The sequence below is a fragment of the Verrucomicrobiales bacterium genome (genome assembly GCA_016793885.1).
Taxonomy (GTDB): domain Bacteria; phylum Verrucomicrobiota; class Verrucomicrobiia; order Limisphaerales; family UBA11320; genus UBA11320.
The window spans coordinates 1-164,431 of sequence record JAEUHE010000178.1 but is presented as its reverse complement, the minus strand read 5'-3'; the positions used below and the strand labels follow the sequence as shown (position 1 = coordinate 164,431).

The window sequence follows — 164,431 nt, the reverse complement described above, 5'->3', positions numbered from 1 at the left end:
ACAGGGTTCGCAACCCACGATGGGGTTGTGGATTCTATGGCGTTTTCCCCAGGGTAGCTCGTTCCTCCCAACCCTGGGCTTTGAGGCGCAATCCCGTTGGGATAGGGAGGAAGCCCTCCGAACTTGTGGGTAATGCTCAGGTCGTGCCACCGCAGTCCACAGGGCGCGCGTGCTCCCCAATGACGTTGGAAAGCGCCCACCGTGCGGCTCCCCTTGCATTTCCATGCGTGTCATCCGAAAATACGTGGTCAACGTTCCGCTTCACTTTCACTTCCAAGATTCTACCCAGCTGATTAGGCTTTCGCGGTGGATCCGCTTTGCGAACAGGTTCGCTCAGTCGTGCAAGCTCATCTTCAAGCCAAGAAACCTCGACTGCTCGTGGCGGTCTCAGGGGGCTTGGATTCGATGGTGCTCCTTTATGTGCTTCACCGGCTTTCCGAGGCGCTTCCGCTCGAGATGGCAATTGCTCATTTCGATCATCAGCTTCGGGGGCGTGCCAGCGCTCGGGATGCTGAGTTCGTTCGACGGTCCGGACAGAAACTGGGATTGCGGGTGTTTCTTGGATCTGGCGACGTAAGGGCTCGAGCGGCCGCCTGCGGTGTCTCCATCGAAATGGCGGCTCGGGACCTGCGTTACGCATTCCTTGCTCAAGTGGCTGCAGAGGAGGGTTTGTCGGAGGTGGTTACCGCCCATCATGCCGACGATCAGGTTGAATTGTTTTTCATTCGTTTGCTGCGCGGGGCAGGGGGCGATGGACTGTCGGGGATGTCGGTCATCAGCTCTTTTCCGGGCCGTCCGAAGCTGCGGCTGCTTCGGCCGCTGCTCGGTTGTTATCGTCGGGATTTGGCCGCGTGGGGGCGGAGTCAGCGGGTGAAATTTCGGGAAGATCCATCGAATCGTTCGCCGACCTTCCTGCGCAACCGCATCCGCCACCAGCTCCTTCCCACGCTCCATGCGGTTCAAGGAGAGGACGCGACGCCCAACCTGCTGCGGTCGATGGAACTGATCGCGGCGGAGACTGCCTCGGTGACGGAGTCGGCCCGCGCCTGGCTTGGAAAACCGCCCGGTCGAGCGACGGACTTCCCTCGGCTTGACGTCGCTTTACAGCGGCAGGTCATCCGGTTGCAGTTATTGGAGCAGCATGAGCTGGTTACTTATACCTTGGTGGAATCCCTTCGGAGGGAGGAGGGCCAAGTCATCACTGCGCCGGGCGGCACGAGGTGGCGGCGGGCGACGGATGGACGGATAAGCCGGGTTCAAGTCACCCCCAGCCTGGAGTTTCGTCCGAGTGAAGTATGCGTCCGGATCGCTGAGAAGCAGGGGGCGATCGTTTTTGCCGAACGGAATTTGGAGTGGGAGTTACGATCCCACCTCTCCGTTGCCTGGATCCGACGTTCCAAGCCGGGGGTCGAGGTGTTCGATGCTGACTTAGTGGGAAGTGAAATCTGTTTGAGGCATTGGCGGCCGGGAGATCGTTTCCGTCCGTTGGGACTCGGTGCCTCGAGCAAGCTTCAGGACCTGTTCATCAATGCGAAGATTCCGGCTGCGGAGCGGCGTCAGCGCTTGGTGGCGGAGAGTGTAACAAGCTCGGAACTGTTTTGGGTGGAGGGGCTTAGGGTCTCGGATACCTTCCAGGTTACTGCTGCCACCAGGCGCTTTCTGGTGTGGCGGTGGGACAGGTTCGAGCGGGGGTAGACTGAGGCGACGAAGGCTGGTCTGGCCGAGTTCGGCAGGCGGTTCTGGGAGCGGCCAACCATTCCGGCTTAGTTTTTCTCCAGTCGGGCGGCGATTAGCCGATCCAATCCTAGGCGGTTGGAATGTCAGGTCAGGTCTGATGCTGAGCTGGATAGGGGGTTACAATACCCGAAAACGGCCTCGTTTTCTGACTCGACACTCTGGCGCGGCAACGATCTCATAGGTGCGGCTGCTAAGCCGTAAGAGGTGCTGCCGTCCGGCCCTTTCTAAATGATTGTACGGTCGGGGCTATTGCCGACGGCTCTTACCAGTGCTAGTTTGCGACCGAACTGTCCGGTTGATGATCACATGAGCGACGCCAATAATAATCGAGACGACGAAAAGCGGAGTGGCGATTTTCGAAATTCACCTCAGCGTTATCTGCTGTGGATCGCCATTATCGCGACGATCCCGCTGCTCGTGATTGTCAATAATCGGGCAACTCCCCAGGGCAAATTACTTTCCCAGCCCGAGTTTATGGCGCTGGTGGACTCCAATCTCGTGAGTCGTGCTGCCATCACCTACGATGTGCAGTCGGTGTTGCAGGAGGTTCGCGGCAAGTACTATCGGACCGATAAGGATGGCAAGCGGATCACGGAGGGGGGCAAGGATACCGAGGAGGCGTTCGTTGCGCGAGTGCGGCTTCCTGAGGACTACGAGTTGAAGCTGCTCTCGACGGGCCGGTTCGAGGTTAAGCAGCCCAATACGCTGCTGCTTCAATTGATCTGGGGCATTGGGCCGTTCATCCTGATCGGCTTGTTCATCTGGTTTTTCTTCATCCGCCAGATTCGCATGGCTGGCAAAGGGGCTCTCAGCTTTGGGAAGAGCAAGGCTCGCTTGCTCGCCAAGGAAAAGAACAAGGTCACCTTTAAAGATGTGGCGGGAGTGGAGGAGGCGAAGGAAGAGGTCTCGGAGTTGGTGGAATTTCTGCGCGATCCCAAAAAATTTCAGAAGCTCGGTGGTCGTATCCCCAAGGGCGTTCTAATGGTTGGGGCGCCGGGTACTGGCAAGACCTTGCTGGCTAAGGCCATCGCCGGCGAGGCTGATGCTGCGTTCTTTAGCATCAGCGGTTCCGATTTTGTTGAAATGTTCGTAGGCGTGGGCGCGAGTCGCGTTCGAGACATGTTCGAGCAGGCGCGCAAGAACACCCCGTGCCTGGTCTTCATCGATGAAATTGACGCGGTGGGTCGCAGCCGTGGCGTAGGTCTCGGCGGCGGCAATGATGAGCGTGAACAAACGTTGAACGCTCTGCTGGTCGAGATGGACGGATTCGATACCACGGAAGGCATCATTATCATCGCGGCGACCAACCGCCCGGATGTGTTGGATCCTGCGCTGTTGCGCCCGGGACGTTTTGATCGTCAGGTGACGGTTCCGTTGCCCGACTTCCGGGGTCGTGAGGCCATTTTGAAGGTTCACGCTAAGAACGTGAAGCTGGAGGCCCACGTTGATCTTTCCGTGATCGCCCGAGGGACTCCTGGGTTCTCCGGTGCGGAGTTGGCCAACCTGCTTAACGAGGCGGCCTTGCTGGCGGCACGCCAGAACAAGAAGGCGGTTGCCATGCCGGAGCTGGAAGAGGCCCGGGACAAGGTACGCTGGGGACGCGAGCGTCGCAGCTTGGCGATGACCGAGGAAGAGAAGAAATTTACGGCCTGGCACGAAGCGGGGCATGCCTTGCTTAACGTGCTTTGCGAGAACACGCATCCCTTGCACAAGGTGACCATTATCCCGCGCGGTCAGGCGCTGGGTGCGACGATGAACCTGCCGAAGGAAGATGTGTTCAGCCACCGCAGGAAGCAGCTCTTGGATCAGCTGTGCATGATCATGGGTGGACGGATCGCTGAGGAAATGGTCTCTGGCGACATCAGCAGCGGAGCTGGAATGGATATTCAGCAGGCGACCAATATCGCTCGGGCCATGGTCTGCCAGTTTGGCATGAGCGACAAGCTGGGCATGATCCAGTTCGGCAACGACGAGGAGATGTTCCTCGGCCGTGAAATGATGCGCCGCAAGGATTACAGCGATGACACTGCCCGGCTGATCGACGTCGAGGTCAAGATGCTCATCGACGGGGCCTACAACCGGGCCAAGGATCTGTTGACGACGCATCGCGACAAGCTCGAGATGATCGCGAACGCGCTCTTGGAGCACGAAACACTGGATGGCAAGCAGGTGGAGGACATTGTGCGGACAGGCACGTTCACCCCACCTGAGCGTCCGAAAGACATTGATCCACCCCGAGGGGCGGCCGCAGTGACGCCGCTTCCGGAGGTGCCCAAGCCCCTGCCTCCGAAGATCGGACCAGGATTGGGCTCGGCGGCTCCCGCAACCGCTTAACGATTCCTGTCTGATTCATGAATCACAAAGACTCTTCGAACCCCGAGCTAGTGGCTCGGGGTTCTTTTTTGAATCGGGCCTGCGGGTTCCTCGTGGCCTGTTGGGTGGGTAGCAACGCTCTGGCAGCTTCGGTGGACCCGCTTCAGGGAACTTGGTCCGGGAAGCGCACGGTTGATGGTGGAGCGGAGTATACTCAACTGTTGGATATTCGCGGGGACAAACTCCGCTATACGCTGTCGAATGGCGACAATGAGGTTCGGCTCTTCGCCAAGGGAAACATCAAGGTTGAGAGACTCGGATCTTTCCAGGTGCTCAAAGTGACGGACATCGAGGCGGGAAGTTCCGAATCGGAAGCTCAAGCGATTAGCGACGACCGGGATACCATCTTTGTCGTCTCGGAAGATCAGCTGATTTTGGCGAGTAACTTTGACAAAGTGCGAGACAATCAGGCCGCCCGTGTGGATGTCTACACCCTCAAAGCACGGCCTCAGCCGACCCCGTCCGAAGCAGCCGTCGACAAGCTGATTGGCAAGTGGAAGCTCAAGGTCAAGCTGGCTGAGGACGAGCGCGACTACGAGTTGGTTTTCGAAAAAGCAGAAGGCGGCCTAGCGGGATCTTTGATCAGCCCGCGCAGCGGGGTGCACAAGCTGAAGATGATTTCGTTCAAGGACGGACAGCTGTCCATGGAGATGGCTCGAGAGATTCAAGGCACCGAGGCGACTATTGCCTACAAGGCGGAACTAAAAGGGGAGACCTTGGCGGGGACCTTCGTGGTTAAAGGCTACGAGGACCAATATAAAGGCACCTGGTCGGGCACGCGCTGAGCTTGACGCTCAATAAGTCTGGCGAGCGGCCGGATAGCGTGGGCGAAAATCCGTATATCTGGAAGACTGCTGCATGAATTCCTGATGCCGAAGTCGGGAACGCTTAGGGTTCAAAGAGATTACGAGGTGTGGAGCACAGTGACACCCCCGGTTTGTCGGCCCCCTATTCAACAGCACCCTGAAAGGCGTGCCACCCGTCGGCGAACGGACTGACGAACCAATTAGGTTCCTTGAGTCGGGTGAAGCAAGTCGCAGAAACCGGTGGCATCGCTGCGCGATGCTCCGTACTTTTAACAGTTCCGGGGGTGCGAGCACCCCCGGCTACATCTCTTTGAACCCTGTGGGTTCGAGCCACTCCCGCCCAGGTGAAAAACTCCCGTGTCCTCCGATTTGTCTAGTCCCGATTATTAACAGCATCGATGAGAAACCTCTACCGCTTTCCCGCTCCTTGGAGTGGGATCCGGGCTGTCCCCACCCGGAAGCGATCGCACCTCACTGGATGGTAGGTGCAAACCAGGATCTTGCTACCGCGCGTGCAATGGAACTAGCATCAAACCCATGTGGGAATCTTTGGACGTTTAGATCAGCAGTTTTTCTGCACCGCTTATGAGCTGGTTTCAACTCGATCCGAGCAGCTTGGCTAACCGATCTGTGTCCTCCGTCGCGGTGCCTTCGCTCTCCGCCTCGGTCGCCCGTGGAACATTGGGCTTTACGGTAGTGAGTCTTGCCGGGTTCGCACCTTGGGCGGTGTTTGGACGGTGGTTCCACAAAGCGGGTGGTGAGCTGGGGATGTATATCGCTTGCGCGGTGGTCTTTATCGGGCTCAGCGGACTGTGTCTGCATCGGCTGATTCTCGGTCGAGGTTCGCTCGTTCGATTCTATCAGCTGTTCAGTGTGGCCTTCACGCTCTACTCCGTCGCCTGGATCGCAGGCTGGATGGCACTGCGTGGTCACCCAGGGAGCGTCGTGGGATTGTTCGCCGGAACGGCGCTGATGGGCTGGATCCTCGTTCGAGCCTTCGAGGCGCGTGGTCAGCTCCTTCGGGTGGTGATGGCGCTTTTCGTCCTGAACTCCGTGGGATACTTCGTCGGTGGAGTAGTGGAAGGTGGTTTGATGAGAGCCCAGGGAATGTCGATTCTGGGCGTCGCGATCCAGAAATCGACCCAGGCTCGGCTGGCGATGCTCTCGTGGGGCCTTTTTTATGGGCTAGGCTTTGGCGCCGGCCTCGGTCTGGCGTTTCATTGGTGCCAGACCGAGGCGCGCGCTTTGATCGCGTCGCGTCTTCCCAAACCGCCTGCGTCTATTTAGGACGGCCCTCCAAGACGGTAAAGAAGGTGTCGATGTGGTGCATCGCGTTGGTTCGCCCCGGCTCATCCACGATGGCTTGCTGGACCAGTGACCGGAGGTCGCTCTGCTTCGCGGTAAACCGATCCTTGGCTGCCTCATACCGGCTCGCAGCGGTATCCTTCTGCAGCAGCTCCAGATCGTAGCGCATCTGCCGCTCGAGCAGGGGCAGCTCGGGAAAGTAGTCCCAGGGCACCGACTCCCGCACCTCTTCCGTCACCCACGAACAGAGGTCGAAATCCCCGGCCATCGGGAGATAAGTTCCATCGGGGAACGCCAACACCTCGGTGTTCCAGAGGCGCTCTCCTCCCAAACTGAGAGTGTAGTCCCAGTTGCCCAAGAGAATATGAAGGAAACGGAGATCGAGGATCAATTGCTCCGGGAACCCGGCATTCGTGAGTGCCGCGAGTTCGGCATCATCCAAAGCGCGACCGCCCATTCTTTCTCCCACGACCTCAGGATCGTCGAACAGCATGGCCTGTCGGGTGATGGTCCAGCGCCCCTCGGGCGTTTGGTTGGTGGGGCTGGTATCTCGAAACTCGATACGAGCCCGGCGGATGCGGGGAGCGACAAAGCCCAGCGTCTGCATCGCTTCGTACGCCAGCGCCTCGCGATACGTGCTCCGTTCGTCCCGGAGTCGCCCGATCGGCCCTCTTCCACCCTCGGCGCAATGAGTTGCGATCTTGATCTCGCGGGCATCGAAAAACGGTGTGTCCTTGCGGTCTTCCTTTCCGACTTTCAGGGTCAGCTTCGGGAAGGGACATTCCTGCAGGCTCGAGAATCCACGAACCCGCAGTCCGATGGGGATCTCGGTTCCACCCAGCACGGCGGTCCCCTGAAAGGGTGGCTTTTCTCGTTTGGGCGGGAAGATTCCATCCGGGAGACCGGCGAACGCGAGGTCGAAGTGCTTTTGGAGCGGACCGGTGATGATCAGGTCCACCACCGTTCGTGAGGAAAAGATGCTTGATCCAGAAGCCGCGACACTGCGGTAGAATCCGCGCGTTGACTCGGTATCGGCCTGATACGGGCTGGTGGCATTGGTCACTTCGAGCCAGGGTCCCGAGAGGTCGAAGGCCTGCTGCAAGGTGCCGGTGAAACTGAGCAGGACTTGGCCTTTGTCGCGGGAGATGGACAGGAGCGGTGGGACCGCATCCGCCAGCCCCTCCACGATCGATGACGCTGGCGCTGGCGACCCTTCGCTTTCGGCAACTTTTCCACGATTCTGATCTTCGGTGATGATCGCGGAATCCGCCGGCGTCGGAGGAGAGGCAAGGACGTGCGAAGTGATGAGCAAGAGACTAAGGAGATGGCGCATAGTATTGTCTGTCTGGCTGCTTCCCGGGCAACGCGACCTATTCTAACATGCTCTTTGGGTAGGGCAATGGTACGAAAGGAGTAGAGCTCCCATCATTCTCGCTGGATTCCCAGTTGATCGTGCGAGCGAGGGCTCCTAGGCTTTGACCGATGACGATGACGAAGACCGCCATTCCCTATCCGCCTTTGACGCCTGCGCTGGCGGTGAACAACGCTGCCCGGGCGATTGACTTTTATCGCGCCGCCTTTGGGGCGGTTGAGCTTTATCGGTTGATCGACCCCGAGTCCGGGAAAGTGGGGCATGCCGAGCTCACGATCAACGGCAGCCTGATCATGCTTTCGGACGAGTATGCATCGATCAACAAAGCGCCCGCCAGCCTGGGAGGAACGACGGTCAAGCTGAGCCTCCTGGTGCAGAGCGTTGACCGTTTTGTTGAACGAGCCCGCGTGGCCGGCGCCACGGTCGTGAGCCCGGCGGCGGACCAGTTTTACGGGTTTCGAAGTGCGTCCCTGCGCGACCCGTTCGGGCATGAGTGGATGATCCAGCAGGAGATCGAGAAGGTGACTCCCCAGGAAATGCAGCGTCGATGGGACGAGATGGTCAAGAACGAGATCTAAGACTAGCAGCCTGTCGGACTTCTACCCACCGGACGTAAGTCTGGCTGTGGAGCCCGTGTGTGCTGAGCTATCCCTTAGGGATCGTCGCGACAGGCTGCGTCCTTAGCGGTTCAACTTCTTCCCCGGACGGGATGGCAAGGGGCCCGAGTTTCAAACTACGATGGACGCAACCTCGACCTGAGGTGCGGGGAGAGTGGACGCGATGTGGGACCCGGAGGGAGGAGAAAACGTGACTCTTCATTTCATTATTTACCTTTCCAGGCTGGAGTGCTATCAAAACCTTAGATTCACCAACAAGGATGCATGAAAACTCTCACTTTATCTCTCTGGTCTGTGATCGTTCTTTCCTGCAGCATAACCTGCGCTCCGCTTCAAGCGGCACGGCTTTCCTCCGATTTTTCACAAGATGCGAACCCGTCAAACGGTTGGCAGTTCGGCTACAAAGTTCGTCTGCAAAGCGAGTTTGCGCTCTACCGGACTCGATACGAAGGCACGGTTGAGGAAAATACCCAAGCCTACTGGGGTTGGATCAGTGACTCGGAATCTTGGGTCCGACAGAACCTCGGGCCGAACGAATTCACGGTGCCGAGCCAGGGGACGTTCCCTGTTCATGCGGTCAGCGTGGCTCCGGGCTACCCGGAGCGAGAAGACAACTATGCAGTGGTACGTTACGTCATTCCTAGTGACGGTCGCTACCGGGTCGCGATCTGGGCCGAAGCGACGGGCGGTAGCGACGTCGATGTTCATGTCCGCCGAGACGATCTGGAATGGGTAGGCAAGAATCTTAATCCCGGCGAGACTCTCGGCTTCACCAACGAACAGTATTATGCCTCGGGTACCATCCTGGAAATCGCGACCGGTCGGGGTGATGATGGTTCAAACTATGGCGCGGTGCTTCAGTTGGATGCTCAGATCGACTCCCTTAACCAGACTCTGATCCCTTTCAGCGGCGGCCTTGCCTCGCAGTTTCCCTCCACAGTCCAGCCGACCAACTGCTGGTCTCTCGGTTATAAGACAAGTTGGGACGGCGACTTCATGCCTTATACCGAACGGTTCTCGGGCGAGGCCTATGGTAATGAGTTGGCCTATTGGGGCCGAGTTGCAAACACGGAGTCTTTTATTAGGAAGAACCAGAGCTCCAACGCCTTCACGGTGGCGGGGCAGGGAACCTTTCCGGCCCATGGTATCAGCGCGGCCCCAGGGCCGTTCGGCGGGGTTCCGGACAATTATGCCGTGGCTCAGTACCGGGTTCCGGCGGACGGCAATTATCGCTTTGAGGTTTTTGGCTACGCTTCCGGATGGAGTGACGTAGATGTTCACATCACTCAGGATGGAGTAGAACTTCTCGGTCGCAATCTGGTCGCACCGCAGGAAATTCATCTCAACGAACAGCGCTTTTTGGTCGGAGGGACTCTGATTGAAGTCGCGATCGGTCGAGGTGCTGATCAATCGAACTATGGAGCCATTTTCCAGTTCGATATGCAGGTAGAGTTGATTGCGGTGTCGAATCCTGGTGTTCCTGAGATCGTATTCGCCCCAGCTCGGGGACCTTTTCTAGGTGAGACCATGATTCACTTGACGAATCGCTTGGGGGTGGGGTTGGTCCATTACACCCTAGATGGATCCGTGCCGACTGCTCGTTCGCACGTTTACACGGGACCGTTCAAGCTTCGTCAGAGCACGCTGGTGCGGGCGGCTGTTTTTGTCGACGGAGTGGCTGCATCCCAGATCTACCTGGCCGCTTACCGTCGTGACGAGCCGCCGAATGGTGGGATCGCTTCCGACTGGCTGATTCGCCATTTTGGAGTGGGCTTCTTGGACGACCCAAAGGCCAAGCCCGAGGCTGATCCGGATAGTGACGGCAGCAGCAATCTGCGCGAATATGCCTCAGGTTCGGATCCCCGGGATCCCTTGTCCGGTTTCAGTCTGCGTATCAAGTCGGCTCCGTGCGTTCTCTTCTCGTCTGTTCCTGGCCAAACCTATCGGATACTGCGTCGGTCTCGTGCGAGTTTCGAGACTGTCGAGATCGGCCTGGTGACGGCGACCAGTAATGAGACGAGCTTTGTCGACACCTCGCTGGCGGAGGATGCGGGGTTTTACACCGTTGAGGCCGTGCGCTGAGCCTATGGAGTGCGGTAGATCTGTCTCATGCTTACCTTCAAAAACGCGGAATAGACAAGTCGGGCGATACTGACGTTTCTCACCTTGGCGGCAGGGTGCGAACCCGTAGGGGTCTAAGAGAATAGTCGTGGGTGCTAGTATCCACGGAATCGTTAAAAGTTACGGAGCACCGTGGAGCGATGCCACCGGCTTCTGAGGCTGGTACCACCGTATTCAAGGATCCTGATGCGTTGGTCGGTCCACTCGCCGACTGGTGGCACGCCTTTCAGGGTGCTGTAAATAAGGGACCAACCGACCGGGGGTGTCGCTGCGCTCCACGTCCCGGCTAATTTCTTTGAACCCTGCGGGTTCTCGGCCCGCGGATCCAGGAACTCAGCCGACGACCTCAGCACAAACAAGCCACACAGCCCGAGACACCACCAATGGGGGTGAGTCCGACAGTCTGCTAGTCAGATGAGCCGTTGGAGTTCTTGGCGGCGGGCGAACTTAGCACTTCCAGGGCTCGCAGCCCAGCGGCCGTCCGGGTTTCGACGCCCAGTTTTCCAAAGATCTCCAGAACATGCTTTTTGACGGTGGCTTCACTGTTTCCCAGGATGGTTGCGATGTCGGAGTTGGTCTTGCCCTGACACAGCCAGAGCAAGACCTCCGCGACTCGAGGTGTCAGCCCCAATTCACGCTCGAGCGGGACTGCCGAGTCGAAGTTGGGATTAAACTCGGGCACCGATTGCTGTTGGTGACGCGCTAACCGCGACCGAATGGCACCCAGAAGGTCCGCCTTGCGCACCGGCTTCGTGAGATAGTCATCGGCTCCCATGTTCATGCCGGAGCGGATGTCTGGCTTTTCCCCTTTGGCGGTCAGGAAGATAAAGGGAATTTTCGAAGTGTTCGGATCCGCCCGGAGGCCGGAGATCACACCGTAACCATCCAGCACCGGCATCATGACATCGCACAATACCAGATCCGGCTTCTCACGTCGGGCCAGTTCCAGGCCCGCTGCTCCGTCGGCGGCCTCGAGCGGTTGAAATTGTTCCAGACGCAGGATCATGGCCAGGTTCCGGCGCATCTCTGGTTCATCCTCGATGACAAGAATCTTTTGCATGGTCGATGGTGGTTAGTCAGTTTGGCTGATTGCAGACGTTGAAATCGGAAGGGTCACCGTGACATTGGTTCCTTCTCCGACGGCGCTCTGAATGTGAATCGTCCCCCGATGCAGATCTACGGCACGTTTGACGATGACCAGTCCCAATCCTGTTCCCGGTCGGTCCCCAACGTTCTGCCCTCGGTGGAAGGCTTGGAAGATCCATTCCAGGTCGGGTTCAGGAATACCTATGCCGTGATCCTTGACCCGGATCGTGAGTTCGTCGGCATCGCATCGCAGTTCCAGCAGCACCGGCTCTCCGCCGCGTGAGTATTTGACGGCATTGGTGATCAGATTGGTGAGGATGTGTCGCAGCAGGCTCTCGTCCGCCTCGACGCTCGGCGGGATCTGATGCAGAGTAGGCTCGATGGGGCAGCGACGGTGAGTGGCGGAGTGCAGTTCATCCACCAGGTGCCTCACAAAAGCGCCTAGGTCCAAGGCTCCGGGTTTGAACTCCAAGCGCCCGGAGTCGAGTTGGCCGATCAGCAAAACCTCCTCCATCATTCCGGCCATCCGGCCGGTGCTTTTGACAATCGAACAGAGATGCTCCTGCCGCTGTTCCGGCGAGAGGCGGGGGAAATAGTCAGACAGGATTTCGGCTGAAGACTGAATGACCCCCAGGGGCGTTCGGAATTCGTGGGACACCATCGACACGAAATTGCTTCTCAGCAGTCCTAGCTCCTGCTCGCGGGCGAGCATCCGGCGCAGTTCTTCCTCGGCCTGCTTCCGTTGGGTAATGTCGAGTAGCACCACCAGGATATGCTCCTTTTCCTGGACCTGGATGATGTCCATGGAGAGGAGCATCGTGCAGCAGGAACCGTGTCGATTGCAGAGCTGTATTTCCCGGTCGCGGAGAGATCGCTTGGACCTTAGTTCCGACCAGACCTGCTCCCGCTCCGCCGGATTGGGCCAGAGCCCGAGATCCAGTGAGGTGCGCCCGACAATCATTGGATGGCTCACCCCTAACCAGTGGACAAAGGCATCGTTGGCTTCCACAAACTGGCCGTTGGTCAGGTCGAGAATGGCCATCAGGGCAGGGCTGGTTCGGAAGGCCGTGCTGAAGCGCGCCTGACTCTCGCTCAACCGCGCCGCGCTTTCCCGCAGGCGGCTTTCTGAACGTTTTCGCTCGATCGCCAGGGCGGTTTGTTCGGCAACGAAGGTCAGCAGCCGCTGTTGCTCCTCTCCGTAGGCGTCGGGATTGTGAAAGTCCTGAACCACCATGACTCCGATGGTTTGGCCCCGGATTACCAACGGGACCCCGAGCCAGACAGCCGACACACTTCCGTGTTCCACCTGCCACTCGCTGGGCTTGGGCGGGTTCAACATTTGCTCGCGTGTGACCAGCAGAGGTTTTCCGGTCCGAAAGACATACCCGGTCAGGCCCCGGCCAAGATGGCGAGGCGGGGGAGGGGGGTCTTTCTCATCGCGATGGTAAACGAAGTGGTGCAGACCCGTTTCCGGCTCGTGCAAGGCGATGTAGAAGTTGCGCGCTCCAATCATCCGGGCGACCGCAGCATGGATCTCCACGTACAGGCTCTCCAGATCGTCCACCGTGTTCACGGCCTCTGAGATCCGGTAGATGGTGCGTTCAATCTGCTCCCGACGCTTGCGCTCGGTGATGTCGTTCACCATCGCCTGGATCATCTTCCGACCACCGAGATCCATGGCGGTGAGGAGCACGTCCAGCATGATGCGGCGCCCGTTCGCCCCGATGGTAAGCCACTCGAAGCGGGTGCTTCCCTGTCGGAGGCAATCCCCGATGTGCCGCTCGGCCGCGGCCGAGGAAGTTTGGCCATCCGGCTGCAGCGGGGGAGCGAACTCCGCCGGATGGTGTCCGATGAGCTCCTTCTCGCTGGTGTACCCCAGCATGCGGACGGCAGCGGGGTTCACATCGAAGAACGCCTTGTCGTCCTGGAGCATGACCCCTTGGCTGGAAAGTTCGAAAAGCGTCCGATGTTTCAGCTCCGAGTCCCGCAGGGCCTGTTGCGTTCTCTTGCGCTCGATCGCCTGGGTGATCTGTTCGGCCACGAACGTCAGGAGGCGCTTCTCTTCCTCACCATAGGCGTGCTCATCCTGGTAATCCTGAATGGCCATGACTCCGATCGTCTTGTTCCCGATGGTGAGAGGGATTCCCAGCCACACAGCCGCCACGTGGCCGAAGGCCAGATACCACGTTGATTGATCCTCGGTGACACCCGGTGGCCGCTTCTTTTCCATCTCGCTGCGCCGCGCCAGAAGTGGCAGGCCGGTGCGCAGCACATAACCGTTCATGCCACGGTCCACCACATACGGCGCAGGACGCGCATCCATCTCGTCGACGTGGTAGGCGAAGGCGTGCTTTTGGCTGCCGGGCTCCGGGAGCAAAAGGTAGAAGTTGCGCGCCGGCATAAGTTCCGCCACGGCCTCATGGATTCGGGGGTAGAGATCCTCGGGTTCCTTGGCCAGGTGAGCAGACTCGGAGATCCGGTACAGCACCCGCTGGCGAAGAATCTCCAGATTGCGCAGCCGGTCCGAGATGTCCCGGCAGACGGTGGCCACCAAGGGCTTTTCGCCGGTTTGGATCGCCGTCAGCATGACGTCGAGCAGAATGGGGCTTCCGTCCATGCGGCGTGCCATCCATTCAAACGAATGGTTGCCTCGCCGCAGGACCTCGTGATGCATCGCGGCGGCTTTCCCCCAGGCATCCTTCCCATCCGGTTGGGTGGGCGCGGACAGTTCGGCCGGGTGGGTCATCAAAAGCCGTTGCTTGTCCGGGCTGCGCATCAGCTCGACCGCAGCCTGGTTGCAATCGGTGAACACCTTCTGCCGCGGATCGTACAGGAAGATCGCGTCGCCGCTGCGTTCAAACAGGAGCCGGAACATCTGTTCACTCTGATCCGGAAGGCTCACGTCGACACTACTCCTTTGGGTGTATTGTGGCGCGCGGTCAGCGCGGCTATAGCTGGGCGTGTGACGGCGAACCCGATCGCCACCCGGTGAACCCAAGCAAGGGTCCTCGGAGTGCCGGCGACGGAAGTTGTGAGAGCGTTACGGATCGCTGCGGATGCCATCAGTGTGGACATTTTCGCAAGAAGGCCGAAGACGTCAAGTGCGCTCACTGCCGTTCCTAAGTGACTTTGAATATGAAAACGTTGACTGCTGCTGGGACGATTCCCGCACCGACCGTGATTCCTGGTGTTGTGTCCAATGCATTCTCGGTTCTGGCGGCGTGCCGTCGTCCACGGATCCGGATTGTCCTTCCTACTTCGCTGCCTGCTTTGGACGCTTCGCGCCGCCGGTATCTTCGAGAGCTGCGCGCGGCTGAGCTGGCCTCGTGGCAGGCCAGCGGTGGAGATTACGTTCGTGCCAGTGCGCTGCGAGCCGTCCCTTCCAGATCAGCCTAGCGGTTCGCGGGTTTGGCCCGAAACTCCACGAAGCGGCTTCGGTGCCAGGCGAATTGGAAGTTGAGCGTCCTGGCGCCAGTCTCCGGAGAGAAGGAGAAGACGAACTGGCGCTGGGGATAAGGAGGACGCGGGTCGTGGAAGTGGATCGTGCGGTCCTGGTCATCGGAAATGCGCACCAGCGTTAGCCGATGGTCATCGGCGGTTTCACGCAGGTCCACCGCGAGATTCATCTTCGATTTGTCGACCAGCCAGCGAAACGGCTCGGGGAGCTCCGCGTTCAAACCCGAAAGCGTCTTGAGGCTCAATGCATTGTCTCCGAGGCCGCGAGTATCGCTCAGTTTTATCACCTGTTCTGGACGGGGTATTTGAAAACCTTTCCAAACGATGAGTTCGGCAGGGGCGTAATCGTTGGTTCGCGAGAGCTCGAAGCGCAGCTGCCAGGCAGGTTCCGAACTCCAAAGAGCTCCGATCATCGCGGCATGCAAACGGGCACCCGCCGGGCCGTTCGGTTCACTCCAAGTCGCCAGTTCCATGGGAGACCACTCGTTCCCCGTGGCGTCGGAAATCTCCACGCTGCGTATGGCCCACGGCATGCCTGACCCGGAGAGTCGCTGAGCGTCGAGGACCCATTGGGTGGTGGGGAACGCGCTCCATTTCGGCGTCGACGTGGCGGGATTGAGAACGCCTTGGGCGTTTGTTGCAAAGCTGGTCAGCCGCAGGCTCAGATCGGCGTTGGTGCGCAGGATCGGTAGGGATTCGGGCACCCATTCAGCAAAAGGGCCTGTCACCGGATTCGTGATGCTGAGCTCGGTGGCCAACTGCCAGGCTCCTTGAGCATTCTCGTAAAGGAAGCCCAGCCGAAGACGGCCTCCTCGCCTGGGAAACGCGTCGAGGTGCCACGCCGTCATCTGCGCGCGGTCGAAGCCCATGGTTCCCGAATTGAACATCCCATCGAACGTGGAGCCGTCGTCGCTCGTCACCACCAGGCGGCCCAGGTGGATTTTGGAGTCTTCGGGGATGTTTTCGCGCGCCGCCGCGAGGAACAGCGCATCCTTGCCGTTTTTCGTGCTCATGCTGATCGATCCAGACTCCCTCGAGGAAACCAACTGGCTGCTCCAGGATTTCGGAAGCAAATGCAGTAGGAGGCGATCGCGGAATCGAAGTGGGCGGGCGTACCGGAACGTGACGTGATCCGCGAACTCCACGTCCATGATTCGAAGGATGGAGCCGTCCGATAGAACGCCGCTGACCGCTGAGCCGGGGTTTTTTGGAGCCAAAATCGCCACCGAGGCCCCTAGGGTGAGGAGAAGCAGCGCGCCCAGACTCAGGGACATCTTGAGCTTGGCCAGGGCCATGGCTTGGAGGGTGGAGGTGACGAGGGGAGGTAAGCCTATGCTGGCTGTGCCGCTCGCGGCCGCAGCCGCCACGGAGGTGGCCAAGCTCGCGGGTGCGGCTTCCACCGAGTGGGAGAGGAGCAGGGTAGCCAGCGTTGCGGATGAGACGGTGATGCCGCGCTTCGTCAGCAGCGTTCGGAGCTTGTCCAGCGCCCGGGAAAGGCGCTTTCGAGCCGCGACCTCCGTGGTGTGCAGGATGTTGGCCACTTCTTGATGGGTCTTTTGCTCGAAGAATCGCAGCGTGATCGCATCGCGATCCGCCTGGCTCAGGCTGGCGAGCATGTCGTTGAGCTCCGGCGAGATCTGGTTCCAGAGCGCGGCGTCGTGGCTTTCGGAGGGCAGGGAGGACATGTGGGCGATCTCCTGTTCGTGCAGTAGTCGACGGTTGGCGCTCCGGCGCGCGTTTTTGGCGGCGAAGCGCACCGTTTGGAATAGCCAGCCGGAGAGGATGGTTTCGGCGGGGAGATGCTTGGCCTTGCGAGCCAGCAGGATGAAGGCTGTCTGAGTCAGCTCTTCGGCCAGGTGAGCATCGGGGGTTTCACGTCGGGCGACGGAGTACACGTGATGAACGTGGCGGGCAACGAGTTCCGCGAAAGCCTGTTCGCATCCGGTGTCCGCGTAGCGCCTCAGCAGTGTCTGATCGTCTTCGATTTCACTCATATCTACCTAGGTCATGTCCGACCCGGGCCGAGTGTGACAGGAAAACGATGGGGTGGCGATGGAGCGATGATCAGCTATGGGTGGGCGTGGTCGGTAGTCGCGAAACGGGGAGGGGAACCTGCTAAAGCAGGAACTCCATACGTCCCCCGGGCCTTGATGATCATGGAAACGCTAGATCCCGTGCCGGTGGACCAATGTTCACGGCTTCAGGCGGACGAAAGAACCATAAACCTCATCGGATCGATGTTCGATCAAGACTCTTCTTACCTCACTGGCTTCGCCACCAGCAAACGGGCGGAGTGGGGTGGTAGCGACGCGATGCGGTATTCGCCTTCGTGCACGCCCAGATCTTCGCCGGTCCAATAGTCGGTCAACCGGGACCGTTTAGGTAGTTGGAACGTGCGCGGGACGGGCTGATCACCCCAGTTGAACACGGAGACCATCAGGCGATCGTTGAGCTGAGTGATCCCGACTTCGAATCGGTCGTCATCGAAGCGCGCGCAGACGCCTGTTGGGGGAACCAGTTTCTTCAACATGGCGGCCCGCCGGGGCGTGATCTTGGTGAGATCATCCCCGCTCAGCAGCATGCCTCCGGTGGCGTAGATCAAGGTAGCATGGAATTGATACTCATGATCGGGGACCTTGCCGGTCGTGGTCGGCTTGCCGCCCGCGTCCATGACATCCGCCGAGCCTCCGTCATGGAGCACGACGCAATCGGGATCGTTCCACCACAGCCGCCCGTTCTGCCAGCCTCTCAACAAGTTCTCTCGTCCGATGCTTGTGAAGCTCGCCCAGTTTCTCTCGATATCGAGGGAACTGCGGGAGGCGTGGATGAGTCCGAGCGAGGGCCAGATGGGGTGGTTGCAGCCCATGATCAGGCTTTTCCCGGCGCCTCGACGAATGGCTTCCATCCCGCGTCGGTACGCTTCCACCCGCGTCGCATGCGGATCGTGGCGATGTCCCCCCGGGATGGTCGCCCAATAAGTGGCGTCCAGCTTGAAATAGGTGCAACCCCACTCCTGACGCAGAGTCCTGAACAAGTCTTCCAGCCAGCGTTGCGCTTCCGGATGGGTGCCATCCAGAGAATACCACGGGCCCAGGCGCCAGCCGCCAAAGCCGACACGATCCGAGCGCAGAGGCTGGCCGTGATCATCCTTAACGAACCAATCTCGATGCTCTCGAAAGAGGCGCGACTGTTCGCTGGCGATAAACGGTGCCACCCAGATCGCGGGCTCGAATCCGCGTTCGCGGATTTGTCGCAGGACCCCGCGGACATCTCCACCAAACGCTTTGCCAGTATCCAGCCAGTCTCCCATCCAGGGTTGGTAACCGTCGTCGATCTGGATGTAGCGCAGCTCCGGCAGATTCTTGGCGCTCCAGTCGAGATTGTCGGCGATGTTCTGCGCTGTCACCCGGGGCCCGAAGCAATACCAGGAGCACCATCCGGTGGGCACCGGGTTGTGCTTGAGTCGCGCGTGATTGCGCGAGATGGCTGAGGCGAGCCCATCGAAAAGCATGTCGCGCTTGGCTCCAGAGAGGACTACTAATTCTTCCAGCTCCCACGATTTGCCGGGGGCCAGCTCGAGGTTCTCGGTTTCCAGGACGGCCTGTAGGCGTTGTCCGTTGAAGTGGAATTTGCCGTTGAAACGGCGGCACGATGAAAAAGCTACCAGCGTGCGATCGAACTCGGGCGGAGCCACCATGATCATGCCATACACAGTCCGCGAGCCGGCAGGCTCGGGGAGTCGATAGTGACCCCGGTCCGTATAGGAGCCGACGTCCTGAGGGCTGGCCAGCGTTCCGGCGGTTTGGGAGAGCATCTGGAATCCTTCGCCATACACGGGGGTGCTTCCGCTCAGCCCGTGAGCCAGGTCAAAGAGAACCACTTCCCGAACGTGCACCGAGTGGGTTCCGGTGTTGCGCAAGGTCCAGCGGCAGCGGTTCCCAGCCCAGCGGTGGTTGAGCCGAAGAGCCTCGCTGCTTTCGCCTTCGAGCACCCGCACGACCTCACCTGGGTTAGCACGCAGGCTTTCGGGGAGGGGATTCGGTCGCGAAGCGGCGCTGAGATGCAGAGAGCCACTGATTATGAGCAAGGTCAGCGTCGCTCGGATCCGAGTGAAAAGATGGCGCGATGGCATCCAGTCATTTACAGGCTATTGAACGACCGTGTCCAGCGTGTGGTGAGGGGGGAAGGGACGAGTGATGAGTGATGAGTGAAGAGTGAGGAGTGACGAGTGAGGAGTGACGAGTGACGAGTGACGAGTGACGAGTGACGAGTGACCTCCAGCCCACGTCGTAACTTGAGGACGGCTTCTCCGGACGGTCCCCATTCGGCCACTTCAACTCATCACTCATCACTCGCCACTTCCCCGATACATCGAAGCCTGGGGCGCGGGTGCGGCGCTCAACGAACCATCGATCGGTTGAACATAGAGCAGTTCGATGGTTTTGTTGTGTCGTTCGATGACCAGCGCAGCGCCGTCCGGCGTGAAGCCGATGTTCCAGCCGCTCTCGGGTTTGCTGATGGCGGTCACCTCCCGGTAGGTATCCAGCCTCCAGAGCTTGAACTGGGTGGTGCCTTCGATGCTTGCCAGAGTTTTCCCGTCGGGCGAGAAAGCGACATCGCTCACCTCCTGCAGATGCCCGATCAGTGTTTGGATCTCTCGACCGGTGCTCACCTCCCATAGTTTGATGCGTGCATCCACTCCCGCCGTGGCGAGTTGGGTGCCATCCGGCGAGAAATTCAGTCCTTTCACATACTCGGTGTGTCCCGTGAGCACTTTTTCCTCCCCGGTAAACGTGTTGTAGAGAAACGCGTCGTAGGGGAAAGTCTGGCTCAGAGCCAGCCAAGTGCCATCTTGGCTGAGTGCGGTTCGGTAAGTTGGCAGACGTCGGGTGGAGAACGATCGGAGCCGCTTGCCGGTGGAGGTGTCCCACAAACTGGCTTGCCCGTTGGTTCCGATGGCGTAGCAAATCTGGGCGCCTGGGTTGAAGCCTTGTCCATGAAAGTCGGTTCGAGCATAGCCCGGACAATCTTCGAGGAGGATCTCCCGCTGCAGAGTTAAATCGTGTCCGGAGCGGACGGACATCGCGCCTTTCGAACCAGGCAGGGAGTACACCGAACCGCCATCGGGGCTAAACGCGGCAAAGATTTCATAAGCTTGAATCTCGGCCAAAGGCTGGTCCAAGCGATCGCGACTCAACAAGCGGGTGCGGCTAATGTCCTTCCCTTGTTCGAAGGTGAGGAATCGCTTGCCATCGGGCGAAAACGGCACCGCTGCGTGATACATGCTGGTCGGGTAGGCCGCTTCGCCCCGGATGGACGGGTTCCAGACCATGAGCCGAGCATCCTTGCCTCCAGTGATGATCCGTTGACCGTCGGGGCTGAAGGCGCCACACCACACCTCATCGTAATGCCCGTGCCAGAGGCCCAGCGGCTGGAGGTCGGGAACCGACCAGAGCCGCAGCGACCGATCCGAGCTCGTGGAGAGGAGCGTGCGATTGTCCGGGGCAAAGGTCACCGCCCAAGCCTTGAGCCAGTGTCCTTCCTCGAGCATGGTGGCGGCGCGCGCCGGTGTTTCCTTAACTGCCGCTTCGTCTTCGCTCTCCGAACTCCTCCCCCGGCCTGAGTCGTTGGGGGCTGCCAGGTCCCAGAGCTGGATCCTTCGGTCCATGGTGGCGGCGGCGAGATATCGTCCGTCGTTGGAGAAGCGCAAGGTCCAGGGCACGCCCGGAGTGGTTGCCTCGAACCGCTTTCGCCGGGCTTGGCGGTCCCACACGATGACGCTGTTCTTTTTGCCGCCGGCGGCCAGCAAAGCTCCGTCGGGAGAAAGGCTGATGGCGCGTCCGATGAACGGGAGGGTTTCGAGCCTCTCACCTGACTCGTAGTCCCAGACGCTGATTTCACCCGCCGGTTCAAAGAACCAGGGGCTCGCGGTGCTGATCGCCACCCAGGGTTTGGTTCGGGCTAGGCTGGCGAGCCGGCCGGGGAAGTCGCGAATGCGCTCCCGGGTGCTTCGATTCCACAGCGCGATCCGGTCATGTTTCCATGGAGTGAGCAGCCGTGAACTATCGGGGGTGATCTCGACAAACCAGCCCACCGTGTCGATTTTCCATTCCGCGACGGTTTCCATCGATGGAAACCGGTGCAGCCAGACCGAGTGATCCATGCCTCCGCTCGCCACCCATTGGCCGTCGGGCGAAACTTGGACTGCGCAGACCGTGGAGCCGTGGGCCTTGATCTCAAGCAGTTCGTCCCCTTGCGCTCGGCGGCTCAGGAAATACCATTCGAAGCCGCGCAGATCGCGACCCTGTTGCTGCGGGTCGTGGCGCGCCAGCAGACGCCGTCCTTCCGGCAGATCGCCGCGCTCAATCGCGGACGAAGCGGCATTGAGATCGGCGGCGTATTCATTCCGGGCGGCCACGTCCGCGTTCGTCGAGGCCGTTACTCGCTCCGCCTCGGCTCTTCGCCATTGCCACAGCACTCCGCATGCTCCGAGCAGGACGGCCAGAGTGAGGGCGAAGGTGAGTAGGGCGATGGCGGGGTGCCGACGACTCCAACGCCAGGCCCTTTCCAGCGGGCTGACGGCCTGAGCCCGAATGGGCACGTTGGAAAGGAAGCGGGTCAGTTCATCGCCCAGTTCCTGGGCGCTGGCGTAGCGACGATGCGGAGGTTTCTCGAGGCACTTGAGGCACAGGGTCTGCAGGTCGCGCGGGATTGTCGGATTCAGGCGTCCGGGCGGGATCGGCTCCAGGGTTTCGACTTGGGCCAGGATGGCGGGAATGGAGTCACCGAGGAAGGGGGGGCGTCCGGTCAGTAGGTGATACAACACCGCGCCGAGCGAATACACATCGCTGGCCGGCCCCGTTGCCGAGTGATCACCGCGCGCCTGTTCCGGCGGCATGTATCCGGGCGAACCCAAGGCCTGACCGCTCACCGTGAGATTTCGCTCGCTCCCTGTTTGCCGGGCTAGGCCGAAATCGGTGACCTTCGGTTGGTCGAAGGGATCGATGATGATGTTGGAGGGCTTGAGATCGCGATGCAAAATTCCCTGCTCATGAGCGTGCTGGACGGCCAGGGCCACATCGCGAAGCCAGCGGGCGGCTTGTTTGGGGGCGATGGAGCCGCCGTGGACCAGCCAGCTGAGGTCTTGTCCATCGACGAACTCCATGGACAGATAGGGCAGACCCTCAATCTCCCCCACTTCGTAGAGAGTGACGATGTTGGGATGATGCAGTTGGGCGGCGGCGGTGGCTTCCGCTTTGAATCGCAGCAAGGCTTCCCGTCCGGCAAAGCCGCCTCCGATGAGCATCTTGAGGGCCACGACTCGGTTCAGGGGCAGATGCCTGGCCCGGTAGACCACCCCCATTCCACCGCGGGCGATCCGGCTTTCCAACAAGTAGTCACCGAACGCTTTGGGTAGATCCTCCTCAAGCTCTTCGAAGTCCGCGGATCGATCGGGAACCGGCGTCAACGAAACCGCCATCAAACAGCGAATGCAATGACCTGTGCCGGCGTCCAGAGGACCCTGGCATTTAGAACACAAGGCGGGCGGTGGCGTCACTGGATTCACTTGCGAAGGGGGCTGTCGGCTCCCGAGATGTCTGGGTAGGCGCGCTGGCCCGCTCCTCTCCGGGAGGAGGTGCATCGGAAGGAATCCCCAGGTAGCGAGTCATCGAGTGGTATTGGTTGCATGGCCACTAGGTGATTACGGAAAATTGGGAAGCGCTTACGTAAAATTGTTGCCGGCCACGGTGATTCATCGAAGCGCAGCCATCAGGTGATTCATTTCGAGGTCCGTGTCCGCCTGATGCGACAAGGTCTCCCCGATTTCAGATCGGACCAGCTCCCGATAACGGTGACGCAACCGGTGCACGGACACCGCCACCGTGCCGGCGCTCATTTTCAGCTGGGTCGCCAATCTTGCGTAGTCCCCAGGTTCTGCCTCTTGCGACAGATAAGGGCTGAGGTGTACGAAGTGGGTTTGCTTTCCCGATTCGGCGGCCTCGGTCTTCAGTCGCTGGAGGGCGCGTTCCAAGACCGTCAAGGCCCAATGGCGGTCGAAGTCTTGTTCGGGGGATCCGGCGCCAGGGCTGGCCACCAGCTGGTTCTCCAATTCGGGGTCCTGGATGGAGAAGTGGAATGCTTTACCCCCGCGCTTCTGACTGTGGGCTCGATGGTATTCGTTGGTGATAAAGCGGCTGACCATCGTGAGGAGGAACGACCGGAACCGGGCGCGCTCCGGATCCACGTCGGCCAGCCAATTCTTTTCCAAGAGCCTTTCGAAGAAACTCTGAGTGAGGTCCTGGGCTTCCTCGGGAGAGGAGCCACGACGTCGCACGTAAGTGTAGATCGGACGCCAGTAGTTGCGGCAAAGCTCTTCGAGGGCAGCCATTTGGGCCTGATCATCGCGCGCGGCTCGCAGCACGACCGACCAATGAGTGGTCGCGAAATCCGCCGGGGTGCCGGCTGGGCCCGTTCGGTGATCGGATTCGCTCATGTGGAACATACTTTAGCCCAATCGACACCACTAGCGCAAGATAAGGTCAGTGCTAGCAGGTTGTCTTCGTGCGTCCGCCAGACCTGAGTTCGGCCTGGAACCTTACTTGTCTGAGGAGAGGCAGTGGAAACGCCGCGACAGGTTGCCGGCGCGCCTCTACCCGGTGGGATTGCCTCAGAATGGGACTGGCGTTCCCGCCGGCTGACCCTATTGTCCAAGGACTGGGTCGTGACGTGATGCGAGCATGACTGTAGGTTGTATGGCTGACTCCTCAAAACCATCGTCCTCTGAAACCTTCCGCAGCTTGTTTAAGCGGTGGGTGATCACTACCTTGGCGGTGGCATTCTTGGTGGCCTCGCGGATGGTAGATGGGATCCGCTACGACAATCTGGAGGCACTTCTCCTGGCGACGCTCAGCTTGAGCTTGCTCAACCTGTTTATTCGGCCGGTTCTCCTCCTGCTCTCGCTGCCTCTCCTGCTCTTGACCCTGGGGCTCTTTACCTGGGTGATCAACGCGGGACTGTTGCTCTTCGTGGGACGCCTGATCAGCGGTTTTCACGTCGACGATTTCGGTTCGGCCATGTGGGGCGCACTGGTTATCAGTGTCATCTCCGTTGTGCTAAACGTTCTCACCGGTGGCACTCGGGTAAAGGCTTCTTTCGTAGCTGCGCCTTCGGCCGGAGCGGGGCCGAGCGCGGGGCGTCGGAAGATCGATTCGGACGGGGATGGCCCGGTGATCGATGTTTAGCTAAGTAAGGCGGAAGACGCCTCAGGCGAGCCGGTATCCGGCTCGTTGCGTGGGGATGCCTTCCGAATTGAACATGCGCTCGAAGTCGGTGGTGACCGCGGCGAGATCGGCCGGGGTGGGAACTTCGGCAAATCGAGGATTGGCCTTGAACGATTCCACCATCTGCTGGAAGTAGTCCAGGTTGTCGGTTCGCAGCCACACGTGACCATTCGGGACGAGGGCCTTGGCGGCTTGCTGGGTGAACGCCTCGCAAATCAGCCGGCGATCCCTGTGTTTGCGCTTGGGCCAGGGGTCAGGAAAATAGACGTGGATCGCTGAAAGTGATCCGGGCGGGATGAGGTATTGCAGGAGATAGGCTGCTTCGAGTCGGATCACTCGAAGGTTTTTCAGCCCCAGCCGAAGACCTTTTCGATCCAGCTTCTTGAGTCGGCCCAGCAATCTTTCCACTCCGAGAAAATGAGTGCCCGGATGGCTCTGTGCCCACTGCGCCATGAAGGAGCCATCACCGGAGCCAAGTTCCAGCTCAACCGGAGCTTCGGTGGGAAAGAGTTCCGACCAAGAGAGTGGCTCGACGATGCTCCTCGGCTGGAAAATCAGCGAGGCAGGGGTTGGAAGTGTGGCGGTGCTCACTCGGACCAGAGCTTGGAATCTTGACGGATGTACCAGCGTTCGGTGCCCCCGGGAACGCGAATCTCCGCCATGGCCCGATAGCCGCCGTCGGGCTGAAGCTCAATCGTCAACGGCCAGGCCAGGTGTCGTGGATTGTAATCCCTTTCCAAGCCCAGGTCCTCGATGGTTTGGGCGTAGCGTCGATTCTTGGCGTGATAGGCTCTTTGGGCGTAGTAGGCCTGATAGAGATAGGCTCGACCGTAGGCGGTCAGATCGTTGAGCAACTTGCCTTGGCCGGGAGGCGCCGCCGTAAATTGGACATATCCCCACTTTTCGGGCCGGTGCATGTCGACGATTCCGATCGGAGACCACACCCAGTTGTCCTCGCGCTTGCCGGGGACTTTCACATACTGGCCATCCACAATTTTGGTGCGCCATTCCACGCGGGAGAAATTGACTCGCCATTGGTCGCCCTCCTGAGGCGGGCAGGGACGATGGGCGTATTCGCTGAGGGCTTTCCAGGGAAAAGCCATTTCCAGAGTCCATCCCCGGTCGCGATCCTTGGGATTGTTGTTCGATCCTTGGATCTGAACGGCGGTTTGAATGCCCACCAAATCCCATTCGTTGCGAGCTTTGCCCCCGTCCTTGTAGGGCTTGTCCAGGAAGAGATCCCAGAGGGTATTGAGGGTGTTCAGCTCAAACTCGTAGTACTCGTGATTGTCCCCGTTGGGGTCGATGAACACCTCGAAGTCGTTGTCCTGGAAGATGACGGCGTCGCGTTGAGTGATGGTTCCCCAGACGTGCGGCTCCGTGAGTTGCGCGGCCACATAAAAAAAGTTGTCATCCCACGCCATCCTCACGAAGGTCTTGTGGCGGGGGTGGGTGTTGCCCGATCCCTGAATGTCCACAAAATCATCGGTCGGTAGCGCGGTTGTCCAGATCGGATCGTTCAGAGCTCCGTCAATGATCGGCGGCGTCTCCGTCTTCGAGCACAGGTAGCGGCGCGGGCTGATGTTTTTCAGCGAACGCCAATCCCCGATGTCGGCAGCAGAGACCTGGCTGATATTCTCGATAGCAGCCCCAAACAAGATCAACACGATAGCGGCATTAATCTTCACAGGGAGAGATGTAACCTGGAAGACGCGCGGAAGGCTAGTCCGCATTTTAACTACCTCGCAGGGAGGTGGATCTAGCGTTTGGCCTGGGGTGCCGCTGCCGAGGCTCGAGGCAGAGCCCGACTGATGAAGCTCGACTGACGGGCGCGGCGCGCGCGTTGCTGGTGTACCCAGAAGCAGCCCATGGCCCCAACCAACATCACGCTCGCGAGGATCAGTTTGGTTCTTGATCGGGCCCCTGGTCCCTCGGTGGATTTGAACGGTGCCGCCGCTACGGTAGGAGCCGAGGCCGCGGCCGCGAGCGGTGAGGCCGTGGGCTGGCGGGCGTGAACAACCATGGATGCGGTGGGCGCTGATTTCGTCGAGGAGGTAGAGGCCTGGCCTGTTGCCGCGGCTGCCGCGGTGGGTTGAGGCCGGGTGGACGGAGCCAGATTGGCAGCGGCAGTGGCAGCGGCAGTGGCAGCGGCGACGACAGCGGGACTGGGGTTGGCTGAGGGGGCTGTCGGTGTGTTCGGCAACGGCGGCGTTTGGACTTCCACCGAGGCAGGCTGAGCCGCCTGAGTCGCGAGCGGCAGCGCTGTGGCTGCAGGAAGTTTCGAAGCGGCCGGAGCCGCGGGAGCCGGAGTCGGCGCGGGAGCGATCGGCGCGATCGACGCCGTGGGAGCTGGAACCGAAGCGGGGGCAGTCGCCGGGGCTGGGTCGTTGGACACCGGCTGCGCAGGCGCGCTCGGAGCGGGTTGCGGAACGGGTGACCCCGCGGGCGCGGTTGGAGTGCCGGCGGCGGCCGAGGCTGCGGTCGCAGTTGATGGTAAGGAAACCGCCTGGCTTACCGCCGTCGTCGGCGGGCTGATCGCGGTGAGGGGGCCGGCTGACGCTGTTGATGGAAGGCTGCTTTTGGAAATCGGAGGAGGAGTCGCCGGCACCCCGGCGGTGGGCGCGGGGCTCGGGCCGGTGACGGCTGGGGGCACGGAAGAAGCAGCTGCGGGAGTGCTGGGGGCGGGAGCGGATGGCGAGGAGGAGTGGTTGGGGCCGATCGGGTCATTTTCCCGCGCGACGGATTCTCGGGTGACAATGATGGAAGGAACCCGCCGGGGCGGAGTGGTGGTCACGCCAGGCTTGGAGAGCTCCTCATCGTCGAGGTCTGGGCGTGAACGTGCCAGGGAGGACGGCCGAACGCGCGCCTTTTCTGAGGGCGGGGGGAGGATGAGCGATTCCCCGGGCTGGGTCACAGAATACGCCGCGAAGTGTCCTTCGCGTAGCACAAATGCCGTGATGAAGGGCTGGTTTTTGGTGGTGAGTTCAGCGCCCAGCTGCCGGTAGGTGGTGTTGATCTCCTGGTCGAACGGCGTCCCGCTGATTTTGTTTTTTCCATCGGTGATCAAAATGACTGTCAGTTCGTTTACCGAGGCGACCACCGCCTGCAGATCTCTCCAGACGCGTTCGAAATTGGATCGCTTGGTATACCCGAGATCCTTCAGGAACAGGTTTACCCGGGTGGCCAAATCCAGCCGGGTTGCTGAGTCCCAAACCTGCATCGGGAAGCGGGTTTCGGGCTGCGAATTGAACGCCCAGACACCAAACGTATCTCCTGGGAGCATTCGGCCGCGGAGGCCGGTGTTAATGAACTCGAAAAGGGTCTGGCGCGTGCTTTCGTCGCGCTTCTGCATGGCCGAGGAGTTTTCTACAATGAAGAGGTAACGATTCCCGGTGGGCTCCGGCGGTTTCGGTTTCGCCGTGCCCGACGACGCTGCGGAAGACGGGAGAGCGCAGCCCAACACCAGCAGGGCGACAGACCAGAGCAAAGATTTGAATGACATCAGCGTGAGCGTTTGAACCGGTTCCGTTCCGAGAGGTTACGACCTTCGATCCGGCCGCGAAGTTCGTCCTGAGCGGATTTCATGGTGTCGATGAAGTTCCGACAATCACTCGTCATCCCGCCAACGGAAGTCACTGTATCCCGCTCGGCGTGATCGTCCGTCACCACCAGGACTTCCCCGTAGGCTGTCAGGCGGTGCGTGACGCGCTCAATTACCTGATCGGCTGTTTGGCCCGCTTTCGTATATAAAATTTCTAGCTCTCTTCGGGAGGGGATGGTGCGGGGACCGGTGGCGGGTTGGTTCCCGTCGAACACGACCGTGATCGGGGTGCCGCTCGAATCCTGGTAGAGGGTCAGTTCCCGGATGAGCTCGTCGCGGGCTGCGGCGCTGTAGCGTGCCTTACCGGGCGCCAATTCGCGCCATTGATGAAGCAGGCTGTAGCCATCGACCAGGATTCGCACCAATGCCATGTCTCGAGTGAGCCAGAATTGTTCCAACTGGGGAAGCTTGGAGAGTGATGAGTGACGAGTGACGAGTGACGAGTGACGAGTGATGGGCTCCTACCAGGCTTGAAAGGAAGGCGGCGACAACCTCCAAGGAAGAGTTTTGCCCACGGAACACACAGAACACACGGAGTCGGAGGTAATTGAGCAGAACAGTAACCTCAGTCGGCTCGGCCACTCGCCCCGCACCTGCGGTCGGGGTTGCGGTCTCTCCTCAGATCCGTGTGGTCCGCGTGGTCCGTGGGCAAAATGTCCCCGCTCCCCAGGCTTCCGCACCTCACAACAGCCGTGCCATCGGGACGGCGGTGTTTGCTGCTAGGGGAGTTTGGCTGACCCGGGGTTCAAGAGGAACTCCAGCAGGTCCGCCATATCCGCGGGGGTCATGCCGCTTTCCAAGCCGTCCGGCATCAGTGATTTTCCGCTCGCCTGAAGCTGCTTGAGCTGGGCTCGGGGGATGAGTTCATCGCTGAGCCCTGGACGTCGGAGCGTCACGCCTGCGGAGGTTTCTGAGACCAGGATTCCCGTGATGGCTTCGCCTGTTTCGGTCTGAGCGGTGTAGGACACGAAGTCGGCCGCGACCTGGCGGCTGGGATCCAGGAGGTCGGACAAGAGCGCCTCTTTGGTTCGGTTGCCGAGTCCGGCGAGATCTGGGCCAACCAACTGGCCCTTGCCCTGCAATTGGTGGCAGCTCAAGCAAGCCCGCGCGAAATGGTCTGCGCCGCGCGCAGGATCGCCTTTCTGGCTGAGTGCGGCGGCGAATGTTTCGATGACTCGCTGCCGGTCCTCCGAAGCGGGCTGCCCCAGCGCCTTGGCGATCCGCTCGATCAGCTCGGGAATTCGGTTCTGTCGCAGCGTCTGCTGTGCGGCTGGATCCATCTCCGTAATCGCGACCCGCCCCTCCTCGATCGCTTGCACGAGTTCGATGGTGGCTTCGGGGGAGCTGGTGGCGCTCGTGATGAGTGCTCGTCGAGAACGAACCGAGTAGCTCGGCCATTGGCTCAGGACTTCCTTCCATTGAGCCGCCTCGTTGATTTTGCCCCACGCTCGCGCGGCTTCCGTTTGAATGATTTCACGTTGTGGCCCCTTGAGAAAAGCGGCCAGGGCCGCCCGGGCTTCCTTGGTGCCGGCACGGGCGAGCACCTCCGTGGCCAGGCGCGCCAGCGGGCCTTCCGACTTTGGATCCTCCGCAGTCTGGCGGGCCAGCGACACAAAATCGTCCAGCCAGGCTTTGCGTTCATCGGTTTCGCAGAGGGAACGGAAGCGCTCGGACCAGGCATGATCAACCCCCGACCATCCGTCGATCAAACCGGCGAACAGGGCCAGGTGCTTCGTCGTTAGCCCGCGGGCGCGAAAATTGACGAGCATGGCGATGAGCGACGCCCGATCCTGCTCAGGCCCGGCGGCCCCGACATCGGAAGCCAGGCTGCGCAGAAACTCGAGCCGATCGGGGGTGGGATCCAGGTAGGACCGCTCTCCCCACATAATCTGCTCGAGCAGCGGCCACGGCCTTTCCCCGGCACTGCAGCGGATGGCAATTGCCTGAAGCGCGTCCAATGCGGAGTTTTGGCTGACCTGATACAGCACCTCGGTGCGCTCGCTGACAGGGGCGGCTGAAATGGAGAGCGCAACCTGAAGGCGGACGCGATCGTCCCGGTCCTTCGCCAGCCCAGCCACGCGTTTCAACAGCACCGGCGAGCTGACCAGTTGGGTTTCGCAAAGCCGTACTGCCACCTCGCGAACGCGGGGCTGGGGATCGGCCAGAGCCGTTAAAAGGTTGGATTCCGCCAAGCCGTTGAGGGGCTGCAGCGTGAAGAGAGCTTGGACTCGGGTTTGAGGGAGGGCTCCACGCACGGCGAGCTCTTTGAGTCCCGCATGGGCCTGCAGATCGCGCCGCTCCCACAGCAGTCGTTGGGCGGTGTCCCGCTTCCATCCGTTGGGGTTCTCCAACAACTTTACGAGCTCCTCAGTGGTCGCCTTTGACAGGGGAGTTAAGGGTGCGGGGTTTTTCTTCTTCGAACGGATCCTCCAGATACGGCCATGCTGGGCTCCTTCCCGCCAGTCCGCCGCATTCCTGAGCTTCTCGGGAACGAAGTTGGGATGCTCGACCCAGGAGCGATAGAAGTCTGCCACGTAGAGGGCTCCATCGGGTCCGGTGGCAAAATTCACCGGATGGAACCACGGGTCGGTCGAGGCGAGGAACTCCCGGTCCTTTTCTCCTCGAACCGCGGTGAAGCTGCTGCCGCGCGGTTGAAGGATCCGGCGGTGAACCAGGTTTCTGAGTGTTTCGCCCACGAAGAGATTTCCGGCATAACCAGGAGGCAGCGCATCACCCCGGAACACGATGAGACCGGCCAATGCGTTGTAGTGGGCGGTCGATTCCTGGTTGAAGGTTTTGGGAGTGGGCGTGCGTGGAAAGACTCGTCCATCATCCTCCGCTGGCTGCACGGCCACCACCCCTGAGGAGGTTGCCAGGCGCGGGTTTTTAAGCAGATACTCCAGAGGCACGCCGTCATGGCGAGCAGGGATGGTGTTCCAGGAAAGGAAGCGGTTGCCCCAATCATCTCGGCCCAACCCAAATTGACTTCGACCGGCCAGGGTTTGGTAATCCCCCGTGTCGGGACGGAAGCGGAAGTCAAGTCCGCGGAGGCTCACACCTTGAAACTCGTCGGGCCGGCGGATATCGCCGTCGCTGCGTCCATTGGCACCATAAACCCAGCCATCGCCGCCCCACGTGAGTCCGTTCACGCGCAGCTGTTGATTGCCCTCGGCGAACCCGGTTAAAACCACGCGACGTTCATCCGCCCGTCCATCCTGATCATTGTCCTTCAGAAAGAGCAGCTCGGGGGCGGCGGTCACCAGAACTCCGTTGTTCCAAGCGAGGACTCCATTGGGATAGGGAAGGGATTCGGCGAACACCTGTGAGGTTTCATATCGGCCATCGCCGTCCTTGTCTTGCAGCAGGCGGATTCTCCCAGGGCCGGGGCCGATGGGATAGTCCTGCATCTCCGCCACGAACAGCCGTCCATCGGCATCCCAGGTGAGTGAGACCGGGCTCGAGACATCGGGCTCGGCAGCCACGAGCTCGATGGTGAGCGTGGGATCGGCTAGCTCGAACGACGCGAGGGCGTCGGCGGCGGAGAGCGGGCTGGTCGCGGCGGAGGCATTCGGTCGGAACGCCAGGCTCGCCAATAGGAGAAAGCACAGGGGCGATCGCAATGCGGAGTTCATCGCCGCGGACCATAAACAAGGGCCTGCCAACGGACCAGCGGATTATGAGGCCCTCAGTTCGGGGGGATACCGAGTTCGTCGAAGGCCAGTTTCAGTCGTTCCAACGGCAAGCCCACTACATTGGAATGGGAGCCTACGATGGATTCGACGATTCGATCACCATGGTCCTGGATGGCGTAGGCACCGGCTTTGTCCAATGGTTGGATGAGCGCATGGTAAGCGTCGATGTCTGCGTCCTTCAAAGACCGGAATCGGACGCTGGTTGTGTCTGAGAACACCTTCCGCTTTCGTTGTGCCAGGTTCAGAAGGCACACGCCGGTGATCACGTGGTGAACCTTTCCCTGAAGGGCGGTCAGCATGTCGTGAGCCTGGCTGAGATCCTTGGGTTTCCCGAAGATCTGATGGTCTAAGAACACCAAGGTGTCTGCCCCCAGCACCCATGCATGTGGATTCCGTTGAGCCACCGCATCGGCCTTTCGGTGCGCGTTGATCTGACAGATTTCCTGAGGGGAGAGGTGCTCGGGCTGAATTTCGTCCGCTGGGCTGGTTTGGACTTCAAAGTCCACGCCTAATTCCCGCAGGAGATCCGATCGACGTGGGGAGCTCGAGGCGAGGATCAAGGGGAGGGCTACGTTCATGGTGATGGCGTTCCCGAGACCCTACTCAGTGCCCAGGCATGGAGGCTTCTCCCGCGAGGGTGGTTCGAAAGCGTTGGAGCGCGGCGTCGAACTCGCTGTCGGAGAGAACGGGTGTGGCGGTCTCCGGCGACAGGTCCGGCTGCAGCTCGATCCACGACTTGCAGCCTCCGTACTCACTGATGAGGGGAATTTGAATTGGTTTGGCGAGCCGGTAAACACGGATGGCGATGGCGAAGATGTTCTGAGTTGGGCCCCAGTCGAAACGCTGGGCGATGACATCTTCCTTCCAGATATGCTGTCCTTGGAGCCGCTGTGCAGCGGCCAAATCTTCCACCCGGTGCCATTCAACCACCCGCGCCAGGAACTCAATGGACGCAACGTTGCTGTTTTGGAGTTGGGGCAAGACGGGCTCGAAACGCCGACGTGCTTCATCCACAACGCATTCGGCCTGTTGATGGTACAGCGTTGGGAATAGCCAGAACTCCGAGTGTTCCAATCGGAATCCACCGCGGCCTTCGCTGATTCCCCCTTTGCGAAGAATCAGGATCTGTTCGCCCCGGCCCAAGGCATCCACGACCACGGCCCATTCTTTAAAGGCAATGCGCACGGAGCCCATTCAAGGCCATGGAAGGCGGCGAATCAAGACTGGGTATGTCTGCCCCTCTTTCCGAAATCGTGATCGTCATCACCCTCCTCTTCACTCGCCTCAGCCCGAAAATGGCACGCCCGCTACCAAGGGCCGCACCAGAAATGGGGAAGTTGTTGAACCGCGATGGACGCAAAGGACGCCATGTCTGAGGGGGGGAAGAAGACTCCTGCCTTTGTCTTCCCTTCCGTTCCCCCAGTGCGTCCATCGCGTCCATCGCGGTTTAAAACTCGGGCTCCTTCCCACCCCGGCTTGCGGAGGTTGAGCCCCCAACGACGGGCATGGCGGGTGTCATCCCAAGGGGTAGGCCTCCCGGCCCGTTCCCTGTCCTCTTTTGTTTATCGCCCCCCCCTCCGATTCCGCTTCATTTCCCCTTGATTTTGTCGCTATGAAGCCTAGCCTTATGGCTTGCCTGGGATCTGCGTGTGCAGATTTCCCATTTATGGCTGAGAAAAGACCGTTAATGAACAACCTAACCATCAACCCTCCGTTGCCTGAGCAACGTTCGGTTCGTTAGGCAATGGGGACTTCGCCGGGTTACGATCTGATAGTCTACCCCGACCAAGCCTCCTCGCAGTACCGTTCCCATCACTAATATTCTATGCTGACTATGGAAGAAGCCCTGAAGCAGAGTGCCATGCACTTTGCCGCCGGGGAAATTGTTAAAGGCACCATCATCGAAGTTCGTCCGAAGGAAGTCCTCGTCGACATCGGTTACAAGAGCGAGGGTGTCATTCCGGCCAACGAATTCGAAGACATCAAGACCGCCAAGGTTGGAGATGTCATCGACGTGCTGATTGAGAAGCTCGAGGACAAGGAAGGTTCCGTAGTGCTCTCGAAGGAGAAGGCGGAGTTCAAGCGCAACTGGGAGAAGATCCTCAACATTTGCAACGAGGGTGGAACGGTCGTTGGCAAAGTGAAGTCCGTGGTGAAGGGCGGCCTGGTGGTGAACATCGGCGTCGAGGCTTTCTTGCCCGCCTCTCAGGTGGACGTGGTTCCTCCCAAGAACCTCAATATTTTCGTCGGCAACTCTTACGACTTCAAAGTTGTTAAGATCAACCAAGATCGCCAGAACATCGTGCTCTCCCGCCGCGAGTTGATCGAGCAGGAGCGCAATGAGCGCCGCGGGAAGCTGCTCAGCGAGATGGTTCCGGGCGATATCCGCAAAGGCACCGTCAAGAACATCACCGATTTCGGTGCGTTCATCGACCTCAACGGTCTGGACGGCTTGTTGCACATCACCGACATGTCCTGGGGACGCATCGGCCATCCTTCCGAGCTGCTCAAGGTCGGGCAGGAGCTCGATGTGGTGGTGCTCGACATCAACAAGGAAAAGGAGCGCGTCAGCCTCGGCCTCAAGCAGAAGCTCGCCAATCCTTGGGACAACATCGAATCGAAGTACCAGGTTGGCCAGAAAGTGGCCGGCAAGGTCGTCAATCTCGTTCCCTACGGCGCCTTTGTCGAACTCGAACCGGGTGTCGAAGGTTTGGTGCATGTCACCGAACTCTCCTGGACCAAGCGCATCGCGAAGCCCTCGGATGTGCTCAAGCAGGACCAGCAAGTCGAGGCCGTGGTGCTCGGAATCAACCGCGAGGAGCAGAAGATCTCCCTGGGTATCCGCCAGCTCGAGACCAATCCGTGGGACAAGGCGATGGAGAAGTATCCTCCCGGAACTCACGTCAAGGGCAAGATCCGCAACCTCACCAGCTACGGCGCGTTTGTGGAGTTGGAAGAAGGTCTGGACGGCATGATCCATGTCTCCGACATCTCCTGGACCCGCAAGATCAATCATCCTTCCGAAGTGCTCAAGAAGGGCGAGGAAGTCGAAGCGATCGTGCTCGAAATCGACAAGACCAACCAGCGCATTGCTGTCGGCATGAAGCAGCTGGCTGAGGATCCCTGGAGCAACATCGACAAGTATTACAAAGTCGGCGACCTGGTCAGCGGCAAGGTTTCCAAGCTCGCGAGCTTCGGAGCGTTCGTCGGCCTGCAGCACGACATCGACGGTTTGGTCCACATCTCGCAGGTCAGCGAAGAGCGCGTGGAAAAAATCAAGAATGTGCTCAAGGTTGGCCAGGACGTTACGGCTCGGGTCATCAAGATCGACAAGGCGGAGCGCCGGATCGGTCTGTCCATCAAGGCGGCCAACTACACCGCCGAGCAGCTGGAAGCCGAGCGCGCCGTTCTGGACGCTCTCAAGCCGGGCGAAGACCTGGTGGCTTTGCAGCATGCCTTCGACGCCGCTCATGAAGCCGTCAAGGAAAAGGGCAAGGACGAATAGTTTGACACCGTTCTCTTGAACGGATCCTATCAAGGCAGGCCGCAAGGCCTGCCTTTTTTGTTATTTGCGCCCGGCTGGGCGAGCTGATGGGGTGCGAGGTTCAAGGCTAGTTCACCTTCCGCCAAGGAATGTGATGTGGAATTGTCCAAAACAGACGATATTCTCTTTATGGGACACGACGAAACGAAGTCAGCTGCGGACTTGGAAGGGATGGCGAAGCGCATCCGTCAACACCCGTTCTTCGCTGATTTTCCTGAGCAGTTCATCCCCACTTTGGCGGCCAACGCCATGCCGGTGGAGTTTGACAAAGGCCAGATCATCTTTGACGTCGGCGACCTGGCCAACCGGTTTTACCTGATCGAAAAGGGGAAGATTCGTCTGGAGGCTGAGGGGCCCGATGGCCAGAACGTGGTCTTGCAAGTGCTCGAACCAGGCCAAGTGCTGGGCTGGTCCTGGCTTTTCCCACCTCACTATTGGCGTTTTAGCGCCGAAGCGGTTGAGCCCGTTCAGGCCGTTTTCCTGTATGGAACTCGGCTGCGTGAAACCGCTGAAGCGGATCCCGCATTCGGCTACCAACTCATGAAGCGTGCCGCCCATATTGTGATCGAACGATTGCAGGACGTGCGGCAAAAGTTGATCGACCGACGCTGAACCGTCTCCGGCTCCACTCTGAGCGAACTTCGGGACACGGCTGCAGTCAGTTTTTGGCTGGCGGAACACCTTAATTTATTTTAGGCTCCTGCCTCCGTGAGCGAAATCACGAGTATTCTTTTGCGGTTGGAGAAGGGGGATCCGTCCGCGACGCAGGAATTGATGTCGCTTGTTTATGGAGAGCTCAGGCAAGTGGCGGTAAGCAAGATGGCAGGAGAACCGGCCGGGCACACGCTTCAACCCACGGCGCTCGTTCATGAAGCCTGGCTCAGGCTGGGAGGGGACTCGCAGCCGGGCTGGCGGAATCGGTCTCATTTTTTTGGAGCCGCTGCCGAGGCGATGCGGCGCATCCTCGTGGAACGCGCGCGGCGGCGGCTGGCTGCGAAGCGTGGGAGTGGAGCGGAGTTGTTGGATATCGACCGGCTCGAGCTGCCCGCGCCCATCGCGGATGATGACGCTCTACTGCGCGTGAGCGAAGCGATGGACAAGTTGTCCCGGATCGATCCCTCGAAGGCCGAGTTGGTGAAGCTTCGATACTTTGTCGGCTTAACATTCGACGAGACAGCGGCGGCGCTGGGCATCACCGTGCCGGTGGCGAAGCAATGGTGGAACTATGCGAGGGCCTGGCTTTCGGTTGAGCTCGGAGGTCGGGCGGCGGATTAAGCCGAGAAACGGCAGTTGCCCGGCATCGATCTGACGCCAGATCTTGGCGAGCACGACGCTCCTCGAACCTTACCGTATCACCTTCCAGATACGCCGAAGTTCAACTCAAGTCCTGCCCATCCAAGCCATTCCGCATCTCAGCGCCGCTCGAGTGTGGTTTCCTGGCGAAGCCGTGGGCGAATGGGTTGGATCATCTTTCTTCGCCGCCGTTGATTTTCTTGATACTTTTGTCCGGTTTTTGACGCATGCGAGATAGGTGACTTTGTGAGTGCTGAACTGTCCATGACCCGGCCTTCCGATGGAGAGGAATCTCTCTTCCTTGCCGCATTGGAACGCAGCGAGCCAGAGCGCTCCGCGTTTCTCGACACGGCGTGTCAGGGAAACCCGGCGCTGCGGTCACGCTTGGAGACCTTGCTGGCGGCGCATGCGCGGCCGGACGCCAACCTGGAACTGCCTGACGAGGTGTCCAGGCACCAGCGCGAGGCGTTCGAAGGCTGGTGGCGCTGCAGTGGGGTAGGGCTGCAGGTGGGGCCGTACAAGCTGCTGGAGAAGATTGGCGAGGGTGGATGCGGCATCGTCTATGTCGCCGAGCAGTTGGAGCCTGTGCGACGGCAGGTGGCGGTAAAGGTGATCAAGCTGGGCATGGACACGAAGGAACTGGTCGCTCGCTTCGCTGCAGAGCGCCAAGCCCTCGCCCTCATGGATCATCCGAACATCGCGCGAGTGTTCGATGCAGGGACCACAGGCACGGTGCGGCCTTCCGATTCTACAAGCCCCATTCCGGAGGGACGTCCTTATTTCGTGATGGAGCTGGTGCGGGGTGCCTGGATCACGAACTACTGCGATGAACACCAGTTGGGGATTCGCCAACGACTCGACCTGTTCGTTAGAGTCTGCCTGGCAATTCAGCACGCCCATCAAAAGGGGATCATTCATCGAGACATCAAGCCTTCGAACATCCTGGTGACCGTCCACGACGAGATCCCGGTGCCTAAGGTGATCGATTTCGGCATTGCGAAAGCAATTCAGGGTCGTCTGACCGAGTCGACGGTGCACACCCAGCAGCATCAATTCATGGGTACGCCCGCATACATGAGTCCGGAACAAGCCGAGATGGGGAAGCTGGACGTAGACACTCGCAGCGATATCTACAGCTTGGGGGTTCTGCTCTATGAACTTCTGACTGGGCGGACCCCGGTGGAAGGCAATGAACTGCGCGGGATGGGGGTGGACGCGTTGCGTCAGGCCATTCGTGAACGGGAGCCTTCCACCCCCAGCTCGAAGCTGGCGAGCTTGTCAGCAGCGGAACAAACGGAGACGGCGCGTCGGCGATCGGGGGATTCGATTCAGCTGATTCAGCTGTTAAGGGGCGATCTCGATTGGATCCTGATGAAATGCCTGGAGAAGGATCGTTCTCGGCGTTACGCGACCGCGACGGAGCTGGTGGCAGACATTCAACGGCACCTGGACAATGAGCCCGTGTTCGCCCGGCCGCCCAGCGCAGCTTACCGCTTGCAAAAGGCGTTTCGCCGTCATCGCGTGGCTTTCTCCGCCGTGGGCGCAGTGGGGCTGGCCCTGTTGATCGGACTCGCGGGCAGCATTTCTCAGGCGGTTCGTGCCACTCGCGCTGAGGCGCTGGCATCGAACCGGCTGGCTGAATCGGAGGCTGTGACGACGTTTTTGACGGAGGTGTTTCAGAGCTCGGATCCGGCGCGTGACGGGCGCACGGTGACGGTGGTCGAAACGCTGAAGGCGGCGGCTCAACGGCTGGATTCGGACCTGACCGATCAGGACGCACGACGTGCGGAGCTGCGATGGATCCTCGGAAAATCCTACCTCGCGCTCAACCTGGCCGCGGAAGCCATCCCATTGCTGAACCAGGTGGCGAGCTATCGAGTCTCGGCCCTCGGCCCGGACAGTCGGGAAGCGCTGGAAGCAAAACGTCAGGTGGGCAAGGCCTACACCACCGCCCTTGAAGTCGAGCAGGCACTCGGGGTGCAAAAGGAATTGCTGGCGTCTCACCAGCGGCTGCATGGAAGGAGTGCGCCCGAAACCATCGCGGCGATGGTGGACCTGGGATTCACCTACTGCGTGGCGAACCGCATGGACAAGGCGCGTGAGCTGGGAACAGAAGCGGTGAAGCTGAGTCGCGAGATCAATGGTCCTGAGCATCCGGATACAGTGCTCGCTCTGCAGACGTTGGGGTTGGCGTACCCTGATGCCGAAGCGGTGGGCCTGCGTGAGGAGGGTTACGCGCTCAGTCTCAAGGCAAACGGACCGGAGCACAAAGTCACTCTGCGTGCGGCCCTCATGCTGGATTTGTCCTATGCCGCGGTTGGCCGCGAGGAGCCACGCTTGAAGTTGCTCGAATGGTTGGTGCCGATGTCGGTGAAACTGTCGGGTCCGAACAACCGGGCCACCCTCCGGAACCTGTCCGAATTGGAGAAGGTCTACTACAATGCGGGCCGATGGCAGGATGCGCTGCAACTCAAGGCCGACCATGCCCGATGGGATCCGAAGGACCTGGATACGGAATTGTTGGTCATGCAGGCGTGGTTCGGTCGTGAGGCGGACTACCATGCGTCCTGCCATCGCCTGCTCAAGTTGGTGGAGGGAACTCAGATCCCGACGACAGCCGAACGGGCGGCGAAGGCAGTCCTGCTGCTTCCTCCCGAGGATCCTCAAGTGCTTGCAACGGCATTCCTCCTCGCCCGCCGGGCGGTCGAGCATGGGGCCGACCATCGATGGTTCGGTCAGTTTCAGCTCGCCCTGGGCATGGCCGAGTTTCGCCGCGGCAACTACGCGGCCGCGGACCGGGCGCTCCTGGCGGCGGAGAAGGCAGCGCCGATCAACGCCGGCTTCTTCCACGCGATGAGTCTGCAACGTCAGGGAAGGGAGGCTGAGGCACGGCGCCGATTCGATGAGACGGCCGTGCGCATGGCTCCGCTTCCCGACGATGATCAGAATCCGCTCGCCAATGGGTCTTCGGGAGGTCGCATCACGACGTGGCTGGCCTTCCGGGAAGCTGCGCGCGTATTGGGGTTGGAAGCAGGCGAGGCACTGACCAGTGCCTGGCTGGAAAAACTGAGTAGCGACGTGTCAGCGACTCCTGCGGACGGCCTTCGGTCGCTCCAGTTGGCCACTTTGTTGCTGTGGCTCGGCAAGACCGAGGAGCACGAACGTCTCTCCCGTTCATTCCTCGCTTCGGCCTCCCAGTCTGTGGACGCCTCGGTGTGCGATCGTGCCGCAAAAACCTACTTGCTCCGGCCGGATCCAGACCCCCACAGCTTGAAGCAGGCCAGCGCCGCCGCCCGTCGCGCGCTTGAGATTGCTTCAGGGCAAGACAGCAACCTGCCGTGGTTTCGCACGGTGGCAGGAATGGCGGCCTACCGTGAGGGGCAGTTCGACCGGGCCGAGGCGCTCCTGACCGAAGCGGTGGTAAACCCCTTGCACCCATCCCAAGGCCGACTGGCTCTCGTCTTCAGGGCGATGACCCGCTGGTGCGCCGGCCATACAAACGATGCCAAAGCCGATCTCGCCGAGCTTCGTCCCGAGGATTTTGCCTTGCCCGACCGATCCCGATTCACTTCCGCGGTTCGCGACCACGATCAATTGGCAATACGCCTCGCCTGCTATGAGGCTGCCACGCTGATGAAGGTCTCGCCTGCTCCACGGAAACCCGACTAGCAGGGGCCGCGGGAGGGTCCCCCATCGTACCCGCTGGCCGTGTCCAGAGATCCGGCGGTTTTCGAGTTTCCAGCCCACAAAACTTTTTTTCGATCGTTCATACTTTTTCTCCTGCACTTGCGCATGAAGGAGTGGCGCGTAGATCCCGGTGGGAAGTAATCGGGGAACACCTCGCCCCAACAACCCAAATGATGTCGTCGCTGTGTAGTCTTTGCCAGGCAGGTGCAAAACAATGGGTGCGTTGCCTGATTCAGCCGGGGCGCATCATGGGGACCGGATGTGTGATGTTGATGCTTCTGGCGGTGGGTTGCAGCCAGGCGCCTGGAGTGCGCGATCCCGGGACGTTGGCCCAGGTAGGTGACAGCATCATCACGGTCGAGGATTTGCGGCAGCGGTTGGCCGAACGCAGCCGGCGCAGTTCAGGTCTTCCCTTGACGAAGGCTGATCGCGACGCGGCGTTGGAGGAACTTGTGCAGTTCGAGGCGTTGTATGTCCGGGCTCGGCAAACGGGCTTGCACACCAATCAGGCTTTGGTGGCCGCCTTCAAACGCACCGTGGTCAGTCGCTTCAAGGAGCAGGGGTTGGCAGGCTTGAACGTCGCTACTCCCTCGGATGTGGAAATTGAAGGGTATTACCAACGGCATCTTGAGCGGTTCACCACCCCCGCCAAAATTCGCGGTGCAATCATTCGGCTGGATGTCCCCAGAAAGGCGACGGCCGAGCGACGATCGCAGGCGTTCACCGAGGCCACTGCGCTGCGCGAACAGGCCATCCAAGAAACCGCTCACCTGTCCCACTTTGGCGAGTTGGCTGAACGGCACTCCACGGACCAGGCCACAAGGTATGTGCAGGGAGACTTTGGATGGCTGACGCCTGCCGCGCTGGCGGGGCGGCATGGCGCGGCGTTGGCTGAAGCGGTGGCGGCGCTGGTATCCGCCGGGGAGGTTACCCCGGTGGTGGAAACACCGGACGGGCTCGCCTTCGTGAAGCTGACGGAGCGCCAGCCCGAGTCGCGCAGACCCCTCGCCCAGGTGCGGGACGGCATCGTTCGCCAGCTCAAACAAACGCGGCACGCGCAAGCAGAGGATGATTTCCTTGCGGTAGCGAGACGCCAGGTGGCGGTTCGGATCGATCGCGAATTGTTGGACTCGGTTTCGCTCCCGGATCGCCGTGTCGAGCCGCCGTCGGTCCCCGGCCTCCAGACCACTCAAGCCAAGACGCCCCATGAAGACTCGATTTCAAACTAGTCGCCTCTTTCCGATCTTCGCTGCCGTTGCCCTCGGGGTCTTCGGCGGGAACGCCGCTCGCGGGCAGACCCTCACGCAAACGTTTGCTCTGCGCGCCGGCTGGAATTCGATCTGGCTCGAGATCGATCCAACGAACAACACCATCGGCGCTGTGTTTGCGGGCGCGCCGCTGGTGGCTGTGTGGACGTTTGCCGATCGCATCACGGCGGTGGACTTCATCGCGGACGCGAACGAGCCGGTGTGGAATCGTGATCGGTGGTTGCGCTATCTGCCGCCCGGCCATCCGGCAGCGTTCCAGAACAACCTGTTCGCTGCTCCCGGTTACCGCGCGTACCTCGTCCAGCTGACGAACGCATTCACGTTGAACGTGACGGGGCGTCCGGCCTGGCGGCCGCGTGCCTGGGCGCCGAACGCCTACAACCTGCGCGGGTTTCCCCTCGATCCCGCGCTGCCGCCCACCTTTCTCGACTTCTTCCAACCGTCGTCCGCTCACTACGATCCTTCTGCCGGACGTCTCCAGAAAATCTACCGGCTGGCCGGCACCGGACAATGGACGCTGGTTCATCCGTCCGATCGCATGGCGCCAGGCGAGGCCTACTGGTGCTTCGCCAACGGTGGCTCGGATTACGTTGCGCCCATCGAACTCAAACTGGATGGAGGAGACGGCCTCGACTTCGGCAGTTCGCTCAACAACGCCAATCTCGCGTGTCGCAATCTCCGCGAGACCGACGTGACAGTCTCCATCCGCGATCTCGCCGCGCCGTCGCCGCTCTCTTATAAGCGGTTCAATCCCACCAACGCCAGCGACTGGGTCAAACTCGACGGCGCGTGGACCAGCCCAACACCTGCCGGAGGCGAAGCGAATCTCACCACATCGATTCGCCGCCGGGACATCCCCGGGGATCGATACGCGTCGGTCCTTGCGGTCACTGACGGGGCAGGGACGCGTCTGCAACTGCCAGTGTCCGCGCGCAAGCTCACCGTGGCGGCGGGTGGTGCACCGGCGCCCGGTGGAGCCCACAGCCTCGCCGGACTTTGGGTCGGCCAGGCCTCGGTGAACGCGGTCAATGAAGTCAGCTCGGCCACGGACGGCGTCAGCACCACGGCGACTTCCGGGGAGTTCCGGCTGCGCCTGTTGATTCATGTCAGCCGCGATGGCACTGCGCGGCTGCTGAAGGAAGTGGTGCAGCTTTGGAAGAATGGAACGACCACGAACACACCATCGGGCCAAAGCGTGGTGGCGGTCCCGGGACGCTACGCGCTGGTGACCGAGTCCTCGCTGTATTCGCAGTTCGGCGGTGCGATCTTGCGGGACGGCACACCGGGAGGCCAGCGCTTCACGGCAGTCGGCTACGATTTCCCGACCACGAGCGGCGCGAACTTCCTGCCGTTGACCGGGACCTTCGGCGGCGCCGGCACGCTGGCGGGCACCATCTTACTCTCACCCCAATTCCCGACCAATCCGTTCCGGCACAAGTTCCATCCCGATCACGACAATCTCGACGACCGGTTTGTCGGGCAAAGGGAGGAAGCCTTCCCTGTGCAGCGGGCGATCTCGCTGCAGTTCGCCTCCGCTGCACCCGCGGGTGAGAGCGATCCCGACTTCGGCTACCGGGTCCAGGCCGGGACGTATCGTGAGACGGTAACTGGCCTTAACAAAACACCCATTCGTTGCCAGGGACCATTCCGACTGACGCGCGTTTCCGACGTCGCGGAGCTGAACCGTTAACCCGACCGCGGAATCTCGAGCCATGACCTCCAACATACCAACCACGCGTCCGATGAACCATTCGTTTCCTTCCTCGTTGCTGGCGATCCGCATCCTGCTCGGCTGCCTTCTGCTCGGCCCGTGGACTGCCGGGGCGCAAAACAATGTTCGTGTCACCGGGCGCGTCACCGAGCCTGCGACCGGCCGGGGCGTGCCGGGCGTTCAGCTCCGCATGTCCGTCGAGAGTCCATCGTCCGTGTTCGGCACGCCGCGCGCGTTTGACGAAGTGGCGCCTGCGCATGTGGAGAACCTGGGCTTCGGCGGAGTTTCGAGTGGGACTGGCATCAATCTCGATGACAGCTATCAGATTTATCCAGGCGCGCCCTTCGACCGGTTCAGCGTCATCGCTAGCTGCTTCGTGGACGTCTCCACCGCGCAGGATCTCATCGTCGCGTTGGGTAGCGACGACGGCTCGCGGGCCTACCTGGACGGAGTCGAGATTATCAACAACGATTCTCTCCACGGCTACCGTGAACTCACCGCGACGCGGACCCTGCAGCCGGGTAATCACAGTTTCGTGGTCATGATGTTCGAGGCGTTCGGAAGCGCCCGGCTCTCGGTGTCGCTGCGTTGGGCAAATGGCAGCTTTTCTCCCTGGAATCTCCGCTACTACAATCTCGCCAATCTGGCCACGGTGACCACCGCAGCCGACGGCAGCTATGTCTTCCCTGGAACCAGCGTCGATGCGGTGACGATCACGCCCTTGCCCGGGCCGGATCAGGGCTTTTCACCGGCCTCCGACGGCTTTCCCCTGTTTTTTCGGACGACCGCCGACTTCAGTCTGGTGCGTAGCCGACCCACCCTCACGATGGGCGCGGCGGGGACCTCGTCGCTCCTCACTGTTGTGGAAGACCAGGGCCTGATCAGCGTTCCCATCACCCTAGGAGATGGCCAGACCCCGGTCGATCGACTGGTGGTCATCACCGAGTCCAGCAATCCCGGGTTGATCCCGCCACAACACATCGTTGTCACCGGCACCGACGCCGATCGTACCCTGAATTTCACCACCACCACCAACCAGCATGGAAACGCCTCCCTGACCGTCAGTGTGACCGACGCCGATGGCCTTTCCGTGAGCAACACCCTTTTTGTCACCGTCACGCCCGTCAACGACCCTCCGGAGTTCGGCGGAGCGTTGGCCTCCGCAGCGCCTGAGGACACCGCCTCCCAAACCATCACATTCAACCTCACGGATGCCGAAACGCCGTCATCATCCCTTTCCCTCACCGTCGTCAGCAATTCGAACATCGCACTCGCGCCGACGCCGGTCCTCGGCGGAGTCGATACCGTGCGAACGCTGACCATCGCCAGCCCACCCAATGTCAACGGCGAAGCCGTCATCACCCTCGCCGCGTCCGACGGCACCAACACCACCTTCCGCGATCTAACCTTCATCGTCGCGCCCATCAACGACCCCCCCAGCGTCGGGGCGTTCACGGATCTGCCGCGCGCCTTGGCCCTGGACGGTCGCACTGCGACGGTCTCCGCGTCCGCGGTTGGCAGCCTGGGTCTGGGTAATGTTTCCCACACGATCGAAGCGTGGCTGCGGCCTGCTCCGCTGGTCTCCGGCCGAAACTGGGTGCTCGCACTCGGTCAGTCCGGCCCAGGCGCGCACCATTGGATGCTCCGGCCCGTCCCGGGCGATTCCACCAGGGTCTCGATCCAGTTCGGTGTCTGGTCAGGCGTGCAAGTCACCGGCCCTACCCTCGACGTCAACACGTGGCAACATGTCGCTGCAAGCTGGGACGCCGACACGCGGGCCCTCAGCGTCTACGTCAACGGGATTCAGGTGGGACAGCAGATTGGACAGACCGACACCGATGGGATCAATTTCGAAAGCACTCCCGTTGAAGTCGGCGAGCCGCGTTTGCCCGGGGACACCTTTTACGCCGGATCGATCGACGAGCTCCGGGTGTGGTCCCGCACGTTGACCGTGGACCAGCTCCGTGCCGATTGGAACTATCCGCTCGTGGGGAACGAGCCGCAGCTCGCTCTCTACTGGCGGTTTGACGAGCAACTCGCGACCCGCGCCGTGGATTCTGCGGTTGCCGGAGGTCGCAACGATGGCGTCATCACAGGCGGCGCCACCTTTGTCGATGCGCCTGGCCTGCCGTTTGGCCTCAAGGTGATTGACGAGGACACACTCACCCCGGTGTTCCTTCCGGCCTTCGACGTGGAAGTCAGCCTGGGCGAAGCCGGTGCGTCGTTGTCGTACACCATCACCAGCCTGCCGCAACACGGGACGGTGGATCGCACCACCGGAGCCATCCAACCGGGGTCGCAGAATCCAGTCCGCTATCTGCCCGCCGCGAACTACAGCGGTGTGGACTCCTTCAGCTATCAGGTGACGGACCAGGGCAATCTCGTCGCCGGCCCCATCACGGTCCGGCTCAGCGTCCAGTCCCTCAACGATCTTCCTTCGATTTCTGCGATTCCCAACCAGGTGATCGAGGAGGATACGGTGAGCACCTCGTTGCCGCTGGTGGTGCGCGATGCGGAAACGCCGCCAGCCCGCCTGACCCTCCTGGCCGTATCCGACAACAACACGCTCATCCCGCCGCAGAACGTCGCCATCAACGGAACCGGTACCAACCGCACCGTCCTCATCCGGCCGGCACCCGGCGAGATCGGCACGACCCGATTGACGTTGTTCGTGACGGACACCGACGGCGGATCGTCGAGCACGACGTTCCAGGTTCGCGTGGTGCCACGGCCGGCCTACGCCCTGGTGGATCTGGGCCAACTGCCGGGCCGTCCTGCCAGTGCCGGCAGCGGCATCAATCGTCAGGGCTGGCTCGTTGGTTCTGCGCAATCCCAACCCAGCGATCAGCACGCCACGCTCTTCAAAGGCCTCGCCGCCAATGAAGGACTGATCGACCTCGGCACCCTCGGCGGCGCGACCGCCTCGGCGTGGGCCATCAACGACTCGAATGTCGTCGCCGGCTTCGTCACCCGCGTGGGCAGCGCCAACCGCGAGGCTGCCCTCTGGGACAACGGAGCCTGGACCGGGCTTGGCTTCCTGCCCGGCGGCAGCTTCAGTGAGGCGCTCGCCCTCAATAACTCCGGAGCCTTGGTCGGCTACAGCCAGATCGCCGGCGGACGCATCGCCGCATTTATCCGAACCGACGGCCCCCTCGCGCCGCTCCCGAGTTTCCCTGGCGCCACCGGCACCGTCGCGACGGCGATCGCCGACGACGGCTGGATCGCGGGCTATGCCCAGCTGGACGATGGAACCGAGTCGGTCTTTACCGGCACCTCCGACACGCTGGCGCTGCGAAGTCTGCCGGGCTTCCGGCGCAACCGCGCACTCGGCGTCAATCGCAGCCGTACCCTGGTGGGTTACCAGGAAACCGCGTCGGGCGTGCGCCAGGCGTTCCTTCTCGACACCCTCACCGGGTCCAGTCCGTTCCACCTGGGGAAGCTCCCTGGCCAGAACAATTCTGTCGCCCGCGCGGTCAACGACTTCAATCAGGTCGTCGGTCAGTCCGGCAACTCCGCGGTCAGCCAGCATGCCTTCCTTTACAGCGCCGGGCGGCTCCATGATCTGGATGATCTCATCTTCGACTCCCGAAACCCGGATGGCACCGACTTCGTATACGCCGACGGGAACTGGGTTTTGAATGACGCCACAGGGATCAACAACGAGGGATTCATCGTGGGCACGGGGACCCGCAGCGGTGTGCAACGTGCCTTCCTCGCCGTGCCCGCGTGGGTGATTGGTCGCAGCATTGGCAGGCCGGAGGGCGCCGTCCCACGTCAGCCAGAAATTGAGATCCTTCACGGCCAGCCCGGCGACAATGCCCAAAACTCGTTTTTCTGGAGCCTGGTCGAAAGCCGCCTTTACGCCATCCGTCCGGTCACCGCCCGGCTCAAATGGTACACCAGCTTCACCGACACCACCGGTTCCGGCACCAACCTCATCGTCAACAGCGATCGCATCGTCAGCCTCGGCATCAGCGTCTGGCCTAAGAACCCCACGCTGCACGTCGCCACCGTCCCCAGCGAGGTCGAGCCCCAGGGCGTTCCCTTCAGCTACTCGTTCCAGAGCGTGCTCTACTCAACTGCCCAAGGGGTCCATGTGGACACCAGCACCAAACGATTCACTGACGCGCTCCCCGGCTACAGCGTATTGCTCTATCTGCAGACCGACGGCTTCGCGCCGAATCCCAGCGTGCAACGACCCATCTTCGACGTCGTGAAAACCGTGCGCATGGAAGACACGCGCAGCGACCAAAACTGGTTGATCGGCACGCCCATTACCAACGCCACGCACTTCGATTACCTCGGCAAGAACGGCTTCGTCTACTTCCCGAACGCGTTCTATGACGGCGCCGGACCGGATCGTGCCTATGACCGCGACGCCCGCCTCGGCTCCATCCTGCCCGTCAACACCCGCACGCCCGCCATCGCCCGCCCCACTAACGAGCTCGTCGTGGTCTGGTATCACACCAACCGCCTCGGCGTCGCCTGGAGCGACACGGCCATCCGTTACACCGTGCAATGGCCGGCCAACGCCGACTCCATCGTCATCGCCAACGGCCTCGGCTCCGGCCCGCTCCCCGCCCAGTTCATCGAAGAGCCCCGCGTCTATCATCAGCCCGACCCACGCGCTCCCGGCTACAACCCCAACGAGGAACACGCGCTCATCGCCTCCGCTGGTGACAGCCCCGCCGTCTTCGCTCTGCGCAACGATCTCAACGCCGTTCAGAACCAGTCCGAGCCGTACGTTCTTCTGAAATACCGCACCGCGGGCGGAGGCGCGTGGAGCATCAAACCGTTCAAGGTCCTCGCCGAAGGCGTCTGGACCAACGGCGTCCACTACAGGTTCACTTACCCCGGTGTTGCTGGACTCGAACTGCAGCCGCCTTTCCCGCTCAGCGTCCTCCCCCTCTGCGACGCCTCCTACGGCGTCCCCGACAAAGGCCCTTGGTGGGAGGATTATCACGGAAAATTCTACGCCCGCGCCGCCGGCCCGCTTGGGAGCCCCACGAATATTCTCATCCGTTTCTTCTATCCCCTCGTTGACGCCTTCTGGTACGACCTGAATCTCAATGGCACGAACGACGTGTCCCAAGGCACTTGCATCGCGTGGCTCGACCAGCGCGCTGCGGACCAGCTCTCCGGCTCCAACGCCTCCCGCGGAGTCGACGGCCAGCCCATCGACGTCAATTATCGGGTCACATGGCCCACCGACGCACCCGTCCTCGAGGTCGGCTCCTCGCTCCTCCGTTCCCGCAACGGATTGCCCGACGTCTTCAGCATGGCCCGAGTCGAGGCGATTTACGACGATCTCAATCCCACCTGGCGCTACGACACCGACCCCGCCCCGGCGCTTTCCCTCGCGCGCCTCTACGACCCCGTCAGCCAACGTACGGTGCCCGTGGAGCCTCGCACCTTGCTGGATGATCTCGGCCTCGCCCGCGAGAACCGGAACGGGCAGGAAGTGTTCTCCGTGCTTCCAGCCACTCTGAAGCCGCGTCTCACGTACGATCCCATCAACCGAACCCTCTCTTTCGCCGGCGTGGTCGACTACGCCTTCAGCGCCGGGCCCAACCCGCTGCTGCTACCCAACGTCATGAGTCCGCGCGAGCGCGACCGCATCAAACAGCTCGCACCGGGCAGCGCCCCTTGGAGCGCCCTCGTCGAATCTCTCTTCTGGCTCACTCGCAACCCGCACGGCGTCGACCTTGCCCCGCAGGACAATCAGATGGATCGTGATCTGCGGCTCGGCCTGACCACCAACGCGCACGGCCGGATCATCTTCGAAACGTTTGGGGACGGCCCCAAGTCGTTGGCCGCCGCGCTGACCAATGTGCCGCCGGCCCGACCCAACCCTGGGCTGGCCTTTGACAGCACGGGCGGCGGGTGGTTGTCCGTGCCCGACTTCGCGGCGTTGAACGGCGATTTCACAGTGACGCTCTGGGCGCGGCTCGGGGCCGGCGGTTCCGGGGCGCTGATCACCAACGCACCCGCCACCGGCGGCGGTCTGCTGCTGAGCGCCGATCGCCCCGGAAACCGTATCCTGTTCAGCGACCGCACCCACGCATCCGGCGCCTTTCATCAGGTGAGCCAGGTTCTCGACGGGGAGTGGCATCACTACGCGCTCACCCGCCAGGGAACCAATCTCTCCCTCTACTTCGACGGCATCTTCCTCGCCTCCCGTCTGGCGGCCGGCGTGGCTGACACCCGGAATTTCCGCCTCGCGTTTCAAGTCGCCGGCCAGATCGATGAGTTCGCGATGTGGGAGTCCGCCCTCAGTGGCAATGAGATTCGATCGCGCATGAACAAGGCGCTGAATGGGGCGGAGGTCAACCTGCGCGCCTACTTCCCGTTCGACGACGGCCCGACCGCCTCCAGCTTCGTCGACAACACCCGATTCCGCTTCGTTGCCACCCGCGCCGGTTCGCTCGGCGCCATCGTCAGTTCCACGGCCCCCGCCGGCATTCCGCCCCGCTACCTGACTCTCGCCGAGAACAATGATCCAAACCTGCCCGGCCTGCCGGTCGCGCTGCACGTCATTGAGGTCGATGACGGTCCCTATGCCGGCGACGTGAAGATCCTTCCCGGTGACAATGTGTTCGATGAGCGGGTGACCCTCCGCCACAGCAGCGATTTCGGCGGCGCGCCCGAGCAGGTCGAGTTCGAGTGGTACTACAAACCCGACGCCAACAACTTCGACCCGACGGATCTGCCCCGCGTGAATCCCATCACCGGCGCGGTCACCGACGCCCGCGGTTGGCAGAGCTATCCCGCGACGGGGCCCGGCATCAATGACGTCACCCTCGGCGAAGGCGGCGAGTCGAGCCTGCTCACCCTTGGCGATAACTGGTTCGTCTGCCGCTATCGCGGTTATGCTATCGGCCTTCGGCCCGCAACCCGTTGGAGCGATTGGGTCGGCGACCCTTCCGGAGTCGGTGCTCCGCGCGCGTCCCTCGTCGAAGGCTGGATCAAGCGCGTGCTCCGCGGCCTTAATCCGTTCGACGCGCGGACCGCCAGCTTCCACGACTCCGCGGTGAACACCTACGCCAGCATGCTCGTCCAGGCTGGTCCGCGCTATGAAGGACCCATCGCGTTCAACGGCAGCGCTGAAAACCTGAACAGCATCGGGCTGATTCAAGCCTACCAAACCGTCCTCGACCGCGGGCGCAAGTTGAGTATCGACGGCGCGCCGCCCGTGAACTTCGATGCCGCCAACAACGCCCTGCTTCTGGTCTCCAGCAAACTCTCGGATCTTTACATGTTGATCGGCAACGAAGCCTTTGCCGATGCCCAGGACCCCACCATCGGCTTCGGTACCAGCAGCGGGGAATACGGAACGCTCGCCCCCAGCATCTTCGCCTTCCAGAACCAGCTCGACTCGCTGCTCGACGAGGAACTCTCCCTGCTTCGAGGCCGCGACGATCGCGGCGCCGGGGTGCGGGCCGCCCCCGTCTACAATCGCCTGTTCTGGAATTTCACCCTCGGAGAAGGTGAGGTCGGCTATCGGCAGGCCTACAACGTACGCGACCAGAACTTCGACGGCTTCCTCGACGAGCGTGACGCCCGCGTTCTTTACCCCCAAGGCCACGGCGATGCCTGGGGCCACTACCTCACGGCCATCAAGTTCTATTACCACCTCATGCGCCACCCCTCGTTCGCCTGGGTTCCCCGCACGGAAAGTGTGTCTGTCGGCGGAGTCGCCGTCCAAGTCGATTTCCTCGACGAGCGCAAGTTTTGCCGGATCGCCGCCGCCCGCGCCCGCACCGGGCGGGAGATCGTCGATCTTGAATACCGTAACCACTACGTCGAAGACCCCGCCGGCCAGTGGCAGGGCTACAAGGACACAGACTCCGACCGCGCCTGGGGCGTCGACGAATGGGCCCGGCGCGCCGGACAGGCCGCGTTCTTCGACTGGCTCGCCGGCAACGCCGTCCTGCCCGCCACCGATCCCAACCCTGCCCACGTCGGCATCCAAAAGATCGACCGCACCACCGTGGCCGAGTTGCACGAGATCGCTTCGGCCTACGACGCCATCCAGATGAAGATGGACGAGGCGGACGGGGGGCTGAACCCGATCGGCGCGGCGAAAGGTGCACTCGCGTTCGATATCGACCCCACCTTCCTCGAAGTGGGCTCGACCGCGCAGATTGGACGTCGCGCCGTGCAGGGGCTGTTCCAGTTCGATCAGATCCTCGAGCGCGCCGTCACTGCCTTGAACAATGCGACGGCTGTTTGGGACCAAGCCAACAAAACGACTGAGCTGCTGCGGAAAAATCAGGATTCCTCTGACCAGTTCACGCGCAACGTCCGCGAGCAGGAGATCGACTACAAGAACCGGCTCATCGAAATATTCGGCTACCCCTACGCGGGCGACATTGGCGCGGGGCGCACCTACCCCAACGGCTACGACGGGCCCGATCTCTACCATCACATGTATGTGAACACGACGGAGATCACTGGGGAGAACTCCCCTCCGAGCCGCCAATTCACGGGTTATTTCATGGCGCCCCGCGCTGGACTGCAAACGAACGACTTCTTTCTCGGATTCGCCCCCGCGACCCTGGAGAGCGGGATTCTACCGGTGATCTTCCCGCAGTCCGCCAAAGACTACGGCTTCGTCGCCCCTGTCGAGTGGGGACAACGTCGAGCTCCGGGCGAAGTGCAGCTCGCGCTTTCCGACCTGGTGCAAGCCGACGCGCAGCTGAAGATCGCGCTTCAGAACTACGATCGGCTGATTCAGGACATCCAGGCAGCGACTGACTTGCTGCAGGCGCAGTACAATGTGAATAGCGCGGAAATTGGGATCCTGAATCGTCAGCGCGGAACCGTTTCGGACATGAACGCCAGGATCGCCGGCTTGAAGGACACTCAACTCAGCCTTCGGGGCGTTGCGCGGGTGGCCAACTCCGTGGCCGAGTCCGCTGCGGAGGCTGTCCCCAAGATCGTTGGGTTTGCGTTCGACGTCGGTTCACCGATCGCAGGCGCCATCAAGTTGGCCTCCACGATCGCCTCTGTCGGATTCGACACCTTGGCGGACCTGGCTGAAGGCAGTGAGAACTCCATCACTCTGGCGAAGGAGGACGTGGGGCTGTCGACCGAAATTGACCTTGTCGTGAACAGCCAGCGCTTCGAATTACTACAGCGGGTCAAGGAACTCGAGCAATTGGTGCGCAACGAAGCGGCCACCCGCCTCGAGGCCTACAACCAGGCCGAGGTCGTGCGTCAGACCGCCGGCCGTTATCTCGCCAAACTCGCCGAAGGTCAGCGGCTGATCGACCAGCTTGTCCGCTTCCGCAAGGACGCCGCTGCCGATGTCAGCGTTGCGCGCTACGAGGACATGACCTTCCGCATCTTCCGGAACGACGCCCTCCAGAAATACCGCTCAGCCTTCGACATCGCGGCGCGCTACGTCTATCTGGCGGCTAATGCCTACGACTTCGAAGTGAACTTCCTCGGCACCGACCAGATGGCAGGACGTCGTTTCCTTGCCGACATCGTCCGGCAACGGAATCTCGGTCAGATGGCGGACGGCGACCCGGCGGTGGGCATCAGCGGTCTGGCGGATTCGTTGGCCCGTATGGAGGCCAACTGGGCCGTGCTGAAGCCGCGGTTCGGTGTGATCAACCCGCAGATCGCCGACACCCGGTTCTCGCTGCGGGAGGAACTCCTGCGCATTCGCAGCAGCGACGACGTGGATGCGCGCTGGCAGCAGGAGTTGCAAAAGGCCCGGGTGGAGAACCTCTGGGATCTCCCCGAGTTCCGGCGGTTCTGCCGGCCGTTCGCACCCGAGAGCGCCGGACCCCAGCCCGGGCTGGTCCTGCGGTTTCCCACCACGATCACGTTTGGTCTGAACTATTTCGGCTGGCCGCTCGCCGGCGGCGACAGCGCCTACGATCCGTCTCAATACTCCACGAAGATCGCCAAGTGCGGCATCTGGTTCAGCGGCTCTGACCCCGGCGCGGTCGCAGCCACGCCTCGATTCTACCTCGTGCCCATAGGCATGGACGTTATGCGCACCCCCACCGGCAACACCACCGCCACCCGGGAATGGCGCATCGTTGATCAGGTGATCCCCGTGCCCTTTCCCATTGGCGCCTCCGACCTGAGCAACCCCAATTGGCTTCCGATCAACGACTCGCTGGGCGGCAGCTTCGCCCAGGTCCGTCGCTACGCGGCGATCCCCGCCCGACACGACGCAGGGCTCTACTCCGAGGCCGATCTGACCAACGACAATCGTCTGATCGGGCGTAGCGCCTGGAACACCGAATGGATGCTCATCATTCCCGGTGGCACACTGCTCAACAATCCCAAGGCCGGTTTGGACGCCTTCATCCAGACTGTGTCCGACATCAAGATCTACTTCCAAACCTACAGCTACAGCGGCGATTAGCGCCTGCCACCCTCGTTGCCGCCATGAATCAAAATCGTCACGCTGTCGCCATCCCGACCCTTATGAAACCTTCCGTCTCGCTGCTGCCTCAACTGGTGCCGCTTCTCGCCAGCGCTGTGTTCGGGTGTTTCTCGCCATCCCCCGCACGCTCGGAAGTTCCCGAGCCCGACAACGTCTTCTATGGCGTCATCACTCTGGGGGTGACCCCGGTCACCGCCGCCAACACCAACGTTGTCGTCGAGGCGCGCAAGTCGCCCAACGGCCCTGCTGTCAGCAGCTATCGCATGGGGGACAACCCAGCCTATGGTGATCGCTACGCTCTTGAGGTTCCGCTGGAGGCGTTCCTCCCGTTGACCGACGGCCAGGCGTCCCGTGTCGGGGGGCTCATTTACATCAGCGTGCGTGACCACTCCGGCGTGCGTGACACGCGCTCCATCAGCATCTCCCAGCGCGGGCAACTCGTCCGCCTTGACTTCACCGAACGCGACACCGACAGCGATGGCATGCCGGACCGCTGGGAGGAGGTTTACTTTGGCTCGGCTACCGAAATCGATTCCAATGAGGATCCTGACGGCGATGGCAGAAACAATCTGCAGGAATACCTGGCCGGGACACATCCGCGCATTCCCGACGGACGTCACCCGGCGGACGCCGCGCCGGCCGACAATTCTCTCAGCAGCGACGAAGCCGATGTCTACGCCAACGCCTGGCTGAACGGGGACGCCTGGCCCCTTGCACCGACCAATATTCCCATCGCCTACGTCACGCGCGGGATGGCCTTGGCGCTTAACGGAGGGACCTACGTCTACAGCAATGCACCGGCGACCAACGCCCCGCTGTCCTGGGTGTCGCTCCCCGCCGTCCCCTCCAGTGCGCGCGATCACTTCATTACCGCTTCACTACCGTCCTCCGCGGCGGCTCAGACGCCATTCACGGTAACCATCACCGTCCGTCCGGACGTCGCGACCGCATCGTACGCAGTCGAGGATCAGATTCCGAATGGATCGGAAGTGCTGAACATCAGCCATGGTGGCGCGTTGGATCCAGCGAATCGGAAGGTGAAATGGGGACCGTTTCCCGATTCCGGTGAGCGCGTTCTCACCTACGATCTCACCGCGGGCTCCAATGCGGGAAACTTCACGCTGGTCGGTACTGGTTCATTTGACGGGTTCAACGTCGTCATCAGCGGCAATCGTACGGTTGGCGCGGGACTGCCGTTGCGCTGGGCCGCGTCGGTGGTGGACGCCCAAGGACTGCGGTTCACCCTGACGGCCCAGGCTTCCAGGAGCTTCGTGATCGAAGTGTCCACCAATCTTGTGACCTGGCAGGTTCTGCAAACAGTTGCGACCGATCCCAGCGGGCTTTACCAGTTTCGCCCGGGAGCTTCGGCATCCCCAGCCCATCGCTTCTACCGCGCCCGTGTGCCCTAGACACAACGCCTGAAAGCTAAACATAAAAAGGCGAATGGCCCGGCGTCGATCGATTGCCATGTGGTTGCCATCATGACTTTTGTCGAAGTTCGCCGGATCACCGCTTCGATCTGCCGGACCCACATCCGTCGGGGACGAGTCCGACGGGCGGCTAGACCTTCGGCTTCCAGCCCGGGCGGTAGTCGCGAGTCCAAAGAGCGGCCTGTGCGCGCGTGGGCCTCAGCAAGCCGCCGCTGGAGGAATCGACATTAAGGGTGGTCTGCGTCCGCCAGGCGATGTTTCCCAAGTGGCAGAGCAGGGTGCTCTTCTGGCCCACTTCGATTTCCGAATTCAATTGAGTCCCCTTGCGAATGGCGTCCACGAAATTCGCGAAATGGTGCACATCGCTGGCGGAGCCTGACTCTGTCCGCACCTTCTTGCCCTTGGAATCCCAGATCGTGTATTGGTTGCCGGTCAGGCTGAGCGAGCCGCCGTCGCCGTAGAAGGTCAGGAATGGATGGTTCTCTGGCTGGCGTTGGTGGCAGCTGCTCCCATCCCAACTGATGCCGCAATGGCCGAAGTCGTAGGTGGCGAGGATCGTATCGGGAGTCTCTTGATCATCCTGAAAATGGTAACGTCCACCTTGGCAGCTGACGTGACGGGGATAGTCTACCCCCAAGCCCCAACGGGCCAGATCAAGGGTATGGATGCCATTGTTGGCCAGTTCGCCGCCTCCCCAATGCCAGCGCCAGTGCCAGTTATAATGGACCAAGTTGTCGACGTAGGGACGTTCCGGCGTCGGTCCCTGCCAGAGCGTGTAGTCGAGCGAGGCTGGCACGGGGACGGACTTCCCCCGGCCGATACTGCCGCGCGCAGCGTCATACCAGCAACGGCTGAACCGAAGCGGGCCCACCACGCCCTGGTGTAGCTCTTCCATGGCCTGGATGAAAATGGGCATGCTCCGTCGTTGGTTCCCCATTTGCACGTGGCGTTTTTGCTTGCGCGCAGCGGCCACCATGAGTTCGCCTTCCTTCGCGTTGTGGCTGCCCGGTTTCTCAACATAAACATGTTTCCCAGCGGAGCAGGCAAGGATGGTGGCCGGCGCGTGCCAGAAGTTGGGGGCGGCAATCGAAATGGCATCGATCGAGGGATCCTCCAGCAACCTACGAAAATCCCGGACCCCTTTTGGCTCTTGTCCCGTCTTCTCCCTCACTGTTTTCACCGCGGCTGCCACGCGCAGATCGTCGACGTCGCAAACCGCCGCGATCTCGACCTGTGGGACTTGAAGAAATGCCTGCACATGGGCCATGCCCCGGTTCAGTCCCATGACCGCCACGCGTACGGTTCGCGACGGGGCGTCGGCGCTCAGCAGGGACGGAGCCTGGCCGGAGGCAAGGATCGCGCCGAGGGCTCCGGCAGACTGGACGAATCTGCGTCGTGATAGCTGGTTGGAGAAGGTGGTGCGGTTCATGGAAAGCAGGTGGGCCATTCAGACCGAGCCGTGCGGGTTAAACAAGGAGATTGTGAGCGGGGAGGTGGCCGGGAGGGGGTGATTAAACCTGGGTGGGGCTTGAAAGAGAATCGCCACCAGGGTAGGGCGAAACTCCGTTGAGCCCATAATGGCTCCAGGCTCCGCTGCACAAGGAAGGCTACCCCGATAACGGCATCTCAACGTGGATTATCCTCCGCTCTTCTCGCCGCGGCTCCTTGAACTCCTGCAAATCAAGGGAATTCATGGGCTCAACGGAGTTTCGCCCTACCTCGTGGGTTCAGCGAAATAAACCGGGGGTGCCGGCACCCCCCCCCGGAAGCGTAGAAATATCGAGCATCGCGCAGCGATGCCACCGGCCGCTCTGGCTTACCTCACGCGTTCCTCAACGAATCTGTGCTCCCGGGGTTAGGAGACGATAATATCGGTTCGAACTTCCGGGAGCGCCATCGATGACTGTTTCGGCCCGATTGTCCGAACGCGCGGGCATGTTGGTCAAGATTCCCCACGCCGATTGCAGATCTCCCCGGTATTGCACCGAATAGGTTCGGTTGGAGCGCGCGAGGAAGTTCAGGCTAATGCGGGCGGCATCTCCCTCGATTGACTCCACCTTGAGATAGCTGGATGGATCTTTCGGATCCGTTCCAGCCATAAACTCGGCAGCGTTGCTCACGCCGTCGCCATCGGCATCCTGGTTGGCATCCGCGGCCTGGTTGGCGTTGAACCCGTATTGGGTCTCCCAGCCATCAGGAATCCCGTCGGAGTCTGAATCGGTGAGAACGGTCAGGGCCACGCCGGTGCTGACAGGTGTCGTGCCAGCGATGTTCGTTACCGAAACGGTATACGTACCGGCTCCCGCCGCCTGCACGTTGTTCAAGATGTAGAACGAGACGCGTTGATTCAGGATCATGTTGGTAACCACGACCCCATTTTTGCGCCAGCGGAAGGTGAGGGGTAGGCTGCCGTCGGCCGCAGCACTGAAGACCGTACTGCCTCCTACCGGCACCGCTGTGGCCAGGGGAGCTTGGGTCAGGACCGGTTTGGACACAATGGTCAGAGTGGCGCTCTGGCTCTCAACTGGCCCAACCCCATCCGTGACGATGCAGGAATACCGGCCCTCGCTCTGGTAGGTCAGTGAGCGGACGGTCAGTGATGCTGTGGTGGCGTTGGCTATGTTTTGGCCATTGAACTGCCATTGGTAACTCAACGGCGTGGAACTAATGGCGACGATGGTGAAGGTCACGTTCGAGCCCAAGATACCAAAGGCATTCCGGGGTTGGGTGGTGATGGTGGCGGGAATGAGCAGGGTGAGGGAGACATTGGAGCTCACCACGGATCCTCCCGAGCCATAAACGACCACACTGTAACGCCCCTCCTGGCCCGGTTGCAGGTTGGTCAGCGGGAGCAGGGGGGCAACGGCGCCGGGAATCGCGCTTCCGTTGAATCTCCATTGATAGTTCAAAGGCTCCCCGCCCAGAGCGGTCACCTGGAAGTTCGTCGCTCCATAGGCGATGGCGACGATGCTTTCGGGCTGTCGCGTGATGGTGGGGCGTGAACCGCCCAGCCAAGCTCCGCCGGGTGTGGGCAGGGCGGCGGTCCAGTTGGCGGGCTCATGGCCGTAGCTGCTGGCTACGAGTTTTTGAAGCGACGGTCCGGAGCCATCGGCCGCGGTTGGCCAACCACCGCGGTCGTTGTAGCGCACGGCATCGACGGTGATGTAGTCCAGCCGGTTCGAGTTGGGCGCGTCAGGACGCTGCACTTCGAGGAGTTCGCCACTGCGCTGGAGACTGCCACTGATGGGACCTAGGATGAGCTGGTCCGCGGGCAGTGAGTATCTTCCGCGGAAGAGGGTTGGATCGTCGACCGTTAACAGGACCGTTTGTCCGGGGGCGAGCTGAGAAGCGGCTGGGAAGGTGAAATCCAATCCGCTGACTCTCCAGGTGTTCGTAGGCCGCGCCGGATCGTAGAGAGGCTGGACAGTTGAGGAAATATTCTTCAGCTCGACAAAGGCATCCTGGCTGGCCAGCGGATGATAATGGATCTCCGAGATTACAATCGGCCCGATAAGCGGCCCACTGTTCGCAGCGCCGGGGGTCGTCCGGATTTGAGCAGGGAAGGCTTCCTGGCCGGTGCTGAGCGTTTGTCGGCCGAAGGACACGCCCTCGGCTGCCGGGCCGAAGTCGAACCCGTGTGTGTAGCCGGTCAGGTTACTGGTGGAGTTGGCGGAGAACAGATAGATCGCATCACCCGCTGCATTCAGCCGCAGAGGGTTGACTGCTCCGGGGGGGGCAAATTGGCCCTCATCGAGAACGAGGTAGCCTCCCGGGGCGATCATGGTGCCCGGCTCGATACGATACTTTCGGGGTTCGGCGATGCTGTCAGTCAGGAACCAGCCGCCGACCAAAACGGTGGCGGCAGTCGGGTTGTGCAGCTCGATGAAATCGCCGTCGGGGGAACTGCTGCGCGTGAGTACCTCATTGATGACCACGGCCGGAACTGTATTCGGAGGTTCCACCGCGCCGGGGGAGCCGCCGCTGGCCGAGCTGGCCTGCCAGCTGCTCGCATCATCCAGATCGTCGCTGCTGCCAGGGCGACGCAGCACCAAGGAGAACCCTTGGCCATCGGCGGTCAGCGGCCAGGGCAGTTCGTCGCTGTAAGCGAAGGAAAGGACTTCGCCGAGCAAACCGTGCGACAGGGTGAGGGTCTCCCCCGAGTTGGCTAGGGAGCCGGTATAAACCCCGTTGGGAACCGCCGCTGGATAACGGGTTTTAAACGCGGATAGGTTGCGGACGAGCAGGTAGGACGCTTTCGGAGCCAGGGTTGTGCCGTTCGTGAACGTGAACGTGATGCCGGCGGTGAAGGACAATCCTCCGAGGTTCAACGAATTGGCTCCCGTGTTCCGCAGCTCCAGAAACTCGAATTCCTCTCCGGGCACCGGCAGCGCATCGAGTGGATTGTACATGATCTCCGTCACCGTCAAATCCGCGAAATAGCCGGCGCTGGTGAAGGGAGCCTCCACCAGGGCGCTCCAGTTGGTGGAATTTTTGACGCGAGCCTTCAGGTAGGCGTTGCCGTTGATGGACAGCGGAGCGCTATAAGGCTGGGCTTCCGGAGATAGTCCGCCGCCGACGAGCCGCGGGTCAGACCCATTAAGGGTGAAGTAGATTTGTCCGGCCACGTTGGTGTGCGTCAGGCTCAGCGTGAATCCGGGCAGCACGGTTCCACCGAACTGGCTAAGCACCGGCGCTCCCAACGCGGGATACAACCCGGAGGAACGGAATTGCTTGAGCACAACATCGCTTCGCTGAGGGAGGTAGGTGCCCAGGAGCCAGTCCCGTTCGCGGCGCCAGTCCTCGATATCCTGAGGCGGGTTCAGATTGTCGTCTCCCCATCGCGCGGTTTCTGCCAAAATCGCCAACTCGACCTGATCGGCCAGAACCTTATAGCGCTTGACCAGGGCCGCCGGAGAGAGTGTGCCGCCGTTGAAGAAATGACGCTGAACGCGGTCCGCAAAATCCATTTTGTACTCCGCCAGTCGTCCCAGATAAAAATGGGGTTGCCCGACCCAGCTGGATTCGGTGCCGGAACGTGGTGACACCATGTTCAGGGGCGAACGATCGCGGTTGTTGCCCATCGTGTTCTCGAAATCCCACATGTAGAACTTGAACCCGGTGCTGTTGGTGGTTCGCAAGCGTCCGAACCAGAAGTTTTTATTCGGCCAATCCCAGTTGCCGCCCCAGATGTTGGCCATCATGTAGTCGATGTAATTGAATCGGTCGAAATAAACCGGAAGCGCGGGGTTGATGCTTCCATCGGCGTTCTTGCCTTGCATCCGCTGATAGTCGGTCGTGGTTTTGGCCGCAGCCGTCAGGTTGTTAAAGCTCGTCCACGCGCTAAGGTCCCCGTTTTTCACGTCGCCCGCATTGTTGGAATCCCAGTCCAACGGGTCCCCGCCGAAGTAAGACGAGGAGAAATCCTCATTGGGACGTTCACAGATTTCGTACAAACCCCAATAGATGCCGTTGAAGTAGCAATGAACGAAAATGCCATGCGGCGAGGGATTGCCCATCGCCTGGTTCAGTTCGCCCCCGAACCGGTTTCGGATGAACTGTTCGGTGTCCTTGGCATCCCCCCAAGCATAACCGTCGTTGGCACCTGCCCGGAGCACCAGGGTGTCGAACTCCCGCACCGCATCATCGGTCTGGAACAGATCGTGACGTAGCTTCCCGGCACCGTATTGGGCCTTGAAGAGCACACGCAGGGAGTGTTTTTGGGTGACGTTGGGATCACGGAAATATCCCCCTTGAACTCGGAGGCCACAGTTCTCCTGGAATTCGGTCGCGCCATTGGTATCGACCATCTCCATTGAGACCGGACGCTCCCAGTCGATGCCATGGCTGTTCGGATTGGCGTAAAAGCCCCGGCTCGCGTTGAAGAAGTTGGAGATGCTGGTGCTGAAGAAGACCGACGGGAGCGACCTCAACGAATCGATCATGCGGGGAGCGGTGGTCGCGTTCGTCGTAATCCGCGGGTCCATGGCGTAGTCGGCAGCGACTCCCGCCCAGGAGGTCGGATACCCGGCGTTGGTGACGCTCCGATGGCTCTGGGCGACGACCTGGTCCAGGAAAACGTAGGTATGGGTATCGACATCCGAAGGCGTGTAACCGGGTTTCGTGGCAATGGCGCGCAGGACCGTCGTCCGACTGATCGTCAGTGGAGTCGAATACACGATGCCTTCGGTAGCGCTGGGAGCGGCTCCGTTGGTGGTGTAGCGGATTTCGGCGCCGGGAGTGGCGGTGGAGATGGCGACTTCAAAGGGAGCGTCGAAGAAGCCCCGGTTCACGCTGAACTGGGTGTCGGCCACAAATCCTGCCGTGCCGGGTTGATTGGCGGATCCGGGTGTGGACTGGACGAAGTATTGTTGCGAGACCACTCCCAAGGATTGGCCGGTGAGTTCGGCGGAGAGGAGAAAGTCGTCGTCGGTAGCGGCACGGTTGAAACCTTGGATGGCCAGGATATTGATTCCGTCCTGAAGTAGGCTGGAGTGGGAGCTGACATCAAAATCTTGAAAACGAATGGCGGAAGTGTCCGCCCGCTCGGCCGTTGCCGGACTGTTCCAGGTGGGGGCGGCAGGGGCGTTCGCTTCGGCGATTTTGACTCCGTTGAGGTAGGCCACAAACCCGTCGTCGTACTTCATGCGCAAGGTGAGGAGATCCAGCAGCGGCAGGTTTTCTTCCACCACCAGGAAGGGAATCCGCACCAGGGCCGACGGGTTCACGCCGAGCATGGCAGTCTGGAGATCGGTGCGGAGGAGCGATTTGAAGGTGGCCGGAGCGGTGGAGGCGTAGACTTCGACCTCGCTGAGCGATAACACATCGGCTTCATCTCCATTTCCTTGCCCCCCCGTCCCTGACAGATCGGGGTCCGGCGTTCGCGTTACCCGAACTCGGCCGCCCACGACGGCATTGCCGGTGAGTTCGCGTAGATTGATGCGCAAGGAAGCCGGTCCGTCCAGTCCGCCGTTACCCAGGATGTTTTCTGGGTTGAGCAGCGCGGAGGTGAAGTTCGTGGTGCTCAGGTTGCTGGCGAGAATACGGACGGTGATGTCCCGCAGGCGGGAGCCGCAGCAGCCTTGTCGGTTGTACAAAATGATCTCCTCGATGGCCGCGTTGGTGCCCAAGTTGACCTCCCATCGGGCCGGGAGCGAGACCCCCGCCACCGTGTGGGTGAAGGTCGCTGGATTCCCATCCAATGCCTGGGAACCGGCGAACGACGTGGACGATTGCGTCGCGGTCCTGCCACGGGCGATATTCACCAACTGACCTCCGCCCCCGGAGATCTGTCCTGCGTCGAACCCAACGGGGGTGGATCCGGTGCTCCAGGCGAGGTCGTCAAAGGTGGCGTCAGCCCAGTTCTCCGGGCGGTCGAGGGTCGAGCCCGGCACTCGCCACTTGGCGGGTTTTCCTTCGGCCGACAGCACATTGGTGAGGTTCTGGGTGAAATACCCATAGGAGACATCGTTGAGCTGCGGGGGGTACGTCGGAGCGAATCCGGACTCGACGGTGCTTCCATCGGGCCGGACCAGGGCGAGATATTCGCCCGCGCTATCGAGCTCGAAGTTGGTGTGGAGTGCCTGGCCGGGAAGTGTCCGGTTCTTAGCCGATGCGAAAACCAGCAAGAACCCGCCGGGAGGCAGGTTGGTGGCGGGGAAGGTCCACTTCGCCAGATCCAACGAGTCGTCCGTGAGGTGCCAGCCGGCGAGGTTGACGGGGTTCGTCGTGGGATTATGAAGCTCAATCCAATCCGAAGCATTCCCATCCTCATCCAGCCTTCCCGAGCTGTTCGAGGCTAGGAACTCGGAGATCACAAGTTGCTGAGCGGCAGACGACTGGAAGCCGAGGCAAATCAGGCTCAACCAGACGACAACGAGACTGCGATGGGTACGCATGGAGTTGGGTAAAAGATGAATTTGGTCTAATATGACAGCTATGTGACGTTAGGACAAACAAGAAACCGGCGCGCGCTAGAAAAGACGTGCGTTGAGTCCGGGTGAGGCTCGGTCTTTTGTACGTAGTTCCGCCTTTAGGCGGTCCCCTGGTGCTTGCTGATCATGGAAACGCTAGCTCCTATAATGGCGGGCCAATGTTTGCGCCTTTTCCGCCTGAAGGCGGAACTCCATACGAACAACGATTGCTAGGTCCGCCGTTCGATAGTTCCCCGCCTCACCCGGAATTAATCACACCCCGACAAAAGAGGCGACTTTCCGGCTTGTCTATGGGACGGTGCTGGCGGCCTACAGAGGGTTTTGCGCATGAATCCGCCACCGCTCCCCATTCACGGCACCGGTCCTCACCCGAGTCTACTGCTCTGGTTGAACCTGGTGGCGGCGTTATTTCTGGTGGATGCCGGCCTGAGTTTGCTGCATAGCCTGTCCAGCTTCGGGGCATTCCAACCTTTCGCCGGGGTCAGCGCGCTCGCTTCCTTGCTCCTGCTCCTGGCTGCGCTCGTAACCTATCTTCTCATGGGTTTTTGGCCGTCGATCCCCAAACGATGGTTCTTACCCGTCATACTCTGGACGATCGGTGTGCTCCTTCTGCTTCCGCTTCTTTCGATTTACTGGTTCTTTGCCATGCCGGTCATCTCGGTGGTCCTTGCCGTCTTTCAACTGGCCTTAGGAGGTTGGCTCGTTTGGTCGACCCAAGGAGGATGGACTTGGCGCTGGCCTCTGATCCGCAGCGAGCATTTGTCGGGTGGATCGTTCCGTTGGCCCCGGTTGGCCGGCTTTGCTTGTTTGAATGCTTTCCTGGTGCTACCTGCCATCGGGGTGTATCTGGCGCTTTGCCTCCATCTCGCCGTGGATCATTTCAGCGGCGGCTTTCTGCGTTTGGACGCGGGAGGCATCACCGGCATCGCCAAGCAGTACACCCGGGCCGATGGCAAGGTAGTCCACCTGGTTCCCATGATGCACATTGGTGAGTCGAGATTCTACGAGGAACTCTCCCAGAGCATCCCGACGAACTCCATCGTGCTGCTCGAAGGAGTGAGCGATCGTCGCCAGCGGTTGAAGCACGAGCTGAGTTATCAGCGGATGGCGGAATCGATCGGGTTGCAGGAGCAGCAGGATGAGTTTGAGCCGGGGCGGGGATTGCCCCGCAACGCGGACATTGATGTCTCGGAGTTCTCGAGCAAAACCCTGGAGCTGTTGAATTTGGTCATCGCCTATCACTCGAAAGGCGGGAGCCCGGAGCTCATTCGTGAGCTGATGGAGAAAGGCCAGGATCCCGACGCCCTCAAAGGTCTGTGGAGCGACCTGCTGACTCGGCGAAATGAGCATTTGCTCAAGGAGCTTAAACAAGCATTGACCGAGACCACCATCGTCATGGTTCCGTGGGGCGCAGCGCACATGCCCGGGATTGCAGCGGGTGTGGAGGCCGATGGGTTTCAGGTCGCGGAACGCAAGCGCTACCGAATGGTTCAGTTTCGAACCATCTGGAAAGGGCTCCGCGAGGGCAAAGGTAAGTGAGCTCCTTGGATTCCAACCCCTGTGCACCAGCGTGCGGAAAGCCCGTCAGGGTGTCCACGCGGGAGACGGGCTTCAGTCGCGTGGGATTGCTTCTGGTTCTCGCGGTGGTTTTCGCATTGGCTGGGATGGGGCTTTCCAAACTCGACAGAGCCCGAGTCCGGGCTGCGCGCATCAGCTGCGTTGGAAATGGAAAACACGTTGGGTTGGCGTTTCGGATTTGGTCCAACGATCACGAGGAACAATTTCCCTGGGCACGACACCAGAAAGATGGAGGGTGTGTTCCGAATAGTTCTGCGGTCGGAGAAGCTTTCGGTGAGATCGTCGATGCGTTTCGATGTCTTTCCAACGAATTGACCGTGCCCAAGGTGCTGGTGTGTCCTGACGATCCCGTGCGCATCAAGAGTGCGAGTTTCGATCCCCAGGCACCCGCTCCCTTTGGCGGCAAACCGCCCGCCGTCGAGACGAAGAATCTGAGCTACGTGGCCGGCTGGGATGCCGATGAAACGAGGGCGCAGGGGGTATTGAGCGGGGACTCGCATTTTGGCGAGCTGCTGCCGTCTGGTTTGGGTGATGCGGGTCGCAGCGGACTGAACCGTTCGGTTAGCCGCTTGCGTCGCGAAGATGCCATTCAGGAAACCAACGTCACTTGGACTTCGGAACGCCATCGAGGCATTGGGATTTTGGGTCTGGCCGATGGGAGTTCCCATCAGGTTGCGCCGACTCAGCTGCCTGAATTCCTGTTGGCGAGTGTGCTCACGCACAGCAATGAAGTCTTTCGCATCGTGTTTCCCAAGCGTTGACCGGGATTTGGGGTCCACCATCAAGCCCCTGTAGGCGACGACGTGAGGAGTCGTCGGCGTGCGTTGTGGTTCCGACAATGAAAGAGGATCGGAGCCCGACGACTCCTGACGTCGTCGCCTACATCCACTTCAAAGCGTTTGAGGCTGGCGTTGGGTCGGGTCTTGTCTACGTTCCTCGCGATGGCGCGCTATTCACGCAACGACCAGGCGGGTGTCGAACTGCCCAAGGCGAAAATTGACCGAGAAACCCTCGGTCAGGCGCTGGAGCTGTTCCGCTACCTGCGCCCTTACCGCACGCGGTTCATCGCTGGGATGGCGGCCCTGTTTGCCTCCAGCTTGCTCAGCCTCTCATTCCCCTATCTGGCTGGCAGCATCATCGACGCCGCCGTGAAGCACAGTCAGGGGATTGCGGGGCCCAGCTTGGCGGCGGTGGATCGCACGGCCTTGCTGCTGATCGGGATCCTGGCGCTGCAGTCGGCTTGTTCCTTCTTTCATGCCCTGTCCTTTGCAACGGTGGGGCAGCGCAGTCTGGTGGATCTGCGACGTGACACTTATGCCCGGTTGATTTCACTGCCCATGAGCTTCTTCGCCCAGCGTCGGGTGGGGGAGCTCGCCAGCCGGCTTTCGGCGGATCTCATTCAGATCGAGGATACCCTCATTGCGATCCTGCCCCAGTTCCTACGCCAGAGCACCTTGCTGATCGGCGGCATCGCCTTGATTGCCGCCACTTCGTTGAAGCTGACGGGCGTCATGCTGATCAGCCTCCCATTGCTCACCGTCATTGCCGTGGTGTTTGGGCGTCGCACTCGGAAAATCTCCCGTGAAGCTCAGGACCGCCTGGCGGATACAGCGACGGTGGTGGAGGAGACATTGCAGGGCATTTTGAACGTCAAGGCCTTTGCCAACGAGGGATACGAACTCCAGCGTTATCACGAAGGCCTGGGCACCTTTCTGACCGCCACGCTGCGGGGGGCCAAGTTGCGGGCTGCGTTCATTGCGTTCATTGTGTTCGCCCTGTTTGGCACCATTGTGTTGGTGCTGTGGATGGGGGCACGGCTGATGCAGCAAGGCGAGCTGAGTTTCGGTGATCTTACGCGATTCGTGCTGTATACGACGTTTGTGGCCGGAGCGATGGGGCAGTTCGCCGAGCTGTATAGCCAGCTGCAGAAAGCGATTGGAGCCACTCAACGGGTTCGGGAGCTGCTCCGTGAGACTGGGGAGGTTCAGGTGATTCTAGGACCTCGCAAGCCATCGACCCTGCCTCGGCTGCGGGGCGAAGTGGAGTTTGACGGCGTTCGCTTCAGCTATCCTTCCCGACCCGAAGTGGAGGTGCTGAAGGGGATCGAACTGGCAGCCGTCGCAGGTCAGCGCATCGCGGTTGTGGGACCCAGTGGCGCCGGCAAATCGACGCTGATCTCGCTGCTGCTCCGGCTTTATGACCCGTCCTCCGGCCGGCTGCTGATCGATGGGCGGGATGCGAAGGAATATCCGCTGGCCGATTTGCGGGACCAGATGTCGATGGTGCCCCAGGAGGTGATGCTGTTCGGGGGCAGCATTGCTGAGAACATCGCTTATGGTAAGCCGGGCGCGAGCGCCGAAGAAATAGAACAGGCCGCCCGCCAGGCCAACGCACATGCGTTTATCGAGGGCTTTCCCGAAGGCTATGCGACTTTGGTGGGCGACCGGGGGATCAAGTTATCCGGCGGACAGCGCCAGCGGGTGGCGATCGCGCGGGCCATCTTGAAAAATCCGGCGATTCTGATTCTGGATGAGGCTACCAGCGCCCTCGATTCCGAGAGTGAGCGTCTCATTCAGGAGGCGCTGGAGAGTCTCATGCGCGGCCGGACCTCATTCATCATTGCTCACCGGTTGTCCACGGTGCGGCACGCCGATCGGATTGTGGTGCTGGCCGATGGTCGGGTCGTGGAGTCGGGCACCCATTCCGAGTTAGATGCGGTTGAGGGTGGGGTCTATCGGCGCTTGGCGGCGCTGCAGTTTCGTCAGGCTAATGGCGACGCCACGCATTGAGCTCCTCACATCCGTGCTGCTCCAGCTGGGTGTGGTTCACCCAGGCCTGGAGGAGTGAATAGGATTCAAACCTCCAGGCTCCGATGGGTGTGCGGAACACGCGCTAGGGCACGGTCACCTGGATCCGATAGAACCGGTTCGCCGCCGGGGTCGGATCCGTGAACTCGGCGTGGCCGGTTACGGCTGGAGTGAGTGGATCTCCGAGGGCGCTCCACTCAGCGGAGTTAAGCGTGTCGGCAGACTGGAGCAGGTAAGTCGCTCCCAACTCAGCATGGAACACCAGATGCATGCGGCCCTCGGCCGCGTGGGAACTGAGGATGCGCGGGGCCCCGATGACTCGCAAAACGGCCGGCTGGCTTTCGATGCCGCTGCTTACCGAGTTGCCGACCACCAAATGGTAGGATCCGGCATCGGCCGTCGTGACCGAGGAGAGGGTGAAGCTCGGACCGGCCGCATCCGTCAAGGACTGACCGTTCTTGAACCATTGATAGAGGATTGGCTCCGTTCCGGTCACCGTCGCTGAAGCGGTCCAGCTGGATCCAACCAGAACGGTGCTGGAGGCGGGATGGCTCAGGATCTCTGCTCCTTTTTCAGTCGAGGTTACTGTGACCCGAGCTGGTGGGCTGCTGGTGACGCTGCCGAACTCGTTGCTGACGATTACGGTGTAATCCCCGGCGTTGGCGATCGTCACCGGGTCCAGCGTCAGCACCGAGTTGGTTTGATCCTCGAGGAGAGTCTCGTTGCGCCTCCACGCGTAGGTGGGAGCGGGTGCGGCATGTGCAGTGACCGAGAGTTGGATGCTGCCCCCGGCCTCGGCTGAAGTCGAATTGGGCTGAACCGAGATCGAGGGAGGACCTATGATGGTGAGCGTGAGGTTGGTGGTGGGGAAGGGTTCGTTGGGATGGTGGTCATCCTCAAATTTTGCGCGGAGCGTCACCTGGTAAACGCCGCTGACCTGGGGAGTACCCGAGATGACCCCGTAGGCTGGCAGGCGGTTTCCCTCCACCGTTTTGACGGTCAGACCTGCGGGTAAGGGTTCCGCTTCGAACCGATGGCCGAGATCGGTGTAAGTGGAATTCTGGGTGATCAGATAGAGGAAGGGAACTCCATTGGTTCCTTTGGCCGTGGTAGGGCTCAGAATCTTAACCGGCACACTCGCTCCCGAAACGGCATCGTAGGTGCCGGCCACTACCGTGGCTCCGACGATCCACTGGAAGACGATGGCGATCGGGGCTGAGGCCAGGGGAGAGGCAGCCTGGAAATACTTGCAGATGGGCGCGAACTGAAGCAGGAGCGACAGCAGGATGGGGGTGATACGAAAGGCTTTCATGGTATACGTTTGGAGTTACTACTGGGTACGAAATTGAATCAGGTTGGTTCGGAGGGACTAAGCTTAATTGCAACCGCATCCGCCGCCGCCGACGGCTCTGCCTCCCGAGGCTGCCTCTCGAGAGAACCACATGTGCTCGGACAGGCTGGCTTCGACCTGGTCGCGATCGGGTCGCATGGAGTAATCGATCAGCGCACCTCGCTGCCAAGGCTGGACCTTGGCGCAGCCCGGGAGGAGCAGAAGCAACGATGCTAGGCCGACCTTCGAGGCGGTGCGTTTGATCCTCGCCCAGCCCTGGGCTGGGAGTTTAGGAAACCAGGAATTCATGGAATTTACGGCTTTGGATCTGGTGGTTGTCCGTCACGATGCACCCTTCCGTCTCGGGGAGAGCGTTGAGCATCTTGAGTCCCTCCTGGGCGCCCAGAACGAAGATGGAGGTGGCCAGGATTCCCGCGATGGTGCAGCGGGGGGCGATCACGGTGACCGCACGGCACCCGTTGGACACCGGGTAACCCGTGCGGACATCGAGTATGTGGCCGTAACGGCGGCCATTGTGTTCAAATCTCTGGAAGTAATCGCCGGAAGTTGCCACTGCGCGATCTCGGATGCCGAGGCCCGTCCAGCACCGATCCGGCTGCTTGGGATCCTGGAGGCCGATATGCCAGAAGCCCCGCCCTTGGGGAGCGGTTCCGAACGTACAGATATCTTGTCCAAAGTCCACCAGGAGTCCGGGGATACCGAGTCGGACTGCCAGTCCAGTCACCTGATCCACGGCATACTCTTTTCCAATCCCGCCCAGGTCCAGGCACATGCCTTTTTCGGGCAGGAAGACCTTCCCTGCCGCCCGCCTCACTCTGCGCCAGCCAACCAGCTGTCTGGCATTCTGGATGGCCTCGTCGCTGGGAACAACTGCCGGCGTCCGTTTCCAGTTCCAGAGCTGGATGAGGGGAAGCGCAGTGGGATCGAAGGTTGCGTGGGTTAGAAAATGAGCTTCGTCGCATAGGGCGAGCAACTGCTCGGTTTCCGGGTCTACGGAAACCCACTGCAACCCTGCGTTTCGGTTGATCTCGGAGACGAGGCTTTCCGGGAGAAAACGGGAGTACCTGGCTTCAAACGACGCCACCCATAGCAGCAAGGCAGCTTCAAATTCCTGGGCGGCCGAGGTTTTGAGGAAGGTGACTCGGCACGAAGTGCCCATCGCCATAAACGTCAGATGCCAGCAGTCGCCTCGGTCGGTGAGCCGGGCGGAGGCGCGGATGCGGTCGTGAATGGAGTTGTCGTTCAAAACCATACTAGAAGGCCGGCGGTGACTACATTGGCTTGGGGGTAGTTGCTGGCAGCAGTGGAGGGATCGTCCCCTTGCATGACGTAACGCTTATAGCCCACTTCCAGCCAGGCATGTTCGTGCGCCTTGATCGTCGCCTTGATTCCATAGGTCCAAGAGTGCAGGGAGGACAGCCGGTAGTCAGCAGAGTAAAACCTAGGCAAGTTTGGTCCCGGGAACAAGGGGAATCCCAGCGCGTTTGGAACTGAGGCGTAATAGAACTCGGCCCCGGTTTGGTCGTGATAACGGAGCGCCGGCTGCAGCGAGAGATATTTCCCCAGCTTCTGGTGCCAGGTGAGGCTGAGCGTATGCGCCCAGATTCCGAAGGAGTCATGATGAAGCCGATAGGTTAGTTCCGCGCTCGCGTCGGCTTTGGTAAGAAAATGTCGGAGGCTGAGGTATCCCACCTGACGAGTGCGATGCTGAGGGCGCCTCTCGCCGAAGAGATAGCCGGGTCCGAAAAACGGGTCCGCTGCCTCAAAGTGAACTCCTTTGTATGGATCCGTCAAATAGCCATCGGACGTCCCGATTGTGGCATTGGCGGTGAAGATGGTTTTGGGGCCGAGGAGTTGGCTCATCCCCAACAACACATCGGTGATATGCTTATGCTCGATGAGCTGCTCGCCGACATAAGGTGTGTTGGCGTTGAGGACCCGGTCCAACGTGCGCGAGACGCCGAGGGTCAGGACGGTGTTCTTGCTGTTGAACTCGAACGATTCCCCCAGGGAGAAGCCGTAGGATTCGTAGTCGTTCTCGGTGCTGTAGGCCACTTGAGGAGTCAGCGTGTGGCGTCCGAGCTGTTTGGCGAGTTCGAAGGTGCCGGCTCGCCGGATATCCTGGATTGAGGCCAAAGGGACGCGGTCGCTGCCCGTCGGGGGAGGCCCTCCGGTGGGTGTGGCGCCGGAGATACTGTCATACACCATCTGACCTTTGGCCACGAGCGAGGGGTGCAGCGATTTTTCGATCAGGAACGTGCTGGTGGACACCTCCACCCGTCCGTGGTCCTCGCGGTAGAGTTCGTGTTTCAGATCCAGATGATCCGCCCCGGAGACCCGCGTTGGTCGGGCCACGTAGAGCAGCCCAGCGATCAGGAGTGAGGTTCCCAGTTTCTCGAGCGATCGACCGGGCCGCGTCCCGGCTGGCAGGCCCGCCGGGATTGGTCGCTTAAACTGGAACTCGGACAGCAACATCTTGAGTCTCAGTAATACGCCGCCGCAGCATGAATCCCTCGAGTTGATTTGCTGTTCTTGTGCTCAGCTCAATGAGCTGATGATCAATGGATTAGGAGTTTTCTAGCCAGGCCTTGAGATGGCTTCTTAGTTGTTGGCGCGCTCGGTAGATGCGCATTTCTACGGCTTTGGGTGTGAAGCCTAGGATTTGCCCGATCTCCGCGTGCGAAAACCCTTCATATTCGGCGAGTAGAAGCGGTTGGCGCAGGTCATCGTCGAGCGAGGCAATGGCTGCGCGGACAGCGTCGCTCCGTTCAGCGAGCACCAAGGCTTCATTGGGCGAAGGAGCCTCGGAGGGAATAGAGTCGCGATGGCTCTGCTGCGTGACATCGTTGAGCGCATCCAAGGACACCTGCGGGTGCCTTTGCCGCCACCGGAAGCGGTCTCGAACCAGATTCGCAGCAATGGTGTAGAGCCAGGTTGAGAAGCGGGTGGAGGGGTCAAACTTCAACCGGTTTGCGTAAACCTTGACGAATGTCTCCTGCACGAGATCGACCGCTTCGGTCTCGTTTTGAAGGCTGCGCAGCACGTAACGGTAGAGCTTGTCTCCGTGACGTTGCATGAGGGCATCGAAGGCTTCGTCCTCTCCGCTGCTCAAACAAGAAACGTCCAGGGCGTTCTCGTCCCCGCTGGAAAAAGTCATGGAGTGATCAGGGATGGACTCCTTGGTTGGCGGGGTGCACCTCGTTTGTCCGCATGCCCTCATGGCTCATGGGCGGTTGACGGAGGTGGGTGTGGGTGCTCACCCATTCGAGGTAGCGTTTGCCCTGTGCGGGGGGCATCGTTCGGCTGACTTCAAAAAAGTGCTTGAGCATCTCGGTTTGGCAGAGGCTGAAGAGTTGGCTCCGTTCCTGGAGCAGGCGCGCCATCTCGGGGGTGAACTCCTGTGAGCCGTTCAACTGCTGAGCGAGTGATTCATTGAGCTGCTCGATCTGGCGGCATCGCTCGCTGCAGCGGGGCAGGTAGCCGGCGTGCAGTTCGGCGACTCGGGCAAATTCCGCGTCGGGAAGCTTGAATTCAGCCTTGAGCCAGGCGAGCTCTGGATGCTCACTGCGCAACATCGACCGAGGCCGAGCAGTGCCAGTTTGGTAAAAGCTGTAGTAGGCGAGGACTGCGCCCAGCAATCCACAGGCGATGGTTATCAGGGAGCGGCGCATGGATCACTGAAAGTGGCCCGGCAAGGGAGCCACGGAGTGGACGTATCGGGTCTCTAGCTCCTTGGAGATTCGGTCGGTTTCCTGCCGTGCCTGGACCCAGCCGGCGGTGCCGCCGGCGATCAGGAACAACAGCGCACATCCAGCGGCGCGAGCTGGGGTGACCAGAGAGGACCGCAGCCAAGCGATCAGGCTTCGTTGCAGGAGCAACCCCAGCGGTAACCTCTGTTCCGACTCCCGGATGCGATGCCAAACCTTGGAGCGGAAGTCACGGGGGAGCCAACCTTGGGGCGTCCAAGCCCCCAGCAGCCGGCGCAGTTCCGGGTCATCTGGCTTCAGTTCGTCAACGTTCATAGGTCGGATGCCGTGGAGACCGTTGCCTCCCGGGTGCCTGGTCGACACCTCAACCTGCCGCGCATCCTGCCCCTACTACGACATCCTCCGGTTAAACCCTCAACCTTTTTAACAAGGGAGCAACGAGGGCAGGGCGCTGCGGGTGCGGGGTTGCTCGCGAAAGTCCCCAGCGTGGCTGACCCCGAACTCGGGAAGGCCGGCCAGCCCTTCACAGTACTTGGCGGCGCCGCATTGCATTAGGTCGAACCTCTCGACGAGCTCGCGACACCAGCCAGGGAATCGGTCGGTGAACTTGAGCTCCAAAATCACCCGATCCCCGAACGGAAGCGAGGGATGGTTCATCTCGGTGGAGAAAAAAGGCTCGGTTCGGGCTTCCGTTCGCACGCTCCGGTCCATGGTAACCCGCACGTTGTCGGTCTGCAGGTCGACATAGGCCTCGCGCAGGTAGGCGACGTGAGCGCAGGGGCGAGCCTGCAGCTTTTGGGTCAAGTGCACGAAATTTTGGATGGCGACCAAGGATCGGGGGTCTCGACTCAGCAGATGCTCAGGCTGAGGAAGATGCCCTTGGAGAAGCAAAGGAACGGCTTCTTTTCGCACACCCCCACGCTGCTTCAAAATGCAGTTGTTTACCCGCCGCTTGATCTCCATGAAGACGGGCGACTCCGGCTTGTCGTTGTAGAATCGCAGCCGCAGCTTGTAGCGGTTTCGATCCCCATTGATGGTCGACCAGAAGGTCGCCAGGTTCGCCGAATCCAGGTAAAGGCTGTGGACTGGGTAGCTGAAGTTCGGCTGGCCGATGCCGTTTTCATCCAGCTCCATGTAGGTTCTCAAAAAACTTCGGATAGCAATCGCCTGAGCTTCATCGAGCATGTATTTGAGCTCGAAGCGTTGCCGTTGCATGCGGTCTCGGCTCATGGCGCGAATCCTGGGGTTTTCCCGAGCTGGGCTGCGCTCAAGCGCTGCTCTGGAAGGGGGCGTGGGGGCTTTTGATCGGCAGTCACAAGTGGATAAAGTTGATCGTGTTCCTCACCCGCGAGCCCATCGGCGTTGGGGTTCAGAGAAGGTAAATACTGGCGTATCCTGGTTTTGGAACCGGAGAGCCGAGGGGTCAAGTGAGGGTCGGTTCGGGCCGGACCGAGGGCGGGCCATCATCTGAGCCATAGTTTCCAACAGCACGTGGAGGTCGAGCGGTTTCTCCATGGAAACCAAGGCCCCCTCGGCCTCCGCCCATTCTCGCTGTCCGGGTTGAGCGGTGATGATCAGCACCGGGAGGGTCGAACCCAGCTTCGACAGTTGTTCCAAGGTTTGCCACCCGTCCAATCCCGGCATGTTTAAATCCATAATGAGTAGATCGAAGTCTTCCTCCAGGGTTCGTTCCAGCACCTCATTGCCGTTGGCAACCGGGCTCACCTGATAGCCCGCGTTCCGCAGGAGCTTGCTCAAGGAGACGCGGATCTGCGGCGAATCGTCAGCCAGAAGGATCCGCTTCTTAGCCGTTGACCCCGCCTCGGGCTCGGGCCGTGCAGAAGACAGCGAACCGCAGGCACGTGGGGTTTGAGTTTCGGGTTCGATGGCCATGTTTTGCTAGCGGTTACTCTCGTTCCATTCCATTCCTGAACCCTATAGCGAAAGGCGTGCCAATGCCTTGGACTTTCCGAACAGCCTCAAATCCGCCCGCAGTTGTGAGCTTCCGCCCCGGGCCGGGGGAGGAGGTGGTCAATGGTTGGTCAGGTGTGGTAACTGACTGGTCATGAGGCTTCGGGGGTTGCTCTGGGCTTGGGGCCTGCTAAGGTCTGGTGAATACCAGGCGACACGTAGACGCCTACCATCCATGAACGACACCGCAGCGACCGAGCTTGAGCCGGCAACGACCCGAGGAGCCGGCCGTCGCCCCTTGATGACGGGGTTGGTCGCCGGGCTCGGGCTCGTCGTGTGCTTCGTGCTGTGCTTTGCTGCGGCGGCCTTCGGTGCGCAATTCGGTCCTGGCGACTGGTATGCGAGCCTGCGTAAACCGTCGTGGAATCCTCCCAACTGGATTTTTGGCCCAGTCTGGACCGCCCTCTATTCCATGATGTCGGTGGCGGCCTGGCTGGTTTGGCGGCAGGGGGGGTGGCAGGCGAATTGGCGTGCCTTGACCGCCTTTTTGATCCAACTCGGCTTGAACGCCGTCTGGTCGTGGCTGTTTTTCGGATTGCGCAATCCCGGCCTCGCCCTGGTCGAGATCCTGTTCTTGTGGGCCAGCATCCTCTGGACGTGGCGCTTATTCCGGCAGATCAGTCCTGCTGCCGACTGGCTCTTGCTTCCCTATTTGGCCTGGGTCTCCTTTGCTACCCTCCTGAATGGAGTGCTCTGGAGGTTGAACGTTTCATGATCGGCACGAACAGCAAGTTCGATCCTCGCTTTCGCGCCCTGGCTTATCTCGTCGGTGCCGCTTTGGCGGTTGCTGTGATCGTATGGGCTGAGTCGGAGATTTGGTATTGTGTCAACTATCTGCGTCAGCGAACCGAGACGGTGAGCTCGGACGGCTTTCACTTGTCGGATCAGCTCGAGGCGAGAATGCGCGAGCTCGACGCCAACTTCGCCCGGTTTTCAGTAGTCGGATCGTCGGAGCGAAGGAACGCCATCGAAGCGGAGTCCGAGGCGTTGGGTCGTTGGTTGGCAGGCTCGCGGCGTCCTCCTTTGGCGCCGGCTCAGCAGGAGGTCTTGGCACGTATGGAGTCCGTCTACGCCCGTTACGTGGCGCATGCCAGCCAAGTGCTTCGGTTGGGATCGGCCTCCTCCTCGCTGTCTCCCTCCTGGCGGGACGAGCAGGAAAACCTGCTGCGCGAGATCCTCGCGCTGGGACGCCAGTTGAACTTGGCCGAAAAGGCGGCCCTATCCAATTTCATGGCGGAAACCCGGGCCAGCATGAGCATGCTCTATGGGAAGCTGATTCTCTCCTCGGTCCTGCTGCTCGTGATGGGCGCCGTGCTGGCGTACGTGGTCTATCGCGGGGTGATCGTCCCGTTGCAGCTGCGACTCCGGGAGAGTCAGCGAGTGATCGAGCGACAGGAGAAACTGAGTTCGTTGGGAGTCTTGGCCGCCGGGGTGGCTCATGAAATACGGAATCCACTGACGTCGATCAAGGCCCGTCTGTTTACCCAACAATCCTTGCTTGATCGAAAGTCCGAGGCGTTTGAAGACAACGAGTTTATCACCGAGGAGATTTCGAGGCTGGAGAAGATCGTGTCGGATTTTCTCGCCTTCGCACGTCCCTCCGAGCCGAAGCGTGTGCGCGTCAACCTGGCCCAGCTCCTGCGGGATCTGGAAGGGCTTTTCAAACCGGCGCTGACCCAGGCCCGGATCGAACTCAAGAAGGAGTTCCTCGTGGAGCCCGAGATCCAAGCTGATCCCAATCAACTGAGACAAGTGCTGATCAACCTGGTGCAAAATGCCGCGGAAAGCATCGGCCGCGAAGGAACCATCACCTTGCGAACTCGCACGCAGAAGCCCCATCGAGGGGCGGTGGAGACCAGGGCTGTGGTGGAGGTGGAGGACGATGGAAAGGGAGTCTCGCAGGAGGTGCAGCACCGCTTATTCGACCCGTTTTACACCACCAAGGCCAATGGGACTGGCCTGGGTTTGAGCATCGCTGCCCGTCTCGTCGAGAAGCACGGCGGGGCTTTGGAGTATCAGCCGGGCCCGGAACGCGGGGCCATCTTTCGGCTGGTGCTTCCCATGGCAACCAGCGAGGGAGGAGTTCGATGAACCTGCTTTTAATCGAGGATGACCGACGGTCGGCGCAATCCCTGGAACGGGTTCTAAAGGGGCAGGGCTACTTGGTGTCGGTCGCAGAACGAGGCGATGCCGGGCTGGCTCGAGCGCTGGAGGAGCCGTTCGATGTGGTGATTACGGACCTGCGTATGCCGGGGCTGGGCGGGCTGGAGCTGGTCCGCCAGTTGCACGAGGCGCGCCCGCGGCTGCCCATTGTGCTCATGACCGCGTTTGGTACAACCGAGACCGCGATCGAGGCCACCAAGCATGGGGCCTTCGAGTACTTGCTCAAACCCTTTGACATGCCGGAGCTGTTGGATGCGGTGGCCCGAGCGATGGCCAGCGCACGGCGGATGAGCGAGGTGGTGGAGGTGGGAGCCGAGAAGCCGGATGGACATGCGATTGTGGGGCGAAGCCGTTCCATGCAGACCGTCTACAAGGAGATCGGCCGCGTGGCTGGAACGTCGGCGACCGTTCTCATTCGTGGAGAGACGGGGACCGGGAAGGAGTTGGTGGCTCGCGCCCTGTATCAGCACAGCCAGCGTGCCGCGCAACCCTTCATTGCCGTCAACTGCGCGGCGATCCCGGAATCCCTATTGGAGAGCGAGCTGTTTGGTCATGAGCGAGGGGCCTTCACTGGAGCGGAACAACGCCGGATCGGTCGTTTCGAGCAGGCCCACTTGGGAACCCTTTTCCTCGACGAGATTGGGGACATGACCGCCTTCACCCAAGCTAAACTGCTTCGCGTGTTGCAGGAGCGCGTGATTCAGCGGGTGGGGGGTAAGGAAGACATCCCGGTGGATGTCCGCATCATCGCCGCGACTCATCGGGATCTGGAGAAGCTGATCGGCGAGCGGCAATTCAGGGAAGATCTGTATTACCGATTGGGAGCGGTGGTCATTCATCTGCCCACCTTGCGCAGTCGACCAGAGGATTTGTCGGATCTAGCCGGTTATTTCCTGCGCCGTTTCGCCCGGGAGCTCAATTTACCCAGCACCTCCCTCCAGCCTGAGGCGTTGACCTGGTTGGCTCAGCAACCTTGGCCAGGCAATGTCCGGCAGCTGGAAAATACGCTCCGTCAGGCACTGTTGGTGACCCGAGGATTTCCGATTTCGCGGGCCGATCTCGAGTCGATCTCGGCTCGGCCGATGGAGTCGGCCGTTGAGGGCGGGGCGAAGCGATCGATTGAAGCGTCTATCGATGCGTGGTTGAAGGCTGCCCAGAGTGGAGAGTCAGTGGACGTGCATGCCCAGGCTACCGAGGCCCTGGAGCGAGTCTTGTTTGCCCGGGCCATTGAGCTTGCCGAGGGCAACCAAGCCAAGGCGGCCCGTTGGCTCAACGTGTCGCGTCAAACCATGCGCGACAAATTGCGCTCGTTTGGGCTCAGGGCGGATAGCCCGGAAGGGCCGGAGAGCAGCTGAGGTCTGGAACCGACCAGAGTTCTGCTGAAGAGGTAATCCATCGAGCTAAGGCAGGCTTGCGCGGAGGCGCAGATAGCCTTGCAGCTCGTTGGATGAAGTCTGACTCAGCCGAACCTTGACCGTTTTAATCAGCCCATTCGCCCTCGACTCGACGATCTCAACTCCGTCATCGGACCAGTTCCGCAAATCCGAGGAACCCTCGACGGTGAGCTGGCCTTCACAGGCCAAAAGGCAGGAGTAAGTCAGTTCCAATCCCGATGGTCCCAGCGCGAGCCCTGACCAGGGAAACGGGTCTGCCTTAAGTGGGGATAGCCCCAGCGCGAATTCGAGGAGATTGCTGAGTCCGTCCGCATCCGGATCGGCCTCCGGTGCGCCGTCAGCTCCCACCGAGGCCAAGGTGGCTTCTTGCCAGGATTTAAAGGTGAGCAAACTGTCGAAGAACACCCCGCTCGATACCCCGTTGTTCCCGGGCAGGAGGGAAGTGAGTTGGACTCGGACCCCGCCCTCCACGATCCAGGAGAGGTAGATACCATCAGAGAAGGCCCGGATCTCCTGGCTGTCCAAGATCTCGCCCGTGTCCAAACTAATCAGCTCCACCTTCTGCTCTCTCAAATTCTCATTCGGATCCCAGCAATAAAGTGTCAGGATGTGCGGCCATCCGTCGATCACGCTCACGTCGATGGTCTGCAGCGGCTCGGCGAGCCAGAAACTGGAAATGCGGTCGCTGCGCTCCACGCGCTCCAGCGCTGAGGGCAGATCTACGAATTCACCGAAGATGAACGTTCGGCCCGAATTGGTCAGTGGCTGGGTGTAGGTGGGTAGTTCGGACACATGAGCTGCGATCTCGTATCCGTCGGAACCGTAGCGTCCTTTCCAGAGACCTCTGGTCGCCGTGTCGCGCGAGAGAAACGTGGCTTTGGACGCGATTTTGGCGCCCTCGACGGTGATGATCTGCGGTTCGGACTCACCCACCTGGCCGCATAGATCGGTCGCCTTGCAAACGAGGGTGTGGACTCCGGCCGCGACGCCCGTCCAGGAGTAGTGCCAGGGCTCGCTGGTTAGGGTTTCGATCCTCTTGCCATCGACAAAGAACTCGACCGCCTGGATGCCATAAATGGAGGTCACTTCGGCGGAGAGTTGAAGTTCAGTGGGGATCACCAGGTTGCTGGTTCCTGGCAGAATCGTCATCTCAATGGTTGGCGGCGCGTGGGAAAAATCGGGAAGCAGGATGATGGAGTCGCCGGTGATGGCGTTCGATCGGGAATCGGGTCCGCAATATTGGTTCCCGCCCAGGATGAGATTGGTCGCCTGATTAATGTGAATCGCCTGGCTGAGCGAGGGGCGGCGATCGTCGAAGAACTCGTTTCCTTGGATTGTGGCGGTATCAATCAGCTTGCTGCGGAGCTCGAGGGCCGGGTAACCGGAAGTTGATGCATTCTGAAAAGTGTTTCCGAGGATCATCAGGTTGGCTTGCACGGCCTCGTAATCGGAGAGCAGGCCCCAGAGAGTCAGGTCGTTGAATTGGTTATTGATAAAGGTCAGGCGTTCAGCGGGGGAGTACAGTCGGACCGCGGCTCGCATCCCGTTTTGGCCTTCAAACACATTGTCCTGAATCCACGCGCCTGAAACATTCAGCACCTGCATGCCAACCTCGAAATGGCCTCGGATGAGGTTGCCGCGCACTTCCTGGTTGGTGCCGCTGATGGAGATAGCGTGTTGGTAGGCCGCTTGATAGGGGGGGGCCAGCTGTATGAATCGGTTATCGAGAATCTTAACGTCGGTGACGTTGGATGAATTGACATTGCCTACCGCCCACTCGACGGTGTCGATGAAGTCGCAGTTCTGGACTCTCACGTCCTTGACCTGTCGAAAAAAGGAGTGGATCTCGACGCCGCGGATGCAGTTGGTGAAGACACAGCTCTCAACCAAAGTTCGCGTCAGAGGCGGAATGCATTGTCCATCCATCAAGTTCAGGGCGACCAGGTTGGTGGAGCCTATATCCTGAAACCAAACCTTTCGTACGGTGAGGCCTTCCGTGTTCTCTGCTTCGGTCGCGTAGTTTTCGTAGGTAGCCACACTCACGAGTAGGAGAGCGTGGTGGCCACCCACGACGCGCGCATAGGAGTCACCTTCGAGCTTGGGGTTTAGGTTTCTGCCACTCAACCAGACCATCGCATTCAGGTTCGTGACCGTGTCACGGTTTCTGAACCCAGGTTGAACGAGCTCGAAATCCCCGGACCATGTGCAGTTGGTGGTGTTTCGCCAGCTCACCAAGGTTCCCGCGGCGCCCTCCTCGGTAACCCCAACCACCCGGCTTGGGGCGAGGAACCGGACGGTGACATCCGTTTTATCCCAGAATCGGAGGGGGGCCTCCGCATGGGCGTCGTCTTCCGCGGTATTGGCTGGGGCCGGATATGACCATTCACCGCCATGGACATAAATTACGTCCTGATTAGTGGCGACCAGAAATGCCTTCGCTAAATCCCGCCAAGCCCGATCGACCAGCCCGCGTTCGGCCGTCGCATCATCTCCATCCTGACGCACGTGAATGGCATGGGGTGAGTCAAAGGCTGGCAGGGAAGGTTCGGCCGCGACGGTGATCGGCGAGTGCCAGGCGCCGAGGAATCCGAGTGTGACAGCCAGGAAGGCTAAGCGCCTCAAAACTTCTGGTGTCCGCAACCGTCCTTGCTTTGGAGTAAGGGGGGCCTTCAATTTGTGGCGCAGGGCACGATCGATCTTCATTTCCGGGTACAACATGACAACATCTCTACTATCCACGATAGTATCGACCCGAACTCACGATTGCAATAGGCCTCTGTGTCCCCCTATTCAGGGTCTCGGGCGCGTCGCCCCGAACGGACATGCCAAAAGAGCAGGGCGGGAGAGAGCAAGCCCAGCACCAGATGAAGCGTAGCCGTGCCCGATCTCCAAGATTCGCTGCCGAGGTAATAGAGAAGATAACCGGAGCTTACCAGCAAGGCCGTAAGGATCATAAACACCACCCCGTTGGCGCGGTTTTTTTCCGCTTTCCAAGCTCGTGGAACGTGACCTGCGAGCAGGGTTCCCAATAGAAGTACAAATCCCACGGCGGAAAGTCCATGGGTGGACAGCAGCCAAGGCTTGCATCGGCGCCACTCCTCGGTCAGGCGTGCCGCTTCGTCCAACTGGTGGATCCCCGCCCAACCCGCTCCCGACAGGAACACAATGAGGCTCGTCGTGTAGAACAGGCGTCGATGTGCCGGGCTGAGGTAGAGTCCGTGGCGTTTCATGCGCTAAAAACCTGAGCCGTGGCCTGGTGCCGATCCAGCATCCGCTCCAGCTGGCTTGCATTTGAAACATTCATTGAATTGATTACTGCTTTGGTGAGGGCGTCTGCTATCCAACACTCCGCCGCTCGAACTGTAACCGCTATCGGGCTTGCCATCGCGCAGCCGAGTCGAGGATTAACCAGATGGCTGACCATGGCCCCCTTCCATCGCTTTAACGAAAAGGTTGGCGAGGAGGTAGCCAGGGCTTCGTTTTCGATTCGGAGTGAGCTGGGCAAGTGTTGGCCGGTTCGAGGATGCCGAATTCCCACGTCGAGCGGTCGATCTCCGAAAGCCCGCAGATCGCCGCCCGCGTTGACCCACCCGGAGCTGACTCCGGCGGCCTGGAGCGCCTCAACCGCGCGGTCGACTGCGTAGCCCTTGGCAATCCCGCCCAGATCGAGGGCTAGGGGACGATCGAATTGAATCCGCTGCCCGCGGAGCACGCGCACCGCCTGCCAGTTGCCGGGGCATCGTCTCTTGAGCATGGAGGGCAACAACCCCCACAGAGCCAGCAGCGGAGCGACTGTGAAATCGAAGGCCCCCGATGACTCTCGGGCGAGGTCGAGTCCCCGGCGCAGGACCTCGAAGGTTTCGGCGCTGACTCTCACCGGACGCTCCGCTGCTTGACGGTTCACGAGCGACAGTTCACTCGCGGGGTCATGAACACTCATGAGAGACTCGATCCGTTCCATGCTGGCGAAAGCGTTGGCCACGGCGCGATTCAGCATTTCCGTCCGGTTGCAGGACGAAGCTGGCATCCACGCACAGACTTCGACGAACGTTCCGAGCAGAGGTCGGCACCGACGCACCTCACTTACGCAGCACGAGTTCATAGGTAGCGAGCAAACGTTTGACCCCTTCCATGATGTGCCGGCAGCTCAGGGTGGCGCCGGAGATGCTCTTGATGTCTCCGTCCAGCTTGAATTGGTCGCCCCGTCGCTTGCCTACGAACTGACTGCGCCACTGACTCTGCCGCACCTCGCTTCCGTAGTTTTCCCGGTAGTCCATGACTTCGATCTGCTTTACCGCGCCGTCGGCCGTGATCCCCACGGCGTAGGTGATGAACTCGTGCTTTCCGATGACTTCATCGACTAGAAACCATGCTCCTTCGGACGCCTTCCACGCGGCGAGTTTCGGATTGCGGACTTTGATACCGCACGATTTTTCAACCGCCTGGCGCTGCTCAGGAGTGAGTTGAAGCTCCCACTTGACCAGTTGGACGCCCGGGAAGATCGCCTGCTGCGCCTGTTCCACGGAGAGATAGGTGGCCGTCCAGGCGGGGCAAGGGGCAGTGATCGCGATCGCTGGCAGCGCGATCCATTGAATGGCGGTTCGTACGTGTTTCACGGTTGCGAGACAATTTAAAGGAAACGCCGGAGACAGCCAAGCTGACTCCGGCGATCTTTTGCAAGAACGTGGATGCCACTCAGAAGTTCAATCCGAATATCAGCCGGGTCTCAAACGTTTGATGTTCCGTTCGGTTGATTCCGCCCTCGCGCGGGCTGCCCGTGATCTGGGGCAGAACGGTCAGGGTGGCCCACCACTTGGACGTTCCATAGTGAACGTTGGGTCCCAGGAACCAACCCGTTCCGAGATGTTCATCGAGGCCGATGCCTTCGTAGACCGAGTGGTATCGGCCTTCCAGACCGACCGACCACTTCGGGGTGAGACGGTAGGCAACTCCGGTGGTGAATTCAATCACTGCCTCCTCTTCGGTTGAACCGCCCTCACGTTCCCATTCCTGTTCGTAAACGGCGTTCGCTGCCAGAACCCACTTGTCTCCTAGATTCTTGGAAAGCAATACCTTGTATTCTAGTTCCTGCTCGTTGCCGTTGTAGGTGGGCTCAAAATAGAGCGCTAAACCCACGGGCTGCTTGTGCGGATTCAGGAGCTGGTATTTAAACTCAGCGGAGATCCCCTTGAAGTCGAAGTCGCTGCTGTCCTGCACCGAAGGGTTGCGCGCCACATCCTGGGTGCTGCGGAAATTGAGATAGAGGGCGGTGGTCAGCCGTTCGGTGAGGCCGTACTCGATCTCCTCGCGAAAGTCCCAGATATGACGGTTGTAATCGCGATCGCCGCCGGGGAAGCCCTTCCGGTAGGTGAGCCACTGTTCAAACTCCCATTTGCCTTGCGGGAGGACGTCGCTTTCATAGACGTAGGTGAAGTATCGTTCGTCGGCCTGCACGGTGAGGGCGGAAGCCATCCAGAGGGCTCCCAAACACTTTTTAATCTCGCTCATAGTCTGCACAGAGTAGCGAGTTCGGGGGGGAGGCGCTTTCGGCGGTTTGCTAAACCTTGTCGCAGGCTTGCTCTAGCCGCGGACGGTGCCCACGGCTAGAGGAAGTGCCGGCGACCGGAGCTTCGGGGTGCCTTCTTGATTTAGGAAACTCAGTCTGACCGGTCAGAATCGGTCTATTTCGCCTCAATTCATCCCGCTCCGCTTGGTTTTCAGGCCGTTCCCACCATTCGGTGTGGTTTTTCAGATGGTAGGTCGGGATTACCAGGGTCCACTCCAGTTTCGAGAAAACCTCCAGCGGATCGACTCTTTTCCGAAGGAAAAAAATCTAGCAGCCTGTCGCGACGTTTCCTAAGAGTGAATTCAGCACAAAAGGACTCCACAGCCGCACTCACGCCCGGTCGGGACAAGTCCGACAGGCTGCTAGCGATATCCTAAATTAAACATCCGCACGAAGCTGAACGCAACTGCCGTCACGATGCCAGCCAGCAGGGCCTCCGAGGACCAGGGAAGGCCGATGTCCCAGCCGGACAGGATGACAGCGATCAGGGGATAGAACGCGCAGACCACGCAAAAGCCAGCCACGGCCCAATAGAACCATTTGCCGATGTAGTGGTCGTTATTGAACGCCGAAGCGGCGGGGATTGCGCCCAGGAACATCGCGAGCGCCAGCATCTGCACCCATTTCCCCAGCACGAAGCTCACCCCGAACATGATCAGCGCCAAGACCGCCATCCCTCCCACCACAATGCCTTCCCACTTCTCGATGGGCTTGAGACACTGACGGGCGAATCGGTCTAACATCATCAGCAGCGAACTGAGCCCACGGGCCAGAGCGGTCCAGAACACCAGGAGCAGCCAACATCCCGCCAGCAGGCTGGCGACCAAGGGAGCTCGGTCCTTGAGGTAGCCGTAGAGAAGCCGATAGGTCAGATAGCCTCCGAGCCAAATTGCCGTTTGACGTCCCTCGGTGAGGCTGGAGAGAAAAGCGTTAAAGCGGATCAAGGTTCGATAGAACCAGGAGCGTGAGCGGAAACTTTCCACCAATCCCAAACGCGCCCCTTCATGGTTGGGATTCAGTCGCAGAGCCTCCATGAAGTGCTCGTTGGCCTTGCGATAGTCCCCTTTTTGGAGCGCATTCCACCCGGCGCTCGAATGTGCGCTGTCCTCCTCGGCATGCTGCTGGAGCTGCTGGCGGACTAGTTCGTCGTTGGTCTCATGTTTCCCTTGTTGAAGCAGGGCCACGGAAAGGATCTCCGCCGCCGAGGCATCGGTCGTGTCCAGCTCAAGCGCCTTGCGCGCGGCGGCTTCGGCTTCCGGCCAGCGGCGCAGCCGGAGGTACAGCCGGGCCAGGGTGCTTTGAGCGAAGCAGCTGTCCGGATCCAACTGGATCGCCTGTTGCGCGGAGGCCAGGGCTTCGCGGACCGGCTCGTCCTGGCCGTCCTTAGCCTGGTTGAGCAACGTGAGCGCCAGCACGCCGTGGGTCAAGGGCGACTCCGGCTCGAGGCTCACTCCTCTGCGGGCGGCATCGACTGACTCCCGCTTTTTGTCGTCGAGATTCATCCAGCAGAGCGCCAGAAATGAAAAGCACTCGGCGTTGTTCGGATCCGCTTGAAGGCCACGTTGAAGCCACGCGGCAGCGTCCTCGTAGCGGCTGCGGTCCATGAGGGCATGGGCCCGGACCAGGCACTGGGAAGCGTCGGGTGCTTCGTTCGTCTCGTTCATGGAGTGAGGTAGCCCGTGCGGATCTGGCCGGGTAACTACTTTTTCAGCAGACCCAGATACTTCAGCACATCGTCATAGAACCCGCTCTGGTTGGAGTACATGGCGTAGTTTCGAGCGCTCTCGAACCAGGCCTTGGTGGTGGGCTTATGACGGCCCGCCGCCTTGGCCAGATCCTTGGTGGAGATGGGCACCACCTGTCCGGTCTTCATCGCTTCGGAGAGCACATCCTCCGTGGCGAGGTCGAACATCGCTTTGAGGTCGGCCCCGCTAAAGCCGTCGGTCTTCTTGGCCAGCGCGACGGGATCCAGCTGCCCAATGGGCTTGTGCTTGGCCATGACTTCGATGATGGCGCTGCGGGCATCCGTGTCAGGCGGGGGGATAAAGAGGGTGCGGTCGAATCGGCCGGGGCGACGGAAGGCGGGGTCGATATGCCAGGGGGCGTTCGTGGCTCCCAGGATCAGGACTCCGTCGTTTTCGGGGCCTGCGCCGTCCATCTCGCTCAGGAATTGGTTGATGAGATTGCGTCCGGCGCTCTGGCGCAGGTCCCGACGGTCTGCTGCCAACGCGTCGACCTCATCGAAGAACAGAACGCAGGGGGCATTGTTGCGCGCGAGTTGGAACACTTCGTGCATGTTCCTTTCGGAGCTGCCGATCCACATGTCGAGGATTTGGTGCAGGCCCAGAGCGATGAAGTTCGCCTTGATCTCGCCGGCGGTCGCCTTGCTGATCAGCGTCTTTCCGCAGCCCGGGGGGCCGTAGAGGAGCACACCTCCGCCGATCTTCTTGTTGTACATCTTGAAGAGATCCTTGTGCTGAAGCGGATAAATGATCTTCATTCGGATCTCCTCCTTTACAGCCTCCATCCCGCCGACATCGGCGAAGCTCATGTCGGGTCTTTCGAAGTCGGCCAAGCCGAGGTCAAACGCATTGCCGCCGCGGGGCTCATCGTCGTCCTCGAGCCAGTCTTCCACGGCTTCGCCGTCTCCGGTCACTCCGAGTCTTCGTTGGGTTGGTGGTGCAGCGTCGTTGGATTCCGCAGGCCGGACGCCCGCCAGCATCTTCTCCAGGCCCGGATCGCTCAGGCTCGCGTCCAGCCGCAAGGCCTCCTCATAGAGGGTCTTGGCTCGCTGAAGCTCGCCTTCACTGGCCAGCACTCGGCTCAGGAACACGCGGGCGGGGGCGGAGGTGGGGTGCTCTTGGATGAGCTGCTCGGCTCGGACCACGGCCTCGGAGGTTTTTCCTTCCAGCTGCGCCAGCTTGGCGAGCCCCAGCTTGGCCTCGGCGTTGCTCGGATTCAGCTGGGCTGCCTGAACATAGGCGACGCGCGCATCGCCGAGCTGCAGTTCGTCCAGACAGGCCTTGGCATACAGCAGGACCAGCGGCAAATTGTCGGGCGAGTGCGCGAGCGCGAGTCGCAGCGATTCGATTTGAGAACCCATGGTGCCAGGATTCCAGCGGGTGGCTTGCGGTTTGGCAAGTGCGATTCACAAGTTCTATCTGCCTGGGGTGTGGACGTGAATCGAGGCCATGAGCCTGGTCGCTCCCCTACAGTCCGGGTGCACCTCCGCGTCCTCCGCGCCTCCGCGAGAGAAGTTCCCTCCCCTGACTCGGAAGGACTGCCGGAATCTCTCGCGGAGACGCGGAGAGCGCGGAGGGTAAAGAGTCCATGGAGAGCCATTATCACGTCGACATTTCGAACGTTCATGGATTTCATGGTGTCTCAAACGCGAAACGGGAAGATATCCCGACGCTGCTTTTAAATGTAAGCATTGTAATCTTAAACAGTGTCGATTCCCAGATTCTGGAACGCTCATTCTCCGATGGAAACGAATTCCCAACCCCTAACGCTCGGCTTTGTCTCGGCCATTCTGGCTGAGCTTAGCCTTCAGGAAGTGATCACCTTTGCTGCCGCTGAAGGATTCAGCTGCGTGGAAGCGATGTGCTGGCCTGTCGGGAAAGCAGAGCGCAAATACGCCGGTGTGACGCATGTGGACGTCGCGACGCTCTCCCGCGGGCGGGTCGACGAGATCCTCGGGTTGTGCGGTTCTCAGGGGGTCGCCCTGACCGCTCTCGGTTATTATCCCAACCCACTCGATCCGGATCCCCAGGTTGCCAAAGTTGCTGTGGATCACTTGAAGAAGGTTATCCGAGGCGCCGAGTTGCTGGGGCTCAAGAACGTCAACACCTTCGTGGGACGCGATTGGACGCGCAGCGTGGATGACAATTGGCCGCGGTTTCTGAAAGTCTGGCGGCCGCTTATCGCCTTGGCTGAAGATCATGGGATCAAGATCGGGATTGAAAACTGTCCCATGTCCTTCACCAAAGATGAATGGCCGGGCGGCAAAAACCTCATGACGACTCCAGCGATCTGGCGCCGGGCGTTCAACGACATTCCCAGTGACAGTTTCGGGTTGAACTACGATCCCTCCCACTTCGTCCTGCAGCAGATGGATCCCGCCAGTCCGCTGAGGGAGTTTCAGTCCAAGTTTTTCCACCTCCATGCCAAGGATGTGAAGATCCGTCGCGATCGTCTGCAGGAGGTAGGGGTCTTTGCGCATCCTCTCGAGTGGCATCAGCCGCGCATTCCCGGCTATGGGGAGATGGATTGGGGACGGTTCATGAGTGCCTTGATGGAAACCTCGTATCGTGGACCCGTCTGCATCGAGGTGGAGGACGACACCTTTGGGAAATCCCTGGAAGGACGTCAGCGCGCCCTGAAGGTCGCCCGCAACGTGCTGGCTCCTTATTTTCCCCACTGATGCATAAATCCCGTTGAAACATGAAATACACCTACGAAGACCTGGCCAAGATGATTGACCATTCTCTCTTGCATCCGACGATGACGGATCAGGAGTTGGAGGACGGCTGTCGATTGGCGGCAAAATATGGCGTCGCGTCGGTCTGCATCAAACCCTATGCCGTGAAGCGGGCCGCCGAGTTGCTGAAGGGCAGCGGGGTGGTGGTGGGGGCGGTCATTGGTTTCCCGCACGGCAACTCCGCCACAGAGTCGAAGCGCTATGAGACCGAGTTGGCCTGTCGGGACGGTGCGACGGAGATCGACATGGTGATCAACATCGGGAAGGCCCTCGGCGGCGACTGGGATTATGTCGCGCGCGATATCCAGGTCGTGTGCGCGGAAGCGCATGGACGGGGGGCGAAGGTGAAGGTCATTTTTGAGAACGACTATTTGACGAAGGGAGGCGCTGGTCTGAGCTCGGACGAGTTCAAGCGGAAGCTCTGTGAGCTTTGCGAGAAGGCGGGGGCGGATTGGGTGAAGACTTCTTCCGGGTACGGCTTCGTGAAGCAGCCGGATGGCAGCTATAACTACAAAGGGGCCACCGAACACGATCTGGCGCTGATGCGCGCGAGCGTGTCGGCGAAGGTTCAGGTCAAGGCGGCCGGTGGGGTGCGCGATCTGGATGGGCTGATCAAAGTTCGCGATTTGGGTGGTTCCCGCTGTGGGGCGACCGCCACGGCCGCCATGCTGGATGAGTATCGACGGCGGGAGGCGGCCGAGAAGTCGGGAGCGGACGCATCGGGCGGCACCGCGAAGTTGGGGGCTGGGGGCTATTGAGCCAGAAAATCCCAGCAAAAAGTGGTGGGTTGGGTGGGACTCGAACCCACGACCAATGCCTTAAAAGGGCACTGCTCTACCAACTGAGCTACCAACCCGTTTCCAAGAGCCACGAAAATTAGACGAGGGAGCAGCGCGGCGCAAGAGGTTTTCATCGGCGGAATTCTTGGATTCTCGGTTCTCAAACGATCGCTCCTTTGTTAGCTTCCGCTCCGAAACCTATGAAGACCCCCATTCTTGCCATCCTGGCCGTGGCTCTCCTGGCCTTGGTTCCCCCCTCGTTCGCCGGGAAACAATCCGGGACTCTCGACATCTATTGGATCGATTCCGAAGGGGGCGGATCCACCCTGATTGTGACCCCGAACGACGAGTCGATCCTCATCGATGCAGGTAATCCCGGCGGGCGCGATCCGCAACGGATGCACCGGGTTGCCGTCGAAGCGGCCGGACTGAAGCGGATCGATCACGTGATCGTGACTCACCTGCACATCGATCATTTCGGGGGCGCGCCGGAGCTGAGTCAGCTCCTCCCCATCGGGACGGTCTACGACGGCGGCGTTACGGACTCGGACCCGGACGGCAACAAAGCCAATACCCGCTGGCCCTTGATGATCCGGCCCTACCGCGAGATGAAGGTAGAGCAGCGTGTACAGGTCAAGGCGGGATTGGAGATTCCATTGAAACCGGTGAGTGGGGGACCTCGGCTCTCCTTAAAGTGCTTCGCCTCCAAGAAGGAGTTCGTGGCGGCCCCCGCGGGTGCGACTGGCTTGGCGGGATGCGATCAGCCCAAGCTCAAGGACCCCGATCCGTCGGACAACGCCAACAGCTCGGTTTGGGTGCTTCAATTTGGAGACTTCCGATTTTTTGATGGCGGCGACCTGACCTGGAACATCGAGCAGCAATTGGTTTGCCCCGTGAACCGCATCGGGACGGTGGATGTTTATCAAGCGAACCACCACGGCCTGGATGTGAGCAATCATCCGCTGCTGGTTCAGTCGTTGGCACCGACGGTAGCCGTGATGAACAATGGGCCTCGTAAAGGGACGGCCGCAGAGGTGGTGCAGACGTTGAAGAGCACGGCTTCGATTCAGGCGGTCTATCAGGTGCACAAGAATGTGCGGGCCGACGGCCAGAACGCGGCTCCGGATGAAATGATCGCGAATCACGCGGAAAAGTGCAGCGGGAACCATTTGAAGTTGAGCGTGGCCAAGGATGCTCGCGACTACATCGTTCAAGTGCCGGCAACGGGGCGTTCGTGGACCTACCGTACCCGGACGAAGTGAGTTCGGTGAGTGATGAGTGATGAGTGATGAGGGTCTACGAACTACCACCTGACCCCTTATCATCCCCTTCGGAAAGAGGGTTGACGGAAGCGGCAACTGGCCCTTCGCTTACAGCCGGATGACCGAACTTGCTGTGGAACTGATCGTTGTGGTGTTGCTTCTCGTTGCAAACGGGGTGTTTGCTATGACGGAGATCGCCGTGGTTTCGGCCAATAAAGGCCGGTTGCGTCGATTGGCCGAGCAGGGAGACGAACGCGCCAAGGCTGCCCTGGAATTAGCTGAATCGCCCAACCGCTTTCTTGCCACGGTGCAATGCGGGATTACACTGGTGGGAGTCATCGCTGGTGCGTTCGGTGGAGCTCGACTGTCCGAGCACCTCGTCCCCCACCTGGCACAGTTGCCGGGGTTGGCTCCCTACGCCCGTCCGGTCTCTTTCGGGGTAGTCGTTTTGCTCATCACGTATCTTTCATTGGTTCTGGGCGAACTGGTACCCAAACGCATTGGGCTCGGCAATCCTGAGGGGATCGCGCTGCTGGTATCCAGGTTTATGCGCCGCCTGTCAGCGACCTGTGCGCCATTGGTTGATTTTCTATCGGGTTCCACGGAGTTGCTGCTGCGCCTCTTCCGCATCAAGCCTGAACCGGCGAACGCCATCAACGAGGAAGAGGTGCGAGTGCTGATGGCAGAGGGGATGCGCGCTGGCGCGTTCAACAAAGTCGAAAGCGAGATCGTGTCGAGTGTGTTGGAGTTGGATCAACTCCGCGTGCGCGATCTGATGACGCCTCGGACCAAGGTGATCTTTCTGAACCAGGACGATCCGCATGAGGCGATCTGGCACAAGATCGTCGTGAGCAATCACAGCTATTTTCCGGTGTATGCCGGAAACCGGGACCACATCGTCGGCCTGGTGTCGGTGAAGTCGATCTATGCCAATCTTGCGGCCAACGCCGGGGTGCGTTTAAAAGATTTGATGGTCCCGCCTTTGGTGGTGCCGGAGAGCCAGGACGCCTTGCAGTTGCTCGAGACCTTCAAGCAGCGTGGCAAACACCTCGCCTTGGTGGCGGACGAGTTTGGCGGCATTTCCGGACTGGTCACCATTAATGACGTGATGGAAGCGATCGTGGGCGAGTTTCCCACTGCCGAGGAGCGCGCGCGGCCGGGGGCTCAAAAGAGGGAGGATGGCACCTGGTTAGTCGATGGCCTCATGGAGGTGGATCGCGTTGCCAAAACCATTCCGGGCGTCGCGTTCGACCAGGACGAGTATCAGACCCTCTCTGGCTACATCACCAAGCATCTGGGGCATCTTCCCAAGGAGGGAGAAACCTTTAGGGATCAGGGCTATGTTTGGGAGGTTTTGGACATGGATCGGCATCGTGTGGACAAGATTCTGGTCACTCCCATGAAGTCGCCGATGCATTAGTTTGTTGATTTGTGCCCTGCAAGATTGGTTATGAAATGCCCGTCCGGACGTGGTTGAGCACAAACCCATTGACTGAGGATTCCCCCTTACCTAGGCTTCGGTCGTCTTGCGGTTAACGAATTTCTAGGGCTCAAATTCATGTCAGATCCAGCAACAATCACGAAAGGTTTAGAGGGTGTTGTCGCGGCCAAAACCCGTCTCAGCGATGTTCAGGGAGAAGTGGGCCGTTTGATCTACTGCGGTTATGACATCGATGAGTTGGCGGGTCGGGTGAGTTATGAGGAAGTGGTGCACTTGCTGCACCACAACCATCTGCCGAGCCGCAAGGAGCTTTCCGAGTTGCGTGCGACTCTGGCTGGGTTTCGGGATCTTCCGCAGGGTGTGATTGACACCATTCTCAATCTTCCCAAGGACACACCGCCCATGCATGCGTTGCGCACGGCGGTGTCGATTCTCGGGTGCTTCGACACCACGGCGGAGGACGATTCCCAGCATGCGCAGCGGCGCAAGGCACTGCGATTGATTTCTCAGATTCCGGTCGTGACCGCTTATTTCCACCGCCATCGCCAAGGGTTGAGCCTGGTCCATCCGGATCCGACGCTCGGAGAAGGGGCGAATTTTCTGTGGATGATCAACGGAGAGAAGCCCTCGGCCGACATGGAGAGCACCATGGATCTGTGCTATGTGCTGCATGCGGATCACGGCATGAACGCCTCGACCTTTGCGGCTCGGGTGACCATTGCGACCTTGAGCGACATGTATTCGGCGGTGACCAGCGCGATCGGCACGCTGAAAGGGCCGTTGCATGGGGGTGCCAACGAGGGCGTGATCAAGATGCTGCAGGAGATTGGTGATCTGGCCAGTGTGGATGCCTACATTGAGGATGCCATGGCCCAGAAGAAGAAGATCATGGGCATTGGGCATCGGATTTACAAGGTGCTGGACCCCCGGGCTCCCCATCTCAAGCGCATGGCGCAAAAGCTGAGCGCGCAGATTGGCGAGCCGAAGTGGATCCAGATGAGCGAACGGATTGCCCAACTCATGTTGGAGCGCAAGAATCTCCACGCGAACGTCGATTTCTACTCGGCTACCGTCTACTATTCGCTGGGCATTCCCACCGACTTGTTTACCCCGATTTTCGCGATTGCGCGCACCGCGGGATGGACGGCGCATGTGCTGGAGCAGTTGGCCGATAATCGGCTGATTCGTCCGCAAAGTGTTTACACCGGGCCCTCCGGGCTTAAGGTGCTTCCGATCGATCAACGATAGTGTGTGCCGCCGCCCGATCGGGCGGTGTTTTTTTGGCGACATCGGCTTCCTGACAACGAATGAACATTCACGAGTATCAAGCTAAGGATCTGTTAAAGCGACACGGGGTCAATGTGCCTCAGGGCGAGGTGTGCGACACCCCGGAAGCTGCCCGTAAAATCGCGGAGGGCATTTTCGCCAAGGGTTCGACCCTGGCGGTCGTCAAATCGCAGATCCACGCCGGTGGCCGTGGAAAGGGGACCTTCAAGAGCGGGTTTCAAGGGGGCGTCAAACTGTGCAAAACCGCGGACGAGGTGTTCGACAAAGCCAAAGCCATGCTCGGCAATGTGCTCGTGACCAAGCAAACGGGTCCCGAGGGCCGCTTGGTCAGCAAGCTCTTGATTGCCTCCGCTCCAGACATCAAGAAGGAGCTTTACTTGGCCGTTTTGCTGGACCGTGCCGTCTCTCGCCCGCTGGTGATGGCGAGCACCGAGGGTGGTGTCGACATTGAAGAAGTGGCGGCCAAGACGCCCGAGAAGATTGTTCGCGAGCACATCGACCCGGCTGTGGGGATGATGCCGTATCAGGCCCGGAAGATCGCCACTGCGCTCGGCCTCAAGGGCGATGCCTTCAATTCGGGCGTGAAGTTGATCCAGGCGGTCTACCGAACCTGGTGGGAAAGCGACGCCTCGATGGTCGAGATTAATCCGTTGTGCATTGTCACCGGACCCGACGGCAAGGAAGCGTTGGTGGCAGTCGATGCCAAGATCGGTCTGGACGACAATGCGCTGTATCGGCATCCCGACATTCAGGCGATGCGCGATCTGGCGGAGGAATCGCCCTTGGAGATCGAGGCCAGTAAGTTCTCCCTGAACTACATCAAGTTGGACGGGAACATCGCCTGTTTGGTGAATGGGGCCGGGTTGGCCATGGCCACCATGGATATCATTAAGCACTACGGCGGCGATCCGGCGAATTTCTTGGACGTGGGCGGCGGCGCGAGCAAGGAGCAGGTAGCGGCTGCCTTCAAGATCATCCTGAGTGATCCTTCTGTGAAGGCGATCTTCGTGAACATCTTTGGTGGCATCATGGACTGCAATGTAATTGCCACCGGCATCGTGGAGGCCGTTCGTGAGACCGGGCTCAAGCTGCCCTTGGTGGTTCGACTGGAAGGCAACAATGTGGCCGCGGGCAAAGACAGCCTCAGGAACAGCGGCCTGACCATCATCAGCGGGGATACCATGGCGGACGCCGCCCAAAAGGTCGTCAAATCTGTTGGCGCCTGATTCATTCGATCAATTTAACTCACTCTTTTTCACACATGGCTATCTTCGTCACTCCACAAACCAAGGTGTTGGTCCAGGGCATCACTGGAGCGTTTGGCGCCCGCCACACCCAGCTGAGCTTGGCTTACGGCACTCAGGTTGTTGCCGGGGTCACTCCGGGCAAGGGCGGGCAATTTTTTGAGAGCAAGGTTCCGATTTTTGATACGGTGGCCGATGCGGTTAAAGTGACCGGAGCGACGGCGAGTGCCGTGTTCGTACCGCCGCCGTTCGCGGCGGATGCCATTTTGGAAGCCGTTGATGCCGGAATGGATCTAGTGGTGTGCATCACCGAGGGGATCCCGGTGAACGACATGATTCGAGTCCGTCGAGCGATGGAAGGCAAGAAGACCCGTCTGATTGGGCCTAACTGCCCGGGCGTGGTCACCCCTGGAGAGGGTAAGGACAGCCACGGTGGCTGCCGCATTGGCATCGCCCCCGGTTACATTCACAAGCGTGGTAACATCGGAGTGGTGTCCCGCAGCGGCACGCTGACGTATGAAGCGGTATTTCAGCTCACTGCCCGCGGAGTGGGTCAGAGCACCTGTGTTGGAATTGGCGGTGATCCGGTCAATGGCACCTCTCATCTCGATGTCATCAAGATGTTCATGAACGATCCGGAGACCCATGGGATTATCATGATTGGGGAGATTGGCGGGAGCGCCGAGGAGGAAGCGGCAGAGTGGATCAAGCAGCACGGCACCAAGCCGGTGGCAGGATTCATCGCGGGAGCGACGGCTCCCCCGGGACGCCGCATGGGCCATGCCGGCGCGATTGTGAGCGGAGGTAAGGGAACCGCTGCCGCCAAGATTGAAGCTTTCCAAGCCGCTGGCATCGGAGTCGCGGCAACGCCTTCAGAAATGGCGGCAACTTTGCTTAAGATGATGTGAGCTGAGGGCGAGCCAGCTTCCCGGCCGGGGATGGACCGAGGGGCCGTGGAGCACAGGCTGGGGCTTCGGAAACGTGTGATTCGCCAAGGATGCCGTGGCACTTCTCGATTTCATCCTGAATCTTGCCGCTCTGTTGCTGTGGCTGAACTGGCGGTTTTTGAGGCTGGCCAAGAAGGATCCTGGACCGGGCGGTATTTCTCTGGCCGGCACACTTAAGAGCACAGCATCCCCCAAAGCGGAGGCTTGGCCCTATCTGGCGGCGTTGATTGGCTTGTTGCTCATCCGGGCCTTGGCCTACTACACCATCGGAAACAATCTCCGGGTCAACATGGTCCTTCCGCTCGGGTTGGTTTCCATTTCGTTCAACCCACGGATGATCATGCGCATGTTTCTCTTCTCCGGGTTGAGCTTCGCGGTCTTTAGCTTGGTTTTTTACTTCTGGCTACTTCTGCTGAGTGTTTTGAATCATCGCGTCACTGAGCCTGATGCCTGCCTTCGGTTGGTCCGGCTTCACTTGGGCAGGGTGCAGCGATTCCCGGTGTGGGCTAAACTGATGTTGCCAGGGTTGTTGGCCGGTCTTCTTTGGCTCGGGATTGGGTGGTGGTTGGAAGTAATCGGGCTCTTTCCCGTCCCCGCTTCTCTGGAAACGCGGGTCTTTCGCTGCGTCTTGATGGGAGTCTATGCCTATCAGACGTGGATACCCGCGTTGCTTTCAGTGATGGGATTGTATGTGTTGAACAGCTACATCTATCTGGGTGAGGCCGCTTTTTGGAACTTCATCGGGGTGACTGCCCGCAACCTGCTCGGGTTGCTCGGAGCTTGGCGTCTCCAGGCCCGGAAGTTGGATTTCACCCCGCTGCTATGGATTCTCGGGCTGTGGTGGGTGGGCTGGCGGGGTGCCCTGGGATGGTTCGGGGGCGGAGGTTATTGGATCGCTCAGTGGTGGAATCAGCTCCGGTAGGAAATAAAAACGTCCCGCCTGCTGCCGATCCCTAGGCGGCGCAAGCGGGACGATAACCCTAACCCTAACCCAAACCCTATTGTGGGAACTGAGGCCAACCCAAAAGCTTCAGTCCTCGGTTTATTAAAGCAGGCGGGATGCCAAACGGTAAGTCGTTGGTAATGCGAACCAGCCTTTTCGAACCAGGGGGGAAATGTGCGTAATTTCCACGCGTGATGCGTGTGGATGCCTCAAAACGGTTCAGGACGGGCCTAGTCGCTTCAAAAGTTCGTCGACGGCACCCTCGATCGGCTCGATCTCAATCCTCCGTCCCGGGCGAGTGGGTTCGCTGGTGGGGGGCGGAGGAGGGGGCGTTGAAACGGGTCGTGGGAGAGCCTGCGGAATCCCCGGAGAGGGCAGCGGAGGTAGAACTGACGCGGGAAGCTCATCTGGTTCGGCGGGGAGGAGTTCGGCGGCGTTGAACCACTGCTTGCGGTTTTCGATCCAATGGGAGTAGCGGGCGAAACTCCACATTCCATGCTCTGCACCGGTTTCGATGGACGACGCCAGTTTGTGGAATTCTCCGGCGCGGACTTGGGCTCGGGTGGCGTGGGTCATGATCAGGACTTCGCACTCGGGAACCCTGAGCTTTAAGTCGGGCCGATATCTCAGACGCTGAGCGATGACGCCTACCAGACAGTCGGCGAGTTGGGCCCGAACACTGGATTGAGCTTCGGGCGGAAAGCTAGAAACGAGCCGTTGAAGCGCCTCGGTGGCAGTGCCTGAGTGCATGGTGGTGATGACGAGGTGGCCGGTTTCAGCCGCACTGAGAGTCAGGCGCATCGTGGAGGGATCGCGCATTTCCCCGACCACCAGGACATCGGGATCCTCGCGCAATGCGTCCATGAGGGCTTGCTCGAACGAAGGAGTGTCGCGGCCGACTTCCCGCTGGCGCAAATACGCCTTTTTGGGGCGGTGTAAGAACTCGATCGGGCTCTCGATAGTGATAATGTTGCGCGCTTCGGTTTGGTTGATCTCCTCGACATAGGCCGCCACCGTGGATGATTTGCCCGATCCGGTGGGGCCGGTGACCACCAAAAGGCCGGTGTGGGCCTGAGCCAAGCGCTTGAGGTCGGGGTGGAGATTCAGGGCGTCCAGTGTGACTTGGTGGGCGGCGAGGATTCGGATGGCCATGCCGACTCCGCGGGCTGTCTGGAGGATGTTGATCCGGCATCTGATTCCCTGGGCTGTGACCGACAGGTCGGCCGAGCGCCGTTGAAGAAACTGGTTCCAACCCTCTGATTGCAAAAGACTTTGGGCCATTGCCAGGGTGTCCTTGGGAGGGAGAGCTTGATCGAGGGCGCGCAATTGGCCGCGGATTCTCAGGGCCGCTGGCAGACCGGCCTCGATATGGAGGTCGCTGGCACCATGGTCTTTGGCTACTCCAATCAGTTGAAGCAGTTGTGCATTCACAGTTAGGAAACTAAACTCCAAAGCCCAGCTTTTGTCGCGCTTGAAGATTCACTCGATAATTTGCTTCTCCGTTCTGCTCGCCTCCGGCAAGCTGATGGCATGGGTACGCGACGAAAGGCGCGCGAGCGCGCGCTTCAGTTTCTTTATCAGTTTGACTTTAACCCGGCCGAAAACCTGGGCGAGGCCATGGATCATTTCTTCGAGTCGCAACGATTGGCGGCGCTGAAGGAGGACAAGCCTACCTTGGTGGGCACCCCTGATCCGGAATCGGCTGCGCCCACGACGGATGACCTGGCGCTTCGCTCGTTTTCCGAGCCGCTTATCCGCGGCGTGATCCAACATCGGGATGCGATCGATGCTGAGATTCAGAAGTTTGCGCACAACTGGGACATTCGCCGAATGGCAGCCGTAGACCGTAATATCCTGCGTTTGGCGGTCTATGAAATGCGGCACCGGGACGATATTCCGCCGGTGGTCAGCATCAACGAGGCGGTCGAGATTGCGAAACGGTTCTCAACCCAAGATTCCGGCAAGTTCGTGAACGGAATTCTGGACAAGATCAAAGGCGAGTTGCTTCGCCCGGCACGCGCTGTGACCTCGTGAGCGGGGCTACTTCCACATCCACCGCGGAGTGGCTGGCGGATTTGCATCTGCACACGCGTTTTTCCGACGGGACCTACAGTCCGGACGAGCTGGCTTCCGAGGCGGCTCGCCATGGGCTCCAAGCGGTGTCCTTGACGGATCATGACACGGTTGAGGGTTGCCCGCCGATGGCCGAGGCTTGTGCTCGTCATGGAATCGAGTTTATCGAGGGGTGCGAGTTCACCGCCCAGGCTTCCAATGGGGTTGAACTCCACATCTTGGGTTATTACCTGGATATCGAGCACGCCCGGCTGCTTTCCGTCCTGAACCATTATCAAGGAGTGCGACAGGAACGCATCCGTCAGATGGTGCAGCGCTTGAACGAGGTTGGGGTCGCGCTGGAGGCAGATCAGGTCTTTGAGCTGGCCGGGTGCCGATCGCCGGGGCGTCCCCACATCGCCCGGGCCTTGGTTCAGGCCGGTTTCTGCGCGACGTCGGATGAGGCGTTCGACCGATATCTCAAGATGCATCGCCCGGCCTGGGTGCCCAAAGCGAAGCTCTCTGTCGATGAGGCCATCCAGCTGATTCATCAGGCGGGCGGGGTGGCGGTGATGGCTCACCCGGCTCTCAATCGATCCGATGATCTGATCCCGGAACTCGCTGCTCTGGGACTGGATGGACTGGAATGCTGGCATAGTCGGCATTCGCCTTCCGACGTCGATCGCTACCGCCGCATGGCCGACCAGCTGCATCTTTTGGTCTCGGGGGGATCGGATTGCCACGGCATGAACAAGGGATGTCCCTTGATCGGCGGGGTCAAGATTCCTTATCCGTTTGTCGAGCGTCTTCGCGAACGCCGAGATCGAGTGAGGTCAGCAGGACGTTGATCGAAGCGAACCACAGGAAACACATGTTCAGTTTGTTGCAAAAGTTCAAAGACGGCCTGTCCAAGACCAAGGACAAGCTAGTCCACGAGATCAAGCGGATCGTCACTCTTTCCCCCAAGTTGTCCGGGGCGAGCCTGGAGGAGATTGAGATGGCGCTGCTGGGGGCTGATCTGGGGGCGACGGTGACGGACCAGATTTGCCGCGAAGCCCGCAAGGCCTATGAAACCCAGGGGCGCTCTGGCGTCGACTTTCTCGAGATCGCGCGTCGCGAAGTGGAAAAGAGCCTTTCCGGCGCGCAGGCGCCGTTGGTCAAGGCGGCGTCGGGGGTGACGGTGGTTTCCATGGTGGGCGTTAACGGCAGCGGCAAGACCACCACCGCCGCGAAACTGGCCAGCTTGGTTCAAAACCGGGGGCAGGTGGCGATGCTGGCGGCCTGCGACACCTTTCGCGCGGCTGCCATCGAGCAACTCAAACTTTGGGGGCAGCGACTGAATGTGCCCGTGATTGCCGGAGAGCATGGGGCTGATGCGGCTTCGGTTGCTCACGACGCGGTGGTAGCCGCTCAAGGCCGCGGGGCCGACTATCTGTTTGTGGACACGGCCGGCCGGCTTCACACCAAGCACAACTTGATGCAGGAGCTGGTCAAAGTGCATCGCGTCATGGACAAGAAGTTGGCCGGAGCGCCGCACGAGACGTTGCTGGTTTTGGATGGTTCCACCGGGATGAATGCGCTGAACCAGGCGCGCGAGTTCAATAAGTCGGTGAAGATCACGGGGTTGGTCATCACCAAGCTGGACGGCACCAGCAAGGGTGGCATGGTGGTCGCGATCCACCGTGAGTTGGGGCTCCCCATCAAGTTTATCGGTCTGGGTGAGAAACCCGAGGATTTGCAGCCATTTGATTCGAAGGAATTCTCCGCGGCTCTCTTCTCCGAGTGAACGATCCGGATCACGCCCCCATGCGACGTGCGTTGGAACTGGCGAAACGCGCGTACGGTCATGTTTCTCCCAACCCGCTGGTAGGCGCCGTTCTGGTTCGCGGCAAACGGGTGATCGGGGAAGGCTACCACCATCGGGCCGGACTGCCCCATGCGGAGGTAGAGGCGATTCGCTCCGCGTCGCGGGCCGGGCGCTCGACCGTCGGTTCCACCCTCTACGTAACCCTTGAACCCTGCTGCACCCACGGTCGCACTCCCCCCTGCACTGAGGCCATACGATCGGCTGGCATTCGTCGGGTCGTGGTGGCGGCGATTGATCCTAATCCCGCACATCGTGGTCGCGGCTTAAGGCTGCTTCGGCGGCAAGGCCTGGAGGTGCGGTCTGGAGTGCTGGGCGAGGAGGCGGCGCGGCTCAACGAATCGTTCAACCATTGGGTGGTGTCCCGACGCCCGTTTGTGGTGGTCAAAGCGGCGATGACCTTGGACGGCAAGATCGCCACGGGGAGCGGCGAGTCCAAGTGGATAACCGGTCCTCAATCCCGTGCTCGCGGGATGCGCCTTCGGCAAGGTTCGGATGCGATTTTAGTCGGGGTTAATACGGTCTTGGCTGACGACCCGAGCCTTACCATTCGCTGCTCTCCTGGATGTGGCTTTCGGCGGCCGAAACGATCCTGGCGCAGGGTGGTGTTGGACTCTCAAGCCCGGATCCCGCTGGATTCCCGGTTGATCGGCGATTCTGATCCGTCTGAGACCATAGTGGTGGTCACTGGACGGGCTCCTGAGCGTCGGGTGAAGGCACTTTCGAAAAGGGCGACCGTCTGGGTTGCTCCCGCTGTGGACGACCGGGTCGATCTCGACTGGCTTTTGGGGAAGCTAGGTCAGGACGGGGTGACTCAGTTGCTGGTGGAAGGGGGCGGGGAGGTCCATGCGGCGTTTCTGCGGCAACGCCTGGTAAACCGGGTTGCCTTCTTTTATGCCCCCAAAATCTTGGGAGGACGGGATGCCCGGCGCGCCGTGGCGGGCCAGGGGTTTGGATCCTTGGCGGAGGCACCCCGATTATCCGGCCTGCAGTGGGAGCCGATCGGTGCCGATTTGTTCTTAACTGGTTTGGTTGCTTGAGCTTAATCTGAATGAGACGGCGGTTGAGACGTCAGCTGATAGGTTGATTGAGTGGACACGACCCGGATGAGTCAATGGATGGAGAAGCGAGTCGAGGAGTGGCGTAAGAACCCGCTCTGGGTTTCTCTGCTGTACTCGATTCTGATTCATCTGGTGGTGTTCCTCATGTGGCGGTTTGGTGTGTTGAACTTGCCGGATCGGCTCATTCAGGCGTTTGTGAAGCGCAAGCCGCCGATCGCCCAGCGACCGCCGCCCAACAGCCCGACGAATTTTCCATCGATCCCGAGGGAGATCCCGCTGACGTTCATCGAGATTGAGCCATCGAACCAAGCGCCGCCTAAGGATGCCAAGTTTTATTCGGCGGCGAACAGTCAGGCCGCGAACCCCGATCCCAAGCGGGACACGTCGCTTCCGAAAGTCGATGGGCGTCAGGAGAACATCGCCAAGCTGAGAGATGTCCCGCGCGCAGCGCCCCCGTTGCCGGCCCCGCCCGCACCTGTCCCCCCGCCGCCTAAACCCAATCCGGTTCCTCCGCCCCCTCGGCCGACGAAGCCCGAGATTGCGTTGCAGCCGACCCCGCCGCCGCCGAAGGAGGTCCCGCCCCCGAAGCAGCCGCCTGAACCCGCCCCGGGCAATACCGAAACCGCCCGCGCGGCGGAGGCCCCCAAGCCACCTTCGCCTCAGCCTGCGCCCGACCGTCGGGATCCGGCGCTGCAGACCCCGACCCCGCCGCCCCCGCTTCCCAAGCCGCGACCTCGAACCTTGGCCGACGCTCGACAGCAGGCTGGACTGGCCGGAGAGAAGATGAAACAAGAAGGAGGTGTTCGGCGCGTGGGGCAGTTGGCCGTGGATGCCAAGGCCACACCGTTCGGTGAATACGATGCCGCCTGGATCAGGGCCGTGCAGGAGCAATGGTACAATCTGTTGGACAACTCCTCCCTGAGTCCCAAAAGCGGCAAGGTGGTTCTGCAGTTCAATTTGAAATTTGACGGATCCATCACCGACTTGAGGATTCGCGAGACGGAAGTGGGGGAGCCGCTGGCGATCCTCTGCCAACGCGCCGTAGTAGATCCTTCTCCGTATCCCAAGTGGCCGACCGACATGCACCGAATGGTCGGTGGCAATGTGCGGCCGGTGACGTTGACCTTTTTCTATTACTGAAAACCTATGGAACTATTATTCCTACTTAGCCTGTTCACCGCCTCGGTTCTCGGCGTGACGATCATCATTGAGCGGGGCATTTCGTTGCAGCGCGAAAAGGTCACTCCGGTGGCGCTGGTTCGCGGGATGGAACTGGCCTCCGTGAGCGAGGTGAAGGCGCTCTGCCAGAAGTATCCATCGACCCTGGGACGATTGCTGATGGTTGCGGCGGACCATCTGGACTGGCCTCGCACACAGGCAGTGGAGATCGTTCAAACGCGGGCGCGCCATGAGATCAGCAAGCTGGAGCGCAACCTGTTCATTTTGGAGATCCTGGTCGGAGTGGCACCGCTGCTGGGCTTGGTGGGCACGGTTTACGGCCTGATCGAGCTGTTCGGCAGCATGAAGTCGGTGGCCGGCGGGGAGAACGCGGATTTCGCCCGCGGCATCGCTCTCGCGTTGCGGGCGACATTCGGCGGCTTGATTATCGCGATTCCGGCTCTGGTTGCCTGGAGCTTTTATTCGCGTCGGGTGGAAACCTACACCGTGGAACTCGAAACCCTGTGCGACGAGTTTCTGCGCAAGAACTATCCGAACAAAGGCTGACCCCGTCGAGGTTAGCCTGGGTTCCCCGGCTGTCTGTGGCCCATCATCCTGACTGAACTATGAGATTCGGAAAAGACAAGCGGAGAGCGGCTCCTTCGGTGATCATCGTGTCGTTGATCGACGTGCTGATCGTGGTGCTCATCTTCTTGATGGTGACCACTCACTTCAAGAATCAGGAGGCCTCCTTGAAGCTGGCGTTGCCGGAGTCCAAGGAGGCGAAGCAAGGTGGGTCGCAGGATGCCAAGCCGTTCCTGATCCAGGTCTCCACCAATTTCCCGTACTTTCACATCAACAACACTCCCGTGACTTTCGATCGCCTGCAAAATGAATTGATCGCGGCCGCGAAAGCCAACCCCAAGGTGAGCGTGGCGATCAAGTCGGATCGGAATGCTCCGGTGGGCGAGTTCATTCGCGTCATCGATGCGGCCAAGGCCGCCCAGGTGGGCAGCATCAACGCCATCACCGAAAAGGCTGCAGCGGGAAAGTAGAGAGCGGTTCCCGCGCCCCACATTCTGAAGCCAGAGCGACGTCTGCCCCCGGACGTTCCGCTCGGCCAGCAACGGTTACACCAGGCAGCGCTTCCCTGCGGGTGTCGGATGCCTTTCCAACTTCCCCACGGTTTCTCGGTTGAACCTAGAAACGGCAGTTGCCCGGCATCAATCTGACGCAAGATCTTGGCGAGCATGACTTTCGTCGAACCTCGCCGTATCACCTTCCGGATACGCCTCGGTTCGACTCAAGTCATGCTCATCCAAGCCATTGCGCATCTCGACGCCGCTCAACTGCCGTTTCTAGGTTGAATTCTCCCCTCCCTCCCGGTATTTCACCAGGCCATGACGCAACTGGAGTGCACCTTGGAACGTTCGCGCCGATCTAAGGTTCCGTCCCCTGCCGGATGGCGTCTCGCGTGGGTTCGGAGGCTCCTTGGATGTCTGATTCTCGTCGGGAGCTTGTTTGCCGTTGGCGATGCCTTCTGCGCTCAGGAAGTTCAGGTGTGGGCTGGCGACATCAAGCTGCTCCTTCAGGCCAAGGGGGCCCCCTTCAAATGGCATCTGGAGCGATTCCCGGAGCCGGCGGACATCGAATCCGAGGCTGCGGAATTCCGTCGCTATGTCCTCTCCTATTCCTCTCGATTTGGGACGCAGCTTCCAAGCCTCGACGACTACCGGAAGAATCTTAAGCGAGTGACGGCGGAGTTTATCGATTTCGCCCCCGACATGTCCGGGCTTCCAGTTCCAACGGTCGTGGGGCAGTCGATTTCGTTTACGATGAGCGCGGAGCTTCGTGCCCCGGAGCCCACTCGTCTCGAGAAAATCGTCATTGAACTCCCCGGCGCGGGTCTGGCGCCGGTGGATATCGCCAGGGTATTGCCTCATCTGGCTCTGGGGCTATCGGCAGAGGAGCTCACCAACCGCATTCAGGTGATGGCACCGGCGGACGCGGGGGCGTTGCCAGAAGAGTTCTGGACCTGGCTCGGCTCGGTGTTGCAACAGGTGATGAAGGCCGGCTGGAGGCCGAACGCCCCGACTTCGATCGTGGCGAGCGAAAGAGCGCTCACCCAACTCAAGCAGGAAATCACGGCCCAGCCCGACATGTTAGCGGGCAGCGTGCAGGTCAACACGAAGTTCGGAAACCAGGACCGCCGACTGGTCCTGCAGTTCGCTTCCACGCCGCTCATTCGGGAGATTCGGATTGAAATCCCCAAGTTCCCCGACGAGGAAGAGGCGGAGGCCGAGATGGAACGGTCGCGGGAACAGGGGATTCAGGAGGCTCCGGCGAACGCGGCCTACAATGTTGCCGCGCTGTCACGCCGCAGGCAGGTGCTGGCGAAGGAGCTGTGGGCCAAGGTGGGTGACAAGCTGGCTGCCCGAGTGGGTGGGCTCGCCACCGCTACCCGCATCGACGCTGATCTCGTCCAGCTCAGGGAGGAATCGCAGGTTGAGAAAGTGACCTCGCAGCTGGATCGGGGCCTGTTGACCTATCTGGTCTACTACAAGCCCGACGTCAGATCGGTCCGATTGGTTCTGCGGGCGGGATACTCCACTCTCAACAATGCCACCCTGGGTGTTGGTTTGCAGACCACCAATCTGCTTGGCTTTGGCGGACGACTGGCGTTGAACCTGGAGGGCGGCCCGGACTTGCAGAGAGTGGCTTTGAACGGCTTCCAGCCCTGGGACAAGCCGGACACCACCCTGTCAGGGCAGTTCACCGCCGGCGGCGAGTTTGATCGAAGGCCGAATCAGCGGCTGGGCCAGCTGGCTCCCGGTCGAGTTGAGGAGCGCCGCAACGACCTCCACCTGCAACACTCGCTGATCCATGGATCGCTGGATCGAATGGGCGCCGTGTCGCGTTTCCAGCATAGGCAACAGCTAGACACCGAGCTGAGCTGGGGTGAAACCGATTTGCGATCCAGCGCCGATCTGATCGACGGGCGCACGACCATCGCCTCGGTCGAGGGGCGGTCCTCGCTGCAGTATGAAGCCCCCGCCAACCACGGCGCGGGAATCGATCTGCTCACGTTCGGGGTCAGGATCCAGGCGGAGAAGGCGTTCGCCGGCATGGGGGGAGACTTCGACTTCAACCGGCTCTCAGTCCACTTCCAGTCGGAGTATGCTTTCCGCGTGTGGGGACCGGAGGATCTCCTTCTGCGCTACGGCATCGGAGGCGGAGCGACCAGCGATCGGACGCCCGCGATGGAGCAGTTCCGGCTGGGCAGTTCCTTCCAGTTGCGGGGCATGCGGGATGGTGAATTCATTGGCCGCACGGTCAGCTATGATCGAGCGGAGCTGGGAGCCAACGTGGAGTTCCTGGCGAAGCTCCTGACGATCAAGGACCGCTCCGAGGCACCGACTTCGGCCCATTCGGATCTTCCCTTTGCCTTGAACCAAATCCTGATCAAGCTGTTTGTGGATCGCGCGCGGGTGCTGACGGAATCCTCGATGGAAAAGATGCTGACCTTCGATCTGGATCAGCTGGGGTACGGCATTGCGGTGGAGATTCGCAACCTGGGCAATGGCAGTCTCTCGCTCGGCTACGGCTATTCGCCCGATTCAACGCTTGAACGATCGGGCATGTTCATCGTTTCTTTTTCTCAACGCTTCTAATGAACGCACACAACTATGAATGAATTAAAAGTCAACTTTGGCACCGAAACGCGCTTGTTTATGGCCAACGGCGACGTTGCCATCATCACGGATGGCCAGCCCAGGGTTCGGGGTCGCTGGCGCTCGCAGTCGCTTAATGACGATCCGAAAGACAACCAGTTGCGCTATGAGTTGGATGGGGTCAGCCAAGATCCCATCGATCTTGAGTATCGCTTCAACGAGGACAACCAGCTTCAGGCCACCGTCAAGGACCAGTCCGTGGATGGCATCACCGCCGATCCGGTGACCTACTTTGGGCAGATCGTCGTTCCGGATCCGCAGCAGCTTCACTACGAACTCATTGGGGAGGACGGAAAGCTGACGGGCAGAACCCTCGTTGTGTATGGCGATATCGAATTCGCCGAAGAGACGAATGATCTGGTGGTTCGTCTCGTGGGCGGGGGGGAGGCCACCATCCAGGGGGCCGAGCAAACCGAGAGCCTCGAGGCGATTCGGAATACCGATGCGGACCTGCTGGGCGACGATCTGATTCGCTTCAACGCGTTCACCAAGAATCTACTCCCCGGACAGGCCAAACCCAAACGTTACCGCGCCCAGATTGAATTCACTGGGAAATGGGACCTGACGAAGGATGGACTTCGCTTTGCCGCGAATGTTCAGCGGGGGACCAGCAACAAGAATGTAGCCATCGCCTTTGGCGGCAAGGTGAAGGCGATCACCGCGGGCTTTGCCTATTTCTCGGATGCCGCTGGCACGAAGCTGGCGTTCACCATCAGTGGTCAACATACCTGGGATGCGAGCAGCGCTTCCTGGAAACTGGGGTTGGGCTATTCCAATCAGGTCTTCACGGCGAAGTTCTCGGGCGCGGTCAAGCATACCTTCGACAACGGCAATGTGCTGGAGCTCTCGGGCGTCGCCAGCGTGAAGGCGGGTGGAGGGAAGACGGCGGTCGATTTCAGCATCACCGCGGCCTACTCTTGGGAGAAGGCGGGCGGGAAAAACAAGCTCGTCTTCAAAGCGCTCGTCTCAGGTGATGACGCATCCCTCAACTACGATCTGAACCTGGAGGGAAATTTCGTTTTCAATGGGAAATCGCTGGTGTTCCGTTTCCGATTCTCCAATCAAACTCCGAGCTCCAACTCGCTTCAGTTTGAACTCGCCTTCTCGGGCAACGAAGCCAGCTTGGTCGAGAATCTGAGCCTGGTTCTCGATGTGGATCGAAATCAGGTGGATTTATCCCTGAAGTTTTCCATGGAGATGCGCTTTGTGGCTGGCACTTACGTGAAGAAACTCAAGAAGACGAAGGCCGGAGCCTAAGCAGGCTCCGGCCTCGTTCGGAAGTGATATGGATTGGGGGGGTTAGCGCTTCTGTCGGCGCAGCCCAGCGATGAGCCCTAGAGAGCCCAGGGCCGCCAGCGCGAGGCTGGAAGGCTCGGGAACCGGAAGCAGAAATCCCCGGATTTCTCCGCCTCCGTAGACGCTCGAATGGATGTTCAGATAGGTCTTGCCGGCAGCCAGCGCCGTGGCGAAAGCTGCTTCAGCAGTCCCTGGGGTGCCACCGTTGTTGTTGATGTAGGCAGCGTTCCAGCTGGCTGCGGCCGTCAGGTCGAACGTGGCAGAATAGGTGCCGCTGGTGACGCCCAGAGGGAAGCCGCTGAAGGACGGAGTTTGGGTGATGACGCCGGCAGTGCCGGCCTGCGCTTCCGCCGTCGGCCCGTGAATGTGCGCGGCGGTCGTGTTGCCAGTGAGTCCGGTGAAGCTTACGTCGAGCTTTAAGGTGCGAGCGACGGTGTCATACACCGCGGTGGCACTGCCCGTTCCCAGCGAGGCGCTGTTGGGTTCGCTTGGACCGTCGAGATAGGCTGTATAGGACAGGACTTCTGCCTGCGCGGCCATGAGCCCGGATGCCATGGCGATGGAAAAGACGATGGTTTTCATGGGTGATATGAATCCAGATTAAGTTGGTATTGATGGTTCGTGCTGTTCTCCTGCTCTATCCCAATCCGACAAGGGACTGACATAGCTGTCCCAGGAAGACCTCCTACCATGACCAGGAAGCCCGGGCCGAAACAAGGTTCAACTGGTTGCCGGCCCTCGAAAGGATCTACGGGTTTGCCCGTAGGCTGACCTCTGGCGCCCACTGCTTCCACCATTCCGGAAAACCTTCAGGGGGACGGACCAGTCGGGTCGTGCCGTTCTCGTGCCAGTAAACCGCGGCGAGGCCGTGGGAGAAACGGGTTTCCCAGGGTAGGTGGTAGGCCCCCGCGTCCATCCAGACCACGTGATCCCCGATACTCAAACTGCGCGGCAGACGGCGGCGCACGAGCTTGTCAAAAGCCATGCAGGTCGGGCCGTTGATAGTGGTAATGACTTCCTCCCCGGTGCGTTCCGGCAGGAAGAAAATCTCATGATTTTCCCAGGTCGAGACCAGAGCGTTCATCGTGCGTCCGCCGTCGCAGATCAGGTTACGTTTGCCTCGCTGCTCCTTGGTATCGAGGATTCGGACCACCAGAACTCCCGAGCGGGCGCTCCACCATCGGCCATTCTCCAGCCAGAGCCCGCGGAGCTGAGGATAGCGTTCTAGTAACTGGCGATACACCTGGGCCATCCCCTTCAAGGAGAACTGGGCCGCCACGCTTTCGCCCCCTTTGGTCCGAACGCGCGCCGGAGGGAACCCACCGCCGAGATCGAGAATCTCCGGCTTTAAACCCGCTGCCTGGGCGAGGCGCATGGCCTGGTCGGCCGCCGATTCGTAAACCTCCGGGCTCGCGACATTGGTGCGGAGGTGGAGATGCAGGATCGGAAGGCGCAGACCCAGTTCCTCGGTCAGCCGGACCGCGCTCGGAAGCTCCTCGGGCGCGAATCCGAACTGGGTGGGATAGTCGGGTTTTTCGGGATCGTACTCCGCCTCGGTGTTCACGCGCAGGCCCAATCGCCAGTTGAGCTGTCTCGCCACAGGCCCGAGGGCCCGTATCTCGGCTACCGAGTCGAAATTCACGTTCAGGCCAGGCAGGGCGTGGCGATGCAGCCAGCGATGCTTGGCCGGGCCGTTCACCAGGATTTGTTCCGGGTCGAATCCGGTGGCCCGGGCCGCCTGGAATTCTAACTCGCTGACGACCTCGATTGGGCGTCCCTGCCGATGCCACCAGCGGAACAGGGCCGGAAGTGGCTGGGTCTTCGCCGACAGCCAATGAGTGATGGGCAGGCCGCTAAAGGCCTCGTTCAGTTCCGCCAAGGCACTCGCCATCGGGTCGGCCGAGAAGAGATAAAAGGGGGTGTTTCCTTCTTCGAGCAGAGGAAGCAGGAGAGGCTTCCATTCGCTCATCGAAGGAAGTCGCGTGGTCAGTTCGGTGCCGGTCGGCTGCACGGCCGATGGGGTAGCATAAGCCTTGGCCCAGGGCCAGCGGATTGAGACATCGAGCTTAATCTCGTTGCAGACCCGCGAGCAGCGACAACCTCAACTCATCCAAAATCCAAAATCTAAACTCTAAAATCCAAAATCCGCTCAAGTCAGCTCACCACGGACGGGCCGGATTGGGTCGTCGGACTTGGGCTTTGCGCAGGGTCACTGTTCGATCCTCCTCGGCGGGATCTGCCGCGCGGGATTCCTGCGGTGGCTCTTCGCTGGGGACTGGGGCTTCCGCGGCTGCCTCGGCCTCGATGGAGGTCTCTCCGTCGCGGAGCGCAGCCTCAATGACGCCCAGCAGTTCTTGTCGGCCTTGCTTGTTCTTCGCCGAGCAGGTGAAGACCGCCGGAAGCTCCTCGAAGAGCTCGGAGATCCGGGACTGAAATGCTTCGATGTTTGCTTTGACGCGGGTGGCTTTGGACGCGTCGGTCTTGGTGAAGACCAGCACAAAGGGGAGCTGATTGATTGCCAGTCCTTCGACGAACTCCAGGTCGATGGATTGGGGAGGGATATTGGAATCGATCAGCGCGAAGATGCAGCAGAGGTTCCTCCGGTTGCGCAGGTATTCATCCACCGCCTGGTTGAATCGGGCGCTGTCCTTCCGGGCAACCTTGGCGAAGCCATAACCGGGCAGATCCACCAGGCGCCAGCGCTTGTTCATGGTGAAGAAGTTGATGAGCTTGGTGAAGCCCGGGACCGGCGAAACCCGCGCCAGGCCGTTCTTGCCGGCGAGCATGTTTAGCAAGGACGATTTGCCCACGTTCGAGCGTCCGATGAACGCAAACTCCGGCAGGGATTCGTCCGGGCAGGACAACAGGTCGGGCGCGCTTCGATCAAAAATGGCAGATGTTATATTCACAGTCTCAAACTCGGTCAACAGAGTGGCACGAACAGCCATGGGAGGATACTACCATTTTTGTTCGCGACTTTCTCGTCCCAATTGACGACTCTCCCTCCCTTGGCGAAGACGAATTACATTGAACTGGGGGACGGGGAGCAAATACCCATCCTGTACGAGGACCGTTCGGTCATGGCGATTGACAAGCCGCCCGGCTGGATGTTGGTGCCGGTGAGTTGGCAGAAGACGGATCGCAACCTGCAGGCCGCGATCCTTTCAAGCATCGCGGCGAAGGATTTCTGGGCTCGGTCCCGCAATCTCAAGTTCCTTCAGAATGTGCATCGACTGGATGCCGAGACCACCGGGATTCTGCTGATGGTGAAGAGCCAGGGTGCCTTGCGCCCGTTCACCTCGCTGTTTGAGTCGCGTCGAATGGAGAAGACTTACTTGGTGGTCGTGGAGGGCGTTCCGACCAAGTCGGAATGGATCTCCAAACAGCCGATCTCCCCCGACCCGCGTCAGATCGGTCGCATGGTGATTGATTCCAAGCTGGGCAAGCCGGCCGAGACGCATTTCAGTTTGCTGGCCACGTTGGATCGGATTTCGCTGCTTCAGGCGCATCCGATCACCGGGCGTACGCATCAGATTCGCGTGCATGCCGCCGGGGCGGGATTGCCCGTCGTGGGGGACACGGTCTATGGGACGGCCCCCTTTGTGAAGCATGCCCCGCCGCCGTTGGGTCTGCGTTCCATCGAACTGGAATACGAGAATCCGTTCGATGGTCGGCGCGTGAAGATCAAGGCGCCGACGGCCGAGTTTCTGTCACGATTTGGGTTCAAGGCTGGAGTGGTCTGAGTGATGAGTGATGAGTGATGAGTGACGAGTGACGAGTGACGAGTGACGAGTGACGAGGAAGCCTGGGAGCGCTCGCGTGTTCCCGTACCCTGCCGTAATCGTAATCGCCCCCGCCATCCCCTTGTACCATCGTCCGTCCCCGGACGAGTCCCCTTCGGCAACTCCAACTCATCACTCGTCACTCACTACCACTCATCACTGCCTTCGCTGGTCCCCTCCGTGTGATCTGTGTGCTCCGTGGGCCACACCTCGGGGCGTTCCTGCGAAGGGCAAGGGGTCGGTTCAAATGCCCGACCGCCGACGAACACAAAAATAGAAATTTGCAAATTCCCAGTTGACTCTGGATAAGTTCGGAGGATATTGCCTTCACAACAAGCCACGCCAAGAAGGGCAGAGAACCCATGAGGAGCTACAACCCAATGTCGATTGCGATCAGGTCGTCTGAGTCGGCTCGTCGGCTCGTCGGCTCGTTCGTCTAACTTCCTCGTTCCTATGTTGTGCCCAAAGTCCGTCTCAACGATGGAATTTGGTTCCTCTTCATCCTTCAACCCAAGTTGTGCCCGGATGAACCTCTAACCTCCACGCACGCACCTTCATGTCTCTCTTCGACGCATTGCTGTTGGACGAGTATTCGGACCCGAAGGATCGATATGTGGCGGCCCGGTCGGATCACCTTTTCGGTTCGGGTACACTCTCTGACCCCTGGGATTCAAGTGTAGTTGCGGGTTTAACTCAGCCGCTTTCGGGATTGTCTTTTGACGTTAAATTGGTGATCGCTATCACGGGTTCCGATCACCCCTACAATAGCGGCGAGACCGTTCTCATTACCTTGGAAAGAGGACCCAGTGCAGGTCCTTACACGGCTTCCTTCTCGATCACAAAAATCTCTGCCCGCGCGTTTTCCTTTCTCCTGGCGGCAGATCCAACGGCTCCTGCGTCCGGCTTGTGCTCGTTTAGATCTGAGAGAACCAGTGGCTTTCCAACCTCACCGATCGTGGTTCGGCTTTTCTGGCCGGTTGCGGCCGCAACGGCTGCGGCTCACGGTCTGGTGGAGTTCGACGCGGTGAGCGTGACCGGGGCCGCAGATGCTGCCTACAATGGTTCTTTCGTGGCTCTCGGTATCAGCTCCAATGCGTTTCATTACCTGCTCCCTGGCAAACCGATAGCTGCAGCGGGGAGTTCCATGACCTTCGCAAGGCTGCAGCACCGATTCGACGCTGCGTTGACCCGCGTGCCAGCGAACAGCCTGATTCAGCTGGGTGTTGCCGCTCCCAATAATCCTATCCGTACGCGTGGTCTCTGTTCGGTCTATGTTTCCGATCCGAGCGATACGGATAAACTCTACGTCGGATGCTCGGTAAAGTCGGGCCAAACGATCCTAGGCTCAGGCATCGAAACCACTTCGGTAAAACTCGAGATGGCGGTCGACCAGATTACGATGACGACCGCGCTCGGCAGCTTCAAAGAGCTGCTAGGCTTTAGCGCGTCCGATTTCAGCGTGGACTGCAATCTTCCCGATCAGCCCATCCCTTACGAAGGCTACTTTGCGCCGGTCACCACGGGTGCGACGGGCCCATTGAGGGGGAGTCACAACCGACTGCGCAGGATTCGTGCGACACGGTTCGGCACTCAGTCTTTCCCGGAGTGTTTCGTGATGGCGCTCCATGGGTGGAGTGACGTCAGCAAGAACTTGGTTATCTCGGATTGTATGGTGGAGAAGCCAGGCAGCAATCCGTTCCACGAATCGACGCTGATGATCGCCAGCCCGATTGAGAACGCTCCATCCAGCTCGTTGAAAAGCACTGGGAACGGCGCGGTGGTTCGCCGGTGCTATGCGGATTGTCGCTATCCGACGGGATTCTCAACCCAGCGAGTGGAAATCACGGCGATCACGACACCCCCAAACGCCTCGGGACTCTTCGACGTCACGACGAAAAGCCCTCACAACCGCGTGGCGGGGGATAATGTAGTGATCTCGGGTGTCAGTAACCCCACCGATCCCACGAAGTCGCATCCCTACAACTCCTCGTTTCGCGTGGTGCTCAGGGTCAGTGATATCAAAGTCACTTGCAAAATGGTCTTCCCACCATCTCCTTTTCCAACTCCGGGGTTTGGCAACACCAAGACTCTTGGCGTGGACTATCACAGTCCGGAAGCCATCGGGGGAACGGGATCAACGGTCGAATCGAACAGCGCGTTTGATTGCACCATTCCGATCTACAACGATACCGGGGTGAGTCGGGACACCTTGGTTCGAGATGGCTATTACTCGGACTGTCAGTATGGCGTTTGGATGAACTTTGGGGTGGGTGGGCAAGACACGTTGGCCAAAGCTAGCGGCATCGTCCAGGTAAGTGGGGATCCCTTCCTAGCTGAATTTACAGTAGCGGCTGGAACTACACATAACCTTTCCATCGGAAATATCGTCTTTGTCCAAGGAGCAAGGACCAGTGCTGTTCCGCCTACCAACAATCCTTATAACGGCAATTTCCTAGTGGAGGATGTTCCCTCGAATACGAAATTCCGTTATCGGATGACCGCCAATCCAGGCGGGCCTGCTGATCCTCCGAGCGGCACCGATCCCATAGAGTTTTCTGGTCGTTGGGATACCCGTCGTCTGGTGATCGAGCGTAACCAGTTTGATTTGTATTCTGTCGATCTGAATTCGGGGATCTTTCCTCGCGGGGCGCTCGGCGACGGTGAGCTAGTAGTTGCTCCGTTTCTTTTCAATCAATGGATCATTCGCGAAAACCTGATTCGGCATGTCGATGGGAAAGTATCTACGAGCGACGTCTCCAAAGGAACTCGGGTTAAGGGAGTAAACGGCCTTTTGGTCCAAGAAAACCTGGTAGATGTGGAATCGCCTACCCCTCTGGAACATCTCAACTCGATAAATGTTTTTTCTTTTAACAACCAGCGCATGAGCGGAGTTCTTGTCCCGGAGACGGATGTCACACCGTTAGTGCCCCCGAAACGCGTTGATGAGTTGAGTTCCCAAATCGAGGACGTAGTAATGATGGCGCTTTTTTAACAATCGATCCTATGCAATTCGTTTTTTTATCTACTCTGATCACACTTTCCTTTGTCAGCTCGGTCGGAGCGCTTGAGCGGTCTGAAGTAGCGGTATCTCCGAATGAAGAACTGCGGACACGCCACGGGAATGACGACGGAACAGTCTTCGTGCCTGATGGGTTTACCGGCCGTGTTCAACAGATCTACGACGCCTCGTACTTCTCGTTCCTTCCCAAGGGCGGGGTTTGGATCGATGAGATCGCGTTTCGGGCTGATGAACGGTTCGGGAGGAACACCAGCTACAACGGCACTGGGATTCAGATCGAGCTTTCGATCACGAGTGTGGCTGTGGATAGCTTGAGCAGTTCGTTCGAGCTGAACGTGGGACGGGATCGAACGATAGGAGTCGATAAAACTGATAAGGTGTCCTTCTATACATCGCGGCCGTCTGGCCAGGAGCCCGGAAGCTTTGGTACTAGTCTGACGTTCTATGCGAGACCATTCTTCTATGATCCCTCGAAAGGGAACCTGCTCGTTGATATTACCTGTTTCCAAGGCATCCAAACCTCCTCAATGGACGCGGAAAATGTATTAGGGGACTCCGTCGCGACGGTGAGCGGATTCAGTGAAACCGGCGAGATCCCGACTAGCGGAGTGGTCAGCACGAAAGGGTTTGTAACTCTTTTCCACTACCATTCGATCCCTGAGCCTTCTTCCGTCCCTCTGTTCCTTCTCGCGAGCGGGTCGCTCGCGTGGTTGTTCCGACGTTCGAAACGAAACCAAGAACACACGAAAAATGTCTCTGCTTGATGCGCTTCTTCTCGATCCGGCCCCTTTTCAAATATGGATAGCTGATAGAGCAGACCGTCAGAAAGGTTCAGGAACCGCGAACGATCCGTTTGACGGTGGGGCGGGAAAATTCGATGGGATCATGAACCAATTCGCCGCCACCGCGAATCTCATGATTCGGCTGGGGCCGGGGGTCTTCACCACCAAAGGCTATGCGGATGGAGTCGCTGGAGGATGGCAAGCGAAGCCGGGGATGAAAATCTTGGGCTCAGGGGTAGCGGTCACGAAGCTTCAGTTGAGCGGGGTTACGCAGAACGGGGTGCAGTATTTTGTGGTGGGGCATGATCTGGCCACGGCAAATCTGGCGGTGGCACCGGTGGATGCATTTGAGATTTCAGACTTGGAAATCGATTGTGGATCGAACATTGCCGCGACGTCTGCCTATGGAGCTATTCGCATCATGGGAAGCCACGCTCGGATCCGTCGGGTACGCGCTACCAACTGGGGAACCCGTGATTCCACCAAGCAGTGCTATGTGTTTTCCCTGATCACAGCGATCCCCAACGCGACTCCGAACGCTCTGGAAGCTGTTAACACAGGGATTGAAGATTGTTACGCGATCACCCCCGGAACGATAGTCGCGGGAGGAAAAGTCACCATCATCAATGTCGGAGGCCACGACAACATCGGCTTTCCCAAGGAATTGCATGCCAAGAGTCCATTTATTCGGAACTGTTATGTGGATTGCGGCGTAACCACGCCCGACCCGGATCCAGCGACCGCGAAATTTCGAGGGCTCGCGATGGGATGGTGTCGAGGGGGAGTCGTTGAGGGTAACCAAGTTTATAACACGGACATCGCCGGTCCATTTCAAGATCAGCGCAGCGTTCGCGACATCATCGTGCGAAACAACTTCTTCAAAAACGTCGCCTGCGGGCCTTTCTTCGACCTGGGGCAGGCCTCCTCCGCATTGACCGGAACTCCAACGATAAGCTGGGTGGGATCCGTTGGTACCGTGAACGGACTAAACACCGGAGGAATGGCCTATCTTGGGGCTGGTGATCGAGTCGCTTTAGCGACGAACCAAGCGAGTGTCACGGGCGTGTACGCCATCCAGAATGTAACTGCGACCACTTTCGAGATTGTGACCAAGGTGGCGAGTCCGCCTGCGACGACGATCACCTCCGTGAAGAAGTTGCTCAGTGTTGGAAGGGCCACCGTGGAAGGTAACACCATCGAAGTGGCCCCCAGTGTTTCCTTGGTTGGTGTGGCTTTTCAGGTTGATGACAACAACGGGGGCGGAACTCCTTACGTCGAGCGCCCTGATTACGCCCATGGGGACATCATTTTCCGTAACAATAAGGTTCGGTATGTGGACGGAGTGTTTAAGTCCACGAATCTGGGCTTTTGCAGCGATGTGCGAGGAGCGAAGAATCTTCAGGTCCAGAATAATGTAGTAGACTGCGCCCCCGCGAATCCCTTGAGGAATTCCCGGTGTGGCGCGGCTACCTACTTCAATGACCTCACTCCTCTGGGCCTATTGGTCCAAGGTTACAACGCAGAGACAGCGAAAAAGTACGATGAACTGGCGACCCTCACGGAGGATGCCTTTGTGATGGCATACTGGGAACAGTGATCGATATGCATTTAGGTGTGCTTAACTCCGGCGCTGGAAAGGCGTTTAGGCTGAGTACACTGCAGTAGCACAAACCAAACACGGACGAAAACCAGGGCGAAGGACACACATGGCATTAATACTCAAACCTCTCTATAGGGCTAAAATTGCTTCAGCAGCCGGGCCAGCACTAGCAGCCAACCCATACAGCGTGGCCACTGCCAAGGCAGCGCTTCTAAAATCGATCGTGCTCACCAACTACTCTGCGACGGATGGTACGATCAAGGGCATCTATGTGGGTAGAAAGACGAGTGCGCCCGCCATCGGAGATGTTACCGGCACGAACACTCTTTTCTTCAGAATTGCGCCACCCGACCTGCGGGTGCCGGCGAATCAACAGATCGTGCTCGACACCGAGGTTGTGATGAGCGGAGATGCGACCGCAGGCACAGACTATCTAATCTTCGAATTCGCCGGAGGGACCGGCGTGGCCACCGGGATCGACTGCGTCGTCAATGGAGCCGAAAGGGATCAATAATGAAATTAATCAACTCTTCCGGCATTGTGACGGATCTGATCGCCGCGCCATTGGAACCTGGGATGTTCGGCGATGGTTCGGATGGAGATGTGACGTTGAATACGGGCACTGGGCCGACTTGGGTGAGTGGCATGGGCCCTTACACCCTGACCCGTTCCGTCTTCGCCCGCAACCTCACGCTGACTGGAGCCGGCGCGTTGAACACGGCGGGATTTCGCATCTTCTGCACCGGAACGCTTTCTATTGCGACTTTCGTCTCAAATAACGGTGGAAACGGAGTGGGCGGAGGTTCAGGTGGGACGAGCGGAAGCGGAGGGCTTGCCGCTCCCGCCGGTGATTTGGGTAGCTCTGGGGCAGGCGGAGCTGGTGGCACTGGCTCGGCTGGAGCGGGAGTTTCCGGATCCCCCGGTGGCAATGTAACATCGATGAGTAGCACCGCAGGGGGTGGCGCAGGTGGAACTGGTGGAGGCCCGGGGGGCACTAGCGGAAGCCCTGGCGTCGCCACCGCCAGGCCGTTTCGATCCTTGAGCCCGTCTTTGTTCTCTCTGGGAACTCCCTTGACCGGCGGTGCCGGTGCCGGAGGAGGAGGATCTGGCCTCGGGGCTCCCGGAAACGTTGCCGCTGGAGGAGGTGGTGGTGGGGGGAGGGTGATCATGATCTTCGCTCAACGTCTTCAGTTGCTGACCGGCGGACAAATTCGGGCGATGGGTGGGGATGGTGGAGCGGGTGGAAGTGTGTCCGTGGGAACAGGCAAAGGTGGTGCCGGCGGTGGAGGAGGCGGTGGAGGTGTCATCTATGCGGTGTACAGCTGGTTCTCATCCGCGGTCGCGACTCCGTTCCTTGTGAGCGGAGGAACCAAAGGTGGTTTGGGGACGCCAAACACAGGAGGAGCCGAGGCGGTTGATGGGAGCCCCGGTACCATTCTTCGTTACAATGCTAGCTTCAAGCAATGGGAGTGAAAGCACTGGGCCTGGGTAATTCGCCCGATGAAGCCGCTGAAATTCTCGAGCTTGCCCTTGCGGCCGAGAAAGCGCCGGAGAATGCGACACTCTTGTTCCGACTGGCGGAGGCTTGCTTCGCCCGGGGACTATTAGCTGATGCTAAGAAGTGGTATTCCCGACGGGCCGAGCTGTCAGGAGCCAAGGAGGAGACGTGGTACTGTCTCTATCAGGTCGCGGTTTTGACACATTTCACTCAGGGTGCTACGCCTGAAGCTATTATCCAGGCGTACGCCCGAGCCTACGATTTTCTGCCCTCACGGCTAGAGCCTCTGGCCCCTCTGGCACGCATCTATCGCGAGAACGGTGCGCACGAGACCGCCTACCAACTTTCCAAGCTAGGCATCGGTGCAGTTGTGCCGTCGAAAGGGTTTGGTTTCGATCTATCTATTTACGAACTCATTCTGCCTCTCGAGTTCGTGTACGCCTGTCAGGCTCTTGGCCGGGAGGCCGAGGCTACCCTCATTGCCCTTCGGTTACTTGAGCATCCTCAGCTCCCCGCAGATTGCCGAACGCGTCTTGAGGCCCTCTCCGGTGTTCAAGGAATTCTCCTCACATTGCCCTTAGGCGGCTCGGTCAGTGGAGGCTTCCTCAGAAGCCTCTGCCCCGGATGGTGGGAGCGCCAGGCTGAATGAGACGGCGACTTAAGGTGTTGTGGATGAGTGACAATCCTTGGCTCGCCAGCGGATTCGGCCGGGTTACGCGCGAGGTGGTGTCTCGTCTTTGCCGTCATCCGGGAATGCAGTTGGTCGTAAAGGGATGGGGTGCTTGTGAGAGGGCCGGCAACCCGCACCAATGGCCGTTTCGGGTTTTTCCTTCGGTTCCTGAGTATTATGGACAAGCCTCATTTGGTGACGTGATTCGGCAGTTCGCACCGGATGTCGTGATTACTCTAGGCGAGGTGCGCTCGATTCACTGGATTCGAATGCATGAGGCTCGTCCGACCTTCAAGTGGATAGGTTACATCCCCCTCGACAGCGGACCTTTCTATCCTCCGTGGCAGCCGATTTTTGCGGACATGGATGGGATTGTGGCGATGTCGCGGTTCGGTCGTCGAGTCATTGAGCTGGGAGTTCCTTCCAAACCGGTGCAGGTCTCCTATCACGGAGTTGATACCACGGTTTTTCGTCCGCTTCCGGATCGGTCTCTGTTGAGAAATCATGAGCGCTTTCGCGGTAAGTTTATCGTCGGGTGCGTGGCTCGCAATCAGATGCGCAAGAACCTGCCTAGCCTCATTAAAGCATTTTCACTTTTAGCGCGGTGCTTTAAGGACATCCATCTTTACCTTCATTGCACTGCGTCTGACGAGGGACACGATCTCGTAACTCTGTTCAAGCGCTATGGCCTGCAGGGGCGAGCGGATCTTTCGCGGCCCGATCTGACGATCGAGCAACCGTTACCAGATGTCGCACTCAACCAGCTCTACAACCTTTTCGATATCAGCGTGCTGCCTACCATGGGTGAGGGCTTTGGGTTGCCGATCATCGAGAGCTTGGCGGCCGGGACGCCGGTGGTAGCGACGAATTGCAGCGCGTGCACCGAACTCATCCACGGGCATGGAGAGCTCGCACGTGTCCTGACCACGTTGACGCTGGGACCCAGTGTGCTTGATCAAGCGGTTGTGGATGTCGACGATCTGGCGCGATGTATCGAGAAACTCTACCTGAATCCGCAGCTCCGCTCGGAGTACGGGGTTTCCGGACGTAGGTTCGCCGAGACCCTGACATGGGATGCGGTGATTCCAAGCTGGCTTGAGATCGTCAGTCACGTGAGCGGCGTCGATATAACTGAGACGAGTTCGACGCGGCTCTGATTGCGACTTAGAAGGTCGCAGCAGCCGATTGCGGTGATAGCCGCGGATTGGGGTTCTTGTTATCTCGTCTCCTACAGGCCGATAGCCCTATTTCCCCATCGCGATCCATCCCTCCGTAACCCTTCGATTTTTTCACGCGAAGCCACGAAAAGTTCTGCTGCCCGACACGGCGGGGCCATGTTCGCGGGGACTGCCGCATTAGCCGCCAAGAACGAAAAGAGACGAAAGAAGCAGATGGAGGTAAGGTGAGTGAGTTCCTGGGTTCGCCCATTTTTCGCCGTCTTTCGTTTCTTGCGGCTGAACCTAAGAATTTTTCACACGAAGCCACAAAGCCACGAAGAGTTCTGCTGCCCGAGACGGCGGGGACCCGTTCGCCGGAACTGCCGCATTAGCCGCAAAGAACGAAAAAAGACGAAAGAAGCAGATGGAGGTAGGGAGAGTGAGTTCCTGGGTTCGCCCATTTTTCGCCGTCTTTCGTTTCTTGCGGCTGAACCTAAAAAGGTTGATGGAAACCACGGATTTCTCGGATGACTCGGATAAAGAAGGAGTGGTGAGGGTCCTTCATCCAAGTCTTTCCGGATCCGTGTCATCCGTGAAATCCGTGGTTAATCCATTCCCGGATTTAGGCTAGATGAGCGGTTGGTCTCTTGTCCTCGTCTCCTACAGGCCGAGAGCCCTCTATGCCCATCGCGATCAGGACCGGTCGTCGCTCCTAAGTCCCTGGCTGACTATCGCGCTATCGCGACACGCTAAGCGGCTTTCGGCAACTGGCCGGGGCCACCTTGGGATCCGATGCTCCGATTTCGCCCTCCGCGCTTCGCTCGGTAAAGCGCTTGGTCGGATTCGCTGATCAGATCAGCCACGTTGCTCTTGAGGCTGGGGACGCAAGCGGCAACTCCTAAACTGATTGTCACATGGTCCTCGCAAGGGGAATGCTCATGCGCAATGTGCAGGGAGCTAACCACCTGGCGCAGTCGCTCGGCGACCGCCATCGAGCCCTCTAGATCTGTCTCCGGCAGAATCACAGCGAATTCCTCGCCTCCGTATCGAGCCACGACATCGCCGGGACGCAGCATCGCCTTGCTCAACGCCTGGGCGACCTGCTGCAGGCAGCGATCTCCTTCCTGATGCCCGTAGTGATCGTTGAACGATTTGAATCCATCGACATCAATCAGCAGGAGCCCGAGGCTCTTGTAACTCCTCAGGCAGCGCCGCCATTCCTTGGTAAGCAATTCATCAAAATGCCTGCGGTTGGGAATGCCGGTCAGCGCGTCCTGAGTAGAGAGCTGCTTCAAGACAGCGTTGCTGGCCTCCAACTGGCGCTGAAGGCTGCGGAGCTCTCCTTGGGTGTGATAACTGCGGGAGTGGGCTTTGACGCGCGCGATCAACTCGATCGGATCCGGCAGCTTCACGAGATAATCATTGGCTCCGCGAGTGAAGGCCTCCCGCTTGATCTCGGGTACATCGCGAGAGGAAAGCACAATGACCGGGATGTCGCGAGTGGCCGGATTGTCCCGGTAGGCGGCGAGTAAGGTGAGTCCATCCACGTCGGGCATGACCAAATCCTGAAGGATGATGCTGGGCTGAACCCGTTGCGCCTCAGCGACGGCTGCGGCTGGATCGCGGCAAAAGTGGAACTCGACGTTCGGCTCCTCCGCCAGCATCCGTCGGATCGATTCGCCCACGATCGCCTGGTCATCGACCATGAACACGACGTGCAACGGATCTTGGGGTGCCGACGGTTTACCGCCGGCCACTGAATCTGTGTCTAAATTCGTCATGGTGCCATTTCGAGATCAGGAACGAGTTCCTCGTTCACTTCTAAGTTCTAAGGTGTTCAACCACCTAGGTCATGATCGGCGTCCTTTACGGCGACTTAAGAGCTTGTTTCGTTTCCTCTTGAAACCAGACCAGCGGTCCCGAATGCTTGCCACAGCCGCATTGCCTTGCCTCATACCATGATCCGCTATCGCCAGCTCCTGCTTTCGCTGTTGTGCCTCGGTCGGCTTTCCTTGGAGGCGGCGGATTGGCCGACACATCAGGCGAATTACGCGCGCAACGCTTTCACGGAGGAGTCTTTTCCGGTTGAGCGAGGGATGAGGTTGGCCTGGGCGTGGAGTTCGCCTCAGGTTCCGCAGCCCGCTTGGCCTCAGCCTGCCAAATGGGACTCCTACAAATACATTCACGGGCTCAAGTCCATGCGGAACTATGATCCTGTGTTCCACGTCACGATGGGCGGAGGGTTGGCGTTTTTCGGTTCGTCGGTCGATGATGCGGTGCACGCTTTGGACCTTCGGACGGGCGAAGCTCGGTGGATCTTTCCCACCGAAGGGCCGGTTCGTGTGGCGCCCACCCTTCATGGGGGACGATTGTATTTCGGCTCCGATGATGGCTTTGCCTATTGCCTTGATGCGAGGACCGGGAGTCAGTTGTGGAAGTTCTCGCCTCAGGCCGCGGCCCGGCGCGTGTTGAATGGCGGTAAGCTCATCTCGTTTTGGCCGGTCCGGACCGGGGTGGTGGTGGATGGCGATATCGCTTATTTCGCCGCTTCGATGCTGCCGTGGAAACGCAGCTATCTGTGTGCGGTGGATGCCGTCACCGGCTCGACCAATGGGGCTGGGCGCTATGTGCGGGAGATGGACAACCAATCGATTGAAGGTCCGTTCGCTGCATCCGCGAAGCATCTGGTCATGCCTCAGGGGCGAGTGGCGCCGCGGGTCTACTCCCGATCGAACGGGGAGGATCGGGGAGCGCTGGGCGGGGGAGGGGGATCCTTCGTTCTCCTGGCCGACGACAACCAAATCCTCCACGGTCCGGGCAACCTCACCGGGCGGATGGTGGCGAGCCAGGTCGCGTCGCGCACCCAGCTCGCGTCCTTCGACCAAGCTAATGCGATTGTGGTAGTCGGAGCCATCGCGTATGTGCTGACCGATACCACGCTCTCGGCGATGAAGCGATCGACACGCGAGGCGCGGTGGACCGTCGACTGTGGCTATTCCTTCGCCTTGATTGGGGCGGGGGAGACCTTGTTTGTCGGAGGGACAGATGCGGTGGCTGGCTATCGAATGTCGGACGGCAAGAAGATCTGGAGCCAGCCGCTCAGCGGACGAGTCTATGGGCTAGCGGCCGCTGCGGGACACTTGGTGGTCAGCACGGACGCCGGCCGGATCTACAGTTTCGTTTTGGGTGCGGCCACGAACCCACCCCCCGCTGCCGCTGTGGCCGCCTTGCTTCCAACCGCCGATCAAGTCCCGGTCGGACGCGGGTGGTCCCCGCTAAGCTCCTGGGATGCCGGGATCCGGAAAGGTGAGGACGCGAACTCCTCCTCCGCGCAGGACTGGATTTTTCATCGAGCTGCCCTGCACTCCGGCGAAGAGCAGAGTCCACTCTGGCCCTTGCGGGATGGACGGATTCGCTCGGCGGGCAGTTCGGCCCTGGATGCCCAGGTCACCGGCATCGCCGACGTCCAGCGCGTGGGGGAAGTCTATGCGCTTAAGCTGGACGGCAAACAAAATGCGGTCCGCGTGGACCGAGGTTTGAGCGGTCTTCAGTCGAGCTGGCAGCAGCTCAGCGTTGACGCATGGATCCAGTTCGATCGGTTGGCTGGCGAACTGGCCATTGTAGGCGTTCGCGGGCTCGAATCGACCAACGCGGCGGATCGCGGTTGGCGTTTAGGGACTCGCGAGGGCAGGTTGGTCTTCGGGCTCGCCTGCTCGCGCACCAATGGATGGATTGAGGTCATCGCGACCGCCCCCTGTCGTTCCAATACTTGGCACCATGTAGCCGGGGTGTACGACGGACGGCAACTTCGTGTTTACTTGGATGGGGAATCGATGGGAACTCGGGATTTTCCCGGGGGGGAGATTGTGTACCCCGCAACCCCCGTTTACGAGATGGCCAAAACCAAGCTGGGGGCCAAGGAAGTGTTTCTCTCAGGGCTGCTTCATCGGGTTCGAGTTCAATATTCGGCCGCTCCGAGTGAGCTGATTCAAGCACGCTTCAACAAGGAACGCTCCAGGTTTCATGCGGGTGCGCGATTGGCGGCCGGACCTTCCTTGCAGTTTACCAGCCCCACGGAGGCAGTTGTGCGCTGGCATACCACGGTTCCGTCGCCCACCGTTCTGGAGTATGATCTGAATGGCCAGGGGTTTCGCTTTGAGAATCCGGCCCTGGCGTCGGCTCATGAAGTTCGGCTCACCGGGCTGCGCTACGACCGTATCTACAAGTATTCCGTGGCGGTTCGCGTCGGCGAAGACCTGCGCTCTTCCCGCGAGTTTGAGTGCGACACTTACTTCAACTACAGCCCCTCGGTGGTCGGGAATGGAACACCCTCGGGATCTGAACCCGGGGCGCATCCGCGGTTGGCCGATCTGGATCGTCGGTTGAAGGGAGCCCGCGGCATCGCTTTGGTGCTGGGGGTGGAGGATGGGACCTATCTCGACGAGCTTTGCCGAATGACGGAATACCGGATCATCGGGTTCGCCACGAACGCATCGTCGCTCGCTGCGGTCCGTCAACGACTGCAGACGGCGGGCTGGTATGGTTCACGGGTGACGCTGCATCTGGTGAGTGCGTTGGACGAGCTTCCGGTCCCTGGCCATTTTGCCAACGTGCTGGTTTCCGAAACCATGCGACGGTCCTCCCAACTGCCGGCTCCGGCTCTCGAGATTCTGCGGCTGATGAAACCCGGTAGTGGCGTCGCGTTGCTCGGTGGAGCCAGCCAGTCGGGCTCGCAGGCCTCGCTGGTGGAAGGGGAGCTGCGTGGAGCAGGCGTGACCATCGAGCGGTTGACCGAGTCCCCAGGAGCCTGGTTCCGGGTGGTCCGCGACGAGTTGGTGGGTGCCGGCGATTGGACGCATCAATATGGCGGGGCCGACAACTCGGCCTTCGGAGGTGAGGCCTTGCTGGGGGCTCGGAATGTGGATGAGTTGGAGGTTCAATGGCTGGGGGAGCCCGGTCCGCGGTACCAGGACGATCGCAACGGGAGAAATGCCGCGCCGCTGGCCGTCAAGGGAAGGCTCTTCTGTCAGGGGCTGGAGCGGGTGATCTGCGTCGACGCCCACAACGGCTCGATTCTGTGGACGGTGGAGACCCCCGACTTCATGCGTTACAATGTTCCGCGCGACTGTGCCAACTGGTGTGCGGATCAGGACAGCCTGTACCTGGCTATTCGCGGACAGTGCTGGCGAATCGACCAGCAAACGGGCAGGGTCGAGGTTCGGTTCCCCGTGGCCCCGGGGCCGCATTCCGACTGGAACTACGACTGGGGTTTTCTGGCCCGCGAGGGAGATCGTCTGATCGGCACCGGCGTCAAGGAGGGCACGGCCGCGCGGGACTTCTGGGGCGGCATCGGCTGGTATGACGCGCCGGGTGGCGAACAGGCGGCCAAGGTTTGCAGCGATCATCTGTTCTCGTGCGATCCGCGGAGCGGCTCGGTGTTCTGGACCTATGCCAAAGGGCTCATCCTCAACTCCACCATCACGACTTCCAAAGGGCGCGTTTATTTCCTGGAGAACCGTCGCTCGGAACTCCTCACCGGCACGAACCGATGGATCCATTCGCCGCAGCTGTGGGATGAGTTACGACTAGTGGTGCTGGACGCGCAGAGCGGGGAAGTGCTTCAGGAGAAACCCATGCAGATCGTCAGCGGCGACGCCGTGGTGTACCTGGCCGAAGGGCAGGGGAAGCTGGTTCTGGTGTCATCGCATCAGCAGACCTCCAGCTACTACGTGTATGTCCGAGATTCGGATTCCGGCGAGCTGCTGTGGCAAACCGAGTTTAAGTGGATGAACGCGGATCACGGAGGGCATATGTCTCGCCCGGCCATCGTGGGAAACCGTCTGTTCATTCGTCCCCGAGTGTTCGATTTGCATTCGGGCGACGAGATTCCCGGGTTGAAGATGGCTGGCGGGGGGTGTGGAACCTACGCCGCTTCGGCCAACGCACTGTTCTTTAGGTCGGGGAATGTGAGCATGTGGGAGACGGATCAGAGCAAGCAGACCTCTTGGGCTCGGTTGCGACCCGATTGCTGGATCAGCACGCTGCCAGCCCTGGGCATGGTGCTGTCGCCGGAGGGGGGAGGCGGGTGCAGCTGTGGGTCTTGGATGGAGACATCGGCCGCTTTTATGCCGGATCGGCAGCAGACCCAATTGTTGCGCGCGCTCGCTGGAACGGGCAAATCCTCGCGGGTACAAGGACTTCTGGAACTCCTGTCGCGTTCTTCCAGCGATACCCGCTTGTCCGCTATTCGTGCCTTGGGTGCCTCGCGATATCGCGAGGAAGCCTGGGAGGCGACCCCGCTGTTGGTGCGCCTGGCGACGCATGGACAAGAGCCGGACCAGGTCGCAGCGCGGGCTGTCCTGAGGCTTTTGGATTCGCCGAAGGTGAACCCGTTGCTGCTGTCGTTCCTCGAGGACGCCGATCCGATGCTCCGGCTGGAGGCCATCCAGGCCCTCGGTGATCGGGGTGCTTCTCAGGCCATGCCCCAGCTCCTCCAGGCGGCACGCGACTCCGATCGTCGGATCCGTGCCGCCGCACTGCGTGCGATTCCCCAGGCGGCCCTCGTTCGTCACTATCCCGCGATCATCGGGCTGATGGGCTTGGCAGAAACCTCAGAAGATCGGCAGCAAGTCAGACAGGCCGTGCTGCTGACGTCGCGACGGCTATCGAACGCCACAGATCGCTCCGAACCCCTGGTGACTGCGCTGACTCGGGAGAAAGGCGCTGCGGCTCGCCAGGAATGGATCGGGCTCCTCGGTGCGATGGGCTCCCGTGAGGGCTTCGCGGCGGTGCGATCCGCGACCCAGGATCAGGATGTGGCGGTTCGTGACGCAGCCTGGTCCGCGCTCGAGAAGTGGAGCAGTGCAGAAGCCTTCGATCCGCTTTTGGAATTGGCAGCCTCTACCTCCGATGATACGCATCGCCATCAGGCGTTGGCGGGCGCGGTTCGAGTTCTGTTTTCGGGAAGTGGCAAGTCGGCCGCGGAGTTGGTGAAAGGGCACGCCCAGGCGATGAGCCTCGCAACCACTGCGCTCCAGCGTCGGCCTGTGCTTGATGGCTTGTCGCGAGTGGGAACGGTGGAGGCGCTCCGCCTGGTGGAACCTTCCCTCGATACTCCTGAGAACCGTTCCGATGCAGCTGCCGCGCTCCTGCACATGGCCAAGAGCGTGGGTGAGTCCCATCCTGATGCGGCCGTCGCTGCGATGTTGAAGCTGCGTCGCGTGCTTGGTGATTCGCCACTGTTCACCCAGGCTGGAGAGACCTTGGATTATCTGCAGCGCTTTGAGGATTTTGTCAAAACCTGGCAGGTGTCGGAGCCCTTTAGCCGGCCGGCCGGAAACGATGATCCGTTGCTCTCCATTGAGTTTCAGCCGGAGAAGGAACCGTCGGCCCAGATCACCTGGACCACTTGGACGGCGGAAGCGAGTCCTCGTGGTCCCACGCTGTTGAACCTTGGCCAGCGCTATGGAGCGACCAACGCCTGCGTCTATGCGCGCATGAGGGTGAAGGCACCCGCAGCGATGAACGTGATGCTCCAGATAGCCAGCGACGAATCCTACAAGCTTTGGCTCAATGGGAAGCTCGTGCGCGAGCAGGTGCTGGAAAAGCCGCGCAGGGCATCATCGAAGTCCGATCGGCATCCGGTAGAGCTCCAGCCCGGATGGAATGACGTTCTGCTGAAGAGCGTGCAGACCGAGGGCGATTGGCAATTGGGCTGTCGCATCCGCGGCGTCGACGGCACGCGGATAGGGATAGTGATGAGTGGCGAGTGATAAGTGACGAGTGTGAGTTGCGGGAGGGGAGTCGTCCAAGGACGTACTGCCCTGCGAGAAAAGTAACACTGTCAGAGTTCGCCTTGGATCACCCAACTGCCGTTTCTAGGTTTAGGGCTCCTCCGCGTTCTCCGCGCCTCCGCGAGAAAAGATCTCTCCCCTGACTCGGAAGAACTGCCGGAATTTCTCCCGGAGCCGCGGAGAGGAAAGAGTGCATGGAGAGAGAGTTCGGCCTAGACAAGTCCGACCGGCTCCTAGTTCTTCAGCTTCCACAGAGACTGATCGCTGCGGAGGTAGATGCCGCCGTTTGAAAGCGATGGCGTGCTGAGGACGGTTTGCCCGAGGTCCAGCTCGGAGAGGACTTCGCCTTCCGGCTTGGTGACATCCACCAGCTGAACCAGGCCCTTCTCGTTCACGGCCAGCAGGCGTGTGCCTGCTCCCACGGGGGTGGCGCTCATGGGACCCTTAAGGCGCAATTCCCAAACACGTTTGCCGGTTTCCCGCTCGGCGCAGGTCACGACCCCATTGTCCTTCATCACGAAAAGTTTGTCGCCCAAAACCACGGGGCTCGCGGTGCCGGGCCGAAGCTGGCCAGCGCGCCACAGTTGTTTCGGTGGCTCGGTGGTGCCGCTCATCTGGAGGGCGGTCAACCCCTGGGACGGTGCGTAGATCGTGTCGCCGCTCAGTGCGCTGGAGGCGACTGTCGACGCTCCCTCCGTGTAAGACCAGGCCGCCTCGCCGGTGCGCGGGGACACGGCAGTGATGCCTTTCCCGGACTGCAGGCCTACGAGATTTCGCCCCGAGCCGGATTTCAAGATCACTGGCGAGCACCAGTTCGCCATCTTGGGCCGGTCCAGCTTCCAAAGATTCTGGCCATTCTCCACATCAATGCCGGCGGCGAAGGACTCGCTGTCGTTCTCAACCTGGGCGACCAGCACGCCGTCCGTGACCACCAGCGAGGACGACATTCCGAGGCTGTTGCTCGCGTTCGGATAATCGCGCGTCAGACCCCGAAGCCATTGGAGATTTCCATCGAGGTCGAGGCAGATCAGGTCGTTGGACGAGAACAGGGCGAAGATGCGCTTGCCGTCGGAGGTGGGAGTGGGGGCCGCGACGGATGTCTTTTCATGGCACATGGTTCGCCCGGTGGCGACGAATGTCCGTTCCCAGAGGCGCGAGCCATCCGCAGCCGCGAAGCACAGCACATGGAGCTTGGTCTGCTTCGGTCCGCTGGAACAGCTCACATAGACACGATCCCCGATGATGATCGGGCTCGACAGGCCGCGCCCCGGAAGGTCGGCCCGCCACTGGATGCTCTCCGCTCCCGAGAACTTCGACGGCAGCTCAAAGGCTTCCTGGGTGCCATTGGACTGAGGTCCGCGGAACTGCGGCCAGTTGGCGAGGGCTCCCAGTTCGAACAAGGACACACTGAGGGTCAGGCAGAGAATTAGTTTCATACTCGAGATAGGGTGTCGTTGGGGATCGTTGGTCACGAGTCAATGTCGGTAGGTCAGTTGGCGTTGGGGGCGAATGGAGTTGGCGAACTCAGTGCCGCGGTCGTGGGGGGCGGCACTCCGACTCGTAATGGGGTGATGGGGGTTCCCAGCGCATCGGTGACGCGCAGCTGAAACTCCCACTCGACGGTCCACTCCTCCTTCTGTTCGTTTTGTCCCAGTTTGACCAACAGGGCATTTTTTCCAGCGTTGAGCTCGGCCGGCAAGCGGTATTGATCAATTTCAGCGCCCCGATGGTATTCATCGCGTCCGAACAACAACTTCCCATTCAGCCACACCTTCCAGGCGTTCTTGCAGCCCAATCGAATCTCCACACTCTGGGCCTTGGGAGAATGCAGCTCCGTATAACAGTAAGCGATGGTCTCCTTGAGTTTTCCCAGGGGCAGGTTGACGTCAATTTTTCCGTAGTCATCGGTGCCGTTCAGGTCCACCCATTTTACTTTGCCACCCTTGCCGTCATACGTGGCGCTGAGATTGATTTCGGTTTCCGGAGGGAATCCCTGGTCGAAGCCCGCTCTCTTGGTGTTGTCAAAGGGTCCAATCACCTTCCAGTTCTGCACCCAGCCGAACAGGGCGGGGAGATCGGTCTTCTGTCCCAGCGCCTTGAGAGCGTCGGTGATGCTCTGGATCTGATCGACATCGCGAACGTAAGTCAGAGCCTGCTGATACAGCAGGTTGGCAGTGTTGGTGGTTCCGTCCGACTTCGCTTTGGCGGCCTGATCGAGCAGCCGCTGCACCGATCCGCGGCGCAGCGTCATACTGGGGTCGTTGAGCATTCCAGCCAAGAGCGCGCGGGAGGCGCCTGAATCGAGCTGCGACAGCAGATCGAACGCCAGTTCACGGGCCTTGGGGTCGTGCCGGGTGTCGAGCAGAAACGCGCCTATCTCGGCGACCGGCAGGGATTTGCCCTGCTGCTTCTGTCGTTGGACCACCGCCTCGATGGACGAGCGAAGCCAGTTGGCGGACAGCTCGTTGGCTCCATCCATCCCGGCCAGGAGCGTCGGCAGCGCGCCGACCTCCTGCTGGGAGAGCCAGCGAACGGCGGCGGCGGCTTCCAGATTGCCCTTGCCCTCTGGGCCGACGTTCCGGATGGCTTGAATCGAAGACGAGATGTCGGCGGCGGTGGCCAGCAGACTTCCGAAGGTCAGTAGAGTCAGCGCTAGGCTGCTCCGAAAGGATGGTTTGCGCTTCATGGTCAGGAGTCCCGGTGTTGCCCGGACACGTCGCAGTTAAAACAAGCCGCGATCCGGAGTCACGTACCAAAGTTATGCCTTGGCTTTCCCCTTTTTTCTGTGTACGCACGCCAGGTCCCCACGGACAGAGTAACATGTCTCGACGCTTGCTATGACACAGATGAACGGCCCTTGGTGGAAGGAACTAAACCGGTATCACTGGTTTGTACTGATCGTGGCCGCCCTCGGCTGGCTCTTCGACTGTCTTGACCAGCAGCTGTTCACCTTGGCGCGAGTACCCGCGATGACCGAGTTGCTGGCGGTCAACGGTGTGCCGCCGTCGAAGGCCGATGTCGCCAAGTACGGGAGCATGGCAACCTCCATCTTCCTGCTCGGGTGGGCGACGGGTGGGCTGATCTTCGGGGTGCTGGGTGACAAGATTGGACGCGCCAAGACCATGTTGTGGACGATCTTGATCTACTCGCTCTGCACCGGGTTGAGCGCCTTTTCCACGGGGTTTGCCGATTTCGCCTTCTATCGGTTCATCACCGGCCTGGGAGTCGGGGGTGAATTTGCGGTCGGAGTTGCCCTCGTGGCGGAAGTGATGCCCGATCGAGCGCGGCCCTATGCGATTTCCTTGCTGCAGGCGCTTTCGGCGGTGGGCAACATCAGCGCGGCCTTGATTAACATCGGGCTCGGGGAGATGGAAGATTTAGGGATGAGCCGATGGCGGATCATGTTCCTCATTGGTGCGTTGCCGGCCTTCCTCGCCCTTGCCATCCGCACACGCTTGAAGGAGCCGGAACGTTGGAAGAGCGTCGCAGGAAGCGGTAAGAAGTCCGAGCAGCTGGGGTCCTATGCAGCGCTTTTCGGGCATCCGGTCTGGAGGTATCGGGCGTTCGTCGGTCTGGCTTTGGCGTTCGCGGGTGTGGTGGGGCTGTGGGGCATCGGGTTCTTTAGCCCGGATCTGCTGCGCCTGGTGTTCACCAAGCACTTTGTGGCTCAAGGAATGACGGACGCCGAGGTGGCCAAGCAGCTGTTCCGGTGGACGGGCATAGCCCTGATTATGCAGAACATCGCCGGCTTTACCGGGATCTGCTGCTTCGGCCTGCTGGCTCAGCGAATCGGACGCCGTCCGACGTTTGCGATCACCTTCATTGGGGCCATGCTCACCACGGCCCTGGTGTTCTGGAATCTGAAGGAACTCAGTCAGGTCTTTTGGATGATTCCGCTGATGGGCTTCTTCCAGTTCGCCCTCTTCGGCGGCTACGCGGTCTATTTCCCGGAGTTGTTTCCCACGAACCTTCGCAGCACCGGGGTCTCCTTCTGCTACAACGTCGGGCGCTTCATCGCGGCCACTGGACCCTATCTCCTGGGGCATCTGACCAGCACCGTCTTTGTCGATAAGCCCGAGCCCATGCGCTATGCGGGTGTCGCGATGTGCGCAGTGTTTCTCATCGGGCTGATCGCCTTGCCGTTCGCTCCCGAGACCAAGGGAAAGCCCCTGCCGGAGAACGAGCGCGGCTTCGCGCACTAGCAGCGCAGACCGCCTGCGCTGCTGGAAGGCACTACGTGCGGGGGGGCTGGCTTTGATCGGGCTGATCTGCACGAGCCTGCGGTTCTCCGCGCCTCCGCGAGAAAAGATCCCTCCCCTGGCTCCGAAGGACTGGCGGAATCTCTCGCGGAGGCGCGGAGAACGCGGAGAAGAAAAGGTTCCTGGAGAGTGCGTCCGACGAAGAAGAGCCTTCCGCAGGAGGCTCGCCAGTTACTGTTCGTTTCGCGGGCTTGTCGGATGCCCGCCTACGGGGAAGTGATGGCGGTTGCGCCACAGGTACAGCATGCGGCGGGACGTATTGGGGTGGGTGGATGAACGATCATCCATCTCCACCAGCGTGGGGAAGAGCAAACGGTCCGGCTGAGCTTCAATGGCCGTGAGCAGTCGTTCAGCCTCGGACAACGTCCAGCTCTGATCGGTTTGAAGGATTCGAACCGGATCCCAGTTCAGCACGGGAAGCTGATTGAGAATCGCCTGCTGCTCCACGTGTTTCTTCACCCATTCGAGCGCTTCGGGCTCGTCGCCTTTTCCGCCGTCCCCGAGGTAGCTCAGGAAGCCTCCCAAAGAGAGGCCCTGGTTGGCCGTTTCCTTATCACGGACGATGCGGCTGAGCTCCTGGGCAAAGTGCTCGCGGTCGGTTGCTCCGAAGGGAACCGCTTCCTGGTACGCGGCGATCAGTTCCTCCAGGCTCAGGCTGCTACCCTGAACCTTGGCCTCAAGGGCACGGGTCAGGAGCTGGTTGCGCACGTCGTTCTCGGCGGCGATCTTCAGCTCGCATTTCAGCGCGGGGAGGAGTCCGACGGCCTGCGCCCCGTAGTCATCGCACAGGAACTCGATCCCGCGCGAGAGCTGGATGTGCGGGTAGGCGATGATCCAGGGCATGATCCAGAGCAGGGCGCCGGGGACCACAATGGCGGTGGCCAAGTGGGGGAACCAGCTCGCGATACAGAAGGCGGTGACACCTATAAAGGTGGCATGCACGAGCTGGCAGCGGGAGAGCAGTGGGGCGTAGGGGAAGACATGGCCAAGTTCGTGGCCGATCACGCTTCCCAATTCAGCTTCATCCAGCAGGTGGAGGATCGACCGGTTCAGGAACACTCCGTTGAAAGCGTGGTATCCGGGCCAAAGCTCAAATCGGACCGCCTGCGCATTGACATCTTTGTCGCGAGTGATGAAGACCGGGGCGCTGTGCGGTGGCAGGCCCAATCGGGCAAAGACGCGGTCGGACAAGGCCAGCAGCGAATCCCGTGTGTGCACTCCGAAACGGGCTTCGGGTCGAATCTCCGCGAGGCGCTTCTTGTTCAGGAACACGTGATTGAGGATCCATCGAAAGGATCCAAAGAAACCGATGCTGAACGCGATCCAGGGCGCTGGCTCCCGGAAGTTGAAGCCTCGGTAGAAGCTCCAGGCCAGCACGGACACAACCAGGATGGCTTCGGCCGCCAGGACTACGCGGGAATATTGCACCGTCCAAGCGTAGCGCTGGAGCAGCGCCTCTCGGGTGGGAGTGTCGAGTCGGCGATCGGACAGGCTTGGGATCGGTGGTGCCTCGCCGGCCATACGGTGTCGGGCGCGCGACTAGGTGGCTACGTCCAGCATGCTGCGCATGAAGCCGCGACCCGGACGCGCGCGAGTCTGGTAAAGCAGTTTTCCGGGGCCGGTGAAGCGGTTGACCAGGCCCTCTCCGGACAGGTAGGAGTGGCGAAGAGACGACGCCACCTTGACGGTCTCGAAGCTCAGAGAGGCGGAAAAGGCGACAATGTAGCGGTTGTCGAGAACGTAACGTTCCCCCTCCTGCAGGTCGACTTCCACCAAGGCCCCATAGCTGGAGATAAAGAGGGACCCCTCACCTTGCGGACGCATGAGAAACAGCCCGCGAGTGGCGAGCCATCCGCGGACGCCGGCGAATTCGAGGCTGATCTGGATGCCGGACGTACAGGCCAAAAAGGCGCCACTGGCGATGCAGTAGGCGGGTTCGGAACCGATGTGGAGCTCCCGGATTTCGCCCATTTGATCGGGCGCGAGTGTGAGGCGCTCGGCGTCGCGTTTGGCGGTGTACATCGCCGTCACGAAACTCTCCCCGGCCAGCACGCTGCGGGTGGCGCGTCCCAGTCGACCTTGGCCGGTCATGTGGCTGCCCAGGCCCGCCTTCAGTTCGAACCCGGTCGTCATCGCGAGCATGCACCCTGGCTGTACCAGGATGGATTCACCCGCGGAGAACGTGAGTTCCAGGGTGGTGAACGTGGGCGCGTGGGCGATCTGGGAACGCATGGTGGTGGCGGCGGATTTCCCGATGCGGATCACATATCGGCCGGCGTGCTCATTTTCTGGCGGATGATGTATCCGATGCCGCTAATGGCGAGCAGGACGCCCAGGAAAATAAAGCAGGCAACGAGGCGTGAGACACCGAGAACCTCGGCGATGGTGCCGATGCAGATGTCATAGATCGCCACCATGATGAACCAGCGGATCATCTGGCTGATGAAGCCGCCGCCGCGTGCCGCCCGAGGAACAAAGTTGATTCTATCCATATCTGATCTTGGGAGTTAGTAACTTGACGTTTTAAGAAGTTATCGGCGCGCCGCTGTGGGCGGCAAGCACCAAAAAATGAGGGGGTGGAGGGGTGTGATCAAACCCGGGTGAGGCTTGAAAGGGAAACGTCACGGTTGATTGATGACCCTCAATCGGTTAAGGTAAGTACCGATGAATTTGCCCTGGCTTGCCTCGTTTGCGTTGTTTCTGGCTGCCACGTTGGGACTCCAGAGTGCAGATCTTAACCTCCAACCGGGTCATATCGACGGACAATTCCAGGCTCCCTTTTTTCCCTCCACAGGATCCGCGCAGGCGCTCCAATGGGACAGTGAGGGAAGATTGTGGGTCGGTGGAAGTTTCGGAGGTTACGCGTCCCATGCCTTCAACCCCTATCCCATACTCACACGATTGACTGCCGCGGGGAACTTAGATTCATCCTTTCGTGGACTTGGCTACACCGCGGATTCTCCCCTGATTTTGGATCGCATCTATTCGGGCGTGAAGGGGCTTCTTCCGGACTCAGAAGGCCGCTTCCTGGCGTGCGGCAAGCTGCCTTCTGAGCCGGGGCAGACGGATTCCCTCATCCTCTTCCGGTTATTGTCGGATGGGTCGCTGGATCCTTCCTTCAAGGGGGTCCGCTCTTCCGGGGGAGCGATGGCGATGATTCGGACTGGGACGGGCCACATTTTGTTAGGGGGCATCTTCAACGAATGCAACGGCGCCCCGCATACCAACCTGGTGAGAGTGTTCGCCGACGGCACGATTGATTCGACGTTCCACCTGAACCTGCCAGCGGAGGCTGGCAGTTCAGCGGGGCGAGTCAATACCTTCGCTCGAGACGAGGAAGGTCGGATCTATATTTCGGGTTTTTTTGTCGCTGGAGATCCAGCTGATCCAGACACGAGCGGGTTAATACGTCTCGACTCCAATTTTCAACTGGATCGTTCCTTCAAGTCTCCGTTTCGCGGTGGGCCTGAAAGTGTCTGTGTCCTGCGTAACGGCCGGCTCCTCGTGGGCGCCAGCTACAAAATGAATCCGGGAGGCTTCACCAATCGGTTTTTTCGATTGCATGCCGACGGGCGATGGGATCGCAGCTTCGACCCCGTCGCCGAACGCATCCGCGGTCCAGTGCAAGAGATCACCTTGGATCCGTCAGGCCGTCCTTGGGTGGTGGGCACAGATATTTATCGATTGAGCATCGATGGAGATTGGGACCCGACTTTTGTCCCCGAATCAGCGTTCAGCCTGGGAAGCTCTTTAAGTGCGCTCACTTTCAATTCCCTCGGGGACGCTTTTGTAAGTGGTGGAGCCTGGACCGGAACGACCTACGACGGTATTCACTATTCATCCATTCTCCGCATCAAAGGCGGAGTGGAGACGCCTGGATTAGGCTCGAATGTCCCGATAAACTATCAGCGTCCGCTGACCCTCCTCCACCAGGGCGAGAACCTCCGTCTGGCAGCATCCTCCTCTGTGGAAGGAATTCGCAGTTGGCAGTGGTATCAGCATGATCGACCTTTGTTTCGACAGACCAACTCCCAGCTCTTGATTCCCGACATCACCACCAATCAGTCGGGCTGGTACCGAGCCGTGGCGGAGCGGGTGGATGGCTCTCGCCTGGTGGGGGACGCGGTCCGCCTCATTGTATACCCGGACTCTCAACTGGGTTCCGCGTTGAACACCACCGGACGCGTGTGGATCACGACCGGGACTCCGTGGACCGAAAGCAAAGCATCCCCGAACTCCGGACCTACCTGCGCGAGGAGCGACGAGTATCGGCCGTCTACAGCGAGCTGGATTCAAACGAGAGTCTTCGGGCCTGGGACAGTGCGCTTCGTCCAACGTGGAGAGCTACCGGGATATACCCGGATGCTGGAGTTCCAGGCGAACAACATCGGGGCTCCGCTGATGGTTGGATCCTATCCCTGGACCCAGCGCTCGGTGACGATACCCGCCGGCTGGCATACCTTGAGGTGGATGAGTTCTCCGCAGCGCGATTATTGGGTGCCGATGACCAATGATGAGGGCCTATTCGTCGATTCGGTGTCCTTTACCGCAGCCCTTTCCTCGCGTCCGAACATTGTTGCACAGTCTCAAGTAGCGGAGGTGGAACCGGGAGGTGCAGTTGACTTGTTCGTGTTCGTCGACGCGGATCCACTTCTTAAGTATGTCTGGCACCGGGACGGGCTCCCCATCGAAGGCGCTGATCGTCAAGTGCTGCGCATTCGCGATTTCGATGCGGCGAGCGTAGCGGACTACCGGGTGGTGGTGTCTGACCGAGCGGGACACACGGCGTCCGCGTCATTTCCCTTGAGGCTTGGACGTCCGACGTCGATTCAGTTAGAGGTTCTTCCGTCCCCGGAAAACGGTTCCTGGATGGTCCAGTTTACTTCGGAACCAGGGGGCACCTATGAGCTACAGAGGTCCTTGGATCTGGTGAACTGGACTCCCTTTCGGGATTGGTTCGCCGAGGATTATCGCCTCCAGTTCGAGCTCCCGATCGATAGAGACGCAGGTCAGGGGTTTTACCGGGTGCGATTGCGGGCTTTATGACTCTTGATTCAGCTAGCAGCCTTTCGGACTTGTCCCGACCGGACGTGAGTCCGGCGTTGAGCCTCATTCGTTCTAGAGCATGACGTAGGAAACGTCGCGACAGGCTGCTAGATATTTTTCCTGCGGAAAAGAGCCGATCCGCTGTCAGTTTGCTTGAAACTGGAGTGGACCCTGGTGAGCACGGCCTACAACCTCAAGAGATAGCATCGGACGGTAGGCAGGATGCCTATTATTGATTGCTACGAAGTCACCTGATTAGGCGAGGGGGCGACGGGGATTGCCGCAGCGTGTAGGAAAAGCGGTGGCATGCCACGCGCGGTCCATAAAGGGGCGACACGCCTTTCTATGAACCCCAGCATGCTTGGGGGCTTCCCCCCCCCTTCGCCTCGCCATCGTAATCGTAATCGTAATCGTAATCGTAATCGTAATCGATTCCCCGACTCTTCCGGGCGCAGCACAGCGGAGAAGGGCGCGGGTTTCTCGTGACCGGGAAATCCTACTGCCTTGGATTTCTGCTAGGCATCGTGGTGATGACGATGCCGGCTAATACCAGGACTGCCCCCAGAATCTCCACGGATCCCAACTTCTCGCCCAGAAGCCACCACGCCAGAAACGTCGCCACCACGGGCTGTACGAGGAGGATGAGAGAGCCCACGGCGGCAGGAACATGACCGAAGCCGTAGGCGATCAAGCCTTGTCCGCCGACGTGACTGATCAGCGCCAGGCCCAGCAGCGGCAGCCATCCCGCGCCAGCCGCGGGAAGGATCTGCTCTTCCGCCGTGAAGGCGATGGTAAACAGGATCACGCAGCTGACGAGTCCTGAAGCGGAGAGCACCTGTGCCGATGAGAGCCTCTGGCGAAGCTGGCGCAGTGTCAAAAGGTAGCCGGCGTAAAAAACGATCGCCAACGCGCTGATGAGATCCCCTTTTAAATGCTCGGGCCTATACACCGAGCTAGAGCCTACCAGGCACAGGGCTCCCAGGAAGGCGACCGGCATGCCGAAAAAGTAAGCCCGCCTGACCGTTTCCCCCAGGAAGATCCGGGCGGCGATCATCACCAGAAGTGGCGTCAGATTGGTGATGAGGGTCGAATTGGCCACCGTGGTCAGATGGAGCGACCAGTTCCAGAGGGCCATGTCTCCGGCGAAGAAAAAGCCGGCGGCGAAGAGCCATTTCCAGTCCGATGAGGTCAGGGCGGGACGTTGATCCGGCACCCTGGGACGTTCGAGCACGCTCCACAAGTAGAGAAACGGTGCGGCCAGGAGCATTCGGTGGGCAGCCGTCGCAAAAGGTCCGAGCTGGCTGTGCCGGATCCAGATCGGGGCCAAACCGATGCCCGCCGCCCCCAGGACCACCGCGATCACCCCTCGGGTGGACAGCGACAGCCGGCCGGGTTGAGGCTGCGTCTGTCTTGAAACTGGAACGTTTTCTGGCATGAAGGCACCGGATTAGGGGCCGACCAACTCTGCCGTCCTGGTCGGCCCATGCCCACTCCATTCTTGCACCGCAAAGAGCCAAGAATGTCACTTGCATCCAAATATCACTTGCGACAGTTTAACATCCGTATTACCTGATCCACTGATGTCCACTATGCGTGCTTCACTTGTCCTGCTAGGCTTGACCGTGCAGCTGCCCTTTCTCGCTGCGCTATCGAGCATCGCATCTGAACCGTTGACAGTGAGTCGGTTCAGCCGAACCAACTCCCAGGTTCGACTCGAATGGGCTCCGTATCCTGCGGCCAAATCCTACCGCATCGAGAGATCCGAAACTGCCTTGGGACCATTTATCGCCGACTCGGCGGGCGAGGTGTCGAGTTCCTCCTGGAGCGGATCGAGTGACCTGGATTCCGAGTTTTTCCGGCTCGGGGTGGAGCCTCTGAGCGATGAGGCGCTGCTGACCGCCAATGTGCTGAACCGTCTGGCCTATGGTCCCACGCCGGATGAGCTCGATCGCATTCTGACGGGACCCTCGCCAATTGGGCCTCAAGCCTATATCGAGGAACAGCTGGCCCCCGAAGGGCTCACTGAAGACATGGATCAGCTTCCGCCCAAAACGGGGTGGATCTATGTTACGGAGACCGGGGTGGTCACTGCCGCCCGGCTCTATCTCTATCTCAGCGGCCCGGGCTCGGTCCTGTTGGATGATGTGAAGCTCGTGCGGGGCACGCAAGCGGAGGTTGGCACGTCGTTTGTTCAAAATGGCAGCTTCGAGAGCGCTTTGGCCCCTCGTTGGGTGGCGACCGCTAACTTCGCCCAATCCACCTTGGTTACAAACGTCGGGCACTCGGGCAACCAGTGCTTGCTGTTGGTGGCGACGGCGGCCGGGAGCGGTTCAGCTAACGCGCTGTATCAGAATTTGACGGGGCTTCAGGTCAATCAGACCTACACCCTGAGCTATTGGTATTACACCACCAACCAGGACGTCACTCTCACCCTCCGGTGCTCGGGGGGGACGTCGGTGAATTCCACTCGGCCGATTCGGCCGGTCCGCCCTTTGGCATCGGAAGCCTACTCACTGCTCACCTCGGGCCAGGCGGATGTGTCCATCCTGAGAAGCTGGTTCGTCTTGCACGCGGTCGAGAGCAAGCGGCAGTTGCTGGAGGTTCTGACGCAGTTCTTTGAGAATCACTTCGTCACTGAGCACTCCAAGTCTTCGGAGTATCTGGATCGCTATTATGATGGCGGGGCTTGGCGGGATCGGGAGGCGACTCGGCTGGAGTTCCGCGAGATCTCCCGCTGGCGCAGCGCCCTCTTGAAGCCGGATTGCACCTTCCGCGAACTTCTTCAGATCAGCGCGGAAAGTCCCGCCCAGATCATCTATCTGGACACGGTAAACAGCCGAGGGGATGGAAACAATATTGCCAACGAGAATTACTCACGCGAGCTGCTGGAGCTTTATACCTTCGGAGTGGACAACGGCTACGATCAGAAGGATATCGTCGCCACTTCCCGGGCCTGGACTGGCTGGTCGATCCGCTTGGTGGACCCGCAGAACGTGGGCGATCCATTTGCTCCTCAGACCACCAACAAGCTGGACAGCACGTTGACCAACGCGGTCGCCCTGGGGTCGATCTCGAATCTGGTCGGAGTCTGGAGTTTCGGCTTCCGCACCAATCGCCACAACCTGAAAGAAAAGGTTATCTTCCCTGGGAAAGTCGTTCCGGAGCGGTTTGGGCCTCCCTGGGCGGGACGAAACTACGAGCTGCGGCTGCCTGCCCGATCGGGGAATGATGGGGTGAAAGATGGCTACGATGTGGTGAACCATCTGGCGAACCAACCGTTTACGGCCGAGTTCATCAGCGTGAAGTTCTGTCGGCTCTTCATCCACGACGGATTCGTGCATGGGGAGTATGACTATCGCGATCCGGATTTATCCGCCGAGGGAAAGCTGGTGCATGAATGCATGCTGGCTTGGGAGAATGGCAATCCGAAGGGGCAGATCCGGTCGGTATTACGCACCATCTTTAACTCCGAGCTGTTCCGCAAGAATGGCGGATCGATGCAGAAGGTAAAGACCCCTCTGGAATTCTGCGTGAGCGCGATTCGTGCACTGCGAGCGGACCTCGGCAATGGCAATTTCTCAGCCTCAACCGATGGTTTTTCGATTTCGGGCCGCAGCGCCAGCGCTTCGACCTCTCCGCTGACGCGCATGGGAGTGATGCGTCTGTTCAGTCGCGTGGAGCCGGATGGCTATCCCGAAGCGGGGGCGGGGTGGATCAGCGGCGGCACCCTGGCCGAGCGCGCGCACTTTGTCCAAAGCTTCTTGATGGGGCCGGGCGATGCGCAGAAGTCGGATGGTATCAGCGGAGGAAACCGCAACCTTTCCGATCCTGTGTCCTTACTGAAGGCGAAACTTCCGGCGGCATCCTGGAGTGATCCCGGGCAGGTCGCTCAATTCTTCTTAGATCGCCTCTTTCCGGGGGAGGGGGCCGGGAATCTGTTGGACTATCAAGCATCCATGGTTCGGTTCCTGAACCAGTCCGACGACGGTCTGACCGCCTCGCCGTTCAATCTTCTGGGAGTGGACACCTTGGCCTACGACACGCGCGTCCGCTCCATGGTTTCCCTGTTGATGATCTCTCCACGCTTCGAAGAACAATAATTTGTTATGAGTGACAAGTCTCTGAACTTAATCACCCGGCGCTCCTTCTTGGATCTTTCGGTCAAGAGCGGCTTGGGGGTGGCGCTTTCCACCCTCGTGGATATCCCTCCCTTCGTTCGTCAGGCTCTGGCGGAGGGGAACATCGGCCTCAATGGCAAAAAGGTGCTCTTCATTTTTTTGCGGGGGGCGAACGATGCGTTGAACTCGGTGATCCCAGTTCAGGACCGCGCCTATTACAACATGGGTACGGTCGCCTCCCCGGATCTCACCCGGCCCGACATTGGCATCGCCAAAGACACTGCGGCAGGGGCAAATTATGATGTGTCCGGCCGGCCGTGCTTCGATGCGACGTTGGCCCGCGATGCTGCGGGCACCGCGCGGTTATCGACGGATCCGGTTTACAGCTACGACAAGGCGATCTCCTTGGGGAACGGCTTCGCGGCTCTACATCCCAGCCTCAAGTTTTTGGCTCCGGTTTACAACGACGGCCAGCTGGCCTTGATTCACCGGGTTGGTTATCCCAAGCAATCGCGCTCCCACTTCGATTCCCAGAATTTTTGGGAGAATGGCGCGCCTTTCAGCAACACCGTTCGGGATGGGGTGTTCTACCGGGCCATGGTCGAGTCGGGATTGGCCCAGACGTCGCCCTTGACCGGCGTTTCGGTTCAGCGATCCCTGCCCATGATCCTTCGGGGTTCTGGCGCTGCGATGACCAATCTCACCGACACCGACCGCTATTCGCTGCTGGGTGTTCCGGGCCTCTCTGGAGCCGGAAAGAGTGCCGAGTTCCTCAAGGAGCTGAATCGACTCCCGTACACGCCGAAGCGCGAGCGCGAGATGTTGCACCTTCAGCATGAGAATCTGAGTCAGACCCTCTCGATCTTCGAGGACTTGCGGCCCGGCTTCAATGAGGCGGGAAACACGTTTCGGGACGACGGGATCACGGATGGGGACCGGGATTGGTATGAAGCCAACGGCAATCAGGGTTACTACCTTTTCCCCACGCGAGACGAGATCAATGGCGGCTGGGTTCGCCCGGGTGCCGGGGCTCCCAAGGATGCTCAAAAGTATGTCGTGCCCCCCGGTACGACATCGGAAGAGTTCTTCACCAATTTGAAGGCCGCGGCGCTGATCCTCAACAAGACCGATGCGATTGTGGCCGGAACTCAGTTGGATGGCTTTGACACGCACTCCAACCAGGGCGGAGCCACCGGTTCGCATGCCAACCTGCAGCGTCGCATAGGCTGGGCCATTTATGCCCTGCGCAAGTATTTCACCCGTTACGCCGACCGCGCTCAGTGGAAGAACGTGGTGGTGGTGACATTGACGGAGTTCGGGCGTACGACGGTTCAGAATTCCGATGAAGGCACGGACCATGCCGAAGCGGGACTCATGTGGGTCGCGGGCGGCAGTGTGAGTGGCTATGGCCAGGGTCGCTCTGGAGTGTTCGGGTGTCATCCCAACGACGTGGTGAAGTGGATTCCCGGTCCTCCCAACCAAACTGGTATTGGGGATGGCTCCATGTTCGGCGTCGATAATCGCTATCTGAAGCGTGCCTATGACTATCGGAGCGTGCTCGGAAAGATCATTCGCGACCACCTTGGCTCCACGCAAGCCCAACTCGAACGCATCATCCCCGGCTACACCGACAAGCGCGAAGCCCTGGCCGTGGGCGGGACTTCTCAGCTAGATGGCACTCCCATCATGGGTGAGCCGGCAATCCTCTAATCCTCGGGTCATTTCTGGCTCGCTCCGCCTTGGGTGAGTGTGCTCTCCTTTCTGTCGCAGGGGCAGGCCGGGGTTAGCCGCCTCTTTCCGAGGTTAACCCGGCCTTCCCAGGACCGATGTATGGGGCGGGTTCTGTTGTCGTCGACGCATGAGGTGGTTTTCTGAGAGTGCCTTAGTCGTGACGCGTTGGCGGGTGCTTTGGGCGCTTGTCTGCGCGGTCCAAGGTCTTGGTGGGGTGCCACTTGGTCGTGCGGAGTCGTTTTTCATCAACGAGATCTTCTTCAACCCTCCCGGCGCTGATGCCCCCAATGAATGGATTGAACTCCGCGGGGTTCCCAACAGTGCTTTTCCGGAGGGTACCTACTTGCTGGGCCTGGAAGGGGACGCGGCCAATAATCCCGGCACGGTGCAGGACATTTTCGATCTGTCGGGGCGACGCGTGGGCGGCAACGGGCTCTTGGTGCTGCTTCAGAATGGACACGGCTATCCGGTGCATTCTGCGGCCGCTCGGATCGAGCAGACGGGGCCCGAACCGGGATGGGGACATGGGGGCGACAGCACTGTGCGGCATCGAGGCGAGGGATCCCAGACTGACATTGAGAACGCCTCGCTCACGTTCCTGCTGGTCCAGAGCGACACGGACATCCTTATTGGGGATGACCTGGATGCGGACGATGACGGTGTCCTGGATGGAGAGGCCTTGAAGCAGGCGGCTATCTACGACTCCGTGGGCATTCTGGACGTCGACGGCCTGGGCGACATCGCCTATGGGCTGCTGAACTTTCGTCGCGCGGGGCTGCCGGGCAGCCGAGCAACCGCGGGTGGAACGGTCGTCTCGCTCGGGTTTACGCCGACCTGGATTGCCCGGCTCAACAACTCCACCACCTTCAAGGCGACGGATTGGGCGGCGAGCGAGATCAACTCCTTGAGTCCGCCTTTCTCCTTGGCTGAGGCTTCCAGGACCTACCCGATCGCTTTGGCCAACGCCCAGCTGAACCATATTGGCGCCTCGAATTTCGGTGCGCCTACTGCTCCCGGCGTGGTGGTGCAGGTCCCCCCCGATCTCCCTCCGCTGGCCGAGGCGGGTGGCACCAGCCAGTATCGCGTGGCTCTTTCTGTGACTCCAACCGGTGAGGTGGATCTGGAGATCCAGGCGGATCCCGGCCTCGAGTTAAGCATCGATCGGGGAGCGACCTATGGGACGCATCGCTCGCTGCGCCTGACCAGCACGGAGCCTCACGCTATCTGGGTTCGGGCGGTGGAAAACCTGGAAGTGGACGTCTCGGTCCGGGAGCTGAGGCTCCATCACCGAGTCACCGAAACTCAGGATGGCCGCTTCAAGGATGCGCTGGTGCCCGCGGTTGAGTTCGAGGTTCAAGAAAATGATTTCCTGTTGTTGAACGAGGTTGTCGTCAATCCCTTGGGAGCTGATCAGGATCAGGAGTTCGTCGAATTGCGCGGCACGCCGGGCGCGGTTCTGCGCAACATCTACCTGGTGGTGATAGAAAGTGAAGCCACGCGCAATCTTGGAACCGCTCGCCGGGTTCTCTCCCTCACGGGGACTCAGTTGGGTACCAATGGGCTGCTGTGGATCACCTCGGCCCGGGACCCTGTTCCGGTCGATCCTGCCACGGGGATTTTCCCACTGCCGCGATCGGGGGAGGCTACCGGTGGTTCTTTCCCTAACGGTTCATTCTCACTCCTACTCCTCGCCGCCAGCGGGGAGGTGGATGAAGACGACGATTGGGACAATGGCGACAACGGAGTTCTGGAAGGGCTTCCTAAGCGCAGTTCGATCCTGGACTCCATAGCCTGGCGCGGCGAAGTGCTGGGTGACCTAGCCTATGGCGTCGTGCTCGCTGACCTGGTCAGCAACCCGCCGGATGCCGCGACCCGGTTCTACGGCAACAACCTGCCCAACGAGGCCACGGCCTGGTATTTTGGAGATCTTCGATCCAGCGATCCTGCCGGTCTGCGTTACGATCGGTCCCTCTCGAGCACCAACCTGCCCGCCGGCGGTTTACTAACTCCCGGAGCCGCCAACAACACACCGCCCGTCATTTCCAAGATTGACCCGATTTGTGGGGCCCTGGGTGATCCCACCAATCCTTCAGTTCTCTTCTCGGTTTCAGACAACGAGTCGGAAAGCGCGCAGCTTCGCGTGACGGTAGCGAGCGATGCGCCGACGGTTGTGTCGGCCGACGGTCTCACCTTGGAGGCCGCGCCGGGAGGACAGTGGCGACTGCGCATCCAGCCTTCGGGAGTGGGTTACGCGCGTCTGACCGTCGAGGCCTGGGATGGGGGCCTGCTGGCCCGTGAGTCCTTCGACTATGCCGCATCGGGTATGGCATCGGAGCGCACCCGGTATCTGATGGGCGCTGGGGACGGTTCGACCGTCATCCCTCTTGCGGATGGGTGGATGCTGGTGGGAGACGACGAGAACCAAATGATCCGCCTCTATCAACGAGATCGCTCGGGGCTGCCCCAGTCCCGATTTCCCATGACGCCTTTCCTCGGCTTATTGGACATTGAGGACGGAATACCGCGCGAGGTCGACATCGAGGGATCGACACGGGTTGGAAATCGTCTGTTCTGGATGGGAGCCCACTCGCACGCCAACATTGCGGAGGTGCGGGTCAACCGGGGACGGATCTTCGCTACCGACCTAGTGGATGCCGGCGCTGCCACGAGTCTCACCTATGTCGGTCGGTATGATCATCTCAAGGAGGATTTAGTGGACTGGGATGTGCGGAATCTGCATGGCAAGGGGCCGAACTACTATGGCTTGGCCGTGAGCGTGGCGGAGGGGGTTGATCCCAAGGCGGAGGATGGGTCCGGATTCAACTTGGAAGGCCTGTGTCTGGCGCCTGGTTCCTCGGAGGTGGCGTACATCGCGTGTCGGGCGCCGTTGGTTCCGGCACATCGGCGCACCCATGCCCTGGTGATTACGGTCCTGAACTTCGCCTCCTTGGCGGCCAGCGATGCCCCGCCGGGCTCGGCTCAGTTTGGCCCTCCGATTGAGCTGGATCTATTTGGGCGCGGGATTAGGAGCATTGAAGGAGAGGGCACTAACTATCTGATCGTCGCGGGTCCTGCCGGGCCGGCGCCAGGTCGTTATCCGCAGGATTTTCGGCTCTACCGTTGGACCGGACAACCTGGGGATTCACCGCAGCTGCTCTCCGCCTTCCTCGGCGGTCTCAACCCGGAAGCCATCGTGGAACTGCCGCCAGCTCCCTGGCTCCCCACCACCGAGGTCCAGATTCTGAGCGATAGCGGCACGCGGATCTGGTATGGCGACACGACCATCACCAAGCTCCTGCCGGAAACGAACTTCAAGAAATGTCGCATGGACTGGGTGACCCTCGGATCGGTGGAGGTGCCGCAGCCGGTCATCGTGGAGGTAGTGCCGAGTCCCGAGGGGAGTTTGGTGCGGTGGAGAGGGTTGCCTGGTGCGGTGTATCGCCTTCAGTGGTGCGATCAGTTGGAGACGGTCGAATGGAGGGATGTGGCTGACGATGTGATCGCCGAGGACGTGCTGCTGGAGAAGCGACACCTGGCTCCGATTGTGGGCAATCGTTATTACCGCGTCGTCTCTCCGCCCTGACCCGAGGGTGTTGGCGGCTAAATCGCTTGTGATCCCGGGGGCGACCGCGACACTATCGGGCCATGTTACCGACGCGCAGCGGTTCGCTCCGACTTTTCGAATTCTCGGGTATCGAAGTCTTTTTGCATTGGTCCTGGTTTGTGGTGGGGGCGTATGAGATCAACACCCGCTCCGCGGAGTACTCCTCTTTGGGCTGGAATGTCCTCGAGTATCTTTCGCTCTTCCTGATCGTGCTGCTCCATGAATTTGGTCATTCCCTGGCTTGCCGGCAGGTGGGTGGGCAGGCTTCCCAGATCGTGCTGTGGCCTCTGGGGGGTATCGCCTTTGTGGCCCCTCCGCCCCGTCCTGGTGCGACCCTATGGAGCATTGCCGCCGGACCCTTGGTCAACGTTCTTCTGACCCCGATTCTGCTCGCCACCTATTGGATGATGCGCTCGGCTGGTTGGGGGGACTCACATCCCGATGCGTTTAAGTGGATCTCGGCGGTCCTTTTCATCAACACGGCTCTCCTCGTTTTCAACCTTCTTCCCGTCTACCCGCTGGACGGGGGACAGATCCTTCGCTCGTTGCTGTGGTTCGTTCTGGGCAGAAGTCGCAGCTTGATGGTTGCGACGGGGATTGGCTTTCTGGGCGGCTTGGGTCTAGTGGGTTTGGCGATCTGGATGGGATCGCCCTGGATCGTTCTCATGGCGGCGTTCCTCCTGTGGCAGTGTTGGAACTCATTCAAGCAAGCCAAGCATTTGGCCGGGTTGGAGTCAGCCCCGCGTCGTTCGGGCTTCGTCTGTCCTCGGTGCCAAGCCGTGCCCCCGGTGGGCGAGTTCTGGGTCTGCGGCGAATGCCGCCGGCCCTTCGACACGTTCGCTACCGGTGCAGTCTGTCCCGGCTGCTCCACGGCCTTTCCAAATACAATGTGCGTTGAGTGCGGTACAGCCTCCCCGATGCAGGAGTGGACATCGGCGGGGCGAACCGATTCGGCCGTCGCTCCGGAGTGAGGTGCAGAGAGGGAGGGCGCTCGGGCCAACCCATTGTTCTTCTGGATTTTTCGACTCTTTCCTCGCCTCCGATCTGGATGGAGGCTATAAGTCATCATCTTTCGGAACGTGGTTACAATCTGAGGCGGGAGCATTTTTTAAGAGCAATGAGACCCATCACTCTCTGGATCGGCCTTGCACTTTTGGCAACCTGTTCGTGTCGCCAACAGGACGGAGCGCATTCCGGTGAGTCCGCTTCCGCTGTGGTCGGAAACCGCACCCAGGCGCCCATCCCTCTCGAGGCGCGGTTGTCCTTAAGCTCCCTGGATTGGAATCGCAGTACCTTGCGCGATGTCTATGATCGTTTGGGAACCCACAAGCCATCTTGGGATGCCTCCGCCAGGGAAGCGCTCGTCTACAGCGCTTCGCGGAGTGCTTCGCCCCCCCTCGGCTCATTCGACCTCGATGAGCCGATAGAAGCGCTCCCTCATCCCTTCGGGAACAGGGACAAATGTGGAGCCTCCCCCTGAACTCGTAAAGCGGCTGACGTTGATCCACACCACGGGTTCTGACAAATCGTCCGTCGATTGCAAACGATACGTTCCGGACTCAACTTCCCAGCTGATTTGCATGCCACCGTCATTCGGTCGCATCGCGAGCAGCGGCGGTGCTTCTGCCTGGGGGCCGATTTGAAACAGCACCTCCTCGGAGGTGGTTCGCTGGCCCGCGCGGTCCACTGCGATGGCCGTCACTGGCTCCGTTCCCGTGGGTGGATTTTGCCAGCTCACTCGATACGGCGGAGTTTTCACGATGCCCAGCAGATTGGTATGGTTGTAGAACTCCACCTGTGCCAGGTCCTTTTCCGAGTCGTTGATGATCGCCTCCAGGTTGATCGCCTGCCGGACCGGAAAGGAGGTTCCGATGGGCGGTTCGACCAAGGTGATCGGGCCCGGAGGATCGTCGATAGCCGCGACGTTCACGACGAGCGGGTGATCGACGATGTTGAAGCCGTCGGTGATCTGGAGGGTGAGGCGAGCGATGCCAGTAAACCCGCGAGCCGGACTCAGAACCAGGTAACGATGGGAGACCGTTGAATCCCCGGTGTCGGCGGCCTCATTTCTTCCAAAGGACGCAATGATCTGGGGACGCCTCAATGACAACGAGGCTGTGAGTCGCACTTCGATCTCCCCCGCCTTCCCGCGCGAATCGGTGATGGTGAAGGGGATCCTAGGCGAGGTCGTGTGCTCCCATAGATTCTGATTCGCAATGACCGAGAGAACCGGAGGCGGCGTGGGGTTACCCACTCGGACTTTAAATGTTTGAGTGACTGTTTGCTTGTCATCCGACAGCGAGAGCGTGATGTCCGCCGCTCCCGTTTGGTTGACGGCCGGGATCAATCGTAACGTCCGGTTGGCACCGGATCCGGCCACTACCAACCCGGCCGGAGGCAGAAGTGTTGGGTTCGAAGACCTGGCTCTCAGCTGAAGCTGGCCCGCGGCGGTTTCCGGATCATGAACTGTGATCGGGATCGGGCCGAAGGACACATTGGCCGAGAGGGTGACGTTGGTCACCAGGCTCATGCTTGGTGGCTCGTCGCGTGTCTGCAGGATTAATTGGGGCCACTTGGAAGCATCCGGATGATCGCGGCTCGCGAAGGAGGTAAATCCAGCATCGCCTAGATCATAGGGTGCCCAGATTTGGAGCGGCAACCGACGCTGTTCTTGCAGCGCGTCGATGACCTGGGGCAGTACACTGAATTCGATAAAGCCATCGCTCTCGGGAACCAGGTAGGCGAACGGAGGCAGGTTCCCAGGTTGGTTGATCCAGTTCATCGAGCCCTCATTCCAATCATCATGGAGAGCTCGAGCCGCATAGAACACATTCCGGGGATCGCCGGTTCCGTTGCAGAAGAGTCTGACCTTGGCTCCGACCAACGTGCCTGGCTGGTTTGGCAGCGCCCAACTCAGGTAGGTGCGCCTAGAGAAGTCGCCGTCGTCCTCATGCTTTACCCAGAGGGAGGTTTCCGTCGCGAAGTTTCCCTGTTTGTGACTCCCACCGCGCACATAAGTGTCCGCGATGGGCGGGAGTGCCAGTTCGGAAACGGCTGCGGTTGTCACCTGTAAATGCAGGACTGCCCAGTCCACGGCCACGTTTCGCTGGATCGAGACGTTTAACTTTCCGTCTTTGAGCAGAGCGGGATCGATCTCCAATGTGTTCACCGTGGCTCGGTCGGTGCGAATATCCCAGCCAAGCCCTCGGCCGGGGAATGGGGTTCCGACAGTGGCATCGTCGAGGAAGAGCGCGTCTGAAGATCCGATGGTTCCGACCGCCTTCAGGCATAGCACCAGTGAGGCCGCGACGATTCGTTCCGCGCCTTGGAGAGGGGCGAAGAAGGTGAACGCCATCCGGCGGTTCGCCGTTTTCTGGTCAAAGCTTTGGCTCACGATGAGATCGCCTGAGTTTTGCTGGATGGCGGCGAGGAAGCTGGGATCCACCGGCCCCCTGTCCTCCGGGGAAGCCACGTCTCCAAAGTTGTCGATGTCGCCGAGCCGATACTCCCGGTATTCACTCTGCGGCCATTTCATCCGCTGCTGCAGCTGGGCGAAGTAGAGGCTGTAGGGATTTACGTGACGCCCGATCGTGGACTGGCCAAATTGAGGAAGGGGAGTGAGAGGACCTGACCATTCGTAGGTTCCATCCGGATCATCGCCCACTGGGGGCAGCCACCATTGGCTGTCTTCGATGAAGCCAATACTCCCAACCAGCCAGTTCCGGGCGGTCGGCGGATTGCGGACCCGGAAGTTGGGGGCCACGCAATTCCACACGGCCATGTAGGCCCCCGTCCAGCCGTGGTTCTTGGTGTTTCGTCCACGGTTCTGAACGTTGATGCCTACTTTTCCGACGAAGTCAGCCCCCCAGCTGGCGTCCATAGAGATTAGATCATACAGCCCTCCCACCGACCAGCCGAAGTGCGGGCCGGTGTCGGCGTGCGATTCATGGGTCTGGCAGCGCACATTGGCATTAGGGCCCGGAACCAGCGAGCCGAACGCGAAATCGTGACGGCCGTCGTCGGAATAACAATCGCGCATGAGGTGGTGGTTTCCTTTCTCCATGCGGAAGGGGTAGCGCCGATTTCCTTCGATCTTGCTGATAGGGTCCAAGCTTCGGCACTCCGCGACGGTGGTATATCGGCTGCCGTGAGACATGTTCACCAGCGACATGCCAAAATGTTTGCCGATGACGTTCCTTACCCAGACATGTTCGGCATTCCGCACCTCGATGGCGACCCAGCCATGACTCTCATCGTCATCGTCGCCGTAGTCGCTGACGAGTTGCAGGTCCTCAATCCCCAAGTTTTGGATTCGTTCGGGCCAACTGGTTTTTTGAACGAATCCTCCACCATATTGAAGGTCGAATGTTTGAGCCAAGGGTGAATCCACGGTCACCCAGGAGTTCTCGATCCGGGTGATCTTCCGTTCGAAGACGAGGCTCCTCCGAGTGTCCCAATTGAGTCCCTTGATGACACACTGGCTAGGCGAGGTGACATTCGGAGGACAGACCGGAATCGCCAATTTGTCCATGTCGATTTCGGAGATCCATTCCGCGGTGAATGGGCGAGTGATCAGGATGGAGTCTCCGACTTTAAGGTCGCGGGTATCGAAAAGCTTAAATGTGCGCGACCCTGCCGGAACGACCGGGTTGATGATCGTCAGTTGGTCCGGACTGACCTCCGTTCGCTCCACCAGGCCGGTGATGTGAATCAGGTCGTATTGGGTTTTTGCGGTGGCGCGTATCGTTGTCTGGGGCTGGCCGGGGCTGCCCATACCCTTGAGAATGATCCCGCTCTGGGTGATAGACAGAGTGCGATCGACCTTAAACTCGCCGGCCGTCAGCAGTACAACCCCGCGAAATCCATTGGTGTTGAGCGGCTTTTGACTCATCAGATCGATCGCGTTTTGGATCAGGTCGGCATCGTTGGCACCATTAGAAGGGAAGACGTATACCCAGCGGTCCTGTTCTTGCACCACGTGGCCGACACTGGGCAGTTCCTGTTTGCCTGCCTGGTAGCCGCAATCGGAGAAGTCGCAAAGCCGCACCCCGTGTTCGTCGTGGCGGTAGAGCAGGTTGCCGGTGGCGGAGGGGTATACCCAGGAGTTGGGGTAGATTCCCTCGGCGTGGGCGCTCCCCGATCGAAGGAGCGCACCTGATGCCAGGAGTAAGACCACCAGTCCAGGAGGAGATAAGGACTTCATAAGATAGAAGGTAGGCGCGGAAAGGAGTGCTTCTCCACGCAAAGCACGGAACGGCATCCCGTTGGTCTACGGTGTCGTTGTGTTGCTCCACGAGGGATCCACGCACTTGATTGCGACCTTTTTACGAAACTATTTCAAGCTTTCGATCGGGCAATTTATCGAGAGGGTTGTAAGTCGAGCAGTCCATCGCTCGGCAACATGCGGAGGAGGCTCGAGCTCGTTCGGATTCTGATCCCTTTCCCAGTTGATGCGGCTCGAACTGCAATGTCGCGACTCTGACACTACCCAGTAGATCGAGTTTGCCTTCCTCTTTCATGATCGGATAGGATTTCGAAGTGCCCCATGACCAGCTCGCCCCGGTTCTCCCGTGGCGGCGGTGGTTGGGTGGGGTCCCGACACCATGATCCGCGTTTTGGGAACAACGAAGACGGTCTGTGGCGGCTTCAGCCGTCGGGAGATGCTTCGGATCGGCGGGCTGTCGCTGCTGGGCCTAAACCTGCCACAATTCCTTCGTGCCGAAGATCGTCTTCCGGCCAATCCCGGACGCCATCGGGCCAAGTCGGTTATTCTGCTCTACCTCTTTGGCGGCCCGGCGGCTCAGGAGACCTTCGACCCCAAGTCCGACGCGCCGGCCGAGTATCGAGGCGCTTTCGGGACGGTCCCGACGTCGGTGCCTGGGGTTCACTTCTGTGAGTATCTTCCGCGGATGGCCCAGTGGATGAACCGGTCGACACTCATCCGTTCATTCACCCACGAATCGAACGACCACAGCGCGGGACTCCTCCATACGATGACGGGGATGGCTCCGGACAAACTGGAATCTTTGGTTCCCATTCTTGCCACTCAGGCGCCTGGCATGAATGCCGTGATCGAATATCTCGCCCGCGAGGAAAAGCGCAGTCTTCCGGCGTCGGTGTGGATGCCTTGCTATCCGGGTTGGGGACAGCAGATCTACCGGCCTGGACCCTATGCGGGATTCTTAGGGAGGAAATTCGATCCGCTCTTCACGTCCTGCCAGATCACTCAGAAATACGAGGCCAAGAACTTCTACGACACGCAGAGCGAGCCGGTCGGCCATGTCGGTGTCCCGGCGACAGAGCTAGGGCCCGGGCTGACCGTGGATCGCCTCCAAGGCCGTGCCTCTCTTTCCGAGCGCTTGGATCGGCAACTCGACGAGCTGGGGCGCAGCGACGAGTTCGATCGACATGATCATTACCAGCGCAAGGCCTTTGAAATTCTTGGACGGCAGGATGGCGAGAATAGTCCCTGGAAGGCGTTCGATCTTGCTGCAGAGAAGCCGTCGCTGCGCGAGCGTTATGGACGTCATCTCTATGGCGAGGCGGCCCTCACCGCGCGAAGGTTGGTGGAGCGCGGGGCACGGTTTGTGACCGTGTCTTGGGAGTCCTTCGAGAAGCAAAGCTCCGAGCCCTGTTCCTGGGATACCCACGAGCGGCATTTCCCGATCATGAAGGACTTTCACCTTCCGACTCTCGATCAAGTCTACAGCGCGCTCTGCGAAGACCTGGCTTCACGTGGGTTGTTGGAGGAGACATTGGTGGTGGTGATGGGGGAGATGGGGCGTGCTCCGAAAGTGAATGCCGCCGGAGGACGCGACCATTGGTCCTATCTGCAAAACGTCCTGCTCACGGGTGCCGGGGTTAAGAAGGGATTGGTTTACGGAGCATCGGATGCCAAAGGCTTTGGTCCTACTTCTCACCCGGTGTCGCCGGGAGATTTGATTTCCACGATCTATGCCGCGATGGGCATCGACAGCAACGCCTTCATCCACGACTTCACGGGGCGGCCGCGTCCCATGGTCCCGGACGGCTCGCCGCTAAGGGCGATACTGACCTGACTTGCGCGGCCGAGCCGGGAAGGGGCCCGTTGCGGTTCAACAGTTCTGGGGGTAGTTCCCGAAATCTGCCTGACACCCCTCCCGCAAAATTGGCGGAATGGGGCTTTTCTCTCGGTCGTTGAGTGCTATGGTGTCCGGGTGATGCCACGATGGCGCTCAACTTTTTCCGCTCGCTTCGGTTGCGTCGGAATTCTTTCCCTGGTCCTGGCGATAACCTGCCTGGGCGCAGAATCCTCAAAGTCCAGATCGCGTCCTTCCAAGGCTGGCGAGTCGAAATCCGACTCCAAAGCCGGCTCCAAGCCGGAAGCAAATCCCATTCAAGGCGTGGTCGAGTCGGCGCGACAATCCGTCGTGGTCATCTCCCATTTCGGCCGCGAGGGAAAATCCGACGGGGTAGGGGCGGGGTGGATGGTTTCCGCCGACGGTCTGGTGGCGACCAGCTTGCACGTGATCGGCGAAGGGCGGCAGGTCAACGTTCAAGCGGCGGATGGTTCCAAACTGGAAGTGCTGGGAGTTCACGCGTGGGACCGGAAATTCGATCTCGCGTTGTTGCGGGTCAAAGGAAAGCTGCCGCCTCCCTTGCCGCTGGGAGACTCCGATGCGTTGAAGCAGGGGGACGATGTGGTCGTGATCGGGAATCCGATGGGATTGGAACATAGCGTGGTGCGAGGGGTGGCTTCGGCGAGGCGGGAGATTGAAGGCGTGGAGATGATCCAGGTGGCGGTGCCGATCGAGCCGGGCAACAGCGGGGGTCCCCTCTTGGACCTCAAGGGCCGGGTTTGCGGCATTATGGCCCTGAAATCGATGATGACGGCGAACTTAGGGTTTGCGGTTCCTGTCAATGCCCTGAAGACACTGCTGGAGCGGCCCAGCCCTATCTCGATGGACCGATGGCTGAACATGGGAATGCTGGATGCCTCGGAATGGGAACCGTTGATGGGTTCTCGCTGGCGGCAACGCGTGGATAGGGTCGTGGTCGAAGGACCGGGCAACGGATTCGGAGGTCGGGCCCTCTGCCTGTCGAAGACCAATCCTCCCGAGGTTCCATTCGAGATTGGCGTCTCGGTTAAGTTGGACGATGAGGCGGGCGCGGCTGGCTTGGTATTCGCCTCGGATGCCGGGGAGAAGCACTATGGCTTTTACCCGACCGGAGGACAGCTCCGGTTGACCCGGTTCGAGGGGGCCAACGTGTTCACCTGGCAAATCCTTCAGCAGGGCCCCAGTGAGCATTACCAGAAGGGTGAGTGGAATCAGATTCGAGTGCGGGTCGAGGCGGAGCGCATCCTGTGCTTTGTGAATGGGCATCAGGTCTTCGAGACCCGCGATCGCAGCTTTGCGGGGACGCGGGTGGGGCTGTGCAAGTTTCGCGAAACGCAGGCTGAGTTCCGGGGTTTTACTGTGGGCAAGCCGGCTTCGGCAGCGGGGGGAGATTTACCGGAACCTCTGGTGGCCAGAGTGGATGACTTTCTTCGTGCTCCCAGTCGCGAAGGGGAAAGGACTTTGACGGATGCCCTGGCGGCCCAGCCGGAGGCCGGCCAACGCTACCTCCATCAGAGGGCCAAGCGCATGGAGAAGCAGGCTCAGGACTTGAAGCGGCTCTCGCTCCGAACCCATTCGCTGAACATCCAGTCGGAGTTGAAGACTACTTTGACTGCCGCTGAGAAGGAGATCGATCTGGTGCAGGCGGCGCTGCTGCTGTCGCGCTTTGATGATCCGGAGGTGAACGTGGAGGCCTATCGTCAGCATTTCGACCGCATGGGGCGAGAGCTTGCGCAGCTGATCGAGCCGCGAGCGGATGAGCAGGAGCGGTTGCGTGTGCTCAAGAAGTATTTCTTTCAGGAGCAGGGGTTCCATGGCAGCCGGCATGACTATTTCGAGAAAGCCAACAGCTATCTCAATTCGGTCATGGAGTATCGGGAGGGTATCCCCATCACCCTCGCGGTTCTGTTCATGGAACTCGGACAGAAGGTGGGATTGTCAGGTTTGGTGGGACATCCGCTGCCTGGCCATTTCATGGTTCTCTACAAACCGACCAACGGAGTGGAGCGCGTCATTGATGTCTTTGAAGGCGGCCGGGAACTGACCCACGCTGAGGCGGATCTGGTGGCGGCGCGTTATTCGGAGGGGACAGCCCGCAGCCAGCATCTGGAGCCGGCCCGGAAGCGGGAAATCATTCTGCGCATGGCGCGGAATCTTCAGGGTATTTCCAAAGCGGATGAATCGGTAGCTGAGCAGCTTCGATATCTGGATTTGATTATTGGGTTGCAGCCCAACTCGCCTGTCGACCGATTGGATCGAGCCCGTCTGCGCGCACAGATGGCCGATGTGGACGGTGCCAAGGAAGATATTCAGTGGTTGCTGGACCATTCCCCGCCCGGTCTCGATCCGGAGAAGCTGGAAGAGATTCTTCGGTCGTTGTGAGCGGAGCCATCTCCCGGAACCTGCCCTGCACCCGTTTGCACGATTCTCATTTCCGAATTCCTATCGCCCTGTAGGATCCCTTCCCATGATGAAGATCTCGTCGATGGGTTGGTGGTGGTCGCAAAGTCTCAGTTCGAGCTCGGGGCTCCTGGCGTTGGCACTTGCGCTATGCCTGAGTGGAGGCCTGGCTGGGGACGTGCGGGCGGCGGACTCCAAGGAGGCGACCAAGGCGGACAAGAAAGACGACAAGAAGGAACCTCGAGACGAATCATCGGTAACCAGTCACAGCGTGACCATCGAAGGCGTTAAGATCGGGTACACCGCAACCGCTGGCACGCTGGTGCTGAAAGAGGAGGATGGCAAACCGCAGGCCTCTTTCTTCTACGTCGCTTACACCCGGACCAACGCCGGCGATGTTTCCACCCGCCCGATCACCTTTTCTTTCAACGGCGGACCCGGATCGGCATCCGTCTGGTTGCACCTGGGAACGCTGGGCCCGCGTCGAGTGGTTCTCAATGAGGATGGAACCCTGCCGCCACCTCCCTTCCGCGTCACGGAGAATGAGCATTCCATTCTGGATGACACGGACCTGGTCTTCATTGACCCCGTGAGCACCGGATTCAGCCGTCCGGTGCCAGGGGAAGATGCCAAGAAATACCATGGGGTGGATGAGGATATCCGGTCGGTCGGTGAATTCATACGGCTCTACATCACCCGGGCGCAGCGCTGGGCTTCACCCAAATTTTTAATCGGCGAGAGCTACGGGACGACTCGAGCGTCGGCGCTGTCGGGACACCTGGAAAGCCGGTATGGCATCTACCTGAACGGAGTCATGCTCGTGTCCGTGGTGCTGGATTTTCAAACCATCAGCTACGCGGTCGGGAACGAACTGCCGTTTCCTCTCTTTTTGCCCACCCTGACGGCGACGGCCTGGTACCACAAGAAGCTCCCTTCTGAGTTGCAAGCAGATCTGGCCGCCGCGCTCAAGCAGTCGGAATCTTTCGCGCTGGGTGAGTATGCCACGGCCTTGCTTAAGGGGAACCGACTTACTCCCGAGGAGCGTCGGCAGACCGCGCAGCGTCTCGCTCAGCTGACCGGCTTGAGCGTCGACTTCGTGGAGCGCTCTCATTTGCGAGTGAACGTCTTCCAGTTCTTCAAGGAGCTGCTCCGCAGCGAGGGCAAGACCATCGGACGTTTTGATAGTCGGATGACCGGGGTGGATCGCGACGGCGTGGGCGACAGCCCGGACTACGATCCCAGTTACACGGGCGTCCTGGGGCCTTTCACCGGCGCTTTGAACGACTACCTGCGCCGCGATCTGAAGTTCGAGAGCGATCTTCCGTATGAGATCCTGACCGGTAAGGTGCAGCCGTGGAACTATGGTGACTATCGGAACCGTTATCTGAACGTCGCCGAAACCCTGCGCCAGGCGATGGCGCACAATCCGTATCTGAAGGTGTTTGTGGCAAATGGGGTGTACGATCTAGCGACGCCCTACTTCGCAACCCGCTACACCTTCGACCATTTCAGCTTCGATCCGAAGCTCCAGCAGAACATCACCATGGTGGACTACGAGGGAGGCCACATGATGTACACGGTCAAGCCCGCGCTCGTCGCTCTCAAGAAGGACCTGAGCAAGTTCATCCGCAACTCAGTTCCCGCGGCCTCCGTCGGAAAATGATGTCCCGGATATGATCCTCTGCGTCGGCTCCTTCAGGGCGCCGACGCTTGCACCACGCGGCAAAAGCCTGCGGTTCCGGCGGTGTCGACGGTGACGGTTCGGCTGGAGCCGTCACCGATGACCGTTTGCTGTACGGTCCAGCTGGGATCGGTGAACGTGGACTTGAACTCGACCTGGTAGGTGATGCCCGCCTGCGTCTGGAGTTGGAAGCTCAGTTTCCCTTGGCTGAAGGCAGGTGCGCCGAGCACGATGGGCGTGTTCGACGGCGGTGTTCCGACCGCTGCGAAGACCCCCGTCGTTCCGTCGCTGAGCCGCGCGACAATGGCCACATCCGTTCCTTGGGACACCACATCGAGCACCTCGGAAAGTATCTGTGTTCCCAGCAGATGGCCTGGCCCCAGAATCTGTTCGGAGGAGACCGGGCTCATCGATTGCAACGATTGGACGTAGCGTTGGTGGATAGTGATGGGGGTCGAGGCGCTAAACTGAGCGCTCACGAGGTCGGCTGAGAAGCCGTTCCCAATGAAGCGAGGCTTTCCAACGGGATCCGACGCGAAAATTTGAACTCCTTGAGGAGGCAGTGCGGCATAAACGATGGTCCCGGAAACGATGTCCACTCCGGTAAACCATTTGTAGACCGAGCTCGGGGTTCCCGGCAGGGGCTGAGTGACGTTCGCGATTTCGGCCCAGCCTTTGCCCGCGGTGTGGCGGTAGATTCCTTGGCGGTTGTTTCCCTGGAACGGTACGGAATCGTTGGCGCGCAGCACGACTGTTTGAGCATCGAGATCCAGTTCCAGCGCCTGGTTGATGCCGCCGAGCAAACCGGGCAGGTCGGCGCCTGGTTCCAACAGCGTCGACAGCTGGACGCCGTCCCAGAGGTAAACGCCCACTTGGTTGGCAGTGTTGCTGGCTGAGAATACGAGTCGGCCGTCCCGTCTTGCCAGCCAGAGGAATCCGGTAAAGTTTGAGCCTCCGTTCGGGGTGGGGCTGCCGACTCCAGTGATTTGAGTGATAACCCCATTTTTGATCTCGTAGACGCCGTAGCCGGTATTGTGGCGGGCAAAAAAATTGATCGCCCCTTCCGACTCCACGGTGGCTTCGATGACTACCTGGAGCGTGTGGCCACCGGGTAGGGGGGCGCCTTCCGTGACGACTGATTCCAGGGTCGACTGGGCTGACCATTTGATCAGGCTCTTGCCGTTGGAGTCCCTAACGACCACCACGCCGTTGCGCAGAGACATCTGTCGCGCGGCGAAACCTCCCATGGGCGCGGAGGCCCCTGGAATCACCGTTGCTTGATCCACCACTTTCACCCAGGGTCGTCCCAAATATCCGCTGGGAGAGCCGGGGGCACCGACCGTGACGGGCGTGCTGAGCTTCGCCTTATTCCCGGCGGCGCTGATCTCCACCGAGTAGACCCCCGAATCCTCCGCCCGGAGTGAACTCAGCGAGAGAAAGGACAGGCTGGCGCCTGGTAGGGCGACGTCGTCCTTGAACCATTTGAACGTGTAGCGGCTGGGGTTCCCCGAGACCTCAGGGAAGAGGAAGACGTTGGCCCCGGATGGGAACGCCCCGCCTCCCGTCAGAAGACCTATTCCGGTGAGTCCAGTCACGGATGGAGCTTCCCCATCGGTGATCTTGTAGGAGCCCGTCTGAAGGCCCGCAACGCCTTCCCTGGTAAACCCATAGCCGCAGGAGGTGCAACTCGCGCCGTCGAGACATCCATTGAACAGGACGAGAACGTCCTCCGTGGCATCATTGAAAAAGCCCGTGAAGCGGAGAACTATATTCTCCGCGGAGCCGGCGGTAGACCAGGTTCCGGTTCGAGCGACCACGCCGGCTCCCCCTGGCACTGCATATGTCCCGTTCGCGTTGAGCTGCATTTGAATAGTCCCTGCGGATTCAAACGGAGCGCTCCCGCTCTCAACCGCCAGCCACAGCGTTTTTCCGGTCAGTTGCGCGGGGCTCAGGTTGTAGCAGGGGTAAGATGCGGCCCCGGCGGTGGTGGGACTCCAGAGTTGCGGAATGGCGGCCAGGAGGGCCACAGCCAGAGGTCCAGAAGCGAGCAATAAGCGGAAGCCGCGGGATACGACAATGGTCATGATTCGTGCAGGATTACTTCAGTTCGTTCGGAATCTGGGGATCTTATCCCCCATGGACGGGGCCATGACAAGCTTCAGATGCGGGAGGCGTCGATCAAGCCTGGCCGGGTCCGAAAGAAATCTCCCGGGCTGGTTCGTGGCAGCCCGGGAGATGCGCGGTACTCTAAGTGGCGCTGAGACTATTTCCCGCGCCCATCATCTTCCCAATCTCGGAACATCCATCTACGGTCCGACTTGGGTTCATTGAAGTGGCGGAGCGCCTTCCGCCAAACTTGTTTGCCGATGCGGCGTCCCATATCCCGAGACTCCAGGTCGCCTTGCGCAAAGTGAATGCCGCCGTAACGCCGCGAAATGCCGGCTTCGTCGGACGCCTCGGTAAAGGTATTCCAGTAGAGCACCAGGTCGCGAGCCGGCACCGTGCCTGGCTCGGTTCGCGACGACCCTGCTTTGAGAGTCACCCCATAGGCAAATTTATCGCTGCCCGTGAACGAGCGCAGGACCTCAGCTCCCGCCGCACTGAAGGCGCTATGGCCCGAGGTATACTCGGGGAAGGGCGGCGTAATGAAGGTCGGGGGTTGATAGGGCAGCCAATCTTCACCGTTGATCCACTGGGTTCCCAAGTTGGGGCCGGCCCACGACAGGATCTTCTTGCCCTTCTTCAGGAAACGGATGGCGGTGATGGGCCTGCAATAGTCGTAATAGCGCTTGGCTTCCCAGACGGAGATGCTGGCGTCCAACAAAGCGTTGCCGAGGGCGAAGAAGAGCTTCGCATCCTTGTCGATGCCATACTTGTTCCGCTTGGACACGACCTGAGCGAACAAGTTCCAATGGCCCGGCGGCAATTCTGAGCTGGGGCCATCCGCCCAGTACTCTGCGATCATCTTGGTGCGGTCGGTCAGGGTGGCGGAAAAGCGGATAATCTCCTCAGCTTGGGAAGCGTAACGAGGATCGCGTGGGTATTGGGCAGGAGCGCTCGGTCGGTATTGATCGGGTGCCTTCAAGGCGAACGGCACCACGGTTCCCCAGTGAGGAGCGATGTAACCCGGAATGACGAACCCACCCGTTCCGTTCGAGAACCGGAGCGGCTGCCAACGGTTCGGATCCTTGATTTCGTCCACAGTGTTGACCGGTGTGTAGAACGTCGTATCACCGTAGCGAGGAGTTCCCAGCTGATTCGACCCGTCGCTATGTCGGAAATCCAGGACGGCCGAAGCGGTCAAGTTGCCGATCCCGATGGGCGTCGTGCGGTCCTTCGAGGTGTCGTTGGGGTCGAAACCCATGCTGATCATGACACCGTCGAACGTAGCCTTTTCGCTGGGGAAGAGGTCGATCAAGGAGCGATAGGCGGCATAGCTGATGGCCACGCCTTTGTTGTAGTCGGTGCGCGCCTCGGGCGGTTGTCGGAGATACTCGTTGAACCGAGTTCCGGTGGCGGTGGCATCATACGCCGCCCAGGCGTCAAAAATGGAGGTATGAACGACCGCGAGGGCGCGGGCCACCATGGGCGGGCCTGGTTTGGTCACGCGGATGGCTTGGAGCGTGATGGAATTCCAATCAGTTACGATGCTGTCCGCCTGCGCCGTCAGGCACATGCCGCAGCTCACGATCAAGGCTGCCTGTAAGACTTCTTTCTTTATATGTTTCATAAACTCCTGACTGATAGCTGGCTGTGTGATTCCTTTGAGCCGTCCTTGCGCTAGCTCTGACACCTGCTAAATAGGTTCTCGGAGTGAACTTCCTTGATTTCAGCCTGGAATGTGTCACCGAGCAGCCCGGCTGCGAAGGGAATTGGGGCGAGGTGGAGATTGCGTGGGGCAATCCACATCAGACCTAACTTTTCGCACAAATCGGGCATTCTGGAGAAGGTAACCTGGCTTCCTCAAACCGAAATTCGGAGAACTACGGAAAGCCACGATGGGCATTTTGGGGCCTGTGCCTACCGAACAAGATCGGCGGCAGTCTCCTGCCGGGCGGGGGGGCTTAGGGGGATGGCGCATGAAACTCCTTGGTAATGAAGCGATCAGGGAAAAAAGAGGCTAACATTTCCTTTTGACTCAGCCATCCGCTCGGATATCCTCCGCGCCTGCTTTTTTATGGCGAAACTGACCGTCCGTGATTTGAAGTTGAAGGGCAAACGAGTGTTTGTCCGGGTTGATTATAACGTCCCCATGGCCGAAAAAGACGGCCAGATGGTGATCAATGATGTCACCCGCATCAAAGAGACCCTCCCGACCCTTGATGTACTGACGCAGGGCGGCGCGCGGATCATCTTGGCGGCGCACCTTGGACGCCCGGATGGCAAGCGCGAACCCTCGATGTCTTTGCGTCCGGTCGCGATTAAGTTGGCGGACATGCTGGGGCGCCCGGTGGCCTTTGTGGACGATTGTATCGGCGAGAAGGTCGAGAACACGGTGGGTGCGATGAAGGACGGCGACATCGTCCTCTTGGAGAACACTCGTTATTACAGCGAGGAGGAGAAGAACGACCCGGTGTTCGCGGAGAAGTTGGCCAAGGTGGCGGATCTGTACGTCAACGACGCGTTCGGGGCCGCCCATCGGGCGCATGCCTCCACCGATGGGGTCGCTCGCATCGTCAAGGGGCGTGGCGGATTCTGCGCGGCCGGTTTGTTGATGGAGCGGGAGCTGAAGTTTTTGGGCGACGAGTTGGAGAGTCCGGCCCGGCCCTTTGTCGTGATTCTTGGTGGAGCGAAAGTTTCGGACAAGATCATGGTCATCGACCGATTGCTCGAGAAGGCCGACACGATTTTGGTGGGTGGGGCGATGGCCTACACCTTCCGTTTGGTTCAGGGCTACAAGACCGGCAAGTCCCTGATTGAACCTGATGCGGCCCATGTGGCGGCCCGCGCGTTGGCCAAGGCCGCGGAGCGCGGGGTTCGGTTTCTCCTGCCTAGCGACAATGTCATTGCGACGCCGGTCGACAGCGGCAAGGTCAACAAAAAGGGCAAGCCTGTCTTTGAGTTTCAGAACGCGCGGGTGAACGCCTCTCTGGACATTCCGGACGATGCCGAGGGATTCGATGTGGGGCCCGAGACGGCGAAGCGCTATGCGGAGGTGATCCGCGGAGCTAAGACCATCCTGTGGAACGGTCCTATGGGGATGTTCGAGGATAGTCGGTTTGCCGCCGGAACGAACCAGGTTGCTCAGGCGGTGGTGCAAGCGACGCAGAGCGGCGCCAAGAGCATCATCGGAGGCGGCGACAGCGTGAAGGCGCTAAACCAGGCGGGCTTGGGCGACCAGGTCACCTTCATGAGCACCGGGGGTGGGGCGAGCCTGGAGTTTCTTGAGGGGGCGGTGCTACCCGGGGTAGACGCATTGAGCGACCGCTAACCGTCGTATTGGGAGCGGCCTTCGGCACTCCTTATGGACCTGAAAAGCAGCATTTTTGAAGAACGAAGAGCTGAAACCGAAAGAACGTTGTGGATAAAGAACGCAAATTAATCATCGCTGGCAATTGGAAGATGAACAAGACCGCGGCTGAGGCTTTGGATTTGATCCAAGGTCTCAAGCGAGATCTCGCCACTGTCAAGGAAGTGGATTTGGTGGTGTGCCCCCCCTTCACGGCCCTCAGTGAAGTTTCGAAGCAGATCTTCGATTCCAACCTCAGGCTGGGCGCTCAGAACATGAGCGAGCATACTGGTGGCGCCTACACCGGTGAGATCGCTCCCATGATGCTCAAGGAGTTCTCGGTGCGCTTCGTGATCTTGGGTCATTCCGAGCGACGGCTGTATCAGAAGGAGTCGGATGCCTTGATCGCCCAGAAGGCTCTTCGGGCTCACGAGGTGGAGCTCAAGCCCATTATCTGCGTCGGGGAAAGCCTGGCGGAGCGTGAAGGTGGCCTGACGGAGCAGGTGCTGGCTACCCAGGTCCGCGGCAGTCTGGCTGGGCTGACCAAGGAACAGATGGCCGAGACCGTGATTGCCTACGAGCCGGTTTGGGCGATCGGCACAGGCAAGACCGCCTCGACCGAGCAGGCGCAAGCTGCCCATGCCTTCATCCGGGGATTGCTCGTTCAGATGTTCGATGATACCGTCGCCCGACGCGTCCGGATCCAATATGGCGGCAGCGTGAAGCCGGCCAATGCCCGTGAACTGATGAGCCAGCCTGATGTCGATGGCGCGCTGGTTGGTGGGGCGTCGCTGGAAGTGCGAAGTTTTGCTGACATCGTGAAGAATTCGATTTGATCTGAGTGGATAGACCTGAACTGCTATGAAATTCATCATTGTACTGCTGACCACGTTTCTGCTGCTTGACTGCCTGCTGCTGATCCTTTTGGTCCTGATTCAACTGCCCAAAAAGGAAGCTGGTATGGGGTTGGCATTTGGGGCGGGGGCGGCTGATGCGCTGCTGGGGGCGGGAAGTGGCAATGCCATGACCAAGCTCACCAAATATGCCGCGGCCTTCTTTCTAGGCATGGTCATCCTGCTCTCGATTCTCGCGCAGAGCACCTTTAAACGGAACACCTCCACGCTCGAGCAGGCGATCAAGGCTGAAGCGAATAAGGCGAATCCGGTAGTGGCGCCGACCAACAACGCTTTCAAGGCTTTGGCGACCAATGCGCCCGCGCCCGCGACTACGGCACCGACTGCCCCCGCGGCACCGGCTCCGGCAAAACCGTAAGTTCGTTCCTGGAGTTCGTCGGTGGCTTTATCCGCCGGCGAACTGGTTGGCTGGCGGTCGTCTGCCGAACCGAGTCCCTTTTCAGCCCGGTTCTATCAAGAACCGGGCTCAATTCTGTACCGGTATCCCGTTCGGGGCGCGTTTTGGCCTAAAAAGGAGAATGGATTAACCACGGATTCCGCGGATGACACGGATCCGCAAAGACTTGGAAGGAAGACCCTCATCACCTTGAGAGACACTGCGAACTCGGGCTCAAGAATGTCACTATGCCTTCTTAATCCGTGTCATCCGGTGAAATCGGTGGTTAATCCATTCCCGGTTTTAGGTTTATGGTTAAGATGATCCTGCTGCTAGACACGGCGCGGAGGGGTGACTCCCGTCGAAAGGTAGGGAGAGACTCCGTCGAGCCCATGCCGGCCCCAAGCTCTGAGTAACAAACAGGCAACTCCGCGAGGGGCCTTGGGCGATCGACTCCTCCTCGGCTCTCCACGCAGCAGCGTCTTCCAATTTGAAAACCTAGGGCCCATCACGGCTCGAGTGGAATCTCGTCCACCCCGTGTCGTCACGACGCTCGGGAGAAAATCCGCCGCGGGGTTCCTTTCAACTTTTCTTCGCGTCGCGTACCCAACCAGCGATCTCGGCCGCTCGCCGACTGATGCTGCTGTAGTCGCC

At 60.2% G+C, this 164,431-nt stretch carries 104 protein-coding genes, 1 tRNA gene and 1 pseudogene; 59 read left to right on the top strand and 47 right to left on the bottom strand.

The window, feature by feature from the left end:
- Positions 1-306 precede the first annotated feature (306 nt).
- From tilS to JNN07_20325, 4 genes are all read left to right on the top strand, one after another.
- On the top strand, positions 307-1,695 hold the full coding sequence (gene tilS, locus JNN07_20340; GenBank protein MBL9170095.1) for a tRNA lysidine(34) synthetase TilS: 1,389 nt from the start codon (positions 307-309) through the stop codon (positions 1,693-1,695).
- Positions 1,696-2,043: 348 nt separating this feature from the next.
- Complete coding sequence (gene ftsH, locus JNN07_20335) at positions 2,044-4,071, top strand: ATP-dependent zinc metalloprotease FtsH (protein ID MBL9170094.1); 2,028 nt, start codon at positions 2,044-2,046, stop codon at positions 4,069-4,071.
- Between the two features lie 17 nt (positions 4,072-4,088).
- Positions 4,089-4,895 (top strand): hypothetical protein, encoded by an 807-nt coding sequence (locus tag JNN07_20330; protein MBL9170093.1) that lies wholly within the window; start codon positions 4,089-4,091, stop codon positions 4,893-4,895.
- Between the two features lie 606 nt (positions 4,896-5,501).
- Positions 5,502-6,203: a hypothetical protein gene (locus JNN07_20325; GenBank protein ID MBL9170092.1), complete on the top strand. Its 702-nt coding sequence runs from the start codon at positions 5,502-5,504 to the stop codon at positions 6,201-6,203.
- On the opposite strand, the gene JNN07_20320 is transcribed toward JNN07_20325, so the two are convergent.
- Positions 6,196-7,554 (bottom strand): hypothetical protein, encoded by a 1,359-nt coding sequence (locus JNN07_20320; GenBank protein ID MBL9170091.1) that lies wholly within the window; start codon positions 7,552-7,554, stop codon positions 6,196-6,198. The two genes, JNN07_20325 and JNN07_20320, sit on opposite strands and share 8 nt — an antisense overlap.
- 149 nt (positions 7,555-7,703) lie before the next feature.
- Here JNN07_20320 and JNN07_20315 point away from each other — a divergent pair, with 149 nt between their 5' ends.
- Both JNN07_20315 and JNN07_20310 read left to right on the top strand, forming a co-directional pair.
- Entirely contained in the window at positions 7,704-8,171 is a 468-nt protein-coding gene (locus tag JNN07_20315) for a VOC family protein (GenBank protein MBL9170090.1), read from the top strand.
- 303 nt (positions 8,172-8,474) lie between these two features.
- Positions 8,475-10,292 (top strand): chitobiase/beta-hexosaminidase C-terminal domain-containing protein, encoded by a 1,818-nt coding sequence (locus JNN07_20310; protein ID MBL9170089.1) that lies wholly within the window; start codon positions 8,475-8,477, stop codon positions 10,290-10,292.
- A 445-nt stretch (positions 10,293-10,737) separates the two neighbouring features.
- Here the strand turns inward: JNN07_20310 and JNN07_20305 are convergent, their stop codons facing one another.
- The gene (locus tag JNN07_20305; GenBank protein ID MBL9170088.1) at positions 10,738-11,391 is read right to left on the bottom strand and encodes a response regulator transcription factor; all 654 of its coding nucleotides are present in this window, start codon (positions 11,389-11,391) and stop codon (positions 10,738-10,740) included.
- A 12-nt stretch (positions 11,392-11,403) separates the two neighbouring features.
- Positions 11,404-14,319 (bottom strand): PAS domain S-box protein, encoded by a 2,916-nt coding sequence (locus JNN07_20300; protein MBL9170087.1) that lies wholly within the window; start codon positions 14,317-14,319, stop codon positions 11,404-11,406.
- Between the two features lie 233 nt (positions 14,320-14,552).
- Here JNN07_20300 and JNN07_20295 point away from each other — a divergent pair, with 233 nt between their 5' ends.
- Positions 14,553-14,813, top strand: coding sequence for a hypothetical protein (locus JNN07_20295; protein MBL9170086.1), 261 nt, complete (start codon positions 14,553-14,555; stop codon positions 14,811-14,813).
- Here JNN07_20295 and JNN07_20290 read toward each other — a convergent pair.
- The 4 genes from JNN07_20290 to JNN07_20275 form a co-directional block, all read right to left on the bottom strand.
- Positions 14,810-16,867 (bottom strand): sigma-70 family RNA polymerase sigma factor, encoded by a 2,058-nt coding sequence (locus tag JNN07_20290; GenBank protein MBL9170085.1) that lies wholly within the window; start codon positions 16,865-16,867, stop codon positions 14,810-14,812. The genes JNN07_20295 and JNN07_20290 overlap by 4 nt on opposite strands.
- 263 nt (positions 16,868-17,130) lie before the next feature.
- The gene (locus JNN07_20285) at positions 17,131-19,005 is read right to left on the bottom strand and encodes an alpha-galactosidase (GenBank protein ID MBL9170084.1); all 1,875 of its coding nucleotides are present in this window, start codon (positions 19,003-19,005) and stop codon (positions 17,131-17,133) included.
- 216 nt (positions 19,006-19,221) lie between these two features.
- Positions 19,222-22,353, bottom strand: coding sequence for a protein kinase (locus JNN07_20280; protein ID MBL9170083.1), 3,132 nt, complete (start codon positions 22,351-22,353; stop codon positions 19,222-19,224).
- A 273-nt stretch (positions 22,354-22,626) separates the two neighbouring features.
- Positions 22,627-23,367 (bottom strand): sigma-70 family RNA polymerase sigma factor, encoded by a 741-nt coding sequence (locus JNN07_20275; protein MBL9170082.1) that lies wholly within the window; start codon positions 23,365-23,367, stop codon positions 22,627-22,629.
- A 259-nt stretch (positions 23,368-23,626) separates the two neighbouring features.
- Between JNN07_20275 and JNN07_20270 the strand changes: the two genes are divergently transcribed.
- Entirely contained in the window at positions 23,627-24,115 is a 489-nt protein-coding gene (locus tag JNN07_20270) for a phage holin family protein (GenBank protein ID MBL9170081.1), read from the top strand.
- 21 nt (positions 24,116-24,136) lie between these two features.
- Here JNN07_20270 and trmB read toward each other — a convergent pair whose 3' ends face one another.
- The 7 genes from trmB to JNN07_20235 form a co-directional block, all read right to left on the bottom strand.
- On the bottom strand, positions 24,137-24,754 hold the full coding sequence (trmB, locus tag JNN07_20265; protein ID MBL9170080.1) for a tRNA (guanosine(46)-N7)-methyltransferase TrmB: 618 nt from the start codon (positions 24,752-24,754) through the stop codon (positions 24,137-24,139).
- Complete coding sequence (locus JNN07_20260) at positions 24,742-25,842, bottom strand: carbohydrate-binding family 9-like protein (GenBank protein ID MBL9170079.1); 1,101 nt, start codon at positions 25,840-25,842, stop codon at positions 24,742-24,744. The genes trmB and JNN07_20260 overlap by 13 nt, the downstream gene beginning before the upstream one ends.
- A 71-nt stretch (positions 25,843-25,913) precedes the next feature.
- Positions 25,914-27,656 (bottom strand): hypothetical protein, encoded by a 1,743-nt coding sequence (locus tag JNN07_20255; protein MBL9170078.1) that lies wholly within the window; start codon positions 27,654-27,656, stop codon positions 25,914-25,916.
- On the bottom strand, positions 27,656-28,126 hold the full coding sequence (locus tag JNN07_20250; protein ID MBL9170077.1) for an NYN domain-containing protein: 471 nt from the start codon (positions 28,124-28,126) through the stop codon (positions 27,656-27,658). The genes JNN07_20255 and JNN07_20250 overlap by 1 nt, the downstream gene beginning before the upstream one ends.
- A 348-nt stretch (positions 28,127-28,474) precedes the next feature.
- Positions 28,475-31,387 carry a c-type cytochrome gene (locus JNN07_20245; protein ID MBL9170076.1) on the bottom strand — a complete coding sequence of 971 codons (2,913 nt, stop codon included), beginning with the start codon at positions 31,385-31,387 and terminating at the stop codon, positions 28,475-28,477.
- 53 nt (positions 31,388-31,440) lie between these two features.
- Positions 31,441-32,025, bottom strand: a complete 585-nt coding sequence (maf, locus tag JNN07_20240) for a septum formation protein Maf (protein MBL9170075.1) — start codon at positions 32,023-32,025, stop codon at positions 31,441-31,443.
- A gap of 25 nt (positions 32,026-32,050) precedes the next feature.
- Complete coding sequence (locus JNN07_20235; protein MBL9170074.1) at positions 32,051-32,632, bottom strand: DUF1802 family protein; 582 nt, start codon at positions 32,630-32,632, stop codon at positions 32,051-32,053.
- A 640-nt stretch (positions 32,633-33,272) separates the two neighbouring features.
- Here JNN07_20235 and JNN07_20230 point away from each other — a divergent pair.
- The 8 genes from JNN07_20230 to JNN07_20195 all read left to right on the top strand — a co-directional run bounded on the left by JNN07_20230 (position 33,273) and on the right by JNN07_20195 (position 54,767).
- A complete protein-coding gene (locus JNN07_20230; GenBank protein MBL9170073.1) occupies positions 33,273-34,952 on the top strand; it encodes a 30S ribosomal protein S1 in 1,680 nt (559 codons plus the stop codon).
- Positions 34,953-35,120: 168 nt separating this feature from the next.
- Entirely contained in the window at positions 35,121-35,603 is a 483-nt protein-coding gene (locus JNN07_20225) for a cyclic nucleotide-binding domain-containing protein (GenBank protein MBL9170072.1), read from the top strand.
- A 96-nt stretch (positions 35,604-35,699) separates the two neighbouring features.
- Positions 35,700-36,266, top strand: coding sequence for an RNA polymerase subunit sigma (locus tag JNN07_20220; protein MBL9170071.1), 567 nt, complete (start codon positions 35,700-35,702; stop codon positions 36,264-36,266).
- A gap of 264 nt (positions 36,267-36,530) precedes the next feature.
- Positions 36,531-39,953 (top strand): serine/threonine protein kinase, encoded by a 3,423-nt coding sequence (locus JNN07_20215; GenBank protein MBL9170070.1) that lies wholly within the window; start codon positions 36,531-36,533, stop codon positions 39,951-39,953.
- A 236-nt stretch (positions 39,954-40,189) separates the two neighbouring features.
- Positions 40,190-41,200 (top strand): peptidyl-prolyl cis-trans isomerase, encoded by a 1,011-nt coding sequence (locus JNN07_20210; protein MBL9170069.1) that lies wholly within the window; start codon positions 40,190-40,192, stop codon positions 41,198-41,200.
- Positions 41,178-42,929 carry a hypothetical protein gene (locus JNN07_20205; protein MBL9170068.1) on the top strand — a complete coding sequence of 584 codons (1,752 nt, stop codon included), beginning with the start codon at positions 41,178-41,180 and terminating at the stop codon, positions 42,927-42,929. The genes JNN07_20210 and JNN07_20205 overlap by 23 nt, the downstream gene beginning before the upstream one ends.
- A gap of 22 nt (positions 42,930-42,951) precedes the next feature.
- Positions 42,952-53,337 carry a DUF3466 family protein gene (locus tag JNN07_20200; protein ID MBL9170067.1) on the top strand — a complete coding sequence of 3,462 codons (10,386 nt, stop codon included), beginning with the start codon at positions 42,952-42,954 and terminating at the stop codon, positions 53,335-53,337.
- A gap of 23 nt (positions 53,338-53,360) precedes the next feature.
- Complete coding sequence (locus tag JNN07_20195; GenBank protein ID MBL9170066.1) at positions 53,361-54,767, top strand: hypothetical protein; 1,407 nt, start codon at positions 53,361-53,363, stop codon at positions 54,765-54,767.
- Positions 54,768-54,918: 151 nt separating this feature from the next.
- On the opposite strand, the gene JNN07_20190 is transcribed toward JNN07_20195, so the two are convergent.
- Both JNN07_20190 and JNN07_20185 read right to left on the bottom strand, forming a co-directional pair.
- Positions 54,919-56,217 (bottom strand): Gfo/Idh/MocA family oxidoreductase, encoded by a 1,299-nt coding sequence (locus JNN07_20190; protein ID MBL9170065.1) that lies wholly within the window; start codon positions 56,215-56,217, stop codon positions 54,919-54,921.
- 403 nt (positions 56,218-56,620) lie between these two features.
- Complete coding sequence (locus JNN07_20185) at positions 56,621-62,683, bottom strand: lamin tail domain-containing protein (protein ID MBL9170064.1); 6,063 nt, start codon at positions 62,681-62,683, stop codon at positions 56,621-56,623.
- A gap of 363 nt (positions 62,684-63,046) precedes the next feature.
- On the opposite strand from JNN07_20185, the gene JNN07_20180 reads away from it, so the two are divergent.
- The 3 genes from JNN07_20180 (at position 63,047) to JNN07_20170 (ending at position 67,086) form a co-directional block, all read left to right on the top strand.
- Complete coding sequence (locus tag JNN07_20180; protein ID MBL9170063.1) at positions 63,047-64,258, top strand: hypothetical protein; 1,212 nt, start codon at positions 63,047-63,049, stop codon at positions 64,256-64,258.
- 50 nt (positions 64,259-64,308) lie between these two features.
- Positions 64,309-65,058 carry a hypothetical protein gene (locus JNN07_20175; protein ID MBL9170062.1) on the top strand — a complete coding sequence of 250 codons (750 nt, stop codon included), beginning with the start codon at positions 64,309-64,311 and terminating at the stop codon, positions 65,056-65,058.
- A gap of 180 nt (positions 65,059-65,238) precedes the next feature.
- Entirely contained in the window at positions 65,239-67,086 is a 1,848-nt protein-coding gene (locus JNN07_20170; protein ID MBL9170061.1) for an ATP-binding cassette domain-containing protein, read from the top strand.
- A 103-nt stretch (positions 67,087-67,189) separates the two neighbouring features.
- Here the strand turns inward: JNN07_20170 and JNN07_20165 are convergent, their stop codons facing one another.
- From JNN07_20165 to JNN07_20125, 9 genes are all read right to left on the bottom strand, one after another.
- Positions 67,190-68,416 carry an immunoglobulin domain-containing protein gene (locus JNN07_20165; GenBank protein MBL9170060.1) on the bottom strand — a complete coding sequence of 409 codons (1,227 nt, stop codon included), beginning with the start codon at positions 68,414-68,416 and terminating at the stop codon, positions 67,190-67,192.
- A gap of 63 nt (positions 68,417-68,479) precedes the next feature.
- Complete coding sequence (locus JNN07_20160; protein MBL9170059.1) at positions 68,480-68,743, bottom strand: DUF4266 domain-containing protein; 264 nt, start codon at positions 68,741-68,743, stop codon at positions 68,480-68,482.
- Positions 68,724-69,701, bottom strand: coding sequence for an FAD:protein FMN transferase (locus JNN07_20155; protein MBL9170058.1), 978 nt, complete (start codon positions 69,699-69,701; stop codon positions 68,724-68,726). The genes JNN07_20160 and JNN07_20155 overlap by 20 nt, the downstream gene beginning before the upstream one ends.
- Positions 69,698-70,930 carry a DUF3570 domain-containing protein gene (locus JNN07_20150; GenBank protein ID MBL9170057.1) on the bottom strand — a complete coding sequence of 411 codons (1,233 nt, stop codon included), beginning with the start codon at positions 70,928-70,930 and terminating at the stop codon, positions 69,698-69,700. The genes JNN07_20155 and JNN07_20150 overlap by 4 nt, the downstream gene beginning before the upstream one ends.
- Positions 70,931-71,021: 91 nt before the next feature.
- Entirely contained in the window at positions 71,022-71,612 is a 591-nt protein-coding gene (locus JNN07_20145) for a sigma-70 family RNA polymerase sigma factor (GenBank protein ID MBL9170056.1), read from the bottom strand.
- Between the two features lie 7 nt (positions 71,613-71,619).
- Complete coding sequence (locus JNN07_20140; protein ID MBL9170055.1) at positions 71,620-72,126, bottom strand: hypothetical protein; 507 nt, start codon at positions 72,124-72,126, stop codon at positions 71,620-71,622.
- Positions 72,127-72,129: 3 nt separating this feature from the next.
- On the bottom strand, positions 72,130-72,477 hold the full coding sequence (locus tag JNN07_20135) for a hypothetical protein (protein MBL9170054.1): 348 nt from the start codon (positions 72,475-72,477) through the stop codon (positions 72,130-72,132).
- Positions 72,478-72,585: 108 nt separating this feature from the next.
- Positions 72,586-73,392, bottom strand: a complete 807-nt coding sequence (locus JNN07_20130; GenBank protein MBL9170053.1) for a polyphosphate polymerase domain-containing protein — start codon at positions 73,390-73,392, stop codon at positions 72,586-72,588.
- 111 nt (positions 73,393-73,503) lie between these two features.
- On the bottom strand, positions 73,504-74,055 hold the full coding sequence (locus JNN07_20125) for a response regulator (GenBank protein ID MBL9170052.1): 552 nt from the start codon (positions 74,053-74,055) through the stop codon (positions 73,504-73,506).
- Positions 74,056-74,374: 319 nt separating this feature from the next.
- On the opposite strand from JNN07_20125, the gene JNN07_20120 reads away from it, so the two are divergent.
- Genes JNN07_20120 through JNN07_20110 form a run of 3 tightly spaced genes read left to right on the top strand, consistent with a single transcriptional unit; the run spans position 74,375 to position 77,651 of the window.
- Positions 74,375-74,848, top strand: a complete 474-nt coding sequence (locus JNN07_20120) for a tryptophan-rich sensory protein (GenBank protein ID MBL9170051.1) — start codon at positions 74,375-74,377, stop codon at positions 74,846-74,848.
- Entirely contained in the window at positions 74,845-76,224 is a 1,380-nt protein-coding gene (locus JNN07_20115) for a hypothetical protein (protein MBL9170050.1), read from the top strand. Before JNN07_20120 ends, JNN07_20115 begins: the two co-directional genes overlap by 4 nt.
- The gene (locus JNN07_20110) at positions 76,221-77,651 is read left to right on the top strand and encodes a sigma-54-dependent Fis family transcriptional regulator (GenBank protein ID MBL9170049.1); all 1,431 of its coding nucleotides are present in this window, start codon (positions 76,221-76,223) and stop codon (positions 77,649-77,651) included. The genes JNN07_20115 and JNN07_20110 overlap by 4 nt, the downstream gene beginning before the upstream one ends.
- Before the next feature lie 45 nt (positions 77,652-77,696).
- Here the strand turns inward: JNN07_20110 and JNN07_20105 are convergent, their stop codons facing one another.
- The 7 genes from JNN07_20105 to JNN07_20075 form a co-directional block, all read right to left on the bottom strand.
- Positions 77,697-80,408: a right-handed parallel beta-helix repeat-containing protein gene (locus JNN07_20105; protein MBL9170048.1), complete on the bottom strand. Its 2,712-nt coding sequence runs from the start codon at positions 80,406-80,408 to the stop codon at positions 77,697-77,699.
- Between the two features lie 68 nt (positions 80,409-80,476).
- On the bottom strand, positions 80,477-80,920 hold the full coding sequence (locus JNN07_20100) for a hypothetical protein (protein ID MBL9170047.1): 444 nt from the start codon (positions 80,918-80,920) through the stop codon (positions 80,477-80,479).
- The gene (locus JNN07_20095) at positions 80,917-81,792 is read right to left on the bottom strand and encodes an FAD:protein FMN transferase (protein ID MBL9170046.1); all 876 of its coding nucleotides are present in this window, start codon (positions 81,790-81,792) and stop codon (positions 80,917-80,919) included. The genes JNN07_20100 and JNN07_20095 overlap by 4 nt, the downstream gene beginning before the upstream one ends.
- Positions 81,770-82,306, bottom strand: coding sequence for an FMN-binding protein (locus JNN07_20090; GenBank protein MBL9170045.1), 537 nt, complete (start codon positions 82,304-82,306; stop codon positions 81,770-81,772). The genes JNN07_20095 and JNN07_20090 overlap by 23 nt, the downstream gene beginning before the upstream one ends.
- A 79-nt stretch (positions 82,307-82,385) precedes the next feature.
- On the bottom strand, positions 82,386-83,198 hold the full coding sequence (locus JNN07_20085) for a transporter (protein ID MBL9170044.1): 813 nt from the start codon (positions 83,196-83,198) through the stop codon (positions 82,386-82,388).
- Between the two features lie 420 nt (positions 83,199-83,618).
- A complete protein-coding gene (locus JNN07_20080; protein ID MBL9170043.1) occupies positions 83,619-84,920 on the bottom strand; it encodes a tetratricopeptide repeat protein in 1,302 nt (433 codons plus the stop codon).
- Positions 84,921-84,955: 35 nt separating this feature from the next.
- Positions 84,956-86,359, bottom strand: coding sequence for an AAA family ATPase (locus tag JNN07_20075; protein MBL9170042.1), 1,404 nt, complete (start codon positions 86,357-86,359; stop codon positions 84,956-84,958).
- Between the two features lie 381 nt (positions 86,360-86,740).
- On the opposite strand from JNN07_20075, the gene JNN07_20070 reads away from it, so the two are divergent.
- On the top strand, positions 86,741-87,679 hold the full coding sequence (locus JNN07_20070) for a sugar phosphate isomerase/epimerase (protein MBL9170041.1): 939 nt from the start codon (positions 86,741-86,743) through the stop codon (positions 87,677-87,679).
- A gap of 20 nt (positions 87,680-87,699) precedes the next feature.
- Positions 87,700-88,494: a deoxyribose-phosphate aldolase gene (gene deoC / locus JNN07_20065; GenBank protein ID MBL9170040.1), complete on the top strand. Its 795-nt coding sequence runs from the start codon at positions 87,700-87,702 to the stop codon at positions 88,492-88,494.
- Between the two features lie 22 nt (positions 88,495-88,516).
- Here deoC and JNN07_20060 read toward each other — a convergent pair.
- Positions 88,517-88,592 (bottom strand) — tRNA-Lys (locus JNN07_20060).
- Positions 88,593-88,715: 123 nt separating this feature from the next.
- Between JNN07_20060 and JNN07_20055 the strand changes: the two genes are divergently transcribed.
- The 6 genes from JNN07_20055 to JNN07_20030 all read left to right on the top strand — a co-directional run bounded on the left by JNN07_20055 (position 88,716) and on the right by JNN07_20030 (position 95,618).
- Positions 88,716-89,777, top strand: coding sequence for an MBL fold metallo-hydrolase (locus JNN07_20055; protein ID MBL9170039.1), 1,062 nt, complete (start codon positions 88,716-88,718; stop codon positions 89,775-89,777).
- A 118-nt stretch (positions 89,778-89,895) separates the two neighbouring features.
- Positions 89,896-91,197 carry an HlyC/CorC family transporter gene (locus tag JNN07_20050; GenBank protein ID MBL9170038.1) on the top strand — a complete coding sequence of 434 codons (1,302 nt, stop codon included), beginning with the start codon at positions 89,896-89,898 and terminating at the stop codon, positions 91,195-91,197.
- 138 nt (positions 91,198-91,335) lie between these two features.
- Entirely contained in the window at positions 91,336-92,466 is a 1,131-nt protein-coding gene (locus JNN07_20045; protein ID MBL9170037.1) for a citrate synthase, read from the top strand.
- A gap of 59 nt (positions 92,467-92,525) precedes the next feature.
- On the top strand, positions 92,526-93,731 hold the full coding sequence (gene sucC, locus JNN07_20040) for an ADP-forming succinate--CoA ligase subunit beta (GenBank protein MBL9170036.1): 1,206 nt from the start codon (positions 92,526-92,528) through the stop codon (positions 93,729-93,731).
- Between the two features lie 35 nt (positions 93,732-93,766).
- Entirely contained in the window at positions 93,767-94,657 is an 891-nt protein-coding gene (gene sucD, locus JNN07_20035; GenBank protein ID MBL9170035.1) for a succinate--CoA ligase subunit alpha, read from the top strand.
- Between the two features lie 94 nt (positions 94,658-94,751).
- Entirely contained in the window at positions 94,752-95,618 is an 867-nt protein-coding gene (locus JNN07_20030; protein MBL9170034.1) for a hypothetical protein, read from the top strand.
- A 240-nt stretch (positions 95,619-95,858) separates the two neighbouring features.
- On the opposite strand, the gene JNN07_20025 is transcribed toward JNN07_20030, so the two are convergent.
- Entirely contained in the window at positions 95,859-97,070 is a 1,212-nt protein-coding gene (locus JNN07_20025) for a PilT/PilU family type 4a pilus ATPase (protein ID MBL9170033.1), read from the bottom strand.
- A 99-nt stretch (positions 97,071-97,169) separates the two neighbouring features.
- Between JNN07_20025 and nusB the strand changes: the two genes are divergently transcribed.
- The 9 genes from nusB to JNN07_19980 all read left to right on the top strand — a co-directional run bounded on the left by nusB (position 97,170) and on the right by JNN07_19980 (position 106,762).
- Positions 97,170-97,673, top strand: a complete 504-nt coding sequence (gene nusB, locus JNN07_20020; GenBank protein MBL9170032.1) for a transcription antitermination factor NusB — start codon at positions 97,170-97,172, stop codon at positions 97,671-97,673.
- Positions 97,674-97,705: 32 nt separating this feature from the next.
- On the top strand, positions 97,706-98,539 hold the full coding sequence (locus JNN07_20015; protein ID MBL9170031.1) for a PHP domain-containing protein: 834 nt from the start codon (positions 97,706-97,708) through the stop codon (positions 98,537-98,539).
- A gap of 23 nt (positions 98,540-98,562) precedes the next feature.
- The gene (gene ftsY, locus JNN07_20010) at positions 98,563-99,477 is read left to right on the top strand and encodes a signal recognition particle-docking protein FtsY (protein MBL9170030.1); all 915 of its coding nucleotides are present in this window, start codon (positions 98,563-98,565) and stop codon (positions 99,475-99,477) included.
- A gap of 20 nt (positions 99,478-99,497) precedes the next feature.
- Positions 99,498-100,595 (top strand): bifunctional diaminohydroxyphosphoribosylaminopyrimidine deaminase/5-amino-6-(5-phosphoribosylamino)uracil reductase RibD, encoded by a 1,098-nt coding sequence (gene ribD / locus JNN07_20005; GenBank protein MBL9170029.1) that lies wholly within the window; start codon positions 99,498-99,500, stop codon positions 100,593-100,595.
- Between the two features lie 51 nt (positions 100,596-100,646).
- A complete protein-coding gene (locus tag JNN07_20000; protein ID MBL9170028.1) occupies positions 100,647-101,756 on the top strand; it encodes a hypothetical protein in 1,110 nt (369 codons plus the stop codon).
- A 6-nt stretch (positions 101,757-101,762) separates the two neighbouring features.
- Positions 101,763-102,341: a MotA/TolQ/ExbB proton channel family protein gene (locus tag JNN07_19995; protein ID MBL9170027.1), complete on the top strand. Its 579-nt coding sequence runs from the start codon at positions 101,763-101,765 to the stop codon at positions 102,339-102,341.
- A 59-nt stretch (positions 102,342-102,400) separates the two neighbouring features.
- Positions 102,401-102,829 carry a biopolymer transporter ExbD gene (locus JNN07_19990; protein MBL9170026.1) on the top strand — a complete coding sequence of 143 codons (429 nt, stop codon included), beginning with the start codon at positions 102,401-102,403 and terminating at the stop codon, positions 102,827-102,829.
- Between the two features lie 345 nt (positions 102,830-103,174).
- The gene (locus tag JNN07_19985; GenBank protein MBL9170025.1) at positions 103,175-105,445 is read left to right on the top strand and encodes a BamA/TamA family outer membrane protein; all 2,271 of its coding nucleotides are present in this window, start codon (positions 103,175-103,177) and stop codon (positions 105,443-105,445) included.
- Between the two features lie 15 nt (positions 105,446-105,460).
- Entirely contained in the window at positions 105,461-106,762 is a 1,302-nt protein-coding gene (locus JNN07_19980) for a hypothetical protein (GenBank protein MBL9170024.1), read from the top strand.
- 42 nt (positions 106,763-106,804) lie between these two features.
- On the opposite strand, the gene JNN07_19975 is transcribed toward JNN07_19980, so the two are convergent.
- The 3 genes from JNN07_19975 to JNN07_19965 form a co-directional block, all read right to left on the bottom strand.
- On the bottom strand, positions 106,805-107,383 hold the full coding sequence (locus tag JNN07_19975) for a CHRD domain-containing protein (protein ID MBL9170023.1): 579 nt from the start codon (positions 107,381-107,383) through the stop codon (positions 106,805-106,807).
- Positions 107,384-107,549: 166 nt separating this feature from the next.
- Positions 107,550-108,812, bottom strand: coding sequence for a hypothetical protein (locus JNN07_19970; GenBank protein ID MBL9170022.1), 1,263 nt, complete (start codon positions 108,810-108,812; stop codon positions 107,550-107,552).
- 148 nt (positions 108,813-108,960) lie between these two features.
- Positions 108,961-109,710, bottom strand: coding sequence for a YihA family ribosome biogenesis GTP-binding protein (locus JNN07_19965; GenBank protein ID MBL9170021.1), 750 nt, complete (start codon positions 109,708-109,710; stop codon positions 108,961-108,963).
- 99 nt (positions 109,711-109,809) lie between these two features.
- Here JNN07_19965 and JNN07_19960 point away from each other — a divergent pair, with 99 nt between their 5' ends.
- From JNN07_19960 to JNN07_19925, 8 genes are all read left to right on the top strand, one after another.
- Positions 109,810-110,544: an RluA family pseudouridine synthase gene (locus tag JNN07_19960; GenBank protein MBL9170020.1), complete on the top strand. Its 735-nt coding sequence runs from the start codon at positions 109,810-109,812 to the stop codon at positions 110,542-110,544.
- Positions 110,545-111,538: 994 nt separating this feature from the next.
- Complete coding sequence (locus JNN07_19955) at positions 111,539-113,575, top strand: hypothetical protein (protein MBL9170019.1); 2,037 nt, start codon at positions 111,539-111,541, stop codon at positions 113,573-113,575.
- Positions 113,576-113,586: 11 nt separating this feature from the next.
- Positions 113,587-114,366 (top strand): PEP-CTERM sorting domain-containing protein, encoded by a 780-nt coding sequence (locus JNN07_19950; GenBank protein ID MBL9170018.1) that lies wholly within the window; start codon positions 113,587-113,589, stop codon positions 114,364-114,366.
- Positions 114,367-114,487: 121 nt separating this feature from the next.
- Positions 114,488-115,981 carry a hypothetical protein gene (locus tag JNN07_19945; protein MBL9170017.1) on the top strand — a complete coding sequence of 498 codons (1,494 nt, stop codon included), beginning with the start codon at positions 114,488-114,490 and terminating at the stop codon, positions 115,979-115,981.
- A 109-nt stretch (positions 115,982-116,090) separates the two neighbouring features.
- Positions 116,091-116,498 carry a hypothetical protein gene (locus tag JNN07_19940; GenBank protein MBL9170016.1) on the top strand — a complete coding sequence of 136 codons (408 nt, stop codon included), beginning with the start codon at positions 116,091-116,093 and terminating at the stop codon, positions 116,496-116,498.
- Positions 116,498-117,457: a hypothetical protein gene (locus tag JNN07_19935; protein ID MBL9170015.1), complete on the top strand. Its 960-nt coding sequence runs from the start codon at positions 116,498-116,500 to the stop codon at positions 117,455-117,457. The genes JNN07_19940 and JNN07_19935 overlap by 1 nt, the downstream gene beginning before the upstream one ends.
- Positions 117,448-118,131: a hypothetical protein gene (locus JNN07_19930; protein ID MBL9170014.1), complete on the top strand. Its 684-nt coding sequence runs from the start codon at positions 117,448-117,450 to the stop codon at positions 118,129-118,131. The genes JNN07_19935 and JNN07_19930 overlap by 10 nt, the downstream gene beginning before the upstream one ends.
- 23 nt (positions 118,132-118,154) lie before the next feature.
- Positions 118,155-119,309: a glycosyltransferase family 4 protein gene (locus JNN07_19925; GenBank protein ID MBL9170013.1), complete on the top strand. Its 1,155-nt coding sequence runs from the start codon at positions 118,155-118,157 to the stop codon at positions 119,307-119,309.
- 749 nt (positions 119,310-120,058) lie between these two features.
- Here the strand turns inward: JNN07_19925 and JNN07_19920 are convergent.
- On the bottom strand, positions 120,059-121,090 hold the full coding sequence (locus tag JNN07_19920) for a diguanylate cyclase (protein ID MBL9170012.1): 1,032 nt from the start codon (positions 121,088-121,090) through the stop codon (positions 120,059-120,061).
- 177 nt (positions 121,091-121,267) lie between these two features.
- On the opposite strand from JNN07_19920, the gene JNN07_19915 reads away from it, so the two are divergent.
- Positions 121,268-127,081 (top strand): PQQ-binding-like beta-propeller repeat protein, encoded by a 5,814-nt coding sequence (locus JNN07_19915; protein ID MBL9170011.1) that lies wholly within the window; start codon positions 121,268-121,270, stop codon positions 127,079-127,081.
- Between the two features lie 254 nt (positions 127,082-127,335).
- Here JNN07_19915 and JNN07_19910 read toward each other — a convergent pair whose 3' ends face one another.
- The gene (locus JNN07_19910) at positions 127,336-128,538 is read right to left on the bottom strand and encodes a PQQ-like beta-propeller repeat protein (GenBank protein MBL9170010.1); all 1,203 of its coding nucleotides are present in this window, start codon (positions 128,536-128,538) and stop codon (positions 127,336-127,338) included.
- Between the two features lie 53 nt (positions 128,539-128,591).
- On the bottom strand, positions 128,592-129,788 hold the full coding sequence (locus JNN07_19905) for a hypothetical protein (protein ID MBL9170009.1): 1,197 nt from the start codon (positions 129,786-129,788) through the stop codon (positions 128,592-128,594).
- Positions 129,789-129,939: 151 nt separating this feature from the next.
- On the opposite strand from JNN07_19905, the gene JNN07_19900 reads away from it, so the two are divergent.
- The gene (locus JNN07_19900) at positions 129,940-131,304 is read left to right on the top strand and encodes an MFS transporter (GenBank protein ID MBL9170008.1); all 1,365 of its coding nucleotides are present in this window, start codon (positions 129,940-129,942) and stop codon (positions 131,302-131,304) included.
- Positions 131,305-131,532: 228 nt separating this feature from the next.
- Here JNN07_19900 and JNN07_19895 read toward each other — a convergent pair whose 3' ends face one another.
- From JNN07_19895 to JNN07_19885, 3 genes are read right to left on the bottom strand one after another with little or no spacing between them, the layout of a single operon-like run.
- Positions 131,533-132,882, bottom strand: a complete 1,350-nt coding sequence (locus JNN07_19895) for a M48 family metalloprotease (GenBank protein ID MBL9170007.1) — start codon at positions 132,880-132,882, stop codon at positions 131,533-131,535.
- An 18-nt stretch (positions 132,883-132,900) separates the two neighbouring features.
- Positions 132,901-133,593 (bottom strand): TIGR00266 family protein, encoded by a 693-nt coding sequence (locus JNN07_19890; GenBank protein MBL9170006.1) that lies wholly within the window; start codon positions 133,591-133,593, stop codon positions 132,901-132,903.
- Positions 133,594-133,622: 29 nt separating this feature from the next.
- On the bottom strand, positions 133,623-133,853 hold the full coding sequence (locus JNN07_19885; GenBank protein MBL9170005.1) for a hypothetical protein: 231 nt from the start codon (positions 133,851-133,853) through the stop codon (positions 133,623-133,625).
- Between the two features lie 172 nt (positions 133,854-134,025).
- Here JNN07_19885 and JNN07_19880 point away from each other — a divergent pair, with 172 nt between their 5' ends.
- Positions 134,026-136,407: a hypothetical protein gene (locus JNN07_19880; GenBank protein ID MBL9170004.1), complete on the top strand. Its 2,382-nt coding sequence runs from the start codon at positions 134,026-134,028 to the stop codon at positions 136,405-136,407.
- 496 nt (positions 136,408-136,903) lie between these two features.
- Here JNN07_19880 and JNN07_19875 read toward each other — a convergent pair whose 3' ends face one another.
- The gene (locus JNN07_19875) at positions 136,904-137,842 is read right to left on the bottom strand and encodes a DMT family transporter (GenBank protein MBL9170003.1); all 939 of its coding nucleotides are present in this window, start codon (positions 137,840-137,842) and stop codon (positions 136,904-136,906) included.
- A 154-nt stretch (positions 137,843-137,996) separates the two neighbouring features.
- On the opposite strand from JNN07_19875, the gene JNN07_19870 reads away from it, so the two are divergent.
- From JNN07_19870 to JNN07_19855, 4 genes are all read left to right on the top strand, one after another.
- Entirely contained in the window at positions 137,997-140,507 is a 2,511-nt protein-coding gene (locus JNN07_19870) for a DUF1800 family protein (GenBank protein MBL9170002.1), read from the top strand.
- Positions 140,508-140,513: 6 nt separating this feature from the next.
- Complete coding sequence (locus tag JNN07_19865; GenBank protein MBL9170001.1) at positions 140,514-142,235, top strand: DUF1501 domain-containing protein; 1,722 nt, start codon at positions 140,514-140,516, stop codon at positions 142,233-142,235.
- Positions 142,236-142,383: 148 nt separating this feature from the next.
- Positions 142,384-145,839 carry a hypothetical protein gene (locus JNN07_19860; protein MBL9170000.1) on the top strand — a complete coding sequence of 1,152 codons (3,456 nt, stop codon included), beginning with the start codon at positions 142,384-142,386 and terminating at the stop codon, positions 145,837-145,839.
- Positions 145,840-145,901: 62 nt separating this feature from the next.
- A complete protein-coding gene (locus JNN07_19855) occupies positions 145,902-146,831 on the top strand; it encodes a site-2 protease family protein (protein ID MBL9169999.1) in 930 nt (309 codons plus the stop codon).
- A gap of 431 nt (positions 146,832-147,262) precedes the next feature.
- Here the strand turns inward: JNN07_19855 and JNN07_19850 are convergent, their stop codons facing one another.
- Complete coding sequence (locus JNN07_19850; protein MBL9169998.1) at positions 147,263-151,063, bottom strand: DNRLRE domain-containing protein; 3,801 nt, start codon at positions 151,061-151,063, stop codon at positions 147,263-147,265.
- A gap of 400 nt (positions 151,064-151,463) precedes the next feature.
- On the opposite strand from JNN07_19850, the gene JNN07_19845 reads away from it, so the two are divergent.
- From JNN07_19845 to JNN07_19835, 3 genes are all read left to right on the top strand, one after another.
- Entirely contained in the window at positions 151,464-152,918 is a 1,455-nt protein-coding gene (locus JNN07_19845; protein ID MBL9169997.1) for a DUF1501 domain-containing protein, read from the top strand.
- Positions 152,919-153,059: 141 nt separating this feature from the next.
- A complete protein-coding gene (locus tag JNN07_19840; GenBank protein ID MBL9169996.1) occupies positions 153,060-155,339 on the top strand; it encodes a tetratricopeptide repeat protein in 2,280 nt (759 codons plus the stop codon).
- Positions 155,340-155,424: 85 nt separating this feature from the next.
- Positions 155,425-157,020: a peptidase S10 gene (locus JNN07_19835; GenBank protein MBL9169995.1), complete on the top strand. Its 1,596-nt coding sequence runs from the start codon at positions 155,425-155,427 to the stop codon at positions 157,018-157,020.
- 32 nt (positions 157,021-157,052) lie between these two features.
- On the opposite strand, the gene JNN07_19830 is transcribed toward JNN07_19835, so the two are convergent.
- On the bottom strand, positions 157,053-159,122 hold the full coding sequence (locus JNN07_19830) for a hypothetical protein (protein ID MBL9169994.1): 2,070 nt from the start codon (positions 159,120-159,122) through the stop codon (positions 157,053-157,055).
- A gap of 179 nt (positions 159,123-159,301) precedes the next feature.
- Positions 159,302-160,768: a phosphatase PAP2 family protein gene (locus JNN07_19825; protein ID MBL9169993.1), complete on the bottom strand. Its 1,467-nt coding sequence runs from the start codon at positions 160,766-160,768 to the stop codon at positions 159,302-159,304.
- A gap of 447 nt (positions 160,769-161,215) precedes the next feature.
- Between JNN07_19825 and JNN07_19820 the strand changes: the two are divergent.
- Positions 161,216-163,323, top strand: a pseudogene (locus JNN07_19820) (triose-phosphate isomerase).
- 25 nt (positions 163,324-163,348) lie between these two features.
- Positions 163,349-163,759 carry a preprotein translocase subunit SecG gene (gene secG / locus JNN07_19815; protein MBL9169992.1) on the top strand — a complete coding sequence of 137 codons (411 nt, stop codon included), beginning with the start codon at positions 163,349-163,351 and terminating at the stop codon, positions 163,757-163,759.
- Positions 163,760-164,431 lie beyond the last annotated feature (672 nt).

Coding starts and splice junctions, on each gene's coding strand:
- JNN07_20095 (MBL9170046.1), bottom strand. CDS start 81,792: ATGAACTCGTGCTGCGTAAGTGAGGTGCGTCGGTGCCGACCTCTGCTC.
- JNN07_20305 (MBL9170088.1), bottom strand. CDS start 11,391: ATGCAAAAGATTCTTGTCATCGAGGATGAACCAGAGATGCGCCGGAAC.
- JNN07_20330 (MBL9170093.1), top strand. CDS start 4,089: ATGAATCACAAAGACTCTTCGAACCCCGAGCTAGTGGCTCGGGGTTCT.
- JNN07_20055 (MBL9170039.1), top strand. CDS start 88,716: ATGAAGACCCCCATTCTTGCCATCCTGGCCGTGGCTCTCCTGGCCTTG.
- JNN07_19920 (MBL9170012.1), bottom strand. CDS start 121,090: ATGACGAATTTAGACACAGATTCAGTGGCCGGCGGTAAACCGTCGGCA.
- JNN07_19900 (MBL9170008.1), top strand. CDS start 129,940: ATGACACAGATGAACGGCCCTTGGTGGAAGGAACTAAACCGGTATCAC.
- JNN07_20150 (MBL9170057.1), bottom strand. CDS start 70,930: ATGTTGCTGTCCGAGTTCCAGTTTAAGCGACCAATCCCGGCGGGCCTG.
- JNN07_20130 (MBL9170053.1), bottom strand. CDS start 73,392: ATGAGCCGAGACCGCATGCAACGGCAACGCTTCGAGCTCAAATACATG.
- JNN07_20145 (MBL9170056.1), bottom strand. CDS start 71,612: ATGACTTTTTCCAGCGGGGACGAGAACGCCCTGGACGTTTCTTGTTTG.
- JNN07_19835 (MBL9169995.1), top strand. CDS start 155,425: ATGATGAAGATCTCGTCGATGGGTTGGTGGTGGTCGCAAAGTCTCAGT.
- JNN07_20225 (MBL9170072.1), top strand. CDS start 35,121: ATGGGACACGACGAAACGAAGTCAGCTGCGGACTTGGAAGGGATGGCG.
- JNN07_20120 (MBL9170051.1), top strand. CDS start 74,375: ATGACGGGGTTGGTCGCCGGGCTCGGGCTCGTCGTGTGCTTCGTGCTG.
- JNN07_20280 (MBL9170083.1), bottom strand. CDS start 22,353: ATGGCGGTTTCGTTGACGCCGGTTCCCGATCGATCCGCGGACTTCGAA.
- JNN07_20075 (MBL9170042.1), bottom strand. CDS start 86,359: ATGGGTTCTCAAATCGAATCGCTGCGACTCGCGCTCGCGCACTCGCCC.
- JNN07_19925 (MBL9170013.1), top strand. CDS start 118,155: ATGAGTGACAATCCTTGGCTCGCCAGCGGATTCGGCCGGGTTACGCGC.
- JNN07_19990 (MBL9170026.1), top strand. CDS start 102,401: ATGAGATTCGGAAAAGACAAGCGGAGAGCGGCTCCTTCGGTGATCATC.
- JNN07_19950 (MBL9170018.1), top strand. CDS start 113,587: ATGCAATTCGTTTTTTTATCTACTCTGATCACACTTTCCTTTGTCAGC.
- JNN07_19840 (MBL9169996.1), top strand. CDS start 153,060: ATGCCACGATGGCGCTCAACTTTTTCCGCTCGCTTCGGTTGCGTCGGA.
- ribD (MBL9170029.1), top strand. CDS start 99,498: ATGCGACGTGCGTTGGAACTGGCGAAACGCGCGTACGGTCATGTTTCT.
- JNN07_19910 (MBL9170010.1), bottom strand. CDS start 128,538: ATGAAACTAATTCTCTGCCTGACCCTCAGTGTGTCCTTGTTCGAACTG.
- JNN07_20140 (MBL9170055.1), bottom strand. CDS start 72,126: ATGCGCCGCTCCCTGATAACCATCGCCTGTGGATTGCTGGGCGCAGTC.
- JNN07_19975 (MBL9170023.1), bottom strand. CDS start 107,383: ATGAAAACCATCGTCTTTTCCATCGCCATGGCATCCGGGCTCATGGCC.
- JNN07_19850 (MBL9169998.1), bottom strand. CDS start 151,063: ATGAAGTCCTTATCTCCTCCTGGACTGGTGGTCTTACTCCTGGCATCA.
- JNN07_20085 (MBL9170044.1), bottom strand. CDS start 83,198: ATGAGCGAGATTAAAAAGTGTTTGGGAGCCCTCTGGATGGCTTCCGCC.
- JNN07_20245 (MBL9170076.1), bottom strand. CDS start 31,387: ATGAACTCCGCATTGCGATCGCCCCTGTGCTTTCTCCTATTGGCGAGC.
- JNN07_20315 (MBL9170090.1), top strand. CDS start 7,704: ATGACGATGACGAAGACCGCCATTCCCTATCCGCCTTTGACGCCTGCG.
- deoC (MBL9170040.1), top strand. CDS start 87,700: ATGAAATACACCTACGAAGACCTGGCCAAGATGATTGACCATTCTCTC.
- JNN07_19985 (MBL9170025.1), top strand. CDS start 103,175: ATGACGCAACTGGAGTGCACCTTGGAACGTTCGCGCCGATCTAAGGTT.
- JNN07_19865 (MBL9170001.1), top strand. CDS start 140,514: ATGAGTGACAAGTCTCTGAACTTAATCACCCGGCGCTCCTTCTTGGAT.
- JNN07_20285 (MBL9170084.1), bottom strand. CDS start 19,005: ATGCCATCGCGCCATCTTTTCACTCGGATCCGAGCGACGCTGACCTTG.
- JNN07_20105 (MBL9170048.1), bottom strand. CDS start 80,408: ATGTTGTACCCGGAAATGAAGATCGATCGTGCCCTGCGCCACAAATTG.
- JNN07_19915 (MBL9170011.1), top strand. CDS start 121,268: ATGATCCGCTATCGCCAGCTCCTGCTTTCGCTGTTGTGCCTCGGTCGG.
- JNN07_19995 (MBL9170027.1), top strand. CDS start 101,763: ATGGAACTATTATTCCTACTTAGCCTGTTCACCGCCTCGGTTCTCGGC.
- JNN07_20325 (MBL9170092.1), top strand. CDS start 5,502: ATGAGCTGGTTTCAACTCGATCCGAGCAGCTTGGCTAACCGATCTGTG.
- JNN07_20200 (MBL9170067.1), top strand. CDS start 42,952: ATGACCTCCAACATACCAACCACGCGTCCGATGAACCATTCGTTTCCT.
- JNN07_20080 (MBL9170043.1), bottom strand. CDS start 84,920: ATGAACGAGACGAACGAAGCACCCGACGCTTCCCAGTGCCTGGTCCGG.
- JNN07_20275 (MBL9170082.1), bottom strand. CDS start 23,367: ATGAGCGAATCCGATCACCGAACGGGCCCAGCCGGCACCCCGGCGGAT.
- JNN07_19880 (MBL9170004.1), top strand. CDS start 134,026: ATGAATTTGCCCTGGCTTGCCTCGTTTGCGTTGTTTCTGGCTGCCACG.
- sucD (MBL9170035.1), top strand. CDS start 93,767: ATGGCTATCTTCGTCACTCCACAAACCAAGGTGTTGGTCCAGGGCATC.
- JNN07_20160 (MBL9170059.1), bottom strand. CDS start 68,743: ATGAATTCCTGGTTTCCTAAACTCCCAGCCCAGGGCTGGGCGAGGATC.
- JNN07_19825 (MBL9169993.1), bottom strand. CDS start 160,768: ATGAAACATATAAAGAAAGAAGTCTTACAGGCAGCCTTGATCGTGAGC.
- JNN07_19930 (MBL9170014.1), top strand. CDS start 117,448: ATGGGAGTGAAAGCACTGGGCCTGGGTAATTCGCCCGATGAAGCCGCT.
- JNN07_19895 (MBL9170007.1), bottom strand. CDS start 132,882: ATGGCCGGCGAGGCACCACCGATCCCAAGCCTGTCCGATCGCCGACTC.
- JNN07_19935 (MBL9170015.1), top strand. CDS start 116,498: ATGAAATTAATCAACTCTTCCGGCATTGTGACGGATCTGATCGCCGCG.
- ftsH (MBL9170094.1), top strand. CDS start 2,044: ATGAGCGACGCCAATAATAATCGAGACGACGAAAAGCGGAGTGGCGAT.
- JNN07_20165 (MBL9170060.1), bottom strand. CDS start 68,416: ATGAAAGCCTTTCGTATCACCCCCATCCTGCTGTCGCTCCTGCTTCAG.
- JNN07_19940 (MBL9170016.1), top strand. CDS start 116,091: ATGGCATTAATACTCAAACCTCTCTATAGGGCTAAAATTGCTTCAGCA.
- JNN07_20255 (MBL9170078.1), bottom strand. CDS start 27,656: ATGTCATTCAAATCTTTGCTCTGGTCTGTCGCCCTGCTGGTGTTGGGC.
- JNN07_20310 (MBL9170089.1), top strand. CDS start 8,475: ATGAAAACTCTCACTTTATCTCTCTGGTCTGTGATCGTTCTTTCCTGC.
- JNN07_20290 (MBL9170085.1), bottom strand. CDS start 16,867: ATGAGTGAAATCGAAGACGATCAGACACTGCTGAGGCGCTACGCGGAC.
- JNN07_20190 (MBL9170065.1), bottom strand. CDS start 56,217: ATGAACCGCACCACCTTCTCCAACCAGCTATCACGACGCAGATTCGTC.
- JNN07_20115 (MBL9170050.1), top strand. CDS start 74,845: ATGATCGGCACGAACAGCAAGTTCGATCCTCGCTTTCGCGCCCTGGCT.
- JNN07_19875 (MBL9170003.1), bottom strand. CDS start 137,842: ATGCCAGAAAACGTTCCAGTTTCAAGACAGACGCAGCCTCAACCCGGC.
- JNN07_20295 (MBL9170086.1), top strand. CDS start 14,553: ATGAAAACGTTGACTGCTGCTGGGACGATTCCCGCACCGACCGTGATT.
- JNN07_20100 (MBL9170047.1), bottom strand. CDS start 80,920: ATGAAACGCCACGGACTCTACCTCAGCCCGGCACATCGACGCCTGTTC.
- JNN07_19845 (MBL9169997.1), top strand. CDS start 151,464: ATGATCCGCGTTTTGGGAACAACGAAGACGGTCTGTGGCGGCTTCAGC.
- JNN07_20185 (MBL9170064.1), bottom strand. CDS start 62,683: ATGCGTACCCATCGCAGTCTCGTTGTCGTCTGGTTGAGCCTGATTTGC.
- ftsY (MBL9170030.1), top strand. CDS start 98,563: ATGTTCAGTTTGTTGCAAAAGTTCAAAGACGGCCTGTCCAAGACCAAG.
- JNN07_20110 (MBL9170049.1), top strand. CDS start 76,221: ATGAACCTGCTTTTAATCGAGGATGACCGACGGTCGGCGCAATCCCTG.
- JNN07_20320 (MBL9170091.1), bottom strand. CDS start 7,554: ATGCGCCATCTCCTTAGTCTCTTGCTCATCACTTCGCACGTCCTTGCC.
- JNN07_19860 (MBL9170000.1), top strand. CDS start 142,384: ATGAGGTGGTTTTCTGAGAGTGCCTTAGTCGTGACGCGTTGGCGGGTG.
- JNN07_19870 (MBL9170002.1), top strand. CDS start 137,997: ATGCGTGCTTCACTTGTCCTGCTAGGCTTGACCGTGCAGCTGCCCTTT.
- JNN07_20270 (MBL9170081.1), top strand. CDS start 23,627: ATGGCTGACTCCTCAAAACCATCGTCCTCTGAAACCTTCCGCAGCTTG.
- JNN07_19905 (MBL9170009.1), bottom strand. CDS start 129,788: ATGAAGCGCAAACCATCCTTTCGGAGCAGCCTAGCGCTGACTCTACTG.
- JNN07_19830 (MBL9169994.1), bottom strand. CDS start 159,122: ATGACCATTGTCGTATCCCGCGGCTTCCGCTTATTGCTCGCTTCTGGA.
- JNN07_20070 (MBL9170041.1), top strand. CDS start 86,741: ATGGAAACGAATTCCCAACCCCTAACGCTCGGCTTTGTCTCGGCCATT.
- JNN07_19980 (MBL9170024.1), top strand. CDS start 105,461: ATGAATGAATTAAAAGTCAACTTTGGCACCGAAACGCGCTTGTTTATG.
- JNN07_20230 (MBL9170073.1), top strand. CDS start 33,273: ATGCTGACTATGGAAGAAGCCCTGAAGCAGAGTGCCATGCACTTTGCC.
- JNN07_19890 (MBL9170006.1), bottom strand. CDS start 133,593: ATGCGTTCCCAGATCGCCCACGCGCCCACGTTCACCACCCTGGAACTC.
- JNN07_20050 (MBL9170038.1), top strand. CDS start 89,896: ATGACCGAACTTGCTGTGGAACTGATCGTTGTGGTGTTGCTTCTCGTT.
- JNN07_20135 (MBL9170054.1), bottom strand. CDS start 72,477: ATGAACGTTGACGAACTGAAGCCAGATGACCCGGAACTGCGCCGGCTG.
- JNN07_20180 (MBL9170063.1), top strand. CDS start 63,047: ATGAATCCGCCACCGCTCCCCATTCACGGCACCGGTCCTCACCCGAGT.
- JNN07_20250 (MBL9170077.1), bottom strand. CDS start 28,126: ATGGCATTGGTGCGAATCCTGGTCGATGGCTACAGCCTGCTTCATCAA.
- JNN07_20045 (MBL9170037.1), top strand. CDS start 91,336: ATGTCAGATCCAGCAACAATCACGAAAGGTTTAGAGGGTGTTGTCGCG.
- JNN07_19945 (MBL9170017.1), top strand. CDS start 114,488: ATGAACCAATTCGCCGCCACCGCGAATCTCATGATTCGGCTGGGGCCG.
- JNN07_20125 (MBL9170052.1), bottom strand. CDS start 74,055: ATGGCCATCGAACCCGAAACTCAAACCCCACGTGCCTGCGGTTCGCTG.
- JNN07_19855 (MBL9169999.1), top strand. CDS start 145,902: ATGTTACCGACGCGCAGCGGTTCGCTCCGACTTTTCGAATTCTCGGGT.
- nusB (MBL9170032.1), top strand. CDS start 97,170: ATGGGTACGCGACGAAAGGCGCGCGAGCGCGCGCTTCAGTTTCTTTAT.
- JNN07_20205 (MBL9170068.1), top strand. CDS start 41,178: ATGAAGACTCGATTTCAAACTAGTCGCCTCTTTCCGATCTTCGCTGCC.
- secG (MBL9169992.1), top strand. CDS start 163,349: ATGAAATTCATCATTGTACTGCTGACCACGTTTCTGCTGCTTGACTGC.
- maf (MBL9170075.1), bottom strand. CDS start 32,025: ATGAACGTAGCCCTCCCCTTGATCCTCGCCTCGAGCTCCCCACGTCGA.
- JNN07_19885 (MBL9170005.1), bottom strand. CDS start 133,853: ATGGATAGAATCAACTTTGTTCCTCGGGCGGCACGCGGCGGCGGCTTC.
- sucC (MBL9170036.1), top strand. CDS start 92,526: ATGAACATTCACGAGTATCAAGCTAAGGATCTGTTAAAGCGACACGGG.
- JNN07_20170 (MBL9170061.1), top strand. CDS start 65,239: ATGGCGCGCTATTCACGCAACGACCAGGCGGGTGTCGAACTGCCCAAG.
- JNN07_20195 (MBL9170066.1), top strand. CDS start 53,361: ATGAATCAAAATCGTCACGCTGTCGCCATCCCGACCCTTATGAAACCT.